We start from the raw sequence: 221,378 nt of genomic DNA, 5'->3' as shown, positions 1-221,378 counted from the left end.
GGTCGAGCTGCGCCATGTCATAGTCGCGCTCCGAAATCGCTCCGCGCTCGCGCAGCGACGAGGCCCGCGCTGCATCGCCTTGACGGAAGCCAAGCTGGGCGAGCGCCCGCGCCACCTCGGCCCCGGCCAGTCCCACCGCGGCCTCGGCCGCCTGCAGCCCTGCCTCGGCCACCCGCCGCGACCTTGCGTCCAGAAGCGCGGACGGCGCCGGGCGGATGCGGGCGACGACGGTTTCGCCTGCCACAACCCGGTCGCCGGCATGCAGTTCCAGCCGCAGCATCCGCCCCGCGATCGGCGCCGAGACGGTGAAGACTTCGCGGATGCGGGCCTCGCCCTCTTCCTCGATCTCGACCGCGATCGCGCGCCGTTCGATCAGCTCGGTCTCGACCGGCACCGGGCGCGGCCAGAAGGCCCAGAGGAAAGCGGCCAGGATGGCCAGAGCGACGGCCAGGATGGTGAGGCGGCGTTTCATCTCATTCCCTCGTCTTCAGAACCTCGATCATGTCGAGCCGGTTGATGCGGCGGCGGATCAGCAGCGCTGAGCCGATGGCCGAAGTGATGACGATCAGGCTCGCCGTCGCATAGACGTCCCGGGTAATCACCAGCGGGATGCGGTAGAGCTCCGAGCTGAAGGCGGCGACCACAGCGTGGGCGAACCCATAGCCGATCAGCCAGCCCAGCGGCTGGGCGATCAGCACGACCACGGCCAACTCGGCATAGAGAATGCGCGCGACCTCGGCCCGGGTGAAGCCGAGAACCCGCAGGCTGGCAAGCTCGCGCCCCTGTTCGGACAGGGCGATGCGGGCGAAGTTATAGACCACGCCCACTGCAATGATGGCGCCAAGGATAGTATAGACCGTGACCATGATCAGGATGTTCTCGGCCAGTGTCTCGCGGAACTTGGCAAGCGAGACCTTGAGGAGCGAGAGGAACCCGGTCATCGGCGTTTTCCTGGCCGTGACGAAGAAATCCGCCTGGCGGACAGGGTCGAGCGCCAGATGGACGCCCGAGACGCGCCCCCGCTCGCCGGTCATCCGGCCAAGCGCCTCAAGGCTCGTGGCGGCCCCGAGCCCCAGATAACCGAGGCTGATGCCGCTGACCGGCGTCGTGAAGTGCCGCCGGTCGCCGCCGAGAAGTGCCACCTCGACCTGGTCACCTATCCCGACCCCGAGAATGCGCGCCAGCGCCTCGGACAGGATCACGCCGTCCTCCGGCATCGACATCGGCCGTTCGTCGGTGCCGAGGATGCGCGACAGCTCGGCATCGCCCTCCGGCTTGCCCATCAGCGCCACCCGGCGCGAGACATGGCCATTGCCGATCCGGGCCGCGACTGCCCGGAAAGGCTCGGCCGCCATCACGCCGGGCAGGCGGGCGGCGGCATGGAGGGCGGCCATCGGCCGTTCCTCGCCGAAGGTGATCATGGCGTCCTGCCGGTCGGAGCGGAAGAAGGCGATGTCGATCATCCGGTCGATTGAGCCGGAACTCCATTGCGAGCCGACAAGCACGCTGCCGGCCAGCGCCACGCCGAGGATCGAGGCCCCGGTCCGCAACGGCCAGCGCAGGAGATGGCGCGCGACCATGACGCCCGACTGACGTAGGAAGCGGGCGGCTTCGAAGAGATCGCCGAAAAGCCGTCGGTAGCGCACCGGCGCGGGCGGCTGCATGGCGACGGCAGGCGGCAGCCAGGCGACAGAGCGGACGGCATTGGCCGCCCCCGCGACGGCGGCGCCAAGGGTGATGAGCGCCGCGATCCCGTAGACCGACGGGTCGCGGCTGAAGATGAGAAAGGGGAAATGGAAGAAGCGCGCATAAAGCGTTGCCAGCCCCGCACCCAGCCAGGCCCCCGCAACAAAGCCGATGGCTATGCCGAATGCCGCGATGGCCAGCACGAATTCCACATAATGCCCGGCGATCGCCAGTGGCCCATAGCCGATCGCTTTCAGAAGCCCGATCTGCTCGCGTTCCAGCGCGACAAGCCGCGCGAGGGTCATGTTGACCAGAAAGGCCGCGACCAGCAGGAAGATCGGCGGCAGCACCCGGCTCATGCCGCGCAGCTGCTGCAGTTCCGCATCGAGGAAAGCATGGCTCAGCTGGTCCTTCCGCCCATAGGCGCCGGTTCCGCCATATGGGGCGAGCAGATCGTCGAGCCTGGCGATGACTGCGGCTTCCGATGCCCCCGGCGCCAGCTTCAGCGCGACGTTCGAAAAGGCGCCCTCAAGGTCATAGGCTGCCGCCAGCGCCTTGTCGGACATCCAGACGATCCCGAAACGGCGCTCGTCGGGCATCATGTCGCCCGGGCCGAGCGCATAGATATATTCGGGCGACAGGGCGACGCCCGAGATCAGGATATCGCGCGCGCGCCCGTTCATGATGACCGTGAAGCGGTCGCCGGGCCCAAGCGCGTGTGCCGTGGCGAAGCCCTCGGAAATGACCGCCTCGGCACTGGCCCGCGGATCGGGCATGCGCCCCAGGCGCAGATGCAGCCGGTTGAGCGCCGCCGGATCGTCCCCGGGAGAGGAGATCAACATCGCATTGCCCGGCTCCGCCATCCCGTCGATCCGGGTCAATGCCAGCCGCGCGATTCGGGTCTGAACTGCCAGAACGCCGTCGATGGCGGCGATTCGGACCGATAGCGAGCACGGCGCGCGGGTGACATCGGCGAAGAGGTCGGCAAAGCGGTTCTCGGCATAATAGGCCGCGCGGGTCCGGTCGAGCGAGGCATGGGCGCCCACGCCCAGAACCAGCGTCGCCACGCCCGCCGCCATCACCAATGCAATCGCCAGCGCTTGCGCCCAGAGCCTGCGCAGATCGCGCAGAAGCTTCAAACGCAAGGGCGACAGCGTCATCACCAACTCACCTCCGCCGGTGCCTTGCGGGTGGCATTCACCTCGTCCGACAGGATCGTGCCATTCGCGAACCGCACCACCCGGTGGGCGATTTCTCGGATCGCGACATTATGGGTGATGACGAGCGTCGTCGCGCCCACCGCCGCATTCACATCGGTGAGCGCCTCCAGCACCTTGACGCCGGTATGGCTGTCAAGCGCACCCGTCGGCTCGTCGCACAGAAGCACTTCGGGCCTCTTGGCGATGGCGCGGGCGATGGCGACGCGCTGCTGTTCGCCGCCCGACAGCTGGGCGGGGAAATGGTCCATCCGGTCAGACAGCCCGACCATGGCCAGCGCCTCCTCCGGCGCCATCGGCCGCCGCGCGATTTCCGTCACCAGGCGCACATTCTCGCGCGCCGTCAGACTGGGCACGAGATTGTAGAACTGAAAGACGAAACCGACATGATCGCGCCTGTAGCGCGTCAGCGCCGCATCGCCTCCCCGCGTCAGCTCATGGTCCATGAACCAGACATCGCCGGACGTGGCGGTATCGAGCCCGCCGACGATGTTGAGAAAGGTCGATTTGCCCGAACCGGACGGCCCGAGGATCACGATGAATTCCCCCGTTCGCGCCTGAAAATCGACGCCGCGCAGCGCCTGCACCTCGATCTCGCCGGTCCGGTAAAGCTTCGAGAGGCCCCGGACACGAAAGACGGGCGGGTCGATCCCGGTTGGTGCGGCGCGGTCTTCCATAAGTGGTCTTTCGCAGATGGAAACACTCCCCGCCTTGATCGCGATCAAGAAAGGCAGGCGGCAGCACAGGCCGACGCGCCCGGCGAAAGGTCACGTCACGCGAGCCCCAAGATAGGCCGCGATATGCGCAAAACCGGGTTCTGGCAGACTAATTCGAACTCGTCTCAGTGAGGACAGTGACGCTGTCCTTTATGCCGCGCAGAGACCACGCCACTCGGTAAGAGCAGCGGCGCGGTTGGCCTTAAAGTGGTGTCTGCTGGAAAGGCTGCGTTCCGAATTGAAATGGTTCAAAACAGAAGCGTGGATCTCGGAGGCGAACATCGGGCCGAAGCGATGCCACCAGAACCGCACCGTTTCGTGGCTGATGTCGATCCCACGTTCGTGGAGTAGATCCTCGACGTTCCGGAGCGACAGCGGGAACCGGACATACATCATCACCGCCAGGCGAATGATCTCGGGACTGGTTTTGAAGTACTTGACGGGCGAGCGTTTGATCATGCCCGGACGCTACGTGGCGGCTGCACCGCCCTCAAGCCGAGTTCTTCTGACAGGACCTACGATCCTCTTGGCGTGCATCGAATGAATTGATTGAGCGAGAAATTGATCCAGTTGATGTGCGGCTGCGTATCCGAGTTATGTTAGACCTGAATGTCGATATTCCATGCACTGGTCGGTATGTGCCCTTGGTGCCTCGAATCGAAAGCAGACAGGTGTCCAAACCAATGGCCGAATTATCGCAGCAAACCGTGTGGATGCTGGCCGTAAGGGACAAGCGTGACCGTCAGGCCTTTTCGGCGATGTTCGATCATTTCGCGCCGCGCCTGAAGGGAATGATCATGCGCTCGGGAATCGCCGCGCATCAGGCTGAAGAAATCGTTCAGGAAGTGATGCTGACTGTCTGGCGCAAGGCATCGATGTTTGATCCGCACCGCGCGCAGGTGTCGGCTTGGATCTACCAGATCGCCCGCAACCGGCAGATAGACATTCTGCGCAAGGAGCGCCGACCAGAGCCAGAAGAGTTGATCGAGGATCCCGGTGAGGAACCCGATGCCAGCCAGATCCTTTCATTGGAACAGGAAGCGACGGAACTGAAGAATGCCATCCGGCAGCTTTCCGGCGAGCAGCGCGAGATGATCGAGAAGGCCTATCTTGGCGAGTTGACCCATCAAGAGATCAGCGCCCAGACCGGGCTGCCACTAGGGACAATCAAATCGCGTATCCGGCTGGGGCTGGAACGGCTGAGACACGAGCTTAAGGGAATGCGTTGAATGACCGCAATCACCCATCATACACCCGATGCCATGCTGGCTGCCTACGCTGCTGGTTCGCTGCCGCAGCCCTTCGCGCTGGTCGTGGCCAGCCATGTATCACTTTGCGTCGATTGCCGCGCCGCGTTGGAATCACACCATTTGGTGGGGGGGACCGTGTTGGAAACCGCCGATGCGGTTGCGGTTTCAGGCGATCTGAAAGCTCATATCTTCGCCCTTATGGATGTGACGTTCGTGCCGGAGCCTACTATAAGACGGTCTGGCATCTACCCCGGGCCCTTGGCCGAGATGCTGAAAGGCGGCAACCCACGTTGGAAGTCGTTGGGTGTAGGCGTGCGTCAGGACATTCTCATGGCAAACGATGCAGGTTCGGTGCGACTTCTATTCATTCCGCCCGGTCAGGCGGTGCCTGACCATGGGCACAACGGGCTGGAACTGACACTCGTGCTGCAAGGGAGTTTTACCGACGAAACCGGAAGCTTCGGCGTCGGCGATCTTGAGGTCGCGAACGAAGGCCTTGATCATACGCCGGTAGCAGGGCCCGGCGAGGCCTGCATCTGTCTGGCAGCGACCGATGCGCCGCTGCGCTTCCGCTCGCTTATACCGCGTCTTTTGCAGCCGCTTTTCCGGATCTGATTGCAATTTCCCATCATGGCGAGAGCAGACAGCAGAACCGGGTTCTCTCTGTTTTTCAACTTATTCAATTACTTAAATCACGTGTTCGCGATCCGATGATCCATTTTAGGTCGCCCCCGTACTCTTCGTAGGAGCTTTGAGTCAGACCGGACAAAGCGGCTCACCAACACTGAGACTACAACATGAAATCCACTGTGCAGACCGCCGCCGCCGCACTTGCCATCGCGGTTTCAGCAAGCGCTGTGCAGGCCGCCAACATCGTTGAGATCGCCGCCGGGGATGTGGTCGTGGCCGACATCATGACCGACAACGGCGTGATCCATGAGATCGACAAGGTCTTGCTTCCGGGCGAGCGCCCCACCTGCCGCTAACACTGCGGACTTCCGGCCTAATTGGCCCTATTGAGTGAAGAAGACCGGTGCAGCCAGACCACGGCCGCACCGGTTTCTTCTTGTATGAAGGCTGAGCGATGCTGCCAGCGCCGTAGTCGCCGCACACGAGCCGTCTATCGTCCGCGGTAAACCAGGATATCAGGCAGAAAAACGAGACTCTTAATCAGCCACGAGAAAGGCGCTGGAAAATCGGTGCGGAAGCGGTTCGAGCGCATGGCTTTCGCGACGCGTTCGGCTGCCGCCTCGGGCGACATTAGCATCGGCATGCGAAAGTTGTTCTTCTCGGTCAGCCGGGTCTTGATGAAGCCGGGGTTGACGAGGCGAACCACAATCTCGCTGCCCTTCAGATCATGCCGCATGGTTTCTGCAAGGCTCACCAGCGCGGCCTTGCTGGCGCCGTAGCCGATCGCGGCGGGTAGGCCCCGATACCCGGCCAGCGAACCGATCAAGGTGATGTCTCCACGCCCCGTGCGGACCATTTGCGGCACGACCTCGCCCATAACGCGCATCGCACCGATGAAGTTCACGTCGCACATTGCCAGAGCGGCATCTGTATCCCAGTCGGTTGCCCGCAGCGGTGCATAGGCGCCCGCATTGTAGATAACACCGTCGAACGGGCCTACCGAGGCGACCGCGCGCCGCACAGACTGTTGATCAGTCACATCGAACGCAACGACGCGTGCCCCGGTAAGTTCGGCTGCGAGTGAGTTAAGCCGCGCCTCGTCCCGCGCCGACAGGACCAGTCGCGCGCCATCGCGGTCCAGATGCCGCGCCAAAGCCCGGCCAAGGCCTTCGCTTGCCCCAACGAGCCAGTAAGTCTTGCCAGCGAGCCCCGTCACTTCCTACGCTCCTGCACTGTCGAGCTGTTGGAAACCAGTGCTATGGGTGGTGGAGGTGCTTTGAGAAACGGCGCGCGTTTCCACCAGAGTACCACCGCCTGCCAATGGATCAGCGCCACGACCCGCCCCGCGCCGAACGGGCGGCGGAAGGCGGCCCAGAACAATGACATGCTGGTGGCTGGACGGCGGGCGCCGCTGAGGGTCGCGATCACGCCGTCCTCACCGTTTCCGTAGAATATCCGTATGCGGATGGCGTCTTCGGATAAGGCGAATTTGAACCGATATTGACCTGCCACCTTCTGAAATGGCGACACGTGCATCAGTTTGGTGGCAGTGACCGTGTCGCTTGCGGCGATCGGACGGAAATCGTCATGCGCGCAGAAATAGCAGTGCCTGTGGCCGAACGTGTTGTTGACCTCGGCGATGAAGGCACAGGGCACGCCCTGCCTCGTCGCGATCCAGAAGCTGACCGGGTTGAAGTGAAACCACAGAAAGCTTGGCTGAGTCAGCAGCAGCAGGCGCGCGCCCGCAAGCGGGAACTGGCGTTTTGTGAGCTCTTTTCGGAACCAATGGAAACCGCTTCCCGCTTTTCGCCGCCCGCCATTGTGCCGGTCCCAGAGAGACCAGAGATTGAACCGGTTGCGTGACAGGAGCCAAGGACGCTCTTTCGCGTCGCTGTCGCACAGAATGTAGTCGACAGAGTAGCGGAAGGCGTTCTTCAACGCTCCGCGCCGTGCATGTGTCGTCTGACCCTGAATGTGCTCAATCATGACGATCAGTATACGACCGGCGTTCGGTTTTGGATCATATAACCTGATCAGGCTGCTGCATTCATTGATCCAGATCCGGAACTCTTGCGTATTCCTTTGGAAAAGCACGGTGGGATGAGAAATGTGTTTGATCACCAGAGCACGAGCCGGAAGCGGATCGCGATTGTCGGCAGCGGAATTTCGGGCCTGTCGGCAGCCTATTACCTATCGCCAGACCATGACGTGACCTTGTTCGAGGCGGCGCATCGTCTTGGGGGGCATGCACGCACGGTCCTTGCCGGAAGAAACGGTGACCAGCCGGTCGATACCGGCTTCATCGTGTTCAATTACGTAACCTATCCGAACCTGACCCGGCTTTTCCGCGAACTCGATGTCCCGGTCATCAAGAGCGAGATGAGCTTCGGGGCAAGTATCGACAATGGCAGGATCGAATACGGCCTGAACAATATGCGCAGCATCCTCGCGCAGAAGCGCAACATCCTGCGACCCGCATATTACCGGATGATCGCCGACATCGTCCGGTTCGGGAAGCAGGCGGAACTGGCGGCTGATTGCGACGATAAAACAATCGGCGAACTCGTCGATGAACTCCGTTTCGGTGATTGGTTCCGAAACTATTATCTTATGCCAATGTGTGGGGCGATCTGGTCGACACCCTCCACGGATGTCGGACGGTTTCCGGCGCGTTCTTTGATCCGCTTTTTCAAGAATCATGCTCTGCTGGCCGGCAGCAGCCAGCACCAATGGTGGACAGTGAAAGGCGGGAGTATCGAATATGTCCGACGCATCGAAGCTGCCCTTCGCGTGCGCGGATGCAGGATCCGGACTGGACAACCCGTCATCGGCATCGAGCGGTTTTCGTTTGGCGTCACCCTCAAGACCGCCAATTGCGAGGCCGAGAATTTCGATGAGGTAATCTTTGCTTGTCATTCCGATCAGGCCCTCACCATTCTGGGGGGATCGGCGACCGGCTCGGAGGCTGATGCGCTTTCGCGGATTAGGTACCAATCAAACCGTGCAGTGCTGCATCGCGACCCCAATCAGATGCCTAGAAGGCGCGCCAGCTGGTCCAGTTGGGCATATCGGTCTCAGGACGGCGCGGTTGGCGTGACCTACTGGATGAACAGGCTGCAGAACATACCCGAAAACGATCCTCTGTTCGTAACCCTCAACCCGTCCTGCGATATACCGGCCGAGCACATCTATGACGACGTCAGTTTCTCCCATCCGGTGTTCGACCAGTCGGCACTTTGCGCTCAAGCCAGGGTTCGTGCGATGCAGGGGGAAAACCATACTTGGTTCGTCGGCGCCTATAACCGTTACGGCTTTCACGAAGACGGCATAGCAAGCGCGATGCGCGTTGTCCGCATGATCAACCAAGACACTCAGCAGAAAGACCCAAAGGATGTATCTTACCAACCGAGCGCTGAAATCGCAGTTCCTGTCGACTTGCGAACGTCTGCGTGACGGGCAACTGACGCTGAGAACGCCCGAAGGCGACACGCATCGATTTGGCGCGACCGGGCCAGAGGCCGAGATGATCATACGGGACTGGTCCGCCGTCTCAGCCATGGCGGCGCATGGGCAGGTCGGCTTGGGCGAGGCCTATGTTCAGGGCTTGTGGGACACGCCGTCAGTCGAAACACTGATGACGGTTGCGATGTGCAACCGGGACGAAATGGGCGCCTATGATCATGCCGGCCCGTTCACACGCGCGAAGTTCCGCCTTGTCGATACGGTGCTGCGCGCCAATTCGCGCCGCGGGGCGACCCGCAACATCCGGTCGCATTACGATGTCGGCAACGAATTCTACCAACTTTGGCTTGATGAGGGGATGACCTATTCTTCGGGCCTGTTCGCGGACGGCGACGATGACCTTGGGCGCGCGCAGCACCGCAAGAATGCCCGCGCCCTGTCCCGGCTGGGCGGCGGTGCGCGCGTTCTGGAGATCGGTTGCGGATGGGGCGGCTTTGCGGAACAGGCGGCGGGGGATGGTCGCGATGTGACCGGTGTCACGATCTCACGCAATCAGCAGAGTTATGCGGAATGCAGGCTCGATGGACGCGCCGACATTCAGCTCATGGACTACCGCGACATTCGCGGGCAGTACGACAACATCGTCTCGATCGAGATGATCGAGGCTGTCGGCGCACGCTACTGGCCCTGCTACTTTTCGGTTCTAAAACGGAATCTGGCCGAGGGCGGGCGCGCGCTTTTGCAGATCATTACAGTGTCCGACCGCTTCTTTGAAACCTACCGGACATCCTCGGACTATATCCGTCAATATGTGTTTCCAGGCGGCATGCTTCTGTCCGACACCGTGATTGCCGAACAGGCCGGGAATGCAGGCCTTCAGCTGCGGGACAGTTTCGCATTCGGACCGGACTATGCCCGAACGTGCCGCCGGTGGTCCGAACGTATGTCCGCGCAGAAGTCTCGCATTGATGAACTGGGATACGGCGAGACGTTCTTCCGCAACTGGAAGTACTACCTTGAGATCTGCACCGCCTCTTTCGCGGTCGGGCACACCAACGTCGTGCAGGTGGAGCTGGCCCATGCCTAGGCTGCTGCTGTCGCTCGTCCTTCTGCTCTGCCCGATGATCGCGCAGGCCGTTCCGGTGTCATCGGCCTTTCCCGGCGCCGAAATGCGCGGTGAGGCGACGCTGCGCTTTTTGGGGCTGCCCTTGTACCAGGCGCGCCTCTACACGCCTGCGGGCCGCGCGCTCGACTGGCAAGAAGACATGGCGCTGGAACTCACCTACCTTCGCAGATTGAGCGAAACCGATCTGGTCGAGGCGACATTGCGCGAATTCAGCCGCACCGGCGGGCCGCTGCCGCTGCGGGATCAACTGCTGAACTGCTACGACGATGTTGGCAGGGGCGACCGGTATCTTGCGGTCTCAAACGGCCCGGACGAGGTCCTGTTCTCGCGAAACGGCCAGCGCATGTGCGCGCTGTCCCATCCCCGGATCAAGCAACGCTTCATGGCAATCTTTCTGGGCGACGACACACGGTCGCCCAGCTTCACCCGCAGACTGCGCGGCCAATGATGGTCTACCCCCGGGTCAGCCTCTATGCGCTCATGCTGGCGGCTGCCGGTATCCCGCTCTATATCCATCTGCCGCGGTTTGCGTCGGTCGAACTTGATATTGCACTTGGCACGATTGGGACCGTCCTACTGGTGATCCGCCTGATCGACCTTGTGCAGGACCCGCTCATTGGTTGGGCCATCGACCGGTGGTCCGGTGGCCAGAGCCTGTTTGCCCTTTCAGCCGCAACTGGGCTGGCCATCGGATTTCCGCTGCTTTTCACGCTTCGGCCCGGGCCGCATGTGGTCGCGGAACTGGCGGCGGTCCTCATCCTTCTGTTTTCGGCCTACAGCCTTGGTACGATCCTGCTGTATGGACGCAGCGCAACGCTTGCCGCGCGCCCCGACCCGCACGAGCTCATGACGCTTGCAGCCTATCGCGAAGGGGGCATGCTGGGTGGTGTCGTGATCGCGGCGATTGCGCCGTCGCTGCTGTTTGGCATGGGGGCCTCGGGTCAGGGATATCCCGCATTCGGCATCCTTCTTGGCGCAATCGCGATCATTGCAGCCGTTCTGACCCGGCCGATCTGGCGCCGCAAACCGGTAATTGGTGAGGGGCTGTCTCTGCCCGGCATGGCCCGGGCGGGGGCGCTCAGACTCCTCGCCATCGCGCTGGTGAACAGTCTGCCTGTGGCCATCACCTCGACCCTGTTCCTGTTCTTCGTCGAAGACCGCCTTGAACTTCCAGGAAAGGCAGGTCCGCTTCTGGTTCTCTTCTTCCTCTTTGCAGGGTTAAGCGTTCCTGTCTGGACTCGGGCCAGCCATCGGGTGGGGCCAAAGAAAACCTTGCTGATAGCGATGCCACTTGCCGTTCTGGGCTTTGTCGGTGCGGCCTTTCTGGCGCCGGGAAACCTGTTCGGTTTCGCGCTGATCTGCATCGCGTCCGGGGCGGCACTTGGCGCCGATATGGTCATCCTGCCAGCCATGTTCTCGGTCGCGCTGACGGCGGCCGGACTTAACGCCTCGACAGCCTTCGGCATCTGGTCCTTTGCAGGTAAGCTCGGTCTGGCATTTGCCGCATTCGCAGTCCTTCCCCTGCTTGGCCAGAGCGGCTTTGTCCCTGGCCAGCCCAACAGTCCGGAAGCCTTGGCCACGCTAAATATCGCCTATGCCACCGTGCCCTGCGTGCTGAAACTTTTCGCGATTGGCATGGTCCTCGCGCTGCCTTCAAAGGAAGAAAGCTTATGAAAATCGCCGTTGCCATCCTGATTCTTTTCGTCGTGGGGATTGCTGCAAAATCCCTTTTCCTGAGTTTCAGCTCCCAGACCCCAGCCGACTATACCGGTACCGGACCTGCCTTTTCCCTTAAAGAGCATCTGTCGGGTCCTATCCTCTCTGAAGGGGTGATCTTTGGGCCGACAGGCAAGATGACTAATACCTTCGTTGCAGAAATGGTCGGCGAATGGCACGGAGACACCGGCACGCTGAGTGAGCATTTCGTCTATTCCAATGGTGTTGAGCAAAGCCGCAAATGGTATCTGAACCTTGGCCCCGACAACACGTTCACGGCAACTGCGGATGATATCGTGGGTGAGGCGCAGGGCATCGTGTCGGGGGCGACCGTGATGCTGCGCTACAAGATTGTGCTGCCGCCAGACTCGGGGGGCCACACGCTGTCGGCAACCGACTGGATGTACCTGACACGTGAAGGCGCCATAATGAACAAGTCCGAAATGCGCAAGTTCGGCATCAAAGTCGCCGAACTTGTAGCCACTATGCGTCCGGTGCCAGGAGACTAATTCGAACTCGTGTCAGTGAGGACAGTGACGCTGTCCCTTATGCCGCGCAGAGACCACGCCACTCGGCAAGAGCAACGGCGGGTCTTGTCAGGGAAACTTGGCTTGAGATGTGACAAGTCGGTGGCTAGGGTCAGGACTCGTTCTCGCGTCATAGCCAGAACATGACGGTTGCGGCGAGGGCGACGGCCGAAAGGAAGACCTTTGGACACCTGTCGTAGCGGGTGCCGACCCTGCACCAATCCTTCAAGCGACCGAACATGATCTCGATCCTGTTGCGTCGTTTGGCGGTGCTGGGAGACCAATGCGAACCAGTCTCTACTAAAGGGGCGGCGCGCGAGAACACTCGGGGACCCCGGGAGATTTCCTAACTTTCTGACTTTTCTCGGTTTTGATCGAGCAAAGCGACTTCGAACTGAACGTCGCTCCACTCAGAAGTTCCGCGTACCTGGCGCGAAAACCCGCCTACTCATTCTCTGCCGTCCCTGGCACGGAAGCTTCCAAGAGGGCGTCCAGGGCCTCGAGCACTTGCAGCAGGGTTTCACGGGTTTGGTGAAGCCCCGCCACGACCCGCAGCTCCGACCGTCCGGACAACGCGAGCACTGCGGCAGCGACCTCGTCCGAGTTCCGGAGAAGCCCGAGCAGATGCTCCCCGGCCGAACCTTGCGACCCCGCAAACCAGTTCTTCGCTGTGCGCTCCGAGACACCTGTCCAATTCATCGCTGTCTTGATCGCCCGATGGGAGCCACCGAGTTTTCGCCTCAGAGCACAAGCCCCGCAAGGATACCCAGGGCCACCCAGAGGGTCAGCCAGCGTTCAAAGAGGCTCATGTCGGGTCCTTGGTTGTCGGCAGGGCTTCAGCGCCGTCTCGAACTCCGATTTGACGGATCATCCTGCAAGGATCAAGCTCGCTTCTGGCACAGGTGCAGACAAGTGCAGCGTAAACTGCGGAGGACGAAGTGCTCACTAGGCGAAGCGCAATACTGGCGGGCGGGGCTTTCTGCGCGGCGCCCATGGTGCATGCGCAAGGCGATGCGCCGTTCCGTTTTGCCCTGACTCCAGTCTTTCTGGACAACGACGCCGCGGTGATCTCCGCGCTCCGCACCGCTTTGGGCGAGGCCATGGGGCGCGAGATCGAACTTGTGCAGCGACGCACCTATCAGGAAATCTCCGGCGCCTTGCTGGATGGATCGGTCGATGCGGCCTGGACCTGCGGCTATCCCTATCTGCAGCACCGCGATCAGCTCTCGTTGTTGGGGGTGCCGGTCTGGCGGGGCGCGCCGCTCTATCAGTCCTACCTGATCGTCGCTGCCGACGATGCCGCGACCAGTCTGGCCGATCTGCGAGGTGGCGCACATGCCTTTTCGGACCCCGACAGCAATTCCGGTTACCTTGTCACCGCATCGGACCTGGCCCGGATCGGAGCCACACCAGAGGAGTTCTTTTCGCGGTCGATCTTCACCTACGGGCACCGCAATGTCGTGCGCGCGGTTGCCGGGGGCCTGACCCGGTCCGGCAGCGTCGATGGCTATGTCTGGGAGGTACTGAACAGTGTCGAGCCCGGCCTGACGGCTCGCACGCGGGTGATTTCGCGATCCGAGGATCTGGGATTTCCGCCGTTCGTCGCACGCAACGACCGGATGGAAGAGGCCGGCATCATGTCCTGCAGGACTGCGCTGCAAGGCCTGGACAAGGCGGACGAGGGCAAGGAGGTTCTTCGACTGCTGTTCCTTGATGCCGTTGTCCCGGCGGACCCGGCGCTGTTCGACGGCATCGCGGCACGCATGGCCGCATTGCCTGGCGGATGATTGCATTGCCGCGCTTTCGCAACTTGCCAGTGACTGTCCGCGTGCCTCTGATCACAGCCGCGCTGATGATTGTCCTTGCGCTGGTCGCCAGCCAGAGTGTGCTGGGCGCGCTTGGCCGGGTGCAGGATGCGCGCCTGTCCGAAACCGCGCGGCTGCATGTCGAAGGCCTTGCGGTTGCGCTCGGTCCTTCCGTCCTGCGGCAGGATGTGTGGGAGGTCTACGACATTCTGGACCGCGCGCGCCAAGCCAATGACGGACAGCGGCTCTTGCTGACAGTGGTGGCGGATGAACGGGGGCGGGTGCTGGCGGCGACCGATCCCCGTCGTGCGCCAGTGGGCGAGGATGCGGCAGAGTTCGGCCTTGGCGCCGTGGCTCCGGAGGCGGTGCGGATGACGGGCGATCCCGAGCTGCGGGTCACCTCTCCCCTGCAGTATCAGGGACGAACCATCGGTGGGATCGTCACCGAGCTGGATGTGACGGACCTTCTGGCCGAGCGGCGCCAGGTGACGCTGTGGCTTCTGTTCGGCAACGCGCTGGCGACAGGGGTGCTGGCCTTTGGCGGCTGGCTTGCGGTTGCGCGCATCCTTCGGCCGGTCGGTGCGCTCGTCCAGGCGATGGACGCCTCGGACGGGGCTCCGCGCCCGATCCCGACGACCGAAATTCCCCATGGCGACCCCGGCCTCGCGCGGTTGATCGAGACTTACAACCAGATGACCACCGCGGTTGAGGAACGGGCCGAGGCGGAACGTCGACTCGCCGACCGCGAACGCTTCGTCAGTCTCGGGCGGCTTTCGTCGGCCCTGGCACACGAAGTGAACAACCCGCTGGGCGGTCTCTTGAACGCCGCAGACACGATCAGCACCTACGCCGACCGACCTGATGTCGTGCGCCAATCGGCCGAACTGATGCAGCGCGGTCTTGGGCACCTGCGTGATGTCACGCGGGCGATGCTGGACCAGAACCGGCTGGACCGCGCCGGGCAACCCTTGCGGCCCGAGGATTTCGAGGACCTGCGGCTGTTGTTCGAGCCCGAGGCGCACAGCCGCAATCTGGCGCTGGAGTGGGAAGTGGAGGCAGGCGCCGAGGCCCTTGCCAGCCAACCCGCCGCGCCGGTGCGACAGGTCGCGCTTAACCTTCTCTTGAACGCCGGGGCCGCTGCCGGAAAGGGTGGAGAGGTCGGTCTCAAGGTCAGCAATGGCGGAGAGCGGCTGTCAATCGCGGTCAGCAATACGGGCAACGCGATGGGCGAAGCCGATCTAAGGCGCCTTCTGGCCTCCGGCCCGCTGCCTCCGGGTGGTGGTGTCGGCTTGCGGTTGGTACATGACATCGTGTCTGGGCTTGGCGGCACGCTGCACCACGACCGGGCCGACGGGCGGACGGTGATCCGAGTCGACCTGCCTGCGACGGGGGCCGGCCATGCTTGAAGGCCGCCGCATCGTTCTGGTCGAGGATGATGAGATCATGGGGGCCTCTCTTCTCCAGCGCCTGACGCTGGAGGGGGCCGAGGTGCAGTGGCACCGCCAGATTGCCCGCGCTCTGCCCGCGATCCGCACGCCGCGCAAAAGCCTCGACGCGGTCATCTGCGACATTCGCCTGCCCGACGGGACGGGGGAAGAGCTTTACGACACCCTGACCCGCACCTCGCATCCGCCGCCCTTCCTGTTCATCACCGGGCAGGGCGGGATTGACCAGGCCGTGCGGCTGATCCGGTCGGGGGCCGCGGACTACATCGCCAAGCCTTTCGACATCGCGGCGTTCCTGACCCGGCTGGCAACCGTCATGCGACCGCGCGCGGATCAGGAGATGCCGCCCGAAACCGGCATCACCGCTGCTGCCCGCATCGTGGACCGCCAGGTGGCCGAGGCGGCGGCCCGCGACACACCAGTTCTGATCCGGGGCGCTCAGGGGCTGGGCAAGCTGCGGCTGGCACGTCGCGTCCATGACCTGTCCGAGCGTCGCGCCGCGCCGATCTTGGTCTGCAACGCCTTGCGCGACCGGGTTGGCGCGGCGGAGCTGGAAGCGGCGACTGACAAGGTCGGCGAGGGCACTTTTGTGGTGGTAGGGATCGCCGATCTGGACCCCGCCGCGCAGGCCTGCTTGATGGCCGCCCTAAGGGCACCAGCGTTCAGGCTGATTGCCACCCTTGGGCCGCAACGCGACGATGCTGCTCAGGGCTTGCGGGCCGACCTTCTGTCCCTGCTGCAGTCGCACGAAATCGTCGTTCCCTCCTTGGCGGATAGGCCCGACGACGCGGTCTGGCTGGCGGCCCAGCTTTTCCCCGGCCTGAACGCCCGCAGACAGGTCCCGCTGATCGGGATCGCGGCCACGGCGGAAGAGGCGATCCGGGCATATGGCTGGCCCGGTAACGGACGCGAGGTGCGCGCCCGGTTGATGCGGGCCGTCGAGACGGCGGAAGGCGGGATGGTGATGACCGCCGACCTCTTCCCGGAACGCGCGGCCGACGAGGCGATGCGCCCCCTTTCCGAAGTCCGCGATGCTGCGGAAAAGGCGCAGATCATGGCGGCACTCGACCGGACCCATGGGCAGGTCGGCGAAGCGGCGCGGCTTCTGCGGGTTTCGCGGACGACGCTTTGGGAGAAGATGCAGAAGCTTGGCCTCTGAAGGCTGACCCATGTTCGGAAATCCGAACGCCCAAAAATAGTGCAGTTTCAGAACCACTTGCCGCGTTGCAGCAGGGCCATCATCGACGCCCGGTGCAGGCCGCGCCTGCGCTAGCCTTGGACAAAAGGGAGCCAAGGGAGGTTAGCCACCATGAAATGCAACCGGTTGGTCGATGTCGGCCGCCGCCAGTTCCTGCGCGGGGGGGTTCTCGGCGCGGCAGGAGCTGCGGCGGCAACGGTCTTGCCCGCAGGGCAGGCACAGGCGCAGTCACTTGCCATGCTGGACTATCCGTCCACCAAGCTTGGCAACATCGCGGATCTGAAGGTGAACGAGCCGATGGACATCGGCTATCCGGACGCCGACAGCCCCGGGATCCTGCTCAAGCTGGGCACGGCGGTGGAAGGCGGTGCCGGGCCGGACGGCGATATCGTCGCCTATTCGGTCCTCTGCCCGCACAAGGGCTTTGTGATGTCCTACCACGGGGCCGACAAGACGCTGAACTGCCCGGGGCACTTCAGCCGCTTCGATTGCGAAAAGGGCGGCCAACAGGTCTGGGGCCATGCCACGCAGAACCTGCCGCAGTTCGCGCTGCAGGTGGACGACAAGGGCGACATCTATGCGACCGGTGCAGACGAGCTGATCTACGGCCGCCTGTCCAACGTGCTGCAAGGGTAAGGGGGCGATCATGGCTTACAAACGCAACATCGACCGCCTGCCGATCATTCCCGCAGGCGCCAAGGAGCACAACGTCACCTGCCACTACTGCATCGTCGGCTGTGGCTACAAAGCCTATACCTGGCCCTTGAAGACGCAAGGAAGGGTCGACAGCAACTGGATCGGCGAGGATCTGTCCAAGCAGCAGGGCGCCGAGACCGAGGCCTGGTATGCGCCCTCGATGTACAACGTGGTCAAGCAGAACGGCCAGGACGTGCATCTGGTCATCAAGCCGGACGTGGCCTGCGAGGTGAACTCGGGCCTTGGCTCGGTGCGCGGTGCGCGGATGGCCGAGAACCGGCGGTCGGACATCACCGGCACGCAGGCACAACGCCTGACCGAGCCGATGGTCTGGCGCTATGGCACCTGGCAGCCGACATCTTGGGACGACGCGCTGGACCTTGTCGCCCGGGTGACGGCCCGCGTGATCGACAAGGACAGCGAGAACGATCTTTACGTGTCCATGTTCGACCACGGTGGCAGCGCGGGTGGCTACGAGAACACCTGGGGCACCGGCAAGCTCTACTTTGGCGCGATGAAGGTGAAGCACTGCCGAATCCACAACCGCCCCGCCTACAACTCGGAAGTGCACAGCACCCGCGATATGGGTGTGGACGAGCTGAACTACTCCTACTCGGACTATCAGGTTGCCGACACGATCATGCTGGTCGGCACCAACCCGATGGAGTGTCAGACCAACCTGTACCTGAACCATATGGTCAAGGGGATGCAGAACGGGGCGAAGGTGATCGTCGTCGATCCCCGCCGCACCGTGACGGTGGACAGCTGCGAACAGGTCGCGGGCGCCGAGAACGTGCTGCATCTGGCGATTGCCAGCGGGTCGGACCTTGCGCTTTTCAACACGCTTTTCACCTACATCGCCGATCAAGGCTGGGTGGACGCAAACTTCATCGCCACGTCGACCTTCCAGGGCGACGTGGCGGTGCCCGAAGACGCCGCGCATCCGGCGGCATTGGGGTCGTTCGAGGCGGCGAAAGCGGCCTGCAAGATGAGCCTCGCAGATGGCGCGGCCGTCACTGGCCTGTCTGAGGCGCAGATCATCCAGGCCGCCGAGTGGATCGCCAAGCCCAAGGACGACGGCAGCCGTCGCAAGACGGTGACCGGCTATGAGAAGGGCATCATCTGGGGCAACGACAACTACCGCGTCATCGGCGCCCTGGTGAACATCGGTCTGGCGACCGGCAACATCGGCCGCGAAGGCGGTGGCGTCTGCCGTCTGGGAGGCCACCAGGAGGGTTACTTCCGCCCCTCGGACGCCCATGTCGGGCGCCCTGCCCCCTACATCGACCAGCTGATCATCGCGGGCGGCGGCAAGGTCCACCACATCTGGGCCAACGACCATTACAAGACCACGCTCAACGCTGCCGAGTTCAAGCGGGTCTACAACCGGCGCACCAACATGGTGAAGGAAGCGATGGATGCCCGTGCCGGGGCCACGCGCGAGGAACTGGTCGATGCCATCGTCGGCGCGATCAACGCGGGCGGTATCTTCTCGGTCAACGTCGACATCATCCACAGCCAGATCGGCCAGGCCGCGCATGTGATCCTTCCGGCGGTGGAATCGGGCGAGATGAACCTGACCTCGATGAACGGTGAACGTCGCTTGCGGCTGGTCGAGAAATACATGGATGCCCCCGGCTCGGCCCAGCCCGACTGCATCATCGCGGCCCGGCTGGCCAACCATCTGGAACGGGTGCTGCGCGAGGATGGCCGCGCCGAATACGCCGATCAGTTCAAGGGTTTTGACTGGAAGACCGAGGAAGACGCCTTCATGGACGGCTACAACTCCGGCAACCCGGAGGTGACCTACGAACGCCTGCGGGCGGCGGGCAACAACGGCGTGCAGGAGCCGGTCAAGGGCTACGAGAACGGCGCGCTGGTCGGAACCAAGCGGCTGTATGAGGACGGCGTCTTCACGCGCCACGGCCGCGAGGACGGCAAAGCCCTGTTCTGCCTCGGCTCTTGGCGGGGTCTGCAAGCGCCCGGCAAGGCGCAGCAGCAAGCGAACCACCGCTTCCTGATCAACAACGGGCGGGCGAACCTGAACTGGCAGAACTGGTTCCTTGATCAGAAGAACGACTTCGTGATGGACCGCCTGCCGGTCCCCTTCATCCAGATCCATCCCGACGACATGACCGAACTTGGCCTCAAACCAGGTGACATGGTCGAAGTGTTCAACGACGTCGGTGCCACTCAGGCGCTTGCCTATCCCGAACCGACCGCGCGGAAGAACGAGACCTTCATGGTCTTCGGGGCGCCGAATGGCGCGCAGGGCAACGTCATCAACGCCGGTACCAACGAGCTGATCCTGCCGAACTACAAGCAGACCTGGGCCAACATCCGCAAGATTTCGGATGCGACCCCGGCTGCGGCGCGGGTGTCCTACAAGTCGTGGGAAGTGGAACTCTGAAGACCAGGCCCGTCCGGTCACTCCGGGCGGGCCGCTCCGCATTGGAGAGGCAGATGCGCATAGCCTATGTCAGCCTGCAGGGCAGGGGACGGACTGACCAACTGATCGCCGAGGTCGCGGACAGGCTGACCGCAAGGAGCCTGCGACTTGCCGGAACCGTGCAGTCGAACCACGAACGCCCCGACCGTAAGAAATGCGACATGGACCTGCGGGTGCTGCCCGATGGCCCTGTCGTCCGCATCAGCGAGGACCGGGGCGAATTGGCGCGTGGCTGCATTCTTGACAGCGGCGCGCTGGAACAGACCGTGCATGAAGTCGAACGCAGGCTTGACGGCGCAGACATCCTGATCGTCAACAAGTTCGGCAAGCGCGAAGCCGAAGGCAAAGGGCTTGCTCCGGTGATCGCCGAAGCCCTGCATCGCGGCTTGCCGGTGCTTGTCGGGGTGAACGGGCTGAACCTTGCGGCCCTTCTGTCATTTGCCGAGGAAGACATCCAGGGTCTTCCCACCAATGCCGAGGCGGTCGCCGACTGGTGCCTTGCGGGCGTGGTTCGTCTGCCAGCCTGAGGCGGCTCAGGTCAGCGTCAACAGCTTCGAAATGCCCACCGGCGGCTCGGCCTGAAAGGGCAGCAGAAACATCCGCCGCGCCAGACCGCCCTTGAGGCGGGCGATCTGTGCCGCCTCTCCGGCGATGCGGCGCTGGAGCAGCGGATCGCGCGTTCCCGTCCGGGCCAGTGACCGGTTCACCACCCAGGCCCAGGGCTCGATCTTCGCGCGGCGAAGGTCCTCTTGCAAGCTGGCTGCCTCGGACACTGGCGTCGTTTCGGGCAGAGCCACAAGGATCACCCGGGTATAGTCCGGGTCCTGCAACCGCATCAGCGGCGTGATGATCCGCCCCTGTGCGGTGCCCATGTCCTGCGTCATCTGGCGGTGATAGGCCCCCGTCGCGTCCAGCAGCAGAAGCGTGTGGCCCGTGGGCGCCGTATCCATCACGACAAAGGCTCCCCGCGCCTCGGCGACGATGCGGGAAAAGGCGTGGAACACCGCGACCTCCTCGGTGCAGGGCGAGGCGAGGTCTTCGCGCAAGAGAGCCCGGTCGGCCTCGTCCATGTCGCGGCCCTTGGTGGCGATGACCTTCTCGACATAGCGCGCGGTTTCGGCGACCGGGTCGATCCGGTCGACCGCCAGCCCCTGCAGGCTGCCATCCACCACCAGCGCCACATGGGCGGCGGGGTCGGTCGTCGTCAGATGCACCTTGTGGCCGCGCTTCACCAGGCCCACGGCCACGGCGGCTGCGACCGTCGTCTTGCCGACGCCGCCCTTGCCCATGACCATGACCAGCCCGCGCCCGGCTTTGGCCAGGTCGTCGACCATCGTGTCCAGCCCCGCGCCATCGATCCCATCGGCAACAGTCATTCCTGCCGCCGGAACCTCGTCGCGGAACAAGGCCCGAAGGGCGGGCAGGCCCACCATGTCGAACGACCGCAGCGGCACCTCGTCCCGTGGCAGCTTGGCCAGGTTCTCAGGCAGCGCCGCGATCACCGCCGCCTGATCCCGCGCCAGACCTTCGGCCACCGGGTCGCCATGGACCGAGGCGCGGAAGACGCCGTTGATCACCAGCCGCTGATTGCAAAGGCCCAGGGCGCGCAACTCGTCCGAGGTCCGCGCTGCCTCACGTACGGCACCGCGATCTGCCCGTGTTACAAGGACGATTGCTGTCTGGTCGGGATCGGCCAGCGCCTGCAAGGCGGTGCGGAACCGTTCCTCCTGCATCTTCAGCCCGGAGTGCGGCCCAAGGCAGGATGCCCCCCGGTCATTGCCCTGCAGAAACCCCGTCCAGGCTCGCGGCAAACTGAGGAGCCGCAGCGTGTGCCCAGTCGGTGCCGTGTCGAAAATCACGTGGTCGAAGCCCTTCGCATCCCCCGCCAGAAGCCCCACGAACTCGTCAAACGCTGCGATCTCGGTGGTGCATGCGCCCGAAAGCTGCTCGCGCACGGTGGCACGATCCACCTCGTCTGCAGTAGGCCCAAGCTGGTCGATCACGCGCAATCGGTAGTCCTCGGCAGCCTTGTCCGGGTCGATGTTCATGGCCATAAGGCCCAAAGCGCCGGGTATCGCGGTCGGCCGATCTGCAAGCGCCACGCCAAGCATCTCGTCCAGGTTCGAGGCCGGGTCGGTGCTGACCAGAAGGACCCGCTTGCCGCCATCAGCCAGCGAAAGCGCGATAGCGCAGCTGAGCGACGTCTTGCCGACCCCACCCTTGCCGGTAAAGAACAGGAATCGAGTCGTGTCTGCGAGAGGATCGGCGGTCGCCACGGCTACAGCCTCACTATCGTTTTCATACGCTTATCCCATTGCACCAACGACGGACCGCGTCGATGACCTGAATCAAGCCATGGGGAGAGGCGATGAGGTGTGCGACATCTCGCGGGGATGGCCGGGTGTCCGAAGGGCAGCTAGGGGCCGAGAGTGACCGAGAGGACGCATCGGGCGGACAGTGGACGTTCGCATTCAACTGTTACGGGATGTATTCCCGATCAGCTTTTCGTTCAGCCGAAGAAGAATCTTCATAATCGCCCCCTTCTCTTCGAAACTTGAGTCACGGGGCTAAACGGCTGAACACATGTCGAGTTGTCCTAAGCCAGACCAAGGCGCTTCGCCCTGAACCAGATTATCGACGCTAGTGAGAATTGGCGCGTCCGGCCACTGTCATAGAACCTTCATTGGACACCACGGAATATTCCAGTAATCGGGAATTATGGAACGGAATCGCGCTGCTCTTGCCTTCGCCACGCTCGGCCATCCGGGTCGGCTGGCCGTTCTTCGCCTGCTGATGCGATTTGCCCCGCAAGGCGTGCGCCCTACCGAGATCTCCGAGGCGCTAGGCCTCAAACAGAATACTCTATCGCACCACCTGGCCGACCTTACAGCTTCTGGCTTGGTAGGTGTCGAGCGGCGGGGCCGGTCGCTGTTCTATGCGGTCGATCTTGACGCCACTGAGGCGCTGATCGGCTACCTCGCGCTGGACGTGGGCCGAGCGCGGCCTGACCTCCTGGCCTCCATCACTTCAGGAAAGGACCCTGCCATGCGGGATACCGATTTCGACGTGCTCTTCATCTGTTCGGGCAACTCGGCCCGGTCGATCTTTGCCGAGGCGCTTCTGCGCGATCTGGGCAAGGGCAAGTTCCAGGCGTTCTCTGCCGGATATCGCGCCGATACTGTGCCGAACCCGATGGCGCTGGACGTGCTGCAGCGCAACGGGCACGAAATCGGCGGCCTGCGGTCCAAGCATGTGTCCGAGTTCCAGAAGCCGGGCTCGGTCGTAATGGATTTCGTCTTCACCGTCTGCGACACCTCGGCGGCGGAGGAATGCCCGCCCTGGCCGGGGCAGCCGATCACCGGGCACTGGGGGCTGCCGGACCCGGTGAAGGCAACGGGGACCGACGCCGAAAAGGCGCTGGTCTTCGCCCAGACCTATGCCGCCCTGCTCCGCCGGATCGCGGCCTTCGTGGAACTGCCGTTCGAAAGCCTGAGCCGTCTGTCCCTGCAGTCCCGCGTCGACGCCATCGGCCTGGACGCGCAAGAGAAGGCCTGACCGATGCCACGCATTGCGCTGAATGGCCTGGGCCGGATTGGAAAGCTTGCGCTCCGCGACCTGATCGACACGGGCGCGGGGGGCGAGATCGTGCTGGTGAACGATCCCGTGGGGGATGCCGAACAGCATGCCCTGCTGATGGAGTTCGACAGCGTTCATGGCCGCTGGCGGACGCCCGTTGCGGCGGGCGAGGGGGCGTTGGTGCTGGATGGCAGGAAGGTCCGGCTCAACCATGAGAAGACCATCGAGGCGCTGCCATTGGCCGAAATGGGTGTTGATCTGGTGATCGACTGTACGGGGGTCTTCAAGACGGCGGTCAAGGTCGCGCCCTATTATGCAGCGGGGGTGAAGAAGGTCGTCGTCAGTGCTCCGGCCAAGGATGAAGGCGCGCTGAATCTGGTCTATGGGGTGAACCATCAGCTGTATGACGGGTCACAACGGCTGGTTACGGCGGCAAGCTGCACGACGAACTGCCTCGCCCCGGTGGTCAAGGTGATCCATGAGGGGATCGGGATTCGGCACGGGTCGATCACGACGATCCATGACGTGACCAACACCCAGACAATCGTCGACCGCCCGGCGAAGGACATGCGGCGGGCGCGGTCGGCGCTGATGAACCTGATCCCGACGACGACCGGATCGGCCACGGCGATCACGCTGATCTATCCCGAGCTGAAGGGTCGGCTGAATGGTCATGCGGTTCGGGTGCCGCTGCTCAACGCCTCCCTCACCGACTGCGTGTTCGAGGTGGAGCGGGCGACGACTGTAGAAGAGGTGAACGCCCTCTTCGCCGATGCTGCGGCAGGGCCGCTGAAAGGGATCCTTGGGTTCGAGACCCGTCCGCTGGTGTCCTCGGACTTCACCAACGATCCGCGGTCGTCCATCGTCGACGGGCCGTCCACCATGGTCATCAACGGCACTCAGGTGAAGGTCTATGCCTGGTACGACAACGAATGGGGTTATGCCTGCCGCCTGGCAGACATCGTGCGGATGGTGGCGGGGTCGATGTGACGGTTGCGAACCCGATCCGGGCCTATGCGGCGGTGACGGCGGCCTATTGGGCCTTTATGATGTCGGACGGCGCCTTGCGGATGCTGGTGCTGCTGCACTTCAATTCGCTGGGCTTCACGCCGATCCAGCTAGCCTGGCTGTTCCTGCTGTATGAACTGGCGGGGATCGTGACAAACCTTGCCGCCGGTTGGCTGGCGGCGCGGTTCGGGCTGGCGGCGACGTTGTATGGTGGATTGGCGCTGCAGATCGGCGCGCTGGTGGCACTGGCGCAGCTGGACCCTTCATGGGGTGTCGCGGCGTCAGTCGCCTTCGTGATGGCGGTGCAGGGCGTCTCGGGGGTGGCCAAGGACCTGGCGAAGATGTCGTCGAAATCCGCCGTCAAGCTGCTTGCGCCCAAGGTGGAGGGGGGCCTTTTCCGCTGGGTGGCAGTGCTGACCGGGTCGAAGAACGCGGTGAAAGGGCTTGGGTTCTTTCTGGGCGCGGCGCTGTTGGCGCTGGCGGGGTTAGAAGGTGCGGTCTGGGGGATGGCGGTGGTGCTCGCGGTGATCCTATTCGCCGTGGCCCTGTTCCTGCCTGCAGGCCTGCCGGGGAAGATGAAGTCAGAGGAAGCCTGGGGCGGCTGGCAGTCAAAGGACAAGCGGGTGAACCGGCTAAGCCTTGCCCGCCTATTCCTCTTCGGCGCGCGGGACGTCTGGTTCGTCGTCGGCATCCCGGTCTATTTCCAGGCCGTCCTGTCCGATGGGACGCCAGAGGGGCGGCGCGAAGCTTTCTTCTTGATCGGTGGGTTCCTGGCGCTTTGGATCATCGCCTATGGCGGGGTACAGGCCGCCGCCCCGCGCATTCTTGGCGGCAAGTCACAGCCCGACGCCGAGACGGTTCGAAAGGCGATCCGCTGGGCCGGGTTTCTGGTGCCGATCCCGTTCCTTCTGGCCGGGGCTGCCTGGGCGGCAGGAGAGACTTCGGGCTTGCTGACCGCGACGCTGATCTGCGGGCTTCTTCTCTTCGGCTTTGTCTTTGCAATCAATTCATCAGTCCATTCCTACTTGATCCTCGCCTTCGGGTCAGCCGAGCGGATCACGCGGGACGTGGGGTTCTATTACATGGCCAATGCGGCGGGGAGGCTGATCGGGACGCTGCTCTCGGGCCTAAGCTATCAGATCGGCGGGCTGCCCCTTTGCCTTGGCACAGCGGGCTTTATGGCACTGGCCAGTTGGCTAGCAGCGCGGCGACTTCGGATAGGCTAGCCATGACAGGTCGAAGGTCCGCTTAGGGCCGTTGTCGAAGGCCAAGCGTGCACGGCAAACCGCATCATCGGTCTGGCGCCCACAACAAAGAAGCGTGTGCCTAAAGCGTTTTTGAGTTGTGCGGTTCTATGAGGGGTGGGGATCGAAAATCAGAAATTATAGTATTAATAACAATAGTATGTGGCGGAGTGGAAGGGATTCGAACCCTCGAGACGGTTTCCCGTCTGCACCCTTAGCAGGGGTGTGCCTTCGACCACTCGGCCACCACTCCGCCGACCCGTTTAATGGCTAAGTCGGTAGGCGGCAAGAGGCGAAGGGCGGATGATGGTGCGGCGATCGATTTTTGTGTTACCGGACGTATCTAGGGGGCGGTAGGCAGCGACCGAGCTGTCTCATGCAGCGCGGCGCGATGATTTTGCGGTTTTCCTCGTGGCGCCCATCGGGCATATATCGGGCCGCAATCGACAGGTGATCCCCATGCACGACATCCGCGCCATCCGCGACACTCCCGCTGAATTCGACCGCCGCCTGACGCGGCGCCCGGGGTCGCAAGCGATGTCGTCTGCGATCCTCGCGATCGACGAGGCGCGGCGCGCGCAGATCCTTGCGGCGGAAACCGCGCAGGCGGCGCAGAATGCGGCATCCAAGGAGGTGGGGGCAGCCAAGGCACGCGGCGATGAGGCGGAGTTTGAGCGCCTGCGTGCGCTTGTTGCCGAAAAGAAGGCCGAGATCGCGCGCCTTGGCGAAGAGGCGGTTGCGAAGGACGAGGAACTGCGCCAGCTTCTGCTGACCATTCCGAACCTGCCCTTGGACGAGGTTCCAGACGGCAAGGACGAGCAGGACAACCGGGAAATCCGCCGCTGGGGGACGCCCGGCACCTTTTCTTTCCGACCGCGTGAACATTACGACATTCCGGGCGTGAAGGCGGGGATGGATTTCGAAACCGCCGCCAAGCTTTCCGGCAGCCGCTTCGTGGTGCTCAAGGGCGCGGTCGCGCGCATCCACCGGGCGCTGGCGCAATTCATGCTCGACCTGCACACCGGCGAACACGGCCTGACCGAGACGATGACCCCCGTCCTCGTGAAGGAAGAGGCGATGTATGGCACCAATCAGTTGCCGAAGTTCGCGGAGGACAGCTATCAGACCACCAATGGCTGGTGGCTGATCCCGACGTCGGAGGTCACGCTGACCAACACGGTCGCGGGCGATATCCTAGAGGAAGCCGCGTTGCCGATCCGCATGACCTCGCACACCCAATGTTTCCGCTCCGAGGCGGGCAGCGCGGGCAAGGATACGGCGGGCATGCTGCGCCAGCACCAGTTCGAGAAGGTCGAGATGGTGTCGATCACCACGCCCGACACCTCGCTTGCTGAACATGAGCGGATGACGAAATGCGCGGAAGCGGTGCTGGAACGGCTGGGCCTGCCCTACCGCACCATAGTCCTTTGCACCGGCGACATGGGTTTCGGTGCGCAGAAGACCCATGATCTGGAGGTCTGGCTGCCGGGGCAGAACAGCTACCGCGAAATCTCCTCCGTCTCGGTCTGCGGCGATTTCCAGGCGCGGCGGATGAATGCGCGCTTCCGGCCCCAAGGTGGCGGCAAGCCCGAATTCGTCCATACGCTGAACGGGTCTGGTCTTGCCGTTGGCCGGTGCCTGATCGCCGTTCTGGAAAACGGCCAGACCGAGGACGGCGGTGTCCTGCTGCCGCAGGCGCTGTCGCCCTGGCTTGGCGGCCGGTCGCGGCTGACGCCTGCGGGCGAACTTGTCTGATCAAGTGTCCTTGACCTGCCGGTCGGCGCGAAGAATAGTCGCGTGACAGCTCGGTGCAGTTTGAGCATGGCGCCCGCGGACAAAACGAAGAAGCGACCGAAGGGTGGTGACCGCGCGCTTGCCGCTGGACCGGTGGACGTGTCTGATGGGACGACCGTCAATAGCGCGGAGCTCGGGCATCTTTCGACCGTCCCGGCGCTTTCTGCCGACGTGGAGCGCGTGGTTGAGAACCACGCCATCCCGTTCCGCATTCAGCCGAATTTCTGGGATTCTTCGACGCACACCGACTTCGTTGACTGGGCCGAAGTCGTGGAAGTGCCGCAGTACCCCATCGCGGACCTGCTGGCGGAACTGTCGCCGACCGCTATCGTTTGTGACATCGGCGCCGCCGAAATGGGGGCCTTCGATGCGGCAGACCTCGGCACGGTGCGTACGCTTTCCCTGAAGGTCCACCCCAAGGGTTATGGCACACCGCATGCGACCTGGATCCACGCGCTCCTGAATGTCAGGGGCTTTCGGCTCGCACCGGGCAATGACCCGTCCGGCGTCGGCAGACATTTCGAGCGCGAGGCATAACGCATGACAGGTTCCTTCCTGCCGCCCCGCAGCTTCCGTCCCTGGCCGATCGCAGCACCTCGCACTCTTATCGCGACCTGCATGAAGGATGAGGGCCCGTTCATCCTAGAGTGGCTCGCATGGCACAAGTCCATCGGCGTGACCGATCTCGTCGTCTTCACCAACGACTGCACCGACGGCACCGACCGGCTGCTGGACCGGCTGCAAGACATGGGCGAACTGGTCCATCTGCCGAACCCGGCCGTATCCACCGGCGAAACCGCGTTCCAGCCCACCGCGCTGAACTATGCCCATCACCTGAGGCAGATGCGCGAGGCGGACTTTTTCATCTCGATGGATGTCGACGAGTTTCTGAACATCCGCGTCGGCGAAGGGCGGCTGACCGATCTGTTCGCTGCGATCGGTGCCTTCGACGTGCTGTCGGTTTCCGAAGTCAATCACGGTGCGAGCGGGCAAAAGGGCTATGAACGCGGCTGGCTGCTCGACCTCTTCCCGATGCATCAGACTATGCGCCCGGGAAAGATGAAGTCCCGCCGCGGGGTGAAGAGTATCGTGCGGCTGTCGGAGAAAGTCGAACGGCTGCGCAACCATCGCCCTGACATGTTCAGCGATCAGGGTCCGGTGCGCTGGCTCGACGGATCGGGGCGCGACCAGGCAACGCTGCCTGCGGACCGAGGCGAGAACGGTCTCGACTGCCGCGGCACCTACGATCTTGTTCGGCTGGAGCATTTCGCGCTGCGATCGCTGAACAGCTATCTTGCCAAGATGTACCGGGGCGACGTCGTGATCGCGAAGAAGCAGGTGTCGCGCGCCTACTGGCGGGTGCGCAACAAGAACGAGGAAGCGTCAGGCGACTATGGCGCCCGCCTCGGCCGCGCCAAGGCCTACCATCGCGACCGCTACGAAAGCGACGCGGGCCTGATGGCGCTGCACGAAGCCTGCTGCAGCGCGCATGCAGCGCGGATCGAGGAGCTTCTGCAGAAGCAGGAATTCATCGAGCGCCGTGACTGGATCCTGGCCGAGGCTTGGCCCTAACTCTTGCGATAGTCGGGGCGGTTCGTGCCTTCCTTGTGTTTCCTCAGCCGCGACGGTGTGTGGAACTTCTTGTTCTTGTAGGGGTTCTTGTCGCCTTGATCGCGGAAGGTCAGGCGGATCGGCGTGCCCGGCATGTCGAAATCGGCGCGCAACCCGTTGACCAGATAGCGCGCATAGCTTTCCGGCAGATCCTCGGCATGGTTCGTCATCACCACGAAGGCCGGGGGACGGGTCTTCACCTGTGTCATGTAGCGCAGCTTGATGCGCTTGCCGCCGGGCGCGGGCGGGGGATGCGCCTCGGTCATCGCGCCAAGCCACTGGTTCAGCTTCGCGGTCGAGATGCGGCGGTTCCAGACGTCATAGGCCTTCATGATCGCCGCGTGCAGGCGGTCGAGCCCCTTGCCGGTCTTGGCCGAGACGGTGACGAGCGGCGCGCCCCGAAGCTGCGGCAAAAGCCGCTCGAACGCTTCGCGCAGTTCCTTCAGCTTCTCGGTCTTGTCGTCCTCCAGGTCCCATTTGTTCGCGGCCACCACCACCGCGCGGCCCTCGGTCTCGGCGAAGTCGGCAATGCGCAGGTCCTGCTGTTCGAACGGGATACCCACGTCGAGAAGCACCACCACCACCTCGGCGAAGCGCACGGCCCGCAGCCCGTCGGAGACGGAGAGCTTCTCCAGCTTCTCCGTCACTCGCGCCTTCTTGCGCATCCCCGCCGTGTCGAAGATGCGGACCGGCGTGCCCATGAACGTGGACTTGACCGAGATCGCGTCGCGGGTGATCCCGGCCTCTGGCCCGGTCAAAAGCCGGTCCTCGCCGATGATCTTATTGATCAGGGTCGATTTTCCGGCGTTCGGCCGCCCGATCACCGCGATCTGCAGGGGTTTCGCCTCGGTCGGCATGCGGAGCGCGGCATCCTCGCCCTCTTCCTCCGCAACATCGACATCCACCTCCGGCGCGTCAGCCGCCGCGCGTTCGGCGAAGGCGTCGGCATGGGGGCGGAGGATGTGATAGAGCTCGTCCACCCCCTCGCCATGTTCGGCCGACAGCCGCACCGGCTCGCCCAGACCCAGTTCCCAGGCTTCGATCACGCCCGCATCCGCCGCGCGGCCCTCGGCCTTGTTGGCGGCGAGGATCACATGGGCGTTCTTTTTGCGCAGGATATCGGCAAAGACCCGGTCGGTCGCGGTGACGCCCGCGCGCGCATCGACAAGGAAGAGGCATATATCGGCCATCTCGACCGCGCGTTCGGTCAGGCGCCGCATTCGGCCCTGCAGGCTGTCGTCGGTCACATCCTCCAGCCCCGCGCTGTCAATCACGGTGAAGCGCAGATCGCCCAGACGCGCCTCGCCCTCCCGCAGGTCGCGGGTCACGCCGGGCGTATCATCGACAAGCGCGAGCTTTTTGCCAACCAGCCGGTTGAACAGGGTGGATTTGCCGACATTGGGCCGGCCGACGATGGCAAGCGTGAAACTCATGGCGCGATCTTTCTTTCGAAGGCGCCCCCATACACGGCTTTGCCGTCAGCGGAAAGCGTGAAGCGTGCCGGATTTCGACAGGACATACAGCGTGCCACCCGCCACAACCGGGCCAGAGGCCGCACCGCCGGGGATCTCTGCGGTGGCGACGACCTTGCCCGAGGCCGGATCGAAGGCGCGGATCAGCCCGTCGGTCGAGGCGGTGATCAGCCGCCCGCCTGCCAGAACCGGCCCGTGATGGGCGAAGATCGCGCGACGCTTTTTGTCCTTGTCCTTGGTGAAGTAGGGCAGGTCCACACGCCAGACCTCGGCGCCGCTCGATGCCTCGAGCCGAACGAGCTGGTCCTCATCATTGACGAAGAACACTGACCCGCCCGCAACGACGGTTGCGCCCGTCGCCCCGTCCGGCGCCGACCAGAGCGTTGTGCCCGTCTCCATGTCGATGGCACCGAGCCGCCCGGCGGCGCTGCCCGCGACAAGCGTGCCGCCCGCGATCACCGGATCGCCGGTCAGGTCGGAATAGGAGGCATAGGCCCGCCCTACCCGCTTGCCTGCCACATAGCCCTGCCATTTCGGCGTACCTTCGGCGATGTCGATGGCCAGTAGCTGGCCGGTCGCGAAGGGGAAAACGACTGTGCCGCCCGACACCGCCGGGGCGGATCCGTCGACGATGCCCGCGCGGGCCGAGGAGCCCGGAACCTGCCAGGCCACCTTGCCGTTCGCCGCATCGACCGCCCAGGCCGACCCGTCGCGCGCAACCGCAAAAACCTTGCCGCCTGCCGCCGCCGGGGCACCCGCCACCGGCGATTCGAAGCGCTGGCGCCAGGCGACGGCGCCGGTCGCGGGATCAAGCGCCAGAAGCTCGCCAAAACCGGTCGTCACGAATAGACGTCCGTCGGCGAAGGCGAGGCCGCCGCCTGCCGCGTCGCCGGCCCGTTCGCCTGCGGGCGTCAGATCGACCTGCCAGGCGACGCCGCCGTTGGTACCGGTCGCGGTGACATGTTCCTCGGCATCAAGGGTGAAGATACGTCCGCCCGCCACCACCGGCGCAGCCGTGATGCGGTTCTTGCGGCTGTCACCCGAACCGACCTTGGCCGACCAGACAGGCGATAGCGCCCCGGAATAGGCGGCATTGCCGCCCGAATGGCTCGCGTTGCCGCCCACTTGCGTCCAGTCGCCGCCGCTTTGCCCGGGCAGCGCGATCGCGACCGGGGCCGCACCGGCGCCAAGGGGTGCCGCATCTTCGGTCACCACCGCCTCGCCGCCGATTACCGCCTCGCGTGGCACCTGCCGGTGGCCTTCAAGCACCAGTTCCTTCTCGGCACAGCCCGCCAGAAGTGCGCCAAGCGCCAGTACCGCAGTCGTGGTCTTCAATGTCGCGGCCATCCGCCCTCTCCTGCCCGTGCATCCGATGTCGCGGGGCGTGCGCGCCCACAGGCGCAGGCGCCCCGGCCCGGACTATCCCTGTTGGTCCCCGGCGCCGAGCGCCGTCAATATCTGTCCGACCCGGCCGACCTGCGCGCCGGTCGCTTCCGCATCCTCGACCACCGATTTCAGCAGCGCCACCGCCTCGTCCTGCTTGCCTGCGTCCAAAAGCACCAGCGCCTGCTGCTCCATCGCCAGCGTCCGGAACGGCGCGCCGGGCTGGGCGAGTTCGGCGAGGGCGGCGTCACGCGCTGCAGCGTCCATCTCGGCCCCGGCGATCAGCACCGACTTCAACTTGGCAAGCTGCCGGTAGGTATCGGGAACCGCTGCATCCGCCGCGACCGGCTTCAGCGCGTCAAGCGCGCGCGCCTTGTCGCCCGCCGCCTCCGCCTCGGAGGCGACGAGCAAGGCTTTCATTGCAGCGCGTGCTGCATCGGTGCCCGCATCGACCGCGGCCAGCGCATCAGCGCGGCCCGCGGCGTCGTTCTGCCGAAGCGAGGCGACAAGCGCATCGCCAAACGACTGGGCGGCCGCTTCCGCCCGCGCCTTCTGCCATTCGCGCCAGGAGGCGCCGCCGACGAGGATCAGGATCGCCAGAATGCCGATCCAGCCATACTTGCGGAACAGCGCAAACAGCCGGTCGCGGCGAACCTCCTCGGTCACTTCGTCAATGAAGCTGTCGGTCTCGCTCACGGCACGCCCTCGTACAATCCTCGCCCCGTCTTACACGTAAGCGCGAAGCCTTGCCAAGTGCGCCCGGCGTCCGCCGTCAGCCAATCGGCAGACTCCGGAAGCCTGTCCATCCCGCCGTCTCTTCGGCCTCATCCTCTCCTGCAGGGCGCGCAGGCACGCTGTCCTCGGCAGATTGCCGCGCCCACATTGCCGCATAGCGCCCGCTGCCTGCCAGAAGATCCTCGTGCCGGCCGATCTCGGCGATTTCGCCCTTCTCCAGAACCACGATCCGGTCGGCATCGGCGATGGTCGACAGGCGGTGGGCAATGGTGATCACCGTCCGCCCGCGCCCCATCGCGGCGAGACTGTCCTGGATGTCGCGCTCGGTCTGGGTGTCGAGCGCGCTTGTCGCCTCGTCGAGGAGGAGGATCGGTGGGTTCTTCAGCAGCGTGCGCGCGATTCCCACCCGCTGCTTTTCGCCGCCTGAAAGCTTCAGCCCGCGTTCGCCAACCTTCGTCTCATAGCCTTCGGGCAGCGACATGATGAAATCATGGATCTTCGCAGCCTGTGCCGCCGCGATCAGTTCCTGCCGTGGCGCATCGGGGCGACCATAGGCGATATTGTAAAGGATCGTGTCGTTGAAAAGCACCGTATCCTGCGGCACGACGCCGATCTGGTGATGCAGACTGTCCTGCGTGACCTCACGCACATCCTGCCCGTCGATCCTCAGCGCCCCTCCCGTCACATCGTAGAACCGGAACAGCAGCCGCCCGATCGTCGATTTGCCCGACCCCGAAGGGCCGACGATCGCCACCGTCTCGCCCGCGCCGATCTTCAGGCTGACACCCTTCAGGATCGGCCGCGCCGCCTCGTAGCCGAAGAAGACATTGTCGAGCACGACCTCGCCGCCCTTGACTTGAAGCGCCTGCGCACCCGGCCGGTCCACGATCTCGGCCGGCTGGTCGAGCAGGTCGAACATCTCGCCCATGTCGGTCAGCGCCTGGCGGATCTCGCGATAGACCGTACCGAGGAAGTTCAAGGGCATGGTGATCTGGATCATGTAGGCGTTGACCATCACGAAATCGCCGACGGTCAGCACGCCCGCGCTGACGCCCATCGCCGCCATGACCATCACGATCACGAGGCCGGTGGTGATGATCAGCGACTGGCCGAAGTTGAGCGCCGAGAGCGAAAGCCCGGTCTTGACCGCCGCTTTCTCATAGCCCTCCATCGCCCGGTCATAGCGCGCCGCCTCCCATGCCTCCGCGCCAAAATATTTCACCGTCTCGAAGTTCAGAAGGCTGTCGATCGCCTTCTGGTTCGCATCCGTGTCCTGTTCGTTCATCTTGCGGCGGATCTTCACCCGCCATTCGGTGATCTTGAACGTATAGGTCACGTAAAGCGCGATGGTGATCACCACGACCGCCGCATAGCGCCAGTCGAAGAGAAGCGCGAAGATCACCGTGACCATGGAAAGTTCCAGGACCAAGGGCCCGATCGACAGAAGCATGAAGCGCAGAAGGAATTCGACACCCTTCACGCCACGCTCGATGATCCGGGACAGGCCGCCGGTCTTGCGGGTGATGTGATAGCGCATCGACAGACGGTGGATATGAGTGAAGGTCTCCAGCGCGAGCTTCCTGAGCGCCCGCTGCCCGACCCGCACGAAGATCGCGTCCCTGAGTTCGTTGAAGCCGACCGAGCCGAGCCGGGCAAGACCATAGGCGATGGTCAGCCCGACTGCGCCCGCGGCCAGAAGCCAGGACGGATCGGCCGTCGCGCTACCGTTCAGCGCATCGACAGCCGCCTTGTAGAAAAAGGGGGTGGAGACCGAGACGACCTTGGCGAGAAGGAGCGCAAGCAGCGAGAGGACGACCCGCCGCTTCACCCAGGCCTCGCCCTCAGGCCAAAGATAGGGGGCCACCCGTCTCAGGGTCCGTGCCGCACTTCGCCGTTCAGCCGCGCGGGTTTGTGTCATTCCAGTCTCCGCTGCCTTCGCCCTGTTGATCGCCGGGTGTCCGGTTGCTATCAAGGATCAATTCAACGATTCATGAGTAGTTGAACGATGGAGGAAAGTCGAGCCCTCGCGGCCCTTCAGGCGCTCGGTCACGAGACGCGGCTTTCGCTCGTGCGGATCCTTGTCGGCGCGGGCCGCGCGGGCCTCTCGCAGGGCGATCTCGCCCGCCGCCTCGGCGCGACGCCCTCGCGCCTCGCCTTCCACCTGTCGCTCCTCGAACAGGCGGGGCTGATCGCCGCGCGGCGGGAAAGCCGCCATGTCTTCTACATGGCGAACACGGCAGGCCTTGGCCGCCTCATCGGCTATGTGCTGAACGATTGCTGCGCCGCCCATCCCGAGGTGGCGGCTTGCTGCCGCCATTCCGACAGGCGCCCCAATCCGCCGACCTGAGCCCGAACCGCGCCCAGAGCCGGGCCACTCGCCCGCAAACGGCTTTCATCTTGGCCCAAATACCTCGGGAGGGTCCGGGAGGGCAGAGCCCTCCCGGCGGGTCGGCCCGCCGCAGGCGGGACGAAATACTCAGCCGCCGTCGGCCGGCACCGTAAAGACCTGGCCAGGATAGATAAGGTCCGGATCGCGGATCTGGTCCTTGTTGGCCTCATAGACCCGGACATAGAGAACCCCGTCGCCGTAGTTCTCGCGCGCGATCTGCCAGAGGGTGAAGCCCGGCTGGACGGTGATGCGCACCTCCGTCACCGGCGGCGGCGCGGCGGGCGCCGGTTCTGCCGGCACCTCGGTCGCAACCGATGCGGGCGCGGGCGCGGGTGCCTCTGCCGTGGCCTCCGGCGCAGGCGGCTCGGCCGCGGCCTCTCCACCCGCCGAGGGCTCGGGCACCTCGGTCGCGGCAGCGACCTTGGCAGGCGCTTCACGCTGGAACGGCAGTGCAAGCCGCGAGGTGACCTTGCCCGCCCCGTCGATCTGGTCGATGCGCAGATCATGGACGCCTGCGTCGATCCCCGACATCTTGACCCGCCACTTGCCTTTGTCCGAGACCGGCGCCGTCACCTGGAAGCCATTGTCCACATAGATGCGGACGAACTGCTGGGCTTCGCCTCGCCCGGCAATATCGACATTGCCCAGGACATCATAGCCGACCGTATCGAGGATGACCCCCTGGACCGGCATTTCGGGTGTAAGCTTCGTCACCCCCTCGGCATCGGCGACCAGAACATCGACGCTGCCTGCACCCGCCTCGGCAGGTTCGGTCGCTCCGGTTTCCGTGCCCGACTCTTCGGCAGCAGGTTCGGCCGGTGCTTCGGTGGCATCCGGCGCTTCGGCGACGGCGGTCGGCGCCGCCGCAGGCGTCGGTTCGAGGATCACGCTGGCGGCCGAGGCGATCTTTGTGCCGTCGGGCAGCACCGACATCAGCGAGAGAACACGCGGCTTCTCCGAAGGCCCGAGCGACAGGAAGGCGGCGAACTTGCCCTGAGCGTCGGCGTCGGCCGCGCCCGCGGCGGCGGCATCGACCATGACCTCGATCCGGGCGCCGGGCTCCGCCGTGCCCGCGACCAGGACGGTTCCGTCGGGCTCCGCCCGCACGGTATCGAAACCGGGCACGACCTTCACCGCCTCTGGCACCGGGGCCGGTGTTTCCTGCGCCGGCTCTGCAGCCGCAGGGGCGGCGCTTTCCTCGGCGGGCTGCGCCTCGGGCAAGGGCTGCACGGCGGCGAGCGGTTCGGAGGCGGGCACCTCCGGCTGCCGCTGCAGCGCGAAGACCCAGAGAAGAGCGCCCACGCCGAGCCCGGCCGCGCCGCCGACAAGCCAGCCCCAGCCGCCAAAGCGCGATCCGCCCGCGCCGTTTTCGTCCGCCATCGATCCGTCTCCCCTGTCAACCGGCCGAAGGTTCGCCCGCCCCCGGTCCAAACGCCAGCCCGGCGCTTGAGCGAGAGTAGCAACCCCGCTATCAGGGGTCAAAGCGGCCTTCCGCCGATCCGGAAATCTCATGCCCCCTGTTGCAAAATCCGTCTGCGTCTATTGCGGCTCCCGCTTCGGCGCCAATCCTCGCTACAAGGCCGACGCGGATGCCGTCGGGCGGATGCTCGCCCAAAAGGGCTGGCGGCTCGTCTATGGTGCAGGCGATGTGGGGCTTATGGGCGAGGTCGCGCGCGCAGCCCAGACGGCGGGTGCCGAGACCTTCGGCGTCATCCCCACCCACCTTCTGGCGCGCGAAGTGGGCAAGCGCGACCTGTCGAGCTTCGTCGTCACCGAGACGATGCACGAGCGCAAGAAGGTCATGTTCATGAACGCCGATGCGGTGGTGGTGCTGCCCGGTGGCGGCGGCTCGCTGGACGAGTTCTTCGAAGTCCTGACCTGGCGCCAGCTCGGCCTGCACGAGAAAGCGATCTTCATCCTGAACAGCGCGGGCTACTGGGACCCGTTGCTTGTGCTGATCGACCGGATCGTCTCGGAAGGGTTCGCGGATGCGAGCCTCAAGGATTTCGTCACCGTCGTCGCAGACCCGGCCGCGCTGGACACGGCACTGACCGCGGCATTGGGCGGCTGAGGCTCAGCCCGCCTCGCCACGAACCGCGATCCGTTCGACCAGATAGCCCGCGCGTCGCAAACGCTCGATCAGCCCGGCCCCTCCCGGCAAGTGAAAGGCCCCGACCGCAACCAGTGCCCCGCCAGAGGTCAGGAATTTCTCCATCCGCCGCAGGAAAATTCCGTTCCGCTCGTCTAACAGATAGCCGTCGGCGCGCCCCATCAGCGCCTCTGCCTCGCCCGGCCCGAAAAGACCGGCAAGGTAGCGCCGGTTCCATTCCATCAGCTCGCCGATCCGCCCCTCGCGATAGAGCCGGAAGGCCGCCACCCGCGCCGCGCTGAAACCGTCGGGGTTGAGATAGGCGCCCTGGATACGGACCACGGCCTGAGCCGTGTCGCGCCGGTCGGGCTGGCTCAGCTCGACCAGAAGCGCATCCCAGCTTTCCAGCGCACCGACCCCCGCCCCCGCTTCGACCGCAGCGAGGAGAAGCCGTTGGTCCTGTACGGGCAGGACACCGGCCGTGAAATCCTCGCATGGATCGGCCATCAGATAGAAGGCGAGGCCCGCATCGGTCAGGGCGGCGAAGGCCTCGGGGCCATGAAATATCCCCTCGATCCGCGCCTCGACCCAACCTCGCTCGGCGCCACCGAGATAGGGTTTGTCGTAAGGCATATGCTCGTCGGCAAGCCAGACACCGGCCTGCAAGAACCGTTCCTCAAGCTCCGTCCGGCTTTTCGCGCGCGGATCGGATTCAAGAACGACCGTGCGCGCCGCGTCGAGAACCGACCGGAGTTCGGGCGGCAGGTCGAGGATCGCTGGGTCGGAGGAATGGAGCGTCCCCCAGAGATGCGACACCGCGCCTTCCGGCGTCGTGATGCGCCAGAGCCGCCCCTGCCCGTTCGGAATGCGTGCCGCGTCCTGCCGGACCTCCGCCGCGTCGGGATCCGGCATAGCCGCGGCAAGGTCCTCGATTGTCACCCGGCAACTCTCTGGCGTGATCCAGTCCTGCGCGACGGCGCCGCTTGCCGTCAGACTGGCCAGTGCAACGCCCCAAAGACCATGTCGAAGCCGCATCATTGCCCTGCCGACAGTTCCACCAGGGTGATTTCCGGCACCACGCCAAGCCGGACCGGCAGGATGGAGCAACCGATCCCGCCGGAGACGACCAGATCGCGCCCCGCCTCGCGGACGTGACCATAGGCATAGCGGTTGCCGTAGCGTGACGGAACCACCGGCGACCAGCCGAAGAACCGTACCTGCCCGCCGTGGGTATGGCCGGAGAGGGTCAGGCAGACACGGTCCGGGACGCGCGGAAAGATATCGGGCTCATGCGCGAGAAGGATGACCGGCGCCTCATCGGTCACCTGCGCGAGCGTGTCATCGAAGTCATCTAAGCCGCGATAGCGCCCGCCGCCCAGTGGAAAGGCCAGCTGATCTTCCAGACCCGCGACCCAGAAATCGCCACCAGCACGCCCTACGCGGATCGCAGCGTTCGACAGAACCGGGACGCCATTTTCCTCGAGCGCGGTGCCCACCAGCGTCGGACCGGCACCACGCGCCTGCGCCGCCCGGTCGTGCCACCAATCGTGATTGCCGAGCACCGCAAGAACGCCAAGCGGCGCGCTGAGCCCCCCAAGCACCGAGGCCGCCGCAACTATGTCGACTTTCCGCGTGACGAACCGGTGTCCGCCTTCAAGATCACCGAGGCAAAAGATAATGTCCGCCCCCAACGCATTCGTGCGCTGGACAATCCTCTGCAACCGAGACAGGCTGACCCAGGGCTCCGCAACATGCACATCACTGATGATCGCGATCCGTAGAGGTGCCCCGCGCCAGCCCTCCGAGGCGATCGACCACCGACGAACGCGCAGCCGCAGCACCGGCTCAATGAAAAATCCGTAGGCCGAGACGAAAAGGCCCGCCAGGATGGTTCCAAGCAGGCCCTTCAGAAGCTTTCGCCGCGTGATCACGTCAGAGGCGCGAGGCGACGTTTTCCCAGTTCACCAGCTTCTCAAGGAAGTTAGTGAGGTAAGCAGGCCGCTTGTTGCGGAAGTCGATGTAGTAGCTGTGTTCCCACACATCGCAGCCCAGAAGCGCGGTCTGGCCGAAGCAGAGCGGATTGACGCCGTTTTCGGTCTTGGTGACCTTCAGCGCGCCGTCCTTGTCCTTGACGAGCCAGCACCAGCCCGAACCGAACTGGCCTGCGCCGGCGGCGGCGAAATCGTCCTTGAACTTCTGGACCGAGCCGAAGCTTTCCGTGATCGCCTTTTCCAGATCGCCCGGCATCGACTTTCCGCCCGGCCCCATCATTTCCCAGAACTGGTTATGGTTCCAATGCTGCGAGGCATTGTTGAAGATGCCGTTCTGCGCCACCGCACCGGCCTGGTAGGTGCCGCGCACGATGTCTTCCAGCGACTTGCCTTCCCACTCGGTGCCCGCGATCAGCTTGTTGCCGTTGTCGACATAGGCCTTGTGGTGCAGGTCGTGGTGATATTCGAGCGTCTCCTTGGACATGCCGAGGGATGCCAGCGCATCATGGGCATAGGGAAGATCGGGAAGGGTGAAGGTCATGGGTCTATCCTTTCGCGCCTGAGTCTTTGCCCCGGCACTAAGGGCCGGGGGATGGCAAAGGTCAAGTCCGGGAGGCGCCGGAAGGTTCCCTTGTGCAGTCCTATTCGACCTTGCAGGTGCCAAAGCCGCTTTCGGAATCTCCGTAGCCAAAGCTGACGGTCGCCTGAATCTCGCCTGTTGCCTTGAGGATGTTCGCCTTGACCCTGACGCGCGGAATATTCGGCCCCTGACGGGATGCGATATTCTCGAAATTCCAACCGAACGTCACCCGTTTCGCCGTGTCGGCGATAACTTCGGCGGGGATCGGCTCACCAAAATAATGATTGATGAACGGATCGATGACGACGGCCTCACCGGTTTTGGAATCGTGCTCGACATAGATCACCTCGGGCATCGTATGATTGCTCTTGCTGACCTTCAGCTTGCATTCGTAGCTGGTCGCCATCGCCGCACCGTTGCAGGCTGCAAGGCCGCAAAAGGCATACGCGAATATCCGGATCATTCTCGGCTCCATCAAATCTCACTCGCCACTTGATTTCACGGCCCTGAGTAGCGATCAACCGGAAAGATCGATCGCGCGGGCTTTGAAGACCCGCGACTGTGGCTCACGATCTCGTAGCCGCACTGCGCCGGAACCTGCAGCGCCGCGAGCGCGGGGAAGGCGCAAAGGCACCTGCGATTGGGACCGCGGTCAATCCCACAGCCAACTGGCTTCAGATTGACGACCGACGGCGTGTGGCGTAAATTTCCTCCGTTCTCCCAAGACAACCGCCTGACCTCGCAAAGGGCGAGGTAGTTTCCGGTTCAGGCCAGATCGATGCCGTGAAGGGAACTCCAGCACCAAGACGGCACCGAAGCGGTCGGTACTGAACAATCTACCGGATGGCACGCCGTCCGGTGGAGGTAACGGTGGCCTCTCATGGTCGGCGGATGACTCTGCTGCCATGCAAGAACGGATATCAGGCGCATCTCTCGATCCTGTGCCTGATGACGCTTCAACTTAACCCAGGGGGAGTATCATGAGAAAATCTCTGAGTGCCAGCGCAGCGCTGGTGTTGTTTTTTGCCTATTCCACCGAAGCGGTCGCACAAGACGACGCAGCCCTGATCGCGAGCGCCGAATCTGCCGCCCCGCAGGCCATAAGTGGCGATGCGGCGATCTATGCCGTGGGCGAAGACGGGCAAATGCGCACGGTGCGGGAGGGAACCAACGGCTGGTGGTGCATGCCGGACTCTCCGGCGACACCAGGGCCTGACCCGATGTGCGGTGACGCCAACGCGATGGAATGGGCGATGGCCTGGATCGGCAAGACCGAACCGCCGAAAGGCAAAGTCGGTTTCATGTACATGCTCGAAGGCGGAACCGACGCGAGCAATACCGATCCGTATGCCACCGAGCCAACTGGTGAAAACGCCTGGATCCAGACCGGGCCGCACGTGATGGTCATGAATGCCGTCGACATGATGGCAGGGTACCCGACGGACGCCAACCCGGACACCACAAAGCCCTATGTCATGTGGGCCGGCACACCCTATCAGCACCTCATGGTCCCGATCCAATGAAGGCCGGGGCGGGTAATTCGTTGCCCGCCCCTAGGAGGCCGATAGTTCTGAGCCGGATCTTGCGGACAGTTCTAGGGCGCCGAAAACATAGTCAGCGACTGACCGGAACGAGACGAGCGTGAACTCGCCCTTGTCTGATTGCCACAGCGCCGCTGCGACCTGCGCGGCGCGGGTTCGGCGAAGTTCGCCGTCAGCCAGCGTCTTTAGGTCCACCGGGCAAAGCTTTGCCAGCACCTGATCCGCCTTGTCGCCTTTGATTCGGAACATCGCGCGGGCGTCCGAGACATCGGCGACCAGATGATGGTCATCGGCGAGCGCCTTTGACAGTGCCTCGACAGTGGCGCGTGCCTCGGCATAGGGCACGAGGATCAAAAGCTCGTCGGGGCTCATCCAGCCCGCGCCCCTGCCGCTCTTCAGGGTTATCCGCCGCGCGGCCGGAACATCGACACCCGCAGCGGACTTCACCGCCTTCTTCAACTTGGCCGACTTCAGATCACCCCTGAGCGTAATCATCCCCTGTAGACCGGCCTCGGTCACTGTAGCGAAACCAACCGCAGATTTGCCCTGCAAAGCGCTGACAGCATTAGACATTCTGCTTCGCCCCTTCCTTGTCGTAGAAGACCTGATCGACGATTTTCGCCTTGAAGACCTTGCCACCGTCGGCCGGGAAGTCGATCACCTCTCCCATCCGGTCGGGCCCGTGCTTGACCAGGCCCATCGCGATGCCCTTCTTCAGCGTGGGCGAATAGTAGGTCGAGGTCACGCGGCCCTGCACATTGCGCTGGCCGTTGGCATTCACCCCGTCCGCGACCGCATAGACCCCGTCCGGCAGGACCGAACCGTCGAGCGTTTCCAGACCCACCAGCTTCCAGCGGTCGGGCGACGCCATGTGCGAACGCTCCTGCGCGCGCTTGCCCAGATAGTCGGCCTTCTTCTTCGAAATCGCCCAGTTCAGGTTCAGGTCCTGCGGGATCACCGTGCCGTCAGTCTCATCGCCGATCATGATGAAGCCCTTCTCGGCCCGCATGATATGCATGGCTTCGGTGCCATAGGGCATCACGCCGAATTCTTCGCCCGCCGCAATGAGCGCTTTCCAGAGCGCGAGTCCCTCGGACGCCGGAACCGCGATTTCGTAGCTGAGCTCACCCGAGAAGGAGATGCGGTAGACGCGCGCCCGGCATCCGCCCAACACGCCTTCGCGCCATTCCATCGCCGGCAGGCCCTCGGCCGAGACATCCATGCCGCCGAGCTTTTCCAAGACCTTGCGGGCATTTGGCCCGGCGACGGCAATCTGGGCATACTCCTCGGTCACGTTGGCGGTATAGACCTTCCAGTCCCACCATTCGCACTGCAGCCAGTCTTCCATCCAACCATGGATGCGGTCCGCCCCGCCCGAGGTGGTGTGGCACAGCCAGGTGTCTTCCGAAAGACGCACGACGACGCCGTCGTCCGACAGGAAGCCGTTCTCGTTGCACATGAGGCCATAGCGGCACTTGCCGACCGGCAGCGTGGACATGACGCCGGTATAGAGCATGTCGAGGAAACGGCCCGCGTCTGGCCCCTTGACGATGAGCTTGCCGAGGGTCGAGGCATCGAGCATCCCGACCTTTTCGCGCGCATTCAGAATCTCGCGGTTCACCGCCTCATGCACGCCCTCGCCCGGGCGCTGGTAGCAGTAGGTCCGCCGCCAGAGACCGACGGGCTCGAAATAGGCGCCGTTCGCCCCGTGCCATTCATCCATCGGTGTTTTGCGCAAGGGCTGGAAGATATCGCCCCGCGCCTCGCCCGCGATCGCGCCCATGGAAATGGGCGTGTAGGGCGGGCGGAAGGTGGTGGTGCCGGTCTGGGGAATGGCCTGGCTCAGCGCATCAGAAAGAACCGCCAATCCGTTGATATTGGAAAGCTTTCCCTGATCCGTGGCCATGCCGAGCGTCGTGTAGCGCTTGGTATGTTCGACCGAGTGATAGCCCTCGCGCGCCGCGAGCTGAACGTCCGAGACCTTCACGTCGTTCTGGTAGTCGAGCCACATCTTCATCTTCAGCTGCGGCCCTGCGCCCTGCGGCATGATCCAGACGGGCTCAAGCGCCGCTTCCGCGACCGAATTGGTCTTGGCCGCCTTGCCGCCCATCTGCTTGGCGACATCGGCTAGAACCTCATCCGCCGTCAGCGCGCCGTTGGCGCTGCCCACGGCGGTGACCATGCTCATGCCGTCGTCACCTGTCGGCGGTTTCGCCGCATCCGGGCGGAACATGGCGCGGGCGTCATCCCAGATCAGCTTGCCGCCGCAGTGCGACCAGAGATGGACAACCGGCGACCAGCCGCCCGACATGGCGATCGCGTCGCAATCGATCTCCTCGATCTCGGCCCCCTCGCCCGCCTGCGCACATATGGAAACGCCGGTAACCCGCTTGGTTCCCTTGACTTTTGCAATTCCACGACCTTCCAGAACGCGGATCCCCTTGGCGCGTACCGCGTCGGGCAATGCACCGGTGACGGAGGCGCGCGCATCGACGACGGCGGCCACGATCAGCCCGGCCTCGGTAAGCGCCAGGGCGGTGCGGTAGGCGTCGTCATTGTTCGTCACCACCACCGTGCGGTCGCCGGGACTGACCGCCCAGTTCACCACATAATCGCGCACCGCGCCCGCGAGCATCACGCCCGGAATGTCATTGCCCGCGAAGGACAAAGGCCGCTCGATGGCCCCGGTCGCCGTCACGACATGTCCGGCGCGGATCCGCCACAGCCGGTGGCGCGGCCGCCCGTCGCCGGGAGTGTGATCGCCGATCCGCTCATAGGCCAGAAGATAGCCATGGTCATAGAGACCCGACGCCATAGTGCGGGTTCGCAAAGTGACATTCGCCATCTTACCAAGGGCTTCGACGGTGGCCTTCACCCAGTCTTCGGCTGGTCTGCCGTCGATCTCGACGCCATCGACCGGCGCGCGGCCGCCCCAATGGGCGGTCTGCTCGATCAGAAGGACGCGCTTGCCCTCCTTGCCCGCCTGAAGCGCGGCAGCAAGGCCCGCGACCCCGCCGCCCACGACGACCAGATCGGCGAAACCATAGGCATATTCGTAGCGGTCGGCATCGCGGTCCTGCGGCACCTTTCCCAGACCCGCGGACTGGCGGATGACCGGCTCGAATACATGTTTCCAGGCAAAGCGCGGGAACATGAAGGTCTTGTAGTAGAAGCCGCCGGGCAGAAAGCGGCCGAAGGTGTTGTTGATGGCGCCCACGTCAAACTCGAGGCTCGGCCAGTGGTTCTGGCTGGCAGCCGAGGCGCCTTCGAACAGTTCCGTCGTCGTCACGCGTTGGTTCGGCTCGAACCGGCTGCCGGTGCCAAGACCGACGAGCGCGTTCGGCTCCTCCGCCCCGCTTGCCACCAGACCGCGCGGGCGATGGTATTTGAACGAGCGGCCAAGCAGCATCTGGTCGGCGCCGAGGAGCGCCGAGGCAAGCGTGTCACCCTGATAGCCCTGCATGCGGCGGCCGTTGAAGGTGAAGTTCAGGGGTTTGGTGCGGTCGATCAGACGACCGCCTTTGGGCAGACGGGTGCTCACTTGTAGCCCTCCCAGTTCGGGCGTTTGGATTTGATCTTGGCCTGAAGGTCGGCAGGCGGGGCCGATGTCTGGGCCGGATAGGTGCCGAAAACCTCAAGCGTCGCGGTGCAGCGCGCGGCGAGGAACCATTTGCCGCAGCCGTAGGCATGGCGCCAGCGTTCGAAATGCACGCCCTTGGGGTTCTTGCGCATGAACATGTAGCCGTCGAATTCCTCGTCCGACGAGCCCGGCCCGTAGCGCTTCAGATGCGCCTCGCCTCCGGCCTGCAGTTCGGTTTCCTCGGCCTTCACGCCGCAATAGGGGCAGTCTAGGATCAGCATAGGGCACCTCCGGTCACGACAAGGGCGGCCGCCGGATGGCAACCGCCCGCAAACCAACCGGAGCTGACGCGAAGGTCAGCCAGCCCGGTCGGAAAGGTCGAATTCAATCTGGGTCTGATAGGGGTCCGGCATTTGCGGCTCGGACAGGGCATAGGCGACATTGGCCGCGACGAGAATGACCGCGCCGATAAGGAACCCAAGCGCATCTGCAGTGCCTGATCTTCTGGCCATGTGGCTCTCTCCATCCTTACTGAGCATGACGAGAGAACGCAGAGCCCGGGCGTCGGGTTCCAGAATGATGTGCAATGGGCGCGTGCGGCCGTTTCGCGGACCCGCACCGGAAAACACCAAAGGCAGGCGTCAAGAGACGCCTGCCCAATGGTAGAGCCCGCAGGGAGACAGAGATCAGTTGCTGGGCGCCGTGCTGCCAGCGGCAGGCGCAGTCGCGCCACTGTCGGCCGGAGCGGCAGGTGCGGGCGTTTCGATTGTGATCGAGGTATTGTCCGAGCCGCCGCCTGCACCCGCGGTGGACGGGGCGTCGCCGCCGAAGAGGAAATAGGCGAGAACGCCGACAGCGACGATGAGTCCGCCAACAAGCAGCGCGATGCCGCCGTTGCTGCTGGATTCAGTGGTATTTGCCATGATGATGGTTCCTTCACAGGGGATATCGCCCTGCTAACGCACAACATGTCACTGAGGTTCCCGAACGCCTCCATCACAGGGATCCGACTGTCGAGAAGTGGCTGCCGAGACGCGCCTCGCCACCGGCTTGCAGTTCGGTCTCTTCGGCCTTCACGCCGCAGTAGGGGCATTCAAGGGTTAGCATTTGCGGAAGTCCTTCGGGAAGGATAGGCTTTCGACATGGGAAAGATCGTGATTTTCTTGATTATTGCAGTCGGCTTCGTGGGCCTGGCCCTCTATCGCCGCCACGCCCGCACGCGCCCTGAAGTGAGTCAGGACCATCGCCCCGATTCGCCCGGCGTTGGATCCGACCCCAAACAGATCGCCGCCTCCCGGATCACGGGCAACAGTTTGAGAAGTGACCAGTCCGGCCATTAGTGCACCATCCCGGTCGTCGACAACGGGTTGACGCCCAACCATGCCAGCATTTCTTCCATCGGAATCTTGAGGCGCCCCGGGGCCAATCCGACGATTTCATCCCCGATGCGGAACACATCCAGTCCGCAATCGGCAAGCTGGCGGATGATCTCGGGTTCTGACCGCGCCACATCGCCATTGCATTCAACAATGACAAGCGACAGGTCCAGCGCCTTAAGATCGGCACTTTGTAGCACGGGTATCTCATGGCCCTCGACGTCAATGATCAGGACGTCAGCCTTTTCAATCTCATGTGCCCGAAGAATATCCTCAAGCGGCATCAAGTCGATGGCGACCGAAACCAGATCGCCCGGCGCGCCTTGCGCCCCGAACGCCTGCACGGCCTGCTGCAACTGCGTTTCCATCCGCCCACGGTCCAGCGAGGCGCAGCCGCGAATCCATCGCGGGTAGCGATCGCGTGCCTGTTCATTCAGGTGATAGAGGTTCATCTGGCCAGCGCTGTCGGAGATACCGACGTTGACACAGGTCACTCGATCGTTCTTGCCATGAAGCGCAATGAGATCGGCAAAATAGGCGGGGTGCGGCTCGATCAGAAGTCCTTGCCAGTTATGCCCGACGAGGAAGGGCCGGACCGGATCGGCCATCGCCCCATCGTTTGCGCCAACCTGAACACAGCTGACTTTGCCTTCGCGGTAATCGTCGGCCGCCCGCAGCAACAATTGCACGGCAGCGGTCGCTGTCTTGCCTGGCCGCCGTGGAGCATAACGCCCATATCCGGTCATGTCTCTCATCGCGACCTCAACACAACCCGGTGCTGCCGGGGCGACATTTCCGCCCCTGGGGACAGCCCAAGTTGCAAGATGGCACCTGAGGTCTTTGATAGTGGCAGGCCATCAGTGCGCCACCCCGGCCGCAACGCTTTCGTCGATGAATTTCCCCTCGCGGAAGCGGTACATGGAAAACTCCTCGGTCAGCGGCGAATGCCCCCGTGCCATCAGTTCCGCCATGGCCCAGCCCGAGCCGGGGATCGCCTTGAAGCCCCCCGTCCCCCAGCCGCAGTTGACGAAGAGGTTCTCGACCGGCGTCTTCGACAGGATGGGCGAACGGTCGCCGGTCATGTCGACGATGCCGCCCCACTGGCGCAGCATCTTCAGGCGCGAGATCATCGGGAAGGTCTCAATGAGCGCCCGCACCGTCTCCTCGACATGGTGGAACGACCCGCGCTGGGTGTAGTTGTTGAACCCGTCGGTGCCGCCGCCGATCACCATCTCGCCCTTGTCGGACTGGGACATGTAGCCATGCACGGTATTGGCCATCACGACCACATCCATGCAGGGCTTGATCGGTTCGGAGACCAGCGCCTGAAGTGCCAGAGATTCAATCGGCAGCCGGAAGCCCGCCATGTCGGCCAGAACGCTCGAATGGCCCGCCGCGACAAGGCCCAATTTGCCGCAGTCGATGGCACCCTTTGTGGTGTTGACGCCCACCACCTTGCCGCCTTCGCTGCGGATGCCAGTCACTTCGCATTGCTGGATGATGTCCATCCCCATCGCTGAACAGGCCCGCGCATAGCCCCAGGCGACCGCATCATGGCGCGCGGTGCCGCCGCGCGCCTGATAAAGCGCACCGAGGACCGGATAGCGCGGCCCGTCGAGGTTGATGATCGGGACGAGTTCCTTGACCCGCTTCGGCTCGATCCATTCCGTCGCCACCCCTTGAAGGTTGTTGGCATAGACGGTGCGGCGATAGCCCCGGACCTCATGATGGGTCTGGGCGAGCATCAGTAGCCCGCGCGGGCTGAACATGACGTTGTAGTTCAGGTCCTGGCTCAGGTCTTCAAACAACGACCGCGCCTTTTCGTAAATGGCTGCCGAGGGGTCCTGCAGATAGTTCGACCGGATGATCGTGGTGTTGCGCCCGGTATTGCCGCCGCCGAGCCAACCCTTCTCGATCACCGCGACATTGGTGATGCCGTAATTCTTGCCGAGGTAATAGGCTGTGGCGAGGCCATGGCCGCCGGCGCCCACGATCACCACGTCGTATTTCGGCTTCGGCGCCGGGGAGCGCCACGCCTCTTCCCAGTTCTGGTGATATGACATCGCCTCGCGGGCGATGGCGAAGGCCGAATAACGCTTCATGGCTCTGGTGATCGACATGGGGGGCCCGAATCCTTCCCGGCGGTCAGATGCCGCCTTCCCGTCTCACATGGAATGACGCGGGTTTTGCCTCAGGCTGGCAAACGTCGCAATTGAGAAATTTGCGACATTTGCGACATGAAACCGCAGGCGGGGTCGGGAACGGGCTTTCCGGCTTTCAGGCCGGGCCGGAAAGCCCTATGTGAAAGGCGCAAACCCGGAGGGGATATGGTCTTTTGGCTCATCGCGACGGCCCTTGCGGCCCTGATCCCGGCGGCGCTGTGGCTGTCTGGACGGCGCGTATCCACAGGCGAGGGGCCGGCATCCGATCTTGCGCTCTACAAGCAGCAGCTTGGCGAGGTCGACCGCGATCTGGCGCGGGGCACGATCGGGCCGGAAGAGGCAGAGGCGCTTCGATTGGAGATCAAGCGCCGAATTCTCGCGCTCGACCGGCAGAGCACCGCGCCTGTGCAGCGCGGTATGGGGGGCATGGCCCTTCCGCTCGCGGCCACTATGCTTGCGATCCTCGGGTCGATCTTCCTCTATCAGACGCTCGGCGTCCCCACTTACCCGGACCTTCCGCACGCCGGACGGATCGCGAAGGCCGATGCACTGAAGGCCGGTCGGCCCAGTCAGGCAGAGGCAGAGGCGGAGGCCGCGAAAACCCGCCCGCCCGTCCCGGCGCCGGATGCGCAATATGCCGATCTTATGGACCAGCTGCGCGCAGCGGTCGCGGCGCGGCCAGAGGATGTGCAGGGGCTCAGGCTTCTGGCCGAGAACGAGCGCAAGCTGGGCAACCTCTCTGCGGCGGCACGCGCCGAGGAACAGCTTGTTGCGGCCCTCGGTGCCAAGGCGTCATCGGCCGATTTCGCGGCCCTTGCCGACGCGCTGGTGCTTGCCGCTGGCGGCACGGTCACGGCAGAGGCCGAACAAGCGGTGCTTGCAAGCCTCAAGGCCGATCCGTCGAACGGAACCGCGCGCTTCTATGCAGGCCTCGTCGAGGCGCAGACCGGGCGGCCCGACCGCGCCTTCCCGCTTTGGCGCGACCTTCTGGCCGATAGTCCGGCGGAGGCGCCCTGGGTGCCCTTCATCGAGGCGAATATCGAAGGGCTCGCTGCGGCGGCGGGCGCCGACTACCAGCCGCCGCGCAAGGCGGCCCCGGCGTTTGACCCGGATCAGGCAGAGATGATCGCGGGCATGGTCAATGGCCTTGAGGCGCGGCTCCAGAGTGACGGCGGCAGTCCCGAGGAATGGGCGCAGCTGGTGCGGGCCCTTGGGGTTCTGAAGGAAGCCGACCGGGCGCGCGCCGCCTGGGCGTTGGCTCAGGCCGCACTCGCGGGTGACCTCGAGGGGTTGGCCATGGTGCGCGCCGAAGCGCAGGCGGCGGGGGTCGCGGAATGATCGCCGAAGACACGGGTGATTTCGCGCGCCTCCTCGCGCCCTATCGTGCGCTCGTCGGCCTCGACCTCGGGGAAAAGACCATCGGTCTGGCGGTCTCCGACCGGCAACTTTCGGTCGCCTCGCCGCTTCTGACTATCCGGCGCACGAAGTTCACTACCGATGCGGCGGCGCTTCTGAAGGTCGTGGCAGAGCGTGAGATCGGCGGCATCGTCCTTGGCCTGCCGCGCAACATGGACGGGACGGAGGGTCCGCGTTGCCAGTCGACCCGCGCCTTTGCCCGCAACCTCGAACGCCTGACCGACCTGCCGATCACCTTCTGGGACGAGCGCCTGTCGACGGTGGCCGCCGAACGGGCGCTTCTGGAGGCGGATACGTCACGAAAACGTCGCTCGGAGGTCATAGATCACGTCGCCGCCGGGTTTATCCTGCAAGGAGCGCTCGACAGGATCGGGCATATTCGACATGGATGAAATGCGCGATCTCCCCGATCAGGTCTGGAAGCGGAACGAAGTGGAAAGCCCTTGCGTGAAGCTCTGCACGATCCATCCGACCGAGCGGATCTGCGTGGGCTGTCTCCGCACGATCGACGAAATCGCCGGCTGGAGCCGGATGGAACCGGAACGGCGACGCGCGGTGATGGCCGAACTGCCCACGCGCGCGCCGCGCCTCGCGCTGCGTCGCGGCGGCCGGGCTGCGCGGCTCTCAGCCCGCAGCGGCGACTGACCGGTCGGGGCTCGTCGAAGCCCACCGGGCACTCCTCGCAAGCGGTCGCACTCCGACAAGGCACGATGTGACCGAGGAGGCCCGGCCCCGACCTACCAGCCTGCCGCCTTCCTGAGCATGTTCAGCGCGACAATCGCCAGAAAGATCGCGAAGACCCGTTTCAGGGGCGCGGGATCCATCGCATGGGCAAGCTTCACCCCCCAGGGCGTGGTGACCAATGTCATGGCGATGATCACGGCGAAGGCGGGCAGGTTGACCGAGCCCAAAGTATAGGGCGGCGCGCCCTCGACAGATTGCATGAGGAACATGGCGACTGATGGGACGGCGATCACCACGCCGAAACCCGCCGCCGTCGCCACGGCCCGGTGGATGGGAACGTTGTAAAGGCTCATGAGCGGTACGCCAAACGAGCCGCCGCCGATGCCCATCAGGACCGAGAGAAATCCGACCAGAGGCGACAGCGCCGCCCGCACCGCCCCGACGGGCATCGCGGGCCCGAGCCGCCAGTGGCTGCGGCCGAGGCCAAGGTAGAAGGCGACGACCAGCGCCAAGGCACCAAAGATCGCCTGCAGCGCGGGCGTGCGCAATTGTGCGACCGCAAGCACCCCGAAGACCGCGCCCACCGCGATGCCCGGCGCCCAGCCCTTGAGGATCGCCCAATCGACCGCGCCCTTGCGGTTGTGGGCCAGCACCGACCGTGTCGAGGTCACGATGATCGTGGCAAGCGAGGTGGCAAGGCAGACCTGCATCAGATCCGGCCCGCCGTAGCCGAGCGCCGAGAAGGCGTAGAAGAAGGCGGGCACAAGAATGATCCCGCCGCCCACGCCCAGAAGCCCCGCGATCACCCCGGCGAAGGCGCCGATGGCGGCCAGAAGGACAAGCATCGGCACCAGCTGTTCGGCATGCGGCATTTCTGTCTCCCCGTCGCGCCCGCATGTGATAGCGGCGCGTGCGCGGCTTGGCCAGCACCTGCAGCCGTCATGCGGGTTCGGTGATGCTCGCAAGCGCCGCGTCGACGACCTCAAGGCCCGCGCCGGGCAGGTTCGCCCGCTCCGACAGCACCCGCCGCCAGCTGCGCGCGCCGGGCTGACCGTGAAAAAGGCCGAGCATATGGCGGGTGATCTGGTGGAGCCGCCCGCCCTTGGCAAGATGCGCGGCGATATAGGGCCTCATCCGCTCCACGACCTCCTGCCGGTCCGGCCCGGGGCCCGCGCCGAAGATCACCTCGTCGGCCCTTCCAAGCACATCGAACGGCGTATGATAGGCCGCCCGCCCGATCATAGCGCCGTCAAGGCCCTGTTCGAGGAAGGCTTTCGCCTGATCAAGGCTCGCGATCCCGCCATTGACCGAAATATGCAGATGCGGGAAGGCCCGTTTCATCGCGAGGACGAGCGGATAATCGAGCGGCGGGATCTCTCTGTTCTCCTTGGGGCTCAGCCCCTGCAGCCAGGCCTTGCGGGCATGGATGGCAAAGCGGGTGACGCCCGCCGATGCGACCGTCTGAATGAAGGCGGGCAGTACCTCTTCGGGCACCTGATCGTCAACGCCGATCCGGCATTTCACCGTCACCTCGACGGGCGAGGCCGCGATCATCGCCGCCACACAATCGGCCACCAGCGCGGGGCGCTCCATCAGTACGGCCCCGAAACAGCCCGATTGCACCCGATCGGACGGACAACCGACATTGAGGTTAATCTCGCCATAGCCATAGCCCGCCGCAATCCGCGTGGCATCGGCCAGTTCTACCGGGTCAGAACCGCCAAGCTGTAGCGCCACGGGTTGCTCCGCCGCGTCGAAGCCCAACAGCCGGTCGCGCGGCCCGTGGATCACGGCAGGCGCCGTCACCATCTCGGTATAAAGCAGCGCATGGTGCGATATCTGCCGGTGAAGAAACCGGCAGTGGCGGTCGGTCCAGTCCATCATCGGCGCGACGGACAATGGCGCGGCCCGTCGGGCTGCGGTCGCTTGCATCGGGCATTCTCCATGCGCCGCCCTCCGGCGGACGGCTGCGGAGGCTGTTACTACCCGGACGCGCGCCGGAATTCCACCCTTCGCCGCACTCAGGCCGCCAGCTCGTCCCAGCAGGCGAGCGCATGTGCTGCATACATGACAGCCGGGCCGCCACCCATCTGGATCGACATCGAGAGGACCGAGCCAAGCTCGTCACGCGTGGCACCGGCCTTCATCAGCGCCTCGACATGGAAATTGATGCAAGGTTCACAGCGCTGGCTGACGGCAATGCCAAGCGCCACATATTCCTTTTCCTTGACCGACAAAGGTCCCCCGTCCTTTGCCGCTTTCGACAGCGCGCCGAACTCGGCCATCGTTTCGGGGATGAGCTTGTTCAACCCGCGCAATTCGCCCCGCATCTCGGTGATCTTTGCCTTGTACATCTTTGGTCCTTCATGCCCGTGTTCCGGCCTGATCTGGCCCGGTCGGGCGTGGCCAGCCTTGACATAGGTCAACATATTCGAGTTTTGGAATGAAATCAGAGGACCCGGACGAACCCGGCCAACCCGCTCTTCTGATGCTCGATCACATGGCAGTGAAAGACCCAGTCGCCGGGATTGTCGGCCAGAACCGCGACCTCTGCACTTTCGTGACTGCGCAACAGGACCGTGTCCTGCACCCGGCCGCTTAGGCGGCCGTCCGGCCCCAGAAGATGCATGGCCAGCCCGTGCAGATGAATCGGGTGGTCGTTCTGCGTCTCGTTCCGCATTCGCAGGACATAGCTGTGCCCCTGCTTGAGCGCCGCCAGCGGGCGGCCCGGACGCGCGGGGTCGGGCGGCGCGTCGCCCGCATAGGGCACGCGGTTGATCGACCAGAAGCGGTAAGGCACATCACCGCAGAAGCCGCCCGTATCGGGCGCCGTGCCGTCGGGCGACCAGCCGAAGGTGAAATCCAGCCGCTCCGCCCCCGCCAGATCGGGCAGCGGTGTCGGATTGGGCGGCAGCGGCGCAAGCCGGTCGAGGCTGCGACCGAGCGAGGCGCCAGTCGCACGGACCGTGGCGAGCAACTCTGACTTGCCGCTCGTCTTGGTAAAGCCCAGCAAGACCTCCCGCCCCTCTTCCGGCATCACGACCGCAAGATCGGCGCGCTGGCCGGGGGCGAGGATCAGGGGAACCGGCAGCACCTCCGGCGCGGGCAAGGGCTGGCCATCAAGTGCGATCAACGCGGCCGCCGCGCCCGAAAGCGATAGCTCATAGACCCGCGTCACATCGGTGACAGCAAGGCGCAGCCGCACGAGGCCACCGGCAGGGGCGGTCAGCACCGGCGCAACCTGCCAGTTCACGGTGCTGACCGTGCCCAGCGTGCCGCCGCGCGCCATGTTCCGGGGCTTGTAAAGCTCGATGAACTGGCCGTCGCCGCCCAGCCGGAAATCGCGGATCTGCAAGGCGAGGTCGGCATCGAAAGGCTGCGGCTCCGCCTCCTCGACCACGATCACCCCCGCCAGACCACGCGCGATCTGTTCAAGCGTGTTGCAATGCGGATGATACCAGTAGGTGCCCGCATCCGGCGGGGTGAAGCTGTAGCGGTAGGTCTCTCCGGCCCCGATCGGCAGCTGGGTCAGCCAGGGAACGCCGTCCTGATCCACCGGCAGGCGCATCCCGTGCCAATGGATGGTGGTGATCTCCTCCAGCCGGTTCTCGACGACGATGTCGGCGGGCACGCCCTGCCTCAAGCGGATGACCGGCGGCAGCCCATCAGGTGTGAAACCCATCATGCCCTCGGTCATCCCGCGCCGGGTCAGATCGAAGCGCGCCGGGCCGGGCGACAGAAGGATCGGTTCAGCCGCCCCGCCGCCGATTGCCCGCACGCCTGCCGCCATGGCCCCGGCGGCCATCGCTGTGCCCAGAAGGCGACGGCGGTTGATCATCGGCATGGTCAGACCCCGGTTGCGGTTTTCCTTGCGGCTGCCGCACCGCGCGGCATCCCGCTCGCGGCGTCCGGTGGCTGGCCTGAGTTTCGCACGACCGCCGGCCATATTCCAGACCGCGCGACCCTTGGCCGCATCATTGCTGGACGCGCGCCGCGAGCCAGGCCTGCCAGTCCGCCTCGCTGCCACCAAAGGCATTCAGGTCCACCTGCCCCCGGAAACCCGGCGCAAGGCCGGTGCCGGTATATTGCCAGAAGCTCCAGTGATGGCCGTCGTAGACATGGCTCGGGTGCCCCGCGACCGAGCGGAGCCAGAATTCGTAACCCTGCAGCCGCCACATCTCGTTTTCTTCCCAGAAATCGACAGTGGTGTATATGATCGGCGTCCGGCCGTAGTAGGCATGGACGATGGCGAGGAAGGCAGCCGCCTCGGCCCGCACGGTCTCTGCATCCGGGCGCTTCGGGCAATTGTAGGACCGCGTCCATTCGATATCGAGCACCGGTGGCAGCGCGCCCAGTTCGCGCGGCGCGTGCTGGATGAACCAGGCGGCCTGTTCGGCGCCGGTCCGGCAGAAATAGTAGAAATGATAGGCGCCGCGCGGGATGCCCGCCCGCGCCGCCCCGGACCAGTGCGCCTGAAACTGCGGATCGGCGATGTCCCCGCCCTCGGTTGCCTTGATGAAGGCAAAGCGCACGCCCGCACCGGCGGCCCGGAACCAGTCGACATCCCCCTGATAACGCGAGACATCGACGCCGTGGACCTCATAGTGGGCCGGCACCGTGCCGCGCCAGGCCCAGGGCTTGGCATCATTGAACTGCTCGGGGATACCGTAGGGATGGCGACTGCCGCCGCCGCAGGCCGCAAGCGCCAGTAGCACCGCAAACCCGAGGATCGTCTTGAAACCGCTCTTCATTGTTGCCTCGTCTGGCCCGGCTCTTTCCGGCCGGGTCCGGTTGGTTACTCAAAAGCGCGCAGGCGCCACCGCTGCCACCACGTCTGCACCGATCAGGGGCGCCCGCCCCGCGACAAGATCGCCCACCAGACCGCTGACCCCGGGCGCGCTCTGAAACCCATAGCCGCCCTGCCCCGCCAGCCAGAAGAAGGCCGGATCGGACGGCGCGAAACCGATCACCGGCACTCGGTCGGGCGAAAAGGTCCTCAGCCCCGCCCAGGAGGCTATAAGCCGGGTGACAGGCTCCGTCACCTTCTCCTCGAACCGCGCCAGCCCTTCGGCCAGCACCATGTCATCGGCCCAGGCATCGTGCGGGTCAGCGGGATGTTCCTCGGCGGGCGAGACGATCAGCGCGCCCGCGTCGGGCTTGCAGTACCAGCTTTCGCCGACGCCGAAGACCATCGGCCAACGCGACAGGTCATGCCCGCCCGGCGCCGGGATCCGCGCCATAGACCGGCGCATCGGCGTGAAACCCAGGGGCGCAATCCCGGCCAGTTTTGCCACCTCGTCCACCCAGGCGCCGGACGCGTTCACCAGGATCCGGCCCTCATGGTCGCCCTGCGCGGTCGTTACCCGCCAGCCGTCCGCCAGCCGCTCGATGGCAGCGGCGCGCGCCTTGGGCAGAACATCGGCGCCCCGGCCACGGGCCTCTTTCAGATAACCCTGGATCAGCAGGTCGGTGTCGATGTCCCAGGCATGGTCCGCCGCCGCTGCATAGGCGACACTGTCGGGGTTGAGGATCGGAAACCGCGACCGCGCCTCCTCGATCGTCAAATCGTCGAGATTGAAGCCCTTGCGTTCCTTCTCGAATGCCTCGCGCTCATGGGCGCCTGCCAGCACCATCATGCCGCGCGGGCTGAGAATACCTTCCTTCGCGCGCAAAGCCTCGCCGCTCGCCAAGGACAGGGCCACGATGGGTGGCAGCCCGTAATGCGGCTCGTACAGCGCGGCTGAGCGGCCCGACGCATGATGGGCAAGCGCCCCTTCCGCCTCAAGAACCGTTACTGTTCCAAGCTTTGACAGCTCTGCCGCCGCCGAGATGCCCGCAATGCCGCCGCCGATGATGATGAAGTCGCGCATGGCGCGGAAACTGCCATGGGGCCCCGGGATTTGGAAGGGAAAATGCGAAGGGGGAGTGCCCCCAGCACTCCCCCCCGATCGCCAGAAAACCCGCCGGATTGGTGACGATCTAGCCGAGTTTGTCGCGGGTTTTCCGGTACGGTCGCGCCTGGTCGTTGGGTGGCGCAGCCCCCTGCCACCACCCGATAAGCGCCAGAACGCGAACAGTCCGCATCCGTCTTTCAGCCCCCTAACAGACCTGCCCGCACGACCACTTACCGTCCGGATCAGGTATACTCGTCAAACATGACGCATTTTCGCCATAATTGCGGGGCCAAACCGCCCGTGCGCCACATTTCCGCCACAAACTAGCGGGCAGAGGTGCGATGTGAAGCGGCTATGGTCGATTCCGACCGGCCGCCCCACCAATAGTGCCCGGCAGGGCGATTTTTCGACATATTCGAAACAATGAATGCCTTTCAGGCGACCAGCAGACCCCGCCCGCGCAACAAGGGCTCAACCCCCGGCATGCGCCCGCGAAACGCCCGGTAGAGCGAGGCCGGATCCTGTGACCCTCCGGCGGAAAGCACGAATCGCTGCAACCGCGCCGCCACAGCGGGATCGAACGCGTCGCCTGCCTCGCGGAAGGCGTCGAACGCATCGGCATCCATCACTTCCGACCACATGTAGCTGTAATATCCGGCCGAATAACCGTCGCCGGAAAAGACATGGGCGAAATGCGGGGTCGCATGGCGCATGCGGATCGCGTGCGGCATGCCGAGCGCCCCCAGAACCTCTGCCTGCCGCACCATCGGATCGGCCGGTGCCGCGCCTTCGTGGAACGCCAGATCGACGAGCGCCGAGGCGATATATTCGACGGTCGCGAAGCCCTGATCATAGGTCTGCGCCGCCATCAACCGGTCAAGCAAAGCCTTCGGTATCGGCGCGCCGGTTGCTGCATGACGCGCGTGTGCCTCCAGCACCTCTGGCACCTCCAGCCAGTGCTCGTAGAGCTGGCTCGGCAGTTCGACGAAATCGCGCGCGACTGACGTGCCCGCAACCGTCGGATAGGTCACGTCGCTCAGCATCCCGTGGAGCGCATGGCCGAACTCGTGGAACAGCGTCCGCGCATCGTCATAAGACAGAAGTGCCGCCTCCCCCGCCGCCGGTTTGGCGAAGTTGCAGACATTCACGATGATCGGCCGGACCGCGCCGCCCAGCTTCTTCTGGCCGCGGAAATCCGACATCCAGGCGCCCGAACGTTTCGAGGCGCGCGCGAAGAAATCGCCGATGAAGACCGCCACATGCTCGCCCCCGCGCGTCACCTCCCAGGCACGGGCATCGGGGTGATAGAGCGGCAGGTCGAGGGGCCGGAAATCGAGCCCGAAAAGCCGGTAGGCGCAGTCGAACGCCGCCCTGATCATCGCTTCGAGCCCGAGGTACGGTTTCAGTTCCGCCTCGTCGAGATCGTACTCGGCCTTGCGCCGCTTTTCGGAATAGTAACGCCAGTCCCAGGGCTCCAAGGGGCCGTTGATCCCGTCTGCCTGCATCATGGCGGTCAGCACCGCCTGATCGGCCTCCGCCTTCTCCTTCGCCGGGGTCCAGACCCGCATCAGAAGGTCGCGCACCGCCTCCGGTTTGCCCGCCATCTCGGGCTCCAGCTTGTAGGCGGCGAAACTCGCATATCCCAAGAGCCGCGCGCGTTCCTCCCGCAAGGACAGAATCTCTGCCGCGACCGCGCGATTGTCGGTCTCGCCGCCATTTTCGCCCCGCGCCACCCAGGCGCGGTAGGCGGACTCGCGCAGATCGCGCCGGGGCGAGAATTGCAGGAAGGGCACGATCAGCGACCGCGAGAGCGTCAGAAGATGCCCCACCCTGCCCCGCTCCTCGGCCGCCGCCTTCGCGGACGCCACGACGAAATCCGGCAGCCCCGCCAGATCCTCCGGCTGCAGGGCCATCGTCCAGTCGCGCTCGTCGGCCAGAACATTCTGGCTGAACCGGGTCGACAGGACCGACAGCCGCTCCATCACTTCGGCCATGCGTTGGCGGTCCGCGCCCTCAAGCGCGGCGCCCGCCCGCCGGAACCGCCGGTGATAAAGCGTCAGGACCCGCATCTGCTCGGGACCCAATCCCAAAGACTCACGCGCCGCCCAGAGCGCGGAAATCCGCGACCAGAGCCGCTCGTTCATCGTCACTTCGGTGGAATAGGCGGCAAGCTTCGGCGCCAGCGCCCGCTCCAACTGCTGCCGCGCCGGATTGGTATCCGCGCCCGCAAGGTTCCAGAAAACGCCCCCCACCTGCTCCAGCAGCGCCTCGGACAATTCCAAGGCCTCGATCACATTGGCAAAAGTGGGCTCTCCCGGATCGGCGGCAATCTCGGCCACCCGTGCCCGCGCCGCCGCGAGCGCCGCTTCGAAGGCTGGCGCGAAATGCGCGTCCTCGATCTTCGCGAAAGGCGCGATACCGAACGGGCCCTCGAACGCCGTCACCAAAGGATTGTCCATCATCCGCCCTCGCGCCTGCATCTTCATTCTGGTCCTAAATATCCCCGCCGGACGCTCCCGCAACCCCCGATCGCCCTCGGCCTCAGGGCTTGTCGGCGCGAAGCCGCCGCTCGATCCGCCGCAGGACCAGCGACAGGCCGATGGTCATGGTCAGATAGAGCAGCGCCACCACGTTATAGGTCTCGAAATAGCGGAAATTGCCCGCCGCCGCGACCTTGCCGAGCTGTGTGATATCGCCCACCCCCAGCACGGACACGAGCGAGCTGTCCTTCACCATCGCCACGAAATCATTGCCCAGGGGCGGCAGGATCATCCGGAACGCCTGAGGGAACGTCACATGGCGGAAGCGATGCCAGCCCGACAGACCCAATGCCTTCGCCGCCTCGATCTGACCGACCGGCACCGCCTGCAGCCCGGCGCGGAAGACCTCTGCCAGAAAGGCGGAATAGGCGAGCGTCAGGGCAATGGTCGCCCGTGCGATCAGCGGAAAATCCCGGGTCCGCGCCAAGGGCAGGCCCAAAGGATCGGCCAGGGCATTCCAGCCCGCCACCAACGCCGGCGCCAGCACGAAGGCGACATAAAGCAAAAGCACGATCACCGGCACGCCGCGCATCACCTCGATATAAAGCCGCGCGATCTGCCTCAGGACGCGGAACCGCGACAGACCCATCACCGCCAGGCCAAGGCCGATGGCGCAGGCTGACAGGTATGCCACCACCGCGACCGAGATCGTGATCCAGATCCCGCGCGTGAGCGTGCGCAGCGCCTGAGAATAGACGTCGCTCGCCATCACCTCATAGAAAAGCCAGGCGCCGGTGACCGCGAGGATCACCAGCCACCAGGGGAAATCTTCGTCCTGTTTGGGGGAAGGCGCCATCGGCTATGGCCCCGGCGCGGACGCCGGGGCCGGGTCTCGGATCATTCGCCCATCTTGTAGTCGAGGAACCATTTCTTGTTCAGCGCCTCGATCGTGCCGTCGGCCTTCATGTCGGCGATGGCGGCATTGACCGGACCGACAAGGTCGGAGCCCTTGGGGAAAATGAAGCCGAAGTCTTCGGACGCCAGCGGCGTGCCGATGATCTTCAGCCCGCCGTTCGAGGCAGCGACGATGCCATTCGCCGCGGTCGAATCCGACAAGGTCAGGTCAACGTCGCCCGCTTTCAGCGCCTCAAGCCCCGCGCCGAAGGTCTCGAACTTCACCACGCGCGGATTATCCTCGTTGCCGTCGAGGATTTCATAGATCGCGGCATAGAAGGGCGAGGTGCCGGGCTGGGCCGAGATCAAGAGGTCGGGATTGGCGCCAAAGCTCGCAGCATCGGTAAACCGCTCTTCATCGCCGCGCACGACCATCAGCATTTCCGACCGCATGTAGGGGTCAGAGAAATCGACCTTTTCCTTGCGCTCTTCCTTGATGGTGATGCCGGTCATCCCGATGTCATACTGGCCTTCCGACACAGCGGGGATCATCGCATCCCAGCTGGTGTTCTGGTAGGTCACATTGATGTTCAGCCGCTTGGCGATTTCCGCCATCCCGTCATATTCCCAGCCGATCGCGGCACCCGAGGCGTCGAGGAACTGCAGTGGCGGATAGGCGTTCTCGGTCACCACCGTGACCTCGCGCCCACCAAGATCAGGCGCCTCGGCAAAGGCAACGGAAGCGGCAAGCGCGGCGGCGGCCGCGATCAGGGAAAGATGTTTCATGGCTCAGGCTCCAGTCACAAGCATTGGCCGGACGTTAAGCTTCGCCCTTTCGGCTGTCCAGCCGATTGCAGGCCATCAGTGATTGCCGCAAACCGGGCAATCTGCCCGCCGTTTCACGGAAAGCTTGCGGCTCTCGCCCCAAAGCCCGTCCCAGATCAGAAGCTCGCCCCTGAGGACCGCGCCAGCACCGGTGATCAGCTTCACCGCCTCCAGCGCCATCAGCGACCCGATCACACCGGGCAAGGGCGCAATCACCCCCGCCTCCGCGCAGGATGGCGCAAGGCCGGGCGCGGGCCGTTCGGGAAAGACGCACTGATAGCACGGCCCGCCGCGCGCCGGATCATACAGGCCGATCTGACCCTCCCACTGCGTAATCGCTGCCGAGATCAGCGGCTTTCCTGCCGCCACGCAGGCCGCATTCACCAGATAGCGCGTGTCGAAATTGTCGCTGCCATCAAGGATCAGGTCATAGTCGGCAAAAAGCGCCTCCGCCTCCTCCGCCCCCAGCCGACGGTTGTAGGTGCGGACCGTCACGAACGGGTTGAGCGCCTTCATCGCCGCGGCGGCCGAGGCGACCTTGGCCTCGCCGATCCTCGCGTCCGTATGGATGATCTGGCGCTGGAGGTTGGAGTTCGAGACGCTATCATCGTCGATCACCCCGATCATGCCCACGCCCGCCGCCGCCAGATAGAGAAGCGCGGGCGAGCCAAGCCCCCCCGCCCCCACCACCAGAACCTTCGCAGCCTTCAACTTCTTCTGCCCCGGCCCGCCCACTTCCCTCAGCACGATATGGCGCGCATAGCGGTCCAGCTCAGCCGCACTGAAAGCACCCGCCACCGGCGCGGCAGCAGGCAGCGCCCGCCTGCGCAGGGCGCCGAGACCAGCGCGATAGGCCAGGACCAAAGCCGCGATGACGACCGGCAGCGCCCAGGCCCGCCAGTCGCCGCCAATGGCCAGCACCAGCGCATGACCCTCTGGCAGCAGAAGATGGGCAAGGATCGCCGCCGCCCATAGAAGCGCCACCCCACCCCAGACAAGCCGCCTCGGCAGGCCGAAGATCCAGCCCGCCGCCAGAAGCATCACCGCTGGCACAAGAATGATCATCCGCGCCCCGTCGAACCAAACCCGCCCGCCCCGCGCGCGCTCTCGGAAAGTGCCTCAGTCAGCGCAAACCGCGCCTGCACCACCGGCGCCACGATCAGTTGCGCGATCCGCTCGCCATGCCCGATGACAAAGCTCTCGGACCCGAAATTGATCAGCAAGACCCCAAGCGGCCCGCGATAATCGCTGTCGATCGTGCCCGGCGTATTGGGCAGAGATATCCCATGCTTCAGCGCAAGCCCCGAGCGTGGCCGCACCTGAATCTCGAACCCCTCCGGTATCTCGACCCTGATCCCGGTCGGTACCACTTTCCGCTCCATCGGCTCCAGCACGAACCCCGCCGCCCGCAACTCGGGCGGAAGGTTGGCGCGCACATCGGCCCCCGCCGCCCCCGCCGTCTCGTAAGACGGCAAGGGCACCGACGGATCGGCCCAATCCTCGCGCATCACCCCGATCACCGGCACGTCTTACCCTTTCAGTGTGGTCCAAATATCCCCGCCGGAGGCTCCCCCGGCCGCCTCAGGCGAGCGCTTTGGCAATCCTTGCCGCCAGCCGCCGCGCCACCTCGTCCTTGGGCAGCCGCGGCCATTCCTCGGCCCCCGCGTCCGTTATCAAGGTCACGGCATTTTCTGTCCCGCCCATGATCCCGGTCGCGGGCCGCACGTCATTGGCCACGATCCAGTCGCAGCCCTTGCGCGCCCGCTTGGCCGTCGCATGAGCGATCACATCGTCGGTCTCGGCCGCGAAGCCCACCACCAGTTTTGGCCGATTTTCCTTGTCTTTCGACAGGCTTGCGAGGATGTCCGGGTTCTCCGCGAACGCCAGCGCAGGCGCTTTCCCCGATCCGTCCTTCTTCATCTTGGACGCACTCGCATTCTCGACCCGCCAGTCGGCCACCGCCGCCGCCATTACCGCCGCATCCGCCGGCAGCGCCTCGCGCACCGCCTCGGCCATCTGCCGCGCGGTCTCGACCGGCACCACATGCACGCCCGACGGCGGCGGCACGCTGGCCGGACCGGTGACAAAAGTCACACGCGCACCCAGATCGCGCAAGGCCGTCGCTAGCGCCGTCCCCTGCGCCCCCGAAGAGCGGTTGGCGATATAGCGCACCGGGTCGATCGGCTCATGCGTCGGCCCCGAGGTCACGATCACATGCCGCCCGCGCAAGGGCCCGAGGCCCAGCGCCGCCTCCGCAGCCGCCACGATCTCCAACGGCTCCGCCATCCGCCCCGGCCCATATTCGCCGCAGGCCATGTCGCCCTCGTTCGGACCGGCGAAAAGAATGCCATCGGCATGCAGTTTCGCGATATTCCTCTGGGTCGCCGGATGCAGCCACATCCGCACATTCATCGCAGGCGCCACCAGCACGCGCTTGTCGGTGGCCAGCAGGAGCGTCGAGGCCAGATCGTCGGCGAGACCGTTCGCCATCTTCGCCATCAGATCGGCGGTCGCGGGCGCCACCACCACAAGGTCGGCCGACCGGCTCAGTTCGATATGCCCCATCTCCGCCTCGTCGGTCAGATCGAAGAGATGGCGGTAGGCCTTGGTGCCGGCGAGCGCCCCCGCCGACAGGGGCGTCACGAACTCTTCGGCCGCGCGGGTCAGGACCGGCGTCACCGCCGCCCCCCGGTCGCGAAAGCGCCGGATGAGGTCGAGCGCCTTGTAAGCGGCAATACCGCCGCCGATGATCAGAAGGATGCGCTTGGCCTTAAGCATCTGGCCCTCCGGAGTTTCCCTGAAAGGATTAGGCCGCGCGGGCGCCGAAGACAATGGCTCCCCTGTCTGCCCCTTCGGCAATACCGACTATCAGGAACCGTGATGGACTGCGCCACCAAAGACTGCGTGCCTTGGCCAAAGGCGCTTGCTATGCCAGCCGAAATTCAAGGAGGCTGACATGACCTACGACCTTGCCATCGGCGACCGCACCTATTCCAGCTGGTCGCTCCGCGGCTGGCTCTTCTTCGAAAAGTTCGGACTGCCGGTGAAGGTCCATACAGCGCGGCTTTATACAGATGAGGTGAAGACCCTCCTCCAAGGCTTCGCCCCCGCCCGCCTCGTCCCGGCGATGAAGACGCCTGAAGGCGAGGTTGTGGGCGAAAGCATCGCGATCCTCGAAACGCTCGCCGAACGCCACCCCAGGGCCGGTCACTGGCCCGCCGATCCGGCGGCCCGCGCCATGGCGCGCTATCTGGTCGCGGAAATGCACGCAGGCTTCCGCGACCTGCGCAGCGACTGCCCGATGAACCTCGCCAAAAGCTTTGCCGGCCGCCCGGTCAGCGACGCCGTCCGCGCCGATCTCGCACGGCTCGAAGACATCTGGTCGCGCGCCCGCGCCCGCTTCGGCGCAAACGGCCCCTGGCTCTTCGGCACCTATTCCGGCGCCGACGCCTTCTTCGCCCCGGTCGCTGCCCGTATCGCCACCTACGACCTGCCGGTCGGCCCCGAGGCCGCCGCCTATGTCGCCGCCCATCTCGCCGACCCCACTTTCCGCCGCTGGCGGGCGATGGGCCTCGCCCAGAATTTCGAACAGCCCTCCTACATTCCCTATTATGGCAAGGTCGAACGCCCCTGGCCCGGCCCCGCGCCAAGGACCGCGACCCTCGCGGACGGCCGCTCCGAAAACGCCGCCTGCCCCTATTCCGGCAAGCCCGTCAGTCATTTCCTGCAAATGGACGGCCGCATCTGGGGCTTCTGCAACGCCTTCTGCCGCGACAAGACCCTTCACGACCCCGAAGCCTTCCCGGCCTTCATGGCCATGGTCGCGCGGGCCTGATCCCTCATTCTTCCGTTTGAAAATATCCTCGGGGGGCCCGGGGGGCAGACAGCCCCCCGCCCCTCCGCCAGACCCTCGTTAACCATTCTTAAACCCTGCCTGCCTATCCGTTAACCAAACGGAGAGGCAGATGGTGGCGCGGACCTATACGGTAGCCTTCGAAGGGGTGGAGGCGCGGATAGTCGAGGTGCAATGCGCCGTCGCGCCCGGCATGCCCGCCTTTCAGGTGGTGGGCCTGCCCGACAAGGCAGTCAGCGAGGCGCGCAACCGGGTGCGTTCGGCCCTGACCGCGATGGCGGTTGCGCTGCCATCGAAACGCATCACCGTCAATCTCTCCCCCGCCGACCTGCCGAAGGAAGGCTCGCATTTCGACCTGCCGATCGCGCTCGCGCTCCTCGCCGCCATCGAGATCCTGCCCGCCGAACAGGTCGAGGGCACCGTGGCGCTCGGCGAACTGTCGCTCGACGGCCGCCTCGTCCCGGTCCTTGGCGCGCTTCCCGCCGCGATGGCGGCGGCGGGCGAGGACAAGACCCTGCTCTGCCCCAGGGCCTCGGGGCCGGAAGCCGCCTGGGTCAGCGCCACCCCGGTCTTCGCGCCCGCAAGCCTTGGCGAGGCGATCCGCCATTTCACCGGCCAGGCGCCGCTTAGCCCCGCCCGGCCCGGCGAGGTGACGCGCAACGCTGGCGGGCGCGACCTGCGCGATGTAAAGGGCCAGGAACGCGCCAAGCGCGCGCTCGAAATCGCCGCCGCCGGGCGCCATCACCTTCTGATGGTCGGCACGCCCGGCTCGGGCAAATCCATGCTCGCCGCGCGCCTTCCCGGCATCCTGCCGCCGCTCGGCCCCGCCGAGGCGCTCGAGACCTCGATGATCCATTCGCTCGCGGGCCTTCTCGACGAAGGCGGCATCAGCCGCACGCGGCCCTTCCGCGAACCCCACCATACCGCCTCGATGGCCGCCATCGTCGGCGGCGGACGCGGCGCCAAACCGGGGGAGATCAGCCTCGCCCACAACGGCGTCCTCTTCCTCGACGAATTCCCCGAATTCCCCCGGCAGGTCCTCGAAACCCTTCGCCAGCCGATCGAGACGGGCGAGGTGGTGGTCGCCCGCGCCAATGCCCATATCCGCTATCCCTGCCGCTTCCTTCTGGTCGCCGCCGCCAACCCCTGCAAATGCGGCTACCTGACCGACCCCGCCCGCGCCTGCGGCAAGGCGCCGCTCTGCGGCGAGGATTATCTCGGCCGCATCTCCGGCCCGCTGATGGACCGGATCGACCTGCGGGTGGAGGTGCCGCCCGTAGCCTATACCGACCTCGACCTGCCCGAAACCGGCGACGCCTCGGACACCGTCGCCGCCCGCGTCGCCTTGGCGCGCGACCGTCAGGCAGCGCGCTTCGAAGGGCATGAGGCCGCCCGCGTCAATGCCGACGCCGAAGGCCAGCTGCTGGAAGAGGTGGCAAGCCCCGACCCGGAGGGCCGCGACCTCCTCGCCCGCGTCGCCGAGAGGTTCGGCCTCTCCGCCCGCGGCTACCACCGCATCCTGCGCGTCGCCCGCACCATCGCCGACCTCGACGGATCGGAGGGCGTGCGCAAACCTCATGTCGCCGAGGCCGTCAGCTTCCGCCTGACCGCGCTCGCTGGGCGCTGAGCGGTCGCGCGCAAGGCATCACCCGAACCGCACCCCCCGCTCCTGCGCCCTGAGCCTCGGGTCGCGGGATTTCACCATGACAGGGCGGCCGCTCAGCGCCTCGTCGCAGCGTTCGAGCGTCTCGCGTTCCAGACGCTCCATCGCCTCGGCGGTGTAGAAGGTCAGGTGCGGCAGCATCAGCACGTTGGGCAGCGCGAAAAGCGGGCTCATCATATGACCCGACAGGCTGAGCGGCTCTGCCGAAAAGACGTCGAGACCCGCGCCCGCGATCCGCCCTTCGACAAGCGCCGCGACCAAAGCCGCCTCGTCGACCAGCGCGCCACGCGAGGAATTGATGAGGAAGGCGGAGGGCTTCATCGCGTCGAGTTCGGCCGCGCCGATGATATGACGGGTCGTGTCGTTCAGCGTGCAGTGAAGCGACACAAAATCCGACCGGCGCAGCATCTCGTGCAGGTCGTCGACCTTCTCGACGCCATGGGCGGCCATCTCCGCCGCACTCATGCCGGGCGTGTAGGAAATCACCCGGGCGCGAAACCCCTGCCCCGCCATGCGCGCGAAACTGCGGCCGATCTTGCCAAGGCCGACGATGCCCACCGTCTTTCCCGCGATATCGCCCCCCATCCAGCGCGCGGTCGGCCAGGCCCAGCCCTCGGCCCGCATCTGCCGGTCGAGCGGGATCAGCTTCTTGGCAAGCGCGATCATCAGGGTGAAGGCGCCCTCGGCCACCGTCTCTTCGGCATATTCGGGGATATTGACGACCGGAATGCCGCGCGCACGCGCCGCCGGGATGTCGATCGCATCGATCCCCACGCCATATTTCACGATCGCTTTGAGGCGCGGCGCGGCGGCGATCACGCGGGTAGTCACCGGCGTATAGCACATGAGAAGAAGATCGGCGTCGGCCACCTCGGCCATGAGCCGGTCCTCCGCCACCCCGTCGGGCAGAAGCACAAGCGAACCACGCGCGCGGAGCCCCGCGTCGAGGATCGGCGTTTCCAGCTCGCAATCGGTGCGGACGATCTTCATCTGGCTCTCCCTCTCGGCGCAGAGGGGGCCACAGGCGGAAAGGCGGGTCAAGGCCGTGCATCCATGCTAGGATCGCAACCGGAGGCAAAGATGCGCGAGACGGGCTTTCATGTCAGGGTGACCGGGCGCGTGCAGGGCGTCGCCTACCGCGCCTGGGCACGGGCCGAGGCAGAGGTACAGGGCCTGCGCGGCTGGGTCAGAAACCGCGGCGACGGATCGGTCGAGGCGCTGCTCGCAGGGCCGGAGGAGAAGGTGAAAGCCATGGTCCTTGCAATGAGCGAGGGGCCGGGTGCCGCGCGGGTGACGGATGTCTTCACCGACCCTGTCGATCCGGCAACGGTACCGCCCGGCTTCACCATCCGGCCCTGAGCGCCGCACCCTCCGCCCGCGCCCGAAATTTTTGAAAAGGTTTCGGACCGGATTTCGGATCGAAATCCGGCGCCGTTCCGGCAGCGACCTTGACGCGGGGCCGGCGAGACATGATCTATGAGCCAAGCGTCTCAACCCCGGTGGACAAGATGAAACTCTCCATTCCCGACATGAGCTGCGGCCATTGCAAGGCGACGGTCGAAAAGACCATCGCCGCCGTCGATCCAGGCGCGAAAGTCGCGGTCGATCTGGGCTCCCGCACCGCCGACATCACCAGCGGCGCCGCGACAGAGGCGATCCTCGCCGCGCTGAAGGCCGAAGGCTATCCGGCCACCCCCGCGGCCTGAAAGGACTTGCCTCCTGCCCCGACCGCGGCGATAGTGCCGCCGCCCGCGCCGCAACTGCGCCAGACCTGCCAAGAGCGCGGGGCAAAGACGGGGGATGCGATGCGTATTGTCCTTTTTGCCGGGCTTCTGGCCCTGATGCTGCCCTCGGCCGCACTCGCAGGCGGGACGATCGACAAGGCCTGCCGGGCGACCGGACGGGCGGGCGCGAGCCTCTGCGGCTGCATCCAGTCGGTCGCCGATCAGGTGCTAAGCCACAGCGACCAGCGCCGCGCGGCGAAATTCTTCGCCGACCCTGACAAGGCGCAGGAGGTTCGCCTGTCGGACAGCGCCTCGGCCGAAGCCTTCTGGGACCGTTACGCCGCCTTCGCCAGCACGGCCGAAGCCGTCTGCACCGGCGGCTGAGACCTCAGCCGATCACCTGCAGCTGTCGCATCCGGCGGGCATAGAGCCATTCGCAGAGCCCGATCACGAGGATCGCCAAAGAAAAGGCGACCGCGCCTTCACCGCTGACTTCATGCAACGCAGGCGACATCACGAAGAAATTGTAGATGCCCGTGACCACCATCGCGGCCAAGGACAGCGCAAAGGCAAAGACCGCCGCGCCCTTGCGAAAGAGCAGAAGAAGCGATCCGAGAACGGAAAACCACACGGCGATTGCCCAGGCGCCTTCCACCCAGGCGGGGAAGGAATGGAACCAGGCCAGCTGCTCGGGCGTGAACTGCGCCATGTAGAAGGCGGCGTTCATCTGGGTGAATGTGTAGTCGGCCGCACCGACGAGGTTCCAGAAAAGCGTAAGCCCGCCGATGAGCCAAAGATGCAATGGTGCGCGCATGATCCTTCCCTGCATGGCGCCGGGCATGTTCCTTCCCGGCCCGACACCACAACTCTAGCAGGAAAGTTGCGCAAAATCAGCGGTGATTGTCGACCGGGACCTCGACCGTCACGTCACCCGCATGTTCGAATGTCAACGTGAGGTGGATCACCTCGCCCTCTTTCGGCACGCGCGTCAGCATCATCATCATCACATGATCGGCCCCGCGTTCGAGCGCATGGCTCTCGCCCGCCGCAATGGCGATACCGCCCTCGATGGGGCCCATCTGCATCATGCCGCTCGCATCCATTTTGTGGGTATGCAGCTCGGTCTTCTCCGCCACATCCGACGTGACCGCGACCAGACGGTCATCGACCGTGGCATGGTTCTCGATCACGAAGAATGCGGCCCCGGATTTCGCGCCGGGCAGGAAGCGGGCGTAGGGATCGTCGATATGCACGCCGTCATGGGCGAGCGCCGCGGTTGCGAAAAGGGCAAGTGAAGCGGCAAGGGCAGCAGGGTTCAGGAAAGTCATCTCTATCTCCGTTCTGATTGGGGTGTAGGTCAGGCGGAGAGGACAGGCGGCGCGCGGGCCCGGAAGGCCGCCGGAAGCGGCAGCGCCGCCGCCGCTTCCGGCATGGGAAAGCCGCGCCACACGACCAGCGCCTGCGGCGCCGGAAGATCGGCGGCAGCGAGGTCGAGTGCCGCAAGCGCATGGGCGGCAAGATCGGGGCAAAGATGGCTGCGTCCGGTCGGGTTGCCCTCGGCATCGACCTCGATCTGCACGAGGCCGCCGCCCGAACAGAAGACCAGAACCTGTCCCGACCCCTGCACCACCCCCCGCGACGCGGCAATCCCCGCGCCGGTCAGCGCGACGAGAACCGAGAGGGCAAGGGCGGCGATGGTCCGGATCATGTCCGAATGAAATCCGAATGAACGCGCCTGTCATACGCCCGGACGGATCGGATGCAACCCCCGCCGCAGCCCGCCCCCGGTGACGCATGGTCGCAGGCAGCGCCCAAAAACCAAAACCCCGCCGACACGGGGTGCGGGCGGGGCGGAACCGGCGAAAGCGGACAGGATCAGGCCGCGGCCTGGGCCTTTTCGATGTCTTTCTTGATTTTCAGCGCGCGCGCCGACAGTTCGGCATCGTCGGCCTTGGCGAGGAATGCGTCGAGGCCGCCACGGTGGTCGACGGTGCGCAGGCCCGCGGCCGAGACGCGCAGTTTGAACGACTGGCCAAGCGCGTCCGACATCAGCGTCACGTCGTTGAGGTTCGGAAGGAACCGGCGACGGGTCTTGTTGTTCGCATGGCTCACCTTGTTGCCCGACATCGGGCCCTTGCCCGTGAGTTCGCAAACGCGCGACATCTTGTTCTTCCTTCAGTTCCCGAGGCGGCAGCCGCCCCTGATTCCCATAACGACATGGGCGCCAACCGCTGGGCGCCCGGAATTCCGTTGGCGCGAGATACGGGCAAAGCCGGGCGGCGTCAAGTGATTCACCCCGGCTTCTTTCGCCCCGGATGCCATTAGGCCTGCGGGAAGAGCCTGTCAAAGGCCACTTCGCCCGGGCGGCTGAAGCGCAGGATACGTGTCTGGGGCACCCGACTGACCCAGCCTCGCCCCTCAAGCGCCGTCAGGAAGGCCCGGCCTAGCCGCCCGCCCAGATGGCTGCGCCTGACGCTCCAGTCCAGACAGGCGCGGCACAGGGGCGGCCGGTGGCGGGCGAAATCGCCGGGGATGAGCCCGAGGTCGGCGGCAAAAGCCCAGCCCGGATCGGTCAGCCCCATCCCGTCGGCGCCCTCCTGCAGGAAACCCCGCCGGATCAGACTGTCATAAAGCTGCACGCCGCGTTCGCCCGCCAGATGGTTGTAACAGACCCGCGCCCGGCGAAGCTCGGGGTCGCGCGGCCCCGGGCGCGTGCGGGCAGCGGGGCGGGCGGCGGCGGAAAAGGTCAGAAGCTGCTCGATCAGAAGACCCGCCTCTTCCGAGGCCAGCGCATAATAGCGGTGCCGCCCTTCCTTGCGCGGCACCACGAGGCCACCCGCCTCCAGCTTCGCCAGATGGGCCGAGGCGGTGGGCATCCCCACGCCCGCTTCGGTCGCAAGCTCGCTCACCGTCCGTGCCCCGCCATCGACCAGCGCCACCAGCATGTGCGCGCGCGCCGGATCGCCGATGAGGGCGGCGGTGCGGGAGATATCGGGGCCTTCACGCATGGTTCGATCCTCAACGAAGCATCCATGCGGCAAACTACCCTAGAGCGGGGTGACATGCAGCAAGAAAGGAAACCCATGCTCACCTGCATCATCCGCTATCAGATCGACCCGACCAAACGCGCGGCGTTCGAGACCTATGCCCGGCGCTGGGGCGAGGCGATCCCACGCGCGGGCGCCGATCTTGTCGGCTATTTTGCGCCCCATGAAGGCTCTTCGACGCTGGCCTACGGCATCTATCACATCGAAAGCCTTGCGACCTACGAGGCCTACCGCGCCCGGCTCGCCGCCTCGCCCGAGGGCCGCGCGAATTACGACTTCGCGCAAGCCGAGAAGTTCATCCTGCGCGAGGACCGGACGTTCGTGAAGCTCGCCTCCGCCCCTCATGCCGCGCTGGTCCGGCCATGATCGCGGTGATCTTCGAAGTCTGGCCCCGCGAGGACGGCCGCGCGGACTATCTGGCGACCGCGGCCGCCCTTCGGGCCGAGCTGGAGACAGTGGACGGGTTTATCTCGGTCGAAAGGTTCGAAAGCCTGACCACACCCGGCAAGGTCCTGTCCTTGTCCTTCTTCCGCGACGAGGCGGCGGTCAGGGACTGGCGGACCCGCGCCAGCCACAGGGCGGCGCAGGCCAGGGGACGGGGCGGGCTCTTCGCCGACTACCGCATCCGCGTGGCCTCGATCCTGCGCGACTATGGCCTGCAGGACCGGGCCGAGGTGCCGGTGGGCTAGCCCGCAATCAGCGTGGACATATGCGAGCGCCGCGCCCTGAGGAACCGGGCGAGGCGCTCGGTGTAATCGCCGGGCGCGGCGGCGCGGACCGACGGGCGGTCGGCCAGCCGCGCGCGCCAGGCGGCGACGCGGGCAAGACCGGTGAGGATGCCGAAATCACCGATCCGGTCAAAGACATCGAAATAGCGAAAGACCGGGGCAAAAGCGGCATCGACAAGGCTGAAGGCCTCGCCCGCGAACCAGGGGCCGGTCAGGTCCGCCTCGACCCGCTCAAACCGGGCGCGCAGCGCCCTGACGCGCACGGCGAAGCTCTCTGCATCGGGCGCGTTGTAGAGCGCCCCGATCCCGTCGAGCGTATCGGAGGCGAACTGGATCCAGCCCCTGTGGCGGGCACGTTCAAGCGGGTCGGCGGGGTGAAGGACCGTTCCCTCGGTATCGTCCAGATACTCGACGATGGCCGCGGATTCGAACAGCGGCACGCCCCCGACCAGCAGCATCGGCGTCTTGCCGGTGGGCGACAGTTTCAGGAACCAGTCAGGCTTCGCGGCAAGGTCGATGTCGATGCGGGTAAAGGGCACGGCCTTCTCATGCAGCGCGATGGCGGCGCGCTGGACATAAGGACACAGCGGGTGACTGACGAGTGTCAAGGCCCGGCCGCCGGACGGCAGTTCGGGCGGGGTGGATGCGGTCTGGGCAAGATCTTGGGCCATGGCGGCCTCCATGTAAATGCAACTGCATCAATATCGGCGCGCCCACCTGCACCGTCAAACTTGATGCATCTGCATGAATCTGCTACCCGCTGTGCATGGATGAACCTTTCACCCCGCCCTCGACCGAAATCGTCGCCGTCTGGACCGCGCTCATGCGCGCCAGCCGCCACCTGCGCGACGCGGTCGAGGCAGATCTGAAACAGGCGGGCCTGCCGCCCTTGGACTGGTACGACGTCCTGTGGGAAATCGAACAGGCGCCCGACGGCATCCGCCCGAACGCGCTCGAACCCCGCCTCCTCCTGCCACAATATGGCCTGTCGCGACTGATCGCCCGGCTGGTCGCGGCGGGCTATGTGACGCGCCGACCGAGCCCCGGCGACCGGCGTGGCCAGCTGCTGCACCTGACCGAGGCGGGACGCAGCGTGCGGCGCGCGATGTGGCCCGTCTATGGCGCCGCCCTCACCCGCAGCTTCGTCGGCACCGCTGCCGAGGCGGAGGCGCCGCGCCTCGCCGCGCTCCTCAACGGACTGACCGGAAAGGCGCCTCGCCCTCAGGCTCCGATCGCCTGAAACTCCGCAAGAACCCAGTCGCGGAACGCCCGGATCGCGGGCGCATTCCGCCGCCGCTCCGGATAGACGAGATACATGGAAAACGCCTCGCGCCAGACGGTGGCGAAGGGCTGTATCAGATCACCCCGCGCCAGTTCCGCACGGAAGAGGTAAGGATTGAGGAGACAGGCCCCGTGACCGGCAATCGCCGCCTGCGCGGTCAGCGCCTGCGTGCCGAACAGGGTCCGGCCGCCGCTGCGGCAGCATGGCGGCGCAACCCCTGCCGCCCGGAACCAGCCCGCCCAGCCTTCGTCATCGGCGTCGATCAATGGCATCGACAAGAGATCGGCGGGCGCCGCAGGCCGGCCATTCCGGGCGATGAAGGCGGGAGAGATCATCGGCGCATAGTCCCCGGGCAGCAGGTAGTGGGTCGCAAGTCCCGGCCATTTCCCAAGGCCCGCACGGATGGCCACCGTCGCCTCCCCCGCCAGTAAATCGACAAGACGGCTCTCGACCTCGACCCGCGTCATGATCGTCGGATGGGCGATCTGGAAGGCGCCGAGACGGGGGGCGATGATCTGCTGGGCGATCGTCGGCAGGACCGAGATCACCAGCGTCTCGTCATGGGCTTGCCGTGCGTCGGCGAAAGCCTGGCGCAGGATGTCGAGCGCCTCTTCGGCGCGGGTGGCCAGCCGCGCGCCGTCGGGTGTCAGTTCGACCCCGCGCGCCCGGCGCCGGAAAAGCGCGAAGCCCACCCGGTCCTCCAGCGCCTTGATCTGATAGCTGACCGCCGCCTGGGTCATGCCCAGCTCCTCCCCCGCCGCGGTGAAGCTGCCCTGACGCGCCGCGGCCTCGAAGGCGCGGATCGCGGCAAGCGGCGGAAGCGAGGGTTTGACGCGGGCGGGCATGGACTCAAGCCATCAATCTGATTTATGTCTTATAGCGCGCGTTCGATTGGTGGGAAAGCGCGGATTCGGCGATAGTGGTGATCAGAAACTTCCACCCCGGAGGACACCATGAACAGCCTCACCCTTACCGAAACGCCACGCAAGTCCCTTCTTTCGCGTCTTTTTTACCGCGCGGCACCTGAACCGCCGATCCTTCTCGACGACGGGCGCCATGTCGATGCCGCCGCGCGACTTGCGATCAAGGATCTCTCGCCACACCTGCTGAAAGATATCGGTCTGACTAACTTCTGATCCCGACCTCAAACCGGCCCCGGCGCACGTCTGCCGGGGCTGGACTTCGCCCGACGGCCGTGGAACTCTCGCCCCATGCCGCACGATCATCATCACGACGAACCCCACAGTCTCCTGCCCTCGGACCCCGCGCTGAGGGTCAAGGCGCTGCAGACCATCCTTGTGCGCAAGGGGCTGGTCGATCCCGCCGCGATGGAGGCGATCCTCGAAACCTACGAGACGAAAGTAGGCCCCCATCTTGGCGCCAGGGTCGTGGCCCGGGCCTGGGCCGACCCGGCGTTCCGTGCGCGGCTCATGGCCGATGCCAATGCGGCGATGCTGGAGCTGGGCATATCGGGGCGCCAGGGCGAACATGTGGTCGCCGTCGAAAACAGCGCGCGCCAGCACAATATGGTCGTCTGCACGCTCTGCTCCTGCTATCCATGGCCGCTTCTGGGTATCCCGCCCGCCTGGTACAAGTCCGACGCCTACCGCAAGCGCGCGGTACGCGAACCGCGGGCGGTCCTGGCCGATTTCGGCGTGACCCTGCCCGAAGGCACCGCCGTCCGCGTCTGGGATTCGACCGCCGAGGTCCGCTATCTGGTGATCCCTGAACGCCCGGGCGGCACCGAAGGCTGGGACGAGGAAAGCCTCGCCACCCTCGTCACCCGCGATTCGATGATCGGCACCGGCTTCCCCCGCGAGGCGGGCGCATGAGCCGCCCGCATGACATGGGCGGGCAGGCTGGCGGCCGGGTCGAACCGGCGCCCGACGGCATACCCGGCTATGACGCGCCCTGGCACCGCACAGCCCTTGGCCTCACCCTCGCCGCAGGGGGCCTGGGCGGCTGGACCATCGACGAGAGCCGCGCCGCCCGCGAACGGCTGACCGACTACCCGCGCTTCAGCTACTACGAGAAATGGATCGCCGCTCTTGCCGGACTTCTCGTCGAAAAGGGCTTCGTGACCGAAGAAGAGCTGGCGGCGGGTACCGCCGATCCGGCCCCGCTTTCGCCCCGCGCCTTTGCGCTGGACAAGGTCGCCCCCGCCCTCGCCCGCGGCACACCCTACAGCCGCCCCGGCCCCGCCCCGCGCTTTGCTGTGGGCGAGGCCGTAACCACCCGCCGCCCCGCCGCCAATGCCTTCGTCACGGGCGGCCACACCCGCCTGCCCGCCTATGCCGAGGGCAAGCCTGGGCGGGTGATCCTGTCGCATGGCCCCCATGTCTTCCCCGACTGCAATGCCCATGGGCTGGGCGAGGCGCCCGAGCCGCTCTACACGATCCTCTTCCGCGCCGCCGACCTGTGGGAGACCCCGGAAAATCCTGACGACGAGGTCACGCTCGATCTCTGGGAAAGCTACCTTATCCCGGCATGACCTCTCCCGCGCCCTCCTCCTTCTCTGACCCCTGGCAGGCGGAACTTTTCGCCCTGACGGTAGCGCTTTCCGACGCGGGCCAGTTCACCTGGCACGCCTGGACCGAGGCCTTCGGCGCCACCTTGAGGCGCCACGGGGCAAACCGGATGCTCGACGGCGGCGAGGATTATTTTGCCGCCTGGCTCGAAACGCTGGAAACGCTCCTCGCCACCTCCGGCGCCGCCCCGAGTGCCGAGGCCGCCCAAGCCCGCGCCGCCTGGGAACGCGCCTATCTCACCACGCCCCACGGCCAACCGGTGCGACCCGATCTCTGAGCCCTAGCACGAAGAAGCGCTGACACAGCCGCCAAAGACGGATCCGGCGACCCACCGGCCTTTAGCCAAGTGTGCGACGCCAATTGGCTCCCTGATGCTTTCGGTGTATTTTCTTGTCACGTTGCGACTGGCATTGGGACCTGCCGCAACGCTGGTTCCGCCGGGTGCGGTCTTTTGGGAGGGCGCGGACTATGGCACTTGCCCAATCACTTATACTCAGACTGGACGCAAGCGTCATGGATTACTGGGGCGCCTATGCCCTAGCCGACGGCGGGCGGCACCAAAGGCTGAAAGGTGCCCTGTTCATGCAGACCGCGATCCCGCATCCGCTGTTCAACAGCGTGATCCTGTCGGATCCCGACCCGGAGGCAATCGCAACTGCTTTGGACCTCGGGGCCGCCTGCGCAGCATCCGGCGTCCCGGTCCTGTGGCGGATAGGCCCCTGCGTGGACAGCGCCGAAACGCGCGCTCGTCTTCAAGGGGCGGGCCTTGAACCGTCCGGAAGTCATCCTGCGATGCTCGTTGACCTCGGCGAGCTTTCCGCACCCCCGCCTGTCGAAGGACTGACCATATCGATGTCAACCGATGCGGAAGAACGCCGCGCCTGGGGGAAACTGGCGATCGCGGCCTTCGAGATGGAGGCGAGCCTCGGAACGGCGATGGGCGCCTGCGAGGCGACGATCCCGGCGAGCCTGTTCGCCGATCAGCCCCGCTTCACCGGCTATCTCGACGGTATTCCGGTGGCGGTAAGCTCGCTTGTCATGACCGACGGCATAGCGGGGGTCTACGCCGTCGCCACCCTGCCCGAGGCGCGCAAGCGTGGTGTGGGCGCGGCGATGACACTTCACGCGATGGCCGAAGGAAAACGGCGCGGCGCCGCTGTCGCAACCCTGCAGGCAACCCCAATGGGTCAGCCTGTCTATGAAAAGATCGGCTTCCGGACAGTCTTCGACTACCAGACCTACCTGCAATCCTGAGTTCGGCGTCGACGCGCGTCGACAGCGAGGCTGCCTACGAGTTCGCCCAATCAGGCAGGCTCACCGCCAAGAACCTCCCAGAAGTCGGCCCTGAGATTGTGATGGGGAAATGGTTCGTCGGGCGCATCAACCCCAAGGAAGGCGCACAGCGGCTTCCATCCTTCCGCCACGTCGAAAACAAGCAGCCGCTCCTTGGGAAGCGCTTCGCGCACCTCTTCGGTCCGGCGGCGGTAGGCGGCCAGGGCAACCTCACGATCGCCGAGCTTGCCGTCAAAGGTAGCCTTGCCGGCAAGGTCGTCCCACGCGGTGAGCATGTCGCCGATGTGCGGTGGCATCGGCAGTTCCTTGTAGCGCTGCATCAGCTTCCCGATCGTCTTGTTGAAACTTGCCCACCATGCTTCTTCGGGGCGGACGGTATGCACGACCTTGGCACGCGGAAATGCTGCGGCGAGCTCTCGCCAGACATGGGCGCCCGGCCAGTCAACCTGGGACTTGTAACCGGCGAACACCTGGTTCCAGTCGACGGATCTGCCCGCAGCCAAGTTCTGCCAATGCGCCACCTGCGGCGGGTCTTCAACGATTTCGTGCATGTGATGGCAAGGCCCAAAGCCAAGTCTTTCCAGCGCTGCCTTGAGCGATTTGGTTCCCGTCCGTCCGAATCCCGAACCAATGACCTCCAGCGCCATGACCTTTCCCTCCCCCATGTATCGGGAGAGCATCCGCCTCGGATCTTCTTCTGTCCAGAACAATCGGCAGGGACCATTGCGGCTTGGCAAGGCGTACCTTGGCCTGCGTTGCGTCAGGATTTGTCGAGATAGGCCAGCATTTGGCGCGCCGCGTCGGCAGGCGATCGTCCATTCTCGACCTCGCGGCCGAGCCGTTCCATCGCTTTGCGGGTGTCGGAATCGGCGGTGAGGCGGGCGAGCAGGGCCTGCCGCACCTCTTCCTCGAACCAGTGGCGGGCCTGTTCGGCGCGGCGGGCGGCGAAAAGGCCCTTTGCCTTGCGCCAGCCCGTCAGCTCCCCCATTGCCGCCCAGGCGGGCTCAAGCCCTCGCTCCTCCAGAGCCGAAACCGTCATCGCCTTGGGATAGCCCGCCGGGTCCTGCGGGCGTTTACGTAAAAGCTTCAGCGCACCGGCATAGTCGGCGCAGGTGCGGGTGGCTGCTGCCTTCAGATCGCCATCGGCCTTGTTCACAAGGATGAGGTCGGCCATCTCCATGATGCCGCGCTTTACCCCCTGCAATTCGTCGCCGCCTGCGGGCGCCAGCAGCAGGACGAAAAGGTCACACATTTCGGCCACCATCGTCTCGGACTGGCCGACGCCCACCGTCTCGATCAGCACCACATCGAACCCCGCGCCCTCGCAGAGCGCCACCGCCTCGCGCGTCCGCCGCGCGACGCCGCCCAGATGGGTCTGGCTCGGCGAGGGGCGGATGAAGGCTTTGGGATCGCGCGACAGCCGGTCCATCCGCGTCTTGTCGCCGAGGATCGAGCCCCCGGACCGCGCCGAGGACGGATCGACCGCCAGCACCGCCACCTTCAGGCCCTTTGCAGTCAGGAAAGACCCGAAGGCTTCGATGAAGCTCGACTTGCCGACACCGGGCGTGCCCGACAGGCCGATGCGCAGCGCCTGGTGGCCCGACTGCGCCAGCAGGTCGAGCAAGGCCAGCGCATCCGTCCGGTCTGCGGCCCGCGAGCTTTCCATCAGCGTGATGGCGCGGGCCAGCGCCCGGCGATCGCCGGCACGGATCAGTCGGGCACGTTCGCTGGTCTCCATCGGGCCTCCGTTTCCGGCCTTTCTGCCGGATACGCGCGCTCTTGGCGAGGGTCGCCGGCATCTTTTTCGCGATGGCGAGGACTGCTGTCAGTCAAGACAGACGAGTGTCTTGCCGAAATTCCGCCCCTCAAGCATCCCGATGAAGGCGGACACGACGCTTTCGATGCCCCGGCTGATGTCTTCCCTGCTGCGGACTGACCCGTCCCTCAGCCAGGCCGACATGGCGGTTTCGAATTCGGGAATATCGCTGCTGAAATCATCGACATTAAATCCGCGCAGTGTCAGTCGCCGGTTCTGGATCAACCGCATGAACCCCGGTAACCGGTCGGGCCCGGGAGGCGGCGCACCGGAGTTGTAGCTTGCAATCGTCCCGCACACCGGGACGCGTGCAAAGTCGTTCAGCAACGGCATGACCGCTGAAAAGACATCCCCGCCGGTCAATTCGAAATAGACATCTATGCCATCTCGGCAGACATCGCCCAGCCGTCGGCCCAGATCCGGAACCCGGCGATCAAGGCAGGCGTCAAAGCCGAGAGTTTCGACAGCATACCGGCATTTCTCTTCGCCTCCGGCAATGCCAATCACACGGGCGCCCTGAAGCCGGGAAATCTGCCCGACGACGCTGCCGACCGCACCTGTCGCCGCGCCAACCACCAGCGTCTCGCCGGGTTTGGGCTGGCCGATATGCTTGAGGCCGGAATAGGCGGTGCGGCCGGGCATCCCAAGCACGCCAAGCGCGGCTTGCACCGGAGCCCGGGCAGGATCGAGTTTGCGGCAGTCAGAGGCCCTGCGCACGGCACGGTCGCGCCAGACATCGTAGACCAGAACCTGATCGCCCTTGGTCAGACTGGCGTCATTGGACGACAGGACACACGCGACGACCTCGCAGGGCAGCGGATGGCCCAAAGGCGTCATCTGCGCATAGGATCGGCTCTCCGACATCAGGCCCCGCATATAGGGGTCGAGAGAGATCCACATGGTGCGCAGCAAAACCTCGCCCGGACCCGGATCAGGCAAATCTACCTCGGCCAGCCTGAAGTCAGCGGCTTTCGGCATGCCGTCGGGCCGGGCAGCGACTTGGATGGTGCGGGCGGTTCTGGCCATGGTCGCCGGTTTGTCGCGGATCAATAAGGGTACTATGCGCCCTGATCCGCCGCATGGAAAGCGCAGGTACTCTGGCCACCGGCCGGGCGAGACGCCATAAGGGCGCATGGACAGACTTCCGATTTCCGATGCCCTGCCCGATCTCGCCACAGCACTTTCCAGACATGGGAAAGCGGTGCTGCAGGCGCCTCCCGGAGCGGGCAAGACCACGCGGGTTCCGCTCGATCTCCTCGACCGCGGGATCGTTCCCGGCCGCATCCTGATGCTGGAACCCCGCCGTCTTGCCGCCCGCGCCGCCGCCGAACGGATGGCCGAAACGCTTGGCGAGCCGGTCGGTCAAAGGGTCGGCTACCGGATCAGGGGCGAGGCAAAGACTTCGCCCGCCACAAGGATCGAGGTGGTGACCGAAGGCATCCTCACCCGGATGATCCAGTCCGACCCTGAACTGACCGGTGTCGGCGCCGTCCTCTTCGACGAGTTCCACGAACGCTCGCTGCACGCCGACCTCGGGCTGGCACTGGCATGGGAAGTCAAGGGTGCGCTCCGCCCCGATCTTCTGATCCTTGTCATGTCGGCCACGCTCGATGCAGACCCGGTCGCGCGGCTACTGGACGATGCCCCGGTCATCACCTCCGAAGGCCGCGCCTTCCCGGTCGAAACCCGCTGGCTGCCCCGCCCGCCCGACGCCTCCTTGCGCTACGAGGCGGGGGTGGCGGCGCTGGTCACGCAGGCAGTCCAGGATACTGAAGGCGGCATTCTGGTCTTCCTGCCCGGCGAGGGCGAGATTCGCCGGGTCGAGGCGCTTCTCGCCGGGCGACTGCCGCCCGACTGCGCCATCCGGCCGCTTTACGGCGCCATGGACTTCGCCGCCCAGCGCGCGGCACTCGCCCCGGTCGCGGCGGGCCGCAAGCTGGTGCTTGCCACCGCCATCGCCGAAACCTCGCTCACTATCCCCGACATAAAGGTGGTGGTCGATGGCGGCCGGGCACGGCGGGCACGGTTCGATCCGGCCTCTGGCATGTCGCGGCTCATCACCGAACGGGTGACACGCGCCGAGGCCGAACAAAGGCGCGGGCGCGCGGGCCGGGTGGCTGCAGGCATCTGCTATCGCTACTGGACGAAGGGAGAGGAAGGCGCGCTTGCCGCCTATCCGCCGGCAGAGATCGAGGCGGCGGACCTCACCGGCCTTGCGCTGGAACTGGCGCTCTGGGGTTCTGACGGGGCGGACCTTGCCTTCCTGACCCCGCCGCCCGCCCCTGCGCTCTCTGAGGCCCGGGCGCTTCTTCAAAGCCTCGGCGCGCTTGACCCGCAAGGCCGGATCACCGCGCACGGGCGCCAGCTTGCCGCCCTGCCGGTCCACCCCCGCCTTGGCCATATGCTGGCGCTTGCCGGGCCCGGGGCCGCGACGATGGCCGCGCTGCTGGAGGAACGCGACCCCTTGCGGGGCGCCGAGGCCGACCTTGGCCTGAGGCTCCGCGCGATCCGCGAACCGAAGGACGCGCCCGGCGCCGACCGCGGCGTGATCGACCGGATACGGGCCGAGGCAAAGCGCCTCGCGCGGCTGGTCGGGCCGGTCGAGGCGCACCTCAGTCCCGCCGCAATGGCCGCGCTCGCCTATCCCGACCGTCTGGGCCAGCGCCGCAAGGGCGATGAGGCGCGTTTTGTCCTGTCCGGCGGCAAGGGCGCCATCGTCGCGCCGGGCGACCCGCTCGGCCGGGCAAGCCTGATCGTCGCGACCGATCTTGACGGCGACCCGCGTGAAGCGAAAGTGCGGCAAGGCATCGCGATCAGCGAAGAAGACGTGCGCCGCCTCTTCGCCGACAGCATCCGCTGGCAGGATGTCTGCGACTGGTCGCGGCGCGAGGGCCGGGTGGTGGCGCGCAGGCAGGAACGGCTTGGCGCACTAACGCTCGCCGACCGCCCCTGGCCCGACGCCCCGCCCGAGGCCATGGCTCGTGCAGCGCTTGACGGCATCCGCCAGATCGGCCTGCCCTGGACCGCCGCCGCCCGACGCTTCCGCGCCCGGGTGGAGCTTCTCCGGCACGAAGGCGCCGACCTGCCCGACTTCACCGACGAGGGCCTTCTCGCCCGCGCCGAGGACTGGCTCCTGCCGCACCTCACCGGCAAACGGACCGAGGCCGACCTCCGCGCGCTCGACCTGACCGAGCCCTTGAAGGCCTCTCTCGACTGGGAGGCGCAGCAGATGGTCAACCGCCTCGCGCCGGCGCATTTCGAAACCCCGCTCGGCCGCGCGGTCCCCATCGACTACGAAGGCGACCACCCCGCGATCAGCCTGCGCCTGCAGGAACTGTTCGGCGTGACTGTCCACCCGACCGTCGGCCCCAAACGCCTGCCCTTGCGCATCACGCTTCTGTCGCCTGCCCAGCGCCCGGTGCAGGTAACGCTGGACCTGCCGGGCTTCTGGGCCAATTCCTATTCGGACGTCCGCAAAGACATGCGCGGCCAGTATCCCAAACACCCCTGGCCCGAAGACCCCACGCAAGCGGAACCCACATTGCGGGCAAAGCCGCGCGGCACCTGAGCCCCAAAGCGCATATCACAGGGGCCGTTCACGCGCCCCTGCCGCCATGCTACGGAAAAGTACTCCCGGAGAAGGCGCAAAAGCATGTCCGACCCCATCACCATCTGGACGCTCGACTGGGTGCCCATGCCGGGTGGCCCCGCCGGATTCGTGCGCGACCTGCGCCTCCGTTGGGCCTGCGAGGAGGCGGGCCTGCCCTACCATGTGCGCACCGTCGGCTTCGAGGATCGCGCCACCAATCACCTTGACCGCCAGCCCTTCGGGCAGGTGCCCTATCTCGACGACGGCACCATTCGGCTCTTTGAAAGCGGCGCTTGCCTCCTGCATCTTGCACAGAAAAGCGAAAAGCTCATGCCCCGCGATCCGGCGGGCGCGGCCGAAACCCTGCAATGGGTGATGGCCGCGCTCAACTCGGTCGAGATGGTCTCGGTCCCATGGTGGTTTCTGGAAATCACCGGCGCGAAGGAAAACGGCCTGACCGGCTGGCTGGACAGCCGCCTTACCCATGTGGAACGGGTACTGGGTGACCGCGACTGGCTGGCGGCAGACCGCTTCACCGTTGCGGACCTCATCATGGCCGATGTGCTTCGGGTCGCCCGGCTGCGTGCCCACGGCGACCGCCCGAAGACTGAGGCTTACCTGAAACGGATCACCTCGCGACCGGCCTTCAAGAAAGCCCATGCCGATCAGATGGCGCATTTCGAAGCCGCCGACCGGGCGCGCGGCGGCTGAGAGCCGCCTGTCAACACGTGTCCCCCACCGCGCAGGGCTCTTTGGTGCGCACCAATGCTCAACAAGTGTGCGCCCGACCCGCCGCGGATCGCTGGCCGCCCCTTCCCACCGCTGATATCGGGGGCGCGAGATACCCGCTTAAGGAGAATGAGATGACCCTATCCGGCGCATGCGAGTGCGGGGCCGCAACCTACACAGTCGAGGAAAGCGCCCTTCACGTCTATGCCTGCCACTGCCTCAATTGCCAGACCCGCAGCGGCAGCGCCTTTGCCGAGCATGCGGTGGTCCCCGGCGGCGCCTTCGATTGTACGGGCGCCAGCGTTGAATACGAACGCATCGCGAATGGCATGCATTTCACCGAAGTCTTCTGCGAAACCTGTCACACGCGGCTCTACAACCGCAACAGCCTACTGCCCGACATGATCTTCCTGCGGGCGGGCAAGCTGGAGAAGAGCCAGCACCTGCAGCCGATCGCCCATATCTGGACAAGCCGCAAACAGCCCTGGCTTCTGCCGCCAGAGGCCATTCCTTCCTTCCCGCAATCTCCCAGCCCCGAAGAGTTCGGCGCCGCCGTGCAGGCGGCGATGGAGCGTGGCACGCAATAGTTCAGCTCTGGGCGCATCCCCGACCAGCGCCCGACGCGCGCGCGGGCTCAGCCCGGCACCAGCGCCCAGGGGCCGTGAAAGCCGCTGCCGGGTCGGTCCGTGCGCTCGAACCCGTGCGCGCCGAAGAAATCGCGCTGCGCCTGTATGAGGTCGGCGGTGCCCCGCGCCCGGGTCAGTTGGTCGAAATAGGCCAGCGCGGACGACAGCGCCGGGGCGGCATGGCCACCCATGGCGGCGGCGGCGACGGTGCGGCGCAGCGCCGGAATGCCGTCCGACAGATGGGCGGCGAAGGCGGGCGAGAAGATCAGCTGTCCCTGGGGCAGGCCCGCACGCACCGCCTTCGATATGTCGTCGAGCAGCGCCGAACGGATGATGCAGCCCGCCCGCCAGATCTCGGCGATCCGCGCCAGATCGAGCGACCAACCGAAATGGTCCGACGCGGCGGCAAGCAGGGTCAGCCCCTGATCATAGGCCACGATTTTCGCCGCCAGCAGCGCGCGGGCGAGGTCGTCGGGGGCAGGCGGGTTCGCAGGCACCGGCGACGGGAAAAGCGCCGCGCCCGCCGCCCGGCGCGCGCCATCCGACGACAGGCTGCGCGCCGCCACTGCCGCATCGACCGTGGTCAGCGACAGGCCAAGCTTCAGGGCCTCGATCAGCGTCCAGCGACCAGTGCCCTTCTGCCCGGCGCGGTCGGCGATGACCGAGACCATGGGCTGGCCGGTTTCAGGGTCGGTTGCGGCCAGCACCTTGGCCGTGATCTCGATCAGGTAGGATTTGAGCGGCCCTTCGTCCCACGCGGCGAACAGTTTTGCCGCCTCGGCGGGCGCCATCCCTGCCCCGTCGCGCAACAGGCCCCAGACCTCGGCGATCATCTGCATGTCGCCATATTCGATGCCGTTGTGGACCGTCTTGACGAAATGGCCCGCCCCGTCGGGGCCAAGATGGGCGGCGCAGGGCGCGCCCTGATAGCGGGCCGCAATCGCCTCGACGATATCGCGGACCCGCGCGTAGGTTTCGACCGGACCGCCCACCATGATCGATGGCCCGTGCCGCGCGCCCTCCTCGCCGCCGGATACCCCCATGCCGAAGAAGCGGATGCCTTTCGCGGCCAGATCGGCCTCGCGCCTGCGGGTATCGTTGAAATCGGCATTGCCGCCGTCGATCAGCAGATCGTCGGGCGCGAGATGCGGCAGAAGCGACGCGATCACCTGATCGACCGGCGCCCCGGCATTCACCATGATCAGCACCGCGCGCGGCCGGTCCAGCGCCGCGACGAAATCCGCCAGATCGTCATGACCGCTGATCCGCGTCGCAAGCGGCCCTGCCGTGCGCAGGAAATCCTGCGTGACCGAGGCGGTGCGGTTGTGGACGGCGACCGGAAAACCCCGCTCGGCGATGTTCAGCGCAAGCGCCGCGCCCATGGTGCCAAGTCCGATCAGTCCGATGCGCGCTGCCATCCGCCCCTCCTGCCTTGCGGCAGAGATAGAACAGATGTTAGCGCCCGACAACCGGACCGGTCAGCGTTTGTGGATCACCGCAACCTGGTCCTTGGGCTTCTTTTCGTAGCGGACCTGAAACATGAAACAGCCGGAAATCTCTGGCGCCAGCGCGGCGAAGGCATCCTGCAGGGCCATATCGGCATGCGTGAAGCTGCGCCGTTCGGAAAAGCCCCGGAAAAGATCCGCCGTCTTTGTAATGCCGTCGCGCTCATAGGCCTCCGGCTGCCAGCGCAGATCCTCGATGATATACAGACCACCCGAAGCCAGCTTGGGAAAAAGCTCAAGGAAGCCGAACTGCTGGTGATGCGAGGCGTGGCTCGCATCGTCGATGATGATGTCGAAATCGGGCAACGCCTGCGTCACAGCGGCGATATTTGCGCGCTCATCCATGTCACAGCGGTGAAAGGTGAAACGATCGTGCGTGAACCACGAGAAGTCCGAGACATCGAGGCCATGGATCGCGGCCCGGGGGAAATAGTCCAGCCACATCCGAACGGATGGCAGATCGGTGGTCTTGCGGTCGGCACTTTCGCCATGTTCCGGCCCGCCGATCTGAAGGCCCATTTCCAGAAAACGGATCTCGCGGTCGCGGAGGGGGCGGAAGAGCATTTCGTAAAGCTCGGTATAGCGATGCTTCGACGAGCCCTTGTCAGAACCGAAACGGTCCGCGAGATCGGTCAGGTTCATTGTTTCAGCCGCCCAGGAAATCCGCCTTGCCTAGTTCCACGCCATTGTGGCGCAGAAGGGCATAGGCCGTGGTCATGTGGAAATAGAAATTGGGCAGGATCCACTGCCGGATATAGTCGTCGCCGGTGAAGGTCAGTTCGCGCGGACCGGCCTTGAACGAGACGGTGCGCGACTCGGCCTCTGCCAGATCGGCCGGGGTCAGGGCGTTCAGCTGCGCGACGGTCGAGGCGATACGGGCCTTCAGCTCTGCAAAGCTCGTCTCTGAATCGGCGACCGAGGCCGGCTCCTCGCCCTTGAGGCGCGAGATGGCGCGGCGGGCCTGATCGCAGGCGATCTGGATCTGGCGGGTGAAGGGGAACATGTCGGGATAAAGCCGCGCGGCCAGAAGCGCGGCCGGGTCGATCTTCTTTGCCGCGCAATGCGCCTCGGCCTTGTCCAGGATCTTCGACAGCGCCGTCAGCCCATGGGCGAGCGGCGGGGCGAAATTATCGTAAAGCGACATGACGGTTCCCTCATTCTCGCGGCGCCATGCCGCGATCCGGGGCGGAGGCTAGCGCCTCGGCCAGGTGAATGGAAGGGCTTCACGCCGCCGAGATCGCCCCGTCCTGAAGCCGCCCCGCGACGGCATCGGTCGGCACCACTTCGGCGAAATCGGCACCAAGGATGGTCAGCGTCACGTCTAGGACTGTCGCCGCATCGATCCGGCTGCCATCGGCGCGCGGCAGATCGAAGCCCATCAGCGCATCGCCAGCCAGCAGCACCGGATAGCCAAGGTCGGAGGCTGATCGCGTGGTCGAAGTCACGCAAAAGGCCGCGACCGCGCCGCAAAGGACGATCCGGTCGATGCCGCGCGCGCGGAGAAGCGCATCAAGCCCGGTCCCGGCGAAAGCCGAAGAGCCCGATTTGGTGATCACCACCTCCCCCGCCACCGGCGCCGCCTCGGGGATCACCTCGGCCGAGGGCAGACCGGCCGCGAAGGGCGTGCCCGGCTGATCGTGATGGACATGCACGACGGGCAGCCCCCGCGCCCGAAAGAGCGCCAGAAGATCGGCCACCCGCGCGGGCGCATCGGGGTTCACATGTTCCCGCCCCGCCGCGATCCGCTCGATCATGCCCATCTGCATGTCGATGATCAGAAGTGCCGTTGTCATCGCGTCCTCCAGCCGTCGCCCGCCCCTATCCCTATCCCACACCCGGTCCGGTCGTAAGTCCGATATTGTCGGGTGCGCGGCCGGACTGATTTTCATTGCAATTGCAGGTTGCCGCCCACAGTTTGGACGGAACGGGCCGCTGCCTCGACAACATCTTCATCGAGCGGCTCTGGCGGTTCCCGACATACCGTTGCGGTCACCTGCATGTTTGGGAGACCAGGCCGCAGGCAAGGGCCGGAAACGGGTGCGAGATCACCTTCTACAACCACCATCGCCCAGACACTCGCCATAGCAGACAACCGCCCGCCGTGTCCTACCTCAACACCATCGAAACCGATCAGCGGGTGCAGGCAGTAGCTTGAGGCCGCCGGAAAACTGTCCAAGACTTCGAGAGCAGCTCACTCGCGCTCTCCATGACGCTCGCCGTGCTGATCCCGATCTATCTGGTCTGGCAGATGCTCACCATGCGACACGGCCTGCTGGACGTGCTCATCGCCCTCTTCCGCTGGTTTGCCGTCACCATCGGCGCGGTCCCGCCAGGGATATTGGTCTGAGGCGCAAAGCGCGGGCACCCTGCGGCAGGTCGGGGCGCCACATCCGCGCGGACTGGTTAACGCAGCGCGCGGGTGTGTTCTTCTGCCATACGTGCAGCCATACGCGAGATGCACCTTGTTTTGGGGGCGTGATACGGGCGGCGGCGGCGGGTCGAGGCGCCCGCGCTGCACGCCGCCGCCCGCGCCTTCCGTCCGTGGGGGGCGTCGGAAGGCGGCCGACCGGCTGAGCGGGGCCGGTCAGAAGCTGTAGGCGATCCCCAGGCCGATACTGTAGCTTTCCTTAGCGTCGACCAGCGGGCTCTTGCGGACTTTCTCGTCGAGGATCGTGTAGTCGAAGGCACCCACGACCGAGAGCCGGTCGGTCAGCGGATAGGCAAGCGAAAGTTCAAGGAAGGGTTCAACAGTGCGGCCCACATCATAGGCGGCGCGCAGCCCGTTCGCCTCGGATGCCGCGACGCCATAGAGGAAATTGTTCAGCTTGCCATCCCGCATCCGCGCGCCGAGCCCGACGTCGATCATGCCCGAGCCGACCGGAAAGCTCAGACCGGCGCTTGCCTCGACATGGTATCCGTCCGAGGCAGAGGCCACATCGTGAAGTGCCGCTGCGCCAAGGTGAAACAGGCCGAAGTTATATTCGGCGGCCACCCCAAGCTCGATCGGCAAGTCGCGCTTCAGCCCGGCGAAGCGTGCATCTTTCTTGGCGTAATCCTCGAAATCCGGCTTCTCTCCGAGCGCCAGAAGCACGGAAAAGCTCAGCGCCTCGTTCGAGACGAGCTTGTAGGAAAACCCGTCAAAGCCGAAGCGGAAGCGTTCGGTCTCATAGGAAAGATCGGGAATCACATAGGTGTCGTCCTTATGTCCGCGATAGACATTGGCCGCGCCGCCCACGCCCAGACCGAGGGTCCATGTGCCCTCGGCCGATACAAGGGTCGGGGCCAGCGCAGTGGTGCATGCCAGAAATATCATGCTCGATTTCGTGATCATGTCATTGGTCCATATTTCGTTCGAAAGCCGGCGGCACCTGACCCCGAGGGGGCCCGCAAGGCGTCGGCGCTGCCTGACTGCGCTGCCGCATCCCTCCTGTCGTCCCGGACTACCGGCGCGGACGATGAGATCGCCGAATGTGGGGATGGGCGCCTTGGGCAGCTGTCCGCGCCTGACGGGAAGGACAGCCGGACGACCGCCACACTTGCACCCCCGCGCGCACCATCGCACTCTCGCGCCGGACATGAGAGAGGCAGATGGAATGACCGGCACGGCCCTATTCTCCTTCGGCAGTTCCGCGCTTCTCTTCGGCGTGTCGCTCTTCTGCGCGAATCTGCTGCTCCTGCGCCGCGACCATGCCTGGGTCTACTGGCCGCTTGCGATTTTCTGCCTGACCGAGGCGGCGCTGGAACTGCCCGCGATCATCGAACCCTTCGTGACATCAGACCCCGCACGCGCGCTCCTCATGCGGTTTTCCCTGCTGACCCTGCCGCTCGCCTTCCTGCTGGCGCCGCTCTTCTGGATCTATGCGCGCGGTTTGACGTCGGAGGGCGAGCCGGGCGAGATACCCTACAAGCTGCTGCACCTTCTGCCTGCGATGCTGGCACTGGTGCTGGCTCTGGTGCTGATGGCCCATCCAGAGATGATGGCCGACAATCCCACGCCGCCGACGTTCGTGGAACGCCTGCTGTATCTCGGCCTTCTCGGGCTGGCCGGGCTGCTCTACCTGCAGGTTGCCCTTTACCTTGTCCTCATTCACCGCCAGATCCTGACCTATCGCCTGCGGTTGAAGGACCTGTTCGCGAGCACTGAGGATCGCGAACTGCACTGGATCGTCTGCCTCGGCGTGGTGCTGGGGCTCTACTGGCTGTTCAACAGTGCCGTCCTTCTGGCCGAGACCTTCGACCTTGTGCTCCTGCCGCGCGCGATCATCGGGTCCGCGGTCCTGAGCGACCTGCTCGATGTGGGCGTGATCTGGGTCATCGCGGTCTGGGGAACGCGGCAGAAACCGGGGCTCCTCCGCCCGGCCGAGGTTGCGCCCGATCCTGCCGGTCCAGGCGAGGATCCGACACCAAAATACGAACGCTCTGCCCTGACGGCTGACCACGCCGCCCGCATTGCCGCCCGTATCGAGGCCGCGATGCGCCGCGACCTTCTCTACCGCGACCCGAACCTGTCGCTCTGGGGGCTGGCCAAGCATATCGGCGTAACCTCGAACTATGTCTCCCAGACGCTGAACGAGACCCTGGGCGAAAGCTTCTTCGACTATGTAAACGGCTGGCGGGTGCGCGATGCGATCGGCCAGCTGACCGCGACCGACCAGACGATCCTCGCCATCGCCTATGATGTCGGCTTCAACTCGCGCTCGCCCTTCTACAAGGCCTTCAAGCGCGAAACGGGCAAGACGCCGACCGAACTGCGCGCCGAACGGACGGTGGCGAGACCGCCGACCGTTGAGGGCCTGCGGAAAGTGGCTGGCTGAGATGAAAGTTCTCCTGCTCGGCGCCGACGGTTTCATCGGCCGCCACATCGCCTTCGCCTTTCGTGCTGCCGGTCACGAGGTGGTCGCCTCGGCCCGCCGCCCCGACCGGCTTGCCGCGGTGGGATTCGCGACGGTCGCGGCCGACCTGACCGATCCTGTCACCCACGATCCCGCCTTCTGGCGCCCCCATCTTCGGGGCGAGGTACATATGATCAACGCCGCGGGCCTCCTGACCGGAAGTGCCCATGCGTTCGAGGCGGTTCATGTCCGCGCGCCTGCCGCCGCGCTGGCCGCGATGGATGGTGGCCAGGCGCTCTTGCTGTCGGCCATCGGCATCGAGGCCGCGACCCCCTTCGCCCACTGGCGGCGCGAGGGGGAACGGGTTGCACTCGCGGCGGGCGCGACCGTCCTGCGCGCCGGGCTGGTGCTGGCCGATACGTCCTATGGCGGCTCCTCGGCGCTTCGCGCCTCAGCCGCGCTGCCTTTCCGCAGGCTTGTGGTCGGCAGCGGAGAAGAGCGGTTCAACCCGATCCATGCCGAGGATCTGGCCCGCGTGATCCTCGCCTGTCTCGAAGCCCCGCCCGGCCCCGGCCCGGACGGCGGCGCCTGGGAGATCGGCGGCCCCGAGGCGCTGAGCCAGACCGAGCTGACCGCCGAGATACGCCGCTGGCTTGGCCTCCTGCCCGCCCCCGCGCTGCGCCTGCCCCGGCCCCTCGCCCGCGCCCTCGGCCAGGTCGGAGACTTCGTCAGGCTTGGTCCCTTCTCGGCCACAACAGTCGACCAACTGGCGACCGGCGTGCTGGCCGATCCCGCGCTGCTTCTGTCACGGATCGGGGTCCGGCCTGTGCCTGTCAGCCGATTCCTCAACCGCCGCCCGGCGGGAACGCAAGACCTCTGGCAGGCGCGGCTTTGCCTGATGAAGCCGCTGATCCGGCTGACGCTGGCGCTGATGTGGCTCGTCTCGGGCTTGCTTGGCCTCTTCCTGCCCGTCGCGGCCTTTCCTGCCGCGATCCTGAACCTGCCCGAACCACTGATCCTTGCCGCCGCAAGGGCGGGCGGCCTGGCCGACCTGATCCTCGCCGGGCTTTTGATCCGCGACATTGCGCCCCGGCGGACCGCCCTTGCACAGCTGGTGATGGTGCTCGGCTATACGGTCGGGCTGACGCTTATGGCGCCCGCCCTCTGGATCGCACCCTTCGGCGAACTTCTGAAGAACCTGCCGGTGATGGCGCTGATCCTCACTCACCTCGCGCTGACGGAGGAGCGCTGATGGAGGCCTATTTCCTTGCCAAATGGCTGCATATCCTGTCCTCGACCGTTCTTTTCGGCACGGGGATCGGCACAGCCTTCCAGATGGTCTGGGTGATGCACTCTGGCCGGACGCAAGCGATCCATGTGACCGCTTTCGCCGTGGTGATGGCCGACTGGTTCTTCACCACGCCCGCCGGGATCGTCCAGCCGCTGACCGGTCTGTGGCTGATCCATCTGCAGGGCTGGTCGCTGACCGAGCCCTGGCTTCTGGTCACCTACGCCCTCTATCTTCTGGCCTTTGTCTGCTGGGCGCCGGTCGTCCATCTGCAGATCCGCATCCGCGACCTCGCCGCCCGCGCCCTGGCTGACGGCACCGCGCTCCCCGCCGAGGCCCGGCGCCTCTACCGCCTCTGGTTCGCCCTCGGCTGGCCCGCCTTCCTGGCGCTGACCGCGATCTTCTGGCTGATGATAACGAAACCCGCCTTGTGGTGAATAAAGGCGATGCGAACTGTCTTTGCCGTCAAGTGAGGCCATGCTACCGAGAGGCTGCCGACGCTCCGGGGGAGAGATGAAGAAAACGGTCAGGGACTATATCCGCACCATCGCCGACTTTCCCCATGAAGGGATCATGTTCCGCGATGTGACGACGCTTTTCGCCGATGCGCGCGGCTTCCGCATGGCGATCGATCAGCTTCTGCACCCCTATGCGGGCGAGCGGATCGACAAGGTGGTGGGGCTGGAGGCGCGGGGCTTCATCCTCGGCGGCGCGATTGCCCATCAGCTGACGGTGGGCTTCGTGCCGATCCGCAAGAAGGGCAAGCTTCCGGGCCAGACCATCAGCCAGGCCTACAAGCTCGAATATGGCGAGGCGATCATGGAGATCCATGAGGATGCGCTGCAGCCCGGCGAGAAGGTGCTGATCGTCGACGATCTTCTGGCCACCGGCGGCACGGCGGAGGCCGGGATCAGGCTGGTCGAACGGCTTGGCGCGCAGGTGATCGGCTGCGCCTTTGTCGTTGACCTGCCGGAGCTTGGCGGCCGCACATTGCTGGAACGGCTCGGCATGTCCGTCCATGTGCTGTGCGAGTTCGAAGGGGCGTGATTTCGCCGCCTTCGGCGTCGACCCGCCGGGGAGGCTCTGCCTCCCCGGACCCCTCCGGAGTATTTCAAGACAGAACGTGAAGCGCAGGATCAGGTCGATAGGACGGCGCCGGGGTTCATGATGCCGTGCGGGTCGAGCGCCTGTTTGATGGCGCGCATCGCCGCGAGTTTCGCGGGGTCGGCGTAGCGGTCTAGGTCAGCCGCCTTGAGCCGCCCCACCCCATGTTCGGCGCTGAAGGAGCCGCCGAGCGCCATGACCCGGTCATGAACGGCGCGCTGGATCGCGGGTGTCAGGGGCAGGTAGGTCTCGCGCTTTTCGCCCTTCGGCGGGAAGATGTTGAAATGCAGGTTGCCGTCGCCGAGATGACCGAAGGCATGGATGCGGAACGGGCCGAAGGGGGCGATGAGCGCCGGGCCTTCGTCGAGGAAGGCCGGGATTTCCGAGAGGGGCAGCGAGATATCGTGCGAGACCACGGCGCCGATCTTGCGGTTGGCCTCTGGCAAGGCCTCGCGCAGGCGCCAGAAATCCTGCACCTGGCTTGCGCTCTGCGCGATTACCGCATCGCTGACGAGACCCTCGACCTCGGCAGCGGCGTATAGGGCGCCCAGGGCCTCTGCCGGGTCGAGGCCTTCGGGCAAGCCCGTCTCGATCAGGACCATCCAGTCGGGACGGGTGGCGAAGGGCTGGCGGACGTCGGGCATGACCTCATCGAGGAATGCAAGGCCCTGGCCCGCGATCAGTTCGAACGCCGTCACACCGCCCGCAAACCGGCTCTGGGCGCGGGCGAGGAGCGCAAGCGCAGCGGCGGGCGAGGCAACGGTGAAGATCGCCGTGCCGGTGGCAGCGGCGGGCGGGAAGAGTTTGAGGCTCGCCGCCGTGATCACGCCCAAAGTGCCCTCAGCGCCGATCAGAAGGTTACGGATGTCGTAGCCGGTATTGTCTTTCCTGAGCCGCTTCAGCCCGTTCAGGATCGAGCCGTCCGGCAGCACCGCCTCGATCCCGAGGCAGAGATCGCGGGCATTGCCATAGCGCAGCACGTTTACACCACCCGCGTTCGTCGACAGAAGCCCGCCGATCCGGGCCGAACCTTGCGAGGCGAGCGCCAGAGGGAAGTGCCGACCTTGGGTCTGTGCCGCTTCCTGCACATCGGCGAGGATCGCGCCCGCCTCGGCAATCAGCACCCCTTCGGTCGCGTGGACTGCGCGTATCCGGCTCATCCGCTCGAGCGACAGGATCAGCGGCGCTGGCCCCTCTGGCATCACCTGTCCGAGGACAAGCCCGGTACCGCCGCCATAGGGCACGATGCCGACCCGCTCCGCCGCGCACGCCCCGAGGATCACCGAAACCTCCCCGGCAGAGCGCGGGCGGGCAAGGCAGCCGCCGGTCCCGGTCACCCGGCCCCGCGCCTCGGTCAGATAGCGCGGTTCGACCGGGCCGACCGTCCCTTCGGGCAAGAGCGCGGCCAGCCGGGCCGCAAAGGCCTGATCGGCGGGGTTCAATCTCATGCCGCCTCCAGCTTCCGCGCCAGCGCGATCAGCGCCTCGACCGTCTTGAGGTTGCGCGCCGTCATGTCGATGGGCAGCCGCCCGACCCGGTCGGCGAGCTTCGAACGCCCCGCCCCACCCGGCAGATGCAGCCAGAGCATCCGGCCCTGGAAGGCATAGCGTTCCTCGGCCGTCGCGAGCGATTTCAGGAAATCGCCGGTGGCGCGCGGCAGTTCGCGTTCCATGAAATGGAAGAACACCTTCTCCCCCGCTTCGACCGTGAACGGACAGCCGCGATGGGCGGCCTCCATCTCGGCCAGTGTCCGCATCAAGACGGGCGGGCGAAAACCGAAACGTTTCAGCACCCCATCGGCGATCAGCGCCTGGAGCGCGCCGGCGGACTGTGCCGACCGGAAAACCGCATTGCCGCTCTGTATATAGGTCCTCGCGCCCTCAAGCCGCAATTCATCCAGAAGCGCGCGGAACGGTTCCATCGGCAGCGTGTTCACGCCCGAGACATTCACTGCCCTGAGAAGCGCAATCCAGACGGTCATCCTGCCCCTTCATCTTGGCCCAAATACCTCGGGGGTCCGGGGGCAGAGCCCCCGGCCTTTGCCCCGGAAAGATCACCCGGCGTCGGTGCGGCCGCGCCGGTCAGCCCTCAGATTGGCGTAAAGCACGTGATTGCGCCAGCGGCCGTTGATCTGCAGATAGCTTTGCGCCACGCCCTCATACTTGAAGCCGACCTTTTCCAGCACCCCGCGCGAGGCGGTGTTTTCCGGCAGGCAGCCCGCTTCCAGCCGCGACAGGTCAAGATCGGTGAAGGCATAGTGCACCAAGGCCTCCAGCGCCTCGCGCATATAGCCCTTCCGTGCATGCGGCGCGCCGACCCAATAGCCAAGCGTGCCTGCCTGCGCGGGCCCCCGGCGGATATTGTCGAGTGTGACGCCGCCGATCAGCGCCTCGTCCGCACGGCGGACCAGAAGAAGCGGTACTGCCGTACCCGCCGCCTCGGCGCGCGCTGCCCAATAGACGCGGTTGGTGAAGGCCTTGCGTGACAGGGCATCGGCCGCCCAGACCGGGTCCCATGGGCTGAGGAAATCACGGCTCGCCTCTCGAAGCGCCGCCCAGCCGCGATAGTCGGAATGCTGCGGCAGGCGCAGGGTCAGCCGCTCGGTCTCGAGCCTCGGGCGGCGGCGCAGGAAGCTCATCCTTGCCCGAGCCTCGCGTGCAGGGCGTCCAGTCCGGGGGCGCCGCCCACCGGTCCGTAGAGCGCAAGCGCGGCCTCGGCCCCGCCTGCGAGCCTTTCGCCGAAAGCGCGCACCGCCTCGGTCGTAACCCCGTCGATCTCGGCCGTGGCTTCATCAAGCCCCGGCACCCTCCCCCAGATCGCCAGATAGCGCGCCATCCGTTCGGCGCGCGACGACGGGCTTTCAAGGCCCATCAACAGGCCCGCCTTCAGCTGCGCCTTCGCGCGCGCCACTTCCGCCTCGGTCATGTCGGAGGCCGCGCGCTTCAGCTCGTCCATCGTCAGCATCGCGAGATCGCCGATCTCTTCTGCCGAGGTGCCCGCATAAAGCGTGATCATGCCGGTATCGTCGTAGCTGCCTGCCTGGGCATAGATCGAATAGCAGAGCCCGCGTTCCTCGCGCAGCTTCTGGAATAGGCGCGAGGACATGCCGCCGCCAAGCGCCATCGCGTATACCTGCGCGGCATGGGCGTCAGCATCACGGTAGGCCGGGCCACGGAAGCCCATGGCGAAATGCACCTGTTCAAGGTCCTTCACCTCGTGCCGCTCGCCACCCTGCCAGCGGGCAGGTTCCGGATGGGGGCCCGGTTTCGCCGACAGATTGCCGAATGTCGCTTCTGCAAGTCGGACGAGTTCGGCGTGATCGACGGCGCCCGCCGCTGACAGGATCATCCGTTCGGGCCCGTAATGCGCATCAACGAAGGTGCGGAAATCCTTGCGGCCGAAGGCCTGCACCCGTTCGGCGGGGCCAAGGATCGTGCGGCCCATCGCCTGATCCGGGTAGGCGGCTTCCTGCAGCCAGTCGAAAATGATGTCGTCCGGTGTATCAAGCGCCTGACCGATTTCCTGCAAGATCACATGGCGCTCGACCTCGATCTCCTTCTTGTCGAAGGCCGGGTTCAGCACGATATCGGCGATCACGTCGAGCGCGAGGCCCACGTCCGCCTCCAGCACGCGGGCGTAAAAGGCGGTCATCTCGCGCGAGGTATAGGCGTTGATATAGCCTCCCACATCCTCGATTTCCTCGGCGATCCGCAGGGCACTGCGCCGCTCGGTCCCCTTGAAGGCCATATGTTCGAGGAAATGCGCGACGCCGTTCTGCTCGGGGCGTTCATGCCGCCCGCCCGCCGTGACCCAAAGGCCGACGGCGGCAGAGGCGAGGCCGGGCATCCGTTCGGAAACGATGCGGAGACCGTTCGGCAGGGTTGTAAGGTCAGTTCTCAACGGCGGCGTCTTTCCCGGACAAGCGCTTCCAGCGCGGCGAGATCATTCTTTACCCTGGTTACCCGTTCCGGACGTTCGAACAGATCGGCCATGCGCGCGGGCAGGCCGGGGCGGAGGCCGGTCGCACCCTCGACGGCATCGGGGAATTTTGCGGGGTGCGCGGTGGCAAGCGTGATCATGGGCGTCGGGCCAAGATGGTCGTTCGCCACCTTTACGCCAATCGCCGAATGCGGGCAAAGCAGTTCGCCCGAGGTCGCGCGTTCTGCCCGGATTGCGGCCAAGGTTTCCTCTTCCGACACCCGGCCCGAGGCGAAGGTGGCGCGGAGGGCCTCCAGCGCGCCCTGGCTGACGGCAAAGCCGCCCGTGGCCTTCAGTTCGTCCATCAGCTGCGCCACGGCGCCTCCGTCGCGGCCATAGGCGTCGAAGAGCGCGCGTTCGAAGTTCGACGAGATCTGGATGTCCATCGACGGGCTGATCGAGGGGTGGACCTCGCCCATCTGGTAGCGCCCGCCGGTCAGGCAGCGGTGCAATATGTCGTTCTGGTTGGTGGCCACCACCAGCTTCTCGATCGGCAGACCCATGCGCCGGGCAATGAAGCCCGCATAGATATCGCCGAAATTGCCAGTGGGCACGGTGAAGCTGACCTTGCGGTGCGGCGCGCCGAGCGAGACGGCGGAGGTGAAGTAATAGACCACCTGCGCCAGAACCCGCGCCCAGTTGATCGAATTGACCCCGGCAAGGCCTACCTCGTCGCGAAAGGTGAAGTCGTTGAACATGTCCTTCAGCCGCGACTGGCAATCGTCGAACGTGCCGTCGACGGCGAGCGCGTGGACATTGGCCTCGGACGGCGTCGTCATCTGGCGGCGCTGAACCTCCGACACGCGGCCATGGGGGTAGAGGATGAAAACATCGACATTGTCGAGGCCCCGGAAGGCCTCGATCGCGGCCGATCCGGTGTCGCCGCTGGTCGCGCCGACGATCGAAATCCGGCGCCCCTCGCGCGCCAGCGCGATCTGGAAGAGCTGGCCGATCAGCTGCATGGCGAAATCCTTGAACGCCAGGGTCGGGCCGTGGAAGAGTTCAAGGAGGAAATGGTTGGGTGCGAGCTGCACCAGGGGCGCCCGGGCGGCATGGCCGAAAGCCTGATAGGCCTTGGCGATGGCAGTCTGGAATTCCTCGTCGCTGAAGGCATCGCCGACGAAGGGCCGCATCACGCGAAACGCCGCCTCCTCGTACGAAAGACCCGCCAGCGCGGCGATGTCGGCCGCATTCATCACCGGCACGGTTTCGGGCACATAAAGCCCGCCATCACGCGCAAGGCCGGTCAGCATCGCCTCGCCGAAGTTCAGAACCGGCGCCGTGCCGCGTGTCGAAATATAGCGCATCGTCTCTCCTCAGGCCTTCCCCTGCCCAATATCCCTTGTCCGCGCCGTGCGCCAGACAAGGTATCCGCTCATCGCCGCCCAGACCCCCGCCAGCGAAAACCAGGTGATCGCATAGTTGAGGTGGTCGTTGGGGATACCGCTCGTGTCGACCGGCACGGGCAGAATAGACTGCGCGTCGCCCTCCGCCGTTCTGAGGACGACAAGAACGGGTTCGGTTTTCAGCTCTTCCGACATGGTGGCCACGTCGCGGGCAAACCACAGGCGGTTCGCGGGATCGGGTGCGGGCGTGTAGCTGTCGGCCTCGTCCGGCCAATGCAAATTGCCGGTGACCGTCAGGGCGACCGGCGGGCGGGTGGCATCGCGCCCCGCCTCGGGCACGAACCCCCGGTCTAGGAGGATGCGGCGGCCACCGTCGGTCTCGAAAGCCGCGATGATCTCATAGCCCCCGCCCACATCCTTCTTGCCTGAAAGGACGCGGATTTCCTCGCCCGTCGTGCGGCCGGTGACCTTAACCGGCAGATAGCGGTCGCGTCCGGGGTCGAGCGCCGGGGCGGGCGGCAGTTCAACAGGGCTTGCGGTGATCCGCGCCTCGATATCGGCGATGACCGCCTCTTTCCAGGCCAGCCGCCTGAGTTGCCATTGGCCGAGCGCCAGCAGGATCGCCACACCGACAAGTCCGAGGATCAGGGGAAAGGCCAGACGCCGCATCACGCACCTTCAAAGAAAAAGCGCGGGGGAATGCCCCCGCGCCTTCATATCCGTCTCTCGGAACCTCAGCCGCCGACCACGGCGCCGTGGCTGCCCCAGATGTAGATCGCGGCGAAGAGGAAAAGCCAGACCACATCGACGAAGTGCCAGTACCAGGCGGCAGCCTCGAAGCCCACATGCTGTTCGGGGGTGAAATGGCCCTTCATCGCGCGGAACATGCACACGAGCAGGAAGATCGTGCCGATGATCACATGCGCGCCGTGGAAGCCCGTCGCCATGAAGAACGAGGCGCCATAGATGTTGCCGGCAAAGCCGAAGGCGGCATGGCTGTACTCATAGGCCTGGAAGAAGGTGAAGAGCGCGCCAAGGGCGACCGCCAGCATCAGGCCGTTGATCATGTCCTTGCGGTTGTTCTCATGCGCGATCGCATGGTGGGCCCAGGTCGCGGCAGCGCCCGAGCAGAGCAGGATCAGCGTGTTGATCAAGGGCAGGTGCCAGGGATCGAAGACCGTGATCCCTTCGGGCGGCCAGACGCCGTCGACCGCCGGGCTCAGCGGCCCCATCGGGTACAGCGCATGCTTGAAGAAGGTCCAGAACCAGGCCGAGAAGAACATGACCTCGGACATGATGAACAGGATGAACCCGTAGCGCAGGCCGATGCGGACGACCGGCGTATGATCGCCGGTATTGCCCTCATGCACCACGTCCGACCACCAGCCGAACATCACATAGGCAACGAGCGCGAGCCCGATGAGGAACATCCAGGGCGTGATCCCGTGCATCCAGAGCACCGCCCCGAACAGCATGGTGAAGCCGCCGACCGCGCCCAGAAGCGGCCAGATCGAAGGTTTCAGAATGTGGTAGTCGTGGTTCTTTGCATGCGCCATGTCGGTTACCCTGTTTGGGCCTCGGTTTTCTCAGTTATAGGGAGCCTTTGCGCCGGGCGAAAGGCTCGCCTGCGCGTCCGGCAGTTCGGTCTCATAGAATGTGTAGGACAGAGTGATATGTTTCACCTGCATCGTGTCGGTGTCGCGGGTGATCTCCGGGTCGACGAAGAAGATGACCGGCATCTCGACCCGTTCGCCCGGCTCCAGGACCTGTTCGGTGAAGCAGAAGCACTGGATTTTGGTGAAATAGGCCCCTGCGATATCGGGCGAGACATTGTAGCTGGCAGTCCCGGCAATCACGCGGTCGGTGGGGTTATAGGCCTCATAGAAGGCCATGCCCTGTTCGCCGATCCGGATTTCCATCTGGTTGACGACCGGCCGGAATTCCCAAGGCATGCCATTGCCGGTATTTGCGTCGAAGCGCACGGTGATCGTCTGATCGAGAATCTCGCCCGTCGCCGTCGCGGCTGTCTGCGGCGTGCCGGCAAAGCCGGTCACCCGGCAGAACCAGGAATAGAAGGGTACGGCTGCAAAGCTGAGGCTGACCATGGTCGCCACGACGCCCAAGAGCATCAGCGCGAGGCGTCCGTTCTGACCGGGGCGCGTGCTCATTGCCCGGCCTCCGTCGTCGAGACCATGCCCGGCGGATTGCCGTGCTCATCCTGACGCGAAACTTTCACGATGGTGAGGACGAAGACCAGAAGCACGAAGGCGCCGAGCGCCGCACCGAGCGCGATGTTCCGCCCGAAACGGCGGCGGTGCAGTTCATGCTCGACCTGAAGCGCCATCACCAGCCCCCCATGCCGTAGGCGGCGAGGCTTTTCTCGACCAGGAGCGCGCCGAAGTGCAGGAAGAGATAGGCGAGCGAAAAGGCGAAGAAGGCCTTCTCGGACCGGTACTTGTCAGCCTCGGCCTGCGCCTCGTCGCGGCGGAAGATGCCGATGGCGCCCTTGATGAACCAGAGGTTCAGCGCGACGGAAATCGCCAGATAGACCGGCCCGCCGATCGAAGTGAAGCCGAGCGCCAGCGCGAAGGGTACAAGCGCGAGCGTATAGATCAGGATATGGCGGCGCGTCGCGGGCCGGCCATGGGTCACGGTCAGCATCGGCACGCCGGCCTTGGAATAATCGTCCTTCATGAAAAGCGCGAGCGCCCAGAAATGCGGCGGCGTCCACATGAAGATCAGCGCAAACATCAGGATCGATTCGAGGCTGACGCCGCCGGTGGCGACCGCCCAGCCGATCATCGGCGGGAAGGCGCCCGCCGCGCCGCCGATCACGATGTTCTGCGGGGTCGAGCGTTTCAGCCACATCGTGTAGATCACGACATAGAAGAAGATGGTGAAGGCAAGGAACGCGCCCGCGAACCAGTTCGCCGCAAGTCCGAGCATCAGGCAGGAGATGAGCGACAGCGCCAGGCCGAACCCCAAAGCCTCGCCTTCCGAGATGCGGCCTGCGGGCACCGGGCGGTTCTGGGTGCGGCGCATGATGCGGTCGATGTCGGCATCGTACCACATGTTCAGGGCGCCCGAGGCGCCGCCGCCGAGCGCGATGAAGAGGATCGCGGTGAAGGCGACGAACGGATGGACCGAGACTGGCGCGACCAGAAGACCCACAAGCGCGGTGAAGACCACCAAGGACATCACGCGCGGCTTCAGAAGCTGGAGGAAATCACCCGCCCCCGCTTCCTTGCCCGTGTCGATGGCGCTGAAGTCGCTCATACCTTCCCCGATGGCGAGGGGCGCCCTCGCGGCGCCCCGACGTGGATCAGCCGTGCGGCAGCTCAGTTCGAGGCGACGGCGACCGGCGCCGACGTGCCCGCGTCAGCGGTCTTGGTGCGGGCGAGCCACTCGTTGTAGACCTGCTCGCTCACCACCTTCACGGTGATCGGCATATAGGCATGGTCCTTGCCGCACAGTTCCGAGCACTGGCCGAAATAGACGCCTTCCTTCTCGGCCTTGAACCACAGTTCGGCGATCCGCCCCGGCACGCCGTCCTGTTTCACGGCGAAAGCGGGGACGGTCCAGGAGTGGATCACGTCACTTGCCGTAACCTGGACAACGACGGTCTTGTTCACCGGAACGACGACAGCATTGTCGGTGGCGAGAAGATATTCGTCCTCGCTGTAGCCGTTCGCCGCCAGCGCGGTCTTGTCGAGGAGGAAGCTGTCGAAGGCGACGCCTTCGTCAGGATATTCATAGGACCAGAACCACTGGTTGCCCGTCGCCTTGATCGTCACGTCCGCAACCGGGATTTCCTGCTGCTTGAAGAGGATCGGCAGCGAGTTGGCGCCAAGGACCACGAGGATTAGCACCGGAACCAGCGTCCAGACGATTTCGAGGGGCGTATTGTGCGTGAACTTGGCGGGCGTCGGGTTCGCGCGGCTGTTGAACCGCAGGATCACGGTCAGCAGGAGCAGCATAACGAAGGCCGAGACAATGATGCACAGCCACAGCAGCCAGTGATCCAGCCACTGCTGATCGCGCGCCAGTTCGGTCACGGCCGGCTGAAAGCCGGTGGCCGCCGGCAGGAAGCCCGCATCGTCGGCAACCGGTTTGCCGATTGACTCAAGACCGGAGATCCCGTCCTGGGCGAAGGCCGCGACCGCAAGGCCCATCGAGGTGAAACCGGCCGCGAGGCCCGCAAGATGTTTCGCAAAACGCATGTCGTGTTCCCGTTCCTCAAGCGGCTTTGCGCCGCCCCGACCCATCGCTTCCCTTTCGCGCGGGGCCGGTTGTATCCGCGCCCTCTAAAATCATATTAGAGACAGAGCGACAAGCAAAACCATCGCGGCCATGTGCCGCTTTTTGTCCCAGCCGCGGGGCCGTGGCCGGGGGAGACAGAGGATCGGCATGAGCGACGACAGATTCCGCCCCTTCGAGACCCATATCGACGAGGGCCGCGCGCTTGCGATTCTCCGGCAGGCGGTGGCGGGCGCCGACGATGGGGAACTGTTCCTGGAACGGAAGCGGTCCGAAGGGCTCGTCTTCGATGACGGGCGGCTGAAGAACGCGAGCTACGATGCCTCCGAGGGGTTCGGTCTGCGCGCGGTCAACGGCGAGGTCGCGGGTTACGGCCATTCGACCGAGATTTCCGAGGCCGCGCTCCTGCGCGCCGCCGAAACCGCGCGGCTTGCGGTGGGCGACGGCGGCGGCACTTTGGCCACGGCGCCCACGGGCACAAACCGGCGGCTCTACTCGGACGCCGATCCGATGCTGGACGCGACCTTCGGACTGAAGGTCGAGACGCTGCGCGAGATCGACGCCTTCGCCCGCGCGCTCGACCCCCGCGTGGTGCAGGTGTCGGCGACGCTGGCGGCTTCGTTGCAAGAGGTCTTCATCCTGCGTCCGGAGGGCGGGCTGGTGTCGGACATCCGCCCCATGTCGCGACTGAACATCTCGGTCATCGTCGAGGACTACGGCCGCCGTGAATCCGGCGGCTATGGTGGCGGCGGGCGGTCGGGGCTGAAGGCGCTGATGGAACCCGGCCACTGGCAGGGCGTGGCGCGCGAGGCGCTGCGCATTGCGCTTGTGAACCTTGGTGCCGTCGCGGCCCCTGCAGGCGTGATGGATGTGGTCGTCGGCCCCGGCTGGCCCGGGGTTTTGCTGCACGAGGCGGTGGGGCACGGCCTTGAAGGCGACTTCAACCGCAAGAAAACCTCCGCCTTCGCCGGGCTGATGGGAAGCCGCGTCGCCGCCCCCGGAGTCACGGTTCTGGACGATGGCACCATCCCCGACCGCCGCGGCTCGATCACCGTCGATGACGAGGGCACGCCCTCGGGCCGGAACGTGCTGATCGAGGACGGCATCCTCGTCGGCTACATGCAGGACCGCCAAAATGCCCGGCTGATGGGCGTCACGCCCACGGGCAATGGCCGCCGCGAAAGCCACGCCCATATCCCTATGCCGCGCATGACCAATACCTACATGCTGGGTGGCAGCGCCAAGCCAGCCGACATTATCGCGAGCCTCAAGGACGGGATCTATGCCGTGGGCTTTTCCGGCGGACAGGTCGATATCACCAACGGCAAGTTCGTCTTCAACTGCACCGAGGCCTACCGTGTGCGGAACGGCGTGGTGGGCGAGCCGGTGAAGGGCGCGACGCTCATCGGCGACGGGGCGACCGCGCTGAAGCAGATCCGCGCGATCGGCAATGACATGGCGCTGGACCCCGGCATCGGCAATTGCGGCAAGGCGGGCCAATGGGTGCCGGTGGGCGTCGGCCAGCCGACGCTGATGATCGGCGGGTTGACGGTCGGCGGCTCGGCCGCCTGACGTTTCCCGACGGGCGATCCTTGGGTCATGGATTCCACCGTTGACGGTCGACGGTGCCCGCCTAGGGTGCGGCGGCAAGAGATTGCGCCCCCACTCCGACGGACAATCCGCCGATGAATAGACTTTTTCTGTCCCTGCTGCTGTGCGCGGCCACGCCCGCCATGGCCGAAACGATTCTTTCCGAGGCCTCGGGCAACTGGCAGCCCCCAGACATGGCCGCCTATGCCCGCGCCGTTCTCTCTCAGGACGGCGAGGCGCTGCGCCTGCGGATTTATGAAAGCGAGACGCCGGGCGCGACCGATGGCACGCTCGTCCTAGACAATCCCGCCATTGGCACCGCGGCGATGATCGCCGATGGCCGCGCGTGGCTGGAGTTTGACGGTGCCGGCACGCTCTCACTGATGACCCGCGGGATCGACGGCACTGGCCTGATCGTGACGCGTACCGCCATCGCCTCGACATCCGAGGGATTGCTTGTCGTCGGCTATTACCGCGGCCATTTCTCCGCCAAAGCCCAGAACAGCGAAGACGAGCTTCTGAACTGCTACGGAACGGAATGTCCGACCTGCAGCCTCAGCGTCTTCAAAGGCGACCTCCTGCTCTGGGGCGAGCGGATGTCACTTCCCGATCTGCGGAAGCCGGATTTCACGCTCGCCGATTGGCAGGACGCAAAGATCGACGAGATGGGCCTTTGCGAAATCGAACCTTGAAAGGGAAATGAGTAACGATATGCGTCTTTCGCTGCTTCCACTTCTGGCCAGCCTCGCCGGCGCCCTGCCCGCGGCGGCCGACACAATCCTGAGCGACGTGACCGGCAACTGGGCCGCGCCTCAGAACAATGGTTTCTATTACCGCGCCGTGCTCTCTCAGGACGGAGATTACCTGCGGCTGCGCCTCTATGAGGGAATGGCAGCTGATGGCCTGCCAACTGAGCCGACCTTCGACAATCCGAAGATCGCCTATGCCAGCACCCGGCCGGGGGCAAAGGACTGGCTTGAGGTCGCGCCGGACGGCCAGCTTCTTCTGAACGGCCTCACGGTGAACGAAAGCCACGTCTATTCCGATCGCCTGTCGATCCGGCATATGGACAATCAGATCACCGTGATGGGCTTTGCGACCTACAACAACGGCCCTGACGCGGTGGCCTCGATGCCGGACGATCCCTTCACCTGCTGGGGGACGAACTGCTATTCCTGCGTCGCGGACGTCTGGGAAGGCCTGTCGGTGGTCGGCGGCAAGCCGTACACCAGGATCGACGCAGCGTTCGAGGCGATCAATGCCGCGATCTGGACCCCCGACACGATCTATGAACTCGGGCTTTGCCCGGCCCCCGACTGAGGACCACTCATGCGCAGCTTCCTTTCTGTCTCCCTCCTTCTTCTCGGCCTTCCCGCCGCCGCGGGCGAACTGGCCCGGGTCGAGGGCACATGGGCCGATGGTTCAGCCTACACCGCGATCTTGACTGACGAGGGCGAAGATGGGCAGGCACGGATCATGATATATGACCCGGCAAGCGCCCAGGGCGAGGCGGGTGGTGATCCGTGGGTCGACAATCCCGCCCTGACCGGCATCTTCGACGAGGTCGCGATGGAGGCATCCGCCGACGGAACGCTGGTTGTGAAGACCCGTTCGGTGATCCCCGATCAGGTGATCTTCAACGAGATCTTCACCATCGGCCAGTGGGACGGCGAGATCGCGGTCCGGCGCTATCAGATCCTCTTTGGCGATCCGGCCTCGCCCGAGGCCGAACCGGGCCTCTTCTGCGATGCCGATGTGGCGGCGGGCAGGATCACCTGGCCCGATCCCGAGATGCAGCGCGATCCGTCGCTGCCGATGCCCGGCGCGGCGGACATGCGGCTGCAGGACTGGACAATGAACCGGGCCACGTCGGTCGACCCCGGCCTCGGTCTTTGCATCGCTTTTGGCTGAGGGGCGAAAAATTCGCGCGGCACATGTTGGAACGCGCGAATCGTAACGATTGATTAACCTTAAGGTTGCAAGGTGGCCTTGCGAATGAGGCGAAGGCACGAGGGAAAAAGGTTTGTTCTCTTACCCCACCCCCTTCACCCCACCCACCACGGAAGAAGACAGACTGTCGTGGCTCCGTCTCATTCGCTCCCGCCGGGTCGGTCCTTCGACCTTCTGGCGGCTTCTTTCCGAACATGGGTCTGCTCCGGCCGCGCTTCTGGCGCTGCCCGACCTTGCCCGCGCCGCGGGCGTCGAAGGCTATGAACCCTGCCCCGAAGGCGTTGCACTGGCCGAGATGAAGGCAGCGCGCCGTGCCGGCGCCAAGATGATCCTCAAGGGCGATGGCTTCTATCCCGCCGACCTGGCGCGCCTCTCCGACGCGCCGCCGCTTCTATGGGCCTTGGGCGATCCCGGCCTGATGGCGCGGCCGATGGTGGCGCTCGTCGGCGCCAGGAACGCCTCCTCGCTCGGCACCCGGATGGCGCGGCGCCTCGCCGAAGGGCTCGGCGCGGCGGGCGTCGCCGTGGTCTCCGGCCTCGCGCGCGGTATCGACGCCGCCGCCCATGCGGCCTCGGTCGAGACTGGCACCGTCGCGGTACTCGCGGGCGGTGTGGATGTGATCTATCCGGCCGAGAACGCGGGCCTCGCGGGCGCCTTGCACGACAAGGGGCTTCTCCTCTCCGAACAGCCCATGGGCCTTGAACCGCTCGCCCGCCATTTTCCGTTGCGCAACCGCATCATCTCCGGTCTGTCGAAAGCAGTAGTGGTGGTCGAGGCCGCACATGCCTCGGGCAGCCTCATCACCGCGAAATGCGCGCTCGATCAGGGGCGCGAAGTCCTCGCCGTGCCGGGCCACCCATTCGACGGCCGCGCGGGCGGCTGCAACGCGCTGATCCGCGACGGCGCGACTTTGGTGCGCGGGCCGGAGGACGTGCTTGAGGCGCTGGCGCTCGACAAGGTGACCGCAAACGCGCCGCCGCGCCCGCAAGACGACGCAGCGCCTGCCGCGCCCGCACCGGCTCACGACATGCGGGCACTCCACCAGCTGATCCTTGACCGCCTCGGGCCAAGCCCGCTCGCCGAAGACCAGCTTCTGCGCGATCTCTCATTGACCGCCGCCGAAGCGGCACCAGAGCTGCTGACGCTCGAACTCGACGGGCGGATACAGCGGGCGCCGGGGGGGCTCCTGTCCCGGATCTGAGGGGCGGCGCAGCCCCTCGTCGCACCCGTGCGCGCGCTTCTCGGGCGAGGCGAAGACGGCGGGCGTGGCGGGGACGGCGCGTCGCGCCGGAAGAGCCGCTGGCACGCCGCCACGCACCCTCCGCAACCGGCGAAGAGAGCACGAAGGGCTCGATGAGCCGCCCTCCCGGCCGGCTCGCGACCGCATGTCATTGACAGTCCCTTCCCCGCCCCCCATGTTCGCCGCCCATATCGCAAAACCGCTTCGCCCGAGGATCTTATGGCCGTCGTCGTCGTCGAATCTCCTGCCAAGGCCAAGACAATCAACAAATATCTCGGCTCCGACTATACGGTCCTCGCCTCTTACGGCCATGTCCGTGACCTGCCACCTAAGGACGGATCGGTCGATCCCGACGACGGATTCGGCATGACCTGGGAAGTGGCCGCCGACAGCCGCAAGCATGTGCGCGCCATCGCCGAAGCGCTGAAAACCGACGATACGCTCATCCTCGCCACCGACCCCGACCGCGAGGGGGAAGCCATCTCCTGGCATCTGAAGGAAGCGCTGGCCACCAGCCTGAAGAAGGGCAAGACCGTCCGCCGCGTCACCTTCAACGCCATCACCAAGACCGCCGTCACCGAGGCGATGGCCAAGCCGCGCGATGTCGACATGGAACTGGTCGAAGCCTACCTCGCCCGCCGCGCGCTCGATTATCTCGTGGGCTTCAACCTCTCGCCCGTGCTCTGGCGCAAGCTTCCCGGCGCGAAATCCGCCGGCCGGGTCCAGTCGGTCTGCCTCCGCCTCATCGTCGAGCGGGAACTGGAGATCGAAGCCTTCCGCGCCCGCGAATATTGGACGGTCAAAGCACTGCTGAAGACCCCGCGCGGCCAGGACTTCGAGGCACGCCTCACGGTCCTCGGCGGCAAGAAACTGGACAAATACGATATTGCCAATGCCACCGCGGCCGAACTTGCGGTCCAGGCTGTCACATCCCGCACATTGGCGGTCAAACGGGTCGAGGCCAAGCCCGCCGCCCGCAATCCCTACCCGCCTTTCATGACCTCGACGCTGCAACAGGAAGCCAGCCGCAAACATGGCATGGGGGCGAAGGCCACGATGTCGGCTGCCCAACGGCTCTACGAGGCCGGTCACATCACCTATATGCGAACCGATGGCATCGACATGGCGCCCGAGGCGGTGATGGCGGCGCGCGACGAGATCAAGCGCCGCTTCGGCGCCGATTACGTGCCCGACAGCCCGCGCATGTACAAGAACAAGGCCAAGAACGCCCAGGAAGCGCACGAATGTATACGGCCAACCGACATGGCCGCCTCGCCCGAGAAACTCCGCCTCGAAGACGACCAGAAGAAGCTCTACGACCTGATCTGGAAACGCACGATCGCCAGCCAGATGGCCGCGGCGCGGCTGGAACGGACGACGGTCGACGTGGCTAGCCCCGACGGCGAGGTCGAGCTGCGCGCCACCGGCCAGGTTGTGATGTTCGACGGCTTCCTGAAAGTCTATGATGAGGGCCGCGATGACGAGGAGGGCGAGGACAGCGCCCGCCTGCCGCAGATCATGGAAGGCGAGGCGGCCGAAAAACGCACCATCACGCCCGAGCAGCATTTCACCCAGCCACCGCCGCGCTATACCGAGGCGACCTTGGTGAAAAGGATGGAAGAACTGGGGATCGGCCGCCCCTCCACCTATGCCTCGATCGTCACCACGATCCAGGACCGCGACTATGTGCGCAAGGACAAGGGCCGCCTGATCCCCGAAGACAAGGGGCGGCTGGTCACGGCTTTCCTCACCAACTTCTTCCGCCGGTATGTCGAGTATGACTTCACCGCCGATCTGGAGAACGAGCTTGACGAGATCTCGGCGGGCGAGCGGAACTACAAGGAGGTTCTCGCCCGGTTCTGGCGGGATTTCACTGCCGCCATCGCCGAGACATCGGAACTCAGGATCGGCGAAGTCCTTGAAAAGATCGACGATTTCCTTGCGCCTCACCTCTACCCGGCCCGGGCAGATGGTGGCGACCCGCGCCTCTGCCCGACCTGCGGCAAAGGGCGGCTGAACCTCAAGACCGCGCGGTCGGGCGGGGCTTTCATCGGCTGCTCGAACTATCCCGATTGCCGCTACACGCGCCCCATCTCCGCGCCGAACGGCGACGAAGCAGCGGTCGACGGCAAGGTGCTCGGCCAGGACGAAAAGGGAAATGACATCACCGTCCGTGCGGGCCGCTTCGGACCTTATGTCCAGCGCGGCGAGGCGAGCGAGGCCCAGCCCAAGCCCGACCGCACCAGTCTGCCCAAGGGTTGGGGCGCGGATACGATCACGCTCGATCGCGCGCTGGCGCTTCTGGCGCTGCCGCGCGATATCGGCGCCCACCCTGAGGATGGCGCGCTGGTCGAGGCCGGGATCGGCCGCTTCGGGCCTTACGTGAAGCACAATACGACCTATGCGAACATTCCCGATGTCGAGGAGGTTTTCACCATCGGCATGAACCGCGCCGTCGAGGTGTTGGCCCAGAAGGCGGCGCGCGGCGGACGCGGCGGTTCCGCGCCCGCCGCCCTGCGCGAGCTTGGCACCCATCCCGATGGCGGGCCGATCCAGGTGATGGCCGGGCGGTACGGGCCCTATGTCAAATGGGAAAAGGTCAATGCCACCCTGCCCAAGGGCGCTGACCCGGCAACGGTGACGCTTGAGGAAGCGCTTGCCCTGATCGCCGAGAAAGCCGCCAAGGGCGGCAAGAAACCCGCCCGCAAGACGGCCGCCAAGGCGAAGCCTGCGGCCAAGGCCAAGACAACCAAGACCAAGGCTGCAAAAACCGACGCTGCGAAGGGCAAGCCAAAGGCCGCAAAGGCGGCGGCGGATTAGGACCGGGGCAAGGGGCGCGACACGCCTCCCTCCCCTCGCGACAAGGGGTGGCACGCTGCCGCCTGAAGTCAGTGCGGCAGGTCCGGTGCTGCCAGAAGCTTGCGGACCAGTTCGAAACTGTTCCTGACCCCCATCTTGCGGATCATGTTGGCGCGGTGCACTTCGACGGTGCGGTGCGAGCAGGAGAGCGCCTGCGCGATCTCCTTGCTGGTAAAGCCGTTCACCAGGTAGTGGGCAATGCGCTTTTCCGCGCCGGTCAGTGGGCCAAAGGCCGCCTTTTCCTCGGCCGGGCGGTAGGTCCAGATCGCAAGCCTTAGTGGATCGGCCTGGTCGAGCGCCACGCCGCAGCCCTCCATCCATACCACCTGCCCGTCCTTGCGCAGCATGAACCGTTCGTCACGATAAACCGGCTCGGCCTGCAACGCGCGGCGTGCCCGTTCGCCGATCAGCTGATAATCGCTCTGCCCGGGGTAAAGCAGGCGGATCGACTGGCCCTCAAGCTCCGCAGGCGTCCAGCCGAAGAACTCAATGACCCGCAGGCTCGCGCGCAGGATCACCCGGTCGGCAAGGATCAGCGTCGCATCCGGCGCATGCAGGAAAGCCAGCCGTTCATAATCACGCCCCAGCGCGCCGTGCCCGGTTTTCATCGCCAATCTCTACGTATCCATCTACGTATTCTTACGGATGGCAGCGCGCCTGGCAATCCGTCACTTTCACCCCGAAATGCGCGCCGGGCCTCCGGCGGACGGCGACATCGGAAGGAGGATGCCGGTGAAGAAAGTCTACAAGGATGCGACATCCGCGCTGGAAGGCGCGCTGTTTGACGGAATGACGATCGCCGCCGGCGGCTTCGGCCTCTGCGGCATACCGGAACTCCTGATCGCGGCGATCCGCGATGCGGGAACGAAGGACCTGACGATTGCGTCCAACAATGCCGGCGTCGACGGGTTCGGCCTCGGCCAGCTTCTGGCCACCCGGCAGGTGAAGAAGATGATCTCCTCCTACGTGGGCGAGAATGCCGAATTCATGCGCCAGTATCTCAGCGGAGAGCTGGAGCTGGAATTCAACCCGCAAGGCACTCTGGCCGAACGGATGCGGGCGGGCGGCGCTGGCATCCCCGGCTTCTACACCGCGACCGGCGTCGGCACGGTGATCGCCGAGGGCAAGGACCACAAAGACTTCAACGGCCGCACTTATATCCTCGAAACCGGAATCGTCGCCGACCTCTCCATCGTCAAGGCCTGGAAGGCCGACCCATCGGGCAACCTCGTCTTCCGCAAGACCGCGCGCAACTTCAACGCGCCAGCCGCGACCTGCGGCAAGATCTGCGTGGCCGAAGTCGAGGAAATCGTGCCCTTGGGCTCGCTCGACCCTGACAAGATCCACCTGCCCGGCATCTATGTGCACCGGCTGATCGCAGGCGCCCATGAGAAGCGGATCGAGAACCGCACCACCCGCAAGAAGGAGACCGTCTGATGCCCTGGGATCGTGACCAGATGGCCGCCCGCGCGGCCGAAGAACTGCAGGACGGCTGGTATGTGAATTTGGGCATCGGCATCCCGACGCTGGTGGCCAACTATATCCCGAAGGGCGTCGAGGTGACCTTGCAGTCGGAAAACGGCATGCTCGGCATGGGCCCCTTTCCCTACGAGGGCGAGGAAGACCCGGACCTGATCAACGCGGGCAAGCAGACGATCACCGAACTGCCGCAAACCGCCTATTTCGACAGCGCCCAGTCCTTCGCGATGATCCGCGGCGGCAAGATCGCCATGGCGATCCTCGGCGGCATGGAGGTTTCTGAAACCGGAGACCTCGCCAACTGGATGATCCCCGGCAAGCTCGTCAAGGGCATGGGCGGCGCGATGGACCTAGTGGCAGGCGTCGGTCGCGTGGTCGTCGTCATGGACCACACGTCGAAACACGGGGAATCGAAGGTGCTGAAAGCCTGCACCCTGCCCCTGACCGGCAAGGGCGTGGTGAACCGCATCATCACCAACCTCGGCGTCCTCGATGTCGTCCCGGGCGGGCTGAAGATCGTCCAACTCGCCGACGGCGTCACCGAAGCAGACTTGCGCGCCGCGACCGAGGCCACGATCGTCGGCTGACCTTCTTTCTTTCGTTTGCAAATATCCCGGGGGAGCGCGAGGGGGCAGCGCCCCCTCGCACGGATCGGCCCGCGCCCCGCGCGGGTCGAAATTGGGCGGCGATTGTAAGAAATTCCGAAACAACTCCATAAAGCTGCCCCAATCTGTCTCTAGCTCCTTCATGAATGATGAGCAGAGACTTTCCAGGCCCCGGACCGCTGCTGCCGCGCCCCCCTTCGCGGGCGCGCGACCGGCTCCTTGTCGCCGGTCTCCTCATCCTTCTCACCATCGGACTTCTCGGCGTCAGCCGTGGCACCGACTGGGCAGAGATCGGCCGGGTCGCCGCCCGGCTCACCCTGGACAATATCGCGCTCCTCCTCGCGCTCTCGCTTCTGAACTACTTCTTGCGCGCCGTACGCTGGCAGGTCTTCTCGCGCGCGCTCCGGCTTCAGGTTCCGGCCCGCACCGGGCTCCTGCATTATTTCGGCGGCTTCGCCATGAGCGTGACCCCGGGCAAGATCGGCGAGCTGGTTCGCTTGCGCTGGCTCGCCCGGGCCGCGAACGCACCGGTTGAGCGGGCCGCGCCCGCCGCCCTCGGCGACCGCGCCTTCGACCTCGCGGCAATGGCGCTCCTCCTCTCCACCGCCCTTCCCTTCGCGATCCGCATTCCGGGCGCGCCCGCCATCGCGCTTCTGGCGCTCGGCTCCGCCGCCGCCGCCACCCACCCGCGCCTCCTCGCTACGCTCGTCGGCCTCGCCTACCGCCTGAGCGGCCGCCGCTTCCCGCGGCTCACGGCGCGTCTCCGCCGCGCGGCGCTCTCGCTCGGCGCCTTCGGCGCGCCATCTGTCTTGATAGGCGCGCTTTGCCTCGGCCTCGCGGGCTGGCTCGCGGAAATCTGGGCCTTTCATCTTCTCCTCGGCTGGCTCGGCGCCGAGGTGGGTTTTGCGACCGCGCTCGCGATCTTCGTCTTCTCGACGCTCGCGGGCGGGCTCACTGGCGCGCCGGGCGGGCTTGGCGGGGCCGAAGCCGCGATGGTCGCGCTCATCACGGTCGCGGGCGTTCCGCTGCCCGCCGCCATCGCCGCGACTGCGCTGATCCGTTTCACGACCCTCTGGTTCGCCGTCCTCCTCGGCCTCATGGCCTTCCCTTTCGCGGAACGGGGCGGACGCACGACCGGAGGTTAGAAGGGGCTGACATGATTTGGAAAGACACGACCTATAGGGGCTGGGGCCGCGCGCTGACGGCGAAAGGCGCGCTGGCGCGGCCGGAACGGCAGGCGGCGCTTACCTCACTCCTCGCCGAAGGGCTCCTGCCCGCGATCGGCAACCGCCGGTCGTATGGCGACGCCGCCCTGAATTCTGACGGCCGCGCCATCGACATGACGCGGCTCGACCGGTTCCTGTCCTTCGACGCGGATACCGGCCTTCTCGAGGTCGAGGCGGGCGCCATGATCGGCGATATCGCCGCCCGCTTCGCGCCCCTTGGCTGGCTGCCCGCGGTGATGCCCGGCACCGGCTTTGCCACCGTCGGTGGCTGCATCGCCCAGGATGTGCATGGCAAGAACCACCATCACATGGGTTCCTTCTGCCAGCATGTGATCTCGATCCGCATCCGCACCCATAAAGGCGTGCAAGAGGCGGGGCCGGAGAAGAACGCCGAACTCTTCCGCGCCACCGCAGGCGGCCTTGGCCAGACCGGTGTGATCCTTTCGGCCAGGCTGCGGCTCATCCCCTGCAAGGGCGACGTGATGGTGGTGACCGAACGGCGGATCGAGGGCTGGGAGGATTTCCTCGCCCATCTCGACCGGTCGGAAGCGACCTATACCGTCGGCTGGATCGACGCGACCGCGACCGGCGCTTCACTCGGGCGCGGCATTCTGGAAGAGGGCGAGACCGGCGCGGGCCTGGTGCCGAAGCGTGTCAAGTACCGCAAGGTCCCGTTCGAGGCGCCGCACTTCGCTCTCTCGGCACCAATCGTGCGAGCCTTCAATCAGCTCTATTATCGCCGGGTCCCGGTCTCGGGCCGAACTTTGGTGAAGCCGATCTCGGACTTCTTCTTCCCGCTCGACAAGATCCACGACTGGAACCGGCTTTATGGGAAGCGCGGTTTTCATCAGTTCCAGTGCGTGGTGCCGATCGCCTCGGCGCCTGCGCTCAGGGACATGATGGAAAAGATCTCCACCTCGGGCCTCGCCTCGCCGCTCGCTGTCCTCAAACGCATGGGGCCGGGGCGCGCGGGTCATCTTTCCTTCCCGATGGAGGGCTACACCCTTGCCGTCGATTTCCCGAACCGGGCAGAGGCGCGTGAGCTGATCGGGCGGCTAGAGGCCCTGACGGCGGCAGCCGGTGGCAGGCTTTATTTCGCCAAGGACGGGCTCGCGGGGCCAGACAGCATGGCGGCGATGTATCCCGAACTCGCCGATTGGCGCAAACAAGTGAAGAAGGCCGACCCCGAGGGGCGGCTTGCGACCGACATGGTGCGGCGCCTGAGATTGAGGGACGTGGCATGAGCACCACCATGAAGCAGACCTGGATCATCCTCGGGGCCACCTCCTCGATGGCGCGGGCCTTCGCCCGCAAACAGGCGGCAGAAGGCGCCGCCGTCCTTCTCGCCGGACGCGACATGGACGATCTGAACCTGCTGGCCGAAGATTGCCGCCTGCGCGGCGCCCGGCTCGCCGAAGCCCTTGCCTTCGATGCGCGCCACCCCGATGGTTTCGAGGCCCTCATCGCACGGATGGACGCAGAGGAGGGCGTGCTGAACGCCGCCGTCTTCGTAGGCTCCATGCCGCCACAGGCGGACATCGACGCCGACCCTGCGCTGATCGACGGCACGGTCACCGACAGTTTCACCGGTCCCGCCCGTTTCCTGCAGCTGCTCGCGCCGAAGATGGAAGCGCGCGGCGGCGGCACGGTGGTGGGCGTCGGTTCGGTCGCGGGCGACCGGGGGCGGCTTGGCAATTACGTCTACGGTGCCGCAAAGGCAGGCTTTCACACCTATCTCTCGGGTCTTCGCAATCGCCTCACGCGCGCAGGGGGGCACGTGGTGACGGTGAAACCCGGCTTCGTCGATACGTCGATGACCTGGGGCCTGCCCGGCATGTTCCTCGTCGCCTCGCCCGAGAAGGTGGCCGACGATATCGCGCGCGCGGTCAGGAAGCGGCGGAACGTGATCTACACGCCGTTCTTCTGGCGCTTCATCATGCTGATCATCATCCATGTGCCGGAGATGATCTTCAAGAAAATGAAGATCTGAACACCGGCCCGCCTTCCGTTTCTCCCGGGTTCAGCTAGCGGCGGCGATCTGCATGAGGCACATAGGGATCGACGTAGGTCAACTCCGCCGCATGACCGATTGCCTGTGCGACAGACGCCAACCCTCTCGCAACCCCTCTTGCCAGTGACAGGGCAAATGACAGGCAAGCTCTCGCATGGCCTCGGGCCGGACTGTACCAGTAGTGCCACAGAGAGACAGGCCAGCTGTCGGTATGATGAATGTGTGCCATGATCACCTCCGGCTTCAGGCTTGCCGGGCAGAGGCGAAAAGTCTTTGGCGAGGGACTGAAAAGCCCTGAATCTATCTGAAACTCGCTTTTTCAGAGCTTTCGGTTATCCTGCCCTGCAGACGCGGAGGAACCGATGGAGCTGCGTTTCGGCGACTACCGAATTAGACCGTCAGCGCGGCAACTTGTCGGGCCGAATGGACCAGTCGATCTTTCGGCGCGCTCCTTCGACATTCTCTCGATGCTTCTGGGCAAACCCGACGATGTGATCGGCAAGTCGGAGCTGCTTGAAACGGTCTGGCCAGGCCTGATCGTCGAAGACAATACATTGCAGGTTCACGTGTCAGCCCTGCGCAAGGCGCTCGATCCCGGAATGATCAAGACGGTTCATGGCCGGGGTTACAAATATGTCGGTCCGCCGCCGACAGCGGTTGCAGGCACTTCCAGCCAGAATGGCATCGAAAGCCTGCCGCAGGAAGACGAGAAGCCGTCACACAAGCCCTCGATCGCCGTCCTGCCCTTCGCCAACATGAGCGACGATCCCGATCAGGTCTATTTCAGCGACGGGATCACCGAGGACATAATCACCGAACTCGGCAGGTTCAGGGAACTCCTTGTCATCGCGCGCAACTCGTCGTTCCGGTTTCGCGATACATCGACCGACGTCGCCGAAGTCGCGGGCCAACTGGGCGTTCAGTACGTGGTCCAGGGGAGCGTACGCAAGATAGCCAACCGGGTCCGCATTTCTGTTCAATTGATCGATGCTGGCAAGCTCGCACATGTCTGGGGTGAACATTATGATCGTGAGCTCACGGACATATTCGCGATCCAGGATGAAATAACCCAGATGATCGCGGCCCGTCTGGCGCGTCAGGCCCGCACCGCGATCGTCGCGCGCGGGCGCCTGCGCCCAACAAGCAACATGTCCGCGTACGACTACTATCTCAGAGCGCTACAACTCTCGGCGACCTACGACACAGTACGCGACGCCGAGCCCTTGTTGCGACGGGCCGTGGAACTCGATCCCGAATTCGCAGCCGCCTATGCTTTGCTGAGTTTCGTTGAATCCATCCATTTCTATTGGGAGTATGACAATTGGGCACGTCTGGAGTCCGGCCTGAAAATCGCTGCAGCCGCGCTTCGGCTCGACCCGAACGAAGCTTATGGTCACCTCGCCACCGGTTTCGCAAATCTTTATTCCGGCCGCTTCAGGCAGGCGGAGACAAGTCTCGATCATGCCGTCTCGCTCAACCCGAACGACCCGTTCATTCTCAGCATCCATGCTCTGCTCCTGAATTATACCGGCAGGCCGGAAAACGCGCTGGCGGAGCTTGAAGAAGCGCAACGGCGCGATCCGTTCGCCATTGGCTGGATGGATGATTTTCGCGGGATCGTCCTGACGACCGGCAGACGATTTGGCGAAGCGATTGCCTGCTATGAGGGGCTTGACGCCATCACCTCCTGGTCGCTTGCCCATTTCGCGATCGCTTGTGCGGAACTGGGCGACATGCCGCGTGCCAAGGAAGTGCTGGGCAGGCTGAAGGCCGTTTGGCCGGATTTGAGCCTGGAAGATATTGTCAGGGCGGAACTGGATTTCTTCGAGGATCGCTCAATACCGCAGCGCTATCTCGGCATCCTCAGACGCGTCGACGCATCGGTTTGATCTGCCTCCGCGGCGATTGAACTCTGCCCCCAAGGCACGCGACTAGGCTGCGCGCAGCTGACCTCAGGCCCCGAACCATTGGGACCAGAGGCCAGCCGCCCAGAACATCAGGGATAGGATGATCATCAGAAGGCCGATGCCGAACTTGTCGCGCATGGCGAATACGATCGGGTCGTAGTCCTGCTTGCCGAACCAGCCCAGAAGCACCATGCGCACAAGCCATACGGCCATCGGGATCATGGCGAGCCAGAGGATCCAGGTCGTTGGATAGAGCTCCCGCCCCTGCGTGGATAGCGAATAGAGGAAGAAAATCAGAAGCGCACCAACTGTCCCGAGGCCCGCGACATTTAGCAGGTCGCCGCGGTCCGGGCGGCCATAGCCGCGGCCGGGCAGGCGTTCGTCCGAGGTCGCAAGGGTCAGCTCAGTCAGTCGCTTCACGCAGCCGAGCGTGATGAAGATCGGGAAGATGAAGATCAGCATGTAGATCGAGACATAGACCTGCGCCGCCGCCGCGCCCGCGATCACCCGGATCGTGTAAAGGGCCGCAAGCGTTGCCACATCGACCCAGCGCATGCGCTTCAGCTTCAGCGAATAGGCCAGTGACGTCACCATATAGAGCACGACGACCGCCAGGAACCCGACGTTCAGTGCGGCAGCGATGCCGAGGGCTGCGCAGGCCAGGATCAGGAAAGTCACCATCCCCCACTGAATCGGCACCGCGCCGCTGGCGAAGGGCCGGTTCTTCTTGGTCGGATGCAGCCGGTCCGCCTCCAGATCCAGAAGGTCGTTCACTATATATATAGAGGAGGCCGCGGCCGAGAAGGCGGCGATCGCCCAGAGGATCGGGATCAAAGTCACCAGATCGAACCGGTGCGCGGCAATCATCGGCAGGATCAGCAGCGCGTTCTTCACCCATTGATGTGGCCGGAGCGCCTTTATTAGCGCGGCCGGCCGGTGCGGACGGCTCAGTTCCACCACATTGCGACCCTGCGCGGCGAGCGCGCGGGCCGAGGATGTATGGCCGATGATCAGCGCGTGATCGGATTTCTCCCAGATCGCCATGTCGCGCGCTTCGTTGCCGGCATAGTCGAAGCCGCCTTCGCCAAGGGCCGCGACAAGGGCCGCGGCCTTCGACCGGCTCACGAGGTTTGTCTGCCCGTCCGAGGCGAAGACCCGGTCCGAGAGACCATATTCCGCCGCAAGCCGCCGGACGAGCCTTTCGTCCGACCCTGAGGCCAGGATCACCTCGCGCCCCGCCACGCGGCTGTTCAGCGCCAGTTCGGCCACCTCGGGATTGACCGGCAGAAGATCGGTCCGGATATCCGCAAGCGCCGCCAGTTCGGCCTTCAGCGCGGCCGGATTCGAGAAATGCCGCAGCGCTGCCTTCAGTGTCGCCCATGGGTGCCGCCCGAGTCCGGCCCAGAAACATTCCCACAGCATGTCGGTCTTCAGGAACGTACCATCCACGTCCAGAACCAGCGGCTTCACTTCAGACATCCTTATCCTTTCACCGCGAAGACGCAGCCGTCGGAGACCAGTTCCGGCGGCGTCACACAGAGGCCGCGCGCCACAGCCCAGGCGGCGAGAACCTTGGGCACATAGTCGCGCGTCTCGGCATAGTTCGGCACGCCCCCCGCGCCCTTCACCGAGTTTTCACCCGCGTTATAGGCGGCAAGCACCATCAGCGGGTCACCGCCAAATTCGCGCATCAGCCAGTCGAGATAGGCGACGCCGCCTGCGATGTTCTGCACCGGATCCTTGGCATCGGACACGCCAAACCTGTCAGCGGTGGCCGGAATAAGCTGCATCAGCCCCTGCGCCCCTGCCGAGGACACCGCATCGACCCGACCCGCGCTTTCGACCGAGATCACCGCAAGCACTAGCGCCGGCGAGACCTGCTTGTCGATCGTCGCCTTGAGAATGTCGGTCCCGTGCGCGGCTGCGATATTCTGCAGGGCCTGCAGGCGCGGGGCCGCAACTGTCGTGCCATCGGGACCTTGCGTCAGCGAATGAAGCGCAAGCGAGAAACGTCCTGCCCCCTCACCGAGATTTGGCGAGACCTGATCCCAGAACCAGGCATAGCTGCCCAGGGGAACGCCCGGCATAGCCGGAACCGGCTTCAGATCCGGGTCCGCGCCCCCGCGCGGGATCGGATTTTCCGGCGGCGGCAGGACGGGCGCGGCAAGACGGGCGGCCTGTTCGGCCGGATCGATCTGAACCGTGATCCGCTTCGTGGTGCCCGCTTTGGGCGCAGAGATACGTTTGAAGGTAAAGGAGGGATAGGGCTCCGGCGCCGCAGCCGCAGGGGCGTCGACGACCTGCGCATTTGACGGCTGGGCGGCCATGCATGCGAACACGCAAGCGATTAGTGTCGCTGCCCCTCGCTTGGCCTGCGCCATGATTGCTGCCCTGACCTGCCTCGTCTTGTTCTTGGAAATCAGTCTGACGATTTTTCGAGACGCTTTCCATTCCTTTCGCGGTAAGCGGCGGAAAATCTGGCCGCAACGGCTCTTTCGGCAACAGATTCGCATTCCCAATATGGACGGAAAATAAAATATTTGTTTATATTCAATATATTACAAGAAAAATACCAACATGGAAAATCACGAAAAATGTACGAACAGCGCCCCAATCGCGCCACGATTCGAGGGCTAGATGTGTCCATGCCGCGACGGGGACGGGATCAGAAATCTCCCGAAAGACACGGGTGCGGATGGTGCAGAAGCTGAACATTTACGGAGACAGACAATGAAATTCTTCAAATCGGTCAAGGAATTCCACAACGAAGAAGAAGGCGCGGTCACGGTTGACTGGGTCGTTCTGACCGCCGCCGTCGTCGGCCTGGGCGTTCTCGCCCTCGGCGCGATCAAGTCGGGCACCGGCGCTCTCTCGACCAAGATCAACAACTACCTCTCGAGCGTGACGGTCGGCTAATCGCCGAACTCACGGAGATCGGATCGAGCCGCGCCCAAGGCGCGGCTCGCTTCTTTTCTGGCCTCGCGAATCCGGTCTTTGTGCGCCTTTGGGTATCGCACTGTTTCCACGCCGGAAGCCCGGTCCGCCAAATCGGCCTATGCCTGCCCAATTCCTGACACTAACCGCAGGCAATTTCTTCGTAAGATTGGGAACCAAGTGAGCGCTTCGCGCCGCGACCTGGGAGATTAAGATGAAACGCTTCGTGCTCGACATCAAGAAGTTCAACGACGACGAAACCGGTGCTGTGACCGTCGACTGGGTCGTCCTGACGGCAGGCGTCGTCTCGCTCGTCGCGATTGCCATGGGCGCGATCAAGGGCAACATGTCCTCGATCGGCGACAAGGTTGAAGCTTACTTGAGCAGCGTGACAGTTCCCTGAGAGATTGGCTTCTCCGCTGCCCGAACGGGATAACCGATATCGGTCACGAGTTGAATGTTTCGAGAAGCGCGTATTTCCATCACGAAGACCCGCTTTGACCACCATTAAGTCATAATCCATTCAGATAGTGCGGCCATATGGGTACGGTCGCCGGATCAGCAAGCGCCGACTCTGAGGAATGAATGAGAGGGCGCGTTTCATGCGGATCATCTTCGGACTAGTCTTTGTCGTCGGTGTCGGGCTCGCCGGCTTCGCCGTCTACATGGCGCAAGACTATATCAAGCAAACCCAAGTCGACCGGGACCGGCTGTTGGCCGAGCAGGCGGCCGCGCCGCGCCTTGTTGATGTTGTCGTTGCCACCAAGGCCATGAAGTACGGCGAACGCTTCACCCGCAATGATCTTGAGGTCATAAAATGGCAGGCCGACAAGGTGCCTGCGGGTGCCTTCCCGACAGTCGTCGCGGCCCAGGGTGGCGATCCGGCTATCGTTCCGGTGTTCTTCGAAGGCGAAACCCGGCCGCGCTCCATGCTGCGCTCGATCGAGCCGTTCGAGCCGCTCCTCGCCTCGAAGATTACCGAGCCGGGCGTCGATGCAGGCATCACGGCCAACCTCAGCCCCGGCCTGCGGGCACTTGCGTTGAACGTCGATGTGTCCTCCGGCGTCTCCGGATTCCTGCGTCCGGGTGATCGGGTGGACGTGATCTGGACCGGCGATGCCAACAACCGGCAGATCACCAAACTTATCCAGTCGGCGGTGCGCATCATCGCCATCGACCAGAGCGCCGACGCCGACCGGACCGAGGAAACCCAGATCGCCCGCACCATCACGATCGAGGGTTCGATTGACCAGGTCAACGCTCTGACGCTCGCCCAGAACTCCGGCCGCCTGACCCTCGCGCTCGTCGGAGCGACCGACGACAGTTCCGCATCAGCCGTGGGCAGCGAGATCGACCGCAAGACACTCCTTGGCATCGAGGATGCTCCGGCACCCGTCGTGGTGGAGGAAGAGAAGATCTGCACTATCAAGACCAACAAGGGCGGCGAGATCGTCGAGACGCAGATCCCCTGCACGAACTGACGCCGTTCAGGGCCACCCTATCTGGTGCATCGGGTGGCCCTCGAACACAACGGCTTCCAGACTGTTGCGGACAACCCACATAAGCGACGCGCCACAAACAGCTGATTCTTGAAATAAATCCGGCTTTGGCGCATGCTGACGGCAATATGGGCATGAAGACCCGATAACCGTGATCCGAGAGGCAGGTCACAATGAGCGCTAAATATATCCTAACGGCAGGATTGCTGGGCCTTGTGCTCGGCACTCCCATGAACCGGGTCCATGCCGAGACCCTCAAGGTGGTCGAAGGCTCCACCTCCTCCACGCTCGAGGTTCCGATGAACCGCGCCGTGGTGGTCGAGGCCGACCAGCCCTTCGCTGAACTTTCGATCGCCAATCCGGCGATCGCCGATATTTCGACCCTGTCCGACAAGTCAATCTATGTACTCGGCAAGGCGCCGGGGCGGACGACGCTGACCCTTCTTGGTCCCGATGGCAAGCTCATCACCAATGTCGATGTGCAGGTGTCGCTCGATGTGGCCGAGTTCAAGGAACGGCTGAAGCAGATCCTTCCGAACGAGAACATCGAGGTCCGCACCGCCAATGACGGCATCGTGCTGTCGGGCGTCGTCTCCTCGATCGCCGCGCTCGACCGCGCCCTTGATCTGGCGGAACGCTATGCGCCGCAGCGGGTCTCGAACCTGATGGGTGTCGGCGGCGTCCAGCAGGTGATGCTGAAGGTGCGTTTCGCAGAGATGCAGCGATCGGTTGGCAAGGAGCTTGCCGGTTCGTTTGGCATTGACGGATCGAACGGCGTCTTCCGGGCCGGAAACATCACTCAGATGAACAATCTGATGAGTGGCAACACCGTGACAACCGGCAAGACCGGCGCACTCGGTGCGACCTTCGGGTCTGGCAGCCTGCAGTTTGGTGTCTTGCTTGAGGCGCTTGAAAGCAAAGGTCTGGTCCGGACCCTGGCTGAACCGAATCTGACTGCCCTTTCGGGCCAGGAATCGAAATTCCTCGCTGGCGGTGAATACCCGATACCCGTCCCGGGCGACAACGGCACAATTACGATCGAATACAAACCATTCGGGGTCGAACTGGCGTTCACGCCGCGCGTTGTCGACGGTGACATCATTAACATTGCGATGAACGCCGCAGTCTCTGGGATCGATACCACGATCACGCTTCAGAACGGCGGCTTCTCGGTCAACGCCTTCAAACGGCGCGAGGCAGAAACGACCGTGGAGGTGCGTGACGGCGAAAGCTTTGCCATTGCCGGGCTTCTGCAAGACGAGTTCCGCGACGCAAACGATCAGATTCCATGGCTTGGCGACGTGCCGATCCTTGGCGCCCTGTTCCGCAGCTCTGAATACCAACGGAACCAGACGGAGCTTGTGATCATCGTCACACCCCATCTCGTGTCCCCTGTCCGTGGCGAGGCTCTTGCCCTGCCGACAGACAAGGTGAAACCGCCAACCGAAGCACAGCTCTTCCTTCTTGGCCAGACTTCGGCGAATGGAAGGTCCGCGAGCGGGTCCGCCGCAGAGGTCGCCAAGCAGGACTTCTCCGGTTCCTACGGCTATGTGATGGAGTAAGACGATGCAAAAGCACCTTGCCCTCGCCCTCATGTCCGTCAGCGCGCTCGCCATCGCGAGCTGCTCGAAGGAAACCAACATCGCCCGGTCCTTCTATTCCGAGGCCGGATCGGAAGTTGAGACCCGTGACTTCGGCCGCTCGACCATGGCCAACACTCAGATCCAGTCGGGCGAACGGGACTATGTCATTGATCTGACGCGCAGATTCGGGGCTGATGTTCCGAATACCGTGAACTTCGCCTTCAACAGCGCGGTTCTGGATGGCGCCGCGCAGGACGCGCTCCTGCGTCAGGCCGACTGGATCCGGCAGTTCCCGGAAGTGCGCTTCCGTGTCTATGGCCACACCGACCTTGTGGGCTCGGATGCCTATAACAAGTCGCTCGGCCTGCGCCGGGCGAATGCGGTCGTGTCCTTCCTCGCCTCGCAGGGCATCAGCAAGTCGCGGCTGGAAGCGGTCGCCTCGTTCGGCGAAACCCAACCCCTCGTCTTCACGCAGAGCCCCGAGCGCAAGAACCGCCGGACCGTCACCGAAGTGTCGGGCTTCGTCGGCAACAGCTCGCTGGTCCTGAACGGGAAATATGCGCAGATCATCTTCCGCGAATATGTCGCAAGCGCGATCCCGGTCCATACCCAGGCCGAGGTGACCGAAGGCAGCGCGGCAGCAGGCTCCAACTAGTCTCGAGTTCCCATTGTTTCAGCTTCGGGGCGGTCTTTGGCAACAAAGGCCGCCCTTCGCTTTTGATCGTCTCAACAAATCGCATAATTTCGATCTTTTGGCCCCAATCTTGCCAAGTTTCTCCGGGACTTTCGAAACCTGGGAGTAAGGCCGGAATCTTATCTTCGGCAGTCATGACGAGTGACGGGTGGGCAAAGCCCGCCGTTCAGAACTGTGGCGCGGGGAATCGCGCGGAAAAGGACGTTGGGAATGAGCAGTGTAGCAGCATTGCAGCCGGAGGCGGCACCGATCCTCGCCTGCACGGTCGCGCGCGATGTCTCGAACTTCGATCTTCTGATCGAGGATATGGAGGCCGAGCTTGGCGAAAGCTGGGGCGATCTGACTTTTGCCGATGCTCAGGTGTTTCTCGGCCAGCCCGAGGCAAATGCGCTCGAATTCATCGCGATCGCCGTCGATGCCCAGGACGAAAGCGACATCGCGCAGATCGCCGCGATCATTACCACCGCCAAGGACAAGGGCGTAAAGGTGATCCTGATCGCCGACGAGGTCAGCCCGATCGCACTGCACCAGCTTCTGAAACTCGGCGCCGACGGGTTCGTCCCCTATCCTCTGCCGGAAAACGCCCTGCACGAGGCAATCGAGCGGCTGCGCGCCGCCGCCCAGGCCGCCGAATATGCCGATCATGGCGCCCATGCACCGGCCTTCAAGGTCAAGGGGGACAGGGACGGCGTGATCCTGCCGGTCCATAGCCTTGCGGGCGGCTGCGGCGCGACCACGATGGCGGTGAACCTCGCCTGGGAACTGGCGACCGTCCAAAAGGACAATCCTCCGCGCGTGGCGCTTCTGGATTTCAATTTCCAGTTCGGTTCGGTCTCGACCTACCTCGACCTGCCCCGTCGCGAGGCAGTCTACGAAATGCTGTCGAACACTGCCGCTCTCGACTCGGAATCGCTTCTGCAATCGATGGTCGTCTATCAGGAAAAGCTCAGCGTCCTGACCGCGCCCGCCGACATGCTGCCGCTCGACATCGCCACATCGGACGATATCAACCGCATCCTCGACGTCGCGCGCGCAAATTTCGATTATGTCGTGATCGACATGCCAGCGACCATCGTGCAATGGACCGAGGCGGTGCTGTCGAAGGCGAGCGTCTATTTCGCATTGATGGAGCTCGACATGCGCTCGGCGCAGAACGCGCTGCGCATGATCCGCGCGCTGAAGTCCGAGGATCTGCCGCACGAAAAACTGCGCTTCGCGCTGAACCGCGCGCCGAAATTCACCGACCTGTCCGGCAAGAGCCGGGCCAAGCGTCTGGCAGAAAGCCTTGATATCACGCTTGAATTGCAGCTGCCTGACGGTTCCACCCAGGTGACCCAGTCCAATGACCACGGGGCGCCCCTGGCCGAGACCGCGCCGAAGAATCCGCTGCGCAAGGAAATCGCCAAGCTCGCCAAACAGATTTTCGACCTGAACAAGGCCGCGGCTGACGCCAAGGCCTGACCGACGTGACCGACTGACCCCCGGGGGAAGACAATGTTTTCGCGTTTCAAGAAGCCCGATCAGGCCACCACGCAACAGGCGGCGGGACCTGCCCCAGCCACCGCGCAGGCCGCGCCTCAGGCCGCCGCCCAGACCGTATCCATGCGCCGCCCCGGCGCGGCGGGCGCCCAGCCAGCGCAGGTCACGGCGGCCGACAAGGACCGCAAGCGCCGTGAGCGGATGGGCGAGATCAAGGTCGAGCTGCACAAAAGGTTGCTCGACAACCTCAACCTCTCGGCGCTGGAACATGCGACCGAGCAGGACCTCAAGCAGGAAATCAGCGCGATTTCCGCCGAGGCGCTTGAGGAGCTGAGCGTCGTCCTGAACAAGGACGAACGCGCAACGCTCCATCAGGAACTTTACGACGAAGTCATGGGCCTCGGGCCCCTGGAGCCGCTCCTGAAGGACGAGACGGTCAACGATATTCTCGTGAACGGCCCCCGGCAGATCTTCGTCGAACGCGCGGGCAAGCTGCAGCTGACCGACATCACCTTCAAGGATGAACGCCACCTCTTGCGCATCATCGACAAGATCGTGTCGGCCGTGGGTCGCCGCGTCGATGAATCGAACCCCTATTGCGACGCCCGTCTGGCGGACGGATCACGTTTCAACTGTATGGTGCCGCCGATCGCGGTCGATGGATCGCTGGTCTCAATCCGGAAGTTCAAGAAGGACAAGCTGGGCGTCGACGATCTCGTCCGTTTCGGCGCGTTCACCGAAGAGATGGCCGCCTATCTTCAGGCCGCCGTCGCCACGCGTCTGAACGTCATCGTTTCTGGCGGTACGGGTTCGGGTAAGACGACAACGCTGAACGCGCTTTCCTCTTTCATCGACAATGCCGAACGCATCCTGACCATCGAAGACACGGCCGAACTTCAGTTGCAGCAGGTCCATGTGGGCCGGATGGAAAGCCGCCCGGCGAACGTCGAGGGCAAGGGTGCCGTCACCCAGCGCGACTGTCTGCGGAACGCGCTTCGTATGCGTCCTGACCGCATCATCGTCGGCGAAACCCGCGGCGAGGAAGTCATCGACATGCTGCAGGCCATGAACACCGGCCACGACGGGTCGATGACGACGATCCACGCCAACTCCGCCCGCGACGGCATATCGCGTCTGGAAAACATGGTCGCCATGGCCGGTATCGAGATGCCGCTGAAAGCGGTGCGCAGCCAGATCGCCAGCGCTGTGAACCTGATCGTGCAGGCCTCGCGTCTGCAGGACGGCTCCCGCCGCATGACGTCTGTCACCGAGATTACCGGGATGGAAGGCGAGGTCATCTCGATGCAGGAGATTTTCCGCTACGAGCGGCTGGGCCTGACGCCCGAAGGCAAGATCATTGGCCGTTTCACCGCGACCGGCGTGCGCTCTGCCTATGCCGACCGCTTCAAGCAGTGGGGCTATGACCTGCCCCCCTCGATCTATGAACCCGTAGCGGCGGAGTAAGCGCCATGATCATCAGCCCGACCCCAATCATCTATGGCCTGATCTTCGTTGCTGTGCTCTTCCTCGTCGAAGGCATCTACCTTGTCGCCTTCGGCAAGTCGATTTCGCTGAATTCGAAGGTCAGCCGCCGCCTTGCCCTTCTGGAAAAGGGCGGGCAGCGCGAGAAGGTGCTGGAACAGCTCCGCAAGGAAGCCAGCCAACACCTGCGCGCCACCGGCATTCCGCTCTATTCACTGCTCGCCAAGAAGGCGCAGAAGGCCAATATCGCCTTCTCGCCGCAAGCGCTGATGGGGGTGATGGCGCTTCTGGCGGTCGTGGCCTTCCTCGGCCTGACGATCGGCACCGCCGCCTCCCTGCCGATCCGCATCGCTGTTTCCATCATCATGGGGGTGGGCGCGGTTTTCTTCTGGGTCAACAAGAAGGCCAAGAAGCGCATCGACTTGATCGAGGAGCAATTGCCCGAGGCCGTGGAACTCATGGTCCGAAGCCTCCGCGTCGGCCACCCGTTTTCGGCCGCGATCCAGATCGTTGCGAAAGAGATCCCCGATCCCCTTGGCACCGAGTTCGGCATGATCGCCGACGAGGCGGCCTATGGCCGCGAGATCACCGAATCCCTGAAAGACCTCGCCGAACGGATCGACATGCAGGACCTCCGCTTTCTTGCCGTCGCCGTGACGATCCAGAGCCAGTCGGGCGGCAACCTCGCCGAGATCCTCGACGGTCTAGCCAAGGTTATCCGCGCCCGCTTCCGGCTCTTCCGCCGGGTCCGCGCCATCACCGCCGAGGCGAAATGGTCGGGCATGTTCCTGTCGGGCTTCCCCTTGGGCGTTCTGGTGATCATCCAGGTGACGAAGCCCGACTATTTCGACACCGTGAGGGACACGCCCTATTTCATCCCGGCGGCGCTCATCGTGTTCACCTTCCTCGCGGTGAACATCATCTTCATGAAAATCATGACCAACATCAAAGTCTGAGGCAGCGATGGAAGCGTTGAATCAACTGCTCACCGATACGCTTGGGCCCCTCGGGCCGCTGATCGTCGTCGGTTTCCTCGGCATCGGCCTGATCGCAGCCGTGCTGCCCGTACTTCTCAAGAAGACGGTCGACCCGCTGTCGAAGTTCCGCGATATGGCGAAACCGCAGGGCGCGACCGTCACGACGGCCAAGGACGGCAAGCCGAAGAAGCTGCGCGCCAGCGCCGGCGGGGGTGCCAAACTCGACAAGTTCGCCACCTTCCTAGAACCGAAAAGCCAAGAAGAGATGAGCGCAGCACGTCTGCAGATGACGCGCGCAGGCTATCGCGGCAAACATGCGGTGCGCACATTCCATGCGATCCAGTTCATGCTTGGCATCATCTTCCTTGTCCTTGGCGTCATATATGCGCTGACGCAGGCAGGTTCGGCTGATGTCTCCACGACCAAACTCGCCATGTATGTGATCGGCCCGGGATGCCTCGGTTACTACTTCCCCAAATATTGGGTGCAGCGCCGGGTCGATGCCCGTCAGGCTGAGATCCAGAACGGCTTCCCCGATGCGCTCGACATGCTTCTGGTTTGCGTCGAAGCCGGTCAGTCACTCGACCAAGGCATCATCCGCGTCTCGAAAGAACTAAAGACGGGCTATCCCGCGCTTGGCGAGGAGCTGGAGATCGTCTCGCAAGAGGTGAAGGCGGGCAAGGATAAGCCCACGGTTCTGAAGGGCTTCGCCGAAAGATCGGGCGTGCAGGATGTCGCCTCGTTCGTGACCGTGATGATTCAATCACAGCAATTCGGTACATCGATCGCCGAAGCGCTCCGGGTCTATGCCGGCGAAATGCGTGACAAGCGCGTGATGCGCGCCGAGGAAGCCGCGAACAAGTTGCCCACGAAAATGACGCTCGGCACGATGATGTTCACCGTGCCGCCACTTCTGATGATCCTTGTCGGCCCGTCTGTCTACGATATGATGCAGCTGTTCGCGAATTTCAAATTGTAGGACGGATGACCCGTACGAAGCTCGGCCTGGCCGCCCTGATCGGCCTTCTGGCCGCCTGCCAATCGGCAGGCGGCCTTTTGGCGCCGAAGAAGGACAATCCCTATGCACCCGGCGTGGCGCGCGGCGAAGACTCCGTCGATGGCCTCATCGTTGGCCACCGGCTGATGGAGGCGGGCGAGTATGAACTTGCGCTCAAGGCCTATCATCGCGGCGCGGCAGAAAAGGGACCGACGGTCGATGTCCTGTCCGCCATTGGCTCCGCCGACCTCAAGCTTGGCCGGCTCGGACAAGCGGAACGCATCCTGAGGCAGGCGATCGAGGTCGACGAGACATTCGTGCCGGCCTGGAACAATCTGGGTGTCGTGCTGATGGAAAAAGGCGAAGTCGCCGAAGCGAGCCTCGTCTTCAAGACCGCCTTCGCGCTCGACAGTGGCCAATCGGACGAAATCCGCGAGAATCTGCGCCGGGCGCTCGCAAAACTCAACAATCCCACCTATGATGAGCCAGAAGAGACGAAGTTCTCGCTGGTGAGGCGTGGGAACGGCACTTATCTGCTTCTCACCAACAACTGAGGCAACGAGCAAAGGACGCAGAAAATGCGCCACCCGGTTCTGATCTCCCTCTGCATCGCGGGGGCATTCGCCCTGTCAGCCTGCCAGCAGGATCGCAGCAAGGAAGCTGCCAAGGCCTTGAAGGAATTCACAGAATCCGATCAGGCAGGCCTGAATGCGCTGATGCTGCAGGCGGCCAATCCCGACGAGGCGGTCTCCTATTTCACTAACGCCACTGCCACCAATCCCGAGAACATCGACTATCGGCGCGGACTGGCCAAGTCGCTCGTCCGCGCCAAGAAGCCGCTCGAAGGCGCGCAGACCTGGCGCGAGGTGATCGCGATGCCCGGCGCAACGAACGATGACCGGGTGGAGCTTGCCGACGCGCTTATCCGCAACAATCAGTGGAAAGAGGCGGAGGCGGTCCTGAACCAGGTACCGCCGACGCACGAGACCTACGAGCGCTACCGGCTGGAAGCGATGGTCGCCGATGCCAACAAGAAATGGAAGAAGGCCGACAGTTTCTATGAAACCGCCTTCGGCATGACAACGAAGCCGTCGGGGCTTCTGAACAACTGGGGCTTCTCAAAACTCACGCGCGGCGATTATGCCGGGGCCGAGAAGCTTTTCACCCAGGCTCTGACCTACGATCCGTCGGTCTTCACCACCAAGAACAACCTCGTCCTCGCCCGTTCGGCGCAGCGCAAGTACGACATGCCGATTGTGTCGATGACCCAGGCCGAACGCGCGCAGCTTCTCTATACGGCCGCCCTCAGCGCCATCAAGCAGGGCGATGTGACGATCGGCCGGACGCTTCTGCAAGAGGCGGTCGATACAGCCCCGCAATATTTCGAGGAAGCCCAGCGCGCCCTCGATACGCTTGACGCCAATGTGACGAAGGGCTGAGCCGATGCTGAACATGCCTGTCGAAGAGATCCAGCGCGCCTATATGATCCTTTTGGTGCTGACGCTGCCCATCGCGCTCTGGGCCTTCTTTTCCGACCTCAAGCACATGAAGATCCCCAACCGCGCCGTCTATGCGCTGGCGGCGGTCTGGCTTGTTGCGGGCGTGCTGCTCTTCCCGTTCGAGGCCTGGGCCTGGCGCTGGGTGAATGCGGTCGTGGTCTACTTCGTCGGCTATATCCTTTACGCGATGCGCGCCCCTGTCGGGGCGGGTGACGCGAAATTCGCCGCCGCCGCCGCGCCCTTCGTCTTCCCGAACCATCTGGGCGTGATCCTCGTCTCGCTTTCAGTCTTCGCGATTGCCGCTCTTGTCGCCCACCGGACGCTTCGCGCCATCCCGGCAGTCGTGCGCGCAACGCCCGACTGGGCCTCGTGGAAGCGCGGCAAGAACTGGCTGACCGAGAAGTTTCCCTTCGGCCTCGCGCTCGTCGCGACCTTCGTCTTCTACCTCAGTTTCGTGGCGCTGCCGCCGGTTCACGACTGGGTAGCAAGCCTCATGAGCCGGTAGAGCGGCGTCCGTCGCTCTTCGGTCAGGACATAGCCGCCCTCTTTCAGCGATTTCAGGATGCCGTATCGCGCCTTTTCATAAAGCGGGCACTCCGGCACCAGAATGTAGTCGGCGTTCTCGATCCCCGGCAGATCGCCATAATACCAGGGTGCGGCGCCTTTGATCGGCTCGAAGGGTCCGTACATCCAAAGCTGGGCGAACAGGTCGGCGATGAAAATGCGCTTGCCCGCATAGCCCGCCCCTTCCAGATCGCGCGCCAAAGTCTCGAACCAGGCCGCGAACCCGCCCCCGGTTTCGCACTCCGGCAGGCTCTCGCCATTCAGGACGGCAACATCCCGCGCTCCGGCGAGCGGGAGGTAAAGGGCAAAGGGTGTACCCGGCCCGTCCGCCGCGACCGTCTGGGAAACCTTGTAGATACGGCCTTGCTCGGTCAGCACGTCGCCATGCTGCGGCAGTCTCGACAGAAGCGGCCGGGTCTTTGCGGTCGCCTGCGCCAGATGCCTGAGCGGGCTGTAGGCGAGGTTTAGCGCCGAGGGCAGGCCGAAGCAGAGCAGCGCCAAGGCCGCAACACCCATCCCCTTCCGCAGGTCCCAGCCCAAGCCGTTCACCAGACCCGCCGCAGGCCGCAGGCCGAGGCCGATCACCGCGGTGAGCGCCAGCCATTGCGGATCGTTACCGTAATTCTGGTAGGTGATGTAGAGAAACCCGGGCGCAAGGAAGAGAAGCGCCACCCCCGCCGCATCCCGGCCCGCCTGCCTGAGAAAGATCACCAGCGCGAAAAGCGCGATCGTGCCGCCAAGATAGGCAGGCGCGGCGGCGATAGTGCCGAAATCCTTGCCCGGCATCGGCCGGACGTCGGACGCTGAAACGATCGCAAGGTCGCGCAGATAGGCGAGCCAGAAGGCCGGTCCGGCGAGTAGCGTCACGATGCCAAAGACGACAAGACCGGCGATCACCGCAAACGCCACCTCCACCCACCATCGCCGGGCGATCAGCCCGATCAACAGGCCGGGGAACAGCGCGACCGCATAGGTCATCTTGATCATGACCAGCGCCGCCACCCCGGCCCCGATCAGCGCGCCGTCAAGACGCCGATCCCAGCCGGTCGGCTCGGCCACCCGGTCCAGCACCACCAGCGGCACGATCAGGAAAGCGATAGCCCAGGCCCAGCGGTTGTAATGCATCGAGATCGAGATGCTGATCTCGGATTCGCCATGGACGAGCGCGAGGCAGAGAGCCATCACCAGCGCGCCATAGGCCCAGGCCGCCGCGCGCCCGGTCAGGGGCTCGATCCGCCGTGATACCACCCAGACGGTGGTGGGCAGAAGCACAAGCGCCACCAGAAGCTGGGCGAGGAAGATCGCATGCCCGAACCCCCAGCCCGCCTTCACGAACAGCGCGATGGGCGCGGTGGCGAATAGGCCGATCGGCGTCATGAAATCCAGATGCGGCCATTCGCCCGCCGCCATGCGAAGCACGATTTCCGCCAGATGAAGCGTATCGCCCTCGTGCTTGCCGATATAGAAGGCCCCCTTCAGGAACGGCAGGCCGCCCATCACCAGAACGACGGCCAGAAGCAGGAGTGTCAGCCCGCGCCAGTCAAATCTTCTCATGCCCAAATTTCCCGCCCGATCTTCCCTTTTTTGGCCACATTAGCCCGCCAGTCTCGCCATTGGAAATCTTTTGCGCGAGGCCCGCCACCGCCCCTGAGTCGGACGGTGCGTGCCGGGGGCGCACGAACACGGGCAGAGTGCAATGAACATGCAGGTCACCAACGTCATCGCGCCGGCACAGCCCAAGTCGCTGGCCGAGACCGGGCTGAACACGGTGATGATGCGCGATGTGGTTCTGAAAACCATCTTCCGCATGAATATTGATCAGGCGAGCGAGATCGCGCGCCAGATCTGCCTGCCGATCGGCCTTACCCAGGAACTGATCGACCTGTGCCGCAGCCAGCGCCTGCTGGAAGCGACCGGCACGCTTCATGCCAATTCGGGCGGCGAGATGGGCTATCAGCTGACCGATGCGGGCAAGGCCCGCGCGCTCGATGCGCTGGCACAGTCGGAATATTACGGCGCCATGCCGGTGCCGCTCGAGATGTACCGCGAACAGGTCAAGAAACAGTCGATCCGCAATATCCAGATGACGCGCCAGCAACTCACCGGCGCCATGGGCCACCTGATCCTGCCGGATGAATTGCTTGACCATCTCGGGCCCGCTGTGGGCTCGGGCCGCTCGATCCTCATGTACGGCCCGCCCGGCAACGGCAAATCCTCGATCTCGAACGGGATCCGCGACGCGCTCGGCGACAAGATCTATGTGCCGCGCGCCATCGAATATGCCGGTCAGGTGATCACCGTCTATGACCCGATCGTCCATTCCGCCGCGCAATCGTTCGAGGATGACCCGACGAGCCTGCGCCGCTCTTCCGGCCGGTTCGACACGCGCTATGTGCTCTGCGAACGCCCGACCGTGATCACGGGCGGTGAACTCTCGCTCGACATGCTCGACCTCACCTACAACCCGACGGCACGGACCTACACCGGCTCGCTGCAGCTCAAGGCCACCGGCGGCGTCTTCATCATCGACGACCTTGGCCGTCAGGCCGAGCCGCCGCAGAAGATCGTCAACCGCTGGATCGTGCCGCTTGAAGAATCGCGCGACATCCTCGCGCTGCAATCGGGCGAGAAATTCGAAGTGCCCTTCGACACGCTTGTGATCTTCTCGACGAACTTCCACCCCAACGACATCTTCGACAAGGCGGCCCTTCGCCGGATCTTCTTCAAGATCAAGATCGACGGGCCGAACCAGGAAAACTTCCTGAAAATCTTCGCCATGGTCGCGAAGAAGAAGAAGATGCCTTTGGACGAGAAGGCTCTGCTTCACCTTTTGAAAGTCAAATATCCCACCATCAACAACGAATATGCCAATTACCAGCCGGTCTTCCTGATCGACCAAATGATTTCGATCTGCAATTTCGAAGGCATCCCTTACCAGATGACGCCGGAATTGATCGACCGCGCCTGGGCGAACATGTTCGTCAAGGAAGAAAAGATCGTTCATTGATGTCTTCGATTGCTGCTGCCGGCACGCATTCCGCCCTGCCTTTTCTTGCCGCCCGCCTGCGGGATGGCGGCTGGCCCGTCGCGCGTCCGGCGCAGTCGGGGGACGAGGCGGTCGAGACCCTTCTCTTCATGCCGCGCGACCTGATGGAGAGCGAGCGGCTTCTTTTCGAGGAAGAGCGCCTCGCAAAGGCCCTCCCTTCGCTCAGAACGATCATCATCCTCTCGACCCTCTCGCCGCGCTATGTCCGGGCACTGCGTGGCCGGATCGCGAAACATGTGACCCTGATCGACGCGCCGGTGATCGGCGCGCAGCGCCTGGCCGACGGCGGTCAGGTGACGCTGCTGCTCGGAGGCCCTGTAGACACGCTCGACGCGCTCTCCCCGCTATTCGCCGCAATGGCCGGGTCGGCGGTCAGGATGGGCGACTATGGCACGGCGATGGCCGCAAAGGCCCTGCAGGATTGTCTAGCCGCCGCCTCTTCGGCGATCACACGCAGCGCGCTTGGCTGGGCCGAGGCACAGGGGATCGACGAACAAAGGATGCTGCCTTTCCTGCGCGCCACCTTCGGGCCAAGCGCTGCCGACGGGCTCTTCGATCCCGCCGCCCTGATGCCAAGGGCACTCCCTGAGGACAATGCGGGCGAGGTGCTGGTCAAGACGGTGGAATCGGCGCTCGACAAGGCGCTGACCGGCGCTCATCTGACGCCGCCGACCCATCTGCCGGGCGCGCTCGCCATCCGTCCGCGCCACCTGCACTGACGGCTCATCGTCGGGCTTGCGCCCGCTCTTCGCCGGGGCGCGCCCACGACGCGCAGGCGAAAGCCTGACGAGGAGCAGCCCCTCTGGCCAGAGGCAAGGCGCCAGCCTATCGTCGCTGCATGACCGCGCTGCCCGCCCCCTTTTCAGACTGGTTCGCCGCCCGGGGCTGGCAGGTCCATCCCCATCAGCAGGCGCTCCTCGCCCGCGCGGGCGAGCCCGCGCTGCTGCTCCTCGCGCCCACGGGCGGCGGCAAGACCCTCGCGGGCTTCCTGCCGACTTTGGTCGAGCTGGCGGGCAGCACGCACAAGGGCCTGCACACCCTCTACATCTCGCCCCTGAAAGCGCTGGCCGCCGACATCCGCCGCAATCTCTCCCGCCCCGTCGAGGAAATGGACCTGCCTGTCCGCATTGAGGACCGCACCGGCGACACATCGCACCAGAAGCGCCAGCGCCAGCGTGCCGATCCGCCGCATATCCTCTTGACCACGCCCGAAAGCCTGGCGCTGATGCTCAGCTACCCTGACGCCGCCCGCACCTTCGCGGGCCTCAGTCGGGTGATCGTCGATGAGATCCATGCGCTCGCGGAATCGAAGCGCGGCGATCAACTGATGCTGTGCCTGTCGCGCCTGCAGTCCCTCTGCCCGGGCCTGCGCCGGGTGGGCCTGTCGGCGACGGTCGACGACCCCGGCGCCATCGCCCGCTTCCTCGCCCCCCACCCTGCCCCCTGCCCGATCGTCGCCGCCGACCCCGGCCCTGACCCCGACATCTCGATGCTGGTCACCGAAGAACCACCCCCCTGGTCGGGCGGCGGCGGGCGCTATGCGATCCCGGCGATCCTGAACGAGGTCAGGCGCCACAAAACCACGCTCATCTTCCACAACACCCGCGCCCAGGCCGAAATTTTCTTTCATCACCTCTGGCTGCAGAACGAGGACGCACTGCCCATTGCTATCCACCACGGCTCTCTCGCCCGCGAGGCGCGCGTGAGGGTCGAGGCGGCGATGGTGGCGGGGTCCTTGCGCGCCATCGTCTGCACGGGCTCGCTCGATTTGGGCATCGACTGGGGCGATGTCGATCTGGTGATCCAGGTCGGCGCCCCGAAGAACGTCAAGCGCCTTGTCCAGCGGATCGGCCGCGCGAACCACCGCTACAATGCGCCGTCGAAGGCGCTCCTGGTGCCCGCGAACCGCTGGGAGGTGGTCGAATGCGAGGCTGCCCTGCAGGCGGTCCGCGCCCATGACCTTGACGGCGAGCCGCGCGGGCCGGGTCCGAAGGATGTGCTCTGCCAGCACATCCTGATTGCCGCCTGCGCCGCGCCATTCGATGCGGACGAGTTATTTGCAGAGGTCATAGCAGCCGGTCCCTACGCCGGTCTGACCCGCGCCGAATTCGACGCCTGCCTCGATTTCTGCGCCACCGGGGGCTACGCGCTGAAAGCCTATGACAAATGGCAGCGGCTGATGCTGAAGGATGGCCGCTGGCAGCTGCGCGACCCGCGCGCGGCACAAATGATCCGCATGAATGTGGGCACCATCACCTCGTCCGAACTTCTGAAAGTCGCGCTGAAGGCGCGGTTCGGCGCCAAGCCCCTGGGCGAGGTCGAAGAGGCTTTCGCGGCTTCTCTCACCCCCGGCGACACGTTTCTGATCGGCGGCGAGGTGGTGCGCTACGAGGGCCTGCGCGAACTGACCGTCGAGGTCAGCCGAGAACGCGGCCGCGAGCCGAAGGTCGCGGTCTTTTCGGGCACGAAATTCTCGACCTCGACCGAGCTTTGCGCTCGGATGCTCGCGATCATGGCCCAGCCCGCATGGCCGGACCTGCCGGATCACACTTCTGACTGGCTGCGCCTGCAACGCGAACGCTCGGAATTGCCACGCGAAGGCGAACTTCTGATCGAAAGCTTCCCCGCCGAGGAACGCGAATATCTCTGCATCTACGGGTTTGCGGGACGCAATGCCCAGCAGACACTTGGCCTCCTCCTCACAAAACGGATGGAAGAAGATGGCCTGCATCCCCTCGGCTTCGTCGCCACCGACTACGCCACACTCATCTGGGGTCTCGATCCGGTCACCGACCCCACGCCGCTCTTTGATCTGCCGCGTCTCCGCGCAGGGCTGGAGGAGTGGCTTGCCGGCAATGCGGTGATGAAACGCACCTTCCGCAATGTGGCAATCGTCGCAGGCCTCACGCCGCGCAACCATCCGGGGCAAAGGAAGAGCGGGCGGCAGGCGACCTTTTCGACCGACATCCTCTACGACACGCTCCGCAAATACGATCCCGACCATCTGATGCTGAAGGTCACGCGCGAGGAGGCGATGCGCGGCATGGTCGATTTCGCCCGGATCGAGACGATGATCAACCGCACCGGTGCCCGTATCCGCACCCGACGGCTGGATCACGTCACCCCCTTTGCCGCACCCCTCCTCTTCGAGGTCGGCAAGGTGCCGGTCTTCGGCACCGCGCGCGAGCGGCTGCTGGAAGAGGCGGCAGAGCGGCTGATGGCCGAGGCCGGCCTTTCCCGTGCGAAGGCGGGGGGCTGACTGCCCCCCGACCGCCCCGGATTGCATCCGGGGCGCCCCCCGTGGATATTTGCGCCACAATGAAGGACATCGGTGGTTTCGATTTCGATCTTCAGGGTGTGCGGCTGACGGCACTGCCTTCGGGCGCGCTGTTCTGGTCCGCCGAAGCGTTGCTTGTGGTTTCCGACCTGCATCTCGGCCGCTCGGAAAGATACGCCCGGCGCGGCGGCGCGTTGATCCCGCCCTATGAGACGGTGGATACGCTGGCGCGGCTCGACGCCGACCTCGACCGCACCGGGGCGCGGACGGCCATCTGCCTGGGCGATTCCTTCGACGATCTCGCTGCCAGCGCCCTGCCAGAGGCGGACGCGCTGTGGCTCGCACGGATGAAGGCGGGGCGGCGCTGGATTTGGATCGCGGGCAATCATGACCCGGGGCCGGTCGATCTGGGCGGCGAACATCTGGCCGAGCTGGCCATCGGCCCCCTGACTTTCCGCCATATCGCCCTGCCGGGGGCAACGGGCGAGGTATCGGGCCATTACCACCCGAAGGTCCGGCTGGCCGGACAGGCGCGGCCGGCCTTCCTGACCGACCACGCCCGGGTCATCCTGCCAGCCTATGGCACCTACACGGGCGGAATGGCGGCGGAAACGCCTGAACTGCGCGCGCTCTTTGCTGAAAGGGCGCTCGCGGTCCTGACCGGGCAGGTGGCCCGCCCGGTCCCGTTCTGATCCTCAGGCCGTCAGACCCTTCGGCTCGGGCAGCCCGTTCGCCCGGCAGGCGGCCGTCAGCGTATTGGCCAGAAGGCAGGCGATGGTCATCGGCCCGACCCCGCCCGGAACCGGCGTGATGGCCCCCGCCACGGCGGCGCAGCTATCATAATGGGCGTCACCCACCAGCTTGGCCTTGCCGTCGCGCTCGATCCGGTTGATGCCCACGTCGATCACGGTGGCGCCGGGCTTCACATAATCGCCGGTGACCATTTCAGGCCGTCCGACCGCCGCCACCAGGATATCGGCCTGACGGCAGACCGCCGCCAGATCCCTGGTCTTCGAATGGGCAATCGTCACCGTGCAGCTGTCACCCAGCAGAAGCTGCGCCATCGGCTTGCCGACGATGTTCGAGCGGCCAACGACGACCGCGTTCATCCCCGCGAGCGACCCGTGATAGTCGCGCAGCATCATCAGGCAACCGAGCGGCGTGCAGGGCACCATCGACTTCTGCCCTGTACCCAGAAGGCCGACGTTCGAGATATGGAACCCGTCCACATCCTTGGCCGGGTCGATCGTGTTGATGACGAGGTCGGAGTTCAGATGCGACGGCAGCGGCAGTTGCACAAGAATACCGTGAACTTTGGCATCCGCATTCAGCGATTTGATCAGCGCGACGAGGTCCGCCTCCGACGTATCGGCAGGCAGCTTATGTTCGAAAGAGTTCATGCCGACTTCGACGGTCATCTTGCCTTTCGACGAGACATAGACCTGGCTGGCGGGATCCTCGCCCACAAGCACCACGGCCAAGCCAGGGGTCAGGCCATTTTCGGCCTTCAGCCGCGCCACATGGTCCGCTACCTGCGCCCGCACCTTCGCCGCGAAGGCCTTGCCGTCAATCACTTTGGCAGTCATCTCGTTCCTCTTTCCTGATCCCGGGGCCTCGGGATGAAACAGGCGCCCCCCAGAGATGATGCTGGAGGGCGCCTGAGGGTTATTCCATGTCGGACCGGCTCAGAACAGCCCCTCAACATTGCCTTCGGCGTTCAGCTTGATCACCTCGGCCGAGGGCACCTTGGGCAGGCCCGGCATCGTCATGATCTCGCCGCAGATCACCACGATGAAGCCTGCGCCGGCGGAAAGCCGGACTTCGCGGACCGGCACCGAATGCCCCGTGGGCGCACCGCGGCGGTTCGGGTCGGTGGTGAAGCTGTACTGGGTCTTGGCCATGCAGACCGGGAAATGGCCATAACCCGCCTCTTCCCAGGCCTTCAGTTGGTCGCGGATCGACTTGTCGGCCAGAACCTCGTCGGCATGGTAGATGCGCTTGGCGACGGTCTCGATCTTCTGGAACAGGCTCATCTCGTCGGGGTAGAGCGGCGCGAAATTGGCCGAACCGCCCTCGGCAAGGCTCACGACCTTCTTTGCCAGATCCTCGATCCCGGCCGAACCGTTCGCCCAGTGCTTGCACAGGATCGCCTCGGCGCCCTGGGCAGCCACATAATCCTTCACCGCCTGCACTTCGGCGTCGGTGTCGGAATAGAAATGGTTGATCGCCACCACGACCGGCACGCCGAACGATTTCACGTTGGCGATATGGCGGCCGAGGTTCGGACAGCCCTTCTTCACGGCGTCGACATTCTCCGCACCTAGATCGGCCTTGGCGACGCCGCCGTTCATCTTCATCGCGCGGACGGTCGCGACGATGACAGCGGCCGAGGGTTTCAGCCCCGCCTTGCGGCATTTGATGTCGAAGAACTTCTCGGCGCCAAGGTCGGCCCCGAAGCCCGCTTCGGTCACGACATAGTCGCCAAGCTTCAGCGCGGTCTTCGTCGCGATGACCGAGTTGCAGCCATGCGCGATGTTCGCAAACGGGCCGCCATGGACGAAGGCCGGGTTGTTTTCCAGCGTCTGCACCAGGTTCGGCTGCATCGCGTCCTTCAGAAGGACGGTCATCGCGCCGTCTGCCTTCACATCGCGGCAATAGACCGGCTTCTTCGCGCGGGTGTAGCCGATGACGATGTCGCCCAGACGCTTCTGCAGGTCTTCGAGGTCCTTCGACAGGCAGAGGATCGCCATGACCTCGGACGCCACAGTGATGTCGAAACCTGTCTGGCGCGGGAAGCCGTTCGCAACCCCACCAAGCGACACGACGATGTCGCGCAGCGCGCGGTCGTTCATGTCCATCACCCGGCGCCAGGACACACGACGCTCGTCGATGTCGAGGTCGTTGCCCCAGTAGATATGGTTGTCGATCATCGCCGACAGCAGGTTATGGGCCGAAGTGATCGCGTGGAAATCGCCGGTGAAATGAAGGTTCATCTCCTCCATCGGCACGACCTGGGCGTAACCGCCGCCAGCCGCGCCGCCCTTCATGCCGAAGTTGGGCCCGAGCGAAGCTTCGCGGATACAGATCACCGCTTTCTTGCCGATCCGGTTCAGACCGTCGCCAAGGCCCACGGTGGTCGTGGTCTTGCCCTCGCCCGCGGGCGTGGGGTTGATCGCCGTTACAAGGATCAGCTTGCCGTCCTTTTTGCTTTCCAGCGAGCGGATGAACTCCTGGCTCACCTTGGCCTTGTCATGGCCGTAGGGCAGAAGATGCTCCGCCGGGATGCCGAGCTTGGCGCCGATCTCCATGATCGGCTTCTTCCTCGCCTCGCGGGCAATCTCGATATCGGTCTTGAAACCCATGGATCTCTCCTCTGATCACGGCGGCGGGCGCAGTCCGGGCACCGGCCTTTGCGAAAGGTTCTAGCCCCGGCACACGATGGGATACGGATGATTTCCGACATTTTCCAGTCGGGAATCGCCAAGGGCCTGTTTCTCTATCCGGCGGCCTTCGCGGCGCTGTCCGCTGCCCAGGCGCGCTGGTCGGGAATATGCAGGTACACCCGGTCGCCGAGCTTCAACAGGCCCTCGCGCTCGACCCAGGCGGTCACGCCGCGCCGCCCCTCGGCCGCCGGTTTGAAGGCCTTTCCATGGCCGGGGCGGGCGGCCTCGATCGTGCGGGCCGGAAACTGGCAGGGCCGGTTCTGCATGTCTACGACCATCGTCGCGCCACTTTCTGCCTGCAGCCGGGCGGAGGGCGGCAGATGACTGAAATCGGGCAGGCCGGAGATGACGACCGATGCGCCAAGCCAGGCCGGATCGACCACCTCAAGCCCCAAGGTCCGGGCAATCTCCGCCAGTTCCTCGGCAGAGACCAGCGACAGTTGCCTCGTATTGCGGATTTCCGTCCCGACCGGATACTGGCTTTTCACCCGGCTGCAGGAGGGCCGCGTCAGCCCCGCATGGCAATCGCCCGCTTCGCCCGCGAAGGTCAGGACCATCTCGCTCAGCGCCACGCTGTCCAGTTCCGGGCGGTCGCGGTGGGCCATACGGCCGAGCCAGGTGATTGTGCCGACATGGTTGGTTGGAACAAGGGCGGGCATCTTACCTCGTGACGATCAGGAACAGGCGGCGGAAGGGGAAGAGAACCGACCCGTCCTCTTCCGCCGGATAGGCAGAGGCAAGCGCCGCCTCGTAGCGCGCGACAAAATCGCGGGCCTCGCTCTCGTCCAGCTTCTCGACGAAGGGCCTCATCGCAGTGGATTCGGTGAAGCGGCGCACCGGATGGCCGTCCTTCGAAGCGGCAAGGCGCTGCACATAGTCACTTTCCCAGACATTCACCTCACCCAAGGGCGACAGCATCCGGGCGTACTCGACCGGCGGCGCCACCGGCGCCTGCCAGCCCGACAAGTCGAAGCGGCCGGGGAACATGTCGGCGGCGAAATCCCTCAGAAACCGGTGCGACGGCGCACCATACTGGCGCGGCATCTGCACGGCAAGCGAGCCTCCGGGCGCGAGGTACCCCGCAAGCCGCGGCAGAAGCGTGCCGTGATCGGGCAGCCAGTGCAGCGCGGCATTGGAAAAGATCAGCGCGGGCGGCACATCGGGCGCCCAGGTCCCCGCATCCGCCTCTACAAGCCGCGCATAGTGGCCCGTCTCGGCCGCTTTCGCCAGCATGGCGGGCGAGGCGTCGACACCAACAACCCCGCGCCCCGGCCAGCGCCGCGCCAGTTCCGGCCCGACCGCGCCGTCACCGCAACCAAGATCAATGATCGCCCCCTCGGGCAGGTCCGGCACCCGGTCAATCAGATCGAGCGCCGGGCGCAGCCGCAGGTCACGGAAACGGGCGTAGGCGTCAGGGTTCCAGTCCGCCATTGCCCTCCCCCCGGTCAGGCCGACGGCTCGGGTTCCATCCCGCCCGCCTTCGGTGCCTTGGGCTTGCCGGCCTTGGGCACCATCGTCACCGGTTGCGCCTCGCCGCCGCTGTCGCCGTCGTCACCGCCCAAGGGCTGGCCGGCCACGACCTTGCGGATCTCGTCGCCGGTCAGGGTCTCATATTCCAGGAGGCCCTTGGCCAGCCGCTCGAACGCCTCCGACTTCGCCAGCAGGATCTTGCGCGCCGCCTCGTAGCCTTCCTCGATCAGGCGCTTCACCTCGCCCTCGATCAGCTCCTTGGTCTTGGCTGAAATCGAGAAGCCCGGCGTCTGGCCATGATAGCCCTCATGCGCCTCGGCATAGTCGATATTGCCAACCTTGTCGGACATGCCCCAGCGCATCACCATCGCCCGCGCGATCGCAGAGGCCTGCTGGATGTCGCCCGCCGGGCCGTTCGAAACGCGTTCCTCGCCCCATTTGATGATCTCGGCCGCCTTGCCCGCCATGGTCATGGCGATCTTCTGCTTGGCCTCGTCCTTGTGATAGTTCAGCCGGTCCATCTCGGGCAGGCTGACCACCATGCCAAGCGCCTGACCGCGCGGGATGATCGTCGCCTTGTAGACCGGGTCGCACAGCGGCAGTTCCATGCCGACGATGGCATGACCGGCCTCATGATAGGCGGTCATCTCCTTCTGCTCGGGCGTCAGCACCATCGACCGACGCTCGACCCCCATCATCACCTTGTCCTTGGCATTCTCGAAATCGTCCATCGTCACGAACCGGCGCCCGACACGCGCGGCCATCAGCGCCGCCTCGTTCACGAGGTTCGCGAGATCGGCGCCGGAAAACCCGGGCGAGCCGCGCGCGATCAGGCGAAGGTCGACGTCGGGACCCAGCGGCACCTTGCGGGCATGGACGGTCAGGATCTTTTCGCGCCCCTTGATGTCGGGGTTCGGCACATGGATCTGGCGGTCGAAGCGGCCGGGGCGCAGAAGTGCTGGGTCCAGCACATCCTTGCGGTTCGTCGCCGCGACAATGATGATCCCCTCATTGGCCTCGAACCCGTCCATCTCGACCAGAAGCTGGTTCAGCGTCTGTTCGCGTTCGTCATTGCCACCGCCGATGCCCACGCCGCGCGACCGGCCGACCGCGTCGATCTCGTCGATGAAAACGATGCAGGGCGCGTTCTTCTTGGCCTGTTCGAACATGTCGCGCACCCGGCTTGCACCGACGCCCACGAACATTTCCACGAAGTCGGAGCCAGAGATGGTGAAGAAAGGCACCCCCGCCTCGCCCGCAATCGCGCGGGCCAAAAGCGTCTTACCGGTGCCCGGAGGACCGACGAGCAAAGCGCCCTTCGGAATCTTGCCGCCAAGGCGCGAGAATTTCTGCGGGTTCCTCAGGAACTCGACAATCTCTTCCAGCTCTTCCTTGGCCTCGTCGATGCCCGCGACATCGTCAAAGGTCACGCGCCCCTGCTTTTCGGTCAAGAGCTTGGCGCGAGACTTGCCAAAGCCCATGGCCCCGCCCTTGCCGCCGCCCTGCATCCGGTTCATGAAGAACACCCAGACGCCGATCAGCACGATGAACGGCAGCCAAACGCCAAAGAGCGACATGAAGCCCGACTGGCTTTGCTTTTCGGCGACGACATCGACCTTCTTGTCGATCAGCCGCTCAACCAGCTGATTGTTCAACTCCTCGCCCTCGGGTTTGATCGTCACCCACTGGCTGCCGTCGCCGGTCTTCACGATCAGCTGCTCGCCGTCGATCGTCACGCTCTTCACATCGCCCGCATCGACCTTCTGGATGAAGTCCGAATAAGACAGGGTACGAGCACTCAGGTTTGCCTGATTGCCGCTGAACAGGTTGAACAGCGCCAGGATCAAGACGAACAGCACGACCCAGAAGGCGATATTTCTCGCGTTGCCCAAGGAAGCCTCCAGTTATCTTCTCGCGCGGGGCCGGGTCGGCCGGAGCATCCCGGGGGCCACCACGCAGTTCCTGACTAAAATAGAGATTAGCGGGCCGGGTTCAATGCACGATTAAGCCATGAACGAGGCTTGTGCGGTCATAAAGGCACTCTGCCGCCCATCCTTCGGCCCGTCCGGCCAGCGGCGCGGCGATCAGATGGTCGCCCTGCCAGACCGCGGGCGATGCCAACAGCGACGGTCGCGGCAGTCCTGTCGCTCGCCAGCCGGGGCATTCGGCAAGCCCGGCCTCGCCCAAGGCGCGCAGTTCCTGTCCCGGCTCGCTCGGGCCGATCAGGCGCCATCGCCCGTCCCAGACCTCGCCGGGGTGCGCCGTCACATCCGCCACCGCCGCCGGTTCGCGCGTGATATGCAGGCCCCCTTTCCTCGGCAGGATGATGCAGCCCGACAAGGTCGCCCGCGTTCCGTCCAGCGCCGTGGCGCAGGCCGCTTTCAGTGCCTCAAAGCGCGGGCGGTAGTCAGCGCCCGAGATAAGCATCAGCGCCTGTGCAAACAGCCGGTAGCGCACCTCTTCCGCCGCACCCGCCAGCGCCTCTCTCTCAAGGATCACGTCGCCCGCCTCGACCCGCGCCGCGCGTCTTGCCAGCGCCACGGCAGCCGCAGCCAGCGCCGCCCGCGCCATCGCCATCCGCCCTGCCGTCTCCACAAGACCCTCGACTGTGACGCCAAGCGGCGCAAGCGCCGCGAGCGCCGCCCGCGCCTTCACCCGGTCATAGGTCGCGTCCTCGTTCGTCGGATCCTCGATCCAGCTCACCCGGCGCGACAGAAGAAAGGCGCGCAGCGCCGCCCGCCGCGCCTCCAGAAGCGGCCTGGCCCAGCGCACACCCCGATGATCCCGGGCGGCGGCCATGCCCGAGAGCCCGTCCACCCCCGACCCGCGCGCCAGCCGCATCAAAAGCGTCTCGGCCTGATCGTCGGCGGTATGGCCAAGCGCCACTGTCCCGATCCCCACCGCCTTCGCCCAGTCGGCAATCAGCCCGTAGCGCGCCCGCCGCGCGCGGTCGGGCAGGTTGCCGCTCTCCTCTCCGCACTCCCATTTGAGAATTCTGTGCGGCAGCCCAAGCACCTTCGCCGCCGCCGCCACCCCGGCGGCCTCCGCCGCCGCCTCGGGCCTCAGTCCATGATCAACAGTCACCACCGCGAGGTCGGGCCCGCCCTCCAGCCGCCAGTCATTCAGCAGATGCAGCAACGCGACAGAATCCCCACCGCCGGAAACGGCAACGCCCAGCCGCGCGGGCGGGCTGGGCGTAAAGAAGGTCCGGACGAGCGTCGCGAGCTCCGCCTGATCCGTCACTGGCATCCAAGCTTTTGCATGGTGGACTGAGCTTCCGCCGCTTCCGGCGCCTGCGGGAAACGCACGGGCACTTCGTTCAGCGTCACGCAGGCATCCTGCGTCTGGCCAAGCAGCCCGAGCGCGGCGCCCAGTCTCAGAAGCGAGGCAGGCGCGCGCGGCCCGGTGGGGTCGCCCGAGAAGGCCGCCAGATAGGCACGCGCCGATCCTGCCGCGTCGCCGGTATGACCCAGCGCCTCGCCCTGCAGGAATTGTGCCTCGCCGGTCAGCGGTCCGCCCGGATAATTCGCCACGAATTGCGCGAACCCAAGCGAGGCGCCGGGATAGTCGCCCGCATCAAGCTTGGCCTTCGCCCCGTCGAAATCGGCCTGCTCGTTCAGCGCAAGTTCAACCTTGGGCGCATCCGGCGTGGCACTCGGCGCGGGCGTCACCGCCCCTCCGCCTGCAACGGGTGCAGCCCCCGCATCCCCGCCGATCGACGCCGTGATCGGCAGGTTCGCCGGATCGCAGCCCTCTTCCAGCTCGCAGATGCGAAACTCGAGGTCGCCCACCCGGTTGGTGCCGTCGGCCACCGCCTTCTCGATCCGGATCTGCAATTGCTCGGTCGCCGCCGTCAGCCGCGACAATTCCGCCTCCATCGCGTTCATCCGGTCAAGCGCGCTCGGGCCGCCCGCCGCCTGAATCGCCGCCTGCCCGCCCGCAACCAGCTCGGACCGCAGGCTTTGCAGCTGGCCCGCGAGCACCTGCAGTTCGGCGCGCATCTGGGCAAGGCTTTCGGCCTTGTCCTGCGCCATAACACCGCTGGCGGCCAGTGCGGCCGCCAGCAGCAAGGGTCTTGCGAAAAGGGCTTTCATCGCCACGCCGACCTCAGACGCCCGCGCCCGCGCCGATCACCGTGACCGAGCGACGGTTCTGCGCAAAGCAGCTCTCTTCCGAACAGACCGCAAGAGGGCGTTCCTTGCCGTAGGACACGGTCTTCAGCCTTGTCCCGGCCACGCCCTGCGCGATCAGATATTGCTGCACCGCGCTCGCCCGGCGGGCGCCGAGGGCGAGGTTATATTCCCGCGTGCCCTGTTCGTCGGCATGGCCTTCGATGATCGCGGTCGCGGAGGGATGGCTGTTCAGCCACTGCGCCTGCGCGGTCAAGGTCGCCTGCGCCTCGGGCGTCAGGGTCGACTGATCGACCGCGAAACGCACCGTATCGCCGATCCGCTGATTGAAATAGGCCACCGAATTGGGGTCGTTCGGATCGCCAAGCGCGCCCGAGGTGATGCCGCCCGCGCCTGCGCCGCCCTGGCCACCGGCACCACCCGCGCCAAAGCCGCGCTGGGGGTTGTTACAGGCAGCCAGCGCCAACGCGCCGACCATCAGGATCATCAGGGAAAGTCTGTTCATCTGCTCCGCCTCTTTTTTTGTCTGCCCGAAGGTTGCCTTCAATCTATCATCCCGTTTCGCGCTTGGAAACGCCCCTTCGCCTCACGGCAAGAGGGGCGACCAGGCCGGGTCGGAGGCTGCACCGACCGTCGGCACCTGTCTCAGCGCGCGGCCCGAGATATCGACCGAATAGAGCTGCGCCGAGCCTGCCGCACCGGGGCTTTCGCGGGTGAACATGATCACCCGCCCGTTCGGCGCCCAGGTCGGTCCCTCGTCGAGGTAGGAGGCGGTCAGAAGCCGCTCCTCGCTGCCGTCGGTGCGCATCACGCCGATATGGAACCGCCCGCCGTTCTGCTTGGTGAAGGCCACAAGATCGCCGCGCGGCGACCAGACCGGCGTGGAATAGCGCCCCTCGCCCGAGGACACGCGCACGGGCTCGCCGCCCGAGACCGGCATGATATAGATCTGCTGGTTGCCCGAGCGGTCGCTTTCAAAGGCGATCTGGCTGCCATCGGGGCTGAAGGAGGGCGCCGTCTCGATCGAGGGCGCGTTGGTCAGCTGCGTTGTCTGGCCCGAGGACAGCGACATCGCGTAAAGGTCTGTATTACCGCCATTTTCCAGCGAAAACACCACTGTATCGCCATCGGGCGAGAAGCGCGGTGCAAACGTCATGTTGCCCTGCAGATCGGCAATGGCGCGCGATTGCAGCGTGGCGAGGTCCATCAGCTTGATCCGGGGAAAGCCGGTTTCAAACGAGGTATACAGAATGCGGTCTCCGGCGGCCGAGAAACGCGGCGCCAGAACAATTGCGGAGGCATCGGTCAGATACTGAACGTTCGCCCCGTCGTAATCCATGATGGCGAGCTGCTTCTGCCGCGCATCCTTCGGCCCGCTTTCAGAAACGAACACCACCCGGCTGTCGAAATAGGGGCCTTCGCCGGTGATCCGGCTATAGATCTGATCGGCCACCTTGTGCGCGATCCGCCGCCAGTCTCCCTCGCCACCGCCGAACTGCAACCCGTCGCCCAGCGTCGTGTCCGAAAAGACGTCGTGCAGGTTGAACTTCACATTGATCCGCCCGCCGCTGTTCGACACCGCCCCTACGATCAGCGCCTGTGCATTGATCGCCTTCCAGTCGGCGTAAGAGACAGGCGCGTCGAAACTGGTGACCTGGCTGATAAAGGCGCCCGCCGGGATTTGCGCGAAAAGCCCCGTTCCCTGCAGGTCGGCCGCGATCACATCCGTCATCGCCCGCGCGATATCGCCCGCGCCGCCTTCGTCGATGAAAGTAGGTGCGGCGAAGGGCAAAGGCTCGATCACGCCATCCTCGATCGTGATGCGCAAAGGTTCCGCCGTCGCGGGCGCAGCCCAGCAAACCGCTCCCAGCAGTGCCGCCGACATCATGCCCTTCAGTCCGCCACTCAACCGCATTACCAATGCCCCTTCGCTCTGCCGGCTCTGCCGGTCTTCTTTCTGCCTGCCATAGTCCGCCCGCTGCCGCGAGAGGAAATTCCCGCCATCTGCGCCATCAACGGAGCCTCATCTTGTTCGGATCGAAGGTAATCTCGATCTCTTTCCACTGCTCGTATTTCTCTGGCGGCAAAGCGTAGCCATTCTTCGCACAGCGGATAATGGCACGACGCCCAGCCTCGAAGGCTTGCTGGGCCGAGGCATCGGTGCCGCCTTCGACACCGATCATCCGGATCGAGCCGCTATCGGGCTTGCCATCCTGACCCATCGAGACCGAGACAGTCACAATTGTGCTCAAAGCATCTGTCGACAGGGAACCGACATTCCAGCACTGCTTCACCGCGACGATCAGCGCGTCCTTCTCCCCGCTTGTCAGAGGCGGGCCCTGATCGGCGGCGCCGGTCCCCGGCTTGGGCTCTTCGGAAGCCTCACCCGACAAAGCTTCGCCCAAAGCCGCCGCAACAGCATCGTCGGCATTCACGCTCGGCTCGTCGGCAGGCGCCTCGGGCGTCGCTTCCGCCGTTTCCACCGGCGCGGGTTTCGGCTCTTCCGGCTTCTTCTCGGGCTTCTTCTGCGGGCGCGGCGAGGTCGCGGGCGCGGCGGTCTCCGGCTTCTTGTCCTTGTTGTCCTCGGTCAGGAGCACCTCACCGGTATCCTTGGGCGCGGCCTCCTCGGTCGGGGGCTCGGGCGTCGCCTCGGGGGCGGGTTCGGCCGTCGTCGCTTCTGTCACCGTGTCCGAGGTCGTGGTTTCGGGCGGCGTATCGGGCGAGGGATTGGGCGCGACGATCTCGGCGGCCTTCGGTTGCGGTTTCTCGGTCGGTTGATCGGGGATCTGCGACAGGCTGTCGGGCGTCGGCGCCGTGGTTTCCTCGGGCGGCGCGTCGGTCACCTCGGCCTCGGCCACCTGGGTTTCCTCGACCTCCGGCGGCTGTTCAGGTTCGGGCGGCGTCACATCGGGCGCGGGCTGCTGCTCGGGCTTCGTCTCGGGCTTGGGCTTCGCGGGCGGCGCGACACTCGCCTCGGGCGCCGACGGCTGGGGCGGGCTCTCCTCGGCCGCCGTGGGCTTTCTGCCCTCCAACTCGGCAAATTCCGCCGAGGACATCAGCGAGACATTGGTGGCAATCGGCGCCGCCGCCGGTTCCGGCGTAAAGAAGATGCCCCCCAGAAGCGCCCAGAGGATCAGCGCCAGATGCGCCGCCCCCGAGACGTAAAGACCGATGCGCATCGCCCGGTCCTCTGGAAGCCATCTCTCCAGCATCTCAGCCGCCGTTCTGATCCGGGCCCGCGCCGTTCATCGACGGCCCGCCGCCGTCGGTGACGAGCGTGATGTTGGAAAAGCCGCCATTGTTCAGCGCCCCCATCACCTGCACCACCCGCTCGTACGGGATGGCGCCGTCGGCGCGCAGAAAGAGCTTGTCGTCCTGCCGCTCGGCGGCGATGGCCTGCAATTTGGCAATCAGCTCGCCCTCGGCAATCGGCGTGTTCTGGATGGAGATCGTGCCATCGACTTGCACCGAGATGGTCAACGGTTCCTCCTGCTCTGTCGGGACCGCCTTCGCCGCCGTCTTCGGCAGTTCAAGCGGCACGCCAACGGTCAGCAAAGGTGCCGCCACCATGAAGATGATCAGAAGCACCAGCATCACGTCCACGAAGGGCGTGACGTTGATCTCGCTCATCACCGCCGTCTTGCCGCGCGAGCCACGGCGGCGCCGTCCGCCCCCGCCTCCGCGCTTCATCACCCCCGCGCCCATGGCTCAGGCGTCCAACTGGCGCGACAGGATGGTGGCGAATTCGTCGGCAAAGGCCTCGTAGCCGCCGATGATCCGGTCGCTGTCGGTCGAAAGCTTGTTGTAGAAGATGACGGCCGGGATCGCCGCGAGCAGGCCAAGCGCGGTCGCGACCAGCGCCTCGGCGATGCCGGGGGCAACGACGGCGAGCGAGGTATTCTGGCTGATCGCAATCTGCTCGAAGGCGACCTTGATCCCCCAGACCGTGCCGAAGAGCCCGATGAAGGGAGCCGTGGAGCCCACGGTCGCAAGGAACGGCAGGCCGCGCGTCAGATCCTCGGTCTCTTTCTGGATCGCCACATCCATCGACCGGTCGATCCGCGCCTGCGCGCCCGCGATCAAGGCGCCATCCTGCCGGTGGCTGCGGCGCCATTCGATCATGCCGGAGGCGAAGATCGCCTCCGACCCGCCCTGCGGCGCCGATCCGATCTTGTCAAAGAGCTCGTCCAAAGGCTCACCCGACCAGAAGGCCTGATCAAAGAGGCCCGCCTCGGCCCGCGCCTTGCGGTAGGTGATGAATTTCTGGACGATGATCGCCCAGGACCAGACTGAGGCGACGGTGAGCATCAGCATCACGATCTTCACGATGAACGAGGCGCGCGCGAAAAGCGCGAGCAAGGAGAAATCGATCTCCGCCGCGTGCTGGGCAAGTGTTGTGGTTTCCATAACTCTGCTCGCTTCTGGGCCGCCTCTTCCGGCAGCTCTGATTTGACGCGAGTCTAGCGTGCTTTCTTGGCGAAGGAAACGGGGCGCACCGGAAATCCGCCGATCGCATGCCTGCCGTTGAAATCTCCTGAAACATCGTGCTTCGGCCCGGCCCTACCTGATCCATCGGAGCCGCGCCGAGAAGGGCGCGGCACGCCTTTCATCTCGCGGCCCGCGCGTGCCGCGCGGGCCACTCGGCGCGCCTCCGGCGGGAGTTTTTGGCGACAGAACGTAGATGAAGCTCGTGCCCACGTTCTGTCCGAAAATACTCCGGGGGGTACGGGGGGCGGCGCCCCCCCGGCGGGTCGGCCGGGCGAAGCCCGGACGAAACTCTTCAGTGAACCGCCGGGAACAAAGCCTGGCGCACCTCAGCGGGGAGCCGCGCCGCCTGACCGGTCTCGGTCAGGCAGACGAGCGTCACCTGTGCGGTGAATAGCCGCTCGCCCCCCCGCAGCACCTCCTGTTCCAGCTGGATGCGCGCGCCGGTCGCACCAACCGGTCGTGTGACCACGGTCAACTCATCGTCGAACCGCGCCGGTTTCAGATAGTCCGCCTCGACCCGCCGCACGGCAAAGACGATCCCTTCCTCGCGCTTCAGCCGCCCTTGATCGACGCCAAGCGACCTGACCCATTCCGTCCGGCCGCGCTCGATGAACTTCAGGTAGTTGGCATAATAGACGATCCCCGCGAGGTCGGTATCCTCGTAATAGACGCGGATCGGGAAGATATGGGACATGGGGCCTCCTCGCGCCCGACCCTAGGCGGGCGCGGAGGTACCGGCAAGCCTCACCAGCGGCCGCACTCTGCCTGCATGTCGCCAGGCGCCAGCCGGATCGGAAAGCGTGCCCGGATCGCCGCGTCGCGCCCGGGGTCGGTCAGCGACGGGTAATGGCTGCCGAGGATCTCTTGCACCCGTCCCCGCGCATGATCCATGATCGTCGGGCGCCCCATCGAGGCCCAGTTGGAGAGCGTCTGGCGGTCGGCGACCTCGGGGTAGAGGAATTCCGACTGCATGAGGCTCAGCGTCTGCGCATGGCCGAGGTAATGGTTCGGACCCCTCAGCACCACATCCTCCATCACCTCGTAGGACAGGGTGTCGTCGGTCACCTCGATCCCCCTCAGCGCCCGCTGGACGGTGCCCAGAAGCTCGTTATCCATCACCATCGCCTCGAACGAGGTAGCCAGAAGCGACGACATCATCCCCGCCGCCTCATAGACCATGTTGCCGCCCGCAAGCCCTGCAAGCGCCACGGTCAGCCCCTTTTCGAACCCCGCCTGATAATCGAGCGCCTTCGAATCCGTCATACCCGCCGCCACCGATCCCGGCAGGTCGTAAAAGCGCGCCATCTGCGCCGCGCCCGCCATCAGGACCGCCTCCTCGCCCGAGCCGCCGGTGAAGGCTCCCGTGCGAAGGTCCGATACGAAAACCCAGTTGCCGAAGAACATCTTCGCGCCCTTGCGGGTCAGATGGACCTGAACGAGCGCGGCGAGCGTCTCGGCGCAGGCCTGTACCAGCGCACCCGCAAGCGCGGCAGGCGCGGTCGCACCCGCCTGCGGCGCCACACACATGTCAGAGACGATGCCAAGCTCGGCGCAGCGCACCTGTACCGCGCTCGTATCGGTGCCAAACCGCAGGGGCGAGACCACCGGGCAGTGCCCGACCTGGAAGAAGGGACGCTTCAGGAAAGCCCCCTCCTCGCCCAGAACCATATCGGCAAGCGCCACGACCTCGTCGACATGTTCGGCATTCGCCATGGAAAAGCCGAAACTTTTCGTGGTGCCTGCCATTCCGGCATAGGCAACGGAAAGATTATGCGCGCGGATATCCTCGATATCGGTCGCAACGATCGGCTGGCCGACATGGTGGATATGGTCCAGCCGGTCGGCCAGACGGAAATAATCGTAAAGGTCGAGAAGGGTCGAGGGCCGGTGCTCGCCGGTCCGGAAATCGATCACCTGAACCGCCTCGCCCGCCGTGCAGAAGTGCACGCGCTCCTCGCCAACCATCCGGTCATGCGCGGGATCGCGGGCGAAGATCGGGAAGGCGCGGGCCTGCGCGGCCACCACATCCTCGACCAGCGCCCGCGGAAAGCAAAGGCGTCCATGCGCATTCAGCCAGCATCCGGCATCGAGCGCACGCTTCAATGTTGCGGGGATCGGGTCGGCCATGCCGATCCGTTCCAGCACATCGAGCGCGGTTTCATGGATCCGCGCCATGTCGCGATCGCCGAGTGGCCGGTATTGCCCGCCCGCCATCCCAGGGCGCACCACATCCGCCGCGACCATCGCCGCCCGCGCCGCGCGCCGGGCATCCCGGCCACCGCTTCTGGCGGCGCGTGCACTGCGCGCGGTCGGCGCGGCTTGGCTGTTCTGACCCGTCATCCCGACCTCCCCGGCGAAGGCACGCCGAAAGGCGGCTGGCGGACAGGTTGCATTATTCTGACTGACCAGTCAACAAGAATCAGAGACGCCGCCTGTTCATCGCCTCATCCGCGCGAAAAGCCGGAGCGCATGGCTCGGGTCTGTGGCGATGGCGGGCATAACCGGGTCATAGGCGGCGCGCAGAACGGCGGCGATTTCAGGGTGCACTGTCACCTGCGCGTCGGCGGCGACCAGCGGCGAACGCGTGCGGAAAGCGCTTTCCGACCATAGAAGCAGGCTCTGCACCGCAACCGTCAGGCCGAGGTCAGCGGCCGGCATGTCTGCGAGCGCCCCGCCCATCTGGAAAAAGACGAAGGCTGCGCGGATCGCGCCATCCTCCTCGAAGCGGAAATGCCGGTATTGATCGGCAGCCTCGCGCCCGAGCCGCGGCGCAAGCCGGTCGAGCCCTGGCACCAGATCGGCGATGCCGGGAAGATCGGCCACCTCTTGCCAGTCGCGGAAGAAGAAGACCATCAGGTTCGCGCCCAATTCGGGATCGGTCTCGACCAAAGGATGGCCCGCCGTCGCCGTGACCGCTTTGATCGCGCCCTTGATCGTGGCGAGCGTCTCGTCCTTGACGCCAAACACCACCGGCGCGATCGGGCGTTCCCAACGCGCAAATGCGTAGGTCCCGTCCGGCCGGGTGAAAAGGGATGCGATCTGGTCTGGGCTCATGGGTCAACCTCTCGCCCGCCCCATAATCCGCGTCAGGCCGGAGGTCCAGAACGGCGGTGCCGCCGAAGAATTTTCGCGAAAATTCTTCCGCCCCCTGGTCCGGCTGTGGAAAAATCTTCCCGAAGATTTTTCCACCCGAGCAGCGCTATTTGCCAAACAGGTCGGATTGCCCGGCTACCCGCGGTTGCGGCAGGCCGAGATGGGCCCACGCCTTCTGGGCCAGCATCCGGCCACGCGGCGTGCGCTGGATCAGGCCCTGCTGCAGAAGGAAGGGCTCGATCACTTCCTCGATCGCGTCGCGGCTTTCCGACAAGGCCGCCGACAGGGTCTCCACCCCCACGGGCCCTCCCGCATAATTCTCGGCGATCAGCGTCAGATAGCGGCGGTCGGCGCCGTCGAGACCAAGGTGATCGACGCCAAGCCGGGTCAGCGCGCTGTCGGCAATGGCCCGGGTCAGCCGCCCGTCGCCCTCGACCAGGGCGAAATCGACGACCCGGCGCAGAAGCCGCCCCGCAATCCGCGGCGTGCCGCGAGCACGGCGCGCGATCTCGAGCGTGCCTTCGGGGTCCGAGGAGATGCCCATCAACCGCGCGCCACGCGCGACGATGAGGTCAAGTTCCGCGACCGTATAGAACTGCAGCCGCGTCGGAATGCCGAACCGGTCGCGAAGGGGCGTGGTCAGGAGGCCAAGCCGCGTCGTGGCGCCGACAAGCGTGAAGGGCTGGAGTTCGATCCGGACGGTCCGGGCGGCAGGCCCCTCGCCGATCACCAGATCCAGCTCGAAATCCTCCATCGCCGGATAAAGCACTTCTTCCACTGCCGGGTTTAGCCGGTGGATCTCGTCGATGAAAAGCACATCCCGCGCCTCGAGGTTGGTCAGGATCGCGGCGAGGTCACCGGCGCGCGCCAGAACCGGCCCCGAGGTCATGCGGAAATTGACGCCAAGCTCCTTGGCCATGATCTGGGCGAGCGTCGTCTTCCCAAGGCCCGGCGGCCCGTGAAAAAGCGTATGATCCATCGCCTCGCCGCGCATCCGCGCACTTTCGATGAAGACGCGCAGGTTCGCCCGCGCCTCCTCCTGCCCGACAAACTCGGTCAGCGCCTGTGGCCGGAGCGCCCGGTCGGCATCCTCGGGCTGCGGCGCGGCGCGGAGCGTGGGATCAGGCGTCAGCATTGGCCGTTATCGCCTTCCGTTCGTGGGGGCTCTGCCCCGTCGTCCATCGGTTCTCGAACCGATGGCGAACTCGATGGCCGACCCCCGGAATATTTGCAAACGAAAGAGAGCATATCACCCTTTCGGTGCCAGAAGTTTCAGCGCTGCACGGATCAGTTCCGGGGTACTCGCCCCCTCGTTCTCGCCCGCAGCCTGCGCCACGGCACTCGCGGCCTCGGACTGGGCGTAGCCGAGGTTAAGAAGGGCCGAGAGCGCGTCGGCGGTTGCCGCGGCGGAGGGCGCGGGCGCGGCTTTCGCGGCGGGCTGCCGCACGGGCACATCAGTATCGGCCTCGATCACCGCCGACGCATCGACCGTCAGCGTGCCGCCAAGCGCCATCACCGATGGCGCCTTGTCCTTCAGTTCCATCACCACCCGTTGCGCAAGCTTCGGCCCCACCCCCGGCGCGGCCTTGACCGCGCCCCAGTCGCCGAGCGCGATCGCCCGGCCCGTACCTTCGGCGCCGAGCGTGCCGAGGATCGCCATCGAGGCTTTCGCGCCCACCCCCTGCACCGTGGTCAGAAGCCGGTGCCATTCCTTTTCCAGCAGCGTCGGAAAGCCGAAAAGCTGCAGAAGATCCTCGCGCACCAGAAGTTCGGTATAAAGCGCGCAGGCCTCGCCCACCGGCGGCAGCGAGGCCGCCGTGCGCTGCGAGATATGGACGACATAGCCCACGCCCCTGACATCGATCAGCACCTGATCGGCGGCGCGGTGGAGGATGTTCCCGGCGATCCGCCCGATCATGCCGCACCTCTCAGCGCGGCGGCGAGCCGCCCGGCGCTTTGCAGATGATGGGCGTGACAGATGGCGATCGCGAGCGCATCCGCCGCGTCCGGCCCGGCCAATTCCGCCCCCGGCAACTGATAGCGCACCATATGGGCGATCTGGCCCTTGTCTGCGTGCCCCACACCCACCACCGCCTTCTTCACCGCGTTCGGTGCATATTCGCCTACCGCGATCCCTGCCTGCGCGGGCACCAGCATCGCGATCCCGCGCGCCTGGCCAAGCTTCAGCGTCCCGGCGCCGTCCTTGTTCACGAAGGTCTGCTCAACCGCCGCCGCATCCGGCGCGTGATCCGCGACCACCCGCGTCAGCGCGACATGCAGGGACAGGAGCCGCTGGCCGAGGTCGTCGCCCGCCGAATGGATGATTCCATTGGCCACATGCACGAGCCGCGATCCCGCCACATCGATCACGCCCCAGCCGAGGTTGCGAAGGCCCGGATCGATCCCGAGAACGCGCATGAGGTGCCTGCCTGTTGGTTCTTTTCCTGAGAACTAGCACGAAAGGAGAACATCGCAAAGGACAAAGCGAACCCGAAGCCATGACCTGAGCGGGCAGCTTTTCCGCCGATTTCCGACATCCCCGGATCGAATTACGACCCGAACTCAGGAAGGAATGTCACAAAAATGCTTTAATTGTTTACCGCATCGCACCCAACATTCCGCAGCGTCCGGCAAATCATAGATATGCACTATTTGCATGGCTGAAATGCTTTCCCGGCCCTAGCTCCGTTATACCGGATGCCCTATCTGTCATTGCGTCGAGGGCGAGCCGCCGTCGACCGCTGTATGTGAGAGAGGAAATGAACATGACCGCGTTTGAAACGACCCGCACCACGACCGGCTTCAGTGCTCTGAACCTGGTGAGCAACCTTGTCGCTTCGATCGCTTCCTGGAACGACGCGCGTGTTACGCGCAACGCCCTGTCGAAGCTTTCGGATCGCGAGCTCGACGATATCGGCCTCTGCCGGGGCGACATCGAATTCCTTGCGTCGCGCGCCTGATCAAGGCCAGCGCGACCGGCGACAAGATCGCCAAAAGGCCCCGCGGTTCACCCGCGGGGCCTTTTGCATTTCCACCTTAGACATGACTGCTCTGGATAGGATCCCGCGGCCCGCGTCAACCAAGTGCTGTGCGGATCTTGTCGGCGAGAAACAGGGTGAACGGATCGGGCGCCATCAGAAGCGCGCCCGCCCGGTCGACGTCGGTCCCTGCCCGCAGCACCGCCACGCGCAGGTCATAGGCCTCGGCCCCGATGGCCACATGCATCGCCGCCTTGAAGACGAAGATGAACGCGATCACCATAAGGAAGATCGACGGCAGACGCGATCCCTGCTCCCGGCGCCGCCGCGCCGAGTAATGCGACATGCCGATCGTCCCATCAGCCTCAAAACCGCCGCCGGCAGCGTGAATACGCTGAATACGGTCGAGGCGCCCGTGGAATTTCCGCATGTTCGGATCGTGCATTCGTTCCTCCCGGGCCCCCACCCGAGGTGAATATGATGATTGTCGGGCAATTGCGGCGAAATTAGGGCGGATTGTTCAGCTTTTAACCAGTTCGAGAGTCACCCACTCGCCAATGTCCTCGCGATGAGTCAGGGCCAGTCCAAAGGACATGTACTTTTGGACAAGTTCATCGGCCTGAGAGGTCAGAATGCCCGACAGGATCGCACGACCGCCGGGGGCGAGGTTCGCGACCAGATCGGGCGCGAGCGCAAGCAGCGGGCCCTTGAGAATATTGGCAAAAATCAGGTCGTAGGGCGCCCGCGCCCGCAGATCGGACTGGTCGAACCCCGCCGCTTCCACAACCTGGACGCGCGCCGCCTGCCCGTTTGCCGCCACATTCGACCGCGCCACATCGACCGCCACCGGATCGATATCCGAAGCGATGGTTGCGCAGTGCCAGATCGCCTCTGCCGCCATGGCCAGAACCGCCGTGCCGCATCCAATGTCCGCGACGTTCCCCGCGCGAAAGCCCGCGCGGTCGATTCGGTCCAACGCCAAGAGGCAACCCTTGGTCGTGCCATGGTGCCCGGTCCCAAAGGCCATTGCCGCCTCGATCAGCAGGGCAACCGCGCCTTCGGGCACCTTGTCCGCATCATGGCTGCCATAAACGAAGAAGCGCCCGGCCTCGACCGGCTGCAATTCGCGCTTCACATGGGCGACCCAGTCGGTCTGAGGCACTTCCGACACGGCAAAGGGCGCGGCGCCATAGATCGCGGCCATCAGCGCCAGCACGATATCGTCCGGCTCTTCCTCGAAATAGGCGCCGACCTCGTAGCGGCCCGACCCGTCCTCGATCTCGAAGCAACCGACACCGGTCGGTTCGGGATCGAACCCCTCAAGGCTCTCGGCCAGTGCTTCGGCCGCCTCGCGCGAGGGAAGCGTGGTCAGGGCGGAGTAAAACGGCATGGATGCCTCCCTCTGTCGGTCGGGCCGGGCTTAGGCGGGTGCGGGGGCAGGGTCAAGCGCTGGCACGGCCGCGTGAAGCCGCACGATATGCCGCCAGGCGAGCCAGGCGGCCAGCGTCCCGGCGATCATGTTGGCGGCGGCATTGGCCCAGACGATCCCTTCGGCCGCGAAAAGGCGGCTGAAGAGAAGGGCTGCGGGAAACATCATCACCCCGTCGCGGAACCAGTTGGCGGCGGTGCTGGCCAAGGGCCGCCCGAGGCTGTTGAAGCTCGCATTCGCCACGAAGAGCGCGCCGGTGGCGATGAAGGCGCCCGCCGCCCAATGGGTGAAGGTCCGCACAATCGCCTGCCCCTCGGCGGACAGTCCGAACGAGGTCGAGATCGGCCCGGTCAGCGCCGCCATCAGCGCCCAGGTGCAAAGCGTATAGATCGCGCAGAATTTCAGTGCCGCTACGAAAGCCTCCGCCACCCGGTCAAGGCGCCCGGCGCCATAGTTCTGGCCAATGATCCCGCCGATGGCGCCCGACAAGGCGAATATGCCGCCGAAGGCGAGGATCGTCAGCCGCATCACCACGCCCCAGCCAGCTATCGCGCCCTCGCCATACTGCGCGATCTCGCGCGTCAGGATCCAGTTGCCGAACGGGGTCGCAAGCTGGGTCGCCACCGCCGGGACGGCGATGGCCGCATAGGGCCTGAGGAACAGCGCGAAGTCCGACAGAAGCGGCCGCGCCAAGAGGTCATGCGTGCGGATCAGGAACCAGAAACCGACGCCGCAGGCCACGACCCGCGCAATGACAATGGACCAGCCCGCCCCGTCGATCCCCCAATCCATCCAGACGATGAGCAGAGGGTCGAGCACCACCGCCACCAGGCCGCCGGTCATCGTCACCGCCATCGACCGCCACGCGTCGCCCGCCGACCTCAGAAGCGAGGCCGCCATGATCGCCGCCGAGATGAGCAGCATCGAGGGCAGGGTGATCGCCAGGAACCGCTCCGCCATCTGCAGCACCGTCCCCTCGGCGCCCGAGGCCAGAAGGATCGGATGCCGGAAGAGCCAGACCACCAGCGACAGCGCCGCCTGCACCGCAAGCGTGATCGCCATCGCCACCGATGCGATCCGTCGTGCCCGGGCGCGTTCGCCCATGCCGATGGCGCGCGACACAAGCACCACCGCGCCGATCATCATGCCAACGCCGAGCGAGATGATCGCGAACTGCAAGGTTCCCGCGATCCCGACCGCCGCCATCTCGGCCTCGATCCGGCGCTGGGAAATCCACCACAGCGCCAGGAAATCGACGAGGAAGGTGAACGACAGACCCAAAGCGCCGGACAGGGCCATCACCGTCACATGCCGCATCAGGCTGCCGGTGACGAATTTTGCTTCCGGCGCGGCGGGGCGGCTCATGGGGGTCTCCTCTTCCGCCGCCAGCGTTAGCGCAACCCGTGGCCGAGTACCATGCCCGAGCGCCACGCCAGACCGACGGGGCCGCTCATCGAGCCGGTTCAGTAAAAGCTCTGCGGGTCGATATCGACCGACAGGCGCAGGTTATTGGGCACGCGCAGCTGCCCCAGCCACTCCGCCACCGCCGCCTGCAGGCTCGCGCCCTTTGGGCCCTTCACCAGCAGCCTGACCCGATGCCGCCCGCGCACCCGCGCCACCGGCGCGGGCGCCGGGCCGAAGACCTGGGCACCGATCCGCGTGAGCGGACCTGACCGCCGCGCCAGTTCCATGCCGAAATCGAAGACCTGTTGCACGTCGGGCGACGACAGGATGATGCCCGCCAGCCGTCCGTAGGGCGGCATCGCTGCCGCCTGCCGTTCCGCAGCCTCGGCCCGCCAGAAATCTTCCTCCGCCCCCGACAGAATCGCGCGGATCACCGGATGGTCGGGCTGATAGGTCTGCAAGTATGCCTCGCCCTTCCGCTCCGCCCGGCCTGCCCGCCCCGACACCTGCCGCATCAGCTGGAATGTCCGCTCCGCCGCGCGCAGGTCCGCCCCCTGCAGACCAAGGTCGGCGTCGATCACGCCCACCAGCGTCAACAGCGGAAAGTTATGTCCCTTGGCCACCAGCTGCGTGCCGATGATGATATCAGCCCCGCCGCCCGCGATCTCCTCGATCTTTTCTTTCAGCGCCCGCGCCGACCCGAAAAGGTCCGACGACAGCACCGCCACCCGCGCCTCCGGGAACCGCTCGGCCACTTCCTCAGCCAGCCGCTCGACCCCCGGCCCCACCGGCGCGAGCCGCCCCTCTGCCTTGCAGGACGGGCAGGCCACGGGCATTGGCGCACTTTCCCCGCATTGATGGCAGACAAGACGTTTCAGGAACCGATGCTCGACCATCCGCGCATCGCATTGATGGCATCCGATCTGATGACCGCAGGCCCGGCAGATCGTCACCGGCGCATAGCCCCTGCGGTTGAGGAACAGAAGCGCCTGTTCCCCGCCCGCAATCCGCCCCGCCACCATCTGCGTCAGCGTCGGGCTGATCCAACGGCTTGCCTCCAGCCGTTCCTCCCGCATGTCGATCGCCCGCATCGGCGGCAATTCCGCCACCCCGAAGCGCGAAGTCAGGTCGATCCGCCCGTACTTGCCACTTTCGGCATTGACCCATGTCTCCAGACAGGGCGTGGCCGAGGCGAGCACCACCTGCGCATCCGTCATCGCCGCGCGCAGCACCGCCATGTCGCGGGCATTATAGAGAACGCCGTCCTCCTGCTTGTAGGACGTGTCATGTTCCTCATCGACGACGATCAGCCCCAGATCACGGAACGGCAGGAACAGCGCCGACCGCGCGCCGACAACAAGGCCCACGCCGCCTTCGCCCGCCATCCGCCACAATCGCCGCCGTTCGGTCTGCGTCACGCCCGAATGCCATTCGCCGGGCCGGGCGCCGAATCTCTCCTCGACGCGGGCCAGGAATTCCGATGTCAGGGCAATCTCGGGCAAGAGGACCAAAGCCTGCCGCCCCTTGCGCAAGCATTCCGCCACCGCCTCCAGATAGACCTCGGTCTTGCCCGACCCGGTCACTCCTTTCAGAAGCGTGGTCCCATAGCGCCCCGCCGCGATGCCGCCCTTCAGCTGCGCTGCCGCCGCCGCCTGATCCTCGGTCAGTGCCTTGCCTGCAAGGTCCGGGTCGAGACGCGGAAAGGGTACATCGCGCGGCGCCTCCTCCTCGGCCACCGCGCCCTGCTTCACCAGCCCTTTCACCACACCCGTGGTGACCCCGGCGAGGCCCGCCAGTTCCGACAGCGTAAAGGCCGCCCCGCCATAGTCCTCCAGCACGTCGAGTACGCGCGCGCGGGCATCCGTCATCCGGTCGGGCGCCTGCCAGCCCTTGCGATAGACCTTCCTCGGCCCCGGCGGATCGGCCAGCCCCGGCGCGCGGGTCGCAAGCCTGAGCATCGCGGGCATCGGCGTCAGCGTGTATTCCGCGGCCCTGACCAGAAAGGCCCGCATCGCTTGCGCCATCGGGGCGGCGTCCAGGACCCGCGTCACCGGCCTGATCTTCGCCGGATCGAACCCACCCTCCCCCGGCCCCCAGACCACGCCCAGCACCCGGCGCGGGCCGAGCGGCACCTCGACGAAGGCGCCCGCGAAACAGCCGCCCTCCGGCGCCTTGTAATCGAGCGCCCGCCCCAAGGGCTCGGTCGTGAGAACCGCGACCAGGTCGCCCTCGTCGAAAAACTGTGCCTCAGCCACGCCCACGGCCTTTCCCGGGTTTCAGCCGCGCGCGGCATGCGCTAGAAGATCGCCGACCCATCCCCGAACCAGCGGAGCGCGCCATGAAATTCTTCGTCGATACCGCCGATGTCGCCGCCATCAAGGAACTGAACGACCTTGGCATGGTCGACGGCGTGACCACCAACCCCTCGCTGATCCTGAAAGCGGGACGTGACATCATCGAAGTCACCAAGGAAATCTGTGACATGGTTTCCGGCCCCGTTTCGGCAGAGGTTGTGGCGACAGAGGCCAAGGCCATGATCGCCGAAGGGATGAAGCTTGCCAAGATCGCCCCGAACATCGCGATCAAGGTTCCGCTGACCTGGGACGGTCTGACCGCCTGCAAGGCCTTCGCATCCGAAGGCCATATGGTCAATGTCACCCTTTGCTTCTCGCCCGCCCAGGCGATCCTGGCCGCCAAGGCCGGCGCCAGCTTCATTTCGCCCTTCATCGGGCGTCTCGACGATATCCACCTCGAAGGCGTGAACCTGATCGAGGATATCCGGATTATCTACGACAATTACGACTTCAAGACCCAGATCCTCGCGGCCTCGATCCGCACGGTGAACCACATCGTCGACTGCGCCAAGATCGGCGCCGACGTGATCACCGCGCCCCCCGCCGTGATCAAGTCGATGGCCCAACATGTGCTGACCGACAAGGGCTTGGAGATTTTCCTGAAGGACTGGGCAAAAACCGGGCAGAAAATCCTCTGACTTCGTGTATCCTGCCCGAAAGTAACAAGTCCGGGGCCGAGATGTCCGAACCGAAACTGTCCGAAGCCGCACCGCTTGGCCCCGACCTGCGCGACCGCCTGATCGCCGCCCCGGAAGTGATTCTGGAAGATCGCGACCTGATGCGCGCGCTTATTGCCGCCAACGAACGCGCGATGGGCTCGAACATCGTCGACCTGCGCGGCATCGCGATGGAACGGCTGGAACAGCGCCTCGATCGGCTTGAGGACACGCACCGTTCGGTCATTGCCGCGGCCTACGAAAACCTTGCGGGCACCAACCAGATCCAGCGCGCCGTTCTGCGCCTGCTCGACCCGGTGGATTTCGAGGATTTCCTGAAAGTGCTTGCCTCTGACGTCCGCCAGATCCTCCGGATCGAGGCGATCCGCCTTGTCCTCGAAACCGAAAGCGACGGAGAGGACGAGGCCGTCCAGCGCTTTTCCGACGTGCTGACCGTGGCGCCTCCGGGCTTCGTCGAGCGCTATCTGGGCGATGGCCGCACCGGCGCGCCGCGCGACGTCGTGCTCCGGCAGTCCGCCGCCGACCGCCAGACCGTCTATGGCGCCTCCGAACCGAAGATCGGATCCGAGGCCGTGATGCGCCTCGACCTCGGTGCCGGGCGCCTGCCCGGCATGCTGGCGCTCGGCGCCGCCGATCCCCACCAGTTCCGCGCAAGTCAGGGCACCGACCTTCTCACTTTCTTCGCCGGGGCCTTCGAACGGGCTATGCGGCGCTGGCTGGCCTGAGGCCGGGTGGGTGGAACCGCTGCTTACCCCGGCCGTCCGCGACGCGATCGCGCGCTGGTGCGATCACCTCTCCGCCCTCGGCGGCGCCTCGGCAAACACCGTGAACGCCTACCGCGCCGATGTGCTGGCCTGGGCGGCCTTCATGGCCCCCCATCTCGGCGGCGCGCCCACTGCCTCGGCGCTGGCCACCGCCACCCCCTCCGACATGCGCGCCTTCATGGCGCATGAGCGCAACCGCGGCCTCGGCGCCCGGTCGCTGGCGCGCAGGCTGTCGTCGGTAAAGGGCTTCATCCGCTGGCTGACCGATCGCGAAGGCGGCGAGGCGACCGCGATCCTTGCCCAGCGCGGCCCGAAATACCGCCGCAAGTTGCCCCGGCCCCTGACGCCGGAAGCCGCGCAGGACATGATCGCAACGGTTGACCTTCAGGCCCGCAATGACTGGCAGGCCGCCCGCGATGTCGCTGTAGTGACACTCCTCTACGGATGCGGCCTGCGGATTTCCGAAGCCCTCTCGCTCACCGTCGCCGATCATCCCCTGGGCGAGGTGCTGCGCATCCGCGGCAAGGGCGGCAAGGAACGGCTGGTACCAGCGATCCCCGCCGCCCGCGCCGCTGTTGCCGATTACGTCCGGCTCTGCCCCTTCCCACTGGCATCTGTCCCTGAGGGCCCGCTCTTCCTCGGCGCGCGCGGCGGCGCCTTGAACCCCCGCCTCATCGCCAAGGCGATGGAACAGGCGCGCCTCGCGCTCGGCCTCCCCGCCAGCGCCACGCCGCACGCGATGCGCCATTCCTTCGCGACCCACCTTCTGGCCGCAGGCGGCGACCTGCGCACCATCCAGGAACTCTTGGGCCACGCCTCGCTGTCCACTACCCAGGCCTATACCGCCGTCGACACCGACCGCCTGATGGAGGTCTATGCCGCCGCCCACCCCCGTGCCTGACGATCTGTCAAGGCCGGGAAGCCTCCGGTTGCCACCCGTTGCGATTTCCGCCAGAAAGACCTCATGACCCCGCGTATCAAAGCCCTTTGCGTCCACCTCCTTACCGCCACCGGCGCCGTTCTCGCGATGATGGCGATGCTCGCCGCGGCCGAGCACAAATGGGCACTGATGTGGGTCTGGCTGGTGATTGCGCTCATCGTCGACGGGATCGACGGCCCCCTGGCCCGCGCCTATCACGTCAAGACCAACTGGCCGACCTATGACGGGGTGCTCCTCGACCTCATCATCGACTATCTGACTTATGTCTTCATCCCGGCCTATGCCTTGTTCGAATCCGGCCTGATGAACGGCTGGACCGGCTGGTGCGCGATCATCGTCATCACCTATTCAAGCGCGCTCTATTTCGTCGATACCCGGATGAAGACCACGGATTATTCCTTCGCGGGCTTCCCCTCCTGCTGGAACATGGTGATCCTCGTGATCTTCGCGCTGGAGCCGAATTTCTACGTCACTCTTGCGATCATCATCGCCCTTGCCGTGACCCAGTTCACCAATTTCAAGTTCGTCCACCCGGTCCGCACCGACCGCTGGCGCTGGATCACCCTGCCCATGGCGCTCCTCTGGGTCGCCTGCGCGGGCTGGTCGGCCTGGGCGGAATTCGGCCCGATCTCGCTCGCCCATCTCGGGCTCATGATCAGTTCGGCCTATCTCCTCCTCGCGGGCATTGCCCAGCAGCTTATCCCCGAACGCACCGCCAGCGCCTGACCGCGCACCGAAATCTTTCAAAGATTTCGGACCGGACCCTTTCAAAGGGTCCGGCCGGATTTCGTATCGAAATCCGCCCCCCTCAAAGTCGCGTGATCGCCACCCCCGCGGCGATCATCAGGGCCGAAGCGCCCTTCACCCAGGTCATCCGCTCGCGGAACACCAGCCAGCCGATCACGACGCCAAAGACGATCGAGGTTTCGCGGATCGCCGCCACCAGCGCGATCGGCGCCTCGGTCATCGCCCAGACCACGATCGCGTAAGAGGCGTAGGAGGCGACCGCCGCCACCGACCCCGCCCCCCAGACGCCCGCGCGCGCGGGCCAGGCACCCCGCCCCCGCAGAACACTCATCACCAGCGCAAACAGCACCCCGTCGGCCGCGAACATCCAGGCGACATAGGCCGCTGCATTACCGCCGATGCGCGCGCCCTGCCCGTCGATCAGCGTATAGCTCGCGGTGGCCAGTGCCGCCCCCATCGCATAGGGCAACAGCCTCACGGATTCGCCCGAGGTGAAGACCCCCGTCGCCAGAAGGAAGATCCCCGCGCCCAGAACCGCGATCCCCAGAGCCTCGCTCACCGCCAGATGATCGGTCCCGAAGGCCGCGCCCACGACCAGCACGATCAAGGGCGCCGTGCCCCGTGCCAGCGGATATACCCGGGATAGATCGCCATGCTCATAGGCAAAGGTCAGGAAGGTCTTGTAGGCGGTATGGACCAGCGCCGAAGCGGCAAGCCAGGGCCAGACCTCGGCCCCCGGAAAGGGGCTGAAAAAACCCAGGACCAGCCCGATCCCCCCCTGCACCGCCGAGAGGACCATCATCACATGGACCCTACTCGCGCCCCCCCGCACGAGCCCGTTCCACAGCGCATGCAGGAAGGCGGCGCCCAAGACAGCCGACAGAATGAAAAGGCTCATGGGCGGCTCCTCGGGGTTCCCCGCGAAACGGCTATCAGCCACCCCGACCCGCAGCAAGGCTCAGATCAGCAGTGATGCCGCGCCTTCATGCTTCAGAAGCGCCACCTTGGTCTCGATCCCGCCCGGCGCCGAAAAGCCGCCAAGGCCATTCGCGCCAAGGATCCGATGGCACGGAATGAGGATCGGGATCGGATTGGACCCGCAGGCCTGCCCGATCGCCTGAGCCGGCGCCCCCAGCGCCTTCGACAGATCGCCATAGGTCCGCGTCTCGCCAAAGGGGATGGCCAGCATCGCCCGCTGCACCTCGCCCGCCAGCCCGGGCAGGAAGGCGAGCGGCAGGTTGAACACCTGCCGACGCCCGGCGAAATAGTCCTGAAGCTGCGCGGCGGCCTCCCGTAGAATCGCGCTCGATTCTCCCTCCGCAGTTTGCCCCCATCGTAAACGGGCAATGCGGCCATGCTCCTCAGACAGGCTAAGCATCCCAAACGGGCTGTCAAAAGACCATTCCGGCTTCATGATCTTGCGCCGGAAAGCGGTCGGAAAGCATCGCGCAGCATCGCAGCAAGGGCGTCGATCGCTGGCGTCGATCCGCGCGGATTGCGCCGCAACACCGTCAAGGTGGAATCGATCATGCCAAACCCGTCGTCGGAGGTCAGTTCCCTGCAGCCTTCGGGAATGGTGCTGCGGGTCAGGAAGGCGACGGCAAGTCCGGTCCGCACTGCCGTTCGCAACCCACCCGACGGATCGCAGGCGAAGACCACGCGATAGTCGATCGCCAGCCTTTCCAAAGACTGAAAGGCATATTGATTGCACCAATCTGGACGCGAATAGGCTGCAACCGGCAGCGGACGCTGCAAGTGCTGTCCGAAGGCATCGTTTGTGACCCAAACCGTCGGGTCCATGCACATCAGTTCGCCTTCGCTGCTTCGGACCTTCTCAAAGATGACAGCAAGATCAAGTTCATCCGCCGCCAGCGCCGCGATGTGCGGATCTGAATGGTCGCATCGTACCGTCACCTCGACCCCGGCATGGCGGCTGGCGAAAGCCGCCAGTGCCTGCGGCAGAACGGTCTCGCTGTATTCTTCCGGAATGCCGACCCGTACGGGCCCGTCAAGCGGTTTGGCGCGCAGTGCCAGCGCGGCCTCCTCCAGGCTTCGGATGACCCGTCGGGCATGGGGAACCAGTTGCGATCCCTCCGCCGTAAGCGTCACACCGCGCGGCAGGCGCACGAAAAGCGCCTGACCAAGCGTTTCTTCCAGTCGCCTAATCTGCATGGAGACGGCTGACTGAGTTCGCCCGATCTCGTCGGCAGCGCGCGTCACGCTGCCGGTTTCCACGACCGCCAGGAACGTGCGCATCAAGTCGCTGTCTAGCGCGAGATCCATGGTGCTGCCATCAACCATTCTGATCGCAGACATCATCACTATGCGTTTGTCTTATGTCAACGCCGATCCATACTGGAACCAACTGGTTAGCATCGGAGGTCGCGATGACCCTGACTTGGTGGCGATTTTGGGTAAGACAAACCGACCAGCGCGACACTGCCGCGCCGGCAGACTGGATGCTGCGCCGGAAGGACGACCGCTGGCTGGACGATATCGGCCTGACCCGTCAGGAGCTGCGCGAAATGCTGGATCAGTATGAGAGCTGATTTTTGGCACGACCCCGCGCTTTACAGGCCGACCAAAGCCGCGATCTGTTGCGCCGCCTCTTGCGCGGAGCGAAGCGATACGTCGATCATGAGGTCGTAGCGCACTCCCCCGTGAACCCGTTCAAACTGCGCCCGACTTAGGCCGTGCATTCGGTCACTACGCGACATTTCCCGTGCTTCGACGATATCGAGCGGCGCGGTCAGGCCAATACGCCAGACCGAATGCCCAGCGAGCAACGCGGCGTATTCGGCCGGTTCTCCGTCAAGCCAGACATCATCCACGACGACATCAAGCCCCCGGCGAGCGAGATCGGCCACCGTGGCCCGCATCGCTGCCAAAAGCGCGGCACCTTTCGGGCCGGTCAGGACTTCGGTCGCAGGTTCGGCAGGACTGCCCCGGCTTTCAAACCGGAAGAAATCAGCATCATCCCATGCTCGGTCAGGCAGCATCTCGCAGAAACTGTCCATCGACACGTGCAGAAGCGGGCCGGAGGCGCAGGCCTGAAGCGCCCGCGCCACCGAGGATTTTCCGACACTGCCCGGACCATTCAGAAGGATGACCCGGGCCGCCACGACTCACCCCAACGCATCGTTGCAGCGCTGGCAGGTGCCCTCGTGCGCATGGCTGCCCACATCCGGCAGGATGCGCCAGCAGCGCTGGCACTTCTCGCCGTCGGCCAGTTCGAAGACCACGCCCACCCCCGGCGCCTCGGCGAGGCGGAAGGCCTCTTCCGGGGCCGGGTCGGCGGTGACCTGAATGGAAGAGGTGATGCAGAGCTCGGCGAAATCGACCGATTTCAGCGCTTTCAGCGTGGGTTGATCCTCGACATGCACCACAGGCCCCGCCTCCAGCGAGGCGCCGATGACCTTGGCCGTGCGCTGCACTTCCAAGGCCGCCGTCACCACCCGGCGCACCTTGCGGATCGCCTCCCACTTCTGGGCGAGCGGCTCGTCCAGCCAGTCGGCCGGCGTTTCCGGCATGTCGGTCAGATGCACCGACGACCCTTCGCCCGGGAAGCGGCAGAGCCAGACTTCCTCCATGGTGAAGACGAGGATCGGCGCGAGCCAGGTCACCAGCCGGTGGAACAGGATGTCCAGGACCGTCCGCGCCGCCCGGCGACGCAAGCTGTCCGCCGCATCGCAATAAAGCGCATCCTTGCGGATGTCGAAGTAGACCGCCGACAGATCCACCGTGCAGAAGGTGAAGAGGGTCTGAAACACGCCCTGGAAATCGTACTTCGCATAGCCGGTGCGGACAACGTGATCTAGTTCCGCCAACCGGTGCAGCACCCAGCGCTCCAGTTCCGGCATCTCCTCCGGCTTGACCCGCTCGGCCTCGGTGAAGCCCGCAAGGTTCCCAAGGATGAAGCGCAAGGTGTTACGCAGCCGCCGGTAGCTGTCGGCGGTCCCTTTCAGGATCTCCTTCCCGATCCTGAGGTCGACCGTATAGTCCGACTGCGCGACCCACAGGCGCAGGATATCCGCGCCATATTCATCGATCACCTGCTGAGGCGCGACGGTGTTGCCCAAGGACTTGGACATCTTCATGCCCTTTTCGTCGAGCGTGAAGCCGTGGGTCAGCACGCCGCGATAAGGCGCGCGGCCCTTGGTGCCGCAGGCCTGCAGCATTGAGGAATGGAACCAGCCCCGGTGCTGGTCGGTGCCTTCAAGGTAAAGATCGGCCAGCCCGTCCGCCGTGCCGTCAGGCCGGTCGCGCAACACGAAGGCATGGGTCGATCCGCTGTCGAACCAGACGTCGAGAATGTCGAAGACCTGTTCATAATCCGACGGATCGACCAGTCCGGTCAGCACCTTTTCCTTGAATCCTTGCACATACCAGACATCGGCCCCCTCGGCCTCGAACGCCGCCTTGATGCGGGCGTTGACCTCCGGGTTGCGCAGCAGGAAGTCGGGATCAGTCGGCTTCGCGCCCTTCTTCGTGAAGCAGGTCAGCGGCACGCCCCAGGCGCGCTGGCGGCTCAGAACCCAGTCGGGCCGCGCCTCGATCATCGAATGCAGGCGATTGCGGCCCGTCGCCGGGGTCCATTCGACAAGCTGGTTGATCGAATTGAGCGCGCGCTTCCGGATCGTGTCGCCATAGGTCGAGAGGCCGTCATCAAGGCTCTTGTCGATCGCCACGAACCATTGTGGCGTGTTGCGATAGATGAGCGGCGCCTTCGACCGCCAGCTATGCGGGTAGGAATGCTTGATCTTGCCCTTGGCAAAAAGCGCACCCGCATAGGCGAGCTGCTTGATCACCGAGACGTTCGCCGGGCCTTCCTTGCCGTCGGGCAGGATGATCGCCTGCCCGCCGAAGAGCGGCAGATCGGTCCGGTAGGTCCCGTCCGGCTCGACATTATAGGTCATCGGCAGGCCATGCTTCAGGCCCATCTGATAGTCATCGTCGCCGTGCGAGGGCGCGGTGTGAACGAAGCCGGTGCCCGCGTCGTCGGTCACATGGTCGCCGGGCAGCATGGGGACGTCATAGTCCCATTCGCCGTTTGCTCCCTCGACGCCCCGGAACGGATGCGAAAGCGTCAGCGTCGCCAGTTCATCGCCCGGCACGGCGCGTAGCTTGCGGAACGTCTCGACCCGCGCGGCAGCAAAGATCGCCTCGGCGAGATTGTCGGCCACGACGATGGTCTCTCCAACCTTCGCGCTCGCGTTCTCGCCAACAGCAGAGATCTCGTACAGCCCGTAGGCAATCGTCGGGTTGAAGGCGACCGCGCGGTTCTGCGGGATGGTCCAGGGCGTCGTCGTCCAGATCACCACCGAGGCCTGCAACAGGTCGGTGCGGATGCAGCCGTCCAGATCCTTGAACTCCGACGCCGCAGCCACCGGGAACCGCACCCAGATCGTATGGCTCGTATGGTCGTGATACTCGACCTCGGCCTCAGCGAGCGCCGTCTTCTCGACCGGCGACCACATCACGGGCTTCGACCCCTGATAAAGCGAGCCGTTCATCAGGAATTTCATGAATTCCTCGGCGATCACCGCCTCGGCATGGTAGTTCATCGTCAGGTACGGATCGGCCCAGTTGCCGGTGACGCCGAGGCGCTTGAACTCCTCGCGCTGCACGTCGATCCAGCCCTCGGCGAACTTGCGGCATTCCTGACGGAAGGCGACCGTGTCCACGTCATCCTTGTTCAGGCCCTTCGCCCGGTACTGCTCCTCGATCTTCCATTCGATCGGCAGGCCGTGGCAATCCCAGCCCGGCACATAACGGGCATCGCGGCCCATCATCTGCTGGGACCGCACCACCATGTCCTTCAGGACCTTGTTCAGCGCGTGACCGATATGCAGGTGCCCGTTCGCGTAGGGAGGGCCGTCATGCAGCGTGAAGGGCGCGCGGGGGGCGGCCGCCGCCTTTTCGCGCAGCCGGTCATAGACCCCGATCTCTTCCCAGCGCTTCAGCCAGTCGGGTTCGCGCTGCGGCAGGCCCGCGCGCATCGGAAAGTCGGTCTCGGGCAGGAAGACGGTGTCGCGGTAGTCGGGAGCAGTCTTCTCGGTCGTGTCGGCGCACATGTCGGGCATTCCTTCGGAAATCGGTCAGAGGGGGCATCGGGCGCCCCAAGGCAAACGGGCAATCCCGGCGGCTGAGGGATCAGCGCGCCGGGCCGCTAATTCGACGTATCTGTGCGGCCGTCATCTGCATGGCCGCCTTATAGGCGGTCGCTCGGCTCTGGTCCAGTGTGGCGCTTGGGTCAGGGAATTCCTGACTGGACCGGGCAGGCAGCGTCGGCCTAGATGGCGCCAACGACGCCTATCGACAGGAGCGGAGCCATGAAATCAACGACATATGCGGGCCTCCTTGCCCTCCTGCCTGTCTTCGATGCCGCAGCCGCGCTGGCCGCGCCGCCCAGCACCGCCTCGCAAGTGCCGGGGCTGGAGATTCTCCCCCTGCCCGCCCTGCCGCCTGCCCCCGCCGACCGGGGCGAGCCGGAGTTTTGCGATCACCTGCTGACCAAGGCCAGGACCCCCGGCGGCAAGGTGGCCGAGGCGCTTGGCTGGGCGGTGACGGCCGAGGCGCCCTTCGGCGCCTATCAGGCCGTCAGCTTCGTCGGCCATGCCGAGCCCGCGACCAGCGGCGCCTGCAACCTGTCGCAGGGCAATATCGCCTTTTTCCGGGGCGACCGGCTCGTGGCGCTCGCCTATGCTGCCGAAGGCGCCCCCTCGTCCATTGGCCGCATTACCCCCTTCGGCGTGGGCGGGCTCAGGGTATGGAGCGGCGATCTGATCCCCGCGCCCGTCGCCGACATCCGGCCCGTCGGGCCGGACGGCATCGCCCTGACCCCGCCCGCCTCCGAACAGATCCAGTGCGACGGCAAGGCCCGGCTGCCCTACCTCTACGGCCTGCCCGTCGACCTCGCCCGTATCCTGCTGGCAGAGGCCGGCTGGCAGCCGGTCGATCAGGCGGCCTCCGGGACCCGCTCGCCCGGTCAGGCGGACGACATCGCCGCCGCCGGGATCATCGAGGTCGAGGATTGCGCAGGCACCGGCTTTGCCTTCTGCAGCTACGCCTATCAGGGCGAGGCAGGCGATCTCAGCCTCGTGACGGCGGGCGAGATCGGCGCCGACGGCAGCCTGCCCTTCGTCACCGGCTATGGGGTGACCTGCCAGGCGGCGCCGTGAGGACGTGACGCGCATGACCTGCACGATCGGCATCGTCGGTGCCGGGATCGGTGGGCTCGCGCTTGCGGCCCTCGCCCTGGATGCCGGCCATGAGGTCACGCTGATCGAACGGTTCGCGGAACCGAAGCCTGTGGGCTCCGGCCTCGTGATCCAGCCGATGGGCCTTGCCGTCCTCGACCGGTTCGGCGCGGGCGCGGCTGCGCGGGCATCGGGGCAAAGCATCCTCAGGATGGCCGGGCACGAGGCGCGGCGCGGCCGCGATGTGCTGCGCGTCGCCTACCGCCCCGAGGCACCGGGCCTTGCGATCCATCGCGCGGCGCTCTTCGCCGCCCTCTGGGACGCGGCCATGGCGCGCCAGGTGCGGATAGAGGCCGGCGCGACCGCCATCGCGACGCCGTTCGCAGGCAAGGGTCGGACCGTGCTTCTGGAAGATGGCCGCAGCCTCGGCCCTTTCGATCTTGTCGTCGACGCAAGCGGCGCCGGATCGCGCCTTTCGCCGCTCACCGCACGCCCGCTTCCCTACGGCGCGCTCTGGGGCACGGTTCCCTGGCCCGCCGGAACCGCCTTCCGCACCGACGAACTGCGCCAGCGCTACCTCAGCGCGCGGCGGATGCTCGGTGTGCTACCCGTGGGCACCGCGCCCGGCTCCGACGGGCCGCTCGCCACCATCTTCTGGTCCTTGCCGGTAGACCGGATCGCCGACTGGCAGGCTGCGCCGCTGACGAAGTGGAAGGCCGAGGCCTCTGGCCTCTGGCCCGATTTCGCGCCCTTCCTTCAGACCATCACGCGCCATGACCAGCTAACGCCCGCCCGCTACAGTCACGGCACGCTGTGCCACCCCTACGCCGAACGTCTCGCCTTCATCGGCGACGCCGCCCACCGTGCGAGCCCGCAGCTCGGCCAGGGTGCAAACATGGCGCTCCTTGACGCTCTGGCGCTGGTCACCGCGCTGAAGGACGGCCCCGGCGCCCTGCCCGCCTACGGTGCCATGCGCCGCTGGCATGTCCGCGCCTATCAGGCGATGAGCGCGCTTTTCACGCCGATGTACCAGTCCGAAAGCCGCCTCCTGCCGCCCTTGCGCGACCATCTGATGGCGCCGATGGCGGGCCTGCCCCTCATCCGCCAGACCCTGACCGCGCTCGTTTCCGGCGACATGATCCCGCCCCTTGCGGGCCAGCGCTTTCCCTGAGACATTCCGCCCCCTTGCACCGCGGCAGACCGCTTGAGAAAGATCAAGCGAAAGGACCGACCATGCCCGCCATACCCCCCCGCTTCCCGGTGACGCCGGACGAGATCGACCGCGTGGTCGCCGATTTCTATGCCGCGATCCGGGTCCATCCCGGTCTCGGCCCGGTTTTCGCCGCCCATGTCACCGACTGGCCCGCGCATGAGGAAAAGATCGCCCGCTTCTGGCGCAACGCGATCCTGTTCGAGCGGTCCTACGACGGCAATCCGATGGAGGCGCACCGCGCGGCGGGCAATGTCCGCCCCGGCATGTTCTCGGTCTGGCTTGGGCTTTTCGACAGCGTACTGACGCGCAATCTCGCGCCCGAGACCGCCGCCCAATGGTCGGTGCTGGCCCACCGCATCGGCGCGGGCCTGCGTTACGGCGTGACCGAAGGCGCGGCCTTCGCGGACGGCGTGCCGAAGCTCAGATAGGTTTCGTCCCGCCGTTGGCGGGCCGACCCGCCGGGGAGGCTCCGCCTCCCCGGACCCCTCCGGAGTATTTTTGGACAGAACGTGAAGATCAGCCGGAACTTGTTTCCTGCGGGCCTTCCTCCTGCCGCTCCGCCGCCCAGCGGTTCAGCCAGGCGAGGCCCGCGAGGGCGAGGCCGAGGGCGAGGAAGGAGAAGACCCGGGTGAGGCCCGAAAGGCCGGAGGCGTCGATCAGGAAGACCTTGGCGATGGTGAGCGCGATCACCGCCATGGCGATCCGCCTCAACCCGCCCGACCGCCGGGCGATGGCCTGGTAGAGGAGCGCCGCACCAAGCACCATCAGCGCGATCGTGTAGCTGTAGAGTTCAGGTTGGGTGACGCCATAGACCGACAGGTCTGGCCCGCGCCAGAGCCGCCTTATCTCCAGCCCTGCGTAAAGCGCCGCAAGCGCTATGCCAAGACCCTGCATCGGCAACGAGAGCCAGCGTGGCAGATGATCGAGGCGCCGCGCGGCGACGATCAGCATCAGGCCGGGGATCAGATAGGCGACGAGGAGGGAATCAAGGATAACCGGCCCCCGGACCCAGCCCCGGCTGTCGAGCAGCCCGAACAGCGGATTGGCAGGCAGGGCTGACAGGCCGAGGCCGCCGAGCGCGATCAGGCCTGCAACAGAGGCGATTACCCAACGCAGCCAGCGAAGTGCTCCACCGAGTTGCAGGCGGTAGAGCTGCACCAGCGCGAGGACAAGCCATGGCATCGAGTTGAGCGTAAGCGCCCAGTGGCTCAGCGTTGATTCGTCGTCGAATTGCCGCAACACCATCACGTTGACGAAGAGCGCCAAAGCCGCCGCCCCGCCGGATTCGAGAAAGACGCGGGCGTTGCGCCGCTCTTCCGGCACGATCAGCCGCAGCGCACCAAGCATTGCCGCCGACGCGCCGCCGTAGGCCAGGATCGCGTCCGCCGGGCCGGCATCCCACACCGCCCACATGAGCCCTGGATCGACCACCAGCCGGTAGGACAGCGCCATCACAGCCGCCTGGATGAACCAGCCCATTTCCGGCAGGCGGAAGCGGCGGTCAAGGAGCGCAGCCACGGGGATGAGCGCGGCCAGCGCCAGCGTCAGCGCCGCCTTGGTCAGGACAAGGCCGAAAGCGAGCGCAATGAGCGCAAGCGTCGAGAGGGTCGCGTAGGCGGCCCGGCGCCTTTCCTCGCCGTCTGCCGCCGCGAAGCGGCTGGCGAGGAAAGCCATCAGTGCCGCAAGAGCAATCACATGCAGTGCCCAAGGGTAGGCGCCGAGGACCGAAGACGGCGCCCAGAAAAACTCCAGCCCCACCGCCGCAAGGGGCGCGATCAGTGCCGCCGCCGCGCCCCAGGACGCGCGCATGTCGCCCCGGCCGCTGCGCCAGGCTGCGATCAGGCTCATCACCACGCCAAGGCCAAGGAGCAGCGCGGCCGTCTGCGGCGGCCCGACCTCGGGCAGGCGCAGGTCGACGGCCTTGTCGGCATAGGACCGTGCCATGGGCCCGAAGCCCGCGCCCTCAAGCGCCAGTCGGGCCAGAAAACCCGCCGCAGGCAAGAGGGCAAGGTCTGAAAGCGCCCGGGCGCGCGCGGACCAGAAGGTCACCACCCCGGCGAGAAGTGCAAGGCAGAGAAAGGCGATCAGGCTGTCGGCCTCGCCCGGCCCGTCCTGAAGGACAAGCCCGAGGACCGACAGCGCCATCGCCCCCGCAGCAAGGCGGGTCGGGAAGATCGGCCATCCGGCCCGCCCGCGCGTCAGGACCGCCTCCGCCACCATTGGCCCGTCGTGATCGGGCGCAAGCCTGAGGCAGGGCACCAGAATGGCGAGCACTGCGAGGAGGGCTAGAGCCAGGGCGGCATAGCCCGCGGCGCCGCCGCCGACCGCGACGAGGAAAAGCCCGCCGTAGCCGACGCCAAGCGCCAGGACCGAGACCCAGGCCCAGCGCCGGGCGGCGTCGATCCCGAGGCCAAGCGCGGCGATCAGGCAGAAATAGGCGTAAAGCGGGTCGATCGACTCGCTCGACCCGCCGACCGCGAAGGGTGCGATCCCGGCGCCGATCAGCCCGACGGCGGCGAGGAAAGGCCCGTAATACCAGCCGATCACCAGGGCGAGCGCCGAGACGGCCGCCAGTCCGCCGAAGGCCGTGCCGGTGCCGATCAGGTCATAAAGCTGGCGCGCCGCAAGGACGCCCGCGAACATCGAGACGATCCCGGCGCCCGCGAAGGTCGAGGGCAGATAGGCGGTCGCCGATTTCGCCCCGTCGCCCGACCGGCGGCGGATGAATTCGCCCGCCGCGATCAGCGCCAGCCCGAAGAGAAGCGCCATGATGACGCGGGCGGGCGGCGGCAGGAGGCCGTTTTCCATGCCATATTGCACGAAGAAGACGCCAGCGAAGGCGAGCGACAGGGCAGAGATGGCATAGACCCAGTTGGCCTTCAGCCAGTCGCCAAGCGCCGAGGCCCGTTCACGCGAAACGACGACCGGCCGGTCGGCGGCTGGCACGGATGTCATGTCAGGCGGCGCGACGGGTGCAGCGGCCGCAGGTGCGCCCGACCAGGGATCGACGGGCACCGCGCCCGGATCGGCCGCGTCCGGCAGATCGGCCACCGGTGTGGCAGGCGGCGGGGTCACAATACGGTCATCCACCCTATCCGACCCGACCCGAGGCATCACTGCCGCGGGTATAGACCGTCCGGCAAGATCGACATGGCGCCGCTCCAGATCAGTCAGGCGCCGCGAAAGTGCGGCGACCTTGAAGACCAGAACGACCACCGTCACCGGGATCGCAAGCGCTGCCAGCGCCGCCAGTATCGCGAGAAGTTCCATTCCGCACCATCCCCGTTTTTTCGGCGGAGGTTAGGGGCGAGAGGCGCCTGCCGCAAGTCAGCTATTCCCGCCCTCGGGGCTGGCGGCATGTGCCGAAATCTTAGAAAGATTTCGGACCGGAGCCTTTCAAAGGCTCCGGCCGGATTTCGTATCGAAATCCGGCTGCGCTTCCTCCCCGCTGCGCCCGAAAAGCCCGGCGAGCCCGCGCGTCAGAAGGTTCGTGACTTTGGGGCGCGGCAAGGCACGGAAGGGCAGCGGGCGGCAGACCTCCATCGCCGCGATGCCGACGCGCGCCGTCAGCGCGCCGTTGATCACCCCTTCGCCAAAGCGGCGTGACAGCTTCGACAAAAGCCCGCCGCCGGCCACCGAATGGATCAGGTCATCGCCCACCGCGACCGCACCCGTCGCCACCAGATGCACCGCGACCCGCCGCATCAGACGCCAGCTGCCGAAGGCACCCGACCGGCCGCCATAGATCGCCGCGATCCGCCGCACCATCCGCGTATTGGCGATCAGCGCCACCGCCACATCTGCAAGCGCCAAGGGCACGATCGCCGTCGCCGCCGCCACCTGCCGCGCCGCCGCCTCGATCTCGCGCCGCGCCAGCTGGTCGAGCGGGCCGAGGTAATCTTCTTCGACCAGCGTCAGAAGCGCACCGGCCTCGGCCAGATCCTGACCCCGCTCGCCATGGCGTGCAGCGACCCAGGAGAGCTCCGCCCGCCCCCGGTAAAGCGCCGCTACTTCGGCCTGCACGGCGCGCGCGCCGCTCAGGTCGCCCGCCCCGACGGCAACAGCCGCCCGCTCCCTCAGCCCGTCGATCCGCCGGAGCCGCATCAGCGCCAGAAGCTCGCGCGCCACGAAGATGAGCGTGAGCGCCGCGAACAGCCCCGCGAGCACCACCGCCACCGTTCCGAGCAGCGGATAGCTGACAAAGAGGCTCTCGACATAGGACCAGAGCGCCAGTGTCAGAAGAAACAGCAAAAGCGACCCCGCCGTCCCGAGGAGCCAGACCCCCAGCCGCCAGCCCCGCCGCGCCGGAACCGGCACGGCAAGGTCAATCGGTTCCGCCAGTGGCGCCAGATCGGCGACGGCAGGCATCTCGGCGGGATCAAGCTCGATCACCAAGGGACCGAGCCGCTCGCCCCGCCTTGCGTTTCCCTGTCCACCGCTCACAGCCTGTCTCCGATCAGAAAGTCCACCGCCCGGTCGAGCCGGATATGCGGCAAACCCCGGCCCGCCCCGCCACCCGGCGCGGGCAGGAAGCGCATCGCCTGATACTCACCGTCCAGCCACCCCGCCGCCGCCTCGCGCGCTGGCGTCAATATCTCGGCCGGATTGTCCGGCAGGTCGCCCGCATGGAAGGCCGCGACCCGCCCGTCCTCGAGCCGCCCCTTCACGCAAGCCACCTCCCGCCCGCCCGATCGCACCACATCCTCCGCTGTCACGCGCAACGCGGCAATCGCCATCGCCGCCGTATCCGCACCCGCGAAATCCGCCCGCTCCTTCGCCGCCCGCATCAGCGCCGCCAATATCGCCGCCAGCCGCGCATGCTGGCTGGAATGCAGATGATCGGCCTTGGTCGCGGCGAAGAGGATCCGCTCCACCCGCCGTTGCCCGAGCAAGGCCGCCAGCCACCCGGACCGCCCCGGCCGGAAGGCAGACAGCACCGCCGCCATCGTCGTCCGCAGATCCTCGGCCGCCCGGGGCCCGGCATCGAGCGCCGCCAGAAGGTCGGCCAGCACCACCTGCCGGTCGATCTTGGCGAAATGGTCGCGGAAGAAGGGCATCACCACCTTGGCCTTATAGGCCTCGAACCGCCGCGCGAACTCGCGCCCTAGCGACCCCCGCCCCGGGGCCAGATCGGCCTTCAGGGGCGCGAAGGTCAGCGCGGGCGAGCCCGCCAGATCACCCGGCAGAAGGAACCGCCCCGGCGTGCAATCGGCATATCCCGCCGCCCGCGCCGCCTTGAGATAGTCCGTGAAAAGCCCCGCCAACCGCCCGGCCTCCCCCTCTTCCAGCCGCGCCCCCGCATCCACCGCCACCAGAGCCGCCAGACAGGCCCGCGCCTCCGCCAATTCCTCCGCCCGCGCCGCGAGCTTCTGGAACGCCCCCCGCGACCAGTCCTCGTAGGACTGATCCATCAGCATCAGGTCCAGAAGCCACTCGCCCGGATAATCGACGATATCGAGATGGAGGCGCCTTTCCCCCATCACCGCGCCCGCGATCCCCCGCCCCGCAAGCCGGAACGACAGCCTCAGTTCGCTCACCGCCCGCGTGCTTTCGGGCCAATGCGGCGACGACCCAGTCAACGCCGCCAGATGCGCCTCATAGTCAAAGCGCGGCACGGTATCGTCGGGCTGCGGCTGCAGATAGACCGCCCGGATACGGCCCGCCGCCTCGGCGCGCAGGCCCGCCATCCGCGCCCGGTCGAGGAGGTTGGCCACAAGCGCGGTGATGAACACCGTCTTGCCCGCGCGCGACAGACCCGTGACGCCCAAACGCACCACCTCCTCCGCCCCCACGAGGCCCCGCACCGCCTGCCCGATCCCGCCGATCACCATCCGATCCTTCCGTTTCCCCCTAGATAGGCACCCCCCGCCCACCGCGAAAGCCCCTACCGCCCGCTGCCCCCTTGCCAAACGAGACAACCCGCTCCACCGTAAGGAGAACGGGGCTGACATGACACCTGCGGATCGGAGTTCAGACGATTGAAATATGTCCTCCTCGCCTTCGTCGCCCTCCTCGCCCTAGCGGGCTGCAAGGAACGATACACGTGGCGCCAGAAGATGACCGTCACGGTCGAGACACCTTCAGGCGAGGTCTCGGGGTCGTCGGTCAGCGAGGTGAGCTGGCAGGAGAAACTGTTCTACTTCCCCGACGGATTTCACTGGAACCATGACGAGACGGGTGAGGCGGTGGTGGTCGAGGTCACGCCGGGCCGCTATCTCTTCGCGCTCCTCAAGAGCAAAGACACCACCGAATATCTGGGCTCGGTCGCACCCGCCTCGATCTCCGGGCAACAAGGTCGCGTTGTCGATCCCGCGCTTTTTGACGAGGTGCGCGACAAGCGCGACCGCGCCGCTGGGGTGATTGTGGTGCCGGACTATCAATATCCGCTGATGGTGACATTCGCTGACCTTACCGATCCCACGAGCGTGGCGCTGATCGACCCCGCCGATCTGGCGGCAAGCTTCGGGGCGGAGGTGATGCTGAAGTCGGTAACGCTTGAAGTGACGGGCGAGCCGGCGACTAAGGGACGGGTCGAGGCGTTGCTCAACTGGATCGGCCAGTATCCAGAAACGCGACTGATCCGAAATGCTGCGCCGACGGATTTCTCTCCTGAGGCACAGTTGGATCAGGGTATGTTCATTAGCGGGCACTGAAGCCACCACGTCGCACCTCACCCGGGGCGCGGTCAGCGACAAATTCCCGACGGTTTTCCTTACCATACGTACAGGCATACGTTCTGCCATACGTAAACTGCACCCGTTGCCGCCGCCCTCAGGCGCTGCGGTGGAGGCTGGCGAAGAGGCGGGGCTCCAGGCTTTCGGAGGCGAAGGTCGGCCCCTCGGTCAGGACCGACACGGCATCGTGGCTGTGCAGGCTTTCCTGATGGACCGCGACGATCCGGAAGTCGCCGACGCGCGGTTCTGCGAGCAGCCGCTCGGCAAAAGACCGCGCCGCATCCTCGACGAAGATCGGGTTCGCGGCGTTCAGTTCGGCAAAGGCCTGTTCATCCTCGCGCTTCACCATCACTTGGGTCTCGGTCGGCACGGCCGCGCGGGCAAGCTCGATCAGATCCTCGTACCAGAACCGCTTAGCCCCTGATTCCACAGCAGAAATCCGCGCGATCGAGCGCTGCGAATGCGGCGTCGCCAGCTGCCCGCGCGCCTGCCGCGCGTGCTCGGAAAGTTCCAGCGAACAGGGGCAGGTCGAGGAATAGACATAGTCCAGATGGATGATGCGCTTCCTGACCCCCGCCGTCTCGGCCAGTTCCAGCGCGATATCGTAATATTGCCAGCCCGCAAGGCCCGAGCGCAGGCTTTCCACCCTTGCAGGGAAGGAAAAGCGCATCTGCAGGCGGGCATCGAGGCTGTCATGATCGGCCTTGTAATCGTCCAGAGCCTTGGCCATCACGTCGAAAGAGAACGTGCGTTCCGCATGCGCATAGAAGGACCGCATGATCCGGCTCATATTGATGCCCTTGCGGTCCTCTGTCAGGGAAACCGTTCCGGTCACCGAGGTTTCCAGCGTCAGGTCGGCCCCGTCGCGGGTATGATAGCGGATCGGCAAGCGGAAGTTCGAAATCCCCACATGCTGGATCGGCGCCTTCGCCCCGACGATCAGGCTTGAGGGTCCGTTCTGCAGGTCTGGCATCGAGGCGCGATAGGCGGCGTCGGGGCGGAAATCCTCGGGGTAAGTCCGCGACAGATCAGGATAATTCCCCACTTCGCGGCCCGGGAGCAGGCGCGCGATGGCAGGATCAAGGCGCGCGACCTCGGTCGGGTCGGCCTTGGCCGCCCAGGCACGCAGCGTGGCAAGCGCCTCTTCCGCGGCGTCGCGGTTCGGTTCCCGGTCGATCTCGCCTATGAAGTTCATCAGACCCCCCAAGGGCGTGGAGCCCGCTTCCTACATGATCCCGGCCGCGGATGATATAGTCTAACGCGAACCGCCGCCAAGCGAAAGCGACCTGTCGCCCGGCCGCTCCCAATGTCTCCTCGCGGGCCTCCGGCCTCTCGTCGTGCATCGCGAAAAGCGCCCAAGGCGACGATGAGCGGCCCCTCAGGCCCGCTGCAGCGCCTGCAAGAGGTCGGTGACGATATCGTCCCCGTCCTCGATCCCCAGAGACAGGCGCACCAGCCCCGGCGTGATGCCCAGAAGCGCCTTCTGCTCGGCCGGAAGCCGTTGGTGCGTGGTCGTCGCCGGATGGGTGATGATCGATTTCGCATCGCCGAGGTTGTTTGAAATCTTCACGATTGTCAGCGCGTTGAGGAAACGGAAGGCCGCAGCCTGCCCGCCGCGCAGTTCCAGCGTCACGACCGTGCCCCCCGCCCCCATCTGTTCCATGGCGATGGCGTGATGCGGATGGTCCTTCAGGCCCGGATAGATCACTTGCGACAGCTTCGCATGGCCCGTCAGCCGCTCCGCCACCTTCAGCGCCGTCGCCGCCTGGGCCCGCACGCGCAGATCAAGCGTCTCCATCCCCTTCAGCATCACCCAGGCGTTGAAAGGCGACAGCGCCGCGCCGGTGTGCTTCAGATAGGGTTCCAGCACCTTGCGGATGAACTGTTTTGTCCCGCAGACCACGCCACCGAGCGCCCGGCCCGACCCGTCGATATGCTTCGTCGCCGAGTAGACGACGACATCGGCACCAAGCGATACGGCCTTCGAGAAGGTCGGCGTGGCAAAGACATTGTCGACGATCACTGTCGCACCCACCGCATGCGCGATCTCCGCGACCGACTTCAGATCAATGACCTCCAGCGTCGGGTTCGACACGCTTTCAAGGAAAACGGCCTTCGTGTCAGCCCGCACCGCCGCGCGCCATTCATCAAGGTTCGTGCCGTCTACCAAAGTCACCTCGACTCCGAAGCGGCCCAGGACTTCCAGCACATACAGGCACGATCCGAACAGCGCCCGCGCCGCGACCACATGGTCGCCCGCCCTCAGCATCGCGGTCAACGCGCCATTCACCGCGGCCATCCCCGAGGCGGTTGCGAAGGCGTCCTCCGTCCCCTCGATCGCCGCCATCCGTTCTTCGAACATCCGCACGGTCGGGTTGCCGTAGCGCGCATAGATGAACTCGTCCGGGCCGGATTCGATGAACCGCGCCTCGGCCTGTTCGGCGCTCTCATAGACGAAACCCTGCGTCAGGAAGATCGCCTCGGACATCTCGCCATACTGGCTGCGGCGCGCGCCGGCATGAATGAGTTTCGTCCGCGTCTTCCAGTCCGTCATGGCCGCCTCCGGCAACAAAAAACCCCCGACCGGAACGGCGGGGGTGAAACACCTCCGACCCTTTTAGCGGCTTCTTTAACGTGGCCCGCAATCCGGTCATCAAATCGCCACGGGCGAGGGATTAGCCCAAAGCCGGGACTTGGTCAACGGGCCTTGCGGGCGCGGTGAAATTGGATTGAACTGCAGGGAACAGGAGATATCCATGCGCCGCCTCGTCCTTGCCGCCTGCCTCGTCCCGACCCTCGCCGCCTGCGTGGCGGACCTGCCGCCAGAGGTGCCTCAGGGATCGGTGGAGTTCGCAGGTGTAACCTACCCCGTCACCTCGCGCGGCGACCTGTGGTTCGTCACGGCAGGCGACAGACGCGTCCAGTGCCGGGCGGCCACGCGCGAGGATTGCTACTGGTCTCTGCGTGCCCATCTCGCGGCCGAGGCGGCACTCGCCGACCTCGGGTAGCACCACGGCGCCGGGACAGCCCGAAATCTTGCAAAGATTTCGGACCGGATTTCGCCACGAAATCCGGCGCCTCTGCCTCACGCGTCCAGATCAAGCCAAAGCGCGCCTTGCCGGAAGCCCCCGCGTATGAGGTGGCCTTGCGCGCGAACTTCAGGATGGGTCTCCGCCCAATCGCGGTAGCGGTCGTTCGTCACGATGCGGGCGCCAAGTCCGCGCGCTGCGGCGAGGATCGCGGGATCGGCGGGTGTTCCTTTCGGGACTACCGTTATCCGTTCTTCGGACAGGCCAAGAAGCCGCCCGAGCGCCCGTTCGTTCAGATAGCGCCCATTCAGGCGGTAACCCGCGTTCGCGTCAAACACGACACCCGCCGTATAGCCAAGCGCGGCCAGCCTGCCCACGACGTCGCGCACCGTGCCGATATCAGGCTCGCCCTCCTTCCAGTGCATCACGTTCGATCCGTCCACCACGATCCAGCGCAGCGCCCGGGCGGGTCTGCGCACCAGCGCCTGCAGGAACAGGTAGAGGCTGCCGATTGCCGAGGGGCCGGCCACAAGCAGCATGTCCTTAGCGCCGGGAACGTAAAGCGCCCAGACGACGACCACACCAGAGAAGAGAAACAGGACAAGGGGGGCAATCATGGCGCGAACCTAGCTGCGGGCGACGTCCCTGCCAAGACCGGTGGAACCGGGTCTTACTCGCCCGGCCGCTCGTCCGTGCCATAAGTCTTCAGAAGCCCGCCCTGCGCCATGAAGAAGAGGAACAGTGCGGCGGGCAGGCCGAAGGTCTTGAAATTCACCCAGGCCTGATCGGACATCGTCCGCCAGATAGCCTCGTTCGCGACGGCGAGGCCGAGGAAGAAGGCGGTAAGGCGTCGGGTCAGGATCATCCAGCCTTCCTCCTTCAGGGGCATCGCCTCTTCGATCGCGAGCGCGAGGTAGGAGCGGCCGCGCATCAGGCCGAAGCCGAGAATGCCCGCAAAGAGCAGGTAGATGATCGTGGGCTTCATCTTGAAGAACCGCTCGTCGTTCAGCCAGACCGAGAGGCCACCGAAGACCACGACAAGCACCAGCGTCGCGATCTGCATCGGCGCGAGCCGCCCGGTCAGCCGCCAGAGGATGACCGTCGTCGCGACCAGCAGCGGCACGAAGAGCGCGGTCGCGAGGATGAAGCCGCCATATTCAGTGCCGCCCAGAGTGAAGGTCTTGTCCTTCAGCCGCCCGAAGGCGAGGAAGAAGGCAAGGATCGGCCCGAACTCCAGCCCCATCTTCAGCCATGGATTGATCTTTCTGCCCGCCATCCTCATCCTCACCGTCCGAATTCCACGATCACCGCACCCGCCGCGATCAGCGCCATCAGGGCCGCCCTCGCCGGTCCCACGCGTTCGCCCAGCACGAGCCAGCCGATCAGCGCGGCAAAGACCGTCGAGGTCTCGCGCAAGACCGCCGCCTCGCCCACCCGGTCGAGCCGCGTCGCCATCATGATGGCGCCGAAGCTGAAGAAAGCCACGAAGGCGCCGATCACGCCGCGCTTCACCAGCGCCCGGGCCTCGGCCCCGCGCAGGGACAGAAGCTTCCGCCTCATATAGACCGGCATGAAGAGCCCGTCGATGAAGAAGAACCAGGCGAGGAAGGTGAAGGGATCGGCGGTCGAGCGGATGCCCCATGCGTCATAGGTGGTGTAAAGCGCCACGAAAAGGCCGGTCAGGATCGCGAAGCCAAGCGCGGGCGCCAGCGTCTCGCGCCCCGCCGCCAAGTGGCGCCAGTTGTAGAGCGCAAGCCCGTAGATGCCTGATAGAAGCACCGCGACGCCGACCCACTGGCCAAGGGTGAAATGTTCGCCGAAGAAAAGCCCCGCGCCAAAGACCGCAAAGAGCGGCCCGGTGCCCCGCACCACCGGGTAGACGACCGTATAGGCCCCCCGGTCATAGGTCATCGCCTGCGCGATCTTGTAGCCCACATGGATGACGAAGGCGCCCGCGAAGATCGGCCACATATGCGGCTCGGGCCAGGGCACGACGAAGAGCGCGAAGGGTGCCGCGATCAGCGCGTAAGACCCGTCAATCGCCGCGCGCGAGGCCCAAGGGTCGTGCTTGCCCTTCTGCAGGGCGCCGAACAGTGCGTGCAGGACGGCGGCCATAAGCGCCAGCGCCAGCGCCGCCTGATGGCCGGCCGGTGTGCCTTCCAGCGCGCGGAGCCAGTCGCTCAATCCCTCACGCCCCGCTGCCGACCAGTGCGCGGGCGAATTCCTCGGGATCGAAGGGCTGAAGGTCGTCGATCTGTTCACCCACGCCGATCGCATGGATCGGCAGGCCGAACTTGTCGGCCAGAGCTACAAGCACGCCGCCCTTGGCGGTGCCGTCTAGCTTCGTCATCACCAGACCCGACACATCGGCGATCTTGCGGAAAATATCGACCTGCATCACTGCATTCTGCCCGGTCGTCGCATCAAGGACGAGAAGCGTATTGTGGGGGGCGGACGGGTCTTTCTTGCGGATCACGCGCACGATCTTGGCCAGTTCCTCCATCAGGTCCTGGCGGTTCTGCAACCGGCCCGCCGTGTCGATCATCAGAAGGTCGGCGCCCTCAGCCTCGGCCCGCGTCATCGCATCGAAGGCAAGCGAGGCGGGGTCCGATCCTTCGGGCGCGGTCATCACCGGCACGCCGGCGCGGTCGCCCCAGATCTGCAACTGCTCGACCGCGGCGGCACGGAACGTGTCGCCTGCGGCAATCACAACCGTCTTGCCCGCCGCACGGAACTGGCTTGCGAGCTTGCCGATCGTGGTGGTCTTGCCCGATCCGTTCACGCCCACCACCAGAACCACCTGCGGCTTCTTGGGATAAAGCGGCAGCGGGCGCGCCACCGGCGTCATGATCCGCGTCACCTCGGTGGCAAGGATCGCCTTGATCTCGCTCACCGACAGGCGCTTGCCCATCCGTCCCTCGGCAAGGTTTGCGGTGACGCGCAGCGCGGTCTCCACCCCCATGTCGGAGCGGATCAGCAGCTCCTCAAGGCTTTCGAGCATCGCATCGTCAAGCTCGCGCCGTGGCTCCGCCTCGGCCTTCGCGCCGCCGAAGATCCGGCCGATCAGGCCCGGGCGGGCTGGCGCGGCGGCGGGTGCAGGCTGCGACTTTGCCGACGGCGCTGGCTGGGGCGCTGGTGCCTCGGCGGCGGGCGGCGGAGCCGACGGCTCAGGCGGGGCCGGGGGCGGCGCGGCAGGTTCGGCCTCTGGCGCCGGGGCGGTTTCTGGCGCGGGCTCGATAGCGGCTTCGATTGCGGGTTCGGGCGCCGTATCCGCGGGCGCCTCGGCGACGATCGCCTCCAGCCCCTCGTCGAGTTTCGAGGAGCTTTTGAACAGCCGGTCCTTGAGCTTGTTGAAAAATGACATCCGCCACCCGTTCTCTGACCTTCCCCCACCTAATCGCTTGATTGGGTCAAGGAAAGGGGTCAGGCCGGATGCACAGGCAGGAGGCCAATCAAAATCAGGGCCTGACCGCTCCAATAGGCGGCCCAGAGCAGCCGCTGGATCAGCGGACGCACCCGCGCGCCGGGCGGCAGGACGAAGAGATCAAGCGCCAGAAGCGCGTCCGACAGGACGAAGAGCAGCGCGCCCGCGAGCGTGACACCGAAACCTTGCGGCAGGGTCAGCGCCGCCAGCGCCATCAGCGTGATGATGACCACATAGGCCCTGACCGGCCAGCGCAGCGCGCCGGTCTTCGGCGCAAGCCAGAGCTCGGTCGACAGCGCCAGGGCGATCAGCGGTATTGCGAGAAGAAGCGGCAGTGCGCCGCCCCCCAGCCCCCAGAACTGCGCCGCATAGGCCAGATGGCCAAGCCCGAAGGCGCCCATCCCGGCCAGAAAGGCCCGCTCGCCCGGCCGCGAGAGAAGGAAATCGCCCAGGGCGCCAAGCGCGAGGCCGATGAGCACCAGCGCCGGAGCGCCGAGCAGCAATCCGAAGGGCAGGAGCAAGGCCGCAGACAGGACCTTGACCGCCGATTTCGCGCCCGAGACGGGCAACACTGCAAAACGCGCGCCGTAGATCAGTGCGGAACCGAGCGCGAGGGCAAGGCAAGCAGCAGGCAGAAGAAGGTCCATTCGGTCCCCGGTCGTTCGGAAAATGTGCACCGGGACCATGCCCGGCGCCGCACCGCCGGGCAACCGTTCCCTCGCGTCGTCACTCGCGAGGGCGAGGCCGCGCCAAGATCAGGGGCGCAGCAGGATCGCAACCGCGATGAAGCCGATCAGAAGGACCGCATCGACGATCCAGGCCCAGACCGGCAGGCGCGAATAGACCGCCCAGATCGTCGGCGGCGGCGCCGTCACCCGGACCGATCCGTTGTTGACGGCAAAGCCGACGATGCCGGTGAAGACCGCCATTGCGGCGAAGATGTAGAAAGCAGGGAACGGGGTAAGCACACCCGCCACCACGGCACCGATACCGATCGCGATGGCGACAATCATTGCAAGAAGGGGGCTGTTCATGACTTTTCTCCGAAGGATGCTGAAAATGAGCCCGGACGGCCTGGAAACGGACGAAAATCGAACGGAGGACACTCCGGCCGGGCTAGGTCCATCATAGCAGATCGGACGCCCGCACCGAACAACCTTCCGTTGCGTAAATCGTCGGGTATTCATGGCTTGACGGACCGCTTTGACGGGCAAGGCGGGCGGCGAAGCGTGTCCGGCGGCCTATCCTCGGTCGTGAAGCCTGCTTGAGTCGCGCGCCCTGCTCGGGCATGACTGGTCGCGCGCGGCGGAATGGCCGCCGCCCTGCTCCGGAGGTATCCGTGCCGATCAAGCGCCCCGACCTTGCGTTCCTCGCCCATCCCGCGATGCGCTTCGCCTGCGCGAGCCTTCTGCCTGCGCTGATCCTCGCACTTGGCGCTATTTTCGGCGGCCTCTGGGCCTTCCTGGGCTTTCTCTGGATGACCGGCCTTGTCTTCGCGGGCGACCAGCTGGCGCGCTCGCTCGGCCTTGCCCAGCCGGAGATGCCGCGCGATGCGGTTTCCGACCGCGTCGTCCTCACGGTGGGCGCCGCGCATTTCGCCTTTCTCGCCATCGTGCTGTACGGCCTGTCTGGCGGCAGCGGGCTTGGGCTTTTCGGCTGGCTTTTCACCGCGATCGGCGCCGGGCTCTGGTGCGGGCAGGTGTCGAACTCGGTCGCGCACGAGCTGATCCACCGGACCGAACGCGCACCGTTCGAGCTTGGCCGCTGGATCTATGTCTCTCTGCTTTACGGCCATCACACATCGGCGCACCGGCTGGTCCATCACCACCATGTGGCGACGCCCGACGATCCGAACAGCGCGGCCTTCGGCGTGAGCTTCTACGAATTCCTGATCCGCGCCGTGCCGGGGGAGTTCATGGCGGGCTATGAGATGGAAAACAGTCTCAGGGCAGCAAAGTCAGAAGGCAAGCCCGGCATCCATCCTTACGTGATCTACGTGGGCGGCGGCTGCCTGTTCCTGATGGTGGTGGCCGAGGTCTTCGGATTGTTCGGTTTTCTGTCCTATCTTCTCCTCTGCACCCATGCGCTACTGCAACTGCTCCTGTCCGATTACGTCCAGCATTATGGGCTTGAGCGGCGCAAGACCGGGCCGGATGCCTATGAGCCCTTCGGGCCGGAACATAGCTGGGACGCGCCGGATTTCCTCTCTGGTCTGATGATGATGAACGCGCCGCGCCATGCCGACCATCACGCCCATCCGGGGCGGAGTTTCAGTGAACTGCAGCTGTCGCCCGAGGGCAAGGCGCCCCTCTTGCCCGCCTCGCTGCCGGTGATGGCGACGATCGCGCTGGTGCCGTCGGTCTGGCACCGGATCATGGATTCGAGGATCAGTCGCATGCGGCGCGGAGCGGCAGGATGAGGATCGCGGTTTCGCTTGGCCTTGCGCTGATTGGCGGGGGTGCGGCGTTCGCCGAGCCGGAGGCGCTCACTGGCGAGGCCTCCGACAAAGCCGTCACCGGCCGGACCTTCCACTATCGCGCTGGGCCGTCGTCCTTCGGGACCGAACAATATCTGCCGGGGCGGCGGGTTGTCTGGGCCTATACGGGCGACGATTGCGTGAAGGGTATCTGGTATCCCGAGGGCGGGGATATCTGCTTTCTCTATGAGGGTCAGGAAGAACCGGTCTGCTGGTCTTTCGCTGAGACCGACGCGGGTCTCGTCGCTCGCTCGCTCGGCAATCCCGACCTGCCGCCGCTGACCGGGCGGCAGACACTGCCGGATGCGCTTGCCTGCCTCGGGCCTGACGTGGGCGTCTAACATCGCTTGTTTCGTCCCGCCTGCGGCGGGCCGACCCGCCGGGGAGGGCGATGCCCTCCCCGGACCCCACCCGGGATATTTCTGAACGAAAGAGAGATCAGAAGAGCGACCCTTGATCGGGGCCGGGCGGCTTTTTCGTTGGAATTTTCAGGCGTCCGCCTGTCGTCAAACGTCCGTCCTGAAACTCGATCTCCAGAAGTGTCGCCCTTTCGGCTGCTGCACGGCTGGTGACGATGCGGTCGTCGGCGCGGACCACGGCGAAGCCGCGCTTCAAGGTCTCGCGGTAGCCGAGCGTCTGACGGGTGCGGTCGAGCGAAGCGAGCCGGTCGAGGAGCGCCGCGAGGCGCGCGGAGACCGCCCGGTCAAGCGCCTGACCGAGCCGCGCCAGATCGGCTCGGCGCTGCCTGGCATCCTTCGTCTCATCCTCGAGCCTGCGGCGGAGGGCCGGGGCGAGGCGGGCGGACAGCTGGCCCAGATGGCGGCGCTCGGCCTCGATAACGCGGGTCAGAAGCGGCGGCTGGACCCGGGCGCTGACCCGCGTCAGCGCGGTACGCTTGGCAAGCGCCGCCTGCCTCAGCGCGCCGGGCAGCCGGTCGGACCAGAGGTCGAGCCGCTGGCGGGCGTTGCCGGTCAGCGCCTCGGGACGGCCGAGCGCGCGGGAAAGGTCCGCGAGGCGCTGCCGGCGCTGGTCGAGGCGCTGGCGCGTGGCGCGGGCGAGGCGGGCGGATTGTTCCTGCGTCCAAGCCAGAAGCTCCATCCGGACCGGCACCGCCATTTCGGCCGCTGCGGTGGGCGTGGGCGCACGGCGGTCGGCGGCATGGTCGATGAGGGTCGTGTCGGTCTCGTGGCCCACAGCCGAGATCAGCGGGATGGCGCTGTCAGCGGCGGCGCGGACCACCTGTTCATCGTTGAAGCCCCAGAGATCCTCGATCGACCCGCCGCCGCGCGCCACGATCAAAAGGTCGGGGCGCGGGATCGGGCCACCCGTCGTCAGGGCATTGAAGCCCCGGATCGCGGCGGCGACCTCGGGGGCGCATTTCTCGCCCTGCACCGCCACCGGCCAGATGAGGACGCGGCGCGGAAAGCGGTCGCGCAGCCGGTGCAGGATGTCGCGGATCACCGCGCCCGAGGGCGAAGTGACGACGCCGATGACTTCCGGCAGGTAGGGGATCGGCTTCTTGCGTTCCTGCGCGAACAGCCCCTCGGCGGATAGCCGCGCCTTCAGCTTTTCCAGCATCACCATCAGGGCGCCCGCGCCCGCGGGCACGATGTCGTCGACGATCAGCTGGTATTTCGACTGGCCGGGGAAAGTGGTGAGGCGGCCGGTGGCGATCACCTCCATCCCCTCCTCGGGCCGGACCGACATGCGCGCCGCCTGCCCCTTCCAAGAGACGGCAGCGATGACGGCGCGGTCATCCTTGAGGTCGAAATAGAGATGCCCCGAGGCAGGCCGCGAGACACGGGAAATCTCGCCGCGCACCCGGACATGGCCGAACTCGCCCTCGATCACCCGTTTCACCGCGCCGGAGATTTCCGAGACGGTGAATTCGGGGGAATTGCCGGGGCCGGGGCTTGCGTCTTCGAAAATGTCCATCAGTCTCCTCCGCAGCCGTCGCCATCGCCCGAGCAGCCGCTGCCGCAGCCGCCAGATGACGACCCTCCGGTCCAGGGTCCCTTCATCTGCCACCACAGGACCGGCAGAAGTGAAGCGAGCCCGACCGGCAAGGCTATTGACCAGAGGTCGTTCTTGGCCAACAGGATGGCAAAAGCGATCGGCGCGATGAACCAGAACCCGACCCAGCGGCCGCGGGCGAGGATCGCGCGATCGGGCCAGACACGCGGATGAACCGCGCCGAAGGTCGCACCGATCCTTTCCCGCGTCCTGTCGTAGCAGGGGTCGTCGGCTGCACGTACCCGGCCCGGGTTGTGGTGGATCATCCGCCCGAAGATGCGCGGGCAGAAGTCCTCGGCATAGGCGCGGGTATCCTCCAGATGCTTGTGCCAGATCCAGTCGACGAGAGGCGAGGGCACAACCACCTCTCTGCCCGTCGCAGCCAGGTAGAGGAAGCGGCGGTATTCACGGACCGCGACGGCAGCCTTCTGCCTGCCAAGGCCACCCATGCCCGCGATCTGCGCCTCAAGCGTCTTGCCGGAGGACATTGTCAGCGGATCGGCATCAAGGCGGGTCCAGAGATCGGGGTCGGTCAACGTCATCCTGTGCCCTTGTCTGCGGGTCAGGGCCACCTTATGACGCCCCCAATCCAAGGGAAAGCGGGGGCGTGCATGAATATCCTGATCCTGGGCGGCGGCGGGCGCGAACATGCGCTCGCGTGGGCGGTCAAGCAGAACCCCAAATGCGACCGGCTGATCGTGGCGCCGGGCAATGCCGGGATCGCGGCGATTGCGGAATGTGCGGATATCGATGTGCTGGACGGGGCGGCGGTTCTGGCGCTTGCTGTCGAGAATGCCGTCGATTTCGTCATCGTCGGGCCCGAGGCGCCCTTGGCCGCCGGGGTGGCGGATGCGCTGCGCGCAGGCGGGATCCTGACCTTCGGACCATCGGCGGAGGCAGCGCGGCTTGAGGCGTCGAAGGCCTTCACGAAAGAGGTCTGCGACGCGGCAGGCGCGCCGACCGCCGGATGGGCGCGGTTTGCCGATAGGGCGGCGGCGCTGGCCTATGTGCGGGCGACGGGCGCGCCGATCGTGGTCAAGGCAGACGGGCTTGCCGCGGGCAAGGGCGTCGTCGTGGCGATGACGCCTTCCGAGGCCGAGGCGGCGATCGAGGACATGTTCGGCGGGTCGCTCGGGGCGGCGGGCGCCGAGGTGGTGATCGAGGAATTCATGGGCGGGGAGGAAGCGTCGCTCTTCGTCCTCTCCGACGGGGTGGATGTGCTGGAAGTGGGCACGGCGCAGGACCACAAGCGCGTGGGTGACGGCGATACCGGCCCCAATACCGGCGGCATGGGCGCCTATTCGCCGGCACCTGTGCTCACGGATGCAGTGCTGAAACAGGCGATGGACGAGATCGTGCGGCCGACGGTCGCGGAGATGGCGCGGCGGGGGACGCCGTTTCAGGGTGTGCTTTACGCGGGCCTGATGATCGAGAACGGCCGGGCGCGGCTCGTCGAATATAACGTCCGCTTCGGCGATCCAGAGACCCAGGTCCTGATGATGCGGATGGGGGCGCAGGCGCTCGATCTGATGCTCGCCTGTGCCGAGGGGCGGCTGGCGGGCGCGCGGGTGAACTGGGCCGAGGATCATGCGCTGACGGTGGTGCTGGCTGCGAAGGGCTATCCGGGCAGCTATGAGAAGGGGACGGCAATCGGTGGGCTCGACACTCTGCCCGAGACCTCGTCGGAGATGGTCTTTCATGCCGGCACGGTCGAGCGTGATGGCAAGGTGCTGGCCAATGGCGGGCGGGTCCTGAACGCGACGGCGCGCGGGGCAAGCCTGGCCGAGGCGCAGGCGCGGGCCTATGGGCTGGTGGACAGGATCGACTGGCCGGACGGCTTCTGCCGCCGCGATATCGGCTGGCGCGCGCTTTAGCTTTCGGCCCGCGCCTTTCGCGCGGGCTGACCCGCCGGAAGGGCTCTGCCCTCCCGGACCCTCCCGGAGTATTTCCGGACAGAACGTGGGGAGCGGATCAGTCGCAGCCCAGGGGTGCGTCGAAGCTCTTGGAGCCTCGATAGGCGGCGCGGTCGCGGCTGACGAGCGTGCCACCCATGAGCGAGGTGGCGATGATCCGCGTCCAGTCTTCATTGGCGGTGAGGATCGTCGGGACGCCGTCGCAAGAAGCGATGCCGCCCTGGATGAAAGGATCGCCATACCGGTGGTTGGTCAGGCCGCGTGCCTCTGCCACCGGGACCAGCCGGTCGCCCACCAGCCGGACGATCTTCAGGATCTTGCCGAGGTGCGGGGTCTCGACATAGGCGATCTCGGTCCTTCCGTCGCCGTCGAGATCGGCGGCGCCAACGGGGGCGAGCCAGCGGTGGCGGGTGCCGATGAAGGGCGTGGCGGCGATGCGGCCCGACCCGTCCCAGACGGCGAGGCGTGAGCCCTGCGTGAGGCTCGATTCCACAACGATCACCTCGTAATCGCCGTCGCCGTCGAGATCGGCGAGGTGCGGGGCAATATCTTCGAAGACGAGGCCTTCGCGGAGCGGAAAGACGACCGTGCCGTCGAGGATCATAGCCGACCATTCATGGCCCGCCCCCAGCGCGCCATGGCCATATAGCGTCGATGGCTGGGCATAGGTCGCGTCTGCTACCCCGTCGCCCCCGGCCTTGGCCGAGGGACCTACACAGGCGGCCATAAGCCCTGCAAGGGCGCCTGCGGCGGCGAGAGCCGCCCGGCCCAGCCCTCTGGCGGCGAGAGCCGCCCGTTCCATCAGATCTGCTTTTCCGGCATATAGACCTTCAACCCGTCGAGCGCGTCCGACACTTTCAGCTGGCAGGTCAGGCGCGAGCGCGCCGGGTCGGGCTCGTAGGCGAAATCGAGCATATCCTCTTCCATCGCCTCTTTCTTCGGCAGGCGGCCAGACCAGGCCTCGTCGACATAGACATGGCAGGTCGAGCAGGCGCAGGCGCCGCCGCAATCGGCCTCGATCCCGGGAATGCCATTGTCGCGGGCGCCTTCCATCACGGTCAGGCCGTTGGCCACATCGACCACATGTTCCTTGCCGCCAAATTCCACGTAAGTGATCTTCGCCATATCCCGCCTCTTCTGCCAAGCCGGGCCGACATAGGCGAAATTCCCGGGCTTTTCCAGAGGGCGCCCCCCTTGGTGCCGCTTGCGTGACGTTACGGGCGGCCCTAAGCAGGGCCGACATCCGGGTGCGGGGCCGAAATGCGCGAGAGACATCCCTATTTCGGCCTGGCGCTGGCCGCCTTCGGCGCGCTTGTCATCACGCCCGACACTTTCTTCATGCGGCTGACCGACATGAACGGCACCCAGCTCATCGCCTGGCGCGGCCTGTCGAACGGCGCGATCTTTCTTCTGGCCTGGCTGCTCAGCCACCGCGACCAGCTTCTGCAGGACCTCGGCGTGCTTTCAAGCCCCGCGGGCATCGCCATCGTTCTGGTGAACATGGTCAATATCGCGCTTTTCAGCTTCGGCATCGCCACGGCGCCGGTCTCGATCGTGCTCTTCGCTGTCGCCAGCATGCCGATCTTCGCGGCTATCTTCGCCCATCTCTTCGCGGGGGAGCGCAGCGGGCACGCGACCTGGATCGCGACCGTGGCGGTGATGACCGGGATCGGCATCGCGGTCTTTGGCCGCGATGCGGGCGGCGTGGGGTTCAACCTGGCCTCGATGATCGGGGCGCTGTGCGGGCTCGGCGTGGCGGCGGCGCTGGCCACCACCTTCGTCACCATCCGCCATCACCCCGCCCTGCCTGTCCTGCCGGTGATGGGTCTCGGCTCGCTGATCCTCGGGGCAGTGGCAGCCATCTCCCTTGGACCGGAGGCGATGTTGAAGGGCAACATCTGGGCCGCGCTCATGTCCGGGGCGCTGATCCTGCCGGTTTCCTTCGCGGCGCTCGCCTATGCCAACCGCCATACGGCGGCGGTGAACGTGAGCCTTCTGATGCTTCTCGAAACCATCCTCGGTCCGGCCTGGGTCTGGATCGGTATCGGCGAGGCCATGTCACCTTGGGAAATTGTCGGCGGCGCGATCGTGATCGTCAGCCTTGCCGCCTATATCCTGTCGGTCGGCCGCCAGACCGCCGCCGCATGAAAAAGGCGCCCCGAAGGGCGCCTTTTCCGGAAAGATCGCAGGATCACTCGACCGAGATCGCGACAAAGCGCGGATCGCCCTCGCGGCGGATGAGGAGGAGGAGCGATTTGCGCCCCGCCTCCTTGGCCTCTTCGATCCGGCTCTCCAGATCCTTGATCGAAGCGACGCGCGCCTGACCAGCCTCGGTGATCAGGTCGCCCGCGCGCAGGCCCTTGGTGAAGGCCTCGCTCGACTGGTCGATGTCGGTGACCAGAAGGCCCTGATCCTCGGGCGAGAGGTTCAGTTGACTGCGCATCTCGTCGGTCAACTCATTCAGCTTCATGCCGAGGAGGCTCTTCTCCATCGGTTCGGTCGGGCTGGCCTTGGCGGGCACCGGCACCCCCTCGGCTTCCTCGCGGCGGCCAAGCGTGATGGTCAGCGCGACGCTTTCGCCGTTCCGCAACACGGTGATCGGCACCGGTTTGCCGACCTCGGCATCGCCCACGGTGCGGACCAGTTCGCGCGAATCCTTCACCTCATGGCCATCGAACTCGACGATCACGTCGCCCGACTGCACGCCTGCCTCTTTCGCCGGGCCGTCCGGCACATCGGTGACAAGCGCGCCATGCGCAGTCTCAAGACCCATCGCCTCGGCTACATCGGGCGTCACGTCCTGGATCTTCACGCCAAGCCAGCCGCGCCGCGTCTCGCCGAAATTCCTGAGCTGATCGACGACTTTCGTCACGACGTTCGAGGCCATCGAAAAGCCGATGCCGATCGAGCCGCCGGTCGGGCTGAGGATCGCGGTATTCACCCCGATCACCTCGCCGTTCATATTGAACAGCGGCCCGCCCGAATTGCCCTTGTTGATCGCGGCATCGGTCTGGATGAAATCGTCGTAGGCGCCCTGAAGCTCGCGATTGCGGGCCGAGATGATCCCGGCCGAAACCGAGAAACCCTGACCCAGCGGGTTGCCCATCGCCATGACCCAGTCGCCCACGCGCATCCTGTCGCTGTCACCGAAATTGACGAACGGAAGCGCATCCTCGCTTTCGACCTTCAGGACCGCGATGTCGGTCTTGGGGTCGGTACCCACCAGTTTCGCATCGAGCGTCTCGCCCGAGAAAAACTCGATCTGGATCTCGTCGGCGCCCTCGATCACATGGTTGTTGGTGACGATGAACCCGTCCTCGGAAATCACGAAGCCCGAGCCGAGCGCATTGGCGCGCTGTGGCCCCCGGTTGCCCGGCCCGCCGGGCTGGTCGCCGAATTGATCGTTGAAATCCTTGAAGAAATCCTCGAAGGGCGAACCTTCTGGTACCATCGGGCCAGTGCCGGCCGGGGCTTCAACCACGGTCGATGTGGTGATGTTCACCACCGCCGGGCTGACCTGATCAGCCAGATCGGCGAAGCTTTCGGGGGCACCGAAAGCCTCGACCTGCGGCGCCTGAAAGGCGAGGAAGGCGGCCGATGCGATGGCGATCCAGACCGTGCGCATCCCGTTTGCGTGCCGGGAGTGGCGCCGGGAGGGTGCAAGGACGTGAAGTGTCACGATGAAACTCCTGTTGTCTCTGTGGCCTCGGGAAGAGAGGCACGGGTCTTTTCAACACTGTTGGCGGACGGAAGGGAACTCACTCCCGGTCGCATGCCGTCAAAAGGTGGTGAGCGGACAGCGCGAAGTCAATCAGCCGCCCGCCAAACCTATCAGCCAGATCGTGGCGACGCCCGCCGCGATGGCGGCAAGCCCCATCAGTCGGCGGTTTTCCACCGAGACCTTGGCCAGAAGTGCGAGGATTTCCTCGATCTTGCGCGGGGCCAGTGCCAGCACCAGCCCCTCAGCCACACACAAAAGGCCAAGGGCGAGGCCGATCTCGGTCGGCCCCAGCCCCATCCTATTGCCCTGCGACCGTGCCGCCACCGCCCGCTGTGGACGAGCGGAGATAGTCGAAGAATTCGCTGTCTGGCGCGATCACGAGGGTCGAATTGTCGCCAAGAAGCGAGGCACGGTAAGCGGCGAGCGACCGGTAGAAATCGAAGAATTCCGGGTCCGCGCCATAGGCATTCGCGAAGATCGCGGTGCGCTTGGCATCCGCCTCGCCGCGGATGATCTCGGCCTGACGTCTGGCGTCCGACACGGTCTCGATGACCGCACGGTCGGCAGCGGCGCGCAGACGCTGCGCCGCCTCGTTACCGCGCGCCACCTGATCGGCCGCCTCGCGCTGCCGCTCGGCCCGCATCCGGGCAAAGGTCGCTTCGAGGTTCTGTTCCGGCAGGTCGGTTCGACGAAGCCGCACATCGACGATCTCGACGCCCAGCGCCGCCGCCTCGGTCCGGGCCGCGTCGCGGATCTGCAGCGCAAGGGCCGCACGGTTCTCCGACAGGATGGCGGAACTGTCGACGCCGCCCAGCACCTCCCGGATCTGCGCACGCAGGATCGTATCGATACGGTTTTCGGCAAAGCTCTCGCCGCCCGCGCCGGTCGCCTGGCGGAAGCGTTTCACATCGACGATCCGGTAGCGGGCGAAAGCGTCCACTACCAGGCGGCGGTCGTCCGAAGGCGTGACTTCCAGAGGCTCGATATCGCGACCGAGGATACGGTCGTCATAGCGCACGACCTCCTGGATCAGCGGGACCTTGAAATAGAGGCCCGGCTCTTCGCGGATTTCCTGAATTTGACCGAGCTGCAGGACCAGTGCCTTTTCGCGTTCATCGACGATGAAGACCGACGACAGGACCGTGGCCAAAAGGACCGCCGCGAGCGGCAGAAGGAGGGTTGTCCGGTTCATCAGTTGTTACCTCCGGCTGCGGGCTTGGCGCCGGCTGGCGGCTTGCCGATCTCATTCAGGGGCAGGAAGGGCACGACGCCCTGCTGACCGCCCGCATTCTCGTCGAGGATGACCTTGTTCACCCGGCCCATCACCTCTTCCATCGTCTCCAGATAAAGCCGCTTGCGGGTCACCTCCGGCGCTTTCTGATATTCGGCCAGAACCGCCGAGAAACGGCTCGCTTCACCTTCCGCCTGGTTCACCACCTGGGCGCGGTAGGCCTCGGCCGCTTCGAGTGTCGCCGCAGCTTCACCGCGCGCGCCCGCGACCACGCGGTTCGAATAGGCGTCCGCCTCTTTCTGCAAACGGTCGCGTTCCTGTTCGGCCGACTGCACTTCCTTGAAGGCGTCAATGACCTCGCGCGGCGGATCGGCGCGGTCGAAGTTCACGCGGACGACATTCAGGCCGCTGTCATAGCTGTCGAGCGTCTGCTGGATCAGTTCCTGCAGCCGTTGCGCAATCGCGCCGCGGTCACGGTTCAGGATCGGGGCGAGCGGCGATTGCGCAATGATCTCACGCATCGAGCTTTCCGACACGGCACGGATCGTCAGCTGCGGGTCGCGCAGGTTGAAGAGATATTTCTCGGGGTCGTTGACGTTCCACACGACCTGGAAATCGATATCGACGATATTCTCGTCGCCGGTCAGCATCAGCCCCTCATCGCCGCCGGTATTGCCGACGCCGATATCCTCGGTCCGCTCCGGCGTCACCGGGATGACCTCGTAGGAATAAAGCGGCCAGGGCGCGAAGTTCAGGCCCGGTTCACCGACCGCCGACCGTTTGCCGAGGAACAGCTCGACCGACTTTTCTTCCGGCTTGACGGTGTAGAAAGAAGCGAAGGCCCAAAGCCCCACCGCCGCCAGCGCGCCAAGTGCCAGCGCATTGCGCGGCAGACCCGGTCCGCCAGAACCGCCGCCAAAGCCGCCGCCCTGACCGTTGCGGCCACCGCGACCGCCCATCAGCACCTTGAACTGTTCGGTGCCCTTGCGGACCAGATCGTCGATCTCGGATATCGGCGAGCCTTCGCCCCGGCGCCCGCCGCGCGGCGGCTCGCGATCCCCGCGCCGCCGGTCGTCATCGTCGTCATTGCCCGATCCGCCGCCGCCCCAGGGGCCTCCGCTGCCAGCCATACGTATCATCTCCCGTCAATTACTGCCCAAGCAACTGGGCACTCATCCCTGAATGTCAAGCCCGCGTCAGGCGGTGCGAACCGGTTTGCGCAAGGTTACCAGCTCTTCCGCCATCACCGGATGGACCGCGACCGTGCGGTCGAAATCCTCTTTCGTCGCGCCCATCTTGATGGCGATGGCGGCAAGCTGGATCATCTCGCCCGCCCCCGGTGCCACGATATGGCAGCCCAGAACCCTACGCGTCGTCGCACAGACGATCAGCTTCATCATCACCCGGTCGGGCCGTCCGGCAAAGGCCGTCTGCATCGGCCGAAAGGCCGTTGTGTAGACCTCGATCGGGCCCCTGTCACGCGCCTCTTCCTCGGTCATCCCGATGGTGCCGAGTTCCGGCTGGGTGAAGACCGCGCTTGCCACCAGCTCGTGATCTGCCTTGGTAGGTTTCGCGCCGAAGATCGTGTCGGCGAACGCATGGCCCTCGCGGATCGCGACCGGCGTCAGATTGATCCGGTCGGTCACATCGCCCACTGCGAAGATCGAAGGGACGGCGGTCTGCGACCAGTCGTCGACGACCACCTCGCCCTTGCGGCCGAGCTTCACCCCCAGAGCTTCCAGTCCCAACCCTTCTGTGTTCGGGCTGCGCCCAGTGGCATAGACCACCTTTTCATAGACCGCCTCGCGCCCGTCGGTCGAAGCGACCCAGGTGCCGCCCTCCACGGGCTTCATCTCGATCACATCAGTGCCGACATGCAGGTTCACCCCCTGCGCGCGCATCTCTTCCGCGACATGGCCACGCGCCTCGCCGTCGAAACCACGCAGAATCTGCTCGCCCCGGTAGAATTGCGTGACCTCGACGCCAAGCCCATTCAGGATGCAGGCGAACTCGCAGGCGATGAAGCCGCCGCCGACGATCAGCACGGACTTCGGCAGGGCGTCGAGCTTGAAGATATCGTTCGAGGTCAGCGCCCCCGCCTCGGCCGCCGCCTGCGGCATTGCAGGCCGTCCGCCCGTGGCAATCAGGATATGTTTCGCCGTCACCTTCCGCCCGTCGGCCAGCGCCACCGTGTGCGCATCCGACACCGTCGCCCGCATGTCGAACGTGGTGACGCCCGCGTTCTTCAGCCCCGACCGGTAGGCGGCCTCCAGCCGGTCGAGTTCGGCATCGAGCTTGCCCCGGAAGGCTTGCCAGTCGAAGGCACCTGCCTCGGCCGCCCAGCCGTAAGAGCGCGCATCCTCGATGGCCGTCTTGTAGGAGGAGGCGAAGACCATCAGCTTCTTCGGCACGCAGCCCCGGATCACGCAGGTGCCGCCCATGCGGTATTCCTCGGCCAAGGCGACCTTCGCGCCATGTTCGCCCGCCGCGATCCGCGCCGCGCGCACCCCGCCCGAGCCGCCACCGATGACGAAAAGATCATAGTCGAAGGCCATCATGCCCGCCTTTCTGCCGGCTGTCCGCCGGTCTCAGCCGACGATGTCGGCGAATGGATTGTCTTCGCGCGGCCTCACGTCACGCATCAACTCCGCCAGCCCCGGCTCCGCCTCGATCAGCTCCGCCCGGCCATCGGTGTGGCCGATGACCACGAGGTCGGACATATTGATGAAAAGCCCGTTTTCAACAACGCCGGGGATCTGGTTGAGACCGCGCGACAGCACAGAAGCGTCAGAAATTGTGCCCATATGCAGATCAAGGATCGCATTGCCCTCATCGCTGACGAATGGCCGCTCGCCCGCCATGCGCCGGGTAATCCTGGTGTCGCCGTAGCCGAGATCGGTCAAGGCCGCGCCGATATGACGAATGGTCGAGGCCAGACCGAAATGCAGCGCCTCGACCGGCAGCGGGAAAGCGCCCAGCCTTGCGACCCGCTTGCCCGGATCGGTGATCACGATCATCCGGTCGGACGCCGCCGCCACCACCTTTTCCTGCAGATGCGCCCCGCCACCGCCCTTGATCAGCGTGAGGTCGGGGTCGAACTCGTCCGCCCCGTCGATGGTGATATCGAGCCAGCCCGCCTGATCCAGCGTCACCACCCGGATCCCCTCGGCCCGCGCCAGATCAGCGGTCCGCGACGAGGTCGGCACGCCCACGACCCGCAGGCCTTCCTCGCGCACGCGCTGCCCGAGCCGCTTCACCATGAAGGCCGCCGTCGACCCGGTGCCAAGCCCCAGCCGCATTCCGTCCTGCACGAAGGCAACGGCGGCATCGGCGGCGGCTTTCTTGGCCAGATCGCTCGGCGATAGATCCATCGGCATGTCACGCTCCTTCCGGGTTGGCCGGGGTTATAGGCAATGGCGTCCGGCCGTGCCATCGGAAATCACCGTCGCTCCGGCCCGCCACGCGCCGCTTTCGGGCAGGCACGGGTGGACAGCGGCCCCTAGGCTCCGCGAAATGAAGGAGAGCCGTCATGTATGTCCTGCATTATGCGCCCGACCTGTCCTCGCTGATCGTGCGGCTGGCGCTCGAGGAGATGGGCCTCGACTACCGCGATATCCTGGTGGATTTCGACGGCGGCGAACATCACGGCGCGGCCTACCGGGCGATCAACCCGACGGGCCTCATCCCGGTTCTGGAAACGCCCGCAGGCCCGATCTTCGAAACCGGCGCGATCCTGCTATGGCTGTCCGAAACCCATGGCCAGCTCGCCCCGCCCCCCGGCGACCCCGACCGCGCGGGCTTCCTGAAATGGCTCTTCTTCGCAGCCAACACATTGCACGCCGACTTGCGCGCCCGCGCCTATGCGACCCGCTATTCCGGCGCGGCCCAACCGGGCGACGCGACCGAACAGGCCTTCGTCCGCGCGGTCGAAACCCGAATGCTCAGCCATCTCGACCTGCTGGAGGCATTGGCCGCGCAGGGCTGGCGCTGGTTCTCCCCCGACCGCCCCTCACTCCTCCCCCTCTACGTGGCCTGCATCCTGCGCTGGCTGCGCTATTTCCCCGGCGAGCGGCCGGATTGGTTCCGCCTCGTGCACTACCCGGCTCTGACCGGGCTTTTGTCAGCGCTCGAAAGGCGCCCGGCGGTTTTGCGCGCCGCCAGGAAAGAAGGGCTCGGCGCTACGATCTTCACCGACCCGGTCTTTGGCTGAAGCGCGACGCCCATGCCCTAAAGCTCTGCCCTGACCAGGTCCTTGTCGAGCGTCTGGATCGCCAGCATCGCGCCGGTAAACTCCTCAAGCGTCAGAAACCCGTCCTGGTCGAGGTCGAGAAGCATCAGCGCCTGCAGGAACTGTTCGTTGGCGACCGACATCCGGTCGGCGGCGCGGAAAAGAAGATAGATCCGCCGCTCGCGTTCATCCACCATCTCGTCGCCCGTCAGTTCCACCGCCCGGAACATGAGGTCGAGCCGCCCGCGCCTACCCTGCGCCGACAGCGCCATCAGCCGGTCCATCTCGTCGCGCGTCACCGTGCCATCGGCATCGAGATCGGCCTTCACAAGCGGTGCAAGTGCCCGCGCCCGATCCTCGGCCAGTCGGTGGCACCCGCGCTCTTTGCCGTCGCCCTTCTGGCCTGCGGGCTCAATTCCACCGTCACTGCGACGCTCGCCGGACAGGCGGTGATGGAAGGCTTCCTGCGCATCCGCCTTCAGCCCTGGCTCCGGCGCCTCGTCACCCGGGGCATCGCCATCCTGCCCGCCGCCGGGGTGACGCTGATCTATGGTTCAGACGGAATGGGGGAACTTCTGATCCTCACCCAGGTCGTTCTGTCGCTGCAACTGCCCTTCGCCGTCGTGCCCCTCGTCCTCTTCACCGCCGTCCGGCGCAAGATGGGCGCGCTGACCGCCCAGTCCCTTATGGTCGCGACCGCCGCACTCGTCGCCTTCGTCATCGTCGCCCTCAATCTCAAGCTCCTGTGGGATTTCTCCCAAGGCGCACTTTGACCCTGCCCGTTGCCGCACCCTGACGCGCGCCGCGCCGCTTTGGTCGAAATCCGACTGTTCCTCGCCGCCAATTCCGGGCAGAGAGAGCCGCAGGGAGGCGCGCCCATGTACAGACTGCATTTCACTCCAGATGCCGCATCGCTGGCCGTCCGGCTTGCACTCGAAGAACTTGGCCAGCCCTATGAGGCGCGGCTGATCGACCGGGCGGGGGGAGAACTGCAAAGCGAGAGCTACCGCGCGCTGCATCCGCTCGGACTGATCCCGGTTCTCGAAACCCCAGACGGGCCGATGTTCGAAACCGCGGCGATCCTTCTCTACCTCGCCGACAGGCACGGTGGCATCGCCCCCGCGCCCGCCGACCCCGACCGCGCGCAATTCCTGAAATGGCTCTTCTTCATCGCCCACAATATCCACCCGACGCTCCTGCAGCTCTTCTACCCCGACCGCACGGCCGGGCCGGACTGCGCCGCCCGGGTCCTTGACCATGCGGCAGCCCGGATGCGCGCGTTCCTCACGATCTTCGACCGGATGATGGCGGAAGAGCGGCCTTCATGGTTCGCCCCCGACCGCCCGTCGATGATGGCCTACTATCTCGGCCTCCTCATGCGCTGGCTCGCCGCGCCCGGCCCCAGCCATGACTTCCGCTTTCCGCCCGCCGATTACCCCGCGATCCGCGCGGTTCTTCTGGCGCATGAGGCCCGCCCCGCCGCCCTGAGGGCGGCCGAGGCCGAGGATCTCGGCCCCACCATCTTCACCGATCCTGCCTGAGGTCCCGATGTTTCTCTCCGTCTTCGACATGTTCAAGGTGGGCGTTGGCCCCTCCTCCTCGCACACGATGGGGCCGATGGTCGCCGGTGGAAGGTTCCTCGACCTCCTGCGCGCCTCGCCCTTCCATGCCCATGGCCTCCGCGCCTCGCTTCACGGCTCGCTCGCCTTCACCGGCAAGGGCCATGCGACCGACCGCGCGACGATCCTCGGCCTCGCAGGCTTCCTGCCCGACAGCTACGATCATGCGGCGGCCGAGGCGGCGCTCACTGCCATCGCCGCCACCGGCACGGTGACCCCGCCCGGCCTGCCGAGCCTTAGCTTCGCGCCGGAGACGGACCTGATCTTCGATTACAAACATCCCCTTCCCGGCCATGCCAACGGCATGGTGCTGATGGCGACCGACGCACAGGGCGACGTGATCCTGCAGGAGACCTATTATTCCATCGGCGGCGGTTTCGTGGTGACCGAGGCCGAACAGCAGGCAGGCGCGGCGGCAAAGCCCCGCGCCGACTGCCCCTTCCCGTTCGAGACGGCGGCCGAAATGCTCGCCATGGCCCGCGCCTCGGGCAAAACCATCGCCGAGATGAAACGCGCCAACGAGCTTTGCTTCCGCTCCGCCACCGATATCGACGCAGGCATGGCGCGGCTCTGGCAGGTGATGGATGATTGCATCGACCGCGGGCTGGCGGGCGAGGGCATCCTGCCCGGCGGACTGAAGGTCCGCCGCCGCGCGAAAGCGATCCACGAGGCGCTGAAGGCCGAACATGGGCTGAACCTGACCGCGCCCCATACGATCAACGATTGGATGTCGACCTATGCGATGGCGGTGAACGAGGAGAATGCCGCCGGCGGCCAGGTAGTGACGGCGCCGACGAACGGCGCGGCCGGCGTTCTGCCCGCGGTCATCCGTTACTGGCTCGACCATGTGCCGGGGGCAAGCCGCGCGAAGGTGGGCGATTTCCTCCTGACCGCCGCGGCGATCGGCGGGCTTTGCAAGCATAATGCCTCGATCAGCGGGGCGGAATGCGGCTGTCAGGCCGAAGTGGGGTCTGCCGCCGCCATGGCCGCCGCAGGCCTCTGCGCGGTGATGGGCGGCACGCCCGAACAGGTGGAAAATGCCGCCGAGATCGCGCTTGAACATCATCTCGGCATGACCTGCGATCCGGTGAGGGGCCTTGTTCAGGTGCCCTGCATCGAACGGAACGGGCTCGGCGCGATCAAGGCGGTTTCGGCCGCGTCGCTCGCGCTCCGCGGCGACGGCCAGCATCTCGTGCCGCTCGACGCCGCGATCGAGACCATGCGCCAGACCGGCAAGGACATGCACGAGAAATACAAGGAAACCTCGCTCGGCGGCCTCGCCGTCAACGTCCCGAACTGCTGAAGGCCCGGGCGGGGGCCAGCCCCCGCACCCCCGGAGTATTTGACGACAGAACGTGAGGGAAAATAGTCTCCACGTTCTGTCACGAAATACTCCCGCCGGAGGCGGCCGAGTGCCCCGGACCCCGGTCCGGGGCGCGAGAGATGGCTTGACCCGCGCCTTGGCGCGGGTCTCCGCCGGATCAGCGGCCGAGATCGCGCCAGCCCTGCCGGACAACCGCGAAAAGCACAACCGACCCGCCAATCCAGGTCAGGACGGGCGGCCATTCGCCCAACAAGACCGCCGCAAGTCCAATTGCAATCGGCACGTCGGCCCCGCCAAGAAAGGCCACTTCTGCCGGCGGTATGCGCCGCGCGCCCTCGGTCAGAAGGATGGTCGCAAGCGCGAAGGAAAGACCGAAGGCCGCAAGCAACATCCCGTCCCGCACCGAGACGGAAAGCGGATCGCCAAAGGCCAGCCCTGCAAACCCGAGCGGCAGGGCGGCGGCGGCCATCGCGCGCAGGACCGGCACACCCTCGCCCCGCCGGATCAGGATCATGGTCATGGCCATCAGCACCGTCATCGCCAAGGCCATCAGATCGCCCGCCACCCGGCCCTGCCCGAGCCCGCCGCCCACCACCAGAAGCACGCCGCCAAGCGAGAGGAGTGCGGCCCGCATCACCTCCCGCCTCGGCCGTTCCCCGCGCGCGAGCCAGTCGAGCCCGGCGGCCACAAAAGGCGCCAATGTATAGATCAGCGCGACATTGGCGACATGGGTGGCGCGAAAGGCGCCGAGGAAGGCCGCGCTTGCCAGCGCCGACACCAGTGCGATCCGCCAGCCGGGCAAACCCATCCGCGCCCGCCCCTCGCGCCAGAGCGCATAGATCAGGATGATCCCGCCGCCCACCGCGCCGCGCCAGGCCAGCACCGTCCAGACATCGGCCGCGATCGCGCGCGTGTAGATACCGGCGAGAGCGAACGGCAGCGTCGAGGCCAGGACCAGCAGGACCCCCGCCTGATGCCGCGTCATGGCTGACGCTTCCAGTCGCCGGTCGTGTTCCACCAGCGATGCGGATTGGCACTCTGATCCAGCCCTTTCGACCGTGCCGTCAACAGGGTCGTGATGCGGATCACCGGCTCCTGATAGCAATGCACCTGAAAGATGGCTTCGGCGATCCGGCCTGCCACTTCGGCGCCCTGCACCGTCTCGAAACTGACCGACACGACCCCGGGCCTTTGCCGCACCGCCTCTTCCACCCCGGCCACCGCGCCCTCGCGCGGGCGGTAGCGCTCGGTCCCCGGCGCACTGACGAAAGCGTTGCTGTCGTAGGCGGGCGACATGGCGAGCGGATCGATTGCGGTCACCGCCTCGAGGATCCGTCCCACATCGGCCTCCGGTGCTTGCACCTCGAAAAGATGCGCCTCGACCATGCGCAGCGACTGGGTTTCGAATGGGGTGTTCATCGTGGCTCCTCCCTTGTGTCGCACCCCATTTGCCGCGATCCTGCTGCCATCTAGCTGGCAGCAGAGGCGGAGGAGGATGGCGAAATGAAACCGATCCGCATGCTCGATCTCATCGCGCTCCTGCGTGGGCGCCGCCGCCCCTTGACAGCGGCAGAGATCGCGGAACGTCTCGGCGCCTCGCGCCGCACGGTCTACCGCGACATCGCGGGCCTGCAGGCCATGGGCGTGCCGATCGACGGGGCGGCGGGCGTCGGCTATATCCTGCGCCCCGGTTTCGACCTGCCACCCCTGAATTTCACCGCCGAAGAGGTCGAGGCGATCGTCGTGGCCCTCGCCCTCCTGCCCCGCACCGGCGACCGGGGGCTGGTGGCAGCGGCCGAAGGCGTGGCCGCCAAGATCGCCGCCTCCGTACCCCGACAGGCATCGGCAACGCTCGCCGCCTCGGGCTGGCACGGTCTGCCGGAGGCGGGCACCGACCCAGCGCTTCTGCGCCGCGCCATCCGCGACGAACGGCGGATCGCCTTTCACTACCGGAATGCCGAAGGAGAGGAGAGCGATCGCTCCGCCCTGCCCCTCGCCCTCGTCTATTACATCGATTCCACTGTCCTCGCCGCCTTCTGCGAACTCAGGCAGGATTTCCGCCATTTCCGCCTCGACCGCATGAGCGACTGCCACTTTCCGGGCGGCGGCTTCAGGGGGCGCGGCCGGGCGCTCCGCGCCGACTGGTCGGCCCGGACCGGTGCGCCCGCGCCCGCGTGACGCGCCGAGGCGCGCGGGTATTCCAGACTTTGCCCCGCCTCCTGCAGCGCCTATCCAGACCGAATGAACCGCATCCTTCCCACCCTCCTGTTACCGCTTCTCGCCGCCTGCGACGATGTCGGACCCATCGCCACGAAAGGTGCCACACGCCTTGCGTGGGAAGCCGGGGCAAAAGGGCCGGGCTGGGCCGCGACGATTGACAATCCGCTGGCCAGCCTGACGGTGGACGGCAGGGCCGAAAGCGGCCCAATTACCTACAAGGACGGCCGGAACGGCCGGACATTCCACGGCCAGTTCGGCGGCGAGCCCTATACGCTCCTCCTCAGCGCCGGGCCTTGCGCGCTCGGCCCCGAAGGCTCGCCCAAGACCTACGAATTCCATGCGCGCCTCACGCTTGGCGAGCGGGTTCTCGACGGCTGCGCCAGTCGTGGCTGGCTCATGCGCTGAGGGCATGGACTTCCGCCCCGCCAGGGGCTAGCGAGACCATATGAATACCAATGACCGCCCGCTGCTGGGCGTCGTGCTGATGCTCGGCTTCTGCACGATCGCGCCCTTGATCGACGTGGCCTCGAAACTCGCTGGACAAGCGGTTTCGGTGGGTTCGATCACCTTCGGGCGCTTCCTCGTGCAGGCGGTTCTGATGGCGCCGATCCTCATCGCGATGGGCCTGTCCGTGCGCCTCTCGGGCCGGGCGCTGCACCTGACCATCGCGCGCGCCTTCGTCTCGGTCATCTCCACCTGGTGCTTCGTCGCGGCGCTGCGGTCGATGCCGCTCGCCGACGCGCTCGCCATCGTATTCCTGGAGCCGTTCATCATCCTCCTGATCGGCCGCTTCGTGATGGGCGAGCAGGTCGGCCCCCGCCGCATCGGCGCGGCGATCGTGGGCTTCGTCGGATCGCTTCTGGTGATCCAGCCCGCCTTCGCCGCCTTCGGCCTTGTCGCGCTCCTGCCGCTCGGTACCGCAGTCAGCTTCGCGCTTTACATCCTGATCACCCGGGCCCTGTCGGCCCATGTCCATCCGGTCGCGATGCAGGTCCAGACGGCGTTCATCGCGGGCCTTCTTTGCCTGCCCTTCTCTGGGCTCGCGGCGCTTGTGGGGGACGCGACGCTCAGCCTTTCGATGCCGTCGGGCATCTTCTGGCTCTGGTGCTTTTGCGTCGGCCTCGCCGCCACCATCAGCCATATGTCGATGACCTACGCGCTGAAATTCGCGCCCTCGGCCACGCTTGCGCCCCTGCACTATCTGGAAATCGTGCCCGCAGCCCTCTTCGGCTACCTCGTCTTCGGCGATTTTCCGAACGCCATCACCTGGGCGGGTATCGGCGTGATCGTCGCCTCGGGCCTCTACATCATCCACCGCGAGCGGATCGCCGCCCGCAGCCTCAGCGCAAGCCGTGCGCTGACAGAAGCCCCGTGATGGCCTGCTCCAGCTGATCGGCTGGCAGCACCACCAGCATTCCAGTACGCGCGAAGGCCAGATCGACCGGCCCTGTTGCCTCGTTCGAGGTGCCGATCCTGCCATCCGGCGCCAGCGTCAGCCCGTCGATCGGCCAGCGCAGGCCGCTCGACCGCCCCTCGATCGCCGCCATCGGGAAAAGCGACAACCGTGTGCCCTCGGCAAGGTCGAGGGCAATGCGCGGCGGGGCGGCAAAGATCAGGTCGGTCTCATCCAGTATGATGCAAGGCCTGCCCGCATGGCGCACCATCGCGCTCATCACCGACAGGCTATGATCGACCCGGGCTCCGGTGAAACCAAGCCCGAGAATCAGCGGCGCCCGGACCCTGAGCAGGCACTTCTCGAAATCGGTCGTCTCCTGCTCGGCGATCCGCATCTGGCGTTCGGCGGGAATCGCGGCCAGCGTCGCTTCAGTGACGGAATCGAAGTCCCCGATCACGAAATCGGGACTAAGCCCTTCAGAAACCGCCATATTCGCGCCACCATCGGCCGCTATCAGCATGGGAGCCCGCTTCAGGATTGATCGAAGCAGGGCGGGATTTGTTAGGCCCCCGCCCAAAAAAGTCACTGGTTCTTGGAATTCAACAGTTCTGTCTGGCATGATGAGTTTATTAGCGATTGTGGCAACGGCGGGTACGGGCGGTCCGAAAGAATCCTTTAATTTACCTATATCTGTTCATGCTCGCGAACCAGTTCTGAGGTTCGATGCAGAGGAACGCCGTGATGGAAGGCAGACATAGAATGGTCGAGCCAAGCAAGATTCTCACAGTTTCCTACGGGACCTTTTCCTGCACGCTGGAAGGGTTTGACGAGCCCTTCGTGATGATGAAGGCGGTCGCCGAATACTTCCGCGACCTCGCCGCAGAGGACCGGTATTTCGGCGCCGAGCCGCCGGTGCCGGACACTGCGATGCTGCAAAAGATCGCCGAGCGCGAGATCCATCGCCGGGTCGAGGCGAAGCTTGGCGAACATGGCGTGACGCTGCGCCAGTCCGATCCGGTGGCGAAGCCTGCCCCGGCCGCCGAACCGGCGCCGGTCACCGCAGTTGCACCCGTATCCGCGCCCGTATCCGCTCCCGCCCCGGCTGCCGCGCCCGTCGCCGCGCAGTTCGATGAGGTGGCCGAAGAGGTCGATGACCTCGCTCCACGTACCGATGAGATGGACGAACCCGCACCGGTCGAAGCAGACCTGTCGGAAGCGGAACCGCCGGTCGAGGTCGAGCCCGTCGCGGCGCTGATGCCCGACGAGGCGCTGGAAGACATGCCGGAACCCGCCCTGGAGGCGACGGTCGAGGCCGAACCTGCCGTTGATGCGCCGGTCGAGGATAGGTCGGCCGCCGAAATGACCGAGGTCTTCGCCGCAGACGACGTGGCCGCCGACGAGGTCGCCGACGAAGACACAGCCGCGATCGAGGAAGACGCGATGTCGCTCGACGCGGCTATCGAAGAGAGTGCCGAAGAAGAGGCAGAAGCGCCGGTCGCCGCAGCCTCGCTACCGGCGGCCCCCCCCCTGCCTGCCGCGCCCGAGCCGGTGCTTGAGGCGCCCGCTCCCGATTCGATCGCTGCCAAGCTCATGCGCATCCGCGCCGTGGTCGAAGGCGTTCGCGCCGCGCAGAGCGTCGACCTCGGCGACGATGATGATACCGATACCGATATGATGGCCGCCGCCGAACCGGAGATGGCGGAAGATTTCGGCTTCAGCCTCGACCCGAGCGACGACAAGCCCGAACTCGTGGCGGCCGAGGCCGCGCGCGCGGCCGAACGCGCCGAACTGCCGGCAGACGAAACTCTCGAAGAGGCGCCGGAACCGGTCCGCGCCGAAAGGATGGCCGAAGCGCCTGCGCACTATCTCGAGGATGACGAAAGCGACCTGCCGCCGCTGACCGAGGATGACGCGCTTCTGTCACGCCTGACGGCGCTGCGCGAAGAAACGCAGATCACGCCAGAGGCCGCGCCCGCAAAGGCGCCGCAGCCCGCGCCGCAAAGCGCGGCTCCCTGGGCGCCGCCGCCGGGCTTCGACGAGGATGAGGATATGGTCGAGGCGCCCGCTGCCGAGATCGCACCCGAGCCGGAGCACACGAGCTTCTTCCAGCGCGCCCGCGCCCGCGTGATCCGCATTGGCCGCCGGATCGGCCACCCCGACGAAGCGGAAGAGCATCCCGCGCCCGCCGCACGTCAGGACGATGACGACCTGTACAGCCCGGCCGACGCGGACGAGGCGCATGACGTCGAACGTCTGATGGAAGAGGCGCGCCAAAAACTCGAAGGCGCCGAAAGCCGCCGCAAGTTCACCTCGATCTCGCATCTGAAGGCGGCCGTGGCGGCAACCATTGCCGACCGCAAGATGAACGATGGCGAAACCAAAGCCGCCGTCGACGAGGAAGAGGCCGACCTCGGCCGCTATCGCGACGACCTGTCGCGCGCCGTCCGGCCCCACCGCCCGACCACGATGCAGCCGACGACAGCGCGTCCGGCCCCGGTGGCACCGCTGGTCCTCGTCTCCGAACAGCGCGTCGACCGCCCCTCCGAGGGCGGGCGCGAAACCAGCATCCGACCGCGCCGCATCGCCTCGGACGGCGAGACGGGCTTTGACGACGAAGATTATGAGTTCGACACGGACGAGGAAATCTCGCCCGACAGTGTCAGCAGCTTCACCGAATTCGCCGAGAAACTTGGCGCCCACGATCTGACCGAACTTCTCGAAGCCGCGGCCGTCTACACCGCCTCGGTCGAGGGCCGGCCTTATTTCTCGCGCCCCCATATCCTCAGGAAGGTCGAATTCGCCTCCTCGCGCAGCGATTTCAACCGCGAGGACGGGCTGCGGTCGTTCGGGATGCTGCTGCGCGAAGGCAAGATCATGAAGATCAGCCGCGGCCAGTTCGCCGTGGCGGAAGCCTCGAAATACATGATCGAGACGCGCCGCGCCGCGAACTGATTCATGGATTTCCGGCTAAAGGGGGCGCCCGCAAGGGCGCCTCTTTTCAGTCTTCGGGATCGGCCTGACCAATCCCACGGAAGAGCGGCTTCAGCGGCAGCGCCCAGGCGAAGGCCAGCACCGCGTACAGCGGCACTTCAGCCCATATCGGCAGGCGACCGAAGCTCTGGTCAAGCCAATTCACCAGGCTGACCGCGAGAACCACATAGATGGGCAGACCGACGAGCAAAGCGAGAAGGGCAAGCCGTTTGCGGGTGCGATGGGTCATGGCGGGGCCTCCTGAGACGGGGCCGCTCCTCCCTCCTTCCAGTCGGTCCTCGCTGGGCCAGCGAAGCGCGACGGACCGGAGCGATGAGCGGTCGGTCAATCCGCGAACGGATCGGTGACGAGGATCGTGTCGTCGCGCTCGGGGCTTGTGGACAGCATCGCCACCGGGCAGCCGATCAGTTCCTCGACCCGGCGCACATATTTGATCGCCGCACCCGGCAAATCGGCCCAGCTGCGCGCGCCCTCGGTCGATTCCTTCCAGCCCTCGATCTCTTCATAGATCGGCTTGCAGCGCGCCTGCTGATCGGCGGCCGTCGGCAGGTAATCCAGCACCGTTCCGTCCAGATCATACCCCGTGCAGATGCGGATCGTCTCGAACCCGTCCAGCACGTCAAGCTTGGTCAGCGCGATGCCGTTGATCCCGGAAATCGCGCAGGTCTGGCGCACCAGAACCGCGTCGAACCAGCCGCAGCGGCGCTTGCGCCCCGTGACGGTACCGAACTCGCGGCCCCGCGTGCCCAGCCGCTCGCCATCCGCGTCAAACAGCTCGGTCGGGAACGGACCTTCACCCACGCGCGTCGTATAGGCCTTCACAATCCCCAGGACGAAGTCGATGGCATTGGGGCCAAGCCCCACGCCGGTCGCCGCCTGCCCGGCGATGACGTTCGACGAGGTCACGAACGGATAGGTGCCGAAGTCGATGTCCAGAAGCGAGCCCTGCGCGCCTTCAAAGAGGATGCGCTTCCCCGATTTCCGCGCCTCGTTCATCACCTTCCAGACCGGCGCAGCATAGGGCAGGATCTGCGGCGCGATGGCCCGCAGGTCGGCCAGCAGCGCCTCGCGGTCGATGGGGCCAAGGCCGAGACCCGCCCGCAAGGCGTTATGGTGCACCAGCGCCCGGTCGACGCGCAGTTCCAGCGTTGCGTCATCGGCCAGATCGGCAACCCGGATCACCCGGCGGCCGACCTTATCTTCATAAGCTGGGCCGATGCCACGGCCGGTGGTGCCGATCTTCGCCACGGAATTCTGGCTTTCCCGCGCCCGGTCCAACTCGCCATGGAATGGCAGGATCAGGGGCGTATTTTCGGCCACCATCAGCACATCGGGGCTGATCTCCACCCCCAGCTCGCGGATCGCGGCGATTTCCTTCACCAGATGCCAGGGGTCCAAGACCACGCCGTTGCCGATGACCGAAAGCTTGCCGCCCCGCACCACGCCAGAGGGCAGCGCGTTCAGCTTGTAGACCTTGCCGTCGATGACCAGAGTATGACCGGCATTATGCCCGCCCTGAAAGCGGGCGATCACATCGGCACGTTCGCTCAGCCAGTCGACGATCTTGCCCTTGCCCTCGTCGCCCCACTGGGCGCCCACAACGACGACGTTTGCCATGAACCCGGTCCTTGCCTTTCCGTCAAACCCTGCGTCCTATAGCGATGCCGGACCGGCAGCGAAACCGGAAAATCGCGCCCGCCCCGGCCGGTCGAAGAGAAGGAGGCAAAGATGGGCATCATCCTGCGCTGGCTCGGGGCCTTCGTGCTTCTGTCGGCCACGTTCAACCCGACCGACATCAACTATGTCCGCTGGGCCGAGGCGAATTACGCGGGCCAGTTCCCGCTTGTCCTTTTTCTCGGGCTTCTGCTTGCCGTCGGTTACATGATTTACGTGGTGGCGACGCTCCGCTCGATCGGCGCCTTCGGCATTGTGCTGATCGCGGCGATCTTCGGTTCGGCCCTTTGGGTGCTGATCGACTGGGGGGTGCTGACCTTGCAGAATCAAAGCCTGAACATGTGGCTCGCCATCCTCGCCCTGTCCCTCATCCTCGGCGCGGGCCTTTCGTGGAGCATTCTGCGCCAGCGCCTGTCAGGCCAGGCCAGCGTCGACGAGATCGAGGGCTGAGATGTTCCTGTACCTGACGCTTGGCACCAACGACCTCGCCCGCGCCCGTCGCTTCTACGACGCGGTCATGCCGACGCTCGGCCTGATCCGCCGCGCCGACGAACCGACCGAAGTCGGCTACGGCGCGGCAGGTGACAGCCGAACACGGCTCTGGATCACCGAACCCTTTGACGGCCGGCCCGCGACCGTCGGCAACGGAACCATGCCCGCGTTCGAGGCCGAAAGCCGTGCCGCCGTCGATGCCTTCCACAAGGCGGCACTCGCCAACGGCGGCAGCGACGAGGGCGCGCCCGGCCTCAGACCCTATGGCGCCAGCTTCTACGCGGCTTACGTCCGCGACCCCGACGGCAACAAGCTCTCGGCGGTGTGCGAGCGGAGTGAGTAAGCCGCCCAACCTGGCCGTTGCCGGAACCCGCACAATCCCGCGCCATCGCAAAATTGTTCGCGCGCCGCGCCATTTTCTCGCCACATTCTGTTAACGCTTCGCGTAGGATGCGACACTGTCCCGATCCTTCTTGCGCCCGGAGTAGCGAATGTCCGTCCCCACCTACGGTTCCGAGTTCATCGTCAACACCACGATCACCGGTTTCAATCAGACCGAAAGTTCGGTGACCGCACTGACGAACGGATATTTCATCGTCACCTTCACCGATGACAGCGCCGCAAGTCTCGACACGTCGTCAAAGGGGGTCTACGGGCAAATTCTCGACGCAACCGGAGCTGCCGTCGGGGCCGCTTTCCTAGTCAACGACACCACCGCAAACGAGCAGCAGGATGCACATGTCATCGCTTTGAGCGGCGGTCGATTCGCGGTCGTTTGGGTCGACGGCAGCCAGATCGCGGGCGCGAACGCCTATGATATCCGCGCCAAGATCTTCAACGCCGACGGCAGCGTGGCTGTGGCGGAGATGGTGGTCGATGCCAGCCCGACCGGGCTCCAGCTCGCGCCCGCGATCGCCGAACTGTCGGACGGCAGCTTCGTCGTCACATGGACGGACGGTGATCTGACGCTCGGCGATGCTAGCAATCAGGCAATCCACGGCCAGCACTTCACCAGCGCGGGCGCACCAAGCGGCTCTGAGTTCCTCGTTAACACCACCGTCTCGCTTGATCAGGCCGAAAGCTCGGTGACCGGCCTTGCGAATGGTGGCTTCGTCGTCACCTGGACAGACAACAGCCAGACCGGCGGCGACACAAATTCCGGCGCGATCCGCGGCAAGGTCTTCACCACCAACAGCAGCACTACCGGGACCGAATTCCTGATCAATACGACGACCGCCGGCAACCAGCGCGAAAGCGCCGTCACGGCACTGGAAGGCGGTGGTTTCGTGGTGACCTGGACCGATGGCAGCGCGACCGGCGCCGACACCGACGGCTCGGCCATCCGCGGGCGGGTCTTCGATTCGTCCGGCAACGCACTCGCCAATGACTTCGTCATCAACGCGACAACAACCTCCGGCCAGGAACACAGCGCTATCGCCGCCCTGCCCGACGGGCGCTTTGTGGTGGTCTGGGCAGACAACAGCCAGTCGAGCGACGACAGCGATCAGCGCGCGATCCGCGCCCAGGTCTTCAACGCTAACGGCAGCGTTTCCGTGGCCGAATTCCTTGTCAACGCAACCACCGTCGGCGACCAGTTCGACCCGCAGGTCTCCGTCCTTGCCGACGGCCGCTTCGTCGTCACCTGGACCGACACGAGCGCTACGGGCGCAGACACAAGCGGCGCCGCGATCCGTAGCCAGATATTCGACCCCCGCACCGCGCCGGTGACCTACACCGCGCCCGCGACCGGGATCGACTATGTAGGAACCACGTTCGACGATTCGCTGACCGGCGACATCGGCGCCGACAGCCTGCACGGCAACGCCGGCGCCGACACGCTTTACGGCGATATCGGCTATGATGTCCTGTCTGGTGATGATGGTGCCGACCTGCTGATCGGTGGCAGGGGATTTGACACGCTTTATGGCGGCGCGGACAATGACCTGCTGGCGGGCTGGGCGGGGGATGACCGTCTCGACGGCGGCACGGGCGACGACAGCATGTTCGGCGCCAAGGGTAATGACGTCTATGTGGTCGACAGTCTGGGCGACCGGGTCTACGAGACCCAGACCGACAGCGACGCGACCGATCTCGGCGGCTATGACCGGGTGGAAAGCTCGGTCAGCTTTGCGCTCGCCGCCTATACCGGGGTGAGTTTCGTCGAGGATCTGACCCTGACCGGCACGGCCGATATCGACGGAACCGGCAACAGGCTCGCCAACCTCATGTACGGGAATTCCGGCAACAATGTCCTGTCCGGCTGGGCAGGCAACGATACGATCCGCGGCGAGGCGGGGGCCGACCTGATGAATGGCAATGTCGGCGACGATCTTCTGCAGGGCGGCGACGGAAACGACACGATCCGCGGCGGCAAGGACAATGACACGCTGCGCGGCGATGACGGCAATGACGTGCTTTACGGCGATCTCGGCCAAGATCTCTTCGTCTTCAAGACCGCGCTGAATGACGTCACCAACGTCGATACGCTCGGCGATTTCTCGGTCGCGGACGATACGATCGCGCTCGACAATGACATCATGACCGGGCTCGGGCTGACGACCGGGGCGATGTCGGCAGCGCTGTTCGCGGCCAACACCTCGGGCGACGCCACGACGGCAGGACAGCGGGTGATCTACGACATCGACGACGGCAAGCTCTATTACGACGCCGACGGCAGTGGCGCGGGGGCAAAGATGCTTTTCGCCAATCTCTCCACCGGCCTCGCCCTCACGGCTGCCGATTTCATCATCGTCTAAGGCCAGTGCAGGCAGCTCGGCTGCCTGCACATTTCCTTCCGCGGGCTGATCCTACCGGCACAGCAAGGGCCAACTGAATTTCATGTTCTCCGGTCTGAGCAGGGTTGACTTGATTTTAGAATCATCATTATATAATGATTGCTCTAAATAAGGATGCCATGCCCCGCACGCGCGAATTCGATGAAGAGAAAGTCCTGACCGCCGCCATGCATGCCTTCCGCAAGCGCGGTTATGCTGGCAACTCGATCAAGGATCTGAGCGCCGCGACCGGGCTTACGACCGGCAGCATCTACAACAGCTACGGCGACAAGGACGGTCTCTTCGCGGCAGCACTCGAACATTACAACCGCACCGTCCTCGCCCGCAGGATTGCCGCCTACGCTGCTACCGGGCGCGGCATCGACGGGCTGAAGACCCTGTTCCTGACCCTGCTGCAAGAACCCGACGGCGGGTCCTACGGGTGCCTGATCACCAACACCGCCGTGGAGTTCGGCGGCGGCGCACCCGTACCCGGCCCCACCGTGGCCGGGCTCGCGACGCTGCGCGACCTCTTCGCCGACCGGCTGGGCGCGGCCGGTCTGCCGGGACCGGCTGTCGAGGCCGGTGCGATGCGGCTTCTGGCGCTTTATCAGGGCGTGCTCGTCCTGATCCGGGCGGGTGAGGACAAGGAAAGTCTTGCCCGGATGATCGAGGCTGAATTCGACGGACTCGCCCGGCAATGAAGACCGCCAACCTATCCAGGGCCCGCGCGGCAGAACTGGCCGAACAGCTCCTGCCGCTCGGGCCTGTGTCGACCAGCCGGTTCTTCGCCGGGGCGGCGCTGCGGCTCTTTGGCGTGCAGTTCGGTTTTGTCATGAAGGGCGCTCTCTACCTGCATCGTGGCTGCGCGCCACCCGACATGACCCTGCCGCCCTTCAGCTACCGCGCCGGGAACCACGACGCGATCGTCGAGCGATATCTCGCGGTGCCGGAGGCCGTTCAGGACTATACCGACAGCCTGACACTCTGGGCGCGCCGCGCCCATCAGGTTGCGGTCGCGGAGCATTAGCCCACACCAGTTAACCCCGACCAACCAAGGAGAAGACTATGTCCAACGACCGTGCCCGCGCGGCGCGCGTGCTGATCATTGCCACGTCGCATGCGGATCTGGGCCAGACCGGACACAAGACCGGCCTCTGGCTCGAAGAGCTGGCCGCCCCCTACCAGCAATTCCGGCAGGCCGGATTTGAGGTCGCGCTGGCCTCGCCCGCGGGCGGGGCTGTGCCGCTCGACCCAAACAGCCTCACTGCCGATTTCCTCACCGCCGAGGCCCGGGCCTTCCGCGACGACCCGGTGGCGATCCTCGCCTTGGAAAATACGACACCACTGGCGACGATCCCGAACGCCGACAGCTATGATGCGCTTTTCTTCGCAGGCGGCCACGGCACGATGTGGGATTTCTTCCCCGATGAGCATATCGCGCGGCTTATCGCCTCGGCCCGGCAGGCGGGAAAACCGGTCGCCGCCGTCTGCCATGGTGTCGCGGCTCTGCTGAACATTGCTAGCGGGCCCGACGGCCGTGCGTTGGAAGGCCTGGCGCTGACCGGCTTCAGCAATGCCGAAGAGTTGGCCGTGGGGCTCGACAAGGTAGTGCCGCACCTTCTGGAAGACAGCCTGCGGGCAGCGGGCGCGGCGTTCACTGCCGGGCCGGCATTCGCACCACATGTGGTCGAGGCCGACAGCCTGCTGACCGGTCAGAACCCCGCCTCTTCCGCGCAACTCGCAACCGCCCTGATCCGCGCTTTGCGCGCCTAGACGCTCGCCGTTGCCACAGAACATCGGTTTCAGGCGCCAGACGGCGCCTGAAACGCCTTGCACCCCTGCCGCTCTGCGCCTAGATAAGCGCGTCAGCCACCAGACCGGGTCCCATGGAAAACGTCATCCTCACCGTTCACCTGATCCTCGCGCTTCTCCTCATCGGGGTCGTGCTTCTGCAGCGGAACGAGGGCGGCGCGCTTCTGTCGGGCGGCGGCGCCATGACCGCGCGCGGCGCGGCCAACGCGCTGACCAAGCTGACCTGGATCCTCGCGGCAGGCTTCATCGCCACCTCGATCACGCTCACCGTCCTCGCCGCACGCAATGCCGCCGGATCGTCGGTGATCGAAACCGCCCCCGCCGCGGCTCCGGCCAGCGAGGCACCGACCGACGCCCCGGCACTGCCGGAAGGCGATCTCCTGCCGCCGCCGGTTGAACCCGCGCCTGCAGGCACCGCGCCGTCGAACTAGATCAGACCACTATTCTTGGGAGGGCGGCGAAAATCGCCCTCAAAATCTTGCGGTCCGGTTGCGGGTCCGGGCCGAATCGGATATATCTTGACTCCCGTGATGCTGCGCGCCGGAAGGCTTGCGGTCAGAGAAAAACATTTCCTCACGGGGGCAGTAGCAGACATGGCGCGCTATATCTTCATCACCGGCGGTGTGGTCTCTTCGCTTGGCAAGGGGCTGGCATCGGCGGCGCTTGGCGCGCTTTTGCAGGCCCGTGGCTATTCGGTCAGGCTCCGCAAGCTCGATCCTTACCTGAACGTCGACCCCGGCACGATGTCGCCCTTTGAGCATGGCGAGGTCTTCGTGACCGACGACGGCGCCGAAACCGACCTCGACCTCGGCCATTATGAACGTTTCACCGGCGTCCATGCCCGCAAGACCGATTCCATCTCCTCCGGCCGGATCTATTCCAACGTGCTGGAGAAGGAGCGCCGCGGCGACTACCTTGGCAAAACCATCCAGGTCATTCCCCACGTCACCAATGAAATCAAGGACTTCCTTCGCATCGGCGAGGAAGAGGTCGATTTCATGCTGTGCGAGATCGGCGGCACCGTGGGCGACATCGAGGGCCTGCCCTTCTTCGAGGCGATCCGCCAGTTCATCCACGAACGCCCGCGCGGCCAGTCGATCCTGATGCACCTGACGCTCCTCCCCTATCTCGCGGCGAGCGGTGAACTCAAAACCAAGCCCACCCAGCATTCGGTCAAGGAACTGCAATCCATCGGCCTTGCGCCCGACGTGCTGGTCTGCCGGTCCGAACATCCGATCCCCGACCGCGAACGCGAAAAGATCGCGCTCTTCTGCAACGTGCGGAAAGAGGCGGTGATCCCCGCCTATGACCTGTCCACCATCTACGAGGCCCCCCTCGCCTATCACCGCGCGGGCCTTGACCAGGCGGTCTTGGACGCGTTCGGCATCTCGCCCGCGCCAAAACCGAACCTCGACCGCTGGACCGACGTGATGGACCGTCTGACCCATGCCGAGGGCGAGGTGCGCGTGGCCATCGTCGGCAAGTACACGCAGCTCGAAGACGCCTACAAATCCATCGCCGAGGCGCTGACCCATGGCGGCATGGCCAACCGCGTGCGGGTGAAGGCCGAATGGATCGACGCGGAGATTTTCGAACGCGAAGACCCCGCACCGTGGCTCGAGGCCTTCCACGCCATCCTCGTCCCCGGCGGCTTCGGCGAGCGGGGGACGGAAGGCAAGATCAAGGCCGCGCAATTCGCCCGCGAAAAGGGCGTGCCCTACCTCGGCATCTGTCTCGGCATGCAGATGGCGGTGATCGAGGCCGCCCGCAACATGGCCGGCGTCACCCGCGCGGGATCCGAGGAATTCGACCATGAAAAGGGCGAGAAGCGGTTCGAGCCGGTCGTCTATCACCTGAAGGAATGGGTGCAGGGCAACCACACCGTCAGCCGCAAGGCGGACGACGACAAGGGCGGCACCATGCGGCTTGGCGCCTATACGGCGATGCTGGCGGCGGACTCAAAGGTGGCCGAGGTCTATGGCGACACCACGATCGAGGAACGCCACCGCCACCGCTACGAGGTCGACATCAAATACCGCGACCGGCTGGAGAAATGCGGCCTGATCTTCTCCGGCATGTCGCCCGACGGGCGTCTCCCGGAGATCGTCGAATGGAAGGACCACCCCTGGTTCATCGGCGTCCAGTTCCACCCGGAACTGAAGTCCAAACCCTTCGCGCCCCATCCCTTGTTTGCGGATTTCGTGCGGGCGGCGAAGGAGGTGGAGCGGTTGGTGTGAAGTTTCTACGGGCCTAGACAAGTGTAATTTAGGGCTTAGTTTTGGCTTATGTCCCATTCCTATATTGTCTATATTGACGAATCCGGCGACGACGGTCTCGCAAAGTTTCGGAACCCCGGGGCGAGCGGCGGCGCCTCTCACTGGCTTGTAATTGGCGCATGTATCGTACGGGCCAGCCGAGACCTTGAACTTGTTACTTTGCGCGACTCGATCAAGTCTGAGTGCGCCCCGCAAAAACAGGGGCGTTCAATTCACTTCAAAGATTTCAACCACAATCAGAAGAGGCGAGCTGCGCAGATCATTTCTGGCAAGCCAGTTAGGTTCGCTGTCGTAGCAGGCCTAAAGACCGCGCCGGAGGCTTCCGTTTTTGCCGCGAAAAACCAACTATACTTTTATCTAACAAGGTATCTGATAGAACGTGTTTCTTGGCTCTGCCGCGATCTCCGCCCCTTGGTCCGAGAAGGCGATGGTCGTGCAAAGATAATTTTTTCTCGTCGCGGCGGATTGAGCTACGATGGATTTAAGGAGTATCTGCGGCGGCTGAGGGATAGCCCCGAAACGAGTGTTCACTGGCCGACGATCGACATTGAAGCCGTTGAGGCTCAAGATCACTCAAGGAAGGCAGGGCTTCAGATTGCTGATTGTGGCGTAAGCGCTGTTGCCGCTGCGCTTGAGAAGGACGTTTATGGGAATGTTGAGGGAACCTACATTCGGGAGTTGGCAGGTAATATTTACAACAGAAATGGTAACTACCTCAGTTACGGGCTGAAGCTCTTGCCAAATATCGAAAAGGCCCACTTGGACCCTGCACAAACTGAAATCTTGCTTCGCTTCAGGTGAGTGGTCGGCAGCCCCCCGGGCCATGATTGCGTCACCGCCTGCGACCTATCGGCCACTCTGGCTTTGTCCGGCGCATGGCTGCCGACTACCAACCTAAGGGCTATTTCTAAAGAATTCAACCATCAGATACGCTCTCTAATTCGCAAGCACCGCCCCCTTCCGTCCGCAACTGGTTTGTTTGACTCCACATCCTACCCACAACTGCATCATCTGCAGAGTGGCCTG

General features: G+C 65.4%; 227 protein-coding genes, 1 tRNA gene, 3 pseudogenes and 1 riboswitch (1 of these 232 running past the window's edge). Of the genes and pseudogenes, 108 read left to right on the top strand and 123 right to left on the bottom strand.

The window, feature by feature from the left end:
- The 4 genes and pseudogenes from OU426_RS09735 to OU426_RS09720 form a co-directional block, all read right to left on the bottom strand.
- Positions 1-472, bottom strand: the 5' end (the start) of a protein-coding gene (locus OU426_RS09735; RefSeq protein ID WP_267633755.1) for an efflux RND transporter periplasmic adaptor subunit. It extends 725 nt beyond the left edge of the window; 472 of the gene's 1,197 nt are visible here — the first part of the coding sequence; its start codon is at positions 470-472; its stop codon lies off the left edge, out of view.
- 1 nt (position 473) lies between these two features.
- Entirely contained in the window at positions 474-2,846 is a 2,373-nt protein-coding gene (locus OU426_RS09730; protein WP_267633754.1) for an ABC transporter permease, read from the bottom strand.
- Positions 2,846-3,580 carry an ABC transporter ATP-binding protein gene (locus OU426_RS09725; protein WP_267633753.1) on the bottom strand — a complete coding sequence of 245 codons (735 nt, stop codon included), beginning with the start codon at positions 3,578-3,580 and terminating at the stop codon, positions 2,846-2,848. Before OU426_RS09725 ends, OU426_RS09730 begins: the two co-directional genes overlap by 1 nt.
- Positions 3,581-3,883: 303 nt before the next feature.
- Positions 3,884-4,078: pseudogene (locus OU426_RS09720) on the bottom strand (IS6 family transposase); the annotation flags it as partial.
- Positions 4,079-4,302: 224 nt separating this feature from the next.
- Between OU426_RS09720 and OU426_RS09715 the strand changes: the two are divergent.
- The 3 genes from OU426_RS09715 (at position 4,303) to OU426_RS09705 (ending at position 5,855) form a co-directional block, all read left to right on the top strand.
- Complete coding sequence (locus tag OU426_RS09715; protein WP_267633752.1) at positions 4,303-4,848, top strand: sigma-70 family RNA polymerase sigma factor; 546 nt, start codon at positions 4,303-4,305, stop codon at positions 4,846-4,848.
- Complete coding sequence (locus OU426_RS09710; protein WP_267633750.1) at positions 4,849-5,484, top strand: ChrR family anti-sigma-E factor; 636 nt, start codon at positions 4,849-4,851, stop codon at positions 5,482-5,484.
- A 182-nt stretch (positions 5,485-5,666) separates the two neighbouring features.
- On the top strand, positions 5,667-5,855 hold the full coding sequence (locus tag OU426_RS09705) for a fasciclin domain-containing protein (RefSeq protein ID WP_267633749.1): 189 nt from the start codon (positions 5,667-5,669) through the stop codon (positions 5,853-5,855).
- 134 nt (positions 5,856-5,989) lie between these two features.
- On the opposite strand, the gene OU426_RS09700 is transcribed toward OU426_RS09705, so the two are convergent.
- Together OU426_RS09700 and OU426_RS09695 are read right to left on the bottom strand one after the other, a co-directional pair.
- On the bottom strand, positions 5,990-6,715 hold the full coding sequence (locus tag OU426_RS09700; protein WP_267633748.1) for an SDR family NAD(P)-dependent oxidoreductase: 726 nt from the start codon (positions 6,713-6,715) through the stop codon (positions 5,990-5,992).
- Positions 6,712-7,620: a DUF1365 domain-containing protein gene (locus OU426_RS09695; protein WP_324289807.1), complete on the bottom strand. Its 909-nt coding sequence runs from the start codon at positions 7,618-7,620 to the stop codon at positions 6,712-6,714. The genes OU426_RS09700 and OU426_RS09695 overlap by 4 nt, the downstream gene beginning before the upstream one ends.
- On the opposite strand from OU426_RS09695, the gene OU426_RS09690 reads away from it, so the two are divergent.
- The 5 genes from OU426_RS09690 to OU426_RS09670 are packed head-to-tail and all read left to right on the top strand — an operon-like array spanning position 7,600 to position 12,312.
- On the top strand, positions 7,600-8,952 hold the full coding sequence (locus OU426_RS09690; protein WP_420712582.1) for an NAD(P)/FAD-dependent oxidoreductase: 1,353 nt from the start codon (positions 7,600-7,602) through the stop codon (positions 8,950-8,952). The two genes, OU426_RS09695 and OU426_RS09690, sit on opposite strands and share 21 nt — an antisense overlap.
- Positions 8,891-10,048: an SAM-dependent methyltransferase gene (locus tag OU426_RS09685; protein ID WP_267633746.1), complete on the top strand. Its 1,158-nt coding sequence runs from the start codon at positions 8,891-8,893 to the stop codon at positions 10,046-10,048. The genes OU426_RS09690 and OU426_RS09685 overlap by 62 nt, the downstream gene beginning before the upstream one ends.
- Positions 10,041-10,535, top strand: a complete 495-nt coding sequence (locus OU426_RS09680; protein ID WP_267633745.1) for a hypothetical protein — start codon at positions 10,041-10,043, stop codon at positions 10,533-10,535. Before OU426_RS09685 ends, OU426_RS09680 begins: the two co-directional genes overlap by 8 nt.
- A complete protein-coding gene (locus tag OU426_RS09675) occupies positions 10,535-11,761 on the top strand; it encodes an MFS transporter (protein ID WP_267633807.1) in 1,227 nt (408 codons plus the stop codon). The genes OU426_RS09680 and OU426_RS09675 overlap by 1 nt, the downstream gene beginning before the upstream one ends.
- A complete protein-coding gene (locus tag OU426_RS09670) occupies positions 11,758-12,312 on the top strand; it encodes a DUF3833 domain-containing protein (RefSeq protein WP_267633744.1) in 555 nt (184 codons plus the stop codon). Before OU426_RS09675 ends, OU426_RS09670 begins: the two co-directional genes overlap by 4 nt.
- A gap of 148 nt (positions 12,313-12,460) precedes the next feature.
- Here the strand turns inward: OU426_RS09670 and OU426_RS09665 are convergent.
- Positions 12,461-12,595, bottom strand: a pseudogene (locus OU426_RS09665) (transposase); the annotation flags it as partial.
- 673 nt (positions 12,596-13,268) lie between these two features.
- On the opposite strand from OU426_RS09665, the gene OU426_RS09660 reads away from it, so the two are divergent.
- The 6 genes from OU426_RS09660 to OU426_RS09635 all read left to right on the top strand — a co-directional run bounded on the left by OU426_RS09660 (position 13,269) and on the right by OU426_RS09635 (position 20,450).
- Positions 13,269-14,117, top strand: a complete 849-nt coding sequence (locus tag OU426_RS09660; protein ID WP_267633743.1) for a substrate-binding domain-containing protein — start codon at positions 13,269-13,271, stop codon at positions 14,115-14,117.
- Positions 14,118-14,158: 41 nt separating this feature from the next.
- Positions 14,159-15,541: an ATP-binding protein gene (locus OU426_RS09655; RefSeq protein ID WP_267633742.1), complete on the top strand. Its 1,383-nt coding sequence runs from the start codon at positions 14,159-14,161 to the stop codon at positions 15,539-15,541.
- Positions 15,534-16,739, top strand: a complete 1,206-nt coding sequence (locus OU426_RS09650) for a sigma-54-dependent transcriptional regulator (protein ID WP_267633741.1) — start codon at positions 15,534-15,536, stop codon at positions 16,737-16,739. Before OU426_RS09655 ends, OU426_RS09650 begins: the two co-directional genes overlap by 8 nt.
- 150 nt (positions 16,740-16,889) lie before the next feature.
- Positions 16,890-17,414, top strand: a complete 525-nt coding sequence (locus OU426_RS09645) for an arsenate reductase (azurin) small subunit (RefSeq protein WP_267633740.1) — start codon at positions 16,890-16,892, stop codon at positions 17,412-17,414.
- A gap of 10 nt (positions 17,415-17,424) precedes the next feature.
- The gene (locus OU426_RS09640; protein ID WP_267633738.1) at positions 17,425-19,884 is read left to right on the top strand and encodes an arsenate reductase (azurin) large subunit; all 2,460 of its coding nucleotides are present in this window, start codon (positions 17,425-17,427) and stop codon (positions 19,882-19,884) included.
- 53 nt (positions 19,885-19,937) lie between these two features.
- Positions 19,938-20,450, top strand: a complete 513-nt coding sequence (locus OU426_RS09635) for a DUF2478 domain-containing protein (RefSeq protein ID WP_267633737.1) — start codon at positions 19,938-19,940, stop codon at positions 20,448-20,450.
- 6 nt (positions 20,451-20,456) lie between these two features.
- Here OU426_RS09635 and arsA read toward each other — a convergent pair whose 3' ends face one another.
- Entirely contained in the window at positions 20,457-22,199 is a 1,743-nt protein-coding gene (gene arsA / locus OU426_RS09630) for an arsenical pump-driving ATPase (RefSeq protein ID WP_267633736.1), read from the bottom strand.
- 442 nt (positions 22,200-22,641) lie between these two features.
- Between arsA and OU426_RS09625 the strand changes: the two genes are divergently transcribed.
- Genes OU426_RS09625 through arsJ form a run of 3 tightly spaced genes read left to right on the top strand, consistent with a single transcriptional unit; the run spans position 22,642 to position 25,733 of the window.
- Positions 22,642-23,478, top strand: coding sequence for a metalloregulator ArsR/SmtB family transcription factor (locus OU426_RS09625; RefSeq protein ID WP_267633735.1), 837 nt, complete (start codon positions 22,642-22,644; stop codon positions 23,476-23,478).
- 3 nt (positions 23,479-23,481) lie between these two features.
- The gene (locus OU426_RS09620) at positions 23,482-24,489 is read left to right on the top strand and encodes an ArsJ-associated glyceraldehyde-3-phosphate dehydrogenase (RefSeq protein ID WP_267633734.1); all 1,008 of its coding nucleotides are present in this window, start codon (positions 23,482-23,484) and stop codon (positions 24,487-24,489) included.
- Positions 24,486-25,733 carry an organoarsenical effux MFS transporter ArsJ gene (gene arsJ / locus OU426_RS09615; protein WP_267633733.1) on the top strand — a complete coding sequence of 416 codons (1,248 nt, stop codon included), beginning with the start codon at positions 24,486-24,488 and terminating at the stop codon, positions 25,731-25,733. Before OU426_RS09620 ends, arsJ begins: the two co-directional genes overlap by 4 nt.
- 181 nt (positions 25,734-25,914) lie before the next feature.
- Here the strand turns inward: arsJ and OU426_RS09610 are convergent.
- Positions 25,915-26,004, bottom strand: a tRNA-Ser gene (locus OU426_RS09610).
- 206 nt (positions 26,005-26,210) lie between these two features.
- On the opposite strand from OU426_RS09610, the gene serS reads away from it, so the two are divergent.
- The 3 genes from serS (at position 26,211) to OU426_RS09595 (ending at position 29,117) form a co-directional block, all read left to right on the top strand.
- A complete protein-coding gene (serS, locus tag OU426_RS09605; RefSeq protein WP_267633732.1) occupies positions 26,211-27,506 on the top strand; it encodes a serine--tRNA ligase in 1,296 nt (431 codons plus the stop codon).
- A 66-nt stretch (positions 27,507-27,572) separates the two neighbouring features.
- The gene (locus OU426_RS09600; protein WP_267633731.1) at positions 27,573-28,082 is read left to right on the top strand and encodes a hypothetical protein; all 510 of its coding nucleotides are present in this window, start codon (positions 27,573-27,575) and stop codon (positions 28,080-28,082) included.
- Positions 28,083-28,085: 3 nt separating this feature from the next.
- On the top strand, positions 28,086-29,117 hold the full coding sequence (locus OU426_RS09595) for a glycosyltransferase family 2 protein (RefSeq protein WP_267633730.1): 1,032 nt from the start codon (positions 28,086-28,088) through the stop codon (positions 29,115-29,117).
- Here the strand turns inward: OU426_RS09595 and der are convergent.
- From der to OU426_RS09575, 4 genes are all read right to left on the bottom strand, one after another.
- Positions 29,114-30,589, bottom strand: a complete 1,476-nt coding sequence (gene der, locus OU426_RS09590; protein WP_267633729.1) for a ribosome biogenesis GTPase Der — start codon at positions 30,587-30,589, stop codon at positions 29,114-29,116. The two genes, OU426_RS09595 and der, sit on opposite strands and share 4 nt — an antisense overlap.
- 45 nt (positions 30,590-30,634) lie before the next feature.
- Positions 30,635-31,975 carry an outer membrane protein assembly factor BamB family protein gene (locus OU426_RS09585; protein ID WP_267633728.1) on the bottom strand — a complete coding sequence of 447 codons (1,341 nt, stop codon included), beginning with the start codon at positions 31,973-31,975 and terminating at the stop codon, positions 30,635-30,637.
- A 72-nt stretch (positions 31,976-32,047) separates the two neighbouring features.
- The gene (locus tag OU426_RS09580; RefSeq protein WP_267633727.1) at positions 32,048-32,707 is read right to left on the bottom strand and encodes a tetratricopeptide repeat protein; all 660 of its coding nucleotides are present in this window, start codon (positions 32,705-32,707) and stop codon (positions 32,048-32,050) included.
- 76 nt (positions 32,708-32,783) lie between these two features.
- Entirely contained in the window at positions 32,784-34,664 is a 1,881-nt protein-coding gene (locus OU426_RS09575; protein ID WP_324289806.1) for an ABCB family ABC transporter ATP-binding protein/permease, read from the bottom strand.
- Between the two features lie 87 nt (positions 34,665-34,751).
- On the opposite strand from OU426_RS09575, the gene OU426_RS09570 reads away from it, so the two are divergent.
- A complete protein-coding gene (locus OU426_RS09570; protein ID WP_267633725.1) occupies positions 34,752-35,093 on the top strand; it encodes an ArsR/SmtB family transcription factor in 342 nt (113 codons plus the stop codon).
- 129 nt (positions 35,094-35,222) lie between these two features.
- Here OU426_RS09570 and OU426_RS09565 read toward each other — a convergent pair whose 3' ends face one another.
- On the bottom strand, positions 35,223-36,515 hold the full coding sequence (locus OU426_RS09565) for a LysM peptidoglycan-binding domain-containing protein (protein ID WP_267633723.1): 1,293 nt from the start codon (positions 36,513-36,515) through the stop codon (positions 35,223-35,225).
- Positions 36,516-36,645: 130 nt separating this feature from the next.
- Here OU426_RS09565 and OU426_RS09560 point away from each other — a divergent pair, with 130 nt between their 5' ends.
- Positions 36,646-37,206, top strand: a complete 561-nt coding sequence (locus OU426_RS09560) for an LOG family protein (RefSeq protein WP_267633722.1) — start codon at positions 36,646-36,648, stop codon at positions 37,204-37,206.
- Between the two features lie 3 nt (positions 37,207-37,209).
- Here the strand turns inward: OU426_RS09560 and OU426_RS09555 are convergent, their stop codons facing one another.
- The 4 genes from OU426_RS09555 to OU426_RS09540 form a co-directional block, all read right to left on the bottom strand.
- Positions 37,210-38,259 carry a TraB/GumN family protein gene (locus OU426_RS09555; protein WP_267633721.1) on the bottom strand — a complete coding sequence of 350 codons (1,050 nt, stop codon included), beginning with the start codon at positions 38,257-38,259 and terminating at the stop codon, positions 37,210-37,212.
- Positions 38,259-39,155, bottom strand: a complete 897-nt coding sequence (locus tag OU426_RS09550) for a metallophosphoesterase (protein WP_267633720.1) — start codon at positions 39,153-39,155, stop codon at positions 38,259-38,261. Before OU426_RS09550 ends, OU426_RS09555 begins: the two co-directional genes overlap by 1 nt.
- A 1-nt stretch (position 39,156) precedes the next feature.
- Positions 39,157-39,756 carry a superoxide dismutase gene (locus OU426_RS09545; protein WP_267633719.1) on the bottom strand — a complete coding sequence of 200 codons (600 nt, stop codon included), beginning with the start codon at positions 39,754-39,756 and terminating at the stop codon, positions 39,157-39,159.
- A 100-nt stretch (positions 39,757-39,856) separates the two neighbouring features.
- Positions 39,857-40,201, bottom strand: a complete 345-nt coding sequence (locus tag OU426_RS09540) for a hypothetical protein (RefSeq protein WP_267633718.1) — start codon at positions 40,199-40,201, stop codon at positions 39,857-39,859.
- Between the two features lie 574 nt (positions 40,202-40,775).
- On the opposite strand from OU426_RS09540, the gene OU426_RS09535 reads away from it, so the two are divergent.
- On the top strand, positions 40,776-41,318 hold the full coding sequence (locus OU426_RS09535) for a hypothetical protein (protein ID WP_267633717.1): 543 nt from the start codon (positions 40,776-40,778) through the stop codon (positions 41,316-41,318).
- A gap of 30 nt (positions 41,319-41,348) precedes the next feature.
- Here OU426_RS09535 and OU426_RS09530 read toward each other — a convergent pair whose 3' ends face one another.
- From OU426_RS09530 to OU426_RS18155, 6 genes and pseudogenes are all read right to left on the bottom strand, one after another.
- The gene (locus tag OU426_RS09530) at positions 41,349-41,909 is read right to left on the bottom strand and encodes a sarcosine oxidase subunit gamma (protein WP_267633716.1); all 561 of its coding nucleotides are present in this window, start codon (positions 41,907-41,909) and stop codon (positions 41,349-41,351) included.
- Positions 41,902-44,877, bottom strand: a complete 2,976-nt coding sequence (locus OU426_RS09525; protein ID WP_267633714.1) for a sarcosine oxidase subunit alpha family protein — start codon at positions 44,875-44,877, stop codon at positions 41,902-41,904. The genes OU426_RS09530 and OU426_RS09525 overlap by 8 nt, the downstream gene beginning before the upstream one ends.
- The gene (locus tag OU426_RS09520; protein ID WP_267633713.1) at positions 44,874-45,197 is read right to left on the bottom strand and encodes a sarcosine oxidase subunit delta; all 324 of its coding nucleotides are present in this window, start codon (positions 45,195-45,197) and stop codon (positions 44,874-44,876) included. Before OU426_RS09520 ends, OU426_RS09525 begins: the two co-directional genes overlap by 4 nt.
- A 75-nt stretch (positions 45,198-45,272) precedes the next feature.
- The gene (locus tag OU426_RS09515; RefSeq protein ID WP_267633712.1) at positions 45,273-45,428 is read right to left on the bottom strand and encodes a hypothetical protein; all 156 of its coding nucleotides are present in this window, start codon (positions 45,426-45,428) and stop codon (positions 45,273-45,275) included.
- Between the two features lie 174 nt (positions 45,429-45,602).
- On the bottom strand, positions 45,603-45,839 hold the full coding sequence (locus tag OU426_RS09510) for a hypothetical protein (RefSeq protein WP_267633711.1): 237 nt from the start codon (positions 45,837-45,839) through the stop codon (positions 45,603-45,605).
- A gap of 106 nt (positions 45,840-45,945) precedes the next feature.
- Positions 45,946-46,023: pseudogene (locus tag OU426_RS18155) on the bottom strand (sarcosine oxidase subunit delta); the annotation flags it as partial.
- Between the two features lie 35 nt (positions 46,024-46,058).
- Here OU426_RS18155 and OU426_RS09505 point away from each other — a divergent pair.
- Positions 46,059-46,256, top strand: a complete 198-nt coding sequence (locus OU426_RS09505) for a hypothetical protein (protein WP_267633710.1) — start codon at positions 46,059-46,061, stop codon at positions 46,254-46,256.
- Here the strand turns inward: OU426_RS09505 and OU426_RS09500 are convergent.
- The gene (locus tag OU426_RS09500) at positions 46,253-47,038 is read right to left on the bottom strand and encodes an FkbM family methyltransferase (protein WP_267633805.1); all 786 of its coding nucleotides are present in this window, start codon (positions 47,036-47,038) and stop codon (positions 46,253-46,255) included. The genes OU426_RS09505 and OU426_RS09500 overlap by 4 nt on opposite strands.
- Before the next feature lie 111 nt (positions 47,039-47,149).
- Complete coding sequence (locus OU426_RS09495; RefSeq protein WP_267633804.1) at positions 47,150-48,394, bottom strand: sarcosine oxidase subunit beta family protein; 1,245 nt, start codon at positions 48,392-48,394, stop codon at positions 47,150-47,152.
- 225 nt (positions 48,395-48,619) lie between these two features.
- On the opposite strand from OU426_RS09495, the gene ccmI reads away from it, so the two are divergent.
- The 3 genes from ccmI to OU426_RS09480 are packed head-to-tail and all read left to right on the top strand — an operon-like array spanning position 48,620 to position 50,515.
- Positions 48,620-49,792 carry a c-type cytochrome biogenesis protein CcmI gene (gene ccmI, locus OU426_RS09490; RefSeq protein ID WP_267633709.1) on the top strand — a complete coding sequence of 391 codons (1,173 nt, stop codon included), beginning with the start codon at positions 48,620-48,622 and terminating at the stop codon, positions 49,790-49,792.
- The gene (gene ruvX, locus OU426_RS09485; RefSeq protein ID WP_267633708.1) at positions 49,789-50,262 is read left to right on the top strand and encodes a Holliday junction resolvase RuvX; all 474 of its coding nucleotides are present in this window, start codon (positions 49,789-49,791) and stop codon (positions 50,260-50,262) included. The genes ccmI and ruvX overlap by 4 nt, the downstream gene beginning before the upstream one ends.
- Position 50,263: 1 nt before the next feature.
- The gene (locus tag OU426_RS09480) at positions 50,264-50,515 is read left to right on the top strand and encodes a DUF1289 domain-containing protein (protein ID WP_267633707.1); all 252 of its coding nucleotides are present in this window, start codon (positions 50,264-50,266) and stop codon (positions 50,513-50,515) included.
- 92 nt (positions 50,516-50,607) lie between these two features.
- On the opposite strand, the gene OU426_RS09475 is transcribed toward OU426_RS09480, so the two are convergent.
- The 12 genes from OU426_RS09475 to coaBC all read right to left on the bottom strand — a co-directional run bounded on the left by OU426_RS09475 (position 50,608) and on the right by coaBC (position 63,425).
- Positions 50,608-51,426: a sulfite exporter TauE/SafE family protein gene (locus OU426_RS09475; RefSeq protein ID WP_267633705.1), complete on the bottom strand. Its 819-nt coding sequence runs from the start codon at positions 51,424-51,426 to the stop codon at positions 50,608-50,610.
- Between the two features lie 67 nt (positions 51,427-51,493).
- Entirely contained in the window at positions 51,494-52,486 is a 993-nt protein-coding gene (gene dusA / locus OU426_RS09470; RefSeq protein ID WP_267633704.1) for a tRNA dihydrouridine(20/20a) synthase DusA, read from the bottom strand.
- 89 nt (positions 52,487-52,575) lie between these two features.
- Positions 52,576-52,908: a carboxymuconolactone decarboxylase family protein gene (locus OU426_RS09465; protein ID WP_267633703.1), complete on the bottom strand. Its 333-nt coding sequence runs from the start codon at positions 52,906-52,908 to the stop codon at positions 52,576-52,578.
- 95 nt (positions 52,909-53,003) lie between these two features.
- Positions 53,004-54,500, bottom strand: a complete 1,497-nt coding sequence (locus OU426_RS09460) for a multicopper oxidase family protein (protein WP_267633702.1) — start codon at positions 54,498-54,500, stop codon at positions 53,004-53,006.
- Between the two features lie 28 nt (positions 54,501-54,528).
- Positions 54,529-55,305 (bottom strand): glycoside hydrolase family 25 protein, encoded by a 777-nt coding sequence (locus OU426_RS09455; RefSeq protein WP_267633701.1) that lies wholly within the window; start codon positions 55,303-55,305, stop codon positions 54,529-54,531.
- 48 nt (positions 55,306-55,353) lie between these two features.
- Entirely contained in the window at positions 55,354-56,424 is a 1,071-nt protein-coding gene (locus OU426_RS09450; RefSeq protein ID WP_267633699.1) for an NAD(P)/FAD-dependent oxidoreductase, read from the bottom strand.
- A 458-nt stretch (positions 56,425-56,882) separates the two neighbouring features.
- Positions 56,883-58,907, bottom strand: a complete 2,025-nt coding sequence (locus OU426_RS09445) for a M3 family metallopeptidase (protein ID WP_267633803.1) — start codon at positions 58,905-58,907, stop codon at positions 56,883-56,885.
- A gap of 82 nt (positions 58,908-58,989) precedes the next feature.
- Entirely contained in the window at positions 58,990-59,784 is a 795-nt protein-coding gene (locus OU426_RS09440; RefSeq protein WP_267633697.1) for an amino acid ABC transporter permease, read from the bottom strand.
- 41 nt (positions 59,785-59,825) lie between these two features.
- Positions 59,826-60,608 carry a transporter substrate-binding domain-containing protein gene (locus OU426_RS09435; RefSeq protein WP_267633695.1) on the bottom strand — a complete coding sequence of 261 codons (783 nt, stop codon included), beginning with the start codon at positions 60,606-60,608 and terminating at the stop codon, positions 59,826-59,828.
- A 75-nt stretch (positions 60,609-60,683) separates the two neighbouring features.
- Entirely contained in the window at positions 60,684-61,712 is a 1,029-nt protein-coding gene (locus OU426_RS09430; protein WP_267633694.1) for a HesA/MoeB/ThiF family protein, read from the bottom strand.
- A complete protein-coding gene (gene dut, locus OU426_RS09425) occupies positions 61,709-62,155 on the bottom strand; it encodes a dUTP diphosphatase (protein WP_267633801.1) in 447 nt (148 codons plus the stop codon). The genes OU426_RS09430 and dut overlap by 4 nt, the downstream gene beginning before the upstream one ends.
- 73 nt (positions 62,156-62,228) lie before the next feature.
- Positions 62,229-63,425: a bifunctional phosphopantothenoylcysteine decarboxylase/phosphopantothenate--cysteine ligase CoaBC gene (gene coaBC / locus OU426_RS09420; RefSeq protein WP_267633693.1), complete on the bottom strand. Its 1,197-nt coding sequence runs from the start codon at positions 63,423-63,425 to the stop codon at positions 62,229-62,231.
- A 178-nt stretch (positions 63,426-63,603) separates the two neighbouring features.
- Between coaBC and OU426_RS09415 the strand changes: the two genes are divergently transcribed.
- Both OU426_RS09415 and OU426_RS09410 read left to right on the top strand, forming a co-directional pair.
- Positions 63,604-64,482, top strand: a complete 879-nt coding sequence (locus OU426_RS09415) for a glutathione S-transferase (RefSeq protein WP_267633692.1) — start codon at positions 63,604-63,606, stop codon at positions 64,480-64,482.
- Positions 64,483-64,612: 130 nt separating this feature from the next.
- Positions 64,613-66,127: a YifB family Mg chelatase-like AAA ATPase gene (locus OU426_RS09410; protein ID WP_267633690.1), complete on the top strand. Its 1,515-nt coding sequence runs from the start codon at positions 64,613-64,615 to the stop codon at positions 66,125-66,127.
- An 18-nt stretch (positions 66,128-66,145) separates the two neighbouring features.
- On the opposite strand, the gene OU426_RS09405 is transcribed toward OU426_RS09410, so the two are convergent.
- Positions 66,146-67,153, bottom strand: a complete 1,008-nt coding sequence (locus tag OU426_RS09405; RefSeq protein ID WP_267633689.1) for a C-terminal binding protein — start codon at positions 67,151-67,153, stop codon at positions 66,146-66,148.
- A gap of 90 nt (positions 67,154-67,243) precedes the next feature.
- Here OU426_RS09405 and OU426_RS09400 point away from each other — a divergent pair, with 90 nt between their 5' ends.
- The 3 genes from OU426_RS09400 to OU426_RS09390 all read left to right on the top strand — a co-directional run bounded on the left by OU426_RS09400 (position 67,244) and on the right by OU426_RS09390 (position 68,271).
- On the top strand, positions 67,244-67,522 hold the full coding sequence (locus OU426_RS09400) for an acylphosphatase (RefSeq protein WP_267633688.1): 279 nt from the start codon (positions 67,244-67,246) through the stop codon (positions 67,520-67,522).
- Positions 67,523-67,671: 149 nt separating this feature from the next.
- The gene (locus OU426_RS09395; RefSeq protein ID WP_267633687.1) at positions 67,672-67,869 is read left to right on the top strand and encodes a heavy-metal-associated domain-containing protein; all 198 of its coding nucleotides are present in this window, start codon (positions 67,672-67,674) and stop codon (positions 67,867-67,869) included.
- Positions 67,870-67,968: 99 nt separating this feature from the next.
- A complete protein-coding gene (locus tag OU426_RS09390) occupies positions 67,969-68,271 on the top strand; it encodes a hypothetical protein (protein ID WP_267633686.1) in 303 nt (100 codons plus the stop codon).
- Positions 68,272-68,275: 4 nt separating this feature from the next.
- On the opposite strand, the gene OU426_RS09385 is transcribed toward OU426_RS09390, so the two are convergent.
- The 5 genes from OU426_RS09385 to OU426_RS09365 all read right to left on the bottom strand — a co-directional run bounded on the left by OU426_RS09385 (position 68,276) and on the right by OU426_RS09365 (position 70,895).
- On the bottom strand, positions 68,276-68,701 hold the full coding sequence (locus OU426_RS09385; protein ID WP_267633685.1) for a hypothetical protein: 426 nt from the start codon (positions 68,699-68,701) through the stop codon (positions 68,276-68,278).
- Between the two features lie 76 nt (positions 68,702-68,777).
- Positions 68,778-69,215, bottom strand: coding sequence for a copper chaperone PCu(A)C (locus OU426_RS09380; protein WP_267633684.1), 438 nt, complete (start codon positions 69,213-69,215; stop codon positions 68,778-68,780).
- A 29-nt stretch (positions 69,216-69,244) separates the two neighbouring features.
- A complete protein-coding gene (locus tag OU426_RS09375; RefSeq protein WP_267633683.1) occupies positions 69,245-69,595 on the bottom strand; it encodes a hypothetical protein in 351 nt (116 codons plus the stop codon).
- A 167-nt stretch (positions 69,596-69,762) separates the two neighbouring features.
- A complete protein-coding gene (gene rpmB / locus OU426_RS09370) occupies positions 69,763-70,050 on the bottom strand; it encodes a 50S ribosomal protein L28 (protein ID WP_267633682.1) in 288 nt (95 codons plus the stop codon).
- A 158-nt stretch (positions 70,051-70,208) separates the two neighbouring features.
- Positions 70,209-70,895, bottom strand: coding sequence for an ArsR/SmtB family transcription factor (locus tag OU426_RS09365; RefSeq protein ID WP_267633681.1), 687 nt, complete (start codon positions 70,893-70,895; stop codon positions 70,209-70,211).
- 75 nt (positions 70,896-70,970) lie between these two features.
- Here OU426_RS09365 and OU426_RS09360 point away from each other — a divergent pair, with 75 nt between their 5' ends.
- Positions 70,971-71,300 (top strand): NIPSNAP family protein, encoded by a 330-nt coding sequence (locus OU426_RS09360; protein WP_267633679.1) that lies wholly within the window; start codon positions 70,971-70,973, stop codon positions 71,298-71,300.
- Positions 71,297-71,623: an antibiotic biosynthesis monooxygenase family protein gene (locus OU426_RS09355; protein WP_267633678.1), complete on the top strand. Its 327-nt coding sequence runs from the start codon at positions 71,297-71,299 to the stop codon at positions 71,621-71,623. Before OU426_RS09360 ends, OU426_RS09355 begins: the two co-directional genes overlap by 4 nt.
- Here the strand turns inward: OU426_RS09355 and OU426_RS09350 are convergent.
- Positions 71,620-72,333, bottom strand: coding sequence for a glutathione S-transferase family protein (locus OU426_RS09350; protein WP_267633676.1), 714 nt, complete (start codon positions 72,331-72,333; stop codon positions 71,620-71,622). The genes OU426_RS09355 and OU426_RS09350 overlap by 4 nt on opposite strands.
- A gap of 95 nt (positions 72,334-72,428) precedes the next feature.
- Here OU426_RS09350 and OU426_RS09345 point away from each other — a divergent pair, with 95 nt between their 5' ends.
- Positions 72,429-72,902 (top strand): MarR family winged helix-turn-helix transcriptional regulator, encoded by a 474-nt coding sequence (locus OU426_RS09345; protein WP_267633675.1) that lies wholly within the window; start codon positions 72,429-72,431, stop codon positions 72,900-72,902.
- Here OU426_RS09345 and OU426_RS09340 read toward each other — a convergent pair.
- Positions 72,884-73,789: a LysR substrate-binding domain-containing protein gene (locus OU426_RS09340; protein WP_267633674.1), complete on the bottom strand. Its 906-nt coding sequence runs from the start codon at positions 73,787-73,789 to the stop codon at positions 72,884-72,886. The two genes, OU426_RS09345 and OU426_RS09340, sit on opposite strands and share 19 nt — an antisense overlap.
- A gap of 108 nt (positions 73,790-73,897) precedes the next feature.
- Here OU426_RS09340 and OU426_RS09335 point away from each other — a divergent pair, with 108 nt between their 5' ends.
- From OU426_RS09335 to OU426_RS09315, 5 genes are all read left to right on the top strand, one after another.
- The gene (locus OU426_RS09335) at positions 73,898-74,080 is read left to right on the top strand and encodes a hypothetical protein (protein WP_267633672.1); all 183 of its coding nucleotides are present in this window, start codon (positions 73,898-73,900) and stop codon (positions 74,078-74,080) included.
- A 75-nt stretch (positions 74,081-74,155) separates the two neighbouring features.
- Positions 74,156-74,776 (top strand): nitrile hydratase subunit alpha, encoded by a 621-nt coding sequence (nthA, locus tag OU426_RS09330; RefSeq protein ID WP_267633670.1) that lies wholly within the window; start codon positions 74,156-74,158, stop codon positions 74,774-74,776.
- Positions 74,773-75,435, top strand: coding sequence for a nitrile hydratase subunit beta (gene nthB, locus OU426_RS09325; protein ID WP_267633669.1), 663 nt, complete (start codon positions 74,773-74,775; stop codon positions 75,433-75,435). The genes nthA and nthB overlap by 4 nt, the downstream gene beginning before the upstream one ends.
- Positions 75,432-75,749, top strand: coding sequence for a nitrile hydratase accessory protein (locus OU426_RS09320; RefSeq protein WP_267633668.1), 318 nt, complete (start codon positions 75,432-75,434; stop codon positions 75,747-75,749). The genes nthB and OU426_RS09320 overlap by 4 nt, the downstream gene beginning before the upstream one ends.
- Positions 75,750-75,940: 191 nt before the next feature.
- Entirely contained in the window at positions 75,941-76,726 is a 786-nt protein-coding gene (locus OU426_RS09315) for a GNAT family N-acetyltransferase (RefSeq protein WP_267633667.1), read from the top strand.
- 50 nt (positions 76,727-76,776) lie between these two features.
- On the opposite strand, the gene OU426_RS09310 is transcribed toward OU426_RS09315, so the two are convergent.
- The 3 genes from OU426_RS09310 to curA all read right to left on the bottom strand — a co-directional run bounded on the left by OU426_RS09310 (position 76,777) and on the right by curA (position 79,607).
- Positions 76,777-77,412, bottom strand: a complete 636-nt coding sequence (locus OU426_RS09310; RefSeq protein ID WP_267633666.1) for a sulfotransferase family protein — start codon at positions 77,410-77,412, stop codon at positions 76,777-76,779.
- 113 nt (positions 77,413-77,525) lie between these two features.
- Entirely contained in the window at positions 77,526-78,503 is a 978-nt protein-coding gene (gene meaB, locus OU426_RS09305; protein ID WP_267633665.1) for a methylmalonyl Co-A mutase-associated GTPase MeaB, read from the bottom strand.
- 87 nt (positions 78,504-78,590) lie between these two features.
- Complete coding sequence (gene curA, locus OU426_RS09300) at positions 78,591-79,607, bottom strand: NADPH-dependent curcumin/dihydrocurcumin reductase (protein WP_267633664.1); 1,017 nt, start codon at positions 79,605-79,607, stop codon at positions 78,591-78,593.
- 106 nt (positions 79,608-79,713) lie between these two features.
- Here curA and hrpB point away from each other — a divergent pair, with 106 nt between their 5' ends.
- The 3 genes from hrpB to OU426_RS09285 all read left to right on the top strand — a co-directional run bounded on the left by hrpB (position 79,714) and on the right by OU426_RS09285 (position 83,486).
- Positions 79,714-82,149, top strand: a complete 2,436-nt coding sequence (gene hrpB, locus OU426_RS09295; protein ID WP_267633663.1) for an ATP-dependent helicase HrpB — start codon at positions 79,714-79,716, stop codon at positions 82,147-82,149.
- Between the two features lie 84 nt (positions 82,150-82,233).
- The gene (locus tag OU426_RS09290; RefSeq protein ID WP_267633662.1) at positions 82,234-82,881 is read left to right on the top strand and encodes a glutathione S-transferase family protein; all 648 of its coding nucleotides are present in this window, start codon (positions 82,234-82,236) and stop codon (positions 82,879-82,881) included.
- Positions 82,882-83,033: 152 nt separating this feature from the next.
- Positions 83,034-83,486, top strand: coding sequence for a GFA family protein (locus OU426_RS09285; RefSeq protein ID WP_267633661.1), 453 nt, complete (start codon positions 83,034-83,036; stop codon positions 83,484-83,486).
- A 47-nt stretch (positions 83,487-83,533) separates the two neighbouring features.
- On the opposite strand, the gene gnd is transcribed toward OU426_RS09285, so the two are convergent.
- From gnd to OU426_RS09265, 4 genes are all read right to left on the bottom strand, one after another.
- A complete protein-coding gene (gene gnd, locus OU426_RS09280) occupies positions 83,534-84,943 on the bottom strand; it encodes an NADP-dependent phosphogluconate dehydrogenase (RefSeq protein ID WP_267633660.1) in 1,410 nt (469 codons plus the stop codon).
- Positions 84,944-85,003: 60 nt separating this feature from the next.
- Positions 85,004-85,672 carry a class I SAM-dependent methyltransferase gene (locus OU426_RS09275; protein ID WP_267633659.1) on the bottom strand — a complete coding sequence of 223 codons (669 nt, stop codon included), beginning with the start codon at positions 85,670-85,672 and terminating at the stop codon, positions 85,004-85,006.
- Positions 85,673-85,676: 4 nt separating this feature from the next.
- Positions 85,677-86,174, bottom strand: coding sequence for a DUF1993 domain-containing protein (locus tag OU426_RS09270; protein ID WP_267633658.1), 498 nt, complete (start codon positions 86,172-86,174; stop codon positions 85,677-85,679).
- Between the two features lie 79 nt (positions 86,175-86,253).
- Positions 86,254-86,823 (bottom strand): cysteine hydrolase family protein, encoded by a 570-nt coding sequence (locus OU426_RS09265; RefSeq protein ID WP_267633657.1) that lies wholly within the window; start codon positions 86,821-86,823, stop codon positions 86,254-86,256.
- Positions 86,824-87,236: 413 nt separating this feature from the next.
- Here OU426_RS09265 and OU426_RS09255 point away from each other — a divergent pair, with 413 nt between their 5' ends.
- Positions 87,237-87,377, top strand: a complete 141-nt coding sequence (locus OU426_RS09255; protein ID WP_267633656.1) for a hypothetical protein — start codon at positions 87,237-87,239, stop codon at positions 87,375-87,377.
- Between the two features lie 237 nt (positions 87,378-87,614).
- Here the strand turns inward: OU426_RS09255 and OU426_RS09250 are convergent, their stop codons facing one another.
- On the bottom strand, positions 87,615-88,343 hold the full coding sequence (locus OU426_RS09250) for a MipA/OmpV family protein (protein WP_267633655.1): 729 nt from the start codon (positions 88,341-88,343) through the stop codon (positions 87,615-87,617).
- A gap of 280 nt (positions 88,344-88,623) precedes the next feature.
- Between OU426_RS09250 and OU426_RS09245 the strand changes: the two genes are divergently transcribed.
- The 4 genes from OU426_RS09245 (at position 88,624) to OU426_RS09230 (ending at position 92,197) form a co-directional block, all read left to right on the top strand.
- A complete protein-coding gene (locus tag OU426_RS09245; protein WP_267633654.1) occupies positions 88,624-89,844 on the top strand; it encodes a helix-turn-helix domain-containing protein in 1,221 nt (406 codons plus the stop codon).
- A gap of 1 nt (position 89,845) precedes the next feature.
- Positions 89,846-91,114 carry an SDR family oxidoreductase gene (locus tag OU426_RS09240; protein ID WP_267633653.1) on the top strand — a complete coding sequence of 423 codons (1,269 nt, stop codon included), beginning with the start codon at positions 89,846-89,848 and terminating at the stop codon, positions 91,112-91,114.
- Positions 91,114-91,587 carry a DUF2269 family protein gene (locus OU426_RS09235; protein WP_267633652.1) on the top strand — a complete coding sequence of 158 codons (474 nt, stop codon included), beginning with the start codon at positions 91,114-91,116 and terminating at the stop codon, positions 91,585-91,587. Before OU426_RS09240 ends, OU426_RS09235 begins: the two co-directional genes overlap by 1 nt.
- A gap of 76 nt (positions 91,588-91,663) precedes the next feature.
- A complete protein-coding gene (locus OU426_RS09230; protein WP_267633651.1) occupies positions 91,664-92,197 on the top strand; it encodes an adenine phosphoribosyltransferase in 534 nt (177 codons plus the stop codon).
- 89 nt (positions 92,198-92,286) lie between these two features.
- On the opposite strand, the gene OU426_RS09225 is transcribed toward OU426_RS09230, so the two are convergent.
- The 11 genes from OU426_RS09225 to coxB all read right to left on the bottom strand — a co-directional run bounded on the left by OU426_RS09225 (position 92,287) and on the right by coxB (position 101,798).
- Positions 92,287-93,702, bottom strand: coding sequence for an FAD-binding oxidoreductase (locus OU426_RS09225; RefSeq protein WP_267633650.1), 1,416 nt, complete (start codon positions 93,700-93,702; stop codon positions 92,287-92,289).
- The gene (locus tag OU426_RS09220) at positions 93,699-94,235 is read right to left on the bottom strand and encodes a DUF1697 domain-containing protein (protein ID WP_267633649.1); all 537 of its coding nucleotides are present in this window, start codon (positions 94,233-94,235) and stop codon (positions 93,699-93,701) included. The genes OU426_RS09225 and OU426_RS09220 overlap by 4 nt, the downstream gene beginning before the upstream one ends.
- 72 nt (positions 94,236-94,307) lie before the next feature.
- Entirely contained in the window at positions 94,308-94,892 is a 585-nt protein-coding gene (locus OU426_RS09215) for a GNAT family N-acetyltransferase (protein ID WP_267633648.1), read from the bottom strand.
- The gene (locus OU426_RS09210) at positions 94,889-96,154 is read right to left on the bottom strand and encodes a M16 family metallopeptidase (protein WP_267633647.1); all 1,266 of its coding nucleotides are present in this window, start codon (positions 96,152-96,154) and stop codon (positions 94,889-94,891) included. Before OU426_RS09210 ends, OU426_RS09215 begins: the two co-directional genes overlap by 4 nt.
- Positions 96,151-97,539, bottom strand: a complete 1,389-nt coding sequence (thrC, locus tag OU426_RS09205; RefSeq protein WP_267633646.1) for a threonine synthase — start codon at positions 97,537-97,539, stop codon at positions 96,151-96,153. The genes OU426_RS09210 and thrC overlap by 4 nt, the downstream gene beginning before the upstream one ends.
- Positions 97,540-97,548: 9 nt before the next feature.
- Positions 97,549-98,250 (bottom strand): SURF1 family protein, encoded by a 702-nt coding sequence (locus tag OU426_RS09200; RefSeq protein WP_267633645.1) that lies wholly within the window; start codon positions 98,248-98,250, stop codon positions 97,549-97,551.
- Between the two features lie 62 nt (positions 98,251-98,312).
- A complete protein-coding gene (locus OU426_RS09195) occupies positions 98,313-99,134 on the bottom strand; it encodes a cytochrome c oxidase subunit 3 (protein WP_267633644.1) in 822 nt (273 codons plus the stop codon).
- 30 nt (positions 99,135-99,164) lie between these two features.
- On the bottom strand, positions 99,165-99,746 hold the full coding sequence (locus tag OU426_RS09190; protein WP_267633643.1) for a cytochrome c oxidase assembly protein: 582 nt from the start codon (positions 99,744-99,746) through the stop codon (positions 99,165-99,167).
- Positions 99,743-99,922, bottom strand: a complete 180-nt coding sequence (locus OU426_RS09185; RefSeq protein WP_267633642.1) for a cytochrome c oxidase system small membrane protein — start codon at positions 99,920-99,922, stop codon at positions 99,743-99,745. Before OU426_RS09185 ends, OU426_RS09190 begins: the two co-directional genes overlap by 4 nt.
- Complete coding sequence (gene cyoE / locus OU426_RS09180; RefSeq protein ID WP_267633641.1) at positions 99,922-100,854, bottom strand: heme o synthase; 933 nt, start codon at positions 100,852-100,854, stop codon at positions 99,922-99,924. The genes OU426_RS09185 and cyoE overlap by 1 nt, the downstream gene beginning before the upstream one ends.
- 62 nt (positions 100,855-100,916) lie before the next feature.
- Entirely contained in the window at positions 100,917-101,798 is an 882-nt protein-coding gene (coxB, locus tag OU426_RS09175; RefSeq protein ID WP_267633640.1) for a cytochrome c oxidase subunit II, read from the bottom strand.
- A gap of 187 nt (positions 101,799-101,985) precedes the next feature.
- Between coxB and tldD the strand changes: the two genes are divergently transcribed.
- The 6 genes from tldD (at position 101,986) to topA (ending at position 109,435) form a co-directional block, all read left to right on the top strand.
- Complete coding sequence (tldD, locus tag OU426_RS09170; RefSeq protein ID WP_267633639.1) at positions 101,986-103,407, top strand: metalloprotease TldD; 1,422 nt, start codon at positions 101,986-101,988, stop codon at positions 103,405-103,407.
- Positions 103,408-103,520: 113 nt separating this feature from the next.
- Entirely contained in the window at positions 103,521-104,117 is a 597-nt protein-coding gene (locus tag OU426_RS09165) for a hypothetical protein (protein ID WP_267633638.1), read from the top strand.
- A gap of 19 nt (positions 104,118-104,136) precedes the next feature.
- Positions 104,137-104,745, top strand: coding sequence for a hypothetical protein (locus tag OU426_RS09160; RefSeq protein WP_267633637.1), 609 nt, complete (start codon positions 104,137-104,139; stop codon positions 104,743-104,745).
- Positions 104,746-104,754: 9 nt separating this feature from the next.
- Positions 104,755-105,336 carry a hypothetical protein gene (locus tag OU426_RS09155; protein WP_267633636.1) on the top strand — a complete coding sequence of 194 codons (582 nt, stop codon included), beginning with the start codon at positions 104,755-104,757 and terminating at the stop codon, positions 105,334-105,336.
- Positions 105,337-105,448: 112 nt separating this feature from the next.
- On the top strand, positions 105,449-106,576 hold the full coding sequence (gene dprA, locus OU426_RS09150; RefSeq protein ID WP_267633635.1) for a DNA-processing protein DprA: 1,128 nt from the start codon (positions 105,449-105,451) through the stop codon (positions 106,574-106,576).
- A 258-nt stretch (positions 106,577-106,834) separates the two neighbouring features.
- Complete coding sequence (topA, locus tag OU426_RS09145; RefSeq protein WP_267633634.1) at positions 106,835-109,435, top strand: type I DNA topoisomerase; 2,601 nt, start codon at positions 106,835-106,837, stop codon at positions 109,433-109,435.
- Positions 109,436-109,503: 68 nt separating this feature from the next.
- Here topA and OU426_RS09140 read toward each other — a convergent pair whose 3' ends face one another.
- On the bottom strand, positions 109,504-110,082 hold the full coding sequence (locus tag OU426_RS09140) for a LuxR C-terminal-related transcriptional regulator (protein WP_267633633.1): 579 nt from the start codon (positions 110,080-110,082) through the stop codon (positions 109,504-109,506).
- 124 nt (positions 110,083-110,206) lie between these two features.
- Here OU426_RS09140 and OU426_RS09135 point away from each other — a divergent pair, with 124 nt between their 5' ends.
- From OU426_RS09135 to OU426_RS09110, 6 genes are all read left to right on the top strand, one after another.
- Positions 110,207-110,911 carry a CoA transferase subunit A gene (locus tag OU426_RS09135; RefSeq protein ID WP_267633632.1) on the top strand — a complete coding sequence of 235 codons (705 nt, stop codon included), beginning with the start codon at positions 110,207-110,209 and terminating at the stop codon, positions 110,909-110,911.
- Positions 110,911-111,540: a 3-oxoacid CoA-transferase subunit B gene (locus tag OU426_RS09130; protein WP_267633631.1), complete on the top strand. Its 630-nt coding sequence runs from the start codon at positions 110,911-110,913 to the stop codon at positions 111,538-111,540. The genes OU426_RS09135 and OU426_RS09130 overlap by 1 nt, the downstream gene beginning before the upstream one ends.
- Positions 111,541-111,707: 167 nt before the next feature.
- Complete coding sequence (locus OU426_RS09125; RefSeq protein WP_267633630.1) at positions 111,708-112,703, top strand: lysylphosphatidylglycerol synthase transmembrane domain-containing protein; 996 nt, start codon at positions 111,708-111,710, stop codon at positions 112,701-112,703.
- An 11-nt stretch (positions 112,704-112,714) separates the two neighbouring features.
- The gene (locus OU426_RS09120; RefSeq protein ID WP_267633629.1) at positions 112,715-114,028 is read left to right on the top strand and encodes an FAD-binding protein; all 1,314 of its coding nucleotides are present in this window, start codon (positions 112,715-112,717) and stop codon (positions 114,026-114,028) included.
- Positions 114,025-114,774: an SDR family NAD(P)-dependent oxidoreductase gene (locus tag OU426_RS09115; RefSeq protein WP_267633628.1), complete on the top strand. Its 750-nt coding sequence runs from the start codon at positions 114,025-114,027 to the stop codon at positions 114,772-114,774. The genes OU426_RS09120 and OU426_RS09115 overlap by 4 nt, the downstream gene beginning before the upstream one ends.
- Positions 114,775-115,157: 383 nt before the next feature.
- Positions 115,158-116,684, top strand: a complete 1,527-nt coding sequence (locus OU426_RS09110) for a winged helix-turn-helix domain-containing tetratricopeptide repeat protein (RefSeq protein ID WP_267633627.1) — start codon at positions 115,158-115,160, stop codon at positions 116,682-116,684.
- Between the two features lie 63 nt (positions 116,685-116,747).
- Here the strand turns inward: OU426_RS09110 and OU426_RS09105 are convergent, their stop codons facing one another.
- Together OU426_RS09105 and OU426_RS09100 are read right to left on the bottom strand one after the other, a co-directional pair.
- Positions 116,748-118,181, bottom strand: coding sequence for a UbiA family prenyltransferase (locus OU426_RS09105; protein WP_267633626.1), 1,434 nt, complete (start codon positions 118,179-118,181; stop codon positions 116,748-116,750).
- Between the two features lie 2 nt (positions 118,182-118,183).
- Positions 118,184-119,029 carry a lytic transglycosylase domain-containing protein gene (locus OU426_RS09100; protein ID WP_267633625.1) on the bottom strand — a complete coding sequence of 282 codons (846 nt, stop codon included), beginning with the start codon at positions 119,027-119,029 and terminating at the stop codon, positions 118,184-118,186.
- Positions 119,030-119,432: 403 nt separating this feature from the next.
- Between OU426_RS09100 and OU426_RS09095 the strand changes: the two genes are divergently transcribed.
- The 12 genes from OU426_RS09095 to OU426_RS09040 all read left to right on the top strand — a co-directional run bounded on the left by OU426_RS09095 (position 119,433) and on the right by OU426_RS09040 (position 130,351).
- Entirely contained in the window at positions 119,433-119,618 is a 186-nt protein-coding gene (locus tag OU426_RS09095; RefSeq protein WP_267633624.1) for a hypothetical protein, read from the top strand.
- Between the two features lie 232 nt (positions 119,619-119,850).
- Positions 119,851-120,039 (top strand): hypothetical protein, encoded by a 189-nt coding sequence (locus tag OU426_RS09090; protein WP_267633623.1) that lies wholly within the window; start codon positions 119,851-119,853, stop codon positions 120,037-120,039.
- Between the two features lie 199 nt (positions 120,040-120,238).
- Positions 120,239-121,117 carry a Flp pilus assembly protein CpaB gene (gene cpaB, locus OU426_RS09085; protein ID WP_267633622.1) on the top strand — a complete coding sequence of 293 codons (879 nt, stop codon included), beginning with the start codon at positions 120,239-120,241 and terminating at the stop codon, positions 121,115-121,117.
- Between the two features lie 191 nt (positions 121,118-121,308).
- Positions 121,309-122,697 carry a type II and III secretion system protein family protein gene (locus OU426_RS09080; RefSeq protein WP_267633621.1) on the top strand — a complete coding sequence of 463 codons (1,389 nt, stop codon included), beginning with the start codon at positions 121,309-121,311 and terminating at the stop codon, positions 122,695-122,697.
- Positions 122,698-122,701: 4 nt separating this feature from the next.
- Positions 122,702-123,373, top strand: coding sequence for an OmpA family protein (locus OU426_RS09075; RefSeq protein WP_267633620.1), 672 nt, complete (start codon positions 122,702-122,704; stop codon positions 123,371-123,373).
- A 249-nt stretch (positions 123,374-123,622) separates the two neighbouring features.
- A complete protein-coding gene (locus OU426_RS09070) occupies positions 123,623-124,873 on the top strand; it encodes a CpaE/TadZ family protein (RefSeq protein WP_267633619.1) in 1,251 nt (416 codons plus the stop codon).
- Positions 124,874-124,906: 33 nt separating this feature from the next.
- Positions 124,907-126,355 carry a TadA family conjugal transfer-associated ATPase gene (locus OU426_RS09065; protein WP_267633618.1) on the top strand — a complete coding sequence of 483 codons (1,449 nt, stop codon included), beginning with the start codon at positions 124,907-124,909 and terminating at the stop codon, positions 126,353-126,355.
- Between the two features lie 5 nt (positions 126,356-126,360).
- Positions 126,361-127,329 (top strand): type II secretion system F family protein, encoded by a 969-nt coding sequence (locus tag OU426_RS09060; RefSeq protein WP_267633617.1) that lies wholly within the window; start codon positions 126,361-126,363, stop codon positions 127,327-127,329.
- A gap of 7 nt (positions 127,330-127,336) precedes the next feature.
- Positions 127,337-128,329 carry a type II secretion system F family protein gene (locus tag OU426_RS09055; protein ID WP_267633616.1) on the top strand — a complete coding sequence of 331 codons (993 nt, stop codon included), beginning with the start codon at positions 127,337-127,339 and terminating at the stop codon, positions 128,327-128,329.
- Between the two features lie 5 nt (positions 128,330-128,334).
- Positions 128,335-128,901 carry a tetratricopeptide repeat protein gene (locus tag OU426_RS09050; RefSeq protein ID WP_267633615.1) on the top strand — a complete coding sequence of 189 codons (567 nt, stop codon included), beginning with the start codon at positions 128,335-128,337 and terminating at the stop codon, positions 128,899-128,901.
- 24 nt (positions 128,902-128,925) lie between these two features.
- Positions 128,926-129,786: a tetratricopeptide repeat protein gene (locus OU426_RS09045; RefSeq protein ID WP_267633614.1), complete on the top strand. Its 861-nt coding sequence runs from the start codon at positions 128,926-128,928 to the stop codon at positions 129,784-129,786.
- Between the two features lie 4 nt (positions 129,787-129,790).
- On the top strand, positions 129,791-130,351 hold the full coding sequence (locus tag OU426_RS09040; protein ID WP_267633613.1) for a prepilin peptidase: 561 nt from the start codon (positions 129,791-129,793) through the stop codon (positions 130,349-130,351).
- Here OU426_RS09040 and OU426_RS09035 read toward each other — a convergent pair.
- Positions 130,318-131,964, bottom strand: a complete 1,647-nt coding sequence (locus tag OU426_RS09035) for a hypothetical protein (RefSeq protein ID WP_267633612.1) — start codon at positions 131,962-131,964, stop codon at positions 130,318-130,320. The genes OU426_RS09040 and OU426_RS09035 overlap by 34 nt on opposite strands.
- 142 nt (positions 131,965-132,106) lie before the next feature.
- Here OU426_RS09035 and OU426_RS09030 point away from each other — a divergent pair, with 142 nt between their 5' ends.
- The 4 genes from OU426_RS09030 (at position 132,107) to pdeM (ending at position 137,425) form a co-directional block, all read left to right on the top strand.
- Positions 132,107-133,417 (top strand): DUF8689 domain-containing protein, encoded by a 1,311-nt coding sequence (locus OU426_RS09030; protein WP_267633611.1) that lies wholly within the window; start codon positions 132,107-132,109, stop codon positions 133,415-133,417.
- Positions 133,417-134,175, top strand: a complete 759-nt coding sequence (locus tag OU426_RS09025) for an NAD(P)-binding domain-containing protein (protein WP_267633610.1) — start codon at positions 133,417-133,419, stop codon at positions 134,173-134,175. Before OU426_RS09030 ends, OU426_RS09025 begins: the two co-directional genes overlap by 1 nt.
- Positions 134,176-134,294: 119 nt before the next feature.
- Complete coding sequence (locus OU426_RS09020; RefSeq protein WP_267633609.1) at positions 134,295-136,715, top strand: ligase-associated DNA damage response DEXH box helicase; 2,421 nt, start codon at positions 134,295-134,297, stop codon at positions 136,713-136,715.
- A 68-nt stretch (positions 136,716-136,783) separates the two neighbouring features.
- Positions 136,784-137,425, top strand: coding sequence for a ligase-associated DNA damage response endonuclease PdeM (gene pdeM, locus OU426_RS09015; RefSeq protein ID WP_324289809.1), 642 nt, complete (start codon positions 136,784-136,786; stop codon positions 137,423-137,425).
- A 3-nt stretch (positions 137,426-137,428) separates the two neighbouring features.
- On the opposite strand, the gene folD is transcribed toward pdeM, so the two are convergent.
- The 18 genes from folD to ruvC all read right to left on the bottom strand — a co-directional run bounded on the left by folD (position 137,429) and on the right by ruvC (position 155,775).
- Positions 137,429-138,319 carry a bifunctional methylenetetrahydrofolate dehydrogenase/methenyltetrahydrofolate cyclohydrolase FolD gene (gene folD, locus OU426_RS09010; RefSeq protein WP_267633607.1) on the bottom strand — a complete coding sequence of 297 codons (891 nt, stop codon included), beginning with the start codon at positions 138,317-138,319 and terminating at the stop codon, positions 137,429-137,431.
- A gap of 99 nt (positions 138,320-138,418) precedes the next feature.
- Entirely contained in the window at positions 138,419-140,095 is a 1,677-nt protein-coding gene (locus OU426_RS09005; RefSeq protein ID WP_267633606.1) for a formate--tetrahydrofolate ligase, read from the bottom strand.
- Positions 140,096-140,229: 134 nt separating this feature from the next.
- Positions 140,230-140,835 (bottom strand): MOSC domain-containing protein, encoded by a 606-nt coding sequence (locus OU426_RS09000; RefSeq protein ID WP_267633605.1) that lies wholly within the window; start codon positions 140,833-140,835, stop codon positions 140,230-140,232.
- 1 nt (position 140,836) lies between these two features.
- Complete coding sequence (locus tag OU426_RS08995) at positions 140,837-141,607, bottom strand: methyltransferase domain-containing protein (RefSeq protein WP_267633604.1); 771 nt, start codon at positions 141,605-141,607, stop codon at positions 140,837-140,839.
- A gap of 14 nt (positions 141,608-141,621) precedes the next feature.
- Positions 141,622-143,538 carry an ATP-dependent zinc metalloprotease FtsH gene (gene ftsH, locus OU426_RS08990; protein WP_267633603.1) on the bottom strand — a complete coding sequence of 639 codons (1,917 nt, stop codon included), beginning with the start codon at positions 143,536-143,538 and terminating at the stop codon, positions 141,622-141,624.
- A gap of 100 nt (positions 143,539-143,638) precedes the next feature.
- Complete coding sequence (tilS, locus tag OU426_RS08985; RefSeq protein ID WP_267633602.1) at positions 143,639-144,895, bottom strand: tRNA lysidine(34) synthetase TilS; 1,257 nt, start codon at positions 144,893-144,895, stop codon at positions 143,639-143,641.
- Positions 144,886-145,740 (bottom strand): tol-pal system protein YbgF, encoded by an 855-nt coding sequence (gene ybgF / locus OU426_RS08980; RefSeq protein WP_267633601.1) that lies wholly within the window; start codon positions 145,738-145,740, stop codon positions 144,886-144,888. Before ybgF ends, tilS begins: the two co-directional genes overlap by 10 nt.
- A gap of 13 nt (positions 145,741-145,753) precedes the next feature.
- Positions 145,754-146,281: a peptidoglycan-associated lipoprotein Pal gene (pal, locus tag OU426_RS08975; protein ID WP_267633600.1), complete on the bottom strand. Its 528-nt coding sequence runs from the start codon at positions 146,279-146,281 to the stop codon at positions 145,754-145,756.
- 81 nt (positions 146,282-146,362) lie between these two features.
- A complete protein-coding gene (tolB, locus tag OU426_RS08970) occupies positions 146,363-147,691 on the bottom strand; it encodes a Tol-Pal system beta propeller repeat protein TolB (protein ID WP_420712580.1) in 1,329 nt (442 codons plus the stop codon).
- A 97-nt stretch (positions 147,692-147,788) separates the two neighbouring features.
- A complete protein-coding gene (gene tolA / locus OU426_RS08965; protein WP_267633599.1) occupies positions 147,789-148,988 on the bottom strand; it encodes a cell envelope integrity protein TolA in 1,200 nt (399 codons plus the stop codon).
- 1 nt (position 148,989) lies between these two features.
- Positions 148,990-149,481 (bottom strand): protein TolR, encoded by a 492-nt coding sequence (tolR, locus tag OU426_RS08960; protein ID WP_267633598.1) that lies wholly within the window; start codon positions 149,479-149,481, stop codon positions 148,990-148,992.
- A gap of 3 nt (positions 149,482-149,484) precedes the next feature.
- A complete protein-coding gene (tolQ, locus tag OU426_RS08955) occupies positions 149,485-150,183 on the bottom strand; it encodes a protein TolQ (RefSeq protein ID WP_267633597.1) in 699 nt (232 codons plus the stop codon).
- 373 nt (positions 150,184-150,556) lie between these two features.
- Entirely contained in the window at positions 150,557-150,958 is a 402-nt protein-coding gene (gene ybgC / locus OU426_RS08950) for a tol-pal system-associated acyl-CoA thioesterase (protein ID WP_267633596.1), read from the bottom strand.
- 50 nt (positions 150,959-151,008) lie between these two features.
- Positions 151,009-152,604, bottom strand: a complete 1,596-nt coding sequence (locus OU426_RS08945) for a trimethylamine methyltransferase family protein (protein WP_267633595.1) — start codon at positions 152,602-152,604, stop codon at positions 151,009-151,011.
- 96 nt (positions 152,605-152,700) lie between these two features.
- Positions 152,701-153,318 (bottom strand): hypothetical protein, encoded by a 618-nt coding sequence (locus tag OU426_RS08940; RefSeq protein ID WP_267633594.1) that lies wholly within the window; start codon positions 153,316-153,318, stop codon positions 152,701-152,703.
- A 145-nt stretch (positions 153,319-153,463) separates the two neighbouring features.
- The gene (gene ruvB / locus OU426_RS08935) at positions 153,464-154,492 is read right to left on the bottom strand and encodes a Holliday junction branch migration DNA helicase RuvB (protein ID WP_267633593.1); all 1,029 of its coding nucleotides are present in this window, start codon (positions 154,490-154,492) and stop codon (positions 153,464-153,466) included.
- A 114-nt stretch (positions 154,493-154,606) separates the two neighbouring features.
- On the bottom strand, positions 154,607-155,275 hold the full coding sequence (gene ruvA, locus OU426_RS08930; protein WP_267633592.1) for a Holliday junction branch migration protein RuvA: 669 nt from the start codon (positions 155,273-155,275) through the stop codon (positions 154,607-154,609).
- Positions 155,272-155,775: a crossover junction endodeoxyribonuclease RuvC gene (gene ruvC, locus OU426_RS08925; RefSeq protein WP_267633591.1), complete on the bottom strand. Its 504-nt coding sequence runs from the start codon at positions 155,773-155,775 to the stop codon at positions 155,272-155,274. Before ruvC ends, ruvA begins: the two co-directional genes overlap by 4 nt.
- A 347-nt stretch (positions 155,776-156,122) precedes the next feature.
- On the opposite strand from ruvC, the gene OU426_RS08920 reads away from it, so the two are divergent.
- The gene (locus OU426_RS08920) at positions 156,123-156,317 is read left to right on the top strand and encodes a DUF1127 domain-containing protein (protein ID WP_267633590.1); all 195 of its coding nucleotides are present in this window, start codon (positions 156,123-156,125) and stop codon (positions 156,315-156,317) included.
- A gap of 115 nt (positions 156,318-156,432) precedes the next feature.
- On the opposite strand, the gene OU426_RS08915 is transcribed toward OU426_RS08920, so the two are convergent.
- The 4 genes from OU426_RS08915 to OU426_RS08900 form a co-directional block, all read right to left on the bottom strand.
- A complete protein-coding gene (locus OU426_RS08915) occupies positions 156,433-156,780 on the bottom strand; it encodes a hypothetical protein (protein ID WP_267633589.1) in 348 nt (115 codons plus the stop codon).
- A 75-nt stretch (positions 156,781-156,855) separates the two neighbouring features.
- On the bottom strand, positions 156,856-157,725 hold the full coding sequence (locus OU426_RS08910; RefSeq protein ID WP_267633588.1) for a 50S ribosomal protein L11 methyltransferase: 870 nt from the start codon (positions 157,723-157,725) through the stop codon (positions 156,856-156,858).
- A 30-nt stretch (positions 157,726-157,755) separates the two neighbouring features.
- Complete coding sequence (locus OU426_RS08905) at positions 157,756-159,129, bottom strand: MATE family efflux transporter (protein ID WP_267633587.1); 1,374 nt, start codon at positions 159,127-159,129, stop codon at positions 157,756-157,758.
- Positions 159,130-159,227: 98 nt separating this feature from the next.
- Positions 159,228-161,423, bottom strand: coding sequence for a primosomal protein N' (locus tag OU426_RS08900; protein ID WP_267633586.1), 2,196 nt, complete (start codon positions 161,421-161,423; stop codon positions 159,228-159,230).
- 83 nt (positions 161,424-161,506) lie between these two features.
- Here OU426_RS08900 and fsa point away from each other — a divergent pair, with 83 nt between their 5' ends.
- From fsa to OU426_RS08880, 4 genes are all read left to right on the top strand, one after another.
- Positions 161,507-162,160: a fructose-6-phosphate aldolase gene (gene fsa / locus OU426_RS08895; RefSeq protein WP_267633585.1), complete on the top strand. Its 654-nt coding sequence runs from the start codon at positions 161,507-161,509 to the stop codon at positions 162,158-162,160.
- 41 nt (positions 162,161-162,201) lie between these two features.
- Positions 162,202-162,924, top strand: coding sequence for a DUF484 family protein (locus OU426_RS08890; protein WP_267633584.1), 723 nt, complete (start codon positions 162,202-162,204; stop codon positions 162,922-162,924).
- Between the two features lie 10 nt (positions 162,925-162,934).
- Positions 162,935-163,864 (top strand): tyrosine recombinase XerC, encoded by a 930-nt coding sequence (locus OU426_RS08885; protein WP_267633583.1) that lies wholly within the window; start codon positions 162,935-162,937, stop codon positions 163,862-163,864.
- A gap of 63 nt (positions 163,865-163,927) precedes the next feature.
- Positions 163,928-164,629 carry a CDP-alcohol phosphatidyltransferase family protein gene (locus OU426_RS08880; RefSeq protein ID WP_267633582.1) on the top strand — a complete coding sequence of 234 codons (702 nt, stop codon included), beginning with the start codon at positions 163,928-163,930 and terminating at the stop codon, positions 164,627-164,629.
- Positions 164,630-164,711: 82 nt separating this feature from the next.
- Here OU426_RS08880 and OU426_RS08875 read toward each other — a convergent pair whose 3' ends face one another.
- The 3 genes from OU426_RS08875 to OU426_RS08865 are packed head-to-tail and all read right to left on the bottom strand — an operon-like array spanning position 164,712 to position 166,966.
- The gene (locus OU426_RS08875; protein ID WP_267633581.1) at positions 164,712-165,548 is read right to left on the bottom strand and encodes an EamA family transporter; all 837 of its coding nucleotides are present in this window, start codon (positions 165,546-165,548) and stop codon (positions 164,712-164,714) included.
- A 60-nt stretch (positions 165,549-165,608) separates the two neighbouring features.
- Positions 165,609-166,064 carry a methylated-DNA--[protein]-cysteine S-methyltransferase gene (locus OU426_RS08870; RefSeq protein ID WP_267633580.1) on the bottom strand — a complete coding sequence of 152 codons (456 nt, stop codon included), beginning with the start codon at positions 166,062-166,064 and terminating at the stop codon, positions 165,609-165,611.
- Positions 166,061-166,966 (bottom strand): LysR family transcriptional regulator, encoded by a 906-nt coding sequence (locus OU426_RS08865; RefSeq protein WP_324289805.1) that lies wholly within the window; start codon positions 166,964-166,966, stop codon positions 166,061-166,063. The genes OU426_RS08870 and OU426_RS08865 overlap by 4 nt, the downstream gene beginning before the upstream one ends.
- 71 nt (positions 166,967-167,037) lie before the next feature.
- Here OU426_RS08865 and OU426_RS08860 point away from each other — a divergent pair, with 71 nt between their 5' ends.
- The gene (locus tag OU426_RS08860) at positions 167,038-167,199 is read left to right on the top strand and encodes a hypothetical protein (RefSeq protein ID WP_267633579.1); all 162 of its coding nucleotides are present in this window, start codon (positions 167,038-167,040) and stop codon (positions 167,197-167,199) included.
- Between the two features lie 21 nt (positions 167,200-167,220).
- Here OU426_RS08860 and OU426_RS08855 read toward each other — a convergent pair whose 3' ends face one another.
- Together OU426_RS08855 and ileS are read right to left on the bottom strand one after the other, a co-directional pair.
- Positions 167,221-167,772, bottom strand: coding sequence for a phosphotransferase-like protein (locus tag OU426_RS08855; RefSeq protein WP_267633578.1), 552 nt, complete (start codon positions 167,770-167,772; stop codon positions 167,221-167,223).
- A gap of 3 nt (positions 167,773-167,775) precedes the next feature.
- Positions 167,776-170,724 (bottom strand): isoleucine--tRNA ligase, encoded by a 2,949-nt coding sequence (gene ileS, locus OU426_RS08850; protein ID WP_267633577.1) that lies wholly within the window; start codon positions 170,722-170,724, stop codon positions 167,776-167,778.
- Between the two features lie 258 nt (positions 170,725-170,982).
- On the opposite strand from ileS, the gene OU426_RS08845 reads away from it, so the two are divergent.
- The 3 genes from OU426_RS08845 (at position 170,983) to OU426_RS08835 (ending at position 173,490) form a co-directional block, all read left to right on the top strand.
- Positions 170,983-171,831 (top strand): hypothetical protein, encoded by an 849-nt coding sequence (locus OU426_RS08845; protein WP_267633576.1) that lies wholly within the window; start codon positions 170,983-170,985, stop codon positions 171,829-171,831.
- A gap of 13 nt (positions 171,832-171,844) precedes the next feature.
- Positions 171,845-173,020, top strand: a complete 1,176-nt coding sequence (locus OU426_RS08840; RefSeq protein WP_267633575.1) for an FAD-dependent oxidoreductase — start codon at positions 171,845-171,847, stop codon at positions 173,018-173,020.
- Positions 173,021-173,082: 62 nt separating this feature from the next.
- Entirely contained in the window at positions 173,083-173,490 is a 408-nt protein-coding gene (locus OU426_RS08835) for a group III truncated hemoglobin (protein ID WP_267633574.1), read from the top strand.
- A gap of 88 nt (positions 173,491-173,578) precedes the next feature.
- Here the strand turns inward: OU426_RS08835 and OU426_RS08830 are convergent, their stop codons facing one another.
- The 3 genes from OU426_RS08830 to OU426_RS08820 all read right to left on the bottom strand — a co-directional run bounded on the left by OU426_RS08830 (position 173,579) and on the right by OU426_RS08820 (position 178,893).
- Positions 173,579-176,332 (bottom strand): DUF2339 domain-containing protein, encoded by a 2,754-nt coding sequence (locus OU426_RS08830; protein ID WP_267633573.1) that lies wholly within the window; start codon positions 176,330-176,332, stop codon positions 173,579-173,581.
- A gap of 126 nt (positions 176,333-176,458) precedes the next feature.
- Positions 176,459-177,505, bottom strand: coding sequence for a YcjF family protein (locus OU426_RS08825; RefSeq protein ID WP_267633572.1), 1,047 nt, complete (start codon positions 177,503-177,505; stop codon positions 176,459-176,461).
- Positions 177,502-178,893, bottom strand: a complete 1,392-nt coding sequence (locus OU426_RS08820; protein ID WP_420712579.1) for a YcjX family GTP-binding protein — start codon at positions 178,891-178,893, stop codon at positions 177,502-177,504. The genes OU426_RS08825 and OU426_RS08820 overlap by 4 nt, the downstream gene beginning before the upstream one ends.
- Before the next feature lie 147 nt (positions 178,894-179,040).
- Here OU426_RS08820 and OU426_RS08815 point away from each other — a divergent pair, with 147 nt between their 5' ends.
- Complete coding sequence (locus OU426_RS08815; protein ID WP_267633570.1) at positions 179,041-179,715, top strand: hypothetical protein; 675 nt, start codon at positions 179,041-179,043, stop codon at positions 179,713-179,715.
- Between the two features lie 118 nt (positions 179,716-179,833).
- Here OU426_RS08815 and folE2 read toward each other — a convergent pair whose 3' ends face one another.
- Both folE2 and metZ read right to left on the bottom strand, forming a co-directional pair.
- A complete protein-coding gene (gene folE2, locus OU426_RS08810; RefSeq protein ID WP_267633569.1) occupies positions 179,834-180,931 on the bottom strand; it encodes a GTP cyclohydrolase FolE2 in 1,098 nt (365 codons plus the stop codon).
- Between the two features lie 183 nt (positions 180,932-181,114).
- The gene (gene metZ, locus OU426_RS08805; protein ID WP_267633568.1) at positions 181,115-182,290 is read right to left on the bottom strand and encodes an O-succinylhomoserine sulfhydrylase; all 1,176 of its coding nucleotides are present in this window, start codon (positions 182,288-182,290) and stop codon (positions 181,115-181,117) included.
- 42 nt (positions 182,291-182,332) lie between these two features.
- Positions 182,333-182,411: riboswitch (SAM riboswitch) on the bottom strand.
- 81 nt (positions 182,412-182,492) lie between these two features.
- Between metZ and OU426_RS08800 the strand changes: the two genes are divergently transcribed.
- Positions 182,493-182,744, top strand: coding sequence for a hypothetical protein (locus OU426_RS08800; protein ID WP_267633567.1), 252 nt, complete (start codon positions 182,493-182,495; stop codon positions 182,742-182,744).
- Between the two features lie 77 nt (positions 182,745-182,821).
- Here OU426_RS08800 and OU426_RS08795 read toward each other — a convergent pair whose 3' ends face one another.
- The 6 genes from OU426_RS08795 to OU426_RS08770 form a co-directional block, all read right to left on the bottom strand.
- Positions 182,822-183,382: an NYN domain-containing protein gene (locus tag OU426_RS08795; protein WP_267633566.1), complete on the bottom strand. Its 561-nt coding sequence runs from the start codon at positions 183,380-183,382 to the stop codon at positions 182,822-182,824.
- A 53-nt stretch (positions 183,383-183,435) separates the two neighbouring features.
- On the bottom strand, positions 183,436-184,041 hold the full coding sequence (locus tag OU426_RS08790) for an inner membrane-spanning protein YciB (RefSeq protein ID WP_267633565.1): 606 nt from the start codon (positions 184,039-184,041) through the stop codon (positions 183,436-183,438).
- An 8-nt stretch (positions 184,042-184,049) separates the two neighbouring features.
- Positions 184,050-184,949: an EamA family transporter gene (locus OU426_RS08785; protein WP_267633564.1), complete on the bottom strand. Its 900-nt coding sequence runs from the start codon at positions 184,947-184,949 to the stop codon at positions 184,050-184,052.
- Positions 184,950-184,953: 4 nt separating this feature from the next.
- Positions 184,954-186,129 carry a signal recognition particle-docking protein FtsY gene (gene ftsY, locus OU426_RS08780; protein ID WP_267633563.1) on the bottom strand — a complete coding sequence of 392 codons (1,176 nt, stop codon included), beginning with the start codon at positions 186,127-186,129 and terminating at the stop codon, positions 184,954-184,956.
- 59 nt (positions 186,130-186,188) lie between these two features.
- Positions 186,189-186,836 (bottom strand): lysoplasmalogenase family protein, encoded by a 648-nt coding sequence (locus OU426_RS08775; RefSeq protein WP_267633562.1) that lies wholly within the window; start codon positions 186,834-186,836, stop codon positions 186,189-186,191.
- Positions 186,837-186,944: 108 nt separating this feature from the next.
- Positions 186,945-187,223 carry a hypothetical protein gene (locus tag OU426_RS08770; RefSeq protein WP_267633561.1) on the bottom strand — a complete coding sequence of 93 codons (279 nt, stop codon included), beginning with the start codon at positions 187,221-187,223 and terminating at the stop codon, positions 186,945-186,947.
- A 305-nt stretch (positions 187,224-187,528) separates the two neighbouring features.
- Between OU426_RS08770 and OU426_RS08765 the strand changes: the two genes are divergently transcribed.
- Both OU426_RS08765 and OU426_RS08760 read left to right on the top strand, forming a co-directional pair.
- Positions 187,529-188,608, top strand: a complete 1,080-nt coding sequence (locus tag OU426_RS08765) for an alkane 1-monooxygenase (RefSeq protein ID WP_267633560.1) — start codon at positions 187,529-187,531, stop codon at positions 188,606-188,608.
- Complete coding sequence (locus OU426_RS08760) at positions 188,605-189,006, top strand: hypothetical protein (RefSeq protein WP_267633559.1); 402 nt, start codon at positions 188,605-188,607, stop codon at positions 189,004-189,006. Before OU426_RS08765 ends, OU426_RS08760 begins: the two co-directional genes overlap by 4 nt.
- Before the next feature lie 97 nt (positions 189,007-189,103).
- Here the strand turns inward: OU426_RS08760 and xseA are convergent, their stop codons facing one another.
- Positions 189,104-190,603: an exodeoxyribonuclease VII large subunit gene (gene xseA, locus OU426_RS08755; RefSeq protein WP_267633796.1), complete on the bottom strand. Its 1,500-nt coding sequence runs from the start codon at positions 190,601-190,603 to the stop codon at positions 189,104-189,106.
- Entirely contained in the window at positions 190,600-191,220 is a 621-nt protein-coding gene (locus OU426_RS08750) for a glycine-rich domain-containing protein (protein ID WP_267633558.1), read from the bottom strand. The genes xseA and OU426_RS08750 overlap by 4 nt, the downstream gene beginning before the upstream one ends.
- A gap of 69 nt (positions 191,221-191,289) precedes the next feature.
- Between OU426_RS08750 and purD the strand changes: the two genes are divergently transcribed.
- Entirely contained in the window at positions 191,290-192,552 is a 1,263-nt protein-coding gene (gene purD, locus OU426_RS08745) for a phosphoribosylamine--glycine ligase (protein WP_267633557.1), read from the top strand.
- Positions 192,553-192,649: 97 nt separating this feature from the next.
- On the opposite strand, the gene OU426_RS08740 is transcribed toward purD, so the two are convergent.
- A complete protein-coding gene (locus tag OU426_RS08740; protein WP_267633556.1) occupies positions 192,650-193,393 on the bottom strand; it encodes an FG-GAP repeat domain-containing protein in 744 nt (247 codons plus the stop codon).
- Complete coding sequence (locus OU426_RS08735; RefSeq protein WP_267633555.1) at positions 193,393-193,716, bottom strand: 2Fe-2S iron-sulfur cluster-binding protein; 324 nt, start codon at positions 193,714-193,716, stop codon at positions 193,393-193,395. Before OU426_RS08735 ends, OU426_RS08740 begins: the two co-directional genes overlap by 1 nt.
- Before the next feature lie 135 nt (positions 193,717-193,851).
- On the opposite strand from OU426_RS08735, the gene OU426_RS08730 reads away from it, so the two are divergent.
- Complete coding sequence (locus OU426_RS08730) at positions 193,852-194,739, top strand: DMT family transporter (protein WP_267633554.1); 888 nt, start codon at positions 193,852-193,854, stop codon at positions 194,737-194,739.
- 43 nt (positions 194,740-194,782) lie between these two features.
- On the opposite strand, the gene OU426_RS08725 is transcribed toward OU426_RS08730, so the two are convergent.
- The 6 genes from OU426_RS08725 to rpiA form a co-directional block, all read right to left on the bottom strand.
- Positions 194,783-196,216, bottom strand: a complete 1,434-nt coding sequence (locus tag OU426_RS08725; protein WP_267633795.1) for a DegQ family serine endoprotease — start codon at positions 196,214-196,216, stop codon at positions 194,783-194,785.
- Positions 196,217-196,402: 186 nt separating this feature from the next.
- Positions 196,403-196,609, bottom strand: coding sequence for a DUF2065 domain-containing protein (locus OU426_RS08720; RefSeq protein ID WP_267633553.1), 207 nt, complete (start codon positions 196,607-196,609; stop codon positions 196,403-196,405).
- A gap of 1 nt (position 196,610) precedes the next feature.
- Positions 196,611-197,504, bottom strand: a complete 894-nt coding sequence (hflC, locus tag OU426_RS08715) for a protease modulator HflC (RefSeq protein WP_267633552.1) — start codon at positions 197,502-197,504, stop codon at positions 196,611-196,613.
- Entirely contained in the window at positions 197,504-198,673 is a 1,170-nt protein-coding gene (gene hflK / locus OU426_RS08710) for an FtsH protease activity modulator HflK (protein WP_267633551.1), read from the bottom strand. Before hflK ends, hflC begins: the two co-directional genes overlap by 1 nt.
- 66 nt (positions 198,674-198,739) lie before the next feature.
- Complete coding sequence (gene gor / locus OU426_RS08705; RefSeq protein ID WP_267633550.1) at positions 198,740-200,098, bottom strand: glutathione-disulfide reductase; 1,359 nt, start codon at positions 200,096-200,098, stop codon at positions 198,740-198,742.
- 33 nt (positions 200,099-200,131) lie between these two features.
- Positions 200,132-200,920, bottom strand: coding sequence for a ribose-5-phosphate isomerase RpiA (rpiA, locus tag OU426_RS08700; RefSeq protein ID WP_267633549.1), 789 nt, complete (start codon positions 200,918-200,920; stop codon positions 200,132-200,134).
- Positions 200,921-201,072: 152 nt separating this feature from the next.
- Between rpiA and OU426_RS08695 the strand changes: the two genes are divergently transcribed.
- Complete coding sequence (locus OU426_RS08695) at positions 201,073-201,753, top strand: glutathione S-transferase family protein (protein WP_267633548.1); 681 nt, start codon at positions 201,073-201,075, stop codon at positions 201,751-201,753.
- A 17-nt stretch (positions 201,754-201,770) separates the two neighbouring features.
- Here the strand turns inward: OU426_RS08695 and OU426_RS08690 are convergent, their stop codons facing one another.
- The gene (locus OU426_RS08690) at positions 201,771-202,100 is read right to left on the bottom strand and encodes an EF-hand domain-containing protein (protein WP_267633813.1); all 330 of its coding nucleotides are present in this window, start codon (positions 202,098-202,100) and stop codon (positions 201,771-201,773) included.
- On the opposite strand from OU426_RS08690, the gene OU426_RS08685 reads away from it, so the two are divergent.
- The 3 genes from OU426_RS08685 to OU426_RS08675 all read left to right on the top strand — a co-directional run bounded on the left by OU426_RS08685 (position 202,026) and on the right by OU426_RS08675 (position 204,693).
- Positions 202,026-202,544, top strand: coding sequence for a divalent metal cation transporter (locus OU426_RS08685; RefSeq protein WP_267633794.1), 519 nt, complete (start codon positions 202,026-202,028; stop codon positions 202,542-202,544). The two genes, OU426_RS08690 and OU426_RS08685, sit on opposite strands and share 75 nt — an antisense overlap.
- Positions 202,545-202,649: 105 nt before the next feature.
- Positions 202,650-203,312 (top strand): glutathione S-transferase family protein, encoded by a 663-nt coding sequence (locus OU426_RS08680; protein ID WP_267633547.1) that lies wholly within the window; start codon positions 202,650-202,652, stop codon positions 203,310-203,312.
- Between the two features lie 7 nt (positions 203,313-203,319).
- Entirely contained in the window at positions 203,320-204,693 is a 1,374-nt protein-coding gene (locus OU426_RS08675) for an L-serine ammonia-lyase (protein ID WP_267633546.1), read from the top strand.
- A gap of 178 nt (positions 204,694-204,871) precedes the next feature.
- On the opposite strand, the gene OU426_RS08670 is transcribed toward OU426_RS08675, so the two are convergent.
- Complete coding sequence (locus tag OU426_RS08670; RefSeq protein ID WP_267633545.1) at positions 204,872-205,699, bottom strand: DMT family transporter; 828 nt, start codon at positions 205,697-205,699, stop codon at positions 204,872-204,874.
- Positions 205,696-206,133, bottom strand: coding sequence for a hypothetical protein (locus OU426_RS08665; RefSeq protein WP_267633544.1), 438 nt, complete (start codon positions 206,131-206,133; stop codon positions 205,696-205,698). The genes OU426_RS08670 and OU426_RS08665 overlap by 4 nt, the downstream gene beginning before the upstream one ends.
- 84 nt (positions 206,134-206,217) lie before the next feature.
- On the opposite strand from OU426_RS08665, the gene OU426_RS08660 reads away from it, so the two are divergent.
- The 3 genes from OU426_RS08660 (at position 206,218) to OU426_RS08650 (ending at position 208,309) form a co-directional block, all read left to right on the top strand.
- Positions 206,218-206,892, top strand: a complete 675-nt coding sequence (locus OU426_RS08660; protein ID WP_267633543.1) for a helix-turn-helix transcriptional regulator — start codon at positions 206,218-206,220, stop codon at positions 206,890-206,892.
- Between the two features lie 63 nt (positions 206,893-206,955).
- Positions 206,956-207,339, top strand: coding sequence for a hypothetical protein (locus OU426_RS08655; RefSeq protein WP_267633542.1), 384 nt, complete (start codon positions 206,956-206,958; stop codon positions 207,337-207,339).
- Between the two features lie 40 nt (positions 207,340-207,379).
- Entirely contained in the window at positions 207,380-208,309 is a 930-nt protein-coding gene (locus OU426_RS08650; protein ID WP_267633541.1) for a DMT family transporter, read from the top strand.
- On the opposite strand, the gene OU426_RS08645 is transcribed toward OU426_RS08650, so the two are convergent.
- Entirely contained in the window at positions 208,275-208,949 is a 675-nt protein-coding gene (locus OU426_RS08645; protein WP_267633540.1) for a thiamine diphosphokinase, read from the bottom strand. The two genes, OU426_RS08650 and OU426_RS08645, sit on opposite strands and share 35 nt — an antisense overlap.
- A gap of 140 nt (positions 208,950-209,089) precedes the next feature.
- Between OU426_RS08645 and OU426_RS08640 the strand changes: the two genes are divergently transcribed.
- Complete coding sequence (locus OU426_RS08640) at positions 209,090-211,282, top strand: hypothetical protein (RefSeq protein WP_267633539.1); 2,193 nt, start codon at positions 209,090-209,092, stop codon at positions 211,280-211,282.
- Positions 211,283-211,328: 46 nt separating this feature from the next.
- Here OU426_RS08640 and OU426_RS08635 read toward each other — a convergent pair whose 3' ends face one another.
- The gene (locus OU426_RS08635) at positions 211,329-211,550 is read right to left on the bottom strand and encodes a DUF2842 domain-containing protein (protein WP_267633538.1); all 222 of its coding nucleotides are present in this window, start codon (positions 211,548-211,550) and stop codon (positions 211,329-211,331) included.
- A 95-nt stretch (positions 211,551-211,645) separates the two neighbouring features.
- Positions 211,646-212,938, bottom strand: coding sequence for an adenylosuccinate synthase (locus tag OU426_RS08630; protein ID WP_267633537.1), 1,293 nt, complete (start codon positions 212,936-212,938; stop codon positions 211,646-211,648).
- A gap of 111 nt (positions 212,939-213,049) precedes the next feature.
- Here OU426_RS08630 and OU426_RS08625 point away from each other — a divergent pair, with 111 nt between their 5' ends.
- The 9 genes from OU426_RS08625 (at position 213,050) to OU426_RS08585 (ending at position 221,153) form a co-directional block, all read left to right on the top strand.
- Positions 213,050-213,445 (top strand): DUF6524 family protein, encoded by a 396-nt coding sequence (locus tag OU426_RS08625; protein WP_267633536.1) that lies wholly within the window; start codon positions 213,050-213,052, stop codon positions 213,443-213,445.
- Position 213,446: 1 nt separating this feature from the next.
- The gene (locus OU426_RS08620) at positions 213,447-213,830 is read left to right on the top strand and encodes a VOC family protein (RefSeq protein ID WP_267633535.1); all 384 of its coding nucleotides are present in this window, start codon (positions 213,447-213,449) and stop codon (positions 213,828-213,830) included.
- A gap of 148 nt (positions 213,831-213,978) precedes the next feature.
- A complete protein-coding gene (locus OU426_RS08615) occupies positions 213,979-216,243 on the top strand; it encodes a calcium-binding protein (RefSeq protein ID WP_267633534.1) in 2,265 nt (754 codons plus the stop codon).
- Between the two features lie 158 nt (positions 216,244-216,401).
- Entirely contained in the window at positions 216,402-216,965 is a 564-nt protein-coding gene (locus OU426_RS08610; protein WP_267633533.1) for a TetR/AcrR family transcriptional regulator, read from the top strand.
- Entirely contained in the window at positions 216,962-217,291 is a 330-nt protein-coding gene (locus tag OU426_RS08605; RefSeq protein WP_267633532.1) for a TfoX/Sxy family protein, read from the top strand. Before OU426_RS08610 ends, OU426_RS08605 begins: the two co-directional genes overlap by 4 nt.
- A 38-nt stretch (positions 217,292-217,329) precedes the next feature.
- Positions 217,330-218,037: a type 1 glutamine amidotransferase domain-containing protein gene (locus OU426_RS08600; protein ID WP_267633531.1), complete on the top strand. Its 708-nt coding sequence runs from the start codon at positions 217,330-217,332 to the stop codon at positions 218,035-218,037.
- Positions 218,038-218,150: 113 nt separating this feature from the next.
- Entirely contained in the window at positions 218,151-218,507 is a 357-nt protein-coding gene (secG, locus tag OU426_RS08595; protein WP_267633530.1) for a preprotein translocase subunit SecG, read from the top strand.
- 162 nt (positions 218,508-218,669) lie between these two features.
- A complete protein-coding gene (gene pyrG / locus OU426_RS08590) occupies positions 218,670-220,313 on the top strand; it encodes a CTP synthase (protein WP_267633529.1) in 1,644 nt (547 codons plus the stop codon).
- A gap of 48 nt (positions 220,314-220,361) precedes the next feature.
- Positions 220,362-221,153 carry a DUF3800 domain-containing protein gene (locus OU426_RS08585; RefSeq protein WP_267633528.1) on the top strand — a complete coding sequence of 264 codons (792 nt, stop codon included), beginning with the start codon at positions 220,362-220,364 and terminating at the stop codon, positions 221,151-221,153.
- Positions 221,154-221,378 lie beyond the last annotated feature (225 nt).

The organism is Frigidibacter sp. RF13 (genome assembly GCF_026626305.1).
GTDB lineage: Bacteria > Pseudomonadota > Alphaproteobacteria > Rhodobacterales > Rhodobacteraceae > TMP-24.
The sequence above is the reverse complement of the archived record's forward strand: the minus strand, read 5'-3'. Positions and strand labels throughout refer to the sequence as shown.

What these genes read in the sequence shown, in the direction of transcription:
- OU426_RS09730 (WP_267633754.1), bottom strand. Translation starts at nt 2,846, where the DNA reads ATGACGCTGTCGCCCTTGCGTTTGAAGCTTCTGCGCGATCTGCGCAGG.
- OU426_RS09725 (WP_267633753.1), bottom strand. Translation starts at nt 3,580, where the DNA reads ATGGAAGACCGCGCCGCACCAACCGGGATCGACCCGCCCGTCTTTCGT.
- OU426_RS09715 (WP_267633752.1), top strand. Translation starts at nt 4,303, where the DNA reads ATGGCCGAATTATCGCAGCAAACCGTGTGGATGCTGGCCGTAAGGGAC.
- OU426_RS09710 (WP_267633750.1), top strand. Translation starts at nt 4,849, where the DNA reads ATGACCGCAATCACCCATCATACACCCGATGCCATGCTGGCTGCCTAC.
- OU426_RS09705 (WP_267633749.1), top strand. Translation starts at nt 5,667, where the DNA reads ATGAAATCCACTGTGCAGACCGCCGCCGCCGCACTTGCCATCGCGGTT.
- OU426_RS09690 (WP_420712582.1), top strand. Translation starts at nt 7,600, where the DNA reads ATGAGAAATGTGTTTGATCACCAGAGCACGAGCCGGAAGCGGATCGCG.
- OU426_RS09685 (WP_267633746.1), top strand. Translation starts at nt 8,891, where the DNA reads ATGTATCTTACCAACCGAGCGCTGAAATCGCAGTTCCTGTCGACTTGC.
- OU426_RS09680 (WP_267633745.1), top strand. Translation starts at nt 10,041, where the DNA reads ATGCCTAGGCTGCTGCTGTCGCTCGTCCTTCTGCTCTGCCCGATGATC.
- OU426_RS09675 (WP_267633807.1), top strand. Translation starts at nt 10,535, where the DNA reads ATGGTCTACCCCCGGGTCAGCCTCTATGCGCTCATGCTGGCGGCTGCC.
- OU426_RS09670 (WP_267633744.1), top strand. Translation starts at nt 11,758, where the DNA reads ATGAAAATCGCCGTTGCCATCCTGATTCTTTTCGTCGTGGGGATTGCT.
- OU426_RS09650 (WP_267633741.1), top strand. Translation starts at nt 15,534, where the DNA reads ATGCTTGAAGGCCGCCGCATCGTTCTGGTCGAGGATGATGAGATCATG.
- OU426_RS09645 (WP_267633740.1), top strand. Translation starts at nt 16,890, where the DNA reads ATGAAATGCAACCGGTTGGTCGATGTCGGCCGCCGCCAGTTCCTGCGC.
- OU426_RS09640 (WP_267633738.1), top strand. Translation starts at nt 17,425, where the DNA reads ATGGCTTACAAACGCAACATCGACCGCCTGCCGATCATTCCCGCAGGC.
- OU426_RS09635 (WP_267633737.1), top strand. Translation starts at nt 19,938, where the DNA reads ATGCGCATAGCCTATGTCAGCCTGCAGGGCAGGGGACGGACTGACCAA.
- OU426_RS09625 (WP_267633735.1), top strand. Translation starts at nt 22,642, where the DNA reads ATGGAACGGAATCGCGCTGCTCTTGCCTTCGCCACGCTCGGCCATCCG.
- OU426_RS09620 (WP_267633734.1), top strand. Translation starts at nt 23,482, where the DNA reads ATGCCACGCATTGCGCTGAATGGCCTGGGCCGGATTGGAAAGCTTGCG.
- serS (WP_267633732.1), top strand. Translation starts at nt 26,211, where the DNA reads ATGCACGACATCCGCGCCATCCGCGACACTCCCGCTGAATTCGACCGC.
- OU426_RS09600 (WP_267633731.1), top strand. Translation starts at nt 27,573, where the DNA reads ATGGCGCCCGCGGACAAAACGAAGAAGCGACCGAAGGGTGGTGACCGC.
- OU426_RS09595 (WP_267633730.1), top strand. Translation starts at nt 28,086, where the DNA reads ATGACAGGTTCCTTCCTGCCGCCCCGCAGCTTCCGTCCCTGGCCGATC.
- der (WP_267633729.1), bottom strand. Translation starts at nt 30,589, where the DNA reads ATGAGTTTCACGCTTGCCATCGTCGGCCGGCCCAATGTCGGCAAATCC.
- OU426_RS09585 (WP_267633728.1), bottom strand. Translation starts at nt 31,975, where the DNA reads ATGGCCGCGACATTGAAGACCACGACTGCGGTACTGGCGCTTGGCGCA.
- OU426_RS09575 (WP_324289806.1), bottom strand. Translation starts at nt 34,664, where the DNA reads ATGACACAAACCCGCGCGGCTGAACGGCGAAGTGCGGCACGGACCCTG.
- OU426_RS09570 (WP_267633725.1), top strand. Translation starts at nt 34,752, where the DNA reads ATGGAGGAAAGTCGAGCCCTCGCGGCCCTTCAGGCGCTCGGTCACGAG.
- OU426_RS09565 (WP_267633723.1), bottom strand. Translation starts at nt 36,515, where the DNA reads ATGGCGGACGAAAACGGCGCGGGCGGATCGCGCTTTGGCGGCTGGGGC.
- OU426_RS09560 (WP_267633722.1), top strand. Translation starts at nt 36,646, where the DNA reads ATGCCCCCTGTTGCAAAATCCGTCTGCGTCTATTGCGGCTCCCGCTTC.
- OU426_RS09555 (WP_267633721.1), bottom strand. Translation starts at nt 38,259, where the DNA reads ATGCGGCTTCGACATGGTCTTTGGGGCGTTGCACTGGCCAGTCTGACG.
- OU426_RS09545 (WP_267633719.1), bottom strand. Translation starts at nt 39,756, where the DNA reads ATGACCTTCACCCTTCCCGATCTTCCCTATGCCCATGATGCGCTGGCA.
- OU426_RS09540 (WP_267633718.1), bottom strand. Translation starts at nt 40,201, where the DNA reads ATGGCGACCAGCTACGAATGCAAGCTGAAGGTCAGCAAGAGCAATCAT.
- OU426_RS09535 (WP_267633717.1), top strand. Translation starts at nt 40,776, where the DNA reads ATGAGAAAATCTCTGAGTGCCAGCGCAGCGCTGGTGTTGTTTTTTGCC.
- OU426_RS09530 (WP_267633716.1), bottom strand. Translation starts at nt 41,909, where the DNA reads ATGTCTAATGCTGTCAGCGCTTTGCAGGGCAAATCTGCGGTTGGTTTC.
- OU426_RS09520 (WP_267633713.1), bottom strand. Translation starts at nt 45,197, where the DNA reads ATGCTGATCCTAGACTGCCCCTATTGCGGCGTGAAGGCCGAGGAAACC.
- OU426_RS09515 (WP_267633712.1), bottom strand. Translation starts at nt 45,428, where the DNA reads ATGGCCAGAAGATCAGGCACTGCAGATGCGCTTGGGTTCCTTATCGGC.
- OU426_RS09510 (WP_267633711.1), bottom strand. Translation starts at nt 45,839, where the DNA reads ATGGCAAATACCACTGAATCCAGCAGCAACGGCGGCATCGCGCTGCTT.
- OU426_RS09505 (WP_267633710.1), top strand. Translation starts at nt 46,059, where the DNA reads ATGGGAAAGATCGTGATTTTCTTGATTATTGCAGTCGGCTTCGTGGGC.
- OU426_RS09500 (WP_267633805.1), bottom strand. Translation starts at nt 47,038, where the DNA reads ATGACCGGATATGGGCGTTATGCTCCACGGCGGCCAGGCAAGACAGCG.
- OU426_RS09495 (WP_267633804.1), bottom strand. Translation starts at nt 48,394, where the DNA reads ATGAAGCGTTATTCGGCCTTCGCCATCGCCCGCGAGGCGATGTCATAT.
- ccmI (WP_267633709.1), top strand. Translation starts at nt 48,620, where the DNA reads ATGGTCTTTTGGCTCATCGCGACGGCCCTTGCGGCCCTGATCCCGGCG.
- ruvX (WP_267633708.1), top strand. Translation starts at nt 49,789, where the DNA reads ATGATCGCCGAAGACACGGGTGATTTCGCGCGCCTCCTCGCGCCCTAT.
- OU426_RS09480 (WP_267633707.1), top strand. Translation starts at nt 50,264, where the DNA reads ATGCGCGATCTCCCCGATCAGGTCTGGAAGCGGAACGAAGTGGAAAGC.
- OU426_RS09475 (WP_267633705.1), bottom strand. Translation starts at nt 51,426, where the DNA reads ATGCCGCATGCCGAACAGCTGGTGCCGATGCTTGTCCTTCTGGCCGCC.
- dusA (WP_267633704.1), bottom strand. Translation starts at nt 52,486, where the DNA reads ATGCAAGCGACCGCAGCCCGACGGGCCGCGCCATTGTCCGTCGCGCCG.
- OU426_RS09465 (WP_267633703.1), bottom strand. Translation starts at nt 52,908, where the DNA reads ATGTACAAGGCAAAGATCACCGAGATGCGGGGCGAATTGCGCGGGTTG.
- OU426_RS09460 (WP_267633702.1), bottom strand. Translation starts at nt 54,500, where the DNA reads ATGGCCGGCGGTCGTGCGAAACTCAGGCCAGCCACCGGACGCCGCGAG.
- OU426_RS09455 (WP_267633701.1), bottom strand. Translation starts at nt 55,305, where the DNA reads ATGAAGAGCGGTTTCAAGACGATCCTCGGGTTTGCGGTGCTACTGGCG.
- OU426_RS09450 (WP_267633699.1), bottom strand. Translation starts at nt 56,424, where the DNA reads ATGCGCGACTTCATCATCATCGGCGGCGGCATTGCGGGCATCTCGGCG.
- OU426_RS09445 (WP_267633803.1), bottom strand. Translation starts at nt 58,907, where the DNA reads ATGGACAATCCTTTGGTGACGGCGTTCGAGGGCCCGTTCGGTATCGCG.
- OU426_RS09440 (WP_267633697.1), bottom strand. Translation starts at nt 59,784, where the DNA reads ATGGCGCCTTCCCCCAAACAGGACGAAGATTTCCCCTGGTGGCTGGTG.
- OU426_RS09435 (WP_267633695.1), bottom strand. Translation starts at nt 60,608, where the DNA reads ATGAAACATCTTTCCCTGATCGCGGCCGCCGCCGCGCTTGCCGCTTCC.
- OU426_RS09430 (WP_267633694.1), bottom strand. Translation starts at nt 61,712, where the DNA reads ATGATCATTCTTGTGCCAGCGGTGATGCTTCTGGCGGCGGGCTGGATC.
- dut (WP_267633801.1), bottom strand. Translation starts at nt 62,155, where the DNA reads ATGCGCGAGGATTGGGCCGATCCGTCGGTGCCCTTGCCGTCTTACGAG.
- coaBC (WP_267633693.1), bottom strand. Translation starts at nt 63,425, where the DNA reads ATGCTTAAGGCCAAGCGCATCCTTCTGATCATCGGCGGCGGTATTGCC.
- OU426_RS09415 (WP_267633692.1), top strand. Translation starts at nt 63,604, where the DNA reads ATGACCTACGACCTTGCCATCGGCGACCGCACCTATTCCAGCTGGTCG.
- OU426_RS09410 (WP_267633690.1), top strand. Translation starts at nt 64,613, where the DNA reads ATGGTGGCGCGGACCTATACGGTAGCCTTCGAAGGGGTGGAGGCGCGG.
- OU426_RS09405 (WP_267633689.1), bottom strand. Translation starts at nt 67,153, where the DNA reads ATGAAGATCGTCCGCACCGATTGCGAGCTGGAAACGCCGATCCTCGAC.
- OU426_RS09400 (WP_267633688.1), top strand. Translation starts at nt 67,244, where the DNA reads ATGCGCGAGACGGGCTTTCATGTCAGGGTGACCGGGCGCGTGCAGGGC.
- OU426_RS09395 (WP_267633687.1), top strand. Translation starts at nt 67,672, where the DNA reads ATGAAACTCTCCATTCCCGACATGAGCTGCGGCCATTGCAAGGCGACG.
- OU426_RS09390 (WP_267633686.1), top strand. Translation starts at nt 67,969, where the DNA reads ATGCGTATTGTCCTTTTTGCCGGGCTTCTGGCCCTGATGCTGCCCTCG.
- OU426_RS09385 (WP_267633685.1), bottom strand. Translation starts at nt 68,701, where the DNA reads ATGCGCGCACCATTGCATCTTTGGCTCATCGGCGGGCTTACGCTTTTC.
- OU426_RS09380 (WP_267633684.1), bottom strand. Translation starts at nt 69,215, where the DNA reads ATGACTTTCCTGAACCCTGCTGCCCTTGCCGCTTCACTTGCCCTTTTC.
- OU426_RS09375 (WP_267633683.1), bottom strand. Translation starts at nt 69,595, where the DNA reads ATGATCCGGACCATCGCCGCCCTTGCCCTCTCGGTTCTCGTCGCGCTG.
- rpmB (WP_267633682.1), bottom strand. Translation starts at nt 70,050, where the DNA reads ATGTCGCGCGTTTGCGAACTCACGGGCAAGGGCCCGATGTCGGGCAAC.
- OU426_RS09365 (WP_267633681.1), bottom strand. Translation starts at nt 70,895, where the DNA reads ATGCGTGAAGGCCCCGATATCTCCCGCACCGCCGCCCTCATCGGCGAT.
- OU426_RS09360 (WP_267633679.1), top strand. Translation starts at nt 70,971, where the DNA reads ATGCTCACCTGCATCATCCGCTATCAGATCGACCCGACCAAACGCGCG.
- OU426_RS09355 (WP_267633678.1), top strand. Translation starts at nt 71,297, where the DNA reads ATGATCGCGGTGATCTTCGAAGTCTGGCCCCGCGAGGACGGCCGCGCG.
- OU426_RS09350 (WP_267633676.1), bottom strand. Translation starts at nt 72,333, where the DNA reads ATGGCCCAAGATCTTGCCCAGACCGCATCCACCCCGCCCGAACTGCCG.
- OU426_RS09345 (WP_267633675.1), top strand. Translation starts at nt 72,429, where the DNA reads ATGGATGAACCTTTCACCCCGCCCTCGACCGAAATCGTCGCCGTCTGG.
- OU426_RS09340 (WP_267633674.1), bottom strand. Translation starts at nt 73,789, where the DNA reads ATGCCCGCCCGCGTCAAACCCTCGCTTCCGCCGCTTGCCGCGATCCGC.
- OU426_RS09335 (WP_267633672.1), top strand. Translation starts at nt 73,898, where the DNA reads ATGAACAGCCTCACCCTTACCGAAACGCCACGCAAGTCCCTTCTTTCG.
- nthA (WP_267633670.1), top strand. Translation starts at nt 74,156, where the DNA reads ATGCCGCACGATCATCATCACGACGAACCCCACAGTCTCCTGCCCTCG.
- nthB (WP_267633669.1), top strand. Translation starts at nt 74,773, where the DNA reads ATGAGCCGCCCGCATGACATGGGCGGGCAGGCTGGCGGCCGGGTCGAA.
- OU426_RS09320 (WP_267633668.1), top strand. Translation starts at nt 75,432, where the DNA reads ATGACCTCTCCCGCGCCCTCCTCCTTCTCTGACCCCTGGCAGGCGGAA.
- OU426_RS09315 (WP_267633667.1), top strand. Translation starts at nt 75,941, where the DNA reads ATGGCACTTGCCCAATCACTTATACTCAGACTGGACGCAAGCGTCATG.
- OU426_RS09310 (WP_267633666.1), bottom strand. Translation starts at nt 77,412, where the DNA reads ATGGCGCTGGAGGTCATTGGTTCGGGATTCGGACGGACGGGAACCAAA.
- meaB (WP_267633665.1), bottom strand. Translation starts at nt 78,503, where the DNA reads ATGGAGACCAGCGAACGTGCCCGACTGATCCGTGCCGGCGATCGCCGG.
- curA (WP_267633664.1), bottom strand. Translation starts at nt 79,607, where the DNA reads ATGGCCAGAACCGCCCGCACCATCCAAGTCGCTGCCCGGCCCGACGGC.
- hrpB (WP_267633663.1), top strand. Translation starts at nt 79,714, where the DNA reads ATGGACAGACTTCCGATTTCCGATGCCCTGCCCGATCTCGCCACAGCA.
- OU426_RS09290 (WP_267633662.1), top strand. Translation starts at nt 82,234, where the DNA reads ATGTCCGACCCCATCACCATCTGGACGCTCGACTGGGTGCCCATGCCG.
- OU426_RS09285 (WP_267633661.1), top strand. Translation starts at nt 83,034, where the DNA reads ATGACCCTATCCGGCGCATGCGAGTGCGGGGCCGCAACCTACACAGTC.
- gnd (WP_267633660.1), bottom strand. Translation starts at nt 84,943, where the DNA reads ATGGCAGCGCGCATCGGACTGATCGGACTTGGCACCATGGGCGCGGCG.
- OU426_RS09275 (WP_267633659.1), bottom strand. Translation starts at nt 85,672, where the DNA reads ATGAACCTGACCGATCTCGCGGACCGTTTCGGTTCTGACAAGGGCTCG.
- OU426_RS09270 (WP_267633658.1), bottom strand. Translation starts at nt 86,174, where the DNA reads ATGTCGCTTTACGATAATTTCGCCCCGCCGCTCGCCCATGGGCTGACG.
- OU426_RS09265 (WP_267633657.1), bottom strand. Translation starts at nt 86,823, where the DNA reads ATGACAACGGCACTTCTGATCATCGACATGCAGATGGGCATGATCGAG.
- OU426_RS09255 (WP_267633656.1), top strand. Translation starts at nt 87,237, where the DNA reads ATGACGCTCGCCGTGCTGATCCCGATCTATCTGGTCTGGCAGATGCTC.
- OU426_RS09250 (WP_267633655.1), bottom strand. Translation starts at nt 88,343, where the DNA reads ATGATATTTCTGGCATGCACCACTGCGCTGGCCCCGACCCTTGTATCG.
- OU426_RS09245 (WP_267633654.1), top strand. Translation starts at nt 88,624, where the DNA reads ATGACCGGCACGGCCCTATTCTCCTTCGGCAGTTCCGCGCTTCTCTTC.
- OU426_RS09240 (WP_267633653.1), top strand. Translation starts at nt 89,846, where the DNA reads ATGAAAGTTCTCCTGCTCGGCGCCGACGGTTTCATCGGCCGCCACATC.
- OU426_RS09235 (WP_267633652.1), top strand. Translation starts at nt 91,114, where the DNA reads ATGGAGGCCTATTTCCTTGCCAAATGGCTGCATATCCTGTCCTCGACC.
- OU426_RS09230 (WP_267633651.1), top strand. Translation starts at nt 91,664, where the DNA reads ATGAAGAAAACGGTCAGGGACTATATCCGCACCATCGCCGACTTTCCC.
- OU426_RS09225 (WP_267633650.1), bottom strand. Translation starts at nt 93,702, where the DNA reads ATGAGATTGAACCCCGCCGATCAGGCCTTTGCGGCCCGGCTGGCCGCG.
- OU426_RS09220 (WP_267633649.1), bottom strand. Translation starts at nt 94,235, where the DNA reads ATGACCGTCTGGATTGCGCTTCTCAGGGCAGTGAATGTCTCGGGCGTG.
- OU426_RS09215 (WP_267633648.1), bottom strand. Translation starts at nt 94,892, where the DNA reads ATGAGCTTCCTGCGCCGCCGCCCGAGGCTCGAGACCGAGCGGCTGACC.
- thrC (WP_267633646.1), bottom strand. Translation starts at nt 97,539, where the DNA reads ATGCGCTATATTTCGACACGCGGCACGGCGCCGGTTCTGAACTTCGGC.
- OU426_RS09195 (WP_267633644.1), bottom strand. Translation starts at nt 99,134, where the DNA reads ATGGCGCATGCAAAGAACCACGACTACCACATTCTGAAACCTTCGATC.
- OU426_RS09190 (WP_267633643.1), bottom strand. Translation starts at nt 99,746, where the DNA reads ATGAGCACGCGCCCCGGTCAGAACGGACGCCTCGCGCTGATGCTCTTG.
- OU426_RS09185 (WP_267633642.1), bottom strand. Translation starts at nt 99,922, where the DNA reads ATGGCGCTTCAGGTCGAGCATGAACTGCACCGCCGCCGTTTCGGGCGG.
- cyoE (WP_267633641.1), bottom strand. Translation starts at nt 100,854, where the DNA reads ATGAGCGACTTCAGCGCCATCGACACGGGCAAGGAAGCGGGGGCGGGT.
- coxB (WP_267633640.1), bottom strand. Translation starts at nt 101,798, where the DNA reads ATGCGTTTTGCGAAACATCTTGCGGGCCTCGCGGCCGGTTTCACCTCG.
- tldD (WP_267633639.1), top strand. Translation starts at nt 101,986, where the DNA reads ATGAGCGACGACAGATTCCGCCCCTTCGAGACCCATATCGACGAGGGC.
- OU426_RS09165 (WP_267633638.1), top strand. Translation starts at nt 103,521, where the DNA reads ATGAATAGACTTTTTCTGTCCCTGCTGCTGTGCGCGGCCACGCCCGCC.
- OU426_RS09160 (WP_267633637.1), top strand. Translation starts at nt 104,137, where the DNA reads ATGCGTCTTTCGCTGCTTCCACTTCTGGCCAGCCTCGCCGGCGCCCTG.
- OU426_RS09155 (WP_267633636.1), top strand. Translation starts at nt 104,755, where the DNA reads ATGCGCAGCTTCCTTTCTGTCTCCCTCCTTCTTCTCGGCCTTCCCGCC.
- topA (WP_267633634.1), top strand. Translation starts at nt 106,835, where the DNA reads ATGGCCGTCGTCGTCGTCGAATCTCCTGCCAAGGCCAAGACAATCAAC.
- OU426_RS09140 (WP_267633633.1), bottom strand. Translation starts at nt 110,082, where the DNA reads ATGAAAACCGGGCACGGCGCGCTGGGGCGTGATTATGAACGGCTGGCT.
- OU426_RS09130 (WP_267633631.1), top strand. Translation starts at nt 110,911, where the DNA reads ATGCCCTGGGATCGTGACCAGATGGCCGCCCGCGCGGCCGAAGAACTG.
- OU426_RS09125 (WP_267633630.1), top strand. Translation starts at nt 111,708, where the DNA reads ATGAGCAGAGACTTTCCAGGCCCCGGACCGCTGCTGCCGCGCCCCCCT.
- OU426_RS09120 (WP_267633629.1), top strand. Translation starts at nt 112,715, where the DNA reads ATGATTTGGAAAGACACGACCTATAGGGGCTGGGGCCGCGCGCTGACG.
- OU426_RS09115 (WP_267633628.1), top strand. Translation starts at nt 114,025, where the DNA reads ATGAGCACCACCATGAAGCAGACCTGGATCATCCTCGGGGCCACCTCC.
- OU426_RS09110 (WP_267633627.1), top strand. Translation starts at nt 115,158, where the DNA reads ATGGAGCTGCGTTTCGGCGACTACCGAATTAGACCGTCAGCGCGGCAA.
- OU426_RS09105 (WP_267633626.1), bottom strand. Translation starts at nt 118,181, where the DNA reads ATGTCTGAAGTGAAGCCGCTGGTTCTGGACGTGGATGGTACGTTCCTG.
- OU426_RS09100 (WP_267633625.1), bottom strand. Translation starts at nt 119,029, where the DNA reads ATGGCCGCCCAGCCGTCAAATGCGCAGGTCGTCGACGCCCCTGCGGCT.
- OU426_RS09095 (WP_267633624.1), top strand. Translation starts at nt 119,433, where the DNA reads ATGAAATTCTTCAAATCGGTCAAGGAATTCCACAACGAAGAAGAAGGC.
- OU426_RS09090 (WP_267633623.1), top strand. Translation starts at nt 119,851, where the DNA reads ATGAAACGCTTCGTGCTCGACATCAAGAAGTTCAACGACGACGAAACC.
- cpaB (WP_267633622.1), top strand. Translation starts at nt 120,239, where the DNA reads ATGCGGATCATCTTCGGACTAGTCTTTGTCGTCGGTGTCGGGCTCGCC.
- OU426_RS09080 (WP_267633621.1), top strand. Translation starts at nt 121,309, where the DNA reads ATGAGCGCTAAATATATCCTAACGGCAGGATTGCTGGGCCTTGTGCTC.
- OU426_RS09075 (WP_267633620.1), top strand. Translation starts at nt 122,702, where the DNA reads ATGCAAAAGCACCTTGCCCTCGCCCTCATGTCCGTCAGCGCGCTCGCC.
- OU426_RS09070 (WP_267633619.1), top strand. Translation starts at nt 123,623, where the DNA reads ATGAGCAGTGTAGCAGCATTGCAGCCGGAGGCGGCACCGATCCTCGCC.
- OU426_RS09065 (WP_267633618.1), top strand. Translation starts at nt 124,907, where the DNA reads ATGTTTTCGCGTTTCAAGAAGCCCGATCAGGCCACCACGCAACAGGCG.
- OU426_RS09060 (WP_267633617.1), top strand. Translation starts at nt 126,361, where the DNA reads ATGATCATCAGCCCGACCCCAATCATCTATGGCCTGATCTTCGTTGCT.
- OU426_RS09055 (WP_267633616.1), top strand. Translation starts at nt 127,337, where the DNA reads ATGGAAGCGTTGAATCAACTGCTCACCGATACGCTTGGGCCCCTCGGG.
- OU426_RS09050 (WP_267633615.1), top strand. Translation starts at nt 128,335, where the DNA reads ATGACCCGTACGAAGCTCGGCCTGGCCGCCCTGATCGGCCTTCTGGCC.
- OU426_RS09045 (WP_267633614.1), top strand. Translation starts at nt 128,926, where the DNA reads ATGCGCCACCCGGTTCTGATCTCCCTCTGCATCGCGGGGGCATTCGCC.
- OU426_RS09040 (WP_267633613.1), top strand. Translation starts at nt 129,791, where the DNA reads ATGCTGAACATGCCTGTCGAAGAGATCCAGCGCGCCTATATGATCCTT.
- OU426_RS09035 (WP_267633612.1), bottom strand. Translation starts at nt 131,964, where the DNA reads ATGAGAAGATTTGACTGGCGCGGGCTGACACTCCTGCTTCTGGCCGTC.
- OU426_RS09030 (WP_267633611.1), top strand. Translation starts at nt 132,107, where the DNA reads ATGAACATGCAGGTCACCAACGTCATCGCGCCGGCACAGCCCAAGTCG.
- OU426_RS09025 (WP_267633610.1), top strand. Translation starts at nt 133,417, where the DNA reads ATGTCTTCGATTGCTGCTGCCGGCACGCATTCCGCCCTGCCTTTTCTT.
- OU426_RS09020 (WP_267633609.1), top strand. Translation starts at nt 134,295, where the DNA reads ATGACCGCGCTGCCCGCCCCCTTTTCAGACTGGTTCGCCGCCCGGGGC.
- folD (WP_267633607.1), bottom strand. Translation starts at nt 138,319, where the DNA reads ATGACTGCCAAAGTGATTGACGGCAAGGCCTTCGCGGCGAAGGTGCGG.
- OU426_RS09005 (WP_267633606.1), bottom strand. Translation starts at nt 140,095, where the DNA reads ATGGGTTTCAAGACCGATATCGAGATTGCCCGCGAGGCGAGGAAGAAG.
- OU426_RS09000 (WP_267633605.1), bottom strand. Translation starts at nt 140,835, where the DNA reads ATGCCCGCCCTTGTTCCAACCAACCATGTCGGCACAATCACCTGGCTC.
- OU426_RS08995 (WP_267633604.1), bottom strand. Translation starts at nt 141,607, where the DNA reads ATGGCGGACTGGAACCCTGACGCCTACGCCCGTTTCCGTGACCTGCGG.
- tilS (WP_267633602.1), bottom strand. Translation starts at nt 144,895, where the DNA reads ATGCCAGTGACGGATCAGGCGGAGCTCGCGACGCTCGTCCGGACCTTC.
- ybgF (WP_267633601.1), bottom strand. Translation starts at nt 145,740, where the DNA reads ATGAAAGCCCTTTTCGCAAGACCCTTGCTGCTGGCGGCCGCACTGGCC.
- pal (WP_267633600.1), bottom strand. Translation starts at nt 146,281, where the DNA reads ATGAACAGACTTTCCCTGATGATCCTGATGGTCGGCGCGTTGGCGCTG.
- tolB (WP_420712580.1), bottom strand. Translation starts at nt 147,691, where the DNA reads ATGCGGTTGAGTGGCGGACTGAAGGGCATGATGTCGGCGGCACTGCTG.
- tolA (WP_267633599.1), bottom strand. Translation starts at nt 148,988, where the DNA reads ATGCTGGAGAGATGGCTTCCAGAGGACCGGGCGATGCGCATCGGTCTT.
- tolR (WP_267633598.1), bottom strand. Translation starts at nt 149,481, where the DNA reads ATGGGCGCGGGGGTGATGAAGCGCGGAGGCGGGGGCGGACGGCGCCGC.
- tolQ (WP_267633597.1), bottom strand. Translation starts at nt 150,183, where the DNA reads ATGGAAACCACAACACTTGCCCAGCACGCGGCGGAGATCGATTTCTCC.
- ybgC (WP_267633596.1), bottom strand. Translation starts at nt 150,958, where the DNA reads ATGTCCCATATCTTCCCGATCCGCGTCTATTACGAGGATACCGACCTC.
- OU426_RS08945 (WP_267633595.1), bottom strand. Translation starts at nt 152,604, where the DNA reads ATGACGGGTCAGAACAGCCAAGCCGCGCCGACCGCGCGCAGTGCACGC.
- OU426_RS08940 (WP_267633594.1), bottom strand. Translation starts at nt 153,318, where the DNA reads ATGAGCCCAGACCAGATCGCATCCCTTTTCACCCGGCCGGACGGGACC.
- ruvB (WP_267633593.1), bottom strand. Translation starts at nt 154,492, where the DNA reads ATGCTGACGCCTGATCCCACGCTCCGCGCCGCGCCGCAGCCCGAGGAT.
- ruvA (WP_267633592.1), bottom strand. Translation starts at nt 155,275, where the DNA reads ATGATCGGGCGGATCGCCGGGAACATCCTCCACCGCGCCGCCGATCAG.
- ruvC (WP_267633591.1), bottom strand. Translation starts at nt 155,775, where the DNA reads ATGCGCGTTCTCGGGATCGATCCGGGCCTTCGCAACCTCGGCTGGGGC.
- OU426_RS08920 (WP_267633590.1), top strand. Translation starts at nt 156,123, where the DNA reads ATGACCGCGTTTGAAACGACCCGCACCACGACCGGCTTCAGTGCTCTG.
- OU426_RS08915 (WP_267633589.1), bottom strand. Translation starts at nt 156,780, where the DNA reads ATGCACGATCCGAACATGCGGAAATTCCACGGGCGCCTCGACCGTATT.
- OU426_RS08910 (WP_267633588.1), bottom strand. Translation starts at nt 157,725, where the DNA reads ATGCCGTTTTACTCCGCCCTGACCACGCTTCCCTCGCGCGAGGCGGCC.
- OU426_RS08905 (WP_267633587.1), bottom strand. Translation starts at nt 159,129, where the DNA reads ATGAGCCGCCCCGCCGCGCCGGAAGCAAAATTCGTCACCGGCAGCCTG.
- fsa (WP_267633585.1), top strand. Translation starts at nt 161,507, where the DNA reads ATGAAATTCTTCGTCGATACCGCCGATGTCGCCGCCATCAAGGAACTG.
- OU426_RS08890 (WP_267633584.1), top strand. Translation starts at nt 162,202, where the DNA reads ATGTCCGAACCGAAACTGTCCGAAGCCGCACCGCTTGGCCCCGACCTG.
- OU426_RS08880 (WP_267633582.1), top strand. Translation starts at nt 163,928, where the DNA reads ATGACCCCGCGTATCAAAGCCCTTTGCGTCCACCTCCTTACCGCCACC.
- OU426_RS08875 (WP_267633581.1), bottom strand. Translation starts at nt 165,548, where the DNA reads ATGAGCCTTTTCATTCTGTCGGCTGTCTTGGGCGCCGCCTTCCTGCAT.
- OU426_RS08870 (WP_267633580.1), bottom strand. Translation starts at nt 166,064, where the DNA reads ATGAAGCCGGAATGGTCTTTTGACAGCCCGTTTGGGATGCTTAGCCTG.
- OU426_RS08865 (WP_324289805.1), bottom strand. Translation starts at nt 166,966, where the DNA reads ATGTCTGCGATCAGAATGGTTGATGGCAGCACCATGGATCTCGCGCTA.
- OU426_RS08860 (WP_267633579.1), top strand. Translation starts at nt 167,038, where the DNA reads ATGACCCTGACTTGGTGGCGATTTTGGGTAAGACAAACCGACCAGCGC.
- ileS (WP_267633577.1), bottom strand. Translation starts at nt 170,724, where the DNA reads ATGTGCGCCGACACGACCGAGAAGACTGCTCCCGACTACCGCGACACC.
- OU426_RS08845 (WP_267633576.1), top strand. Translation starts at nt 170,983, where the DNA reads ATGAAATCAACGACATATGCGGGCCTCCTTGCCCTCCTGCCTGTCTTC.
- OU426_RS08840 (WP_267633575.1), top strand. Translation starts at nt 171,845, where the DNA reads ATGACCTGCACGATCGGCATCGTCGGTGCCGGGATCGGTGGGCTCGCG.
- OU426_RS08835 (WP_267633574.1), top strand. Translation starts at nt 173,083, where the DNA reads ATGCCCGCCATACCCCCCCGCTTCCCGGTGACGCCGGACGAGATCGAC.
- OU426_RS08830 (WP_267633573.1), bottom strand. Translation starts at nt 176,332, where the DNA reads ATGGAACTTCTCGCGATACTGGCGGCGCTGGCAGCGCTTGCGATCCCG.
- OU426_RS08820 (WP_420712579.1), bottom strand. Translation starts at nt 178,893, where the DNA reads ATGGTGATCGGCGGGATCGGGCAGGCGGTGCGGGGCCTCGTGGGGGCG.
- folE2 (WP_267633569.1), bottom strand. Translation starts at nt 180,931, where the DNA reads ATGAACTTCATAGGCGAGATCGACCGGGAACCGAACCGCGACGCCGCG.
- metZ (WP_267633568.1), bottom strand. Translation starts at nt 182,290, where the DNA reads ATGACGGACTGGAAGACGCGGACGAAACTCATTCATGCCGGCGCGCGC.
- OU426_RS08800 (WP_267633567.1), top strand. Translation starts at nt 182,493, where the DNA reads ATGCGCCGCCTCGTCCTTGCCGCCTGCCTCGTCCCGACCCTCGCCGCC.
- OU426_RS08795 (WP_267633566.1), bottom strand. Translation starts at nt 183,382, where the DNA reads ATGATTGCCCCCCTTGTCCTGTTTCTCTTCTCTGGTGTGGTCGTCGTC.
- OU426_RS08790 (WP_267633565.1), bottom strand. Translation starts at nt 184,041, where the DNA reads ATGGCGGGCAGAAAGATCAATCCATGGCTGAAGATGGGGCTGGAGTTC.
- ftsY (WP_267633563.1), bottom strand. Translation starts at nt 186,129, where the DNA reads ATGTCATTTTTCAACAAGCTCAAGGACCGGCTGTTCAAAAGCTCCTCG.
- OU426_RS08775 (WP_267633562.1), bottom strand. Translation starts at nt 186,836, where the DNA reads ATGGACCTTCTTCTGCCTGCTGCTTGCCTTGCCCTCGCGCTCGGTTCC.
- OU426_RS08770 (WP_267633561.1), bottom strand. Translation starts at nt 187,223, where the DNA reads ATGAACAGCCCCCTTCTTGCAATGATTGTCGCCATCGCGATCGGTATC.
- OU426_RS08760 (WP_267633559.1), top strand. Translation starts at nt 188,605, where the DNA reads ATGAGGATCGCGGTTTCGCTTGGCCTTGCGCTGATTGGCGGGGGTGCG.
- OU426_RS08750 (WP_267633558.1), bottom strand. Translation starts at nt 191,220, where the DNA reads ATGACGTTGACCGACCCCGATCTCTGGACCCGCCTTGATGCCGATCCG.
- purD (WP_267633557.1), top strand. Translation starts at nt 191,290, where the DNA reads ATGAATATCCTGATCCTGGGCGGCGGCGGGCGCGAACATGCGCTCGCG.
- OU426_RS08740 (WP_267633556.1), bottom strand. Translation starts at nt 193,393, where the DNA reads ATGGAACGGGCGGCTCTCGCCGCCAGAGGGCTGGGCCGGGCGGCTCTC.
- OU426_RS08735 (WP_267633555.1), bottom strand. Translation starts at nt 193,716, where the DNA reads ATGGCGAAGATCACTTACGTGGAATTTGGCGGCAAGGAACATGTGGTC.
- OU426_RS08730 (WP_267633554.1), top strand. Translation starts at nt 193,852, where the DNA reads ATGCGCGAGAGACATCCCTATTTCGGCCTGGCGCTGGCCGCCTTCGGC.
- OU426_RS08725 (WP_267633795.1), bottom strand. Translation starts at nt 196,216, where the DNA reads ATGCGCACGGTCTGGATCGCCATCGCATCGGCCGCCTTCCTCGCCTTT.
- OU426_RS08720 (WP_267633553.1), bottom strand. Translation starts at nt 196,609, where the DNA reads ATGGGGCTGGGGCCGACCGAGATCGGCCTCGCCCTTGGCCTTTTGTGT.
- hflC (WP_267633552.1), bottom strand. Translation starts at nt 197,504, where the DNA reads ATGAACCGGACAACCCTCCTTCTGCCGCTCGCGGCGGTCCTTTTGGCC.
- hflK (WP_267633551.1), bottom strand. Translation starts at nt 198,673, where the DNA reads ATGGCTGGCAGCGGAGGCCCCTGGGGCGGCGGCGGATCGGGCAATGAC.
- gor (WP_267633550.1), bottom strand. Translation starts at nt 200,098, where the DNA reads ATGGCCTTCGACTATGATCTTTTCGTCATCGGTGGCGGCTCGGGCGGG.
- rpiA (WP_267633549.1), bottom strand. Translation starts at nt 200,920, where the DNA reads ATGCCGATGGATCTATCGCCGAGCGATCTGGCCAAGAAAGCCGCCGCC.
- OU426_RS08695 (WP_267633548.1), top strand. Translation starts at nt 201,073, where the DNA reads ATGTATGTCCTGCATTATGCGCCCGACCTGTCCTCGCTGATCGTGCGG.
- OU426_RS08680 (WP_267633547.1), top strand. Translation starts at nt 202,650, where the DNA reads ATGTACAGACTGCATTTCACTCCAGATGCCGCATCGCTGGCCGTCCGG.
- OU426_RS08675 (WP_267633546.1), top strand. Translation starts at nt 203,320, where the DNA reads ATGTTTCTCTCCGTCTTCGACATGTTCAAGGTGGGCGTTGGCCCCTCC.
- OU426_RS08670 (WP_267633545.1), bottom strand. Translation starts at nt 205,699, where the DNA reads ATGACGCGGCATCAGGCGGGGGTCCTGCTGGTCCTGGCCTCGACGCTG.
- OU426_RS08665 (WP_267633544.1), bottom strand. Translation starts at nt 206,133, where the DNA reads ATGAACACCCCATTCGAAACCCAGTCGCTGCGCATGGTCGAGGCGCAT.
- OU426_RS08660 (WP_267633543.1), top strand. Translation starts at nt 206,218, where the DNA reads ATGAAACCGATCCGCATGCTCGATCTCATCGCGCTCCTGCGTGGGCGC.
- OU426_RS08655 (WP_267633542.1), top strand. Translation starts at nt 206,956, where the DNA reads ATGAACCGCATCCTTCCCACCCTCCTGTTACCGCTTCTCGCCGCCTGC.
- OU426_RS08650 (WP_267633541.1), top strand. Translation starts at nt 207,380, where the DNA reads ATGAATACCAATGACCGCCCGCTGCTGGGCGTCGTGCTGATGCTCGGC.
- OU426_RS08645 (WP_267633540.1), bottom strand. Translation starts at nt 208,949, where the DNA reads ATGCCAGACAGAACTGTTGAATTCCAAGAACCAGTGACTTTTTTGGGC.
- OU426_RS08640 (WP_267633539.1), top strand. Translation starts at nt 209,090, where the DNA reads ATGGTCGAGCCAAGCAAGATTCTCACAGTTTCCTACGGGACCTTTTCC.
- OU426_RS08635 (WP_267633538.1), bottom strand. Translation starts at nt 211,550, where the DNA reads ATGACCCATCGCACCCGCAAACGGCTTGCCCTTCTCGCTTTGCTCGTC.
- OU426_RS08630 (WP_267633537.1), bottom strand. Translation starts at nt 212,938, where the DNA reads ATGGCAAACGTCGTCGTTGTGGGCGCCCAGTGGGGCGACGAGGGCAAG.
- OU426_RS08625 (WP_267633536.1), top strand. Translation starts at nt 213,050, where the DNA reads ATGGGCATCATCCTGCGCTGGCTCGGGGCCTTCGTGCTTCTGTCGGCC.
- OU426_RS08620 (WP_267633535.1), top strand. Translation starts at nt 213,447, where the DNA reads ATGTTCCTGTACCTGACGCTTGGCACCAACGACCTCGCCCGCGCCCGT.
- OU426_RS08615 (WP_267633534.1), top strand. Translation starts at nt 213,979, where the DNA reads ATGTCCGTCCCCACCTACGGTTCCGAGTTCATCGTCAACACCACGATC.
- OU426_RS08610 (WP_267633533.1), top strand. Translation starts at nt 216,402, where the DNA reads ATGCCCCGCACGCGCGAATTCGATGAAGAGAAAGTCCTGACCGCCGCC.
- OU426_RS08605 (WP_267633532.1), top strand. Translation starts at nt 216,962, where the DNA reads ATGAAGACCGCCAACCTATCCAGGGCCCGCGCGGCAGAACTGGCCGAA.
- OU426_RS08600 (WP_267633531.1), top strand. Translation starts at nt 217,330, where the DNA reads ATGTCCAACGACCGTGCCCGCGCGGCGCGCGTGCTGATCATTGCCACG.
- secG (WP_267633530.1), top strand. Translation starts at nt 218,151, where the DNA reads ATGGAAAACGTCATCCTCACCGTTCACCTGATCCTCGCGCTTCTCCTC.
- pyrG (WP_267633529.1), top strand. Translation starts at nt 218,670, where the DNA reads ATGGCGCGCTATATCTTCATCACCGGCGGTGTGGTCTCTTCGCTTGGC.
- OU426_RS08585 (WP_267633528.1), top strand. Translation starts at nt 220,362, where the DNA reads ATGTCCCATTCCTATATTGTCTATATTGACGAATCCGGCGACGACGGT.